This is a genomic window from Bradyrhizobium sp. UNPA324 (genome assembly GCF_006658635.1).
Lineage (GTDB): Bacteria > Pseudomonadota > Alphaproteobacteria > Rhizobiales > Xanthobacteraceae > Bradyrhizobium > Bradyrhizobium nanningense.
In genome coordinates this window covers 3939468-4170153 of the sequence record NZ_LFJD01000004.1, presented here as the reverse complement: position 1 = coordinate 4170153, position 230686 = coordinate 3939468, and the positions used below count along the sequence as shown (strand labels likewise).

The following is a 230686-nucleotide window of genomic DNA, read 5'->3' as shown; positions in this document are numbered from 1 at the left end:
GGGGAGGGAGCACACCTTTCACGTCGCGACGTTTATTCGCTTCGCGGGATCCGGCACTGCATGATGCAATGCAGCCCGGTCTTCAGGTAAGTGATCTCGGTCCTGCCATCGAAGGCCGACAGTGCCGATTTCAGCAGCTTGGTGCCGAAGCCGGGCTCGGACACCTGGTCCACGCTCGGCCCCTCGGTTTCGTCCCAGGTGATGGTCAGACGGTCGTCGCTGACGGTCCACGACACCTGCAACAGGCCGCGCGGTGAGGAGAACGCACCGTACTTGCCCGCGTTGGTGGCGAGCTCGTGAAACATCAAGGACAGCGTGACCGCGAGCTTCGGCGGCAGGAACAGTCGCTCGCCATTGAGGGTGAAGCGGACATGGCCGTAGGGACCAAGCTCCGAGATCAGGAGATCCCGTATATCGCAGCCGCCTTTATCGATCCGCGAGATCAAATCGTCGGTTGCGGCCAGCGATCGCAGTCGCGGATCGACCCGGGCCCAGACCTCTGGCTGGTCATGCAGCACCTGATGCAGCACGGCATGCACAGTCGACAGCTTGTTCTTCAGCCGGTGCTGCAGCTCGTCGACCAGCAGCTTGCGATAGTCCTCTTCCTCGATCAGGCGCCTGGAGATCCGGCGCTGCTCCACCAGCAGGGTGCGATAGTGCTCGACCCCCCAGATGGTCAGCGCGCTCACGGCCCAGTAAAGCGCCAGCAAGGCAAACCGCGCGTGATCGGCCAAGGCATCGCTGAAATTCACGACGACGCCGAGCACGCCCCCGACGAGCGCCGTGATCACGCCGATACGGAAGCCCCCGAACGCGGCGGCAAAGAACACGGCCGGGAAATACGGCGTGAAGTAGACATCGGGTCGCACATGCGCGAGACCCCAGCGCGCCAACGTCGCAACGATCAGGCAGACGACCGCAAACGCGAGGCTCAGACCGAGCGATGGCGGTGCCACGCCCTGCCAACCACTTCGGAATTCGTCGATCAACTTCCTCATGTGCAGCCCGGTTGCGATATGCGTCCGAAAATCGAGCGGTCACCGGGAATGTTACGCATGCCGGCAGCGCAAGCAAAGCTTGCGTTGTCGGGAGCCGGCAGGAATAGTGACCGTCGCGGCGCCGACTGACGCGGCGCCGTCATCGACCGGTGTCCGCCATTCGGCGTCAAGTGGTTCGAAAACAGGAACATTCCATGGGCAGGCTGGACGGCAAGGTTGCGGTGATTACGGGAGCGACGAGCGGGATCGGATTGCGCACTGCGGAAGTCTTCGTTGCCGAAGGTGCCAAAATTGTGATCGCGGGCCGGCGCGTACCGGAAGGCGAGGCGCTGGCGAAGCAGCTCGGGGCTAATTGTATCTTCCGCCAGACCGACGTGACGGTCGAAGCGCAGATGCAGGCCCTGATCGCGCTCGCCGTGGACAAGTTCGGCCGGATCGACTGCCTGTTCAACAATGCGGGCGGCCCGGCGCAGACCGGCGGCATCGAGGGCCTCGAGGTCGAGCGCTTCGATGCGGCGATGGCGACGCTGGTGCGCAGCGTCATGCTCGGCATGAAGCACGCCGCGCCCGTCATGAAGCAGCAGGGGAGCGGCAGCATCATCAACAATGGCAGCATCGCCGGTCGCCTCGCCGGCTTCTCGTCCTCGATGGTCTATAGCGCGGCCAAGGCGGCGGTGATTCACCTCACCAAATGCGTGGCGATGGAGCTCGGCGAGTCCAATGTGCGCGTCAATTCGATCTCGCCTGGCGCGATCGCGACCGGCATCTTCGGCAAGGCGCTCGGGCTGTCGACCGACGCCGCGGAGAAGACGCCCGCGGTGATGCGCGAGGTCTACAAGACCGCGCAGCCGATCCCGCGGGCCGGCCTTCCCGACGACATCGCCCAGGCCGCACTGTTCCTGGCCAGCGACGAATCCAGCTTCATCAACGGCCACGATCTCGTCGTCGACGGCGCCATGACCGGCGGCCGCAACTGGAGCCAGCAGCAGCAGGGCTATGTGACCTTGCGCAAGGCGTTCGATCAGGGGGCGTAGCAGCTCCGGGGCCGGTGCCGTAGGGTGGGTCAGCCGAAGGCGTAATCCACCTCTTTGGTGTCCGCGGCGACAGAAGTGGTGGGTTACGCTAGCGGACCGCGCTTCGCGCGGCCGCGAGCTAACCCACCCTACGAGCGCGGCGCTACACCGCCTTCACCCTCACTCGCAACCCGTCCCGCGGCTTCGGGATCGGCCACATCTGCCAGTCCGGCTTGTAGCCCTCCTCCAGCGACACCTCGATGTTCTGCAGGAAGTGCCGCGCGAAGCATTTCGCCTGCATGTAGGCGAAGTGCAGGCCGAGGCACATATGCGCGCCCCCGCCGAACGGGACGAAGGCGAAGCGGTGGCGGCCGCGCTGGGCCTCCTCGGTGAAGCGCATGGGATCGAAGCGGTCCGGCTCCGGCCAGATATCCTTCATGTGATGGGTATAGAGCGGATTGACGCCGACCGCGGTGCCGGCGGGAATCGTAAAACCCTTGAAGGTGAAATCGCGCATGGCGCGGCGCGGCATCGAGGGTACCGGCGGCTTGATCCGCAGCGCCTCCTTGAACGCCATCTCCGCCAGCGGCATCTTTTCGAGATCGTCGAAGCTGCTCGGCGCGCCCGGCGCAAGCCCGAGCGCGAGAACTTCCGCGCGCAGCCGGTCCTGCCAGTCCGGATTGGCGGCAAGCTCGCCGATGAAGGACGTCAGCGACGAGGTCAGCGTGTCGTGCGCCGCCATCATCAGGAAGCTCATATGGTCGATGATGTCCTGCTCGGACAACAGTGCGCCGTCCTCGTGGGTGGCGCGGCACAGCTGCGAGAACAGATCGTCGCCGCCGTGATTGCCGCGGCGCAGCGGGATCTGCTCGCGGAAATAAGCGACGATGCGCTTGCGCCCCCTGACGCCACGCGCCATCTGGGTGCCGGGCAGCGGGCGGCGGATCGGGGCGACGGCAGCCGCGACCATGTCGACGAAGGCGCGGTTGATCTCGTCGACCTCCGGCCCGATGTCGGCGCCGAGGAACGAGGCCGCGGCGAGATCGAGTGTGAGCTGCTTCATCGCCGGGTAAAGCTGCATTTCCCCCGGCTTGGACCTCCACTGCGCGACCCGCGCGGCGATGCCGCGGTCGAGATCGGCGAGATAGGATTTCATCGGCCCGGACTTGAATGCGACCGACAGCGTCTTGCGGTGCAGCCGGTGCTCGTCGAAATCGAGCAGCATCAATCCGCGCGGAAACAACAGGCCGAGCACTCTGTTCCAGCCGTGGGTCGAGGAGAACAGCTTCTGCTGGTCGAACAACACGAGCTCGTTGGCCTCCGGCCCGAGCAGCACGACATTGGTCTCGCCGAAAATATGAGTGCGGTAGATCGGGCCGTATTTGGCGCCGTTCGCCTCGATATGGCCTTTGGGATCGGCCAGCACCTGGAGGGTCTTGCCGATGATCGGCCAGCCTTCATCGCCGGGAATGTGCGTCAGGGCGTTGCGTTTGGGCGCGGTGTAGTCGGGCGCCGTTGCGACCACGTTCTGCATCGACATGACGGTTGCTCCGGTTGGCAGGCTCCGCCAGCGTAGCACAATCCGGGCACGGTGATGCGACGGTTGCTGGCGCAAATGACCACAGACGACATCGTCGTCCTCGTGCAGGCGGGGACCCATACCCACAGGAAGAGGTTATGGCGCGAAGCCGGCAACTCCGAGTCTTCGTAAAACTGCATCCTATAGTTATGGGTCCTCAGATGCGCAATTGCGCATCATAGTTCGCGCTGCACGCGCCCCGGGACGACGAGTGCAGTGCGACCTACCGCTTCGCCGCCTCCTTCTGCAGATCCGGGGCGTTGACGGCGGGAATGGCGACACGGCCGGGGCCGGTCACCTTGAGCGCCTCGGCGGCCTTCTCGTTCTCCATGATCTTGGCCATCACCGCCTGGCCCGCGCGCTCGAAGATCGCGCGGTTCTCGATCACGAATTTTTGCGATTTGCGCAGGCCATCGATATAGCCGTTGATCTCCGGCACGACGTAGCGGGCCACCATGTCCCAGCTCCGGCGCGTCGCTTCCGGATTGGCCCAGTCGTGCACGAAGCCGATGATGGCGCCGACCCCGCCGGAGACCTGCATCACGTTCTTGATGGTTTTGACGAGATCGTCGGGCGTGCCGATGGTGGAGGCTGCGCCCTCGACGAAAGCTGTCTTGTCCACGGCCTCGTCGGGCGAGGAGAAGGCGGTAAGGCCCGGCCGCTGCAGCGTGCCGACATTATATTCGTTGTGCCAGCGCATCAGCCCGGCGCCAGCCTCCTTGCGCGCCTGCTCCCGGGTCTCGGCGATGTGGAAGGTCAGGAGCACGCGCCAGTCGGCACGGTCGACCTTCGTGCCGTGCTTTTTCGCGGCGTCCTCGGCGAACTGCCATTGCTGCTGCAGCGACATCAGGCCCTGCGTCGTCATCGAGCCCAGCGAGATGATGCCGATGCCGTATTTGCCCGCGAGCGTCATGCCGGAGGGCGAGATCTGCGAGGCCACGACGAACGGCATCTCCTCTTGCAAGGGGAGGATCTGCAGCGCGGCGTCGTTCATGGTGAACCAGTCGCTCTTGGCGGTGACGCGCTCGCCGTTGAACAGCCGGCGGATGATGCCGATGGCTTCGTCCTGGCGGTCGCGCTGCGTCATCGGGTCGATGCCGAGCGTATGTGCGTCCGAGGCAAGCGCGCCGGGGCCGGAGCCGAAGATGGCGCGGCCGCCGGTCATGTGGTCGAGCTGCACCATGCGCTGGGCGACGTTGTAGGGATGATGATAGGGCAGAGACACCACGCCGGTGCCGAGCTTGATCCGCTTGGTGCGCTCGCCGGCCGCGGCCAGGAACATCTCCGGCGAGGCGATCATCTCCCAGCCGGATGAATGGTGCTCGCCGCACCAGAACTCGTCATAACCGAGCGCGTCGAGCTGCTCGACCAGGTCGAGGTCGCGCCGGAACTGGAGCATCGGATGCTCCCCGATCGGGTGATGCGGGGCAAGGAAGGCTCCGAACTTCAGGCGTGCCATGACGTTTTCTCCGGCTTTGATTTTCTGTTTGTTGGAGCTGCAAGGCTACGTGTCGGACGGGGCGAACGCAATTGCGCGGTGTCCCGTGTTACGGAATGCAGGCATGCGTGTTTTTCTCCCTCTCCCCGCTTGGGGCCGGGACGAGCTTGCTCGCCCGAGTAGGGTCGGGGTGAGGGGAGTCTCCGCGGGGACGGTGTCAGTTGGACTTCCGAAATGCCCCGCGCCGTCATTGCGAGCGCAGCGAAGCAATCCGGAGTCTTTCCGCGGAGGAATTCTGGATTGCTTCGCTACGCTCGCAATCATGTGTTGAGAGTGCGTTGTTCCAGCGACATCCAACTCGCGGAGATTCCCCTCACCTGGAATTCAAACTTCGTTTGAATTCCGGCCTCTCCCCGCAAACGAGGGGAGGCGAGGAGCGCACGAACCTTACCTCTGAGGTAATCGCGGTGCTGCATGTGGTTTGAGATCATCGGCCGCGAGCCTAAGGACCTGCACCGATGCATCAAATCGTCACAAAGCCAATCGATTCGACCCGGCGTTGGTGGATATTGGCGACCGTCGTGGCCGCGCAGTTCATGTTCGGCGTCGATGCCTTTATCGTGAACGTCGCCATTCCCACCATCGCGGTGGAGCTGAAGGCGACGCCGGCACAGATCGAATCCGTGATCGCGATCTATCTGATCGCCTACGCCACGCTGGTCGTCACCGGCGGCCGTCTCGGCGACATCCACGGCACCAGGAACGTGTTCCTGGCCGGTGTGCTTGGCTTCACCCTGACGTCGCTGTGGTGCGGCCTCGCGCTGTCAGGCGCGGAGCTGATCATCGCCCGGTTGGCGCAGGGCGCGACCGCGGCGCTGATGGTGCCTCAGGTGCTGGCAACGCTGCATCTGTTGTTCACGGACGGCCAGCGCAGCCGCGCCTTCGCCATCTACGGCATCGTGCTCGGGCTGGCCGGCGCGGCCGGCTTCCTGCTCGGCGGCCTCTTGATCACGGTCGATCTTGCCGGCACTGGCTGGCGTTCGGTGTTCTTCGTCAACGTTCCCGCCGGCCTCGTCATTGCTTTTGTCGCCTGGCGCATCATGCCGTCGGTGCCGCGGCAATCAGGAACAAGGCTCGACATCAAAGGCAGCGTGGTCCTGTTCGCGGGGCTGCTGTGCCTGATCGGCCCGCTGCTGTTCGGTCACGATGTCGGCTGGGCGCCCTGGCTGTGGGCCGTGATGGCGGTCGGTGGCGGCATTCTGGCCGCCTTCCTGAAGCTGGAGCATGCGGTCGCGCGCGCCGGCGGCATGCCGCTGATCGATCTCACGCTGCTGGCGGATGCCGCGTTCCTGCGCAGGCTGGTTGCCGCCCTCTTCTTCTTCCTCGCCAATCTCTCTTTCTACCTCGTCATGACGCTGTTCATGCAGCGCGGCCTGAAGATCCCGCCGCTCACGGCCGGTATGGCCTTCCTACCGCTCGCGCTGGCCTTCGTCGTGGCGTCGCGCCACAGCGGTGCGCGGGCGCGACATCGCGGCAGCAGGGTGTTGATCGAAGGCTGCGCGATCCAGATCGTTGGCCTCGCCGCGCTCGCGCTTGTCGCAGGGTTTGTCGATGCGCCGACGCCAATCCTGCTCGCGTTCACCATGATCATCTTCGGTTACGGCCAGGGATTGGTGATGGCGCCGCTCTCCGGCGCGGTGCTCTCGACGGTGAAGCCCGTCGCCGCAGGCTCGGCCTCCGGCGTCTACGGCACCATTGCGCAGATCGGAAATGCGGCCGGAGTGGCCGCAATCGGCGCGGTGTACTTCGCGGTCGAAGCCTTGCAATCAACGCGCGCAGGATTTCTGGTCTCGCTCGGACTGTTTGTGACATTAATCCTGATCTGCGTCACATTTCTGTCGTGGCTGCGCCGCGCATCTGCATGAAGTCGAGGCAGTGCGGTTAATACGCGTGATTCCCGCGAGATTTCCCGTGATTTCCGCTGAATTGACAGCGCACGGTCTTTTTATTTTGCAACGCAGCAACTATCTGGTTTGGCTGAACGTTGAACGTCGCCCACCAGGAAGTTGCCGTGTCGCTTGCCAAAAATGTTGATCTGTTGAGACGTCTGCCCAGGCTGGACGGTCTGCGCTTTGCCGGGCTTGGGCGCGGCGCGGATGTGTCAAGTCCGTTGCAGGAGGTTACCGGCTTCGGCGGCAATCCCGGTGGCTTACGCATGTTCGCATTCGTGCCCGCGCAGTTGCAGAAGCCGCGCGCGCTGGTCGTCGTGCTGCACGGCTGCGGGCAGACAGCAGCAGCCTATGATCTCGGCGCCGGCTGGTCGACGCTGGCTCAGCACTATGGCTTCGCGCTGTTGATGCCCGAGCAGCAGCGCATCAACAACGGCAACACCTGCTTCAACTGGTTCAACCCGGAAGACACGGCGCGAGGCAGCGGCGAGGCGTACTCGATCCGCGAGATGATCGCACATATGATCCGGGCACACCGCATCGATCCCGGGCGCGTCTTCATCACCGGCCTGTCCGCCGGTGGCGGCATGACCTCGGTCATGCTCGCGACCTATCCGGAAGTCTTCGCGGCCGGCGCGGTCATTGCGGGACTACCCTATGGCATCGCCACCAACCTGCGCGAGGCGCTCGACGGCATGTTTCATTCCCCGGCGCGTCCGGCGCGCGAGCTCGGCGATCTCGTGCGTAACGCCTCAGATCATCGCGGTGCCTGGCCGAAAATGTCGGTGTGGCACGGCAGTGCCGACCGCACCGTCAATCCCGGCAATGCCAACGAGATCGTCAAGCAGTGGCTCGATCTGCACGATTTGCCGGAAGCGCCGATGGCGGAGACCATCGTTGACGGCTATCCGCGCCAGGCCTGGTGGGGCAAGGACGGCGAGACGTTGGTGGAATCCTACGCCATCACCGACATGGCGCATGGCACGCCGCTTGGCCTTGCCGACAACGATCAGCGCTATGGCGTCGAAGGCTCCTTCCTGATCGAGGCCGGGATCTCCTCGTCCTACCACATCGCAAAGTTCTTCGGCCTCACCGACTGGATCGCAGACGCTGCAAAGGCGGAAGCCAAGCCGGCAGCGAAGCCTGTAGCAAAGCCGGTGCTCTCGCCCGCGCCGCATCTCGCCCGCTCGATCCGCGCGTCGGTCGCCGAACAGCCGGCCGAGCCGAAGCGCGAGCAGGCCCGTAGCTTCGATCTCGGCCAGATCATCACGCGGGCGCTGACCGCCGCGGGATTGATGAAGTAACCACCGCCGTCGTCCCTGCGAACGCAGGGACCCATACCGCGGAATCTATCGATCGGCGCCGGTAGAAGTACCGAACACCGAGTTCCCATACTCACCGCTCTGGGTCCCTGCGTTCGCAGGGACGACAGCTGAGTTTGCGGCTACGCCGTCTGGCCGATCCATTCGATCGGCGTTGCCGTCACCTCGCCGCCGGAGACTTGTCGTGTCATCGCCGAATAGGCCTTGAAGAAGTCGCGCGATTGCAGCGTCTTCTGCGCATCCTCGTCGGCGACGCTGGCGAGATGGAAGTAGTGGCCGTCGTCGCGATTCTTCAGGACGCGATAGCCGATCCGCCCTTTCAGCTCCGGATCGCTGTCGATCGCCTTGATGAAGCGGCCGATCTCCTGGTGCCAGGCCTCTGTGGCGCCGTCCTTGAATTCGTATTTGATCATGAAGTGCTTCATGTGACGCTCCCTGTTCGACATGTGCGTCATCATCTGCGCCTCATGGGCGTTGCCGCAAGTATGGACAAAATTGATAGTATGGACTTTTTCGTCGTTGCTCTTATCCTGCCGCAGGCTGATTGCGCGTGGAGCAGACGACATGGCAAAGGCGAATCCGGCGCGCAGCTGTCCGGTTGCGGCCTTTCAGAAGATGATCAGCGGCAAGTACAAGCTGCGCATCGTTTGGGACCTCAAGGACGGCCCGCGCCGCTATGGCGAGATCCGAAGCGGCCTTCTGCGCGGTGCCAACGGCAGCGCGGAGATCACGCCGCGCGTGCTCAGCCGCGAACTGAAGGCGCTCACGGCGAGCGGCCTGATCGACCGCAAGGACTTCGGCGAGGTGCCGCCGAAGGTCGAGTATCGCCTCACCCGCAAAGGCAAGAGCTTCGTGCCCGTCGTCGCGGCAATCCGTGAATGGGGCGAACGTCACCTCAGCGAGACGGCCGCGCTCGCGGACGCGGCAGAATAAATCTCACATCTCGCCGGTGATGAACGGATTGGTCATCCGCTCCTGCCCGATGCTCGAGCCTGCGCCGTGGCCGCAGATGAAGCCGACGTCGTCGCCGAGCGGCAGTAGTTTTGTCTTGATCGAGTTGATCAGCGTGGCGTGACTGCCGCCGGGCAAATCGGTGCGTCCGACCGAGCCCGCGAACAGGACGTCGCCGACATGGGCAAAGCGCAGCTCCTTGTTGAAGAACACCACGCTGCCCGGCGAGTGGCCGGGGCAGTGGAAAATGTCGAACGCGAGGTCGCCGATCGACACGGTGTCGCCCTCGTTGAGCCAGCGATCGGGCGCAAAGTTGCGCACCCCCGTCATGCCGAAGCGCGCGCCGCTTTCGACCACGTTGTCGAGCAGGAATTTGTCCGCTTCATGCGGCCCCTCGATCGGCACTTTCAGCGCATCGCGCAAATCTGCTGCGCCGCCGACATGGTCGATATGGCCGTGGGTCAGCCAAATCTTCTCGACGGTGACCCCGGTCTGCTTGATCGCGTCCAGGATCTTCGGCACGTCCCCGCCGGGATCGATCACCACGGCCTTCTTGGAGGGCTCGTCCCAGATGATGGTGCAGTTCTGCTCGAACAGCGTCACGGGGACGATGATCGCGCCGGCCTTGGCTTTGGTGTCATTTTGCTCGGTCATGGCGCCACAATGCCGATTTTTGCCAGGCCGCCAAGCAAAAGATTCGTCACGGCTCCCGGGAACAATAGTCACACGGCTGTCCCAATTGGCCTGCCAATCTGAACCGGGACGGTGTTGTCGCGTTCTCCCGCGCAAGATGCAGATTTTGGGTGGTCTCCCCGCATGGCTCAAAGCAACGAAAATTGGTGGCGCGACGGCATCTTCTATCAGATCTACCCGCGCTCGTTTCAGGATTCGAACGGTGACGGCGTCGGCGATCTCGCCGGCATCTTGCGGCGGCTGCCTTATGTGAAATCGCTCGGTGTCGATGCGATCTGGCTATCGCCGATCTTCCCGTCGCCGATGGCCGATTTCGGCTACGACATCTCCGACTATACCGGCATCGAGCCGCTGTTCGGCACGATGGAAGATTTCGATGCGCTGATCGCGGCCGCCCATGACAACGGCCTGAAGTTGATCCTCGATCTCGTGCCCAACCACACCTCCGACCAGCATCCCTGGTTCGTCGAAAGCCGCGCCTCGCGCGACAATCCCAAGCGCGACTGGTACATCTGGCGCGATCCCGCGCATGACGGAGGCGTGCCGAACAATTGGCTGTCCGAGTTCGGCGGCAGCGCGTGGCAGTTCGACGAGACCACGGGTCAATATTATTACCACGCCTTCCTCGCCCAGCAGCCGGACCTGAACTGGCGCAATCCGGATGTCCGCAACGCCATTTACGACGTGATGCGGTTCTGGCTGGAGAAGGGCGTCGACGGTTTTCGCGTCGACGTGATCTGGCACCTCGTCAAAGACGCCGAATTCCGCGACAATCCGCCCAATCCGCATTACGTCGAGGGCCGGCCGCCGAACGAAAGAATCTTGACGCAATATTCCACCGACCAGCCGGAGGTGCATGACGTCATCGCCGAAATGCGCCGCGTCACCGATGCGTATCGCGCGCGCGTTCTGATCGGCGAGATCTATCTGCCGCTGAACCGTCTCATGGCCTATTACGGCAACGACCTCACCGGCGCGCAGATGCCGTTCAACTTCGCGCTGCTCTCGACGTTCTGGAGCGCGCGCTCGATCGAGAAGATCATCGAGGATTACGAGAAGGCGCTGCCGCGCGGCGCCTGGCCGAACTGGGTGCTCGGCAATCACGATCGTCCGCGGGTTGCCAGCCGCGTCGGGACGGAGCAGGGCCGCGTCGCCGCCATGCTGCTGCTGACGCTGCGCGGCACGCCGACGCTCTATTACGGCGACGAAATCGGCATGCACCAGGTGGCCATTGCGCCCGAGGATGTCCGCGATCCCTTCGAGAAGAACGTGCCCGGCATCGGAGTAGGTCGCGACGGCTGCCGCACGCCGATGCAATGGGATGCGACCGAATTCGCAGGCTTCTCCGCCGTGCGGCCATGGCTGCCGCTGCCGGAGCATTATGTGCGCGACAATGTCGTCAATCTCGATGCCGATGCGCACTCGATCCTCAGTCTCTACAAACGCCTGATCGGCTTGCGCAAGAGCTGTCCGCCGCTGATCGCCGGCGAATATCATCCGATCGCCGCGCAAGGCGATCTCCTTATCTATCGCCGCGAGGCCGGGGGCCGGGCGGTGATCGTGGCGCTCAATCTCGGCGCGGACCCGGTCACCGTGACGACGAGCGCAGTGCCTTTCGGCAGCAGGATCTTGCTGTCGACATTCCTGGATCGCGAGGGCGAGCAGATCGAAGGCGTGCTGGATCTGCGTGGCAATGAGGGCGTGGTAGTCGCGCCACCGTAAGATGGCGTCCCGGATCTGCGCGCGCTCGAGGCGCGCGTGTCCGGGACGACAGCGGTGGGCGTCGATACATCTACCCCGGATGCTTCTTTCCCCGCGCCGTATCGCGGTCGATATCGCTCCGCTTCAACAGATAATCCAGCCCGCCGACGCGGTACCAGCGATAGCCGTAGGGCTCCAGCACGACGCGGTGCTGGCCGCGCTTGTCGGCGTGGCTGTGGTCCTCGGCGAGCAGATTGATCAGGTGCGCGCCGGCCTCGCCCGGTAGCCCGACCGAGAACGCGATCTCGCGCGGCTTTTCGTCGAGATTGTGCACGAACAGCACCGAATTATTGCGCCAGTCGTAGCGCATGATGAACACGGCGGGATCGCGCACCGGAAGGATGACGAAATCGCCCCAGCCGACCTCCGGCACTTCCTTCCGCATGCGGACAATGCGCTCGGTCCAGTTCAGCATGGAATTGGGGTCGCGCCGCTGTTTGGCGACGTTGACGTGCGGATAGCCGTACGGTCCCTTGTCGATCACCGGGCAGGCCGGCCTGTCGCTCTTGGTGAAGCCGCCGTGCGGCTCGGTCGACCATTGCATCGGCGTGCGCGCGCAATTGCGCTCGGGCAGCGACAGATCATCACCCATCGCGATCTCGTCGCCGTAGCGGATCACCGGCGTTCCCGGCAGCGTGCACATCAGGCTGTAGGCGAGCTCGAGCCGCCGGCGGTCCCCGCCCAGCATCGGCGCGAGCCGGCGGCGGATGCCGCGGTCGTAGAGCTGCATGTCCTTGTCGGGGCCAAAGCTTTTGAACACTGTGTCGCGCTGCGCCTTGGTCAGGCGTCCCAGATCGAGTTCGTCGTGATTGCGCAGGAACAGGCCCCATTGCGCCGTGGCGGGGCGCGGCTTGGTCGCCTTCAGCGCTTTCGCCAGCGGGCGCGAATCGGCCGAGGCCAGCGCATAGAACAGATGCTGGTTGACGTGGAAGTTGAACATCATGTGCATGCGGTCGGCGTCGCGGCCAAAGTACTCCATGTCCGTTTTCGGCAGCACGTTGGCCTCGGCGAGGATGATGGCGTCGCCCTGCCGCCATTGCAGGAATTCGCGGAACGCGCGCAGCATGTCGTATTGCTCGACCGGGTTCTTCACCTTGGCGCCCTTGGTCGCGATGATAAAGGGCACCGCGTCCATGCGGAAACCGCAGACGCCGAGCTGGATCCAGAAGCCCATGATCTTGAGGATCTCGGCCTGAACATGCGGGTTCGAGGTGTTGAGATCGGGCTGGAAATCGTAGAAGCGGTGGAAGTAATAGGCTCCCGCTTCCTTGTCGCGCGTCCAGGTCGATTTCTGCACGCCGGGAAACACCATGCCCTTGTTGGCGCCGGCCGGCTTTGTGTCGGACCACACATACCAGTCGCGATAGGGCGAGGCCTTGTCGCGCCGCGCCTCCTTGAACCAGTGATGCTGGTCGGAGGTGTGATTGACGACGAGGTCGATGATGATGCGGATGCCGCGCTGCTTGCAGCCATGGGCGAACTCGACGAAATCGCCGAGCGTGCCGTAGCGGGGATCGACGCTGTAATAATCGGCGATGTCGTAGCCATCGTCGCGGCCCGGCGAGGTCTGGAACGGCATCAACCAGATCGTGGTGATGCCGAGGCCGTGCAGATAGTCGAGCCGGCGGAGCAGGCCCTTGAAATCGCCGACGCCGTCGCCGTTGGCGTCCATATAGGAGCCGACGGACAGGCAGTAGATCACGCCGTTCTTGTACCAGAGATCGTCGATCATGCGCGCGCCGCCTCGGTGGTTCCGCCGAGGTACGGCGGCTGCGTGATAAGTGCGTGGGGAAGGGGAGGTTCCGCGCTCCCGCATCCACGGTGTCGTCCCGGACAAGCGCGCCCCGATCCGGGACCTATAGTCACAGGGAGCCGTTTTGCGCCGACTTGGAGTTGCCAGCTCGTGCCACAACTGCCTCCTGTGGCTATGGGTCCCGGATCTGCGCTGACGCTTGTCCGGGACGACAGTGGAGATTGAGGCCGCAGCTCGCCCCCATCGAACAGTGTCCGCCCCGAACGGAATCGGCTATCCTCCGGCCAATGGATAACACTGCCCGCATCAGCCTCGTTCCGCCGCCCGACCGCCGCCAATCCGAGACGGCGCTCGCGATCGCGCGCGGCACATCGCGCCTCTTAAGATCGCTCGGCTTTTCCTGCATCAGCGAATTGCCGCTACCCTCGGGCCGGCGCGCCGATCTGGTGGCGCTGAACGAACGCGGGGAGATCTGGATCGTCGAGATCAAATCGTCGGTGGAGGATCTGCGTGCCGACCAGAAATGGCACGAATACCGCGCTCATTGCGACCGGCTGTTCTTCGCCTTCACGCAGGACCTGCCGTGCGAGATCTTTCCTGAATACACCGGCCTGATCGTCGCCGACGCCTACGGCGCGCACCTGCATTGCGAGGCGCCCGAGCACAAGCTTGCTGCCGCCACGCGCAAGCAGATGACGGTGCGGTTTGCAATGGCGGCGGCGCTTCGGATCAACCGCTTGGTCGATCCCCAGGGGCATGCGGAGTTTTGGGAGTAGCGGCAGTCTCGTGTCCCGGACGCGCTGCAGCGTGAAACGCTGCTGCGCAGAGCCGGGACCCAGGAAGCGGCAGCGCGAACTTAGGTATGGGCCCCGGCTCTGCAGCGCATCGTCGAAGAGACGCTGCGCTGCGTCCGGGGCACGAGCGCGGCAGAAACTTACCGCGGCGCGCGCTTGGCCAGAATGCGCTGCAGCGTGCGCCGGTGCATGTTGAGCCGGCGCGCCGTCTCGGAGACGTTGCGGTTGCACATCTCGTAAATGCGCTGGATGTGCTCCCAGCGCACGCGGTCAGCCGACATCGGGTTGGTCGGCAGCTCGGATTTCTCCGCGCTGGTCGACAATAGCGCCGCGACGACGTCGTCGGCATCCGCGGGCTTGGAGAGATAATCGATCGCGCCCATCTTCACCGCGGTGACGGCGGTGGCGATGTTGCCATAACCGGTCAGCACGATCGCGCGCGCATCCGGCCGCTTCTTCTTCAGCGCCGAGACCACGTCGAGGCCATTGCCGTCGCCGAGCCGCAGATCCACCACGGCGAAGGCGGGCGCCGCCTTGCCGATCTGCGCAAGACCGTCCGAGACCGTGTCACATGACGTCACCGCGAAGCCGCGCGTTTCCATGGCGCGCGACAGCCGCTCCAGAAACGGCTTGTCGTCCTCCACGATGAGCAGCGAGCGGTCGGTCTGTTCGTTCAGTTCGGCGATGGCGTTCAAGGTTTTGTCCTCTCTCCAACGCGTTGACATATGGCCTCGCAATCGGGCGGTGCCAAGGCCGCCGATAGTCGATCGGCCCTGTTGTGCGACGCAAGGTCGCGGCCTCAAGCGCGATGAATCGTCATCGCGCTTGCGATTCTTGTTTTCGGCATGATCCTGCCGGAAAACCGCTGAAGACTTTTCCGGATCATGCCCTATCCTATTGTTTCTTCGAAGGTCTCGATAGCCTCAAATCGTTGTCGCGGCCAAGTGATCTGGACCACGGCCCCGTATTCCGGAAAGGTCCGATTGGTGAACGAGACCTTGGCGCCGGTGCGCTCCAGCAGCGTGCGCGCGATGAACACGCCCAATCCGAGGCCGCGTCGTTCACCGCCGCCCTCGTCCATGGTTCGCCGCCGCGACAGATAGGGCTCACCGATCCGCTTCAGGATGTCGGGCGGAATGCCGGGGCCGTCGTCGGAGATCACGAGCTCGATCGTGTCCTTGTTCCACCACGCATTCACCTCGACCGTGGTGCGGGCGAAATCGACCGCGTTCTCGACGATGTTACCGACGCCGTACAGGATCGCCGGGTTGCGCGAGCCGACCGGCTCGGCGACGATGGCCACTGCAATGCGCACCTTGATCTCGACGCCGAAATCGCGGTGCGGGGCCACCACCTCCTCGATCAGCTCCGACAGCTTCATGCGGTCGAACGGCGCACCGGTGGAGGAGAGCTGGGTGATCTTGCTCAGGATGTCGCGACAGCGCTGGGTTTGCTCGCGCAGCGTCTTCAGGTCGGCGGCAAAACTGGCGTCCTTCACCGTCTTTTCCAGCTCGCGCGAGATCAGGAAGATCGTGGCGAGCGGCGTGCCGAGCTCGTGCGCGGCGGCCGCGGCAAGGCCGTCGAGCTGGGTCAGATGCTGCTCACGCGTCAGCACCAGCTCGGTCGCCGCCAGGGCGTCCGCGAGCTTGCGCGCTTCTTCGGTCACCTGGAACGAGTAGAGGCTGGTGACGCCGATCGCGAGCACGATCGAGAGCCAAACGCCGACGAGATAGATCGGCGGCAGCACCAGCGGATCGTCGGAATCCCAGGGCAGCGGCAGGTGGAAGAAGAACAGCACCGAGGCGCAGGCGACCGCGAGCAGGCCGAGGCCGAAGGTGAAGCGCGCCGGCAGGGCCGTGGCCGAGATCAGCACCGGCGCGAGGAACAGGAACGAGAACGGGTTCTGCAAGCCGCCGGTGAAGTACAACAGACCGGCCAGTTCCACGATGTTCAGCGCGAGCAGGCCGGCCGCCTGCATCGGCTCCAGCCGCTGCATCGGGTTGGCCGCGGTCTGGAGCGCCAGATTCAGTGCCGCCGACAAGGCGATGATGCTGACGCAGGGGACGATCTCGACGTTGAATTCCAGCCCCTGCGCCACGATGAAGATCGCGGCGAGCTGGCCCAGCACCGCCAGCCAGCGCAGCCGCAAAATCGTGTCCAGGCGGATATGCCGCTGCGCGTGGCGGAAGTTGGAGGCGGCAATTTCGGTCATATCGGCCAATGTGGCGGTGCCTTCCAAGGTCACAAACGTTGGGCTCGCGGAACCACCGGATTACAAGCCTTGCGCTCCCTGCCGCAATAGCAGAAGAACGGTCAGCATGACCGAGAATGACAAGGCTTCAAGTCGGCCGACTGTCGCGGAGAGCAGCTCGCCCGCGGCGATCACGGTCGATCACCTCGTCAAGGTCTACAAGCAGACCCGCGCCGTCGACGATATCTCCTTTTCGCTGCCGCGCGGCAGCATCACCGGGCTTCTGGGCGGCAACGGTGCCGGCAAGACCACGACCATCGCGATGATCATGGGCCTGGTGCTGCCGACCTCCGGCCGCGTGCAGGTGCTGGGACATCGGATGCCCGAGGATAGCGCGGCGGTGCTGGGGCGGATGAATTTCGAGAGCCCCTATGTCGACATGCCGATGCGGCTCACGGTCCGACAGAACCTCACCGTGTTCGGCAAGCTCTATGCGGTGAAGAACCTCGCCGGTCGCATCAAAGAGCTCGCGGACGATCTCGATCTCGCCGACTTCCTCGATCGCGCCAACGGCAAGCTGTCCGCCGGGCAGAAGACCCGCGTCGCGCTTGCCAAAGCGCTGATCAACCAGCCCGAGCTCTTGCTCCTGGACGAGCCGACCGCCTCGCTCGACCCCGATACCGCGGACTGGGTACGGGCGCATCTGGAGCGCTATCGCAAGGAGAACAGCGCCACCATCCTTCTGGCTTCGCACAACATGCTCGAGGTCGAGCGACTCTGCGACCGCGTCATCATCATGAAGCGCGGCCGCATCGAGGACGACGACACGCCCGAGGCGATCATGGCGCGCTACAACCGCACCACGCTGGAGGAGGTGTTTCTCGACGTCGCGCGCGGCCGGGTGAACGGCGCGAAGGAGGCGGTGAGGTGAGAGGAGGCCGTCATTGTAGCCCGGGTGAGCGTAGCGATACCCGGGAACGCAGCGAGCAAAGACCCGGATGTCGCTTCGCTCATCCGGGCTATGCGGTGCTGCCATGACCGACATCTCCCTCCACCACGGCATCTCCGCTCACCGCATCGGCGCGATGATCCTGCGATACTGGTACCTGCTGCTGTCGTCCTGGCCGCGGCTGCTCGAGCTGTTGTACTGGCCGGCGCTGCAGGTCATCACCTGGGGCTTCATCCAGTATTACATCGCGCAGAACGCCAGCTTCTTCGCGCGCGCCGGCGGCACGCTGATCGGCGCCGTCATCCTCTGGGACATCCTGTTCCGCGGCCAGCTCGGCTTCTCCATCTCGTTTCTGGAAGAGATGTGGGCGCGCAACCTCGGCAACCTCATGATGAGCCCGCTGAAGCCGATCGAGTTTCTGCTGTCGCTGATGGTCATGAGCCTGATCCGGCTCGCGATCGGAATCATCCCGATGACGCTGCTGGCGCTGTTCCTGTTTCACTTCAACGTCTACGCGCTCGGCCTGCCGCTGATCGCGTTCTTCTGCAATCTGATCTTCACGAGCTGGTCGGTCGGCATCTTCGTCTCGGGCCTGGTGCTGCGAAACGGGCTCGGCGCCGAGAGCATCGTCTGGACCTTGATGTTCGTGATCATGCCGCTCGCCTGCATCTACTATCCCGTCAGCGTGCTGCCGATTTGGCTGCAATACGTCGCCTGGACGCTGCCGCCGACTTACGTATTCGAAGGAATGCGTGCGCTGCTGATCGAGAACACCTTCCGCACCGACCTGATGCTGGATGCACTGGCCATCAATTCAGTGCTTCTGGTTGCATCTTTTGGGGCATTCCTTGCCCTTTTGCGCAGCGCCAAAAAGCACGGCTCGCTGCTGTCGGCCGGCGAATAGCGTCACTTTCTCGTGGATTCAGGCTGGTTGAGCCGATTCCGCCACGTAGATGTACGGAACCATGCATTGACGCAATATTACGCATTCGGCAGTATGCTGCGATGCGAAGAGGAATATAGCGATGCCCATTGGTGAGTTTGGCGGCGCGCCGCCCCTGGCGGCTGAAGGCAGTCCGGTCCTGACGACGCCGATGTACTGGATGTACGAGATGGCGCACGCCTCCCTCAATCCGGCACGTGCGGTCACTGACGCCACCAAGCTGCTGTTTCAGAATCCGCTCAATCCGTGGGCGCGCACCGAAGTAGGCAAGTCGGTCGCCGCGGCGTGCGAATTGTTCGAGCGCACCACGCGCCGCTACGGCAAGCCGGAATGGGGTCTCAACGACACCGAGGTCAACGGCATCCGCGTCCCTGTCGAGATCCGCTCGGTCTGGGAAAAGCCGTTCTGCCGGCTGCTGTACTTCGATCGCAAGTTCGCGCGGCCCTTGCGCAGCCCGCAGCCGCGCGTGCTGATCGTGGCACCGATGTCCGGCCATTACGCGACGCTGCTGCGCGGCACGGTCGAAGCCTTCCTGCCCGCGCATGAGGTCTACATCACCGATTGGGCCGACGCCCGCATGGTGCCGCTCAGCGACGGCCGCTTCGATCTCGACGATTACATCGATTATGTCATCGAGATGCTGCATGTTCTCGGCGGCAACACCCACGTCATGGCGGTGTGCCAGCCCTCCGTGCCCGTCGTCGCCGCCGTCTCGATCATGGAAGCGCGGCGCGATCCGTTCGTGCCGACCTCGATGACACTGATGGGTGGCCCGATCGACACCCGCCGCAATCCGACCGCGGTGAACGACCTCGCCCAGGAGCGCGGCATCGACTGGTTCCGCAACCACGTCATCACCAAGGTGCCGTTCCCGCATCCGGGCATGATGCGTGACGTCTATCCGGGATTCCTGCAGCTCAACGGCTTCATCAGCATGAATCTCGACCGGCACATGGATGCGCACAAGCAGCTGTTCGCCCATCTGGTGAAGGGCGACGGCGACCTCGTCGACAAGCATCGCGAGTTCTACGACGAATACCTCGCCGTGATGGACCTCTCCGCCGAATATTACCTGCAGACGGTCGATACCGTGTTCGTGAAGCACTCGCTGCCGAAGGGCGAGATGACCCATCGCGGAACACGCGTCGATCCCTCCAAGGTCACGCGCGTTGCGCTGATGACGGTGGAAGGCGAGAATGACGACATCTCCGGTCTCGGTCAGACCGAAGCGACGCATTCATTGTGCAGCTCGATCCCTGATCATCGCCGCGTTCATTACGTCCAGAAGGGCGTCGGACATTACGGCGTGTTCAACGGCTCGCGCTTCAAGTCGGAAATCGTGCCGCGAATCCACGACTTCATGGTTTCGGCGGCGAATCCGAGTTCATTGCAGGCCCGCGCTGCCGAATAAGCTTCGTTTTCGGCTTTCCCGTCGAAAATCCAGGCTTGGACCGAGGCACCGGCGGGGTGAATTCCGGGTCGGATTCGCGGTATTTAGGTAGCTTTATAGGAGTGAGTCAGCACTCACCCCTTGGGGGTGCCGCATGCACTCAGCGAGGGAGAAAAAAGCTGGTTCCAACCCCAGTCTGTAGGGTCTCCCGGACGTCTGACCGCTGTATATTGGGCAAATGATTTGTTTTTGCGCCGAGCGCTTCCCAAGGCGGCGGTTATGGCAGAATCCGGGCGCCCTCCTGCCCCCCGGACTGACAGACATGGCCACTCGCGCACTCCTTTATCGGCGGCCCCACGAACCAAAGACCCTCGTCATCACCCACGGATCGCAATTCTTTGCCATCCGATTGCGCCGGCATCGCCGCGCGCGCCGCTACACGCTCAGAATTCATCCGAGCGATCGCGAAGCCATTCTCACCATCCCGCCGCGCGGCACGCTCGCCGAAGCGAAAGACTTTGCGCAGCGTCACGGCGCGTGGATCGCGGCACGTCTCGGGCGCTTGCCGAAGGCCGCGCCGTTCCAGCCTGGCACGGTGATACCGCTCCGCGGCACGCCGCATCGCATCGTTCATCGTGCCGGCACGCGCGGCACGGTATGGACCGAAATGCGCGATAGCGGCGAACGCATCCTCTGCGTTGCCGGCGGGCTCGAACATGTCGATCGCCGCGTCAGCGACTTCCTCAAGCGCGAGGCGCGCCGCGATCTGCAGCGTTCGGCGGAAGCCCACGCCGCCGAGCTCGGTGTCAGGGTCAAGCGCCTTTCGATCCGCGATCAGTCCAGCCGCTGGGGCTCCTGCACCTCTGCCGGGTCGCTGTCGTTCTCCTGGCGCCTGATCCTCGCGCCGCCCTTCGTGCTCGACTATCTCGCCGCCCACGAGGTCGCCCATCTCGTCGAGATGAACCACTCGGCGCGGTTCTGGCGCGTCTGCGGCAAGGTGTGCCCGTCGATGGAGCGCGCCAAAAAGTGGCTCGATACCTACGGCAATGATCTGCATCGCTACGGGGTCGAGGATTAGGCCCTCGCTGCTAACGTCTTGAAAGGTGTCATCGCCCGGCTTGCCGCCTTCGCTGAAGCTTCGGCGCGCCGAGCGCAGGTGTGGGCCTCGGCGAAGCCTTGGCGGAGCCGGGACCGGGCGATCCAGTACGCCGAGACGGCACTGATTGAATCGAGAAGCCCCGGCGTACTGGATTCCCCGCTTTCGCGGGGAATGACAGCGGAGAGGAGCGGCTGGTGGTTAGGGAGGACTTGCCGAAGTGTTGCAGCTGGTGCAAGCCCGCGCTCCCGGCGTTTGTGCCGCCCGCGCAAGCCGTTGATTTTGTTATCGCCGGCTACTGTGCATGGGGTTGTTTTCGCATTTCTTGTCTTGAGGCCATGCGGACCTCAAGCCGCGCCTATCGGTTTCCGCCAAACAACCGGTCCATCAGCCAGCCATCGAGCCCTGCCGCAGCCTCCGGCCGCGCATTGGCGCGCGTCGGCGGCGGGCGATAGCCGCCATTGTTGACCGCTGCCGGTCCGGGCGTGACTGCTGCCGGCGCTGTCACCTGCGAGGCTGCCTGCGCGAGGTTCGACAGGCCCCAGCCGCCTGGTGCGCTCGGCAGGGCTGCCACCGGCACACCCTCGTGCGCCGTCTTCATGAAGCGCGACCAGACTTCCACGGGCAGGCCGCCACCGGTGGCCTTCTTGGTCGGCGAGTTGTCGTCGTTGCCGAGCCAGACGCCGGTGACGAGGTTCGCCGTGTAGCCGATGAACCAGGCATCGCGATAATCCTGGCTGGTGCCGGTCTTGCCGGCCGCGGGCCAGCCCGGGATCTCCGCCTTCTTGGCGGTGCCTGATATCAGCGTCTCTCGCATCATCGCATTCATCATGCCGACATAGCGGGGATCGATGACCGGATTACGCTCTTCCGGCTGGCGCATGTAGAGCAGCTTGCCGCTCAGCGTCCTGATCCGCGTCACGACATGCGGCGCCACCGCGAAGCCGCCATTGGCGAAGGGCGCGTAAGCGCCGACCAGCTCGACCACCGAGACTTCCGACGTGCCGAGCGCGATCGAGGCATTCGGCTCGAGCTTCGAGGAGATGCCGAGCCGGTGCGCGGTGCGCACCACGTTCTTCGGTCCGACCTCGAGGCCGAGGCGGATGGCGACGGTGTTGAGCGACATCGCCAGCGCCTGCGTCAGCGTCACCGCGCCGAAATATTCATGGGTGTAGTTCTCGGGTCTCCAGCCCTTGACCTCGATCGGCGCGTCCTGGCGCATCGTGTCAGGCGTCAGGCCCTGTTCCAGCGCCGTCAGATAGACGAACGGCTTGAACGAGGAGCCCGGTTGGCGTTTTGCCGTGACCGCGCGGTTGTACTGGCTCTCGGAATAGTTCCGCCCACCCACCATGGCGCGCACGGCGCCATCAGGCGTCATCGCCACCAGCGCGCCCTGGCTGACGTTGAACTTCACGCTCTTGGCCGCGAGCTCGTCGATGATGGCGGCTTCCGCCACGCCCTGCAGCTTCGGATCGATCGTGGTCTCGACCTTGATGCTCTCGTCGATCTGGCCGACCAGGTCGTCCAGGACCTCGCCGATCCAGTCGGCGACGTAGTTGACCGTGCCGGCGCCGGCCGGCTTCACATTGTAGGAGGGATGGCCGATCGAGGCCTTCGCCTGCGCGTCGGTGATGAAGTTTGCATCCGCCATCGCCGTGAGCACGATTTGCGCACGCGCTTCCGCGCCTTCGGGATTGCGGTTCGGCGCGAGGCGCGAGGGCGATTTGACGAGGCCGGCGAGCATCGCCGCTTCGGCGACCGTGACGTTCTTGGCCGACTTGCCGAAATATTTCTGCGCGGCGGCTTCGACGCCGTAGGCGCCGGAGCCGAAATAGACGCGGTTGAGATAGAGCTCCAGAATCTCGTTCTTGGAATGCTTGCGCTCCAGCCAGATCGCGAGCTCCGCCTCCTGCAGCTTGCGCTGCATGGTGCGCTCCTGGGTCAGGAACAGGTTTTTCGCGAGCTGCTGCGTCAGCGTCGAGCCGCCCTGCGACACGCCGCGGTGGAGAACGTTGGTGACGAGGGCGCGCAAAATGCCGACGGGATCGATGCCGAAATGCGAATAGAAGCGGCGATCCTCGATGGCGATGAACGCCTTTGGCAGATAAGGCGGCAGGTCGTTCAGCGCGACATTGGCACCGGCCATCTCGCCGCGTTGCGCCAGCATGCTGCCGTCAACGCCGACGATCTGGATCGTCGGTGGCCGCTTGGGGATTTCCAGCGACTGGATCGGCGGCAGATGGGCGCCGACATAGATCACGACGCCGACCACGGCGATGACGCCCCACAAGCTCAGCACCGCGCCCCAGTAGACCAAGCGGCCCAGGCTGAACCCGCCGCGCGACTTCGACCGGCGTTTGGCACCGCTGCGGCCGGCCGGCGCCTTGCGCTCGCGCGGGGGCTCGTCGCCGGCATCGTCGCTCTTGCGCTTGCCGGATGATTTCGCAGATTTCTTCGGCTTGTCGTCGCCGCCGGGAATGCGATCCGCCGCGGTCAGGCGCAGATCGGCGAGCGCTGCGGGCAAGCCGAACAGCGGCTCCTTCCGCCCACCCTTTTTCTTTCCCCACGCCATACGCACAACGCCCGGTCAGCCCGCCCCGCCGCACGCTAGCGGTCGCTGTTTAAGGCCCGGTTACCCCGGCGTTAACGCGTGATTAGGAGGTGGGGCATTCGCACCCCGCAGTTCCGCATTCTCGGCGGCAAAGCTAGGATCGTCGGCATAAAGAAGAGGGAGCGCACATGGGCCATATCGATCCGACCAAGGAGATCTTCGCGCAGTTCCGGGAGAACAACCGTCCCGGTCCGATCCACATGCTCAACCTGGTGCGGTTGCGTAAAGAAGCGGCCTATCCGGACGGACGCAAGGCGAGCGGCGCGGAAGCCTATGCCGCCTATGGCCGTGAGAGCGGCCCGGTGTTCGAGCGCCTCGGCGGCCGCATTGTCTGGCAGGGCAAGTTCGAGCTGATGCTGATCGGCCCGCAGGAGGAACGCTGGGACCATTGCTTCATCGCGGAATATCCGAGCGTCGCGGCTTTCGTCGAGATGATCCGCGATCCTGTTTACCGCGAGGCAGTGAAGCATCGCCAGGCGGCGGTGGAGGATTCCCGGCTGATCCGGCACGCAGTGCTGCCGGTGGGCAAGAACTTTGGCGAGATACCGACGTAGGGCGCATTCACGCGCCACTCTCTCCCCGTCATCCTGAGGTGCGCGTGGCGCGATGCATTGCATCGCGCCGGGGAGCCTCGAAGGATGCGCGGCCCGGATGCTTCTGCGCGGTGACCAGTCGGGCCGTCGGCCGCCAAGGGGCGGCCGCCTCAGGGTGACGGTGATGAATCGGGCCAAGCTCTCAAGAAAATCGGCGGCCAGGAGGCCGCCGATCACATCGCGAACTTCAAGCAACCACTAACCCGCCGGACCCGCGTCCTCCAGGATCGGGCCGAACAGCTCCCAGCGCTCGCCGTTGAACTTCATCATCTGAAGCTGCTTGTTGACGCGGTAGTCGGTCGGCGAGGTGTTGGCCTTGATGCCGGGCAGGGACAGGTCGAGCTCCACGTCCTTCAGGCTGGTGGCGACCTTCATGACGTTCTCGCGGGTGAGGTTGTCGCCGCATTTCTGCAGCACGTAAGCCATCAACTGGGAGGTCGAGTAGCCGTAGCTGTTGAAGCTCGAGTCCTTGTCGCCGTCCGGATAATACTTGGCCATGAACTCGAAATATTTCTTCATGCCTGGATCGTCCTTCCAGGTCGGATCGAGCGGATCCTTGCCATAGTTGACGCTGATCACGCCCTTGGACGCTTCAAGTCCTGCGGGCTTCATCACGGCGCCGACCGACGTGGCGTTGATGTCGAGAATGTGCACGGGATGCCAGTCGAGCTCGGCGATCTTCTTGATCGCCTGCGCAGCCTGTTTCGGCGTCGTGGCACTGAAGAACAAATCCGCGCCTGCCGACTTGATCTTGAGGATCTGCGAATCGATGGTGGGATCGGAGACCTCGTATGAAGCTTCCGCGACGATCATGCTAGCGGCCTTGTCTCCAAGCCCGGCCTTGATGCCGTTCAGATAGTCCTTGCCGAGATCGTCGTTCTGGTAGAGGACGCCGACTTTGGCGTTCGGATGGTTCTTGATGATGTACTGGCCGTAGATGCGGCCCTCGACGAAGTAGTTGGGATTGAAGCCCATCGTCCAGGGGAAGTTCTTGGGGTCGGTGAATTTCGAGGCGCCGGTGGCCGCGAACAGTTGCGGCACTTTCTTGGCGTTGAGATATTTCTGTACGGCAGCGTTCGAGGGGGTGCCGAGAAGCTGGAAGGTGAGCAGCACCTCGTCGCTCTCGACCAGCTTGCGCACCTGCTCCACGGCCTTCGGCGGCGAATAGGCGTCGTCGTACTGGATCAGGTTGATCTTACGGCCATTGATGCCGCCCTGATCGTTGATCATCTTGAAATAGGCGGCCTGCGTCTTGCCGATCGTGGCATAAGCGGAGGCGGGGCCGCTGAACGGATTGGTCTGGCCGATCTTGATTTCGGTGTCCGACGCGCCGGGATCATATTTCTTCTGGGCATTGGCCGCTGAAATCGACAGCGCCAGAGTCAGCGCCGTGGCCATGGCCAGATGCAGTTTTCCATTCCTCATTCGCAATTCCCTCAATCTGTTATTGCCGATGATCTGCCGGACACATTGTGCGTCCGATGCCATCGCTGAGGGCGAGTGTGGAGGAACGTGTGTTGCGATGCAAGGTGGGCGTTCGTAGGGTGGGGTACGACCAGCGGTTTGCGTTTTGCGCAATCCGCTGCGCTAATCCACCCAACGCATTCGCTAGCCCGACGGTCCGGTGTCTTCGATGATCGGTCCGAACAGCTCCCAGCGTTCGCCGTTGAACTTCATCATCTGCATCTGCTTGTTGACGCGGAAGTCGTTCGGCCCGGTGTTGATCTTGATGCCGGGCAGCGCGAAGCTCGGCGTGAAGTCCCTGATGTTGGCGACCTGCTTCATGACGTTCTCACGCGTCAGGTCGTCGCCGCATTGCTTCAGAACCTGCACCAACAACTCCGCCACCGAATAGGCATAGGTGTTGACGGTGTTGAGCTTGTCGCCTTCCGGAAAATACTTGTCCATGAAAGCGAAGAAGGCCTTCACGCCGGGATCGTCCTTCCACTGGGGATCGCTGGGCTCCTTGCCATATTGGGTCGAGATGATGCCCTTGGAGATGTCGAGGCCGGCCGGCTTCAGCGTCGCCGAGATCGGGCTCGCATTGATGTCGAGGATGTGCACCGGCGTCCAGCCGAGGTCGGCAAGCTTCTTGATCGCCTGTGCCGCGAATTTCGGCGTCGAGGCATCGAAGAACACGTCGACACCCATCGACTTCAGCTTGACCACCTGGGAGTCGACGGTCGGGTCGGTGACCTCGTAGGAGACCTCGCCGACGACCATGCTGGCGGCCTTGTCGCCGAGGCCGCTCTTGAGGCCCGCGAGATAGTCGCGGCCCATGTCGTCATTCTGGTAGAGCACGCCGATCTTGGCGTTCGGATGCTGCTTGAGAATGTATTTGGCGTAGATGCGTCCCTCGGACACGTAGTTGGGATTGTAGGCGATGGTCCAGGGATAGTTCTGAGGATCGTTGAAGCGGGCCGCCCCGGTCGAAGCCAGCAACTGGGGCACCTTCTTGCCGTTGAGATATTTTTGCACGGCGGCATTGGCCGCGGTGCCGATCAGCTGGAACGTGAACAGCACCTCGTCGCCCTCGACGAGCTTGCGCACCTGCTCGACCGTCTTCGGCGGCGAGTAAGCGTCGTCATATTGGATCAGGTTGATCTTGCGGCCGTTGATGCCGCCCTGATCGTTGATCATCTTGAAATAGGCGGCCTGGGTCTTGCCGATATTGGCGTAGACGGAATAGGGCCCGGAGAACGGCACGGTCTGGCCGATCTTGATCTCGGTGTCACTCGCTCCGGTGTCGTATTTCTTCTGGGCGAGAGCTTGACTTACGAAGGCTTGGCTCGCGGAGAACGCGAAGGCGAGCGCCATCGTAGCAGTTAGGAAGCCTCTGCGATTGTTCATATTGGTTGTTCCTCCTGACGGAATTTTCGGCCGACGGTCTTTTCCGTTGATTGCAACGGTCGCCATCGCTGCCGAAGATTGTGGAGGAAGGCTCGGCGCCGCGCAAGGATCGCGGCGCTGCGCCGTAGCGTCTCAGGCCAGGAGCTAAGCCAGGAACAACGCAGCCAGCGCGACTGCCGCCGGCAGTGCCTGCACGATCAGGATGCGGCTGCTGACGGTCGCGGCGCCATAGGCGCCGGCCACGATCACGCAAAGCAGGAAGAACGCCTTGATCTGGAATGCGAAGGCCGGGTTGCCGTGGACGAGACCCCAGATCAGGCCCGCGGCGAGGAAACCGTTATAGAGGCCCTGATTGGCGGCCAGCACCTTCGTGATCTCGGCCTTCTCCGGTGTGTTGCGAAACACCTTCAGGCCCTGCGGCTTGTCCCAGAGAAACATCTCCAGGATCAGGAAGAAGACGTGCAGCGCGGCGACCAGCGCCACCAGGACATTGGCGATCAGAATCAAGGTGAGCTCCCCCAAAGCGTCAGCTTTCGGGTGGACGTTAGCACGGCCGGCATGGCAAGTGCGACGGACACGTTTCGATGCAATGGTGTCGCAATGGCCAGCCGGTCAACCAAACCCTCCGTCAGCTTCGGCCTCGATCGCCTGACGACGCCGATCGGCATCGCGCTGCTCGTCACCGATGCCGAAGGTGCCTTGCGCGCGCTCGACTGGGACGATTACGAGCACCGCATGCGCGAGCTCCTGCGCCTGCATTACGGCGCGGTCGATCTGAGCGACCAGCCTGCGCCCGCGGCCATGCGGACGGCACTGTCGGGCTATTTCGAGGGCGATCTCGGCCAGCTCTCGGGTATCGCCTGGCGGATCGCCGGCACGCCGTTCCAGCAGAAGGTCTGGACTGCGCTCGCGCAAATCCCCGCCGGCACCACGTTGAGCTATGGCGCGATGGCCGCGAAGATCGAGATGCCCAAAGCGATTCGCGCCGTCGGCCATGCCAATGGCTCCAACCCGATCAGCGTGGTGCTGCCATGCCACCGGCTCATTGGCGCGGATGGCTCGCTGGTGAAGTATGGCGGCGGGCTTGAGCGGAAGAGGTGGCTGCTAAGGCACGAGGGGGTGGAGATCTAGCCACCCTGTCATTCCGGGGCGCGCGTAGCGCGAACCCGGAATCCATCGGGCAACACCGACGGTGCCGATGAATGGATTCCGGGCTCGCCGCTGCGCGGCGCCCCGGAATGACGAATGGAGAGGGCCGCGCGCCCCGGAATGACGAGAAACCTCACGCCGCCGGCTGAACTGCCTTGTCGCCGGCCATCACATGGGTCAGTGCGCTCTTGATCGCGGCTTGGCGGGTCGGCGCGTTGATCTGTGCGCCCAGGAGATCAGTGACGTAGAACACGTCGCGCGCGCGCTCGCCGAAGGTCGCGACGTGGGCTGACGCAATGTTGAGGTTGAGTTTCGAGATTGCCGTGGTCAGCTCGTAGAGCAGGCCGGGCCGGTCGAGGCCCGAGACCTCGATCACGGTGTAGCGGTCGGACCATTGGTTGTTGATGGTCACTTCCGGCTCGATCACGAACGGCTTCGCCTTGCTGCGCACGGTGCGCCGCGCCACCACCTCCGGCAGGCGCAGCTTGCCTTCCAGCACGTCCTCGATCATCTCGCCGATGCGGGTGGCGCGCCGTCCCTCGTCCTCGTCGCGGTCGTATTCCCGGGAGATCGAGATGGTGTCGAGCGCGCGGCCGTCGGTCGTGGTGTAGATCTGGGCGTCGACGATGTTGGCGCCGGCCGAGGCGCAGGCGCCGGCGATGATCGAGAGCAGCCAGGGATGGTCGGCCGCGAAGATCGTCAGCTCGGTGACGCCGCGCACCTCGTCGAAGCCGACGTTGATCGCGAGCTTGTGGCCGGCCTGCTCGCTGGAGCGGACGAAACGGGCGTGACGGATCTTGCGCGGCAGCTCAACCTTGAGCCAATAGGCCGGATAGTGCCGGCCGATATAGGCATCGAGCTCGTCCTCCGGCCATTCGGCAAAGGCCATGCGGAATTCGGCATAGGCAACCGCGAGGCGCTTGCCGCGATCGACCTCGGAGAAGCCGCCTGTGAGCACCGGCTCGGTCTCGTAGTAGAGCGAGCGCAAGAGCTGCGCCTTCCAGCCGTTCCACACGCCGGGACCGACGCCGCGAATGTCGGCGGTGGTGAGGATGGTCAAGAGCTTCATCTGCTCGACCGACTGCACCACGGCGGCGAAATTCTCGATGGTCTTGCGGTCGGACAGGTCGCGCGACTGCGCGACCGTTGACATGGTCAGATGCTCCTCGATCAGCCAGGCGATGAGCTCGGTGTCGGCCGGACTGAAGCCGAGCCGCGGGCAGAGCCGGCGCGCCACCTTGGCGCCGGCGATCGAGTGATCCTCCGGCCGGCCCTTGGCGACGTCGTGCAGGAGCGTCGCGATATAGATCACCGCGCGGTGCTCGGGCCGGGACTTGCGCATGAGGTCGCTGGCGAGCGCGAACTCCTCGACGCCGCCGCGCTCGATGTCCTGCAGGAAGCCGATGCAGCGGATCAGGTGCTCGTCGACGGTGTAGTGATGATACATGTTGAACTGCATCATCGAGACGATCTTGCCGAAGGCCCGGATGAATTGGCCGAGCACGCCGGTTTCGTTCATCCGCCTCAGCACGATCTCCGCATTGTCGGAGGTCAGGATCTCCATGAACAGCCGGTTGGCCTCGGGATTTTCGCGAAGCTGCGCATTGATCAGGCCAAGCGACCGCGTCACGTCGCGCATCGCATCCGGATGGAAGGCGAGGTTGTTCTTCTGCGCCAGGCGGAAGATGCGGATCAGATTGACCGGATCGTGCTTGAAGACGTCGGGCGCGGCGACGTTGATGCGGTTGTTGTCGACGATGAAGTCGTCGCTTTCAGGGACGCGCCGCTTCACCGCGGTCGGCCGCAGGCGCGCCATCATCCGGCTCAGCACCGGCGCGGGCTTGGCCTGCTGGTCCTCGAGCTTGGCACAGAGGATGGCGGTGAGGTTGCCGACTTCCTTGGCGACCAGGAAGTAGTGCTTCATGAAGCGCTCGACGTCCTGCATGCCGGGATGCGAGGTGTAGCCGAGCCGCACCGCGATCTCGCGCTGAAGGTCGAAGGAAAGGCGCTCCTCGGCGCGGCCAGAGTAGAAATGCAGATTGCAGCGCACCGACCAGAGGAAATCGGCGCAGCGGCGGAAGGTGCGGTATTCCTGCGCGTCGAACACGCCGCGCTCGACCAGCTCGCTGGTGTCGCGGACGCGGTAGACGTATTTGGCGATCCAGAACAGCGTGTGCAGGTCGCGCAAAGCGCCCTTGCCGTCCTTGACGTTGGGTTCGACCAGATAGCGCGACTGGCCGCCGCGGCGATGCCGCTCCTCGCGCTCGGCGAGCTTTGCGGTGACGAATTCCGAGGCGGTGCCCTGCACCACCTCCTTGTCGAAGCGCGCGACCAGCTCGTCATAGAGCGGCTTGTCACCGGTCAGGAAGCGCGTCTCCAGGATCGCGGTGCGGATGGTCATGTCGCCGCGCGCCTGCCGGATCGACTCGTCGACCGAGCGTGTGGCGTGACCGACCTTCAGCCCCATGTCCCAGAGGCAATAGAGGATGGCTTCGGCGACCTGCTCGCCCCAGGCGGTCTGCTTGTAGGGCAGGATGAACAACAGATCGATGTCGGATTCGGGCGCCATCAGACCGCGGCCGTAGCCGCCGGTCGCGACAACCGCCATGCGCTCGGCGCCGGTCGGGATCGGCGAGCGGTAGAGATGCCGGGTCGCCGCCGAATACAGGATGCGGATGATCTCGTCCTGGACGTGACACAGCCGCTCGGCGCAGCGACGGCCGTGGCGGTCCTTCAAAAGGATTTCCTGTGCCGCCGCGCGCGCCGCGATCAGCTCGGCCTTAAGCAATTGAGCCATGGCCGTGCGGAACGCGTCTTCGCGTCCCTGATGCTTTTCGGCGAGCGCATCGACCGCGGCGGTGATCCGCGCAGTGTCGAAACGATCGTCCACCTCTGCCCTGTGCTCAGTCGTGACGCTGTCCATGTCTCATCGGATATAAGAGGTGGCAGGCGCTGTCACGAGACTTCGTGAGAGGTCGACGGATGAACCTGGTTACCCAGATGGGAGGGCCGCGGCGCCGCTCTTGATAAGCGTCCGTAACATAATGAATATACTGGAGTTTCCGGCTTGAGTTCCGGACGCTCATGGCAGCCTTCCATCAATCACGGGCTGACACGAAACGGATCGCCTTCTATACCGCTCGTCAGATGCGATATGCCGGGAGAGAACGAAAATGGACGCCGCCCAACTGCGCCAGATGCAGGCTCCGATCAAGGAGCGCTACAAGACCGATCCCAAGACCGCGCTGATCACACTGAAGGCCAAGGGCTCCACCGATAGCGAAGGCATCGCCTGCAAGGTCGAGACCAGCCGCGCCATCGCGATGGCCGGCCTGCATCCGGCGACCGGCGGTTCCGGTCTCGAGCTCTGCTCCGGCGACATGCTGCTCGAAGCCTTGGTCGCCTGCGCCGGTGTCACGCTGAAATCGGTTGCGACCGCTATCGAGGTGCCCTTGAAGACCGGCAATGTCTACGCCGAGGGCGATCTCGATTTCCGCGGCACGCTCGGCGTCGACAAGGAGACCCCTGTCGGCTTCGCCGAGATCCGTTTGCGCTTCGAGGTCGACACCGACGCGCCGCAGGACAAGCTCGATCTTCTGCTCAAGCTGACCGAGCGCTATTGCGTGGTCTACCAGACCATCAAGAACGGCCCGAAGGTGTCGGTGTCGATGCAGCGGATGTAAGGCGCGAGGCGCAGCACAACAATCGGTGTCGTCCCCGGGGCGCGCTGCTTGGCGCGAGCCCGGGAACCCATAACCCCAGGCCGTCGTGATTTCAGACGGCCGTTGCTCCAGCTCATAAACCACTCCGGCCTGTGGTTATGGATTCCGGGCTCGCGCTTTGCGCGCCCCGGAATGACAGACAGATGTCCCCCGACCTCCACTTCATCCTCTTCCTTCTCCTGCGCATGGCGATCGCGGCGGCGTTCGTCGTGACGGCGTCGATCATCACCGAACGCGCGGGACCGGTGATCGGCGCGCTGGTCGCGACCCTGCCGATCTCGGCAGGTCCCTCCTATGTCTTCCTCGCGCTCGACCACGATGCCGCCTTCATCGCGCAAGGCGCGCTGGCGAGCCTTCCGATCAATGCGGCGACGATCTTCATGTGTCTCACCTATGTCGTGCTGGCGCAGCGGCACGATTTTCTGGTGAGTTGTGGCAGCGCAGTCGCGGTCTGGATCGTGCTCGCCTCGGTCATCCGGCAGTTCGAGTGGACGCTCACCGCCGGGCTCGCCGCCAACCTGATCGCGTTCGGCATCTGCATTCCACTCCTGGCGGGCTATCGGCATGTGAAGATGCCGTTGGTCACGCGCCGCTGGTATGACGTGCCAATGCGCGCTTCGCTGGTCGCGACCCTCGTCGCCATCGTTGTTTCGACCTCGGGCTGGGTCGGTCCCCGCATCAGCGGCATCATCGCGCTGTATCCCGTGGTCTTCTCCAGCATCATGGTGATCCTGCATCCGCGCATCGGCGGCCCGCCGACCGCCGCCGTGCTCGCCAACTCCGCCTGGGGCCTGCTCGGTTTCGGCACGGCAATCGCAGTTCTGCACGTTGCGGTCGTGTCGTTCGGCTCGGCCGTCGGTCTGTGTCTCGCGCTCGGCACCTGCATCGCCTGGAATCTGACGCTGTGGGGGATCGGCCGGCGAGCGATGCACAAGGCGCGACAGCAGCCGTAAGACTACGGATCAGCGCGACGCCACGTCGCGAAGAGTCGTGTCCGGCATGCTCGATGGCAATGCCGCATCTTCGCAAGCCATTGAATGAGATGCGTCATTTCAAGTCGTGCCGCGGCCGGGACTGATCGGCACGTGGACAGAGGTCGTTTTGGTTCCCGCCGATTTCCGACACTTGTATTAGAACTTTGTTCGAGCTTTTCCCGTACGAACTATCTTGCATACCCGCTTCCGCTGTCGTCGGCGTGAAACTTTGTCCGATCTGTATCCGACTGTACGGACCCGCGGGATGATTGGAATGCAGCTGTGGCGCCGCAGGGGGGCATCCCGGCGGATGTGTCCTTCCAGGCATTATTTCGAGATGGAGATTCTTTGATGTTCGGTCGCAAGTCCCAGATTGATGCACAAGCACGGCTCGATGCGATCGGCCGCTCCCAGGCCATGATCGAATTCAATCTGGATGGCACGATTATCACGGCCAACAAGAACTTTCTCGACGCCCTCGGTTATCAGCTTGACGAGATCCAGGGCAAGCACCATTCCATGTTCGTGCCGGCCGACCAGCGCGACAGCGCCGACTACAAGGCGTTCTGGGCTGCGTTGAACCGTGGCGAGTGTCAGGCGCGCGAGTTCAAGCGGATCGCGAAGGGCGGCCGCGAAGTCTGGATCGAAGCATCCTACAATCCGGTGCTCGACGGCAACGGCAAGACGGTGATGGTCGCCAAGATTGCGACCGATATCACCGCGAAGAAGATGCGGAGCATGACGGATGCTTCGAAGATCGCCGCCATCAGCCGCGCCCAGGCCGTGATCGAGTTCAGGCTCGACGGCACCATCGTCACCGCCAACGAGAATTTCTGCAAGGCGCTCGGCTATTCGTTGTCCGAGATCGAGGGCAAGCACCATAGCCTGTTCGTGGCCGAGGCCGACCGCAACAGCGCGGCCTATCGCGAGTTCTGGGCTGCGCTCAACCGCGGCGACTACCAGGCCGGCGAGTTCAAGCGTATCGGCAAGGGCGGCCGCGAGGTCTGGATTCTCGCTTCCTACAACCCGTTGCTCGACGAGGCAGGCAAGCCGTACGGCGTCGTCAAGTTCGCGACCGACGTCACCGCGGAGAAGCTGAAGAATGCCGACCTCGCCGGTCAGATCGCGGCCATCGACAAAGCGCAGGCCGTGATCGAGTTCAACATGGACGGCACGATCATCACCGCGAATGCCAACTTCCTCGCCACGCTCGGTTATTCGCTGGCCGAGATCAAGGGCAAGCATCACAGCATGTTCGTCGAGCCCAACGAGCGCGACGGGGTTGCTTATCGTGAGTTCTGGGCGGCGCTCAACCGCGGCCAGTACCAGGCGGCCGAATACAAGCGCATCGGCAAGGGCGGCAAGGAGGTCTACATCCAGGCGTCCTACAATCCGATTCTCGATCTCAACGGCAAGCCGTTCAAGGTCGTCAAATATGCCACCGACACCACCAAGCAGGTGCTGGTCCGCATGGGCAACGAGCGCGTGCGCGGCATGATGGAATCGGTCGCGGCGGGCTCCGAGGAGCTGAACGCCTCGGTCCGGGAGATCTCCGAAGCGATGACGAAGTCCCGCGAGACCGCGATGAGCGCGGTGGAGCAGGTCTCCTCGGCCGATGCACAGGCACAGCGCCTTACCGAGGCGGCGCAGTCGATGAGCGGCATCGTCGAGATGATCAACAACATCACCGGCCAGATCAATCTGCTCGCGCTCAATGCCACGATCGAATCCGCCCGGGCCGGCGAAGCCGGTCGCGGCTTTGCCGTGGTCGCCTCCGAGGTGAAGAGCCTCGCCAATCAGGCCAAGCAGGCGACCGACAAGATCGGCCAGGAGATCGGCAGCCTCAACGGCATCTCCGGCGACGTCGTCAGCGCGCTCGGTTCGATCAAGCAGGCCATCAACAATGTCAGCGAATATGTGACCTCAACCGCTGCGGCCGTCGAGGAGCAGAGCACGGTGACGAACGAGATGTCGACCAGCATGCAGCGGGCGGCGGCGGAAGCGGCGGCGATCGCGGCGCGGGCGTAGGTCGGCGTTTCTCTTTCGGCGCAGACACCGTCGTAGCCCGCATGTCGCTTCGCTCATCCGGGCTACGGCACCGTCACTGCTTCGGCAGCTTGGCCTTCAATGCATACAGCGCATCGAGCGCCTCGCGCGGCGACATCTCGTCCGGATGCAGCGCCTTCACGGCCTCCATCAGCAGTTCGGCTTCGCTCGGCGGGGCGGCTTCCGCCGCGGCACGCGAGGGCACGGCGAACAGCGGCAGATCGTCCACCAGCGCGCGCGCGGTCTGGCCGCGGTCCTGCGCCTCCAGCTTGGAGAGCACCGATTTCGCGCGCGTGATCACCGCGGGCGGCAGGCCGGCGAGTTTGGCCACCTGGATGCCGTAGGAGCGGTCGGCCGAGCCCGGCAGCACCTCGTGCAGGAACACGACATTGCCCTGCCACTCCTTCACCCGCACGGTGGCATTGAACATCCGCGGCAGCTTGGCCGAGAGCGCGGTCAGCTCGTGATAATGCGTGGCGAACAGGGTGCGGCAACGGTTACTCTCATGCAGATGCTCGATCGCGGCCCAGGCGATCGAGAGTCCGTCGAAGGTCGCGGTGCCGCGGCCGATCTCATCCAGGATCACGAGCGAGCGCTCGCCGGCCTGGTTCAGGATTGCCGCGGTCTCGACCATCTCCACCATGAAGGTGGAACGGCCGCGCGCGAGATCGTCGGCGGCGCCGACGCGCGAGAACAGCCGGTCGACGATGCCGATCCGCGCCCGCGTGGCCGGCACGAAGCTGCCGATCTGGGCGAGCAGCGCAATCAGCGCGTTCTGACGCAGGAAAGTCGATTTGCCGGCCATGTTGGGACCGGTGAGCAGCCAGAGCTGGCCGGATTTTTGACCAGGAGCCGGCGAGAGATCGCAGGCATTGGCGATGAACGGTTCGCCATTGCGCTTCAGGGCCTGCTCGACCACGGGATGGCGGCCGGCTTCGATCGCAAAGCCGAGGGAGTCGTCCACCTCCGGTCGCACGTAATTATCGTCGACCGCGAGTTTCGCCAGCGATGTTGCGACGTCGAGCAAGGCAAAAGCGTGGGCGGCGGCGCGCAGGTCGTCGCTGATCGCCATGGCCTTCGCTGACAGCCGCTCGAAAATCTCGAGCTCCAGTCCAAGGGCGCGGTCGCCGGCATTGGCGATCTTGGCCTCGATCTCGCCCAGTTCCGAGGTGGTGAAGCGCACCTGCCCCACCAGCGTCTGGCGATGGATGAAGGTCGCGTTCAACGGGGCCGACATCAGCTTGTCGCCGTGCTGCGCGGTGACCTCGACGAAATAGCCGAGCACGTTGTTGTGGCGGATCTTGAGGCCCTTGACGGAGGTCGCGTCGGCGTAGCGGGCCTGCATCGAGGCCACCACGAGACGCGAGGCGTCGCGCAGATTTCGCGCTTCGTCGAGGGCAGGCTCATAGCCCTGTCGAACGAAGCCGCCGTCACGCTTGATCAGCGGTAACTGCTCGTCGAGTGCGCTGGCGAATTCCGCCGCCAGCTGGCGCGACGGCCTTTGCAGCGCTGCCATCACCGCTGCGATCTCCTGCGGCGGTTGATCCAGTTCGGAAAGCCGCGTCAGCACCTGGTCGGCGGCGATGATGCCGTCGCGGATGCCGGCGAGATCGCGCGGCCCGCCGCGACCGACCGAGAGACGGGCCAGCGCCCGCGACATGTCGGGCGCGCCGCGCAAAATGCTGCGGATGTCCTCGCGCGCGGCTGAATCGGCGACGAAGGTGCTGACCGCATCGAGCCGCCGCGCAATTGCGGGCGCATCCGTCAACGGTGCCGCCAACCGCTGCGCCAGCAGGCGCGATCCCGCCGACGTCACGGTGCAGTCGATCGCGTCGAGCAGCGAGCCGCGGCGTTCGCCCGCGAGCGTTCGCGTCAGCTCGAGATTGGCGCGGGTGGCCGGATCGATCGCCATGGTCGCGCCCGAAGCCTCGCGCGCGGGCGGCGACAGCGGCGGATGCTTGCCGACCTGGGTGCGGTCGACATAGGTGACGGCGGCGGCCGCCGCGGTGGCCTCGAGGCGCGTGAGCTGTGCCAGCCCGTCCATGGTCGCGACCGCAAAATAGTCGCACAGCCGCTTTTCGGCGGTGGCGCCATCGAACACGTCGCGGGTCAGCGGCGTCACGGCCGGCAGCTCGCGCAGGGTCTGTCCGAGCTCGCTGTCGTTGAAGAGTGCGTCGGTGACGATCGCCTCGTTCGGATTGATGCGCGCCAGCGTCGCGGCGAGCTCGCCGCTGGAGCATTCGGTGACCATGAATTCGGCGGTCGAGATGTCGATCCAGGCGAGGCCGAAACGGTCGCCGCCGCCGGAGGCGCGGGCACGCGCGATCGCCAGCAGGTAATTGTTGGCACGCGCATCGAGCAGCGTGTCCTCGGTCAGCGTGCCCGGCGTCACCAGCCGCACCACGCCGCGGCGGACCACGCTCTTGTTGCCGCGCGCTTTCGCAGCGGCGGGATCCTCGGTTTGCTCGCAGACCGCGACGCGGTGACCGGCCGAGATCAGGCGGTGCAAATAGTCCTCGGAGCGCTCGACGGGCACGCCGCACATCGGGATGTCGGCGCCCTGATGCTTGCCGCGCTTGGTCAAGACGATGCCGAGCGTCTTGGAGGCGATTTCGGCGTCCTCGAAGAACAATTCGTAGAAATCGCCCATCCGGTAGAACAGCAAGAGGCCCTGGTGCGCCGCCTTGATCTCCAGGTATTGTTCCATCATCGGCGTGACGCGCGCGGCGGCTTCCGCCGGCGCTGCGGGCGCTTCGTCGGGGGGCGGGACGGGTATCGGCTGTTGCACTGTCATGGGCGGCGCAACCTACAAAATTTCGACACCTGCTCCTATCGCTTTGGCCGGGAAGGGGAGGTTTTCCACGTTGTCCGCATTGCGGCATGCGTGGCCTGCGTGCAGACCCCTCGGAACACGCGTGCATCGGTCAATTGACCTGCCGCGGGCGCCCTCCTAAAACTCCGCCGACATTGAAGAATTTGGGCCGAACCGCGGCATTCAGGGAGAACAACGATGCGTGACGTCTTTATTTGCGATGCCGTGCGGACCCCGATCGGCCGCTTCGGCGGCTCGCTCGCCAAGGTGCGCGCCGACGATCTCGCCGCCGCTCCGATCAAGGCCCTGATGGCCAAGCACCCCAATCTCGACTGGGCGCAGGTAGACGAAGTCTTCCTCGGCTGCGCCAACCAGGCCGGCGAGGACAACCGCAACGTGGCGCGCATGGCGCTCCTGCTCGCAGGCCTGCCGGATTCGGTTCCCGGCCAGACCCTGAACCGCCTGTGCGCCTCCGGCCTCGATGCGGTCGGTGCTGCCGGCAGGGCCATCCGCTCCGGCGAGATCGAGCTGGCCATCGCCGGCGGCGTCGAGTCGATGACCCGGGCGCCGTTCGTGATGGGCAAGGCGCAGGAGGCCTTCTCGCGCTCGGCCGAGATCTTCGACACCACGATCGGCTGGCGCTTCATCAATCCATTGCTGAAGGCGCAGTATGGCGTCGACGCCATGCCGGAGACCGGCGAGAACGTCGCCGAGGAATTCCAGGTCTCGCGCGCCGACCAGGACGCCTTCGCCATCCGCTCGCAGCAGCGCGCCGGCAAGGCAATCGCCGCCGGCTATTTCGCCGAGGAAATCACCCCGATCACCATTCCCGGCGGCAAGGCCGGCCCTATCACCGTCGACAAGGACGAGCATCCGCGCCCCGAGACGACGCTGGAAGCCCTCGCCAAGCTGAAGCCGATCGTGCGCAATCCCGGCACCGTGACGGCCGGCAATGCCTCCGGCGTCAATGACGGCGCTGCCGCGATGATCCTGGCCTCGGAGCTGGCTGTGAAGAAGCATGGCCTGACGCCCCGCGCCCGCATCCTCGGTCTTGCCTCGGCCGGCGTGCCGCCGCGCATCATGGGCATCGGTCCGGTGCCCGCGACCCGCAAGCTGATGGAGCGCCTCGGCAAGAAGATCAGCGATTTCGACCTGATCGAGCTCAACGAGGCCTTCGCGTCCCAGGGCATCGCCTGCATGCGCCAGCTCGGCGTGCCTGATGATGCCGATTTCGTCAATCCGCATGGCGGCGCCATCGCGCTCGGTCATCCCCTCGGCATGAGCGGCGCGCGCCTCGCGCTCACCGCCGTCCACGGCATGGAAAAGCGCGGCGGCAAGCTCGCACTCGCCACCATGTGCGTCGGCGTCGGCCAGGGTGTGGCCGTTGCGATCGAGAAGCTGAACTGACCGGACGCTTAGCGTCCGGTCATCCCGGAGCCGCCCGATAGGGCGGAGTCCGGGATCTCGAGATTCCGGGTTCAGCCCTGTCGGGCTGCCCCGGAATGACAGGGAGAAATTAGCGGCATGATCATCGAGCGCGAGCAGGACGTCACGGCCGCGGCACTGGCGGTGATGGAGCAGACCTCCGATCCGCGCATGCGCCAGATCATGCTCTCCCTGGTCAAGCATCTGCATGCCTTCATTCGCGACGTCCGCCTGACCGAGAAGGAGTTTCGCGACGCCACCGCGATCGTGGCCGAGCTCGGCAAGCTCTCGACCGACACGCACAACGAAGCCGTGCTGATGGCAGGCTCACTCGGCGTTTCCTCATTGGTGTGCCTGCTCAACAATGGCGATCAGGGGAATACGGAAACCGATCAATCACTGCTCGGGCCGTTCTGGCGGCTGAACTCGCCGCGGGTCGAGAACGGCGGCTCGATCGTGCGCTCCGAGACCCCGGGCGCGCCGCTGTTCGTCAGCGGCCGCGTTGTGGGTCAGGATGGCCGTCCCGTTGCCGGCGCCGAGGTCGATGTCTGGCACGCCTCCCCGGTCGGCCTCTACGAGAACCAGGATCCTGAGCAGGCTGACATGAACCTGCGTGGCAAGTTCACGACCGACCAGGATGGGCGCTTTTCCTTCCGTTCGGTGATGATGGTCGGCTATCCGATCCCGACCAATGGCGTGGTCGGCCGCTTGCTGGCGGCGCAGAGCCGGCATCCCTATCGTCCCGCGCATCTGCACGCCCTGATCTTCAAGCCCGGATTCAAGACGCTGATCTCGCAGGTCTACGACCCCGCCGATCCGCATATCGACAGCGATGTGCAGTTCGGCGTGACACGGGCGCTGATCGGCAAGTTCCAGCGCCATGACTCGCCGCATCCGGCAGTGCCGGACGTCGTCGCGCCCTGGTATTCGCTCGATCACACCTATCGGCTCGAAGCCGGCGAGGCCACGCTGCCGCGGCCGCCGATCAAATAGGGCCTTCGGACCAAATCCGGCGCGCAGGCGGGCCGCTAAACCTGCTTCCCCAAATTAGTTATGTCCTATAATGATTGGCGGACGTTGACCGGCCGGACCACAATGGCCGGGGAGGAGTTCGCCAATGACATTCATCTATCCGACCGACAGCAACAAGGCGCATCCTTTGCCGCTGTCGCCCGACTACAAGAGCTCGATCAAGCGCGCGCCGAACAAGCCCTTGATCCCGATGCGTCATACGCTGTCGGAGCTCACCGGCCCGGTCTACGGCCACGAGACCATGCGCGAGGGCGACAACGATCTCACCCGCCAGCACAGCGGCGAGCCGCTCGGAGAGCGCATCATCGTCCACGGCCATGTGCGCGACGAGGATGGCCGGGGCGTGCCGAGCTCATTGGTCGAGATCTGGCAGGCCAATTCCTGCGGGCGTTACGTCCATGTCCGCGACCAGCATCCGGCGCCACTCGATCCGAATTTCACCGGCGCGGGCCGCACTGTGAGCGATGCCTCCGGCTATTACCGCTTTGTGACGATCAAGCCCGGCGCCTATCCGTGGGGCAATCACCACAATGCATGGCGGCCGGCGCACATTCATCTGTCGGTGTTCGGCCATTCCTTCGTCACGCGCCTCGTGACGCAGATGTACTTCCCGGCCGATCCGCTGTTCCCGTTCGACCCGATCTTCAACTCGGTGCCGGACGAGAAGGCGCGGGCGCGCATGGTCTCGTCATTCGACCTCGAGAATACCCAGCCCGAATGGGCGCTGTGCTACCGCTTTGACATCGTGCTGCGCGGCAAGAACGCCACCCCCATGGAGAACCATTAAGTGCAAGAGTCTGGGAAGCCCAATGGGATCACGCCATCGCAAACCGTCGGTCCGTTCTTCAAATACGGCCTGACGCCGACCGGCGAGTACGCCTGGAACGACGCGTTCACCAACTCGACGCTGACCCCCGACGTCACGGGTGATCGCGTCCGTATTGAAGGCCGCGTGTTCGATGGCGATGGCGTCGCCGTGCCGGATTGCATGCTGGAGATCTGGCAGGCGGACGCGCAAGGCCGCTTTGCCGACCCGCAGGACAAGCGTGCGCTGCCGAATGCGAGCTTCCGCGGCTTTGCCCGTTGCGGCACCGACAAGGACGGCAATTACGCATTCGAGACCATCAAACCCGGCGCGGTGCCGGATCCCGACGGCAAGCCGCAGGCGCCGCACATCCTCGTCGCGGTGTTCGGCCGCGGCATGCTGCGGCATCTCTACACCCGCATCTATTTCAGCGACGAGGCCGACAACTCAGCCGACCCCGTGCTGTCGCTGGTACCCGCTGATCGCCGCGCCACGTTGATCGCGGTGCGCGAGGCCGGCAAATCGGTCTATCGGCTCGACTTGCGGCTCCAGGGCGACAACGAGACGGTGTTCTTCGACATCTGAGGCCATGAGCGCCGGGCGGCCCGGTCCTCGGCGCGCAGTCTCATGCAGGCTCGCACGGTCTCTTCCTGCGTTGGTGCGTCAGCGTTGCTGACTCAAATACGGCTGGCTCGAGCCCAATTCCCGTGGTTATGCGGGGTTTCGCCCGATGCAATTTCAGCGCGAAGCAATTCCGTATTTACCGCATTGGTCTAGGGTGGATCCAGTTTCGACTCCACCCTGGATTGTTTCATGAAATTTCGTCTGTCTTTATCCTCTGCGATCATTGCATTCGGCATCGTTCTCGCCATCGGCTTTGCCGCGGTGGTTTCGACCAGTCTGTACGCCCTAAAAGAGCTCAAGGTCGGCGGTCCGCTCTACTCCGACATCAAGCTCGGCAACGACCTCATCGCGGACATCCTGCCGCCGCCGGAATATGTCATCGAGGCTTATCTCGAGGCGACCCTGGCCATGCGCGAGCCGGATCAGCTGGCGGCCCACGGCGAACGGCTGGTTCAGCTCCGCAAGGACTACGATGAGCGCAAGGCATTCTGGGTCTCCTCCAGCCTCTCGGCCGACCTGAAGACGGCGCTGGTGCCGAAATCCGACGCCGAGGTCCAGAAATTCTGGAAGGCGTCCGACCAGCTCCTGCCGGCCCTCAAGGCCAAGGACGCGGCTGCGTCCGAACGCGCCTATGCCGCGCTCAAGGACGCCTACACGGCGCATCGCGCCGTGATCGACAGCATCGTCGAGAACGCCAACAAGCAGAATGCCGCCATGGAAAAGCTGGCCGCGGACCGCGACGGCGCGATGCTTTGGATCCTCCTGGGCGTCTCTGCCGCCGTCCTCACCTTCATCGCCGCGGGATTGCTCGGCGTCGCGCTCGGCGTGGTGCGCCCGATCGTGCGCATGACGGAAACGATGCAGAAGCTTTCGACCGGCGATCTCGCCGCCGACATTCCGTTCGCGCACCGCCAGGACGAGGTCGGCTCGATGGCGGGGGCGCTCCAGGTGTTCAAGCAGGCGGCGGTCGAGAATTCCCGCCTGCGCGAGGAACAGTTGCGGCAGGAGCAGGAGGCGGCGCTGGCCAAGCGCTCGGCCCTGCACCAGATGGCCGAGACCGTCGAACGCGAGACCGGCCGGTCGGTCGACACGGCAAGCGCGGCGAGCCATGGCGTCGAGCGGGCTGCCACCAGCCTGTCCGAGATCGCAAGTTCGCTCTCCGCGCAGTCGCAGGCCGTTGCCGCAGCCTCCACCCAGGCCCTCGGCAGTTCGCAGACCGTCTCGGCCGCAGCTGAAGAGCTGAGCGCCTCGATCCGCGAGATCGCGAGCCAGGTCGCGCGGACCAGCACGGTCACGAAATCGGCGGTCGCCGGCCGCGAGCAGGCGCGCTCGACCATCCAGGCGCTGGCCGGATCGGTGAAGAAGATCGCCGAGGTCACCGACCTCATCGGCGGCATCGCCGGCCAGACCAACCTCTTGGCGCTCAACGCCACGATCGAGGCAGCGCGCGCCGGTGAGGCCGGTCGCGGCTTCGCCGTGGTCGCCGCCGAGGTGAAATCTCTGTCGGATCAGACCGCCAAATCCACCGAGGAGATCGCGCGGCTGATTGCCGAGATCCAGGCCTCGACGCAGGCTGCGGTCGATGCCGTCGAGACGATGGGAGGGCACATCGTCGAGATCGACGGCGTAGCGACCTCGGTTGCCGCCGCGATGGAAGAGCAAGACGCCGCGACGCGGGAGATCACGCGATCGATTTCAGAATCGGCGTCCGCGGCGAAAGAGGTCTCGGCCAAGATCGGCAATGTCAGCCGCGACGCCGCGTCCGTGAACGAGCGCGCCGCGGAGGTCAGGCAGGCGATCGCCGGCATGGCGGCTAATCTCGAACAGCTGCGGTCGGTCGTGGTGCGGACGGTGCGCGATTCGACCGCAGCAGCCTGAGCCTGGGGCGATGCCTGCCGCTGGTGCCGATGGTTGTGATCGTGCAGTATGGTCCGGGACAGGGGCATCGTGGCTATGACACCTCCACAACTGCCGGCGGTCGTTGAGCCCGCCCGACTGACAGCCGCGCTACGCCGAGGCGGCGTGCTGGACGCCGGCGCGGTCCGTGAGGTGAAGGTGCTGCATCAGCACCCAGCCTTGGTGTCGCAGGTCATCCGCCTTGGGCTGCGCTATGTCGGAGAATCCGCCGGGGCACCGCACTCCGTCATCCTCAAGATGCCGCAGCCGACCTACGCCAAGACATTGGTCAATTCCGGTCGGCACGAAGTGGCCTTCTATACCCAGCTCGCGCCGACAATGCCGCCGGGTGTGGCGCCGCGCTGCTTCGACGGGCATTTCGACGAGGAGAGCCTTGTCTGGCATCTCCTGCTCGAAGATCTCACCGATAGTCATGAGATCGCAACCCAATGGCCGCTGCCACCCTCGCGCGAACAGGCAATGGCGATCGTCACGACACTGGCGCGCTGGCATGCGGCCTGGTGGGACCATCCCGATCTCGGCGAGACCGTCGGTGACTGGATGAGCGCCGCTGATACGTCAAAGTTGATGGAGACCTTTGCTGGCCATTACGATCGTTTCGCCGATCTTCTTGGCGACCGCCTGAGCGAAGAACGACGTATCCTTTATCGTCGGTTCATCGAGCAGTCGGATCGTTTGCTCGAGCGCTATCATTACCATCGGCATCTCTCTATTGCCCACGGCGATGCTCATACCTGGAATTTCCTGCTGCCGCGCGCTGACACTGCCGGCACCGTGCGCATTTTCGATTTCGACCAGTGGCGTATCAACGTGCCGACCCACGACCTCGCCTACATGATGGCGACGCAATGGTATCCGGAGCGTCGGCAGACGCTCGAGCGCCAGCTGCTCAACCGCTATCATGAGACCCTGATCTCGCACGGCGTAGCCGGTTATACGCGCGGCGCACTCGACCAGGACTACCGCCGGTCGGTGCTCTGGCACATCACCAAGCCGGTCTGGCAATGGAGTATCAACCTCCCGCCACTGATGTGGTGGAACAATCTGGAGCGGGTGTTTGCGGCGGTGGATGATTTGGGGTGCGAGGAATTGTTGTAGAGGCGCGCCGCAAATTCGGTGTCGTCCCCGCGAACGCGGGGACCCATAACCACAAGCAGCAATTTGGCGCGAGACTGGTAACTCCGAGTCTTCGCCAAGTCTCTCCCTGTGGTTATGGGTCTCGGATCTGCGCTCCGCTTCGCTGCGCTTGTCCGGGACGACGGCGGAGATCGTAGCTCGATCGCGCCTACTCCATCACCGCATGTTCCGGCCCCGCGGCCTGCTTGCGCAGCGTGGCCTTGGTCGAGCCGATCAGCAAAGCGAGCGGGATGGTGCAGAGGATGAAGAGCATCACCAGCTGATAGTCATGCGCGAAGGCGATGATCTGCGCCTGCACGCTGACCATCCTGTCCGCCATGGCGCGTCCGGCGTCGGTGGACAGGTTGATCAGGCCTCTGACGTCGGGCATCTGCAGCGCGTGGTTGAACGGATTGACGTGCTCGGAAAGGATCGCATAGGTCCGCCGCGTTCCCTGCGTCAGCTCGGCGATGACGACGGAAATGCCGACCGAGCTCGCGACGTTGCGCATCAGGGTCAGCATCGCGGTGCCGTCGGTGCGCAGATCGTTCGACAGCGTCAGGAACGCCACGGTCGAGAGCGGCACGAAGACCAGGCCGAAGCCGAAGCCCTGGATGACGCTGACGGTGACGATTTCCGGCACCTGGGTCAGATCGGTCCAGCCGGTCATCTGGAACAGCGAGCCCGCGGTCAGCGTCAGGCCGGAGATGATCAGCGTGCGCGCCTCGAAATAGCGCATCATGCGGCCGACCAGCATCATGGCGAAGAAGGTGCCGAAGCCGCGGCTCGCCAGCAAGAGGCCGGCGGTGATGATGGGATAGCCGATCACGTTCTGCATGTAGGGCGAGGCCAGCGCCATGGTCGAGAACAGCACGAGCCCCATCACGATCATGAACACGCAGCCGGTGACGAAGTTGCGATCCCGAAACAGCGCGAAGCGGATGAACGGGGTCGAGGTCGTGAACGAGTGCGCGAGGAAGAAGTAGAACGCCACCGCCGAGACGATGAATTCCGCGACGATCTCGCCTGACTCGAACCAGCCCAATTGCTCGCCGCGGTCGAGCGCAAGCTGAAGCGCGCCGATCGCGATCGCCAGCGCGGCGAAGCCGAACCAGTCGAATTTGAGGCTGAGGTCCTTCCTGGTCTCGTCCATGAAGACGATCAGCCCGAGCACCGTGATGACGCCGAACGGCAGGTTGACGAAGAACACCCAGTGCCAGGAATAGGTCTCGGTCAGCCAGGCGCCGAGGGAGGGGCCCATGATCGGGCCCATCATCACGCCCATGCCCCAGATCGACATCGCCTTGGCACGCTCCTGGAGCGTGTAATAGTCGAGCATGACCGATTGCGACAGCGGCACCAGAGCGGCGCCGAACACGCCTTGCAGCAGGCGGAACAGCACCATCTGGTTGATGTCCTGCGCAAGGCCGCACAGCACCGAGGCCATGGTGAAGCCGGCCGAGCAGATGATGAAGATGCGCTTGCGGCCGAAGCGGTTGGCGATCCAGCCCACCGGCGCCGTCATGATCGCGGCGGCGACGATGTAGGAGGTCAGCACCCAGTTGATCTGATCCTGTGAGGCCGACAGCGTGCCCTGCATGTAGGGCAAGGCGACGTTGGCGATGGTGGTGTCCAGGGCCTGCATGATGGTCGCGGTCATGGCGCAGATCGTCACCATGTTCCGGCGCAGGCCGGGGACCATCAGATTGGCATTGGGGCCGGACATCGGATCAGCTTGTCCTGTTCGTCTTAGTCTTTGTCCTGACTCGCGGTCGCCGACAGGCCGAGCAGGCCGGCGAGCGAGCGCCGATGGCCGGTGTCGATGGTGGCATAGACGCTCATGCCGGCCTTCAGCTTCCGTACGTATTTGTCGGTCTCGTCGAAATAGATGCGGATCGGCACGCGCTGCACCACCTTGACGAAATTACCGGTGGCGTTCTGCGGCGGCAGGATCGCGAATTGCGCGCCGGTGCCGGGCGAGAGCGAGCCGATCCTGCCCTTGAAGACGTGGTTCGGGAACGCGTCGACCTCGAGCGTGACGGGCTGCCCCTCGGTGACGTGAGTGAGGTCGCTCTCCTTCGGATTGGCGTCGACCCAGGGATGGGCGACGTCGATGATGGAAAATACCGGCGTACCGGCCGTGACGAAACGGCCGAGCTGGATCTGCTCGACCTGCGTTGCCACGCCATCCATCGGCGCGCGCAGCACGGTGTGATCGAGGTTGCGCTGGGCATCGTCCAGCTTGGCTTTCGCCTGTGCGTAGGGCGGGAATTGCTCCAGCGGCAGTTCGGTGTCGCCGAGCAGCTGGGTCTTGGCGTTGGAGAGCTGCTGCTTGATGTATTGCGCCTGCGCGCCGGCGGTGACCAGTGCATTCGAGGCGTTGTCGAGATCGAGCTGCGAGCCGAAATTGTTCTTCACCAGCGCCTGCTTGCGCTCGACGTCCCGCTTCTTCAGATCGATGCCCTGCTGGGCCAGATCGAGCATGTCGCCATAGATCTTGATGTTGGCGACCAGGTTGTCATAGGTCGTGCGCGCCTGCGCGAGCTGCGCCTTGGCCTCCTCCACCGCCAAGCGGAACGGAACGGAGTCGATCTCGAACAGCTCGTCGCCGCGCTTGACCGACTGGCCTTCCTTCACGACCACCTTCAGAATCTTGCCGGAGATGTCGGGCGTCACCAGCACCTTCTGAGCGCCGACATAGGCGTCGTCGGTGCCGACATAGCGGCCGCCATGCAGGTAGAACGTGAGGCCGCTGATGGCGGCGATAACAGGCAGCACGACCAGGAGCAGGAAGCGGCGATAGCGGCGTAGGCCCGCCAGCAGGCGCCGGCGCGGATCTGTGCCGGCCTTCTTGGTCGGCTTGCCGCTGTCGGTCTTCTGCTCGGGCTGGAACTTGAGGACTTGGTCAGCCATAGCGCTGCTCCTTACGTGCTTGCTCCGCGCCGGATGTCTGGATCGCGGTGCGCACGTTTTCCTTGATGGTTTCGAGCTGGGTGAGGAGGCGATGGGCGTCCGCTGGCGTGATGCCGTCGAGAGCGTTGGCCGTCAGCTCGGACTTCAATCCGCTCATCCGGCCCAGCAAGTGGCGGCCGGCCTTCTTGAGATAGAGGCGCTTGACGCGGCGGTCCGAAGCATCGCTGCGGCGCTCGATCCAGTCATTGTCGCAGAGCTTGTCGATCAGACGTGTCAGCGTGATCGGCTGCATCTCGAGCAATTCGGCGAGTTCCGACTGCTTCATGCCCTCGCTGCGCTCGACCTTGGCCAACACCGCCCATTGCGCGCGGGTGATGCCGAAGCGGGATGCCTCCTTGTCCGCATAGACGCGCAAGAGGCGGTAGAGCTCGCCCAGTGTGAACAGGAAGTTCTGGTCGACAGAGCCGCGGCTCATGAGCTTGGTCTCCAGTAAGCTTGGCATATAATAAGCAAGCTTATGATTATTTCATGGCGAATTGAGAGGAGGCTGCCCCGCAGCGTGAGCATGGCTGGCAGCCGGTCGCATGGTCGCGCTTTGGGTTCCCCAGCCTGGATGCTAAGGTTATCGGTGCATGACCCTCGCCAAGCCGGCATTTCCCGCGCCCGATCACGACCACGGCCGCTGCACCGCGGATGCGCTGGCGCATGCCGAGGAGGTCTGCGAGCAGCGCGCGCAGAAATTCACGTTGATTCGACGGCAGGTGCTGGGAGCGCTGCTCTCCAGCCACCGCCCGCTCGGTGCCTATGAGGTGATCGACGAACTCGCCAAATCGATGTCGCGGCCGGCGCCGATCACGGTCTATCGCGCGCTCGATTTCCTGATGGCCAACGGTCTCGTGCATCGCATCGAAAGCCGCAACGCCTACCTCGCCTGTGCCGCCCACGACCACGACGCGACCTCGGCGGTGGCGTTTCTGATCTGCGAGCGCTGCGGCCTGGTCGGCGAGATCCCGTCGGCGTCATTCGCCGGGGATCTCAATGCCGCGGCACGCAGCTCGGGCTTCGCTCCCAAATTGTCCGTGGTGGAGATCACGGGCGTCTGCACCCATTGTCAGAAAGCTGCATAAAGCAACAACGGCGCAAAGCCGGTTTCTTGGGAAGACATGTCCTCACCGCAAGCCAATCCATTCGCCGCACGTCCCCTCAGTGCCGGCGCCATCGCCCTGATGCTCATGCTGTGCCTGACCTGGGGATTCAACCAGATCGCGGTGAAGCTGGTGCTGCCGGACATCCCGCCGATGCTGCAGGCCACGATCCGCTCGGCGGGCGCGCTGCCGGTGCTGTTCATCATCGGCACGCTTCGCGGCGTCAGATTCTTCGAGAACGACGACACGTGGAAGCCGGGCCTGATCGCCGGGCTAATGTTCGGCATCGAATTCGTGCTGATTTTCCAGGGTCTGCGCCTCACCTCGGCCTCGCGCGCGGTGGTGTTCCTCTACACCGCGCCGTTCTTCGTTGCGCTCGGCTCCTACCAGGTGCTCGGCGAGCGGCTTGGCGCCTCGCAATGGCTCGGCCTTGCCATCAGCTTTGCCGGCGTCGCCCTTGCGATCGGCGTGCCGCAGCCAAATGTCGATTCGCATGTCCTGCTCGGCGATCTCATGATCGTCGGCGGCGCCGCGCTGTGGGCGGCGACGACGCTGGTTGCCAAGGGCACGCGGTTGCGGTTTGCCGCGCCCGAGAAGGCGCTCGGCTATCAGGTCGCCACCTCGGTCCCGATCCTGGGGCTGGCGGCCTGGCTGTTCGGCGAGACCATCACGCACACGCCGGCGCCGCTGTCGCTCGGCCTGATGGCGTTCCAGGCGATCTGGGTCGTTGGAACCACGTTCACGCTTTGGTTCGCGCTAGTGAAGGCCTATTCGGCCAGCAAATTGTCCGCTTTTACCTTCATCACCCCTTTGTTTGGCGTGGTGGGTAGCTATTTCATCATGCACGACACCCTAAGCTTGGCGTTCGGGGCAGCCGCTCTCCTTGTAATTGCTGGGCTTTTTCTGGTTAACCGTCCGAGCCAAACGGCTGCGGCGCCAGCTGATGCATTGCTGAACGTCACCAAAACCTGATATTTGGACCTCATGAACAAGCCCGAAACCACCATCGATTCCGACATCGCGGGACCCGCACCGCGCCATCATACCACCCAGGTCAAGGTCGGCGACGTCGCCGTCGGCGGCGGTGCGCCGATCGTCGTGCAGTCGATGACCAACACCGATACCGCCGACATCGACGGTACCATTGCCCAGGTCGCAGCGCTCGCGCGCGCCGGCTCCGAAATGGTCCGCATCACCGTGGACCGCGAGGAAGCCGCGGCCGCCGTTCCGCACATTCGCGATGGTCTCGCCAAGCGCGGCATCAATACGCCGCTGATCGGCGACTTCCACTATATCGGCCACAAGCTGCTCGCGGCCTATCCGGCCTGCGCCGAAGCGCTCGCCAAGTACCGCATCAATCCCGGCAATGTCGGCTTCAAGGACAAGCGCGACACCCAGTTCGCCGACATCATCGAGATCGCGAACAAGAACAACAAGCCGGTGCGCATCGGCGCTAATTGGGGCTCGCTCGACCAGGAGCTCTTGACCAAGCTGATGGACGAGAACGCCGCCTCCGCCAATCCGCGCGACGTGCGCGCCGTGACGCGCGAGGCCATGGTGCAGTCCGCGCTGCTCTCGGCCGCGCGCGCCGAAGAGCTCGGCATGCCCAAGAACCGCATCATCCTCTCCGCAAAAGTCTCGGCGGTGCAGGATCTGATCGCGGTCTATCAGGATCTTGCCAGCCGTTCCGATTACGCCATCCACCTCGGCCTGACCGAAGCCGGCATGGGCTCGAAGGGCATCGTGGCGTCCTCGGCCGCGCTCGGCATCCTCTTGCAGCAGGGCATCGGCGACACTATCCGCATCTCGCTGACGCCGGAGCCCGGTGGCGACCGGACGCGTGAAGTGCAGGTCGGCCAGGAACTGCTGCAGACCATGGGCTTCCGCACCTTCGTGCCGCTGGTTGCCGCGTGCCCCGGCTGCGGCCGCACCACGTCGACCACGTTCCAGGAACTGGCGCGCTCGATCCAGGATTTCATCCGCGACGAGATGCCCAATTGGAAGACGAAATATCCCGGTGTCGAGGAGCTCAACGTCGCGGTAATGGGCTGCATCGTCAACGGCCCCGGCGAATCCAAGCACGCCAATATCGGCATCTCGCTGCCGGGCACCGGCGAAGCGCCGGCCGCACCTGTCTTCGTCGACGGCAAGAAGTTCCGCACGCTGCGCGGCCCGACCATCTCCGCCGACTTCAAGGCGCTGGTGATCGATTATATCGAGCAGCGCTACGGCCAGGGCGCCAAGGTGCCGGTGACGGCGGCGGAGTAGTTTCACTCCGTTCGCGCGCCACACTCCGCTGTCGTCCCTGCGAACGCAGGGACCCATAACCACAGGGAGTGGTTTGGCGAAGACTCGGAGTTACCAATCTCGCGTCAAACCTCTCCCTGTGGTTATGGATCCCGGATCTGCGCTTACGCTTGCCCGGGACGACAGGGGAGTTTGCGGTGCAGATTGCACATCCACACGCGTGCGCTACCATGTCCCCAATCAAAATGATCGGGAGACACGCCATGAGCTCACTCGCCGGCAAGCAGGGCCCGCGCTACCGTCACACGGCCGAGGACGGTGCGCCTTACGAGACCATCGCGGTCGAAAAGCTCACACCCATCATCGGCGCGGAAATCTCGGGCGTCGATCTCGGTAAGCTCGTCGAGGGCGAAGCGCGCTCCAACCGGCAGATGGACGAGATCCACCGCGCGCTCGCGGAAAATCTTGTCATCTTCTTCCGCGATCAGCACATCACGCCGCAGCAGCACCTCGCCTTCGGCCGCAAGTTCGGCGAGCTGCACTTTCACCCGGCGGCGCCGCATGAGGACGAAGATCCCGCCTTGATGAAGATCTACGCCGACAAGAACTCGCCGCGGGCCAACGGCGAGGGCTGGCACTCCGACGTGTCCTGCGATCTCGAGCCGCCGATGGGCTCGATCCTTTACATCAAGCAATGCCCGCCGCGCGGCGGCGACACGCTGTTCGCCAACATGTATGCGGCTTACGAAGCTTTGTCGGACCGTATGAAGGCCTATCTCGATGGGCTCACGGCGCTGCACGACGGCGAGCCGATCTATCGCGGCCTCTATGCGAATTATGGCGTCGCCGACAGGCCGAGTTATCCGCACGCCGAGCATCCCGTGGTGCGCACGCATCCGGTCACCGCTAAGAAAGCGCTTTACGTCAACCGCGGCTTCACCCGGCACATCAATGGCATCCCCCGCGACGAGAGCGACGCGATGCTCGCCTATCTCTACCAGCACGCCGAAAACCCGCTGTTCCAATGCCGCTTCCGCTGGACCGAGAATGCCATCGCGTTCTGGGACAATCGCTGCACCCAGCACCGCGCGATGTGGGATTACTGGCCGCATACGCGTTCGGGCACCCGCGTGACGGTGAAGGGGGAGCGGCCGGTTTAGAAGCCGGCGTCGTAGGGTGGGCAAAGCGTAGCGTGCCCACCACTTCGGTTGTGATTGCGGAACGATGGTGGGCACGGCGCAAGAGCGCCTTTGCCCATCCTACGGCAGAATCTGTGCAGCTCCCACGTTGACGTCCTCCTCCTCCCGCGCCAATCTTCCCAAAAACAAATCGGGAGGATTTTCCATGCTTCGCGCAGAGGACAATAAATTCCTGACCGAATCAGGCACCGGAACGGGCATGGGCGAATTGTTGCGCCGCTTCTGGATCCCTGTCCTGCTCTCCGAAGAACTCCCGGAACCCGATGGCGAGCCGAAGAAGATCGTCGTGCTTGGCGAAGAGCTGCTCGCCTTCCGCGACTCCCGCGGCGTGGTCGGCATCATCGACCAATACTGCCCGCATCGGGGCGCCAATCTCTGGCTCGGGCGCGTTGAGGAATGCGGCATCCGCTGTGTCTATCACGGCTGGAAGTTCGACACCGACGGACGCTGCGTCGACATGCCGACCTCTTATCCCGATCTCAACGCAAAAGACCTGATCCGCATCAAGTCCTATCCGGTGCGCGAATGGGGCGAGATGATCTGGGCCTATATGGGTCCGCTTGAGGCCATGCCCGAGCTGCCCGACCTCGAAATGGCGCTGCTGCCGCCCTCGCATCGCTATGTCAGCAAGAAATGGCAGGACTGCAACTGGGTGCAGGCGTTGGAAGGCTCCATCGACACCGCGCATTTCACCTTTGCCCATCTCTCCTTCGACAAGGAGGAGAACGAGATCCTGGACATCAAGAAGCATTTTGTGAATCCGATCGCGCGGATGTCGAGCGATCACATGCGCTGGATCGCGGAAGACCCGCGTCCGGTGATCAAGATCAGCCCGCACGAGGCGGGGTTGACCATCGCGGGCGGCCGGCTGACCGGCGGCGACAACATCTATTGGCGCATCGCGCAGTTCCTGATGCCGTTCCACGCTTATGCGCCGAGCGCGATGCCTGGCGAGAACATCTTCGGGCAGACCTTCGTGCCGGTTACCGACACCAATTGCTGGATCTATACCTATGCCTGGAATCCGGAGCGGCCGCTGACGCAAGGAGAGCGCGACGCCTATGACCGCGGCAACGGCGTGATCGCGGAGGTCGACGACAATTACGTGCCGCTGCGCCACAAGGGCAACGACTACATGATCGACCGCAAGCTCCAGAAGACCCGAAGCTACACTGGCATCAAGGGCGTCTCCGAGCAGGACGCCGCCGTACAGGACAGCCAGGGGCCGATCGCCGACCGCACCCGCGAGCATCTCGGGCCGACCGATCTCGGCATCATGCATTTCCGGAAGGTCGTGATGGATCTGGCGCGCGCGCTCCAGCAGGGCGAGCCGCCGCCGCAGGCGGCGCATCAGGATCGCTACGCGGTGCGCTCTGGTGCCTGCGTGACCAGCAAGTCCAAGGATCTGCCCGCCGTGATGTTGGAGCGTTTTGGCGACGTCGCGGGCTTCGTCGGTCGCCCCAGGATCGCGGCAGCGGAGTAGAACTTGTTGCTAGGGCGGCGCATCGTTGCAATTCTCCTCGGGTCGCTGGTTGCACTGTTGCTTCCGCCGATCGACGCCGGTCGTGCCGCCCCGGCTCCGAAGGTTGCGAAAGCGAGACCCAAGCCTTCGCCCCCACCAGCCAAATGCGAGGCGCCGAGATTCCGGATCGTGGTGGATGTCGGGCACACCCCGGACTCCTACGGCGCGCTCAGCGCGCGCAATGATCCGGAGTTCGGCTTCAATTTCGTTCTCGCAAAACTCATTACGGCGAAGCTCAAGTCCGAAGGCTTTGCGGCAACCCGCCTGCTCGTCACGGACGGCAAGGCGCGGCCGAGCCTGTTCAAGCGGGTCAGTGCCGCCAATGACGGCCGGGCCGATCTCTTCCTGTCGATCCATCATGATTCGGTGCCGGACAAATTGCTGGAGACCTGGGAGTTCGACGGCGCGAAGAGCTATTTCAGCGATCGCTTTTCGGGCCACTCGCTGTTCGTGTCGCAGCAGAACCCGCATTTCGCCGCCAGCCTGATGCTGGCCCGGATGATCGGCAGGCAATTGAAGGAGCAGGGCCTGCACTATGCCAGCCAATACACCCTGCCGCTGATGGGTCGTTACCGGCGCCAACTGCTCGACAAGGATGTCGGCGTCTACCGCTATGACGGGCTCGTCGTTCTCTCGCGGACAAGCAGTGCGGCTGTGCTGCTCGAAGCCGGCTCCATCATCAACCGCGACGAGGAAATGACAATGAACTCGCCGGAGAGGCAGGAGACGGTCGCCGGAGCCGTAGCGGCGGCAATAGGGGAGTTCTGCGCGAGGAGGTAGGCTGCTTCGCTGTCTCCACAGCCGTCATTGCGAGCGCAGCGAAGCAATCCAGAATCTTTCCGCAGCAGCAGTCTGGATTGCTTCGTCGCAAGGGCTCCTCGCAATGACGACGCCCTACAGCGGCACGCTCCGATACTCCCGGTTCGCCAGGCTCGCCTCCTCCAGATCGAGATCGCGCTCGATCCGGCGCCGTGTCTCGTCGGTGATCTGGCCGTCGCGCAGCAGGTTGTGAATGAACTTGCGTTCGGCGGCGATCAGGTCGCGGGTCAGCGCGGTACCTGCAGCGGAGACGTCGTGGTGAGTGGGATCGAGCGAGTCGGGAAGCTGGTTGACACGGATCTCGTGGCGGGCGCGCAGCAGCCGCATCACCTCGTCAGAGACTTCCTGTTCCGCGGTCATTGCATCGAGCGACTTCAGCGCGGCGTCGAGCGCCTGGCGGCGGGCGGCGATCTCGGCCTCGTGCTCGGCGATGTGCTCGTTGCGGCCGGCCTGAGCGACACCGAGCCAGCGCACCACCGGCGGCAGCGTAAGGCCGACGCCGATCAGCGTGACGAAGATAACGCCGAAGGCTACGAACAGGATCAGGTCGCGATACGGAAAGGCTTCGCCGTCCGGCAGCGTGAACGGCAGCGCCAGCGCGGCCGCGAGCGACACCGCGCCGCGCACGCCGGTGAAGGCGAGCGCGAACGGCCATTGCCAGGGCGGCGACGGATCGCGCTGGCGCAGCGACTTGCTCATCATTCGCGGCAGATAGGTCGCGGGATAGAGCCAGGCGAAACGCGCGATCACGACGATCACCAGCACCACGGCGGTCGCGATCAGGATGTCGTCGAGCGGGAACGCCTTCGATTTCTCGTAGAGCGCGCGCATCTGGAAGCCGGTGAGCAGGAACAGCACACCTTCGATCAGGTAGATCACGAGGTCCCAGAAGAAGATGCCTTGCAGGCGTGTCGCCGACGAGATCAGCAACGGGCCGTTCCAGCTCACATAGAGGCCGCAGGCGACGGTCGCGATCACCCCGGAGCCGCCGAGATGCTCGGGCAGCCAGTAGGACACGTAGGGCGTGATCAGCGACAGCGTCAGCTCGACCTGCGGATCCCCGGACCATTTGCGGAAGCGAAGGGAGAGCCAACCGACGCCGATGCCGAACGCGATCTCGCTGGCGACAATGAGGAGGAACTCGCCGGCCGCGAGCGGCAGCGAGAAATGCCCGACCATGATGGCGGCCAGCGCAAAGCGGTAGAGGATCAGCGCGGTGGCGTCATTGGCGAGCCCTTCGCCTTCGAGGATCACCAGGAGGCGGCGCGGCATGTTGAGCCGGCGCGCGATCGCGAGCGGCGCCACCACGTCGGGCGGCGCGACGATGGCCCCAAGCAGGAATCCGATGGTCCAGGGTAGGCCGATCAGGTAATGCGTGGCGGCCGCCACCATCGCTGCGGTGAAGATCACCGCGCCGACCGCAAGCAGCACGATCGGGCGCAAATTGTTCCTGAACTCGCGCCAGCTCATGGCGACGCTCGCCGAGTAGATCAGCGGCGGCAGCACCATCAGCAGCACCAGTTCCGGCGGCAATTCCACCGGGGGCATGCCCGGCACGAAGGCGAGGCCGACGCCGGCCAGCATCAGCAGGATGGCAGGGGCGATGTTGAAGCGGCGTGCGGCCAGCGCCACGCCTGCCAGTACGGCGAGCAGGATGAGAAAGGTCTGAAACTTCGCTTCCATGATGGTCTGTCTTGACCCGGAAGCGGCCGCAACGTCAATGCGGCCGGGTTCAGGCGAGGCGCTCAACCGCCATGCGGCCGATGCGCGCAAACGCCGCCTCGATCTGCGCCGGCTTCGGCGTGCCGCCCTGGGTATAGGCCGCGATCAGGATCGGCGTCTCGGGCTTGGGCCAGACGACCGCGATATCGCCCGAGGCGTCCTTGCCGTTGTTGCCGGTCTTGTCGCCGATGGTCCAGCTTGCGGGGAGGCCGCCGCGCAGCCGGTTCGCGCCGGTCTTGCAGTTCTCCATCCAATCCCTGAGAAGGGCACGCGAGGCCGGCGACAGGGCTTCGCCCACGACCAGGCGCCGCAAATTACTCGCCATCGCCATTGGCGTCGTGGTGTCCTGGGGATTGCCGGGCGGTGAGCGGTTGAGCTCGGGCTCATTATGATCGAGCCGCGAGGCGCTATCGCCAATCGACCGCCAGAATGCCGTGAGGGCAGCCGGCCCGCCGATCCGTGCCAGCAGCAGATTGGCGCAGGTATTGTCGCTGAGCTCGACGATCGCCTTGCACATCTCGGTGACGGACATCGTGCCCGCCGCGAGATTCTGCTTGGCGGCCGGCGCATATTCCAGCAAATCGTCCTTGCCGTACGGGATCATGGCGGTGGGCTGCTCCTCGCCGCGATCGATCCGTGCCAGCACGCAGGCCGCGAGCGAGGCCTTGAAGGTCGAGCACATCACGAAGCGCTCGTCGGCGCGCCAGGCAAGCTTCTTGCCGGTTGCAAGGTTCTCCGCATAGACCCCGATCCGCCCACCGCTCTCGCGTTCGTAAGATTCGAACTCGGGCGGCGCCTCCACGGCAAGCGCGGGAGACGCGACCATCCAGCAGAGCGAGGCGAGCAGGGAGCGGCGATCAAGAGGCATGAGGATTTTCAGGCAGGTTGAGGCGCAAAATGGAGCGGGCGCTTCATCCGCATCGTCATTGCGAGCGCAGCGAAGCAATCCAGAGTCTCTCCGTGAAGGGGTTCTGGATTGCTTCGTCGCAAAAGCTCCTCGCAATGGACGAGCCGAGAGACTTACGCTCGCAATGATGGAGCATGGATATCGAGCGCGGCAGATATTGGGCGAACTTCGAGCAGCCGCTCACTCCCTGAGGTCATATCGGTACGACTTCGACACGATCTGCCAGCCGTCGGCGAGCTTCATCGCCACCAGATAGTCGGTGAAATAGCGCGGCGGCAATTGGCACCGGACCTTGATGAAGGCGGTCTTGTCGTCCGAGCGGTCGATGGTGACGACAAAATCCTCACGCGGCTTGCCTTCGGCCTTGGCGGAGGGGCGCTTGCGCACGCGGTCGAGCCAGTCGGGCACGGTCAGCACCTGCAGTTCGCCCTTCTCGACCCAGCGCAAATCGGCGGACGGATGGAAGATGGCGCCGAGCTTTTCGGCATCGCCCTCGTAAAGACCATCGAAATAGGATTGCACGACGGCTTCGACGCTCGAACGGTTCTGGCTCATGAGTCATCCTTTTGCATGATGCTTGGGGCGAACTTAGCCTTACGCATCAAAATGCGCTATGGGTGTGTCAGCCATTTGCGCCAGGGCTTGCCATGACCGGATCAGAAAATTCGAACGCTCGTATCGTGATCGGCGAATGCTGCTGCCGCGCCGTCCGGTTTGAGGTGGCCGACGAATTTTCCTATGCGATGAACTGCCACTGTTCGAATTGCCGCCGGACCACCGGCTCGGCCTTCAAGCCGTTCGCCGGCATCCCGCAGGACAAGCTCCGCATCGTGAGGGGTGACGACCAGCGGCTCATATTTGGCGACGACACCACCCATGACGTCCATTGTGGGCGATGCGGGTCGCTGCTTTATTCCCGGGTGCGCGACGGACAATGGGTCCATGTCGCCATGGGAGTCCTGGTCGATGCCCCTTCGATCCGGCCGAGCGCCCATATTTTCACAGCCTCGAAGGCGCCCTGGCACGAAATTACAGACCATCTGCCGCAATATCGGGGGCATATCGGTGAAGGCTAAGGGAAGTCGGCCTGACGTCGGCTTGGCAGCGAACCGCGACCGCGTTGGTGCGACAAACAACGGGGCTTTCGGGTAGTCGTCGATGCAGTCTTCGTGACTCCATTGCAAGCATCGCCATCAGATCCTGCTAAAGCGGTCCCAAAGGGGGCTCGAACGCCCTGACGAGCCTGCCAAGCAGCTTCGCCTCGTCGTCCTGGATGCCTGCCGGGACAATCCGTTCGGCGGCCCCGGCAACGACGCCAATGCCGAGGTTTGTTGCTGAGGTTGGAAGTCTTCCTCTGTCCCTGCGCCCGTGCGCGATTGCGTACCAGGCAGGGACGACAGATTATGCCGAAATCGCGCTCGCGGCGATGTTCACCGTCAGGGCCAGCAAGGCCGTGTTGTAGATGAATGACACGATCCCATGCGCGGTAGCCGTGCGGCGGATCGTCTTGTCGGTGATGCCGACGTCGGAGACCTGCGCGGTCATGCCGATCACGAACGAGAAATAGACGAAGTCCCAATAGTCGGCGTGGTCTTCCTTGTCGCCGCTCGGGAATTGCAAGCCGCCCGGTTGGGCGCCGCGGTAATAATCATGCGCGTAATGCAGCGCGAAGGTCGTGTGCACGGCGGCCCACGACAGCACGATTGTGGTGATCGCGACGCTCAACTCCAGAACTCCGCGATGTTGCATGCCGAGTTCGGAGACGATCGCCGCGATGCTGGCGAAGGCGCCGGTCGCCGTCACCAGCAGGATCACGAAGCGGCCGTCGTCCTGCATCGCGGCGCCGCGGCGGATGTGCTGGTGGTCGTTGCACAGCATCATCGCATAGACCAGGACGAGATAGACCGCGATCAACGCATCCCAGCCGAACAGGAGCCGCGTCACCAGCCGGTACGAGCCCGGCAGCAGCAGGCTGACCAGGATGCCGGCCACGAGCGCGATGAAGGTCCGCGGCCGCGCATAGATCAGCCGCACCGGCCGCGACATCTTGCGGAAGCGGGCAAGGACGGGGTCTTCTTTGCCCTCGACCGCCATCGGTATGCGTCAGTTCTTCCGCTCGGCGACGAATCGCGCCGCCGCCTGCAGCACGGCGGCGCGGTCGCCGAAGATCGACACGGCGCTGTCGGCCCGGGCGAGCAGGTCACGCACGCGCTGCTTGGCGCCTTCGATGCCGAGCTGCGTGACGAACGTGGTCTTGCCAAGCGCGGCATCGGCGCCGGCCGGCTTGCCGAGCGCGGCGGCATCGCCTTCGACGTCGAGCAGATCGTCCGCGATCTGGAAGGCTTCGCCGAGCGCGCGGCCGTAATCGTCGAGCGCCTGATATTCCTTCTGCGAGGCCTGGCCGAGAATGGCACCGGCGATGCAGCCGTAGCGCAGCAGCGCGCCGGTCTTCATCTGCTGGATACGCGCGACGTCGATTGGCTCGTTGCCGCCAAAGCGGCCTTCGCCGGCGAGATCGAGGATCTGGCCGCCGACCATGCCGCCGATGCCGGCGCAGCGCGCCAGAGCGCGCGTCAAAAGCAGCCGCACATTGGCGTCGCGATGGATCTCGTCGCGGGTGACGATGTCGAAGGCGAGCGTCAACAGGCCGTCGCCGGCGAGGATCGCGGTCGCGTCGTCGGTGTGCTTGTGCAGGGTGGGGCGGCCGCGGCGCAGGTCCGAATTGTCCATCGCCGGGAGGTCGTCATGGATCAGCGAATAGCAATGGATGCATTCGAGCGCGGCACCCACGAGCAGGGCCGCTTCGCGCGGCACGCCGAATACGGCTGCGCTCTCGACCACGAGGAACGGCCGCAAACGCTTGCCGCCGTTCAGGCTCGAATAGCGCATTGCGTCCATCAGCCGCTTGGGCCGGGCGATCTCATCATGCAGGATGTCGTCCGACAGCAGGCGCCCGAGCAGGGCTTCGGTATCATCAGCGGTCTTGTCCAGACGTTTGGCGAAATCGGACGGGGACGTGCTGGTCATCAAGAAGGGCTCCAGAACTAAAATTCGGCGGGACAATCCTTTATGCGCCCGCCCCAGTCAATCGTCTGGAAGGCCTAAAAAGTGCTGGAAAAGGCCCGAATTATCACAGACTTAATGGCAGGATCCGCGGCTGCGTTTCATTTTGCGCCGGAAAGGCTGATTTGCGCATCGTCAAAATCCTTCTCCTGGTGCTCGCGGTTGCGCTGCTCGCGCCCTATGTGATCGCGCCATTCTACCGCACAGGCCATCCGGTCTCGACGCTGATGGCCTGGCGCTCGCTTCGCGGCGCGCCGATGCACAGGGAATGGATCGATCTGGCGGCGATGTCGCCCTATCTGCCGCGATCGGTGATCGCTGCCGAGGATGCCCATTTCTGCAAGCATCACGGTATCGACTGGGGCGCGCTGCGCGAGGCGATCGACGACGCAAAGGAAGACGGCACCGCCTTCCGGGGCGCCTCCACGATCACCCAGCAGGTCGCGAAAAACCTGTTCTTCTGGCAGGGCCGGGATTTCGTCCGCAAGGCGCTCGAATTCCCGCTGGCGCTCTGGATCGATCTCGTCCTGCCCAAGCCACGGATCCTGGAGATTTATCTCAACATCGCGGAGTTCGGTCCGGGAGGGCAGTTTGGCGTCGAGGCCGGCAGCGCCTATGCCTTCGGCAAGTCGGCCGAGGACCTCTCACCCCGAGAGGCGGCCCTTCTGGCCTCGATCCTGCCGAATCCGGCCAAACGCAGCGCTAAAACCCCCGGGCCGGGTGTCCGGCGGCTGGCGGCCACTTATATGGCGCGGGGCCAGGCGAACTCGCTTGCGACCTGCTGGCGCGAAAATCGCTGATTTTGAGCCCATTCCGGGCGTATTTTCCGGCCCAAGAGCCTAGCTTTACGGCCAGCCTTCCTCTATAAGCCCGGCCTTGATCGGCATTCAGCTCGCCTCCTATTGCGGGTGCTGAGCCGTCCCTCCGCGGACGATGCCCTGATGACACCAATCCCTAGAGGATATTGAAATGGCCGTTCCGAGAAGAAAAACCTCGCCGTCGCGCCGTGGCATGCGCCGCTCGGCAGACGCCATCAAGAAGCCGACCTATGTGGAAGACAAGGACTCCGGCGAGCTCCGTCGTCCGCACCATCTCGACCTCAAGACCGGCATGTACAAGGGCCGGCAGGTCCTGAAGAAGAAAGAGTCCTGAGGTCAGGACCTTGCTTTGGGCAGGATGATCTGGCTTGCCTGATTTCGGCCCATCCATGAGATAGACGGTGACGGCGGCGGAGCGAATGCTTCGCCGCTGCATTGTTCTGTCCGGATATCATGATCGAGAGGCATTTTGCCGATGGTCGGTTTCCCGCTGCTTCTGATTCCGCTCGCGGTCTACAACATCATCGCCTTCCTGATGCCCAGCGTGTCCTTCTCGGACGTGCTGTTCAAGGTGCCGATGATCACGGGCGAGGCCTGGCCGGTCACGCTCGCCGATCTCCTGCTCGCGCTCGGCGTGGTGTTGCTGTTGCTCGAAGTGGTCAAGGGCGCGCGGCCCGGATCGAAGTTCCTGATGGACCACCTGCTGTCGCTGATCGTCTTTGGCGCGGCGGCGGCCGAATTCGTGATGTGGCCCAAGTTCGGCAACTCGACCTATTTCCTGCTGGTGCTGCTCGCGATGGCGGATTTCCTCGGCGGCATTGCCCAACGCACGCGCCGCCGCGTCACCTACGTCGCGGAGACGACGGTGCCGGCGCCGCGCAAGGCCAAGCGCCAGGTCGACGCGCCGGATGTGGTGTCCGAGCGCAAGTTCGAGCCGGTGATTGCGCCGCAGCCGGCACCGGTCGAGCCTCCCGCAGCCTCGGCGCAATCCGTCGCCGAATCCGTGCTGATGGATCATCCTGCGCCCAAGCCCGTGCAGGGCGCGTCTTCGCCAGAAATTCCCTCGCCGCAGCTTCAGCCGGGTAACGGCACGCCGCCGTCCTCCGACACGCCGCCGCGCTGACCCAGCGTCAAGCCACCTGCCGCGTCCTTGCGCTGACGCTTTGCAGCGGGCGCTTGCTGCCATAGGCCATCTGCGCGTCTTCGGGAGAGGCGCGGCGAAGCCGGCTCGTTTGGGGCAGCTGCTCGGCATTGGCGATGAGCTGGGCGACGAAGCTCGGATCAGGGCGCGGCGGCGGCGCCTTGTGCACCCATCGTAACGTCGGCATCAGCGGTACCAGGGCCGTGCCGGCCTGCCGCTCTACCTCTTCGATTCCATCCGCCGTCGCCATCGCAACACCGTTCATCAGATTGAGCTGGCGCGTTTTGGGACATCGGCGCCGGTGCACGTGATGGTCTCGCAAGGCCTATGCCGGTCGAGCTTAATTGGTTCCTGGGTGTTCTGGGAACGTGGTTTCCAAATTGTTTATCAACTTTGCCTAGGGTCGGAGACGAATCTGGCTCTATCCTGTGCCGGCCCAGGACTCCCTGCTGTCCCGAAACGAGGCGATTTTGACCCCTGCATTGCCGCAAGCCTCCGACATTCTGGCCGCGCTCGGTCAGGCCGTGTTCGCCTGGGATATCGCCAGCGATGCCATTGTCTGGGGTGATCAGGTCGCCAGCGTTTTTCCCGGCATTCCCGCCGAGCGGTTGGCGACCGGCGCCGAATTCGCCAAGCTGATCGAGCCCGGGCCGGCGCTGCGGACCGCCGCGCTGGCGCAGACGTCCGCCGTGCACGGCGCCGACGGCACGCCCTACCGGGTCGAGTACGGCGTTCGCATGAGCGCCGCCGATCCCGTGATCTGGATCGAGGAGACCGGCCGCTGGTTCGCCGGCCCCGACGGTCGCCCGGTGCGCGCGATCGGCTCGATCCGTATCAACAACGAGCGCCATGCCCGCGACGAGGAGCTGACCAAGCTGGCCCGGCTCGATCCGCTGACCGGCGAGCTGAACCGCTCCCACCTGATTGCGGCGCTGGCCGAGGCGATCGAGGAGACCACCCGCTTCCGCTCGACCGCGGCGTTCATGCTGGTCGGCATCGATCACCTCGCCCGCGTCAACGACGCCTTCGGCTTCGACGTTGCCGATGCCGTCATCCTCGACATCGCCAAGCGCATCCGCTCGCGCCTGCGCGGCGGCGACGTGCTCGGCCGCTTCTCCGGCAACAAGTTCGGCCTGATCCTGAAGAACTGCACCGTCGACGACATGAACGTCGCCGCCGAGCGCTTCCTCGCCGCCATTCGCGACGAGGTCGTGCCGACCAAATCCGGTCCGGTCTCGGTCACCGCCTCGATCGGCGCGGTCAGCGTGCCGCGCTATGCCCGCAACACCGACGAAGCCGTCAACCGCGCCCATGAGACGCTGGATGCCGCCAAGCGCCGCCGCGTCGGCTCGTTCGCCGCGTGGCGTCCGGATGCCGCACGCGACGCGCAGCGCCGCGTCAACATCCGCGTCACCGACGAAATCGTCACCGCGCTGAACGAGCGCCGCATCAAGCTCGCCTATGAGCCGGTGGTGGCGGCCGCCTCGCGCGAGCGCGCGTTCCACGAATGCCTGGTACGGATGGACCAGGGCGACGGCCACGTGCTGCTCGCGCCCGACATCGTGCCGGTCGCCGAACGGCTCGGCCTGATCCGTCTGGTCGATCACCGCGTGCTCGAGCTCGTGGTCGCCGAGCTCGCCGCCGCGCCCGATGTCAGCCTCAGCCTCAACATCTCGCCCGATACGACCATGGATCCGGATTGGTGGGCGGGAATCGAATCGCTGATGCTGGCCCATCCCGGCGTTGCCGAGCGGTTGATCGTCGAGATCACCGAGACGGTCGCGATCCAGGACATCGACGATGTCCGTGGCTTCGTCACGCGGCTGAAGAATTTCGGCAGCCGCATCGCCATCGACGATTTCGGCGCCGGCTACACCTCGTTCCGAAACCTGCGCAAGCTCGGCGTGGATATCGTGAAGATCGACGGCGCGTTCGTGCAGAACATCACCCATTCCGCCGACGACCGCGCCTTCGTGCAGACCCTGATCGACCTCGCCCGACGCCTCGACATCAAGACGGTCGCCGAATGGGTGCAGGACGAGGAAGCCGCAATCATGCTGCGCGACTGGGGCTGCGACTACATCCAGGGCCGCCTGATCGGGCTTGCCTCGGCCGAGCGGCCGTGGGGTACGGCGGCGGAGAACGCGCTGCCTGCGGCGGGCTAGCGTTCATCGATTCAATCGCGCGGCGGTCGGTGCGGCAATCCCGGTCAAACCGGGACATGCGACAATTCGTCGTTTGGTCGTGTGCCAAGAGGCGGAATTTGAGGGAGCAGAAAGCCGCTACGCCACGCGCCGGATCGTGGTCAGTGTCTCGATGGTGCGGCTGACCTCCGATGCGAGGCACGGCTTGCCGAAATAATAGCCCTGCACGGCAGTGCAGCCGCATTCGCGCACGAAATCGAGCTGCTCCTCGGTCTCCACACCCTCCGCCGTTGTCTCGACGCCGAGCACGGAGCCGAGGCTTGCGATGGTGCGGACGATGGCCACGCTCTCCGGGCTTTCGCCGAGCGTGCCGACGAAGGATCGGTCGATCTTGATGCGGTCGAACGGAAACTTGCGCAAGTAACTCAGCGAGGAATAGCCAACGCCGAAATCGTCGAGACTGACGCGTATCCCCAGCGCGCGGAGCTGGTGCAGGATCTCGATCGTCGCCTCGCTGTCGTCGAGCAGGGCCGTCTCGGTGACCTCGAGCTCGAGCCGCCGCGGGGGCAGACCGGCTTCAGCCAGCGCGCTCGTGACCATTGCCACTAGGCCGCGCGAGCGAAACTGCACCGGCGACAGGTTCACTGCGACGGTGACATCGGGCCAGGACACGGCGGTCGCACAGGCGCTGCGCAGCACCCATTCGCCGATCGGCACGATCAGCCCGTTTTCCTCCGCGATCGGAATGAACTCGGCCGGCGAGATGAAGCCGCGCGAAGGATGCTTCCAGCGCAGCAGTGCCTCGAAGCCGGTGAGCTCCGACGAATCGAGCCGCATCTGCGGCTGGAACACCAGGTGGAATTCGCGTGCCTCCAGCGCGCCGCGCAGATCCTGCTCCAGCGCGTGCCGGCTGCGCGCCTCTTCTTCCATCTCGGGCTCGAACAGCTGGTAGGCGCCGCGCCCCTTGGCTTTGGCCTGGTACAGCGCGAGGTCGGCGCACTTCATCAGTTCGTCCGCATCGAGCCCGTGATCGGGCGCGATCGCGATTCCGACCGAGGCGCCGACATGGATCGACTGGTTCTCCAGCGGCGGCGGGCGGCCGATGACCTCGACCAGTCGCCTGGCGAGCTTCTCCGCCGATTGCGGCTGCGGACCGCGCTGCAGCACGGCGAATTCGTCGCCGCCGAGGCGTGCGACGGTGTCGTGCTCGCCGACATTCTCCTTCAACCGCGCTGCGACCCAACGCAAAAGGCGGTCGCCCGCGGCATGGCCGAGGCGGTCGTTGACGGTCTTGAAATTGTCGAGGTCGAAGCACAGCACCGCCATCGCGCCGCCGGCGATCGCGACCTGGTTCAGCCCCTCGCCCATCTTCTCGCGGAACAGCGCGCGATTGGGCAGGTCGGTCAGCGAATCGTGCCGCGCCATATGCGCCACCCGGGCCTGGGCCTTGTGACGCTCGGTGACGTCCTCATAGGTGACGACCCAGCCGCCTTGCTCCATGCGCTTGTGATTGAGCTTGATGATGCGGCCGTCGTTCAAATGCCGGTGCAGCGTGTGCTCGCTCTCACGCAGCCGTTCGACATAGTCGGCGTAGAGCTTGGCACCCGTCATGTTCGGATGGATGCCGAGCTCGCAGCTGTGCTCCATGATCTCGCGCATTGAGACGCCGGGCTTCACCATATCGGGCGAGAGGCCGTACATCTCGATATAGCGGCGGTTGCATACGATCACGCGCAGGCTCGCATCGAGCATGCACAGACCCTGGCTCATGTTGTTCAGCGCCGCGTCGAAGCGGCGGTACTGCTCGCTCAGCTCCCCGATCGCATGTTCCCGCTCGGTGATATCTTCATAGGTGGCGACGAAGCCGCCGTCTGCCAATGCGCAATAGCGTACCGAGAGCACGGTATCGTTGGACATGCTCCGCCGCATCGGCGAGCTATCGCGGTTAGCGATCCGCGCGCGGGCGGCTTCGAGGATTTGCCGAGGGCTATGCTCGGAAGCAAACGCCCCGTTCGCCATCGAACGCTCGATCAGCTCTGCGAGATGCGTGCCGGGCCTGGTCTCCTCCGGCGATAGTCGGTAGAGCTTTCGGTAGGTGGTGTTGCAGACCCGAAGCCGCATGTCGCTGTCGTAGAAGGCGAGCCCATGCGCCATGTTTTCCAGCGCCGCATCGAGCATGACGTTCTGCTGCCTCAGCGTCTCCTCGTACTGCAGCCGCTCCGTGACGTCCTCGTGCACGGTCACCCAGCCGCCGTCGGGCAGGAAGCGGGAGACCGTCTGCACCATGCGTCCGTCATAACGCATCACCAGCAGGGATTTCGCCCGCCTGGCGCGCACGTCCTCCAATCTGGAATTATGGAATTCGTCGGCCGGCATGCCCGGTAAATTGCCCCGCGACACCCAATGGTCGAGCACCGTACGATGCGAGACTCCCGGCTTCACGATCCCGGGATCGAGGTCGTAGAGGTTCAGGAAACGTTCGTTGCAGACGACGACGCGGCTGTCGGCGTCGTACATGATGAGGCCGTGCGACATGTTGGCGAGCGCGTGCTGGCTGCGCTCGGTCTGCACGCGCAATTCCGCTTCGAGCCGGGCGAGGCGCGTGACATCGTCGCAGATCGTCATCCAGCCGCCGCCGGGAAGCGGCTTCAGTTCGAGCGACATGACGAGGCCGCTCGCTAGCCGCTGCTCGGTCCGGAACGGTTTTCCCCCGGCGATCTGGGCCATCCGCGCCGAATAGAGCGCGTCAAGCTCGCCTTCCGGAAAGTTGCCGCGTCCGGCGCTGTGCGCGAGCACCTCGCGGTAGCTCGTGCCCACCCGCACGATGTCGGCCCACATGTCGAACAGAGACAGGTAACGCTGGTTGACCAGCACGATCCGGTTGTCGGCGTCGTAGACGCAGACGCCCTGTTCCATGTGGTCGAGCGCAAGCTGGCTCAGCGCGACCAGGGCCTCAGGGGCCTGCTCGCGGCGTGCACCAAGCTCGTTGTCGCAGGTCGACGTCATGGGGATCGGCGGGATCTCGGCGAGCAATAGACTTAACGCAACCTAATTCAGCCACTGAGCGTAGCGAAGAGGCCGGAAAATTCCCTTAAGTGCCGTAGTTTACGGAGAGTGACCGGCGATGGAGAGAGTGTCGGAAATGAAGAGGTGCAAGCGAGAGCCGGCCGCCATCGTGCGGCAAACTCCGCTGTCGTCCCTGCCTAGTGCGCAATTGCGCACTAGGCAGGGACGACAACTTAAGGCCCGTACAACACGAGTTCCGTATCCGTGAGATCGCCGAGCTGCGGCCGATGCGGGCCTTTGAAATATTTGCGGCCGCGACGCTCGGTATAAATACCGACGAGGCCGGGAATCGGGCCATCGGAATCGACCGCCACCGCGATCTTGCCAAGCCGAAGCACCAGCCGGCCGATACGGCCTGCGCAGGCGGCGTATTCGGCAGCGCTGCGGCAATAGATCAGCTTCATCGCAGGCGGCGCGATGAAGCCGCGGCGGATGCGCACGGGTTGCAGAATGAAGGGAAATGTTCCCTGCGGCGAGCGGCAGACCAGACTGAGGCAATTGTATCGCGCATGCCGCGTCAGCAGCTCGGTTTCGGCTTCGGAAAGCCCCTCGATCGTCTTGGCGTGAGGCGAGACGACCTCGATATCGCTCCAGCGCGGAACGCGCGCCAGTGCAGGTACCGAGAAGAATATGCCGCGGCAATAGGCACGAAAGCCCTGGGTCTCAATGATCGGCCAGGTCCACGGCGCCGGGCTGATGTTGAGATAAGTCACGTCCTTGTGCCGCTGGGCGATCTTGGTCAGCAGCGGAGCGTAGTTGCGGTAGGCCGGATCGACATACCAGCTCGACAGGTTGCACTGAATGGCGGTCTCTTCGCCATTCCTGCGTTCCGTATAGATCAGCAGCAGCACGCCGACCGGCGTGCCGTCATTGTCGAGCATGTAGCCGAAGCGCGGATAGCCCTCCGGCACGGGCCGGAAGGCCTGCCGGCGCAGGCCTTGGATCCAATAATCGCGCGAGCGGCCCACGAAGCCGCGCGTCAGCAAGTCCGCGATCGCGTCTGCGTCGGACTCGGTGATCTCGCGGCATCGGACCTTGGTGTGGATCACGCTCGTTTTACCCGTGGAAATGACAGGCCTCGTTTGGTCTATTGTTTCAGCATGATCTTTTCGGAAAACCGCTTCGCACTTTTCGCTGACGCGGTCCTCCGGATCCGGATCATGCTCTTAGCGCCAGCCTTCGCCATGGGCGCCGACCGTCGCCGACGGCTGCATGCCCATGATCTCCCGCACCCCGGCGGGCCAGGCCGAAAGGTCGGTGCCGTGGGTGTGGAACATGGCGACCGCGAGTCGGTCCATGCCGAAAGCGACGCAGCCCGTGTGCGCCGGCTCGCCATTGGCGTCCTGAATGCCCCAGGTGGTGCCGAAATGCTCGCGGTGATAATTGAAGCTCATGCAGGCCGTCGGCTGCTCTTCCGAGCGCAGCGGAATGAGGAGCTCGAACTTGAGCTGCTGCTGCTTCTGGCTCACCGCCTTCATCTGGCCGACGCGGCCGAAGAACGGGTCGCTGGCATAATCGACGCGGAAGGTGAGGCCGAGGTCGGTCGCGATCTTCTGCGCCCGCACCATCCAGCGCTCGCGAAAATCGGCGACATCGTCGGGGCTGCCGATACAGACATATTCGCGCATCCGGAACGATTGCAGCCGGTCGAGATGCTTTGACGGCTCACGGCGGAAGCAATCCGCGGCAACGTCGAAACGCAGACCGCCCTTCGGCAGGGGGCCGCGGCTCGCCGCGATCGGATAGACCGGATAGCAGGCGGCGGGCGACAGCACGAGGTCGGCGGGCGACAGCGAGGTGGTCCAGTCGCCGCCGGCATCGAAGCGGCTCACCGCGGCGTTGATCTCGCGCTCGGTCCCGTGCAGGCCGCAAACGCAGCCGAGCAGGTTCGGAAAGCTCTTGAGGTAGCCGGATTTCTCCAGCTGAGCCCGGCTCATCACCGGCGGGAAGCGCATCACCTCGGTGCCGGTCTCGCGATGGCCGGTGATCAGCGCGGCCAGCTTCTCGACGACGCCTTCATAGAGCGCAGTGCGGGCATAGACGCCGTCGGCACCCATCCGATGGAACAGCTTGTCGGCGAGATGATCAAGCGGATCGATCGTCTGCGGCGCGGTCGCGGGCGAATCGGGGAGGACGGCAATGTTCATGATTCGATATCCTGCTATCTCAAAATTGTTCTTGTTGGTTCAGTCGCCAAGCACTTAGTCGCGAAGGCTTGTCGGCACGCCGCTCATCAGCGTCGATGTCGCGGCATTGGCCAGAATGCGGTCGTTGTTGATCATGATCGGAGACGACAGCACGTCGCGGAGGTGCCGGCCCATGGTGAACTCGCCGTCGTTGCGGTAGCCGGAGAGGCCGGCCGTGCGCATCGCATGCATCACGGTCTCGACCGCGAGCTCGGAGGCCTGCACCTTCAGCAGCGTGATCGAGGATTGGAAGTCGAGCGAGCCGAGCGCGCGCTCGTCATGCTCGGCGCGCGCAAAGGCATCGACATTGGCCGACAACAGCGCGCGCAGTCTTGCCAGCGACATCTTGGCAGCGGTGAAATGGGCCGCGGCCGGCGGCATCTGGCCGCCTGAGCTGCGGGCCGCCTTGCGGATGAAGGCTTGCGCGCGGGTCACGGCAGCGGCGGCGATGCCGGCCCAGGCCGACGACCAGCACAGATGCGCGAACGGCGTCATGGTCTGGGCGTGGATCTTGTCATAGGATTCCGGGAAGACGCGGTCGGCGGGGCAATCGACCTTCAGCTCGAAGCCGGTCGAGCAGGTGCCGCGCATGCCGAGCGTTTCCCAGCCCAGTGTCCGCTTCAGCGCATAGTCGTCCTTGGCGAGTGCCAGCAGCACCTGGTCGGAGGCGGCGGCATCGGTGGCGCGACGGGCGATGGTGACGAGACCATCGGCCTCGGCGCCGTAGGAGATCACGGTGGCATCGCGCACCAGCGAGACGGTGTCGCCGGCGTGGTCGACGGCAGCGGCGCTGGCGCGGATGTTGCCGCCGTTTTGGCCTTCGGTGGTGGAGGAGGCGAGCAGCCACTGGTCGCGGGCAACCCGGCGCATCATGGTTTCCATCCACGGGATGCCGTGGCCGTGCCTGATGATGCAGGCGACCTTGGTCTGGTGCATCGCGTAGATCATCGCGGTCGAGGCGCAGGCGCGTCCGAGCGCGTAGCAGATGTCCGTGACGTCGTAGATGGAGGCGCCGAAGCCGCCGAACTCGACCGGGATCATGACGCCGAGCAGCTTCTGCTCGCGCGCGACCTCGAAAGCCTTGTGCGGGAAGCGGGCGTCGCGATCGACCTCGTCCGCGTCGGCCGCCGCCGCAGCGGCGGTCCGGGCGGCACGCTCGATCAGGGAGGGACCCTGCTCGAGGAAGCTCGTCTGCGTTTCGTCGACAGTGAGGACCACTTCACGCACGTTCATACTCGTCCGCCTCCGGTTTGCCGTTCGAGATCGCCGGCATCATTCGCGATGCCGCCGGCGATCCTCCGGTCATCTTTGCTTGTGAGACGAGGCTACGGATTTAATTCAAATTCGTCGATGAAATAGAGGGTAAACAAAGGCCAATTCCGAATGAACAGTTAAGGTCGGGTTGTTTGCACCACCCGATTTTCCAGCATCGCGTTAGGATTCTGGAAGAAGCCCGAATTCCAGACAATCTGAGTCATCGTTTACTAAGAAACGCGAAGTAATGGTGCTCTCCATTGCGGGATCGGCAGGCCATGCCCATCGTAGCCGGAAGCCGGTCCGATTTTTGACAGACAGACGGGAATTTGCCGATGCAGGCCTTTGATACCGAATTGCGCAATCGCATCATCAAGCTGGTGAAGGGCATCCTCGAACAGAATTCGCTCAGCGCCGACGTCACGCCGTCCGCCAAGCTGGTCGATGCCGGTCTGACCTCGATGGACATGGTCAATCTGATGCTCGGCGTGGAAGCCGAGTTCGACTTCACCATCCCGCAGTCGGAGATCACGCCGGAGAATTTCCAGTCCGTCGAGACGCTGGAGCGGATGGTGGCGACTCAGTTGCGGCTGGCGAACGCGGCTTGACTAGAGCCCCGATCTCTCCCCGGGTCGTCCCTGCGTTCGCAGGGACGACACCGTGTACGAGGTCCGCGCTTCGCCCCTCGCAGCACCAGCATCTTCCCACTACCCCCCGTTCCAAAACCGCCGCAAAACTGGCATAGCTTAGCCATCTCGCACGTGGCGGATGGGTGGAGCAGGCATGGCGCAGGCGGTATTGGGCATCATCGGCGGTTCAGGCATCTACGATCTGCCGGGCCTCGAGGGCGCGCGCGAAGAGGTGATCAGCAGCCCTTGGGGCGAGCCGTCGGCTCCCTTAAGGCGCGGCACCATCGCCGGCCTGCCGATCGTGTTCCTGCCGCGGCACGACAGGGGTCACCGGCTGTCGCCCTCCGACATCAACTATCGCGCCAATATCGACGTGCTGAAGCGCGCCGGTGTCACCGACCTGATCTCGCTATCCGCCTGCGGCTCGTTCAAAGAGGAGATGCCGCCCGGCACCTTTGTGCTCGTCGATCAGTTCGTCGACCGTACCCACAAGCGGGAGAGCTCGTTCTTCGGCAAGGGCTGCGTCGCGCATGTGTCGATGGCGCATCCGGTCTCGCCGCGGTTGCGCGTCCACCTCGCCACGGCCGCCGAAGCGGAGGGCATCGCGATTGCGCGCGGCGGAACCTATGTCTGCATGGAGGGGCCGCAATTCTCCACCTACGCCGAGAGCATGACCTACAAGACGCTGGGCTATTCGGTGATCGGCATGACCAACATGCCCGAGGCGAAGCTCGCACGCGAGGCGGAGATCTGTTACGCCACGGTTGCGATGGTGACGGATTTCGATTGCTGGCATCCCGACCACGATGCCGTCACGGTGCAGGACATCATCCGCGTCTTGACGTCGAACGCCGACAAGGCGAAGGCGCTGGTGGCGCGGCTGGCAAAGGATCTTCCGCGCGAGCACGAGCCGTGCCCGATCGGCTCGGACCGTGCGCTCGACACCGCGCTGATCACGGCGCCCGAGGCGCTCGATCCGGAGCTCCTTAGGAAGCTCGACGCGGTGGCGGGGCGCGTGCTGCGGGCGTGAGACGAAAGGCAGAATGCCATGAAGGTCGACGGCAGGCATTTCCGCAGCATCTGGCGCGAACGCGATGGCTGGTCGGTCGGCGCGATCGATCAGCGCCGGCTGCCGCATGAGTTCGTCGTCGCGAAGCTGACCTCATGCGAAGACGCAGCCGTCGCAATCCGCGACATGCTGGTGCGCGGCGCGCCGCTGATCGGCGCGACCGCGGCCTATGGCATGGCGCTCGCCATGCGCGAGGACGCCTCCGACGCCGGCCTGAAGCGTGCTTACGACACGCTCGTGGTGGCGCGGCCGACAGCGATCAATCTGAAATGGGCGCTGGACGAGATGCGCGCGACGCTTGCGCCGATCGACCCGCTCGAGCGGGCCGAGGCAGCCTACGCGCGCGCTGACGAGATCGTCGAGCAGGATGTCGAGATCAACCGTGGCATCGCCGACAACGGCCTGAAGCTGATCGAGGCGATCGCAGCGAAGAAGCCGGGCGAGACGGTCAACGTGCTGACCCATTGCAATGCCGGCTGGCTCGCTACGGTCGACTGGGGGACCGCGACGGCGCCGATCTATCTTGCGCATGAGCGCGGCATCAAGATCCATGTCTGGGTCGACGAGACGCGTCCGCGCAACCAGGGCGCCTCGCTCACCGCCTGGGAGCTCGGTCATCACGGCGTTCCGCACACGGTGATCCCGGACAACACCGGCGGCCACCTGATGCAGCACGGCATGGTCGATCTCGCCATCGTCGGCACCGACCGCGTCGCCGCCAATGGCGACGTCTGCAACAAGATCGGCACCTATCTCAAGGCGCTGGCCGCGCACGACAATAACGTGCCGTTCTACGTCGCGCTGCCCTCGCCGACGATCGATTTCGCCGTCCATGACGGCATTCGCGACATCCCGATCGAGCAGCGCAGCGGCGCTGAGGTTACCGATATGACCGGCCGCACCGCGGACGGCCGGCTGGAGACGGTGCGCATCGTGCCCGAGGGCTCGCCGGTCGCGAACTATGCTTTCGACGTGACGCCGGCGCGGCTTGTCACCGGCCTCATCACCGAGCGCGGCGTGCTCAAGCCCGATCGTGCCGCGCTGGCGGCTGCATTCCCGGAGCGCATCGCGTCCGCGGCGAAACAGCTCTCGTAGGGTGGACAAAGGCGCGGAAGCGCCGTGCCCACCACCTGCTTGTGGTGGGCACGCTTCGCTTCGACCACCCTACAGCCCGTCGACCTGCCAGGCGAGATCGTTCCCACCATCATTGCGAGGAGCCCTTGCGACGAAGCAATCCAGACTGTCGCCGTGGCGGGATTCTGGATTGCTTCGGTTCGCTTGCAATGACGAGGAACGACTACCCCAGCTTCAGGCCTGTCGCCTTTTCAAGCTCGGCGATCGCCTGCGCGCCACTGGTCACCTTGATCGTGGTCATGCCCATCTCGCGCGCGGGCTTCAGATTGACGCCGAGATCGTCGAGATAGACGCAGTTGTCCGGATCGACCTTCAGCGTCTCCACCATCATCTTGTAGATGCGCGGGTCAGGCTTGCGCAGGCCGATCTTGGCGGATTCGATCACGTGATCGAACAGCACCATGACCTCGGCGATATAAAGCGATCGCCCCGTCATGCTGCCAATGGCATTGGCCGGCAGATTGTTGGTAATGCAGCCGGTCTTGAATTGCGCCTTGATGCGCTTCAAGGCCTCGACCATCTCGGGGCGGAGGTCGCCCTGCAGCAGCGGCAGCACCTCGCGGCCGCGCACCTCAGCGCCGAGTGCCAGCGATTCCTCGGCAAACAGACGATCGAACGTCTCGATATCGACCTCGGCGCGCTCGAACCTGGCCCAGGCGTTTTCCAGATGGTTGGCGGCGTTGGTGCGCCGGATGATATCGACGGGCAGGCCGCGCGCCGTCTCGAACCGCGCGAACGCCTCGAACGGCGAGCTCGTCAGCACGCCGCCAAAATCAAAGATCACAGCCTCGATCGCCACTATCCTGCCCTCGTCAATTCCTTTCCAAGACGGCTAGCATGCGCTATCGGCAAGGGCCAGTCCGAAGCAATCTCCCGCGGTCACCGATGCCGAAGCATGTTCCCATGAAGAAGCTTGCAACTCTCGTCATAGCTGCGCTGCTGATAGTCGGGCCAGCTCATGCCATCGTCGGCGGCGGCACGCCGCAGGCCGATGGTGTCGCGCGCGCCGTCGTCACCATCGTCGGCTCGCGAGGCAATTTCTGCACGGGCAGCCTGATTGCACCGCGCGTGGTCCTGACGGTCGCGCACTGCGTGCAGCCCGGCGCGGACTACAAGATCGTCGATCGCGGAGCCGACGGCACGCCGCAATTGCTGAATGTCCGCGCGGTCGCGATCCATCCGAACTTCAACATGCAGGCGATGCAGTCGCACCGTGCCACCGCCGACGTGGCATTGCTGCAACTGGAAATTCCACTCAAGGGAAAATCCACGGTGACGATCGGCATGCCGACGATCCCAATCCAGGTCGGCAGCCGCTTCGTCATCGCCGGCATTGGCGTCACGGTCCGCGGTGACGGCAAGAGCGGCGGCACGACGCGTGTCGCCGCGCTCGTTGCCACCGGCCAGCCCGGCACGCTCCAGATCCGGCTGGTCGATCCCTTAACCAACGGGGTTCGCGAGGGAATCGGTGCTTGCACGGGCGATTCCGGCGGTCCTGTGCTCGAAGATAAGCCGAATGGTGCCGTTCTCGTCGGCCTCGTCAGCTGGTCCACGGGGCCGAACGGCGCCGCCGGTTGCGGCGGATTGACCGGCGTCACGCCGCTCACGCTGTACCGCGATTGGATCTTGCAGACCGCGCGGAGCTGGGGTGCGGCGCTGTGATTTGACCGCGACTTGATCTATGTCATTTTGAAGCGGAAGCGCGGCGGGTGATCATGTCGGCCGCGGAGGAAACGCGTCGCCCGTCAAGGGTGACCACAAAACAACCAAGGCATAGAAGCAACAATGAATGTCGCTGTTCGCGGTCACACCGCTACCAAGCAAGCTTCCGAACATTTCGACGTGCTGATCGTCGGCGCCGGCATCTCCGGCATCGGCAGCGCCTATCACGTCCAGAAGCAGTTGCCAGGCACGAGCTACGTCATCCTCGAGACGCAGGAAACGTTCGGCGGCACCTGGAGCACACATCGTTATCCCGGCATTCGCTCCGACAGCGACCTCCATACCTTCGGCTACAGTTTCAAGCCGTGGGTCGGCCCGCCGATTGCGACCGCCGAGGAGATCCTCTCCTATATGAAAGAGGTGATCGACGACAACGATATCGCAAGACACATCCGCTACAAGCACAGGATCAATTCCGCGAGCTGGTCGAGCGAGCAGAATCTCTGGACCATCGAGGCGGTGACGACCGACACCGGGGAGCCTAAGACGTTCACCGCAAACTTCCTCTGGATGTGTCAGGGCTATTACCGCCATTCGGAAGGCTACACGCCGGAATGGAAGGGCATGGACCGCTTCAAGGGGCGCATCGTCCATCCCCAGACCTGGCCTGATGATATCGATCTCACCAACAAGAAGGTCGTCGTGATCGGCTCGGGCGCGACGGCAGCGACGCTGGTGCCGAACATCGCGGACAAATGCGCGCATGTCACCATGTTGCAGCGCTCGCCGACCTATTTCCGGCTCGGCCGCAACGCCATCGAGATCGCGGAGGAGCTGCGCCGGCTTCAGGTCGACGAGGAGTGGATCCACGAGATCGTGCGGCGCAAGATCCTGTTCGAGCAGGATGCCTTCACGAAGCTCTGCGTGTCCAAGCCCGAGCAGGTGAAGAAGGACCTGATCGGCCAGATCAGCGCGGTGCTCGGTCCCGACTACGATGTCGAGACGCACTTCACGCCGACCTACCGGCCGTGGCGGCAGCGCATCGCCTTTGTGCCGGATGCCGACCTGTTCAAGGGCATTGCCAGCGGCAAGGCTTCTGTCGTCACCGACGAGATCGAATGCTTCGTCGAGAACGGCATCCAGCTGAAATCGGGCAAGCTGCTCGAGGCCGATGTCATCGTGACCGCAACCGGCTTCAATCTCGCCGCGCTTGGCGACATCGCCTTCGAGATCGACGGCAAGCCGCTCGCCTTCGGCGACACCGTCACCTATCGCGGCATGATGTTCACGGGCGTTCCGAACATGGTCTGGGTGTTCGGCTATTTCCGCGCCAGCTGGACGCTCCGCGTCGACCTCGTCGCCGATTTCGTCTGCCGGCTGCTTGGCCACATGAAGGCCAAGGGCGCCAAGAAGGTCGAGGTGAAACTGCGCCCCGAAGAACACAACATGCCGATCCTGCCCTGGATCGATCCGGAAAACTTCAATCCCGGCTACATGATGCGCAACATGGACCTGTTGCCCAAGCGCGGCGACAAGCCGGAATGGCAGCACAGCCAGGATTACTGGACCGAGAAGGACGAGATCCCGAAGACGGATCTGGATGACAAGGCGTTTGTCTACGGGTGAGGGTGGTCCTTGGCGAGGGATCGCGTGAGGGGCGGCGGCACTCACCACACACTCCGCTGTCGTCCCGGGGCGCGTAGCGAACCCGGGACCCATAATTACAGGGCGTGGTTATGGAGCGAGCGGGTCACTCCGAGCCTTCGCCAAACGTCTCCCTGTGGTTATGGGTCCCGGATCTGCGCTTCGCTTGTCCGGGACGACAGCGGTTGTTGGGTCAGCGGCGCGCCAACTCATCTCCAGCAGCTCACGAATTCCTTCGCGTTGCATTCGTGGCAATCGCCGCGGCTGCCGTCCGGTTCTCCACGCCGAGCTTGGCATAGATCTGCTCGAGATGCTTGTCGACCGTGCGCGGGCTGAGGCCCAGGATCTGCGCGATGTCCCGGTTGGTCTTGCCCTTGCTGAGCCAGGCGAGCACCTCGCCCTCGCGGGTGGTGAGGCCGAGCTCGCTGGTGAATTCGGGCGGGAGCGCGGTGCCGGACTCTCTGGAGAGCCGCAGCAGAAACTCGTTCGGCGCCGTTTCGCCCATATAATAGAGCCGGAGCTGCGGATTGTCTGGTAACGAGGTCGCCTGAGATTTCGAGCTACCCTTGGCCTTGGCCTGCTCCAGCCATTGCAGCAGCGTTGGCGACAGGACGAAGTCGTCGGCCTGTGCGCCTTGATGGTCGGACATCAGCTTCTGCGCCTGCGGCGTCGCCCAGAGCAAATTGCCCTGGCGGTTGACCGCGAACAGGAAGCGGCCAGAGACGTCGAGCGCGGCGCGCGCACTCTGTGTCAGCCGGGCATTGCCGAGATGGACGCGAATGCGCGCCAGCATCTCCTCGATCGCGATCGGCTTGGTCACGTAGTCGACGCCGCCGGCCTCGAGCCCGCGCACGATGTGCTCGGTTTCGGCAAGGCCGGTCATGAAGATCACAGGGACATTGGCAAGGTCCGCATCGCGCTTGAGCCGGCGGCAGGTCTCGAAGCCGTCGATGCCGGGCATCACGGCATCGAGCAGCACGATGTCGGGCGTGATCTGGTCGATGATGCGTATCGCGGCTGCGCCATCGAGCGCCACCATCACCGTCATGCCGGCGCCATCGAGCGCGTCGGTCAGCAGCCGCAGCGTCTCCGGAGAGTCATCGACAACGAGCGCGACGTCGCGCTTCTTCGGCTCAATGCTCATGCGCATGCAATGTCTTCAATGTGGCCATGTATTGCTCGAGATCGAAGCGATCGACCAGCGACCGCATCTGCGCGACGAAGTCGGCGTGCTCCGGATGCTCGCTGCCGATCTCGTCCAGCTTCAACTGAATGCCCTTGACGTAGCCGATCTGGCCGAGCCCGATCAGCGCCTCGATGTGCCGCGCCGGCGGCGTTGATCCACTTTCGGGACGCCAGAACGACACCGCGATCTCGTCCGAGCCGTATTGCCATTCGACTTTTAGCAGCTGGCGGATCGTCTCCAGGAGCCGGGGAATGTCGATCGGCTTCATCAGGTAGCCGTCGTGGAACGGCTGTGCCAGCGGCGTGCCGTGGGCTTCCAGCGCGCTCGCCGATACCATCAGGATGCGCGCCTGGCGGTGGCCGCTCGCGCGCAAGGCCTCCGCCACGGCCCAGCCGTCCATGGCCGGCATCGAGATGTCGAGCAGGAACAAATCGGGCCGGCAATGCTGCGCCAGCGCGAGGCAGCCGGGACCGTCGGGAGCGCTGAGCAGGATGAAACCGAGCGGCGTCAGCACCTCGCGCAGGAGGTCGCGATGAACCGGATCGTCGTCGGTGATGAGGATGGTTTTGCGCGCGCCGTGATAGCCGGAGACCGGGGCCTCAATCGGCGCGATGCGCTGCGGATTTGTGACCTCGGAGAGCAGGATCTTGACCTTGAAGGCCGAGCCGGTGCCGACCGTGCTCGTCACCTTGATATCGCCGCCCATCACCCCGGCCAGCAGGCGGCTGATGGTCAAGCCGAGTCCGGTGCCGGTCTGCGGCTGCGAGACGCCGAGCGCGCCGCGCTCAAAGGGCGCGAAGATGCGCTCGAGGTCGTCGCCCTGGATGCCTGGGCCGGTGTCGATCACTTCGAACTCGGCGACGGGGCTGCGATAGTGCACGACGAACTGCACGCTGCCGGTCTGGGTGAACTTGATCGCGTTGGAGAGCAGGTTGATCAGCACCTGGCGCAGCCGCTTCTCGTCGGCATAGACCACGAGCGGCAGGTGTGGAGGCCGCCGGAACACGAAGTCGATGCCCTTGGCGGCGGCCTGCAGGCGGAACATGCCGACGAGTTGGTCGAGGAATTCGCCGAGGCGCACCTCGTCGCGCGACAGATACAGTCGCCCTGCCTCGATCTTGGAGATGTCCAGAATGCCGTCGATCAGGCCGGAGAGGTGGTCGGCGCTGCGGCGGACGACGCGGACCTGGTCGCGCGGCTTGATGCTCAGCGTCGCATCCTGCTCCAGCAGCTGGGCATAGCCGCTGATCGCATTCAGCGGCGAACGCAGCTCGTGGCTCAGGCCCACCACGTACCGGCTTTTGGCGAGGTTGGCGGATTCGGCGACTTCCTTGGCGCGCTGAAGCTCGGCGTCGGTGCGCCTGTGGGCGTCGATCTCCTGGATCAGCAGCGTGGTCTGCCGGCGCGTCTCGGCTTCAGCCGCGCGGCGGCTCTGCTGCGCCAGCACGAACAGCCAGGCCACCACGCCGATGATGATGCTGAGCGAGAAGAACACTTTCCAGAGCACCTCGGAGACGAGCGTGGTCTCGCCATGCACGCTCGCCGATGTCTGCAGATAAATCAGTCCGAGCACCAGCGCGACGAGGCCCGCGGAGACCACGAACACGCCGACATAGTGGCCGAGCTGCGAGTTGATCCGCGCGTAGATCGGCTGCGGCATCAGCTTGCCCAGCGTCTCCGACACTTGCGCCTGGATCCGCGCGTGCGGCTTGCAGAGATCGTGGCAGCGGGCGTCCAGCGAACAGCACAGGGAGCAGATCGGCCCCGCGTAAGCGGGGCAGGAGGCCATGTCCTCCGGCTCGAACGCGTGTTCGCAGATACAGCACTGGATCGACTCGATGTTCTGCCAGCTTCGCTTCGGCTTGCGTGCGATGTAGTACTTGCCGCCTGTGGCCCAGGCAATCAACGGTGCGGTGATGAAGGCAGCCGCGAGCGCTATGAAGGCCGACAACGCCTTCGCGGTAGGCCCGAACAGACCGTAAAAGGCACTGATGGAGACGATGGTTGCGATCGTCATCGCGCCCACGCCGACCGGATTGACGTCGTAGAGATGCGCGCGCTTGAATTCGATCTGCTGTGGCCGCAATCCAAGCGGCTTGTTGACGACGAGATCGGCGACCAGCGCGCCGACCCAGGCGATCGCGACGTTCGAATACAGAGCCAGCGTCTGCTCCAGGGCCTTGTAGACGCCAATCTCCATCAACAGCAGCGCCACGATGACGTTGAAGACCAGCCACACCACGCGGCCGGGATGGCTGTGGGTCAGGCGCGAGAAAAAGTTCGACCAGGCGATCGAGCCGGCATAGGCGTTGGTGACGTTGATCTTGACCTGCGACAGGATCACGAACGTGCCGGTCAAGGCCAGCGCAAGATCGGGCTGCGACAGCACGTAGCGGAACGCTTCGAGATACATATGCGCCGGCTCGGCCGCCTCCTCGGGCGGCACGCCATGGCTGAGCGCGAAGAAGGCGAGGAATGAGCCCGCCAGGAGTTTCAGCGCACCAAGCACGATCCAGCCCGGCCCTGCGCTCATCAGCGCCAACCACCAGGAGGCCCTGGACGCGCGGCGGTCGCGCGGCAAGAATCGCAGGAAGTCGACCTGCTCGCCGATCTGCGCCACCAGCGAAAACACCACCGAGGCCGCAACCCCGAACAGCAGCAGATCGAACTGCCCGTTGAGATCGCCGTGCTCACCCGCGAACTTGCGCCATTCCGTGAAGGAGTGCGGGTTGTGCCAGGCGATCGCCGCGAACGGAATGATGTGGAGCACGATCCACAGCGGCTGCGTCCACAATTGGAAGCGGCTGATCAACGTGATGCCGTAAGCCACCAGCGGGATGATCACGACGGCGCTGATGAGATAGCCGACCGGCCGCGGAATTCCGAAGCACATCTCGAGCGCGGACGCCAGGATCACGGCTTCGATCGCAAAGAAGATGAAGGTGAAGGACGCGTAAATCAGCGAGGTGACAGTCGAGCCGATGTAGCCGAAGCCGGCGCCGCGCGTGAGCAGGTCGATGTCGATGCCGCATTTGGCGGCATAATAGGCGATCGGCACACCACAGCAGAAGATGATGAGAGAGACCACGAGGATGGCGGCGGTCGCGTTGGTGACGCCATAGTTCAGGGTGATGGTGCCGCCGATCGCCTCCATCGCCAGGAACGAGATCGCGCCCAGCGCAGTGTTGGCGACCCTGGCGGCGGACCAGCGGCGCGCGCTCTTGGCCGTGAAGCGCAGCGCGTAGTCTTCCAACGTCTGGTTGGCGACCCACTGGTTGTACTGGCGCCTGACGCGGTCTATTCGCTGCCGCCCTGCCACGCTCTACCCCACTCCCGATACGGACCCGGAGCCCCTCGCAAATTCCGTACCAAAAGCCTACGTCGGCATTTTGCGGTACAGTATACGCGATCTTGCGTATGCTTTTGCCGCCCAGATCCGAGCCATCCTCACGGCACCAATCGCGTGTTCTCGAACAAAAAAGTGGGGTGCTCATGTCGGACGAAGCAAACAAGGGCCTGTTATCGCCGCTTCGGCGCAAATTATTGATGGGAATGGCCGCCGTGCCGGCCATGACGATGCTGCCGCGGGCGTCTTTTGCCCAGGCTCCCGCGACCTCGGCGGTCAACACCACGGGCCTCGCGGTCACCGACACCGAGGTGACGGTCGGGATCCTGCACTCGGCGACCGGCACCATGGCGATCTCCGAGACCGGCTCGATCGAAGCTGAAAAGCTCGCCATCGAGCAGATCAACGCCGCCGGCGGCGTGCTCGGGCGCAAGATCAAGTTCATCCAGGAAGACGGCGCCAGCGATTGGCCGACCTTTGCGGAAAAGGCCAAGAAGCTCTTGGTCAACGACAAGGTCGCAGCGATCATGGGTTGCTGGACCTCGGCCTCGCGCAAGGCGGTGCTGCCGGTCGTCGAGCAGTATAACGGTATGCTTTACTACCCGACCTTCTATGAAGGCCTCGAGCAGTCCAAGAACGTCATCTACACCGGCCAGGAAGCGACCCAGCAGATCCTCGCCGGCCTGAACTGGATCGCCAAGGAGAAGGGCGCAAAATCGTTCTTCTTCATCGGTTCCGACTACATCTGGCCCCGCACCTCGAACAAGATCGCGCGCAAGCACGTCGAGAACGTGCTGAAGGGCAAGGTGGTCGGCGAGGAGTATTATCCGCTCGGCAACACCCAGTTCAACTCGGTCATCAACAAGATCAAGCTGACCAAGCCCGACGTCATCTTCACCGACGTCGTCGGCGGCTCCAACGTCGCCTTCTACAAGCAGCTCAAGGCCGCCGGCATCGACCTTTCCAAGCAAGCGCTGCTGACGATCTCGGTGACCGAAGACGAAATCGATGGCATCGGTGGCGAAAACATTGCGGGCGCCTATGCCTGCATGAAGTACTTCCAGTCGCTCGACAATCCGAACAACAAGGCCTTCGTGCCGGCGTTCAAGAAGATGTGGGGCGAGAAGACCGTCATCGGAGACGTCACCCAGGCTGCCTATCTCGGCCCGTGGTTGTGGAAATTGACGGTCGAGAAGGCCGGCTCCTTCGATGTCGACAAGATCGCGGCGGCCTCGCCGGGCGTCGAGTTCAAGGGGGCTCCGGAAGGTTACGTGCGCATCCACGAGAATCATCACCTCTGGTCGAAGACCCGGGTGGGGCGCGCCAAGCTCGATGGCCAGTTCGAGCTGATCTACGAGACCGCCGATCTCGTCGAGCCGGATCCGTTCCCCAAGGGCTATCAATAAGAGCCGCGGCGTCCGCCGCAGTTTCCCGAAAAGGCAAGCCGCTCCCTGGCGTGGATCGCAAGTCCAAGCCTCAAGACCCCGCGTCGCGACTCTGCATCGCGACGCGGGACCCTTATCCCTGACGGAGGACATCGATGTTCGGCGACTATTCGCTTGGTGATCTCGGCTCCATCTTCGTCATGCAGGGCTTTGCCGGGCTGATCCTGTTCTCGGTCTACGTCCTGATGGCGCTCGGGCTTGCCATCATCTTCGGCCAGATGGGCGTCATCAACATGGCCCATGGCGAGTTCATGATCCTCGGAGCCTACGTCACCTGGATGACCTCCAATCTCTTCCAGGCCTATTTGCCGAGCCTGTTCAGCGGTTACTTCTTTCTCGCGATGATCCTGGCCTTTGTCGCGTCAGGTGCGTTGGGCATGCTGGTGGAATGGGCGCTGATACGGCATCTGTACAAGCGTCCGCTCGATACGCTGCTCGCCACCTGGGGCCTCAGCCTGATGCTGCAGCAGGCCTATCGCTCCGTGTTCGGCGCACGCGAGGTCGGCGTCGAGCTGCCGCAATGGATGCTCGGTTCGCTGCACGTCACCGACAGCATCGAAGTGCCGATCAACGGCGTCTTCGTGATGTGCCTCACCGTACTGATCACCATCTCCGTCGCCTACGTTCTCTACATGTCGCGCTGGGGCCGCCAGGTGCGTGCCGTGGTGCAGAACCGCATCATGGCGGGCGCCGTCGGCATCAATACCGAGAAGGTCGACCGCTACACTTTCGGCCTCGGTTGCGGCATCGCCGGAATCGCCGGCAGCGCCTTCACCATGATCGGCTCGACCGGGCCGACGTCGGGACAGCTCTACATCGTCGATACGTTCCTGGTCGTCGTGTTCGGCGGCGCCGCCAGCCTGCTCGGCACCATCGCCTCCGCGTTCTCGATCTCGCAGGCGCAATCGACGCTCGAATTCTTCATGTCGGGCTCGATGGCCAAGGTGCTCACGCTGCTCGCTGTCGTCGGCATCCTGATGCTGCGGCCGCAGGGCCTCTTCGCCCTCAAGGTTCGCAAATAACGAGAAGCAGGCAAGTCATGATCATCACCTCACGCTTCTTCAATCGATCCGAGCTCATGGGTTTCATTGCTCTCGCGGCCGTGCTGTTCGTGATCCTGCCGCTGACGCTCGACGTCTTCCGCCTCAATCTGGTCGCGAAATACCTGACCTACGCCTTTGTCGCACTCGGCCTCGTGCTGTGCTGGGGCTATGGCGGCATCTTGAGCCTGGGGCAGGGCGTGTTCTTCGGCCTCGGCGGCTATTGCATGGCGATGTTCCTCAAGCTCGAGGCCTCGAGCGTCGAGAACACCAAGATCCAGTCGACGCCCGGCATCCCCGACTTCATGGACTGGAATCAGATCACGTCACTGCCGCTGTTCTGGCAGCCGTTCCACAGCCTCGCCTTCACCATCCTCGCCATCATCCTGGTCCCCGGCCTGTTCGCCCTGATCATCGGCACCGCAATGTTCAAGCGCCGCGTCGGCGGCACCTATTTCGCGATCATCACCCAGGCCGTGGCCGCCATCCTGACGATCCTGATCGTCGGCCAACAGGGCTATACCGGCGGGATCAACGGCATGACCGATTTGCGTACGCTCAAGGGTTGGGACATTCGGCCCGACCACGCCAAGATCGTCCTGTACTTCGTCGAGGTGGCGCTGCTGTTCGCCTGCATCGGCATCGCGCAGTTCATCCGCCTGACCAAGCTCGGCCGTATTCTCGTGGCGATGCGCGAACAGGAGGACCGCGTCCGCTTCTCCGGCTACAGCGTCGCCAATTTCAAGATCTTCGCCTTCTGCATGGCCGCGGTCTTCGCCGCCATCGGCGGTGCCATGTTCGCGCTCAATGTCGGTTTCATGTCGCCGTCCTTCGTCGGCATCGTGCCGTCGATCGAGATGGTGATCTACACCGCGGTCGGCGGGCGGATGTCGATCTTCGGCGCGATTTGGGGCGCCATCCTGGTGAATTTCGCCAAGACCAGCCTGTCGGAATCCTTCCCGCAACTCTGGCTGTTCGGTCTCGGCGCTCTGTTCATCGCGGTCGTGCTCGCCTTCCCGAATGGTCTGTCCGGGCTCTGGGCCGACTACGTGCAGCCGCGCATCGATCGGCTGTTCGCCTCGCGCAAGGCGAAGCCGGGCTGGAACGACAATTCGGTCGCCGACGGCGCGCCGGCAGAGTGAGGAGGACATCGTGCTCATCGGACACCAGCCCAAGGACTTCCTGCTCGCGGTCTCCGGCCTCACCGTCTCGTTCGACGGGTTCAAGGCGGTCAACGATCTCTCCTTCTACGTCGAGGAGAACGAGATTCGCGTCATCATCGGTCCCAACGGCGCCGGCAAGACCACCGTGCTCGACCTGATCTGCGGCAAGACCAAGGCGACCTCGGGCTCGATTCAGTTTCGTGGCAAGGAGCTCACGAAGATGAGGGAGAACGAGATCGTGCAGACCGGCGTCGGGCGCAAATTCCAGACGCCGTCGGTGTTCGAGGACCTCACCGTGTTCGAGAACCTCGAGATCTCGTTCCCGCGCGGCCGCACCGTATTCGGCTCGCTGACCTTTCAGCGCGACCAGCCGGTGACGGACCGGGTCGGAGAGGTCGCGGAGATGATCTTCCTCAAGGACAAGCTCAACACCTATGCCGACGAGCTCAGCCACGGCCAGAAGCAGTGGCTCGAGATCGGCATGCTGCTGATCCAGGACCCGGACCTCCTGATGCTCGACGAGCCCGTCGCCGGCATGAGCGTGTCCGAGCGCGCCAAGACCGCCGAATTGCTCAACCGCATCATCAAGAACCGCTCGGTGCTGGTGATCGAGCACGACATGAAGTTCGTCGAGGACATCGCGCACAAGGTCACCGTGCTGCACCAGGGCCAGATCCTCTCCGAGGGGACCATGGAGAAGGTGAAGAACGATCCCAAGGTCGTTGAAGTATACCTCGGCCACTAAGGAGCGCACTGATGCTGGCAATTTCCGATCTCCACGTCGCCTACGGCCAGAGCGAGGTGCTGCACGGGCTCAACGTCAAGGTCGCGCCGAACGAGATCGTGGCGATCATGGGCCGCAACGGCATGGGCAAGACCACGCTGATGAAGTCGCTGATGGGCATCCTGCCCGCCAAAAGCGGCTCGGTGACCATGGACGGCACCGAGCTCGGCAGCCTCAAGAGCTTTGAGCGCGTCGCCAAGGGCCTCGCCTACGTCCCGCAGGGCCGCATGATCTTCTCCACCATGACGGTGAAGGAGAACATCGAAACCGGCCTCGTCGTCTCCGGTGGCTCCGAGGTGCCGGGCGATATCTACGAATTGTTCCCGGTGCTGCTGGAAATGAAAGGCCGTCGCGGCGGCAACCTTTCCGGCGGCCAGCAGCAGCAGCTCGCCATCGCGCGTGCGCTCGCGACCAAGCCGAAGGTCTTGCTTCTGGATGAGCCGACCGAAGGCATCCAGCCCTCGATCATCAAGGAGATGGCGCGCACGTTGAAGCGCATCCGCGACGAGAAGGGGCTCTCGATCGTGGTGTCCGAGCAGGTCCTGAGCTTCGCGCTCGATATCGCCGACCGGGTGCTGGTGATCGAGAACGGCGAGATCGTGCGTGACGATCCGCGCGACGCCGTCGATGCCGCGCAGGTCTCGAAATATCTGTCCGTCTAACCAACCGTAGTAAAGGGGAGCATCTCGATGCCAGAGACACTGATCAAGGTCGATCTCACCAAGTCGGCCTATGAAAACGACATGGTGCACAACCGCTGGCACCCCGACATCCCGATCGTGGCCTGGGTCAATCCCGGCGACGATTTCATCATCGAGACCTATGATTGGACCGGCGGCTTCATCAAGAACAACGATTCCGCCGACGACGTGCGCGACATCGACCTGTCGATCGTGCACTTCCTGTCCGGTCCGATCGGCGTCAAGGGCGCCGAGCCCGGCGACCTCCTGGTGGTCGACCTGCTCGACGTCGGCCCGATGAAGGAGAGCCTCTGGGGCTTCAACGGCTTCTTCTCCAAGCAGAACGGCGGCGGCTTCCTCACCGACCATTTCCCGCTGGCGCAGAAGTCGATCTGGGACATCAAGGGCCTCTACACCTCGTCGCGCCACGTGCCCGGCGTGAACTTCGCGGGTCTTATCCATCCCGGCCTGATCGGCTGTCTGCCCGATCCCAAGATGCTGGAGACCTGGAACAAGCGCGAGGCCGAGCTGATCTCGACCAACCCGACCCGTGTGCCTGGGCTTGCCAACCCGCCGTTCGCGCCGACCGCCCATGGCGGCCGCGCCAAGGGCGACGTCAAGGCCAAGATCGGCGCCGAAGGCGCGCGCACCGTGCCGCCGCGCGAGCATGGCGGCAATTGCGACATCAAGGATCTCTCGCGCGGCTCGAAGATCTACTTCCCGGTCTATGTGCCCGGCGCCGGTCTTTCGATGGGCGACCTGCACTTCAGCCAGGGCGACGGCGAGATCACCTTCTGCGGCGCCATCGAGATGGCCGGCTGGCTGCACTTGAAGGTGGAAGTGATCAAGGACGGCATGTCGAAATACGGTATCAAGAACCCGATCTTCAAGCCGTCGCCGATCACGCCGAACTACAAGGACTATCTGATCTTCGAAGGCATCTCGGTGGACGAGGCCGGCAAGCAGCACTATCTCGACGTCCACATCGCCTATCGTCAGGCCTGCCTCAATGCCATCGAATATCTGAAGAAGTTCGGCTATTCCGGCGCCCAGGCCTATTCGATCCTCGGCACCGCGCCGTGCCAGGGCCACATCTCCGGCGTGGTCGACGTGCCCAACGCCTGCGCCACGCTGTGGCTGCCGACCGAGATCTTCGACTTCGACGTGATGCCGTCGGCGGCCGGACCCATCAAGCACATCACCGGCGACGTCCAGATGCCGATCTCGCCGGACAAATGACGCCTGCGCTCCCTCTCCCCGTTCGTACGGGGAGAGGGGCGGATGAGGGGCTGCCTCCGCGTGAGCGGGAACCGCGAGCTGTGTTGAACATGCATTTGGGATGATGCGATGCCGGTCTATGAATATCTCTGTGACGACTGCGGACCTTTCAAGGATCTGCGCCCGATGGCCGAATGCGACGATCCGCAAAGCTGTCCGCATTGCGAGACCATGGCGCCGCGGGTGATCCTGACCGCGCCGAACTTCTTCTGCATGCCGGCGGACAGGCGCAAGGCGCACGCCGTCAACGAGCGCAGTTCGCATGCGCCGCAGACGCTGGCGCAATACAAGGCTGCGCACGGCCCCGGCTGCGGCTGCTGCTCGTCGGGTAAGACGGTGAAGGACAAAAGCTCGTCGGACAAGAAGAAGCCGGCGCGGCTGGTGACGAAGTCCAGAACCGGGGCCAAGGGTTTTCCGACGGCGCGGCCCTGGATGATCAGCCACTAACCCACCCGAAGATCTCAAACGAACAAAAGACAGGAGCGCCCAACATGCTTCACGGTGATATCTCCAGCAGCAGCGATACCGTCGGTGTCGCGGTGGTCAATTACAAGATGCCCCGCCTGCACACCAAGGCCGAGGTGCTCGAGAACGCCCGCAAGATCGCCGACATGATCGTCGGCATGAAGGTCGGCCTGCCCGGCATGGACCTCGTGATCTTCCCGGAATATTCCACGCAAGGCATCATGTACGATTCCAAGGAGATGTACGAGACGGCCTCCGTGGTGCCGGGCGAGGAAACCGCGATCTTCGCCGAAGCCTGCCGCAAGGCCAAGGTCTGGGGCGTGTTCTCGCTGACCGGTGAGCGCCACGAGGAGCATCCTCACAAGGCGCCCTACAACACCCTGATCCTGATGAACGACAAGGGCGAGATCGTGCAGAAGTACCGCAAGATCATGCCGTGGGTGCCGATCGAGGGCTGGTATCCCGGCAATTGCACCTATGTGTCCGAAGGTCCGAAAGGCCTCAAGGTCAGCCTGATCATCTGCGACGACGGCAATTATCCGGAGATCTGGCGTGACTGCGCCATGAAGGGCGCCGAGCTGATCGTGCGCTGCCAGGGCTATATGTACCCGGCCAAGGAGCAGCAGGTCATGATCTCCAAGGCGATGGCATGGGCCAACAACGTCTATGTCGCGGTCGCCAACGCCGCCGGCTTCGACGGCGTCTATTCTTATTTCGGCCACTCCGCGATCATCGGCTTCGATGGCCGCACGCTCGGTGAGTGCGGCGAGGAGGATTACGGCATCCAATACGCGCAGCTGTCGAAACATCTGATCCGCGACGCGCGCCGCAACGGCCAGTCGCAGAACCATCTCTACAAGCTCGTCCACCGCGGTTACACCGGCATGATCAATTCCGGCGACAGCCCGCGCGGCGTTGCGGCCTGCCCGTATGATTTCTACAAAAACTGGATCAAGGATCCTGAAGGCACGCGCGACATGGTCGAGGCGATGACCCGCGCGACGCCGGGGACCGACGAGTGCCCGATCGACGGCATCCCGAATGGGGCGGCGGCGTCCAACTACTAGATTAGCGCTTCTGCTGCGGCTTGCGCGGTGGGCGTGGAGCGGCGGCAGGCGCGGGGGTCCCACTCATCTTGCTGGCGGCCTCGCTGACGTCGAGCAGCGAGCGGCGGATGTCTTCGAGATAGCCCGCCGACTTCTTCTTCATGGTGTCGGCAAGCTCGTGCAGTCCCTTGATCTTCTCGAACAGCTCGTCGGCCTTGCCGTCGACGAAGCCGGGCACCACGCCCTCGATCTTCGTGACCGCCTTGTCGAAGCCAGCGAAGGCGCTGTCGACCTTGACCATGACGGGATCGATCTCGGTGCCCTTGTTCCGAAGATCGTCGGTGTAGTTTTCGAACGTGCTCAGGCCGTCCTTGATCGCGGGGGCGTTGCTGACGATCGTGCGATCGACGCTGTGCAGGGTGTCGACGATGGATTCGGCGTCGCTGAGATCGGCGGTCAGCACGGGGACGCCGTCCGAGTCCAGCGGCACCGGTGGCGCGGAGGGAGCGCCTCCGATCAGCGAGATCGCGGCGACACCGGTGAGGCCCTGGAACTCGATGCCCGCCACGGTGTCCTTGCGGATCGGCGCCGTGTTGTCGAGCATCACCAGCGCCACGATCCTGCGCGGACTATCCAGCTTGATCGACAGGATCTGGCCTGCCGGGACACCGTCGAAATTGACCGGCCCGCCGCGGCGCAGACCGCTGGCGGAGCCGCCCTCGAACACCACGCGCAACTGGCTGCGGCTCTGGATGGTGCGCCATTTCTGCACGCCGAGCAGGCCGCCGAACGCCACGGCGATCACCGCCAGCGTCGCCGTTCCGATCACCAGATTGCTCGCACGTGCCATACGGGGAGGGTTTTACGGCCAAAGCAGGAAAGTTGGAAGGCCGGATGGTAAGTAGGGCGGGTTAGCGAAGCGTAACCCGTCGCCTTCTTCGCCTGTCGTACAAAGTGGCGGATTACGCTGCGCTAATCCGCCCTACGGACTACGGTACTTTAATGCCCAGCCGCGCGTTTTGCCGCGGCGTTGTTGAGGACGATCAGGGCATCGACGGCCACGCCGGTCCTGGTGTTGATCAGGAACGGGTTGATGTCGATCGAGGCGATCCGGTCGCCGGCATCCGCGATCAAATTGGACAGGCCGACCAGCGCCTTCACCGCGGAAGCTTCGTGCAGGGCCGGCTTGCCGCGATAGCCGCGCATCTTGATCCCGGCCTTGGTGCGGCCGATCAGGAGCCGCGCCTCGGCCTCGTCCAGCGGCGCGCCGGCGAGCGCGACGTCTTTCATCAGCTCGATGTCGATGCCGCCGGTGCCGAACAGCACGACAGGCCCCATCTCGGCATCGAGCGAGGCGCCGACCACGAGCTCGAGCTCGGCCTTGACCTGTTGCGCGATCAGGATGCCGTCGAGCTTCGGCTTGCCCTTCAGCTTCGCGACCCGTGCGGTAATCTCGGCGAACGCCTTCTTCACCTCGGCCGCGCTGTCCAGGTTCAACACCACGCCGCCGATGTCGGATTTGTGCAGGATCTCCGCGCTGACGACCTTCGCCACGACAGGAAAGCCGATCTGCTTGGCGATCTCTACGGCTTCCGTCGCGGTCTGCGCGATCGCCTCCTTCGAGATCGGAATGCCATACGCCTTCAGGAGCTTTTTCGAGGCGACCTCGTCGAGCGCGGCGCCGCTTGCCGATTTCAGCGCCTTCTCCAGCACGGCGCGCGCGGCAGGCTTCGAGCTCGAGACGATGTCGGGCACCTCCTTGCGCAGCTTGGCGTAGTCGAGCAGCGACTTGATCGCGGTCACCGCGCGGTCCATGCCCTGCATGACCGCGAGATGTGGCAGCGATTTGCGCAAGGTCTTGGTGAACTCCGTGAAGCCGATGGACATCGCGCTGATGTAGATCACGGGCTTGCCGCCCTGGCGCGCCATCTCGTCGACGATGCGCAAATTGCGCTCGCGCAGCTCATGCGGAGCCTTGGGCAGTTCGGCATCAACGATGACGATGTCGATATCGGGATCGTCGATCATCAGCTTGATCGACTTCATGTAGACGGAGGGATCGACCACCGCGGCAAAGCCGGCATCGAGCGGATTGCCGACAATCGAGCCCGGTCCGAGCATGTTCGCCAGCTCCGAGCCGACGTGCGGGCTGAGCGGCGCGAAGTTCAGGCCTTCCTTGTAGAAGGCGTCAAGCAGCATGCCGCGTTTGCCGCCCGACAGCGTGACGGCGGCGAGGCGGTTGCCTTTGGGCACGGCCGCGTGAACGAAGCATTCGGTGGTCTCGATCAGCTCGTCGAGCCCGCCGACCCGGATCACGCCCTCGCGTGTTGCAACGGCGTCGAACGTCTCGATCGAGCCCGCGAGCGCGCCGGTATGCGCCATCGCCGCGGCGCGGCCGCCCTCGGACGCACCGAGCTTGAGCGCGATCACAGGCTTGCTCGCGGCGCGCGCCGCCTTGCAGGCATCGCGGAATGCCTTGGTATTGCGCACGCCTTCGAGGTAGACGACGATCACCTTGATGCTCGGATCCTCGGCGAAATAGCGCATCAGGTCCGGCGTCTCGAGCCCGGCCTCGTTGCCTGATGTCACCATGTAGCCGACGCCGACGCCGCGGTCCTCCAGCGCCTGACGGATCGCCATGACGATGGCGCCGGACTGCCCGGCGATCGCCACCGCGCCCTGTTCCATGGTCACGACGCGGTCGTCGATGTTGGTGAAGAGCTTTTCGCCGGCACTCAGATTGCCGAGGCAGTTCGGGCCGGTGACCGCAAGTCCTGTCTCGCGCACGGCCGCCTGCAGTTCGGCGGCGAGCTTTTGGCTTTCCTCGTCCTGCAACTCGCTGAAGCCAGAGGTGACGATGGTGGCCGACCGCGCGCCGGCAGCCGCGGCGTCGCGGATCACCTGCACGGCAAAGCGCGCCGGCACCAGCACCAGAACGTGATCGGGCTTCTCCGGGAGGCTCGCAAGGTCCTTGTAGCAGGGGACGCCCCAGATGACCTCGCGCTTGGCGTTGACCGGATAGAGCCCGCCCTCGAAGCCGTATTTGACCAGATTGTTCCAGATGCGCTCGGCATAATTGCCGGGCTTGTCGGTCGCGCCTACCAGCACGATGTTATGCGGGTGCAGCATGGCGTGGATGCGCTTGACGATGTCGCTGGCATCGGGCGATGGAGACCATGGGCGGGACGCAGACGCAGCAGACACATGGGCTTCCATGGCGTGATCTCACCTGTTGTTCTTGTTTGGTGGCGCGTCACGCTGTTGTATGGCGAGTCCTTCGGAGTGGCAACCGTGCGCGTGGTATGCCGTGTGGTGGAATGAAGTGCGCATCGGTGCGTGTCAGCCCGGTGGGCAATCTATCCGTCGGTGCCAATCAACGTCGCATGCAGGATGTAGCGCTCGGGTCCGGGAGTGACGGCATCGAACGGCCAGCAGGTCGCGAGAACAAGCTCGAAATCTCGTGCCGTGGCGTCGATCCCCGATGCATCGAAACGAACCACGGCCGAGGAATCCGCCCGATAGCGAAAATGTCGGCCGTCACTTCGTGTGACATCGATGACGTCGCCGATGGCGACATTCCGCAGGAAGCGGAAATGAGTATCGCGATGCGCGGCATAGACGGCTGTCCCGCGTTCGCCCGCATCGGCCGTGTGCTGGATATGGCCGGGTCCGAAAGCAAGCGCCTGTCCGCTCGCGCCTTCCAGCACGATGGCGCTGGCGCCAATCCGTTTCACCTCGATGCGCGCGATCGGCCAGGTATCGGCCCATGACCATGGCTTGACTGGTTGGCTCGTCGCAAGGCTTCTGTCGAAGGCGCGCTCCAGCAGCACCTGCGCGAGCCACGCCTTGGCATGGATATAGGCGCCGTCACCGAACAGGATGAGGCCGATCAAGGCCAGAACCAGAGGAGATATGAGGCGGGGCATCGTGTTTCGCCTTCCGTCATTGCGAGCGAAGCGAGCAATCCAGACTGTTTCCGGAGCGGCAGCGTGGATTGCTTCGCAGCTTCGCTCCTCGCAATGACGTCGAGAAAAAAGACGCGCGCGGCCGTTGGGTACGGGACGGGCGACCGCGCGCGTTAATAGAGGAGTCGGGGGAGCTCCTCTCTCAAGCAGCGTCGGTGAGCAAGGGCCGACGCCGGTTGAACGCGAACAGGAACAGGGCAAGCACGATCAGGATCAGCCCCGCGATCATCTTCAGCTCGGCTGAGGTTGCCGTCTTGGGCAGACGGATCGCATCCTGCGCTGCGGGTGTCGGACGCCGTGCCGCCGGTGAGGTGCCCGCATCGGCATGGCGTTCACGCAACTGCGCCGGGATATGCGGCCGTTCGCCAAACACCTTCTCGAAATCCCAGCCCGCGGGCAGGTTGATCGGCAATTCGCTGAGCTTGAGCGGCGCACCTTCGGAGCGGCTCGGCGTCTTGTCGACGGCGACCAGGCTGGTCAGGCGCGTGACGATCTGATGGTCGAGCGCCAGCGCAAGGATCGCCTTGTCAGCCTCCCCGGGCGCGAGCTCGCGCATGGCGCGCGCAACTTCGGCGTCACCGATCTTGCGCCTGGCCCAGAGCTTCGACAGGCCCTTGCCTTCGGCCGCATGTTGCAGCGGCAGCGTCACCGACCAGGGACGATCGCCGACGCGTCCTTTGATCTCGAGCGAGCCTGCAAGCTTGTCGAGCTTTGCCGCCAGCACCAGCGGCTCATCGCGATAGACGTCGGGGATGATCGCGGGGGTGACGTCGGCCGAGGCCTCGGAGAACTTCGCGGTGAGGCCGGTCACGGCCGGGTTTTCGAGCTTGGCGAACAGGCCGCGCATGCGCTCCTCCACCTGTTCGACGGAGCCGATATGGGTGAAGGCCCCGCGGCCGAGCTCGGCGGCGCGTGTCATCAGATAGGTGTTGGGCGCCGACCCGATGCCGACCATGAAGACACGCGAGCGGCCGCGCATCGCCGTGATCGTCTCGAACAATTGCTGCTCGTTGCCGATTGCGCCGTCGGTCAGGAAAACGACCTGGCGAACCATGCCGGTGTCGCCGAGCTTGTCAGCCAGCGCTGCGCGCATCGCCGGCACCATCTCGGTGCCGCCGCGCGCCTGCAACGCGCTCACGAACGAGGTCGCCTCACCGACATGCGCAGCATCTGCAGGCACGGAAGCGGGAAACAGCACGTCCATGGTGTCGTCGAAGCGAATGACGTTGAAGCGATCGGTCGGCTGAAGCCGAGAGAGCGCGTAAGTGAGGCTCGCCTTGGCCTGGACGATCGACGTGCCGCCCATCGACCCCGAATTGTCGATCACGAACACGACCTCGCGTGGCAGCGGCTTTTGTGTCGCCTGCTCGGCGCTGGGCGGGGTGACGAAGGCGAGCAAATAATCGGCATCGCCGACATGTTCGCGGAACAGGCCGACCGACGGCGCCTTCTCGGCGGCGGGCTTCCAGGTCAGCTCGAAGTCGCGGTCGGCAGGGACAGCGCCGTCGGCGAGCGTGACGAGGCGTGTCGCGCTGTCCGGGCTCTCGATCTTGACCTTGTGATGGTGGCTCTTGACCTCGCCAAGCGCGAAGCCGGCCTTCAGGCGCACCGTGATGCTGGTCGGATTGACCGGTGCGTTCTTGGCGGGATCCAGCACGGGCGGCGAGATGCGGTCATGGTCTGCTACCGGGTCCGACGTCGTCGCGCCCCAGCCCGATCCGTCCTTGCGGAAGTCGACGCTCTGGACGATCGGCGCCGGATTGTAGCGCGGTCCGACCACCAGCGGCAGCCGGAGCGAATATTCGTTGCCGGATTGATGCACCGGCTCCTGATATTCGATCTGCACCAGCACGGTTTCGCCAGGGCCGATATTGGCGACCGAATTGGTGAAGATGTTCGGCCGTTCCTGCTCGGTGAGCGCGGCCCTCTGACCGGCGCGGCGCGCCTCTTCGTAGATCAATCGTGCCTGCCGCCGCTCCTTGATGTCTCCCACGATGATGCGGTCGCCGACCACCATTTTGAGCGTATCGACGGCGCCGCCGGTCGCGAGCGGGTAGACATAGGTTGCCTCGACCCAATCCTTGCTCGGGTTGCGAAAGACCTGAGTAACCCGGGCGCGCAAGGTCGGGCCTGAAACCGTGATGTCGACGTCGATGCCGAGGCGGATCGCTTCCGTGGTGCCGCCGTCGTCCTTCAGGAGCAGGCTTCCGGACCTGGCATCGCCGGGCTGGAGCAGGCTGGCCTGCTCGGTCGTTGCCGACCAACTCGTCCCGAAGCTGACGAGCAGGGCCACGAAGGCCATCAGCATCACCGCGATGCCCTGCGCGAGAAGAAACAATCCGAGCTTGATCAGTCCCTTCAACAAGGGGTGTTCGTCGTTGTCGGCGGTGTCGTAGGTGTTCATTTGGCCTGCTCCCGAAAGGGCGTTTGCTGGCTCCGAGCATTCGCCGGGAGCGGCCGATTTCGCGAGCATAATGATCGGCAATGTTCCGCCACGGCCGGCCGGGTGCGCCGTGGCCGGGGTGGCCATGTGCGGTTTTGTGCTGGTTTGTCCGGCCTGCTAGAATGATCGCGCTGGAGCAGGGCTAGCGATGCAGATGCAGGATAAATTCACCGACAAGCAGCTTTCCGACGAACAGAGCCGCGAGATCGCCGAGACAATTCGCGAGGAGCTCGCCAGACGCCGGATCTCCCGGCAGGCGCTGGCCGAGCTGGCCAAGCTCAGCCTGTCGACGCTGGAAAAGGTGCTCGGCGGGCGGCGGCCGTTCACGCTGGCGACCACGGTGCGGTTGGAGCAGGCGCTGGGCGTCTCCTTGCGCAAAAACCCCGTCGTGGTGGCGCCTCCCGCCGCCAATGATGTCGCTCCCGACAGCCTCGGCTCCTATGCGCATCGCGCCGTGACCTGGCTCGAGGACGTCTACATCACGCTGCGGCCGTCGTTCGGCGACAAGGACGCGATTTTCGCCTACCGCACCGAGATCGTCTGGGAGCCGAAGGTCTCTTCTCTGGTCTTCCGCGAGGGCGACCGGACCGATGCTGCCTACGAGCATACCGGCGAGGTCGCCGTTCCCCATCAGTCCGGCTTCATCTACCTCGTCATCATCAAGCACGGCCAGCACCGCGTGATCACGGTGTCGCGGCCGACGGTCGCCGGCGAGATGTACGGCATCATCTCGACGCTCCGCGCGGGCCCCGGTTCGCAGCTCACGCCGATCGCGGCGCCGATCGCCTACGTGCCGCTCAGGAACGTGCCGCAGCCGTCCCTGGGGCGGGTTGCGCCCGACGACGCCAACCATGCCTTGTATCGAAAGCATCTGCGCCGCACGGTCGACGAGTCTTTTGCGCTGTTTTTGACGCAATAGGCCGCGAAAAATGGTCCTGCACAACTTGTCGGCCCGCCTGCAACAAGAATGGCGGCCTCTCAGCCGCCATTCGGCATCTTGTCGCGCTGTGGTAGGGCGCGTCAGCCGCCGGTTTCGGCGCTGATGATATCGCCAAACAGCTCCCACTGGCCGGCCTTGAAACGGATCATCTTGAGCTGCTCGATCGGCGCGAAATCGTTGGCGCCGGTGTTGATCTTGATGCCGGGGATCAGCGTATCGGGCGCAAAGTCCTTCAGGCTGGCGGCTTGTTTCATCACGTTCTCCCGCGTCAGATTGTCCCCGCACTGCTTCAGCGTCTGGACCAGCGTCTGTGCGGCGGAATAGCCGTAGACGAGATTGGTGTCGGAGACGTTGGCGCCCGGCATGTATTTGTCGATGAAGGCGAGAAACTTCTTCATGCCCTCATCGTCCTTCCATTGCGGGTCGGACGCGTCCTTCAGATAGGTCGCCGACAACACGCCTTCCGATGCGTCGAGGCCCGCCGGCTTCATCACGGCGCCGATCGATATCGAGACGTCGGTCATGACATGCATCGGCTTCCATTCAAGCTCGGCGATCTTCTTGATCGCCTGCGCCGCGAATTTCGGCGTCGAGATGTTGACGAAGACGTTGGCGCCGGTGCCCTTCAGCTTGACGATGTGGGAATCGATCGACGGCTCGGTGGTCTCGTAGCTCTCTTCGGCAATGATCAGCGAAGATGCCTTGTCGCCGAAGATCTCCTTGATGCCGGCGACGTAGTCTTTTCCGAAATCGTCGTTGGCATAGAAGATCGCGACCTTGGCGTCCGGCTTGGCCTGCAGGATGTACTTGGCGAAGATCCGCGCCTCGACGCGGTAGCTCGGCTGGAAGCCCATGGTCCAGGGAAAATTCTTCGGGTCGTTCCACTTGCTGGCGCCGGTGGCGAGGAAGAGCTGCGGTACCTTCTTGGCGTTGTGATATTTCTGAACGGCGGTCTGGGTCGGGGTGCCCAGCGCGTTGAAGACCAGGAACACCTCGTCGCTCTCGATCAGCTTGCGGACCTGCTCCACGGTCTTGGGCGGCGAATAGCCGTCATCGTAGGAGATCCAGTTGATCTTGCGGCCGTTGATGCCGCCCTGGTCGTTGATCATCTTGAAATAGGCTTCTTCGGTCTTGCCGATGATGCCGTAGGCCGAAGCCGGGCCCGAATAGGCCTCGACATTGCCGATCTTGATCTCGGTGTCGCTGGCGCCGGTGTCGTATTTCTTCTGCGCGGAGGCACTTTGAACCGAGAGCAGGGTCAGGGCCGTTGCCGCGGCAAGCAGGGCGAGTTTCTTGTTCTTCATGGAAATTCCTTGGAGTTTCTTGTGGGGTGGGCAGGCACTTCAAAAAATAAAGCGCCCACAAGGGGCGCTCTGGTCAGGCATTGGCGACCTTCTTGTCGACCTCCGAGGCCACCGAGAACTCCTTGCGCAAGGTCGGCTTGTGGATCTTTCCGGTGGCGTTGCGCGGTAGCGCGTCGACGAAGCAGATCTGGCGCGGGCATTTGAAGCGCGCCAGATTGACCGCACAATGCGCCAAGACATCGGCCTCGGTCAGCTTCTGGCCGGGCTTGACCGCGACGATGGCAAGGCCCACTTCGCCCCATTGCGGATCCGGGATGCCGATCACGGCGGCTTCGGCGACGGCCTCGAGCTGATGCAGGACGTTCTCGACCTCGGCCGGATAGACGTTCTCGCCGCCGGAGATGTACATGTCCTTCCAGCGATCGACGATGTAGTAGAAGCCTTCCTCGTCGACGCGCGTCGCGTCGCCCGTGTGCAGCCAGCCGTCGGTGAAGGAGGTCTTGTTCGCCTCCGGCCTGTTCCAATAGCCCGGCGTGATGTTCGGCCCCTTGACCCAGAGCTCGCCAAGTTCGCCGACGTCGGCGTCACTGCCATCAGGGCGCACGATGCGCACTTCCGTATGCAGCACCGGTTTCCCGGCGGAGCCCGCTTTCCGTGCGGCATCCTCGCGATCGAGCACCAGCACCGCCGGCGAGGTCTCGGTCATGCCGTAACCCTGCTGCAGGGCGACGCCGCGCGCTTCCCACACCTTGAGCAGCGGCTCTGGCATCGGCGCGCCGCCGACACCGCAGACGATCAGCCGGCTGAGATCGGTCGTCGCGAAGGCGGGGTGTTGCGCCATGAACTGGTAGATCGCCGGCACCCCGAAGAACACGTTGATGCCCTGCGCGGGATCGTTGATCAGGCCGAGCGCCGTGCCGGGATCGAAGGCGCGCATGATCATCACGGTGCCGCCGGCATGCAGCACGGGATTGGTGTAGCAGTTGAGGCCGCCGGTGTGGAACAGCGGCAGCACGGTGAGCAGCACCGAGGATGGCCCGATGCAGGCGGGGCCGCCGAGGTTGACGCAATTCCAGAAGGTCATGCCATGGGTGATGGTCGCGCCCTTCGGATGTCCCGTCGTGCCCGACGTGTACATGATGGTCGAGACGTCATCGAGCGTGACTTCCTCGGCGCGGTCGAGCGGCTTTGCGGCGGCGATGCCGGCCTCATAGGACCCGCCGGGCCCGAGCAGCAGGCTGGTCGCGATGCCGCAGAGCTTGGCGACGGCGAGCGCGGTCTCGGCGAGATCGGTATCGTGGATGATCACCTTCGGCGCGCAGTCGCCGGTGATGAACTGAAGCTCGGGAACGGTGAGACGGGTATTCAGCGGCACGAAGATCGCACCCAGGCGCCCGCAGGCGAACTGTACCTCCAGCGTATCGGTCGTGTTCAGTGCCAGCACCGCGACTCGGTCACCGCGCGAGACGTTCAGCGTGTGACGCAGGAAGAAGGCGAGGCGCGAGACGCGGCCATTGAGCTGCGCATAGGTGAAGCGGCGCTCGCTCGCGAGGTCGATGACCGCGACCTTGTCAGGCGTGCGGCGGCCATGATGGACGATCCAGTCGTAGTAACGAACGGCCAAAAATACCTCCCTCGGCGCACCATGCCCGGCGTGGCCCTCGGGGCCCGCCGGAGTCTGTGCAGCAACGTTTTTTTGCGCCAGAGTTGGCCTGCGAGCGGCGAAAATCGTCTTGCGTTGAGTTGCTAGTTGCTGCCTTGCCCGGAGCGTCGGCTCCAGTCAGCCACTCCGCGCAAGTGAGCCGCCAAGGTTCCGGCCATGGTTGGCGCGACGAATCCGTCCACGAGGCAAGAGTGCGATGAAGAGCCCGTTCTATACCGCCGAGCACGACGCGTTTCGCGACGTGATGCGCCGCTTCGTCGAGAAGGAGATCGCGCCTTTCGCCCATGAGTGGGACGAGGCCGGCGAATTTCCGCGCGGGCTCTATCGCAAGGCGGCCGAGATCGGCCTGTTGGGACTCGGATTCCCCGAGGAACATGGCGGGATCGCTGCCGATCAGTTCATGAAGATCGTTGCCAGCCAGGAGCTGGCGCGCGCCGGCGCCGGCGGTGTCAGCGCCAGCCTGATGAGCCACACCATCGGCTCGCCGCCGATCGCGCGCGCCGCACGGGCCGAGGTGAAGGCGCGTGTGCTGCCGCAGGTGCTGTCCGGTGAGAAGATCTCCGCGCTCGCGATCACCGAGCCCGGCGGCGGCTCGGACGTTGCAGGCCTCCGCACCAGGGCCCAGCGCGACGGCGATCACTACGTCGTGACCGGCGAGAAGACCTTCATCACCTCAGGCATGCGCGCCGATTATCTGACCGTTGCCGTGCGTACCGGGGGCGAGGGCGCCGGCGGCGTCAGTCTGCTCCTGATTGAAGGCGATACGCCGGGCCTGTCGCGCACCAGGCTCAAGAAGATGGGTTGGTGGGCCTCCGACACCGCGACTTTGCATTTCGACGAATGCCGCGTGCCGGCCGAAAATCTGATCGGCGAGGAGGGGCAGGGCTTCAAGATCATCATGCAGAACTTCAACAGCGAGCGCATGGGGATGGCCGCAGGCTGCACCGCCTTCGCCCGGGTCTGCCTCGACGAGGCGATCGCCTATGCCAAGGAGCGCAAGACCTTCGGCAAGCCGCTCGCCCAGCACCAGGTCATCAGGCACAAGATCGTCGACATGGCGCAGAAGGTCGCAGCGTCCCAGGCGATGCTCGAGATGCTGGCCTGGCGGCTCGAGCAGGGCGAAAGCCCGGTCGCGGAAATCTGCATGATGAAGAACCAAGCGACCCAGACCATGGCGTTCTGCGCCTCCGAAGCCGTGCAGATTTTCGGCGGCGCCGGCTTCATGCGCGGCATCAAGGCCGAGCGCATCTACCGCGAGGTCAAGGTCAACGCCATCGGCGGCGGCACCGAGGAGATCATGAAGGATCTGGCGTCAAGGCAGATGGGGTTGTAGCCGCGTTCTCCGTCATGCCCGGGCTTGTCCCGGGCATCCACGTTCTGTTGCCGGGTGACGAAGGCGTGGATGGCCGGGACAAGCCCGGCCATGACGAGCAAATTCGAGATATCGAGAGTTGAGCTGACAAAATGCTATTCACCGCCGACCACGACGACATCCGCCGCAGCTTGCAGAAATTCATCGCCAATGAGATCAATCCTCATGTCGATGAATGGGAGAAGGCCGACATCTTCCCGGCGCACGAGCTGTTCAAGAAGATGGGCAGCCTCGGCTTCCTCGGCCTGAACAAGCCGGTTGAGTTCGGCGGCTCCGGCCTCGACTATTCCTACGCGCTGATGATGGCGGAGGAGTTAGGGGCCATCACCTGCGGCGGCGTGCCGATGGCGATCGGGGTGCAGACCGACATGGCGACGCCGGCGCTGGCGCGCTTCGGTTCGGACGAGGTGCGGCGCGAGTTTCTGGCGCCCTCGATCTCGGGCGATTTCGTCGCCTGCATCGGCGTCTCGGAGCCCGGCGCGGGCTCGGACGTCGCTTCGATCAAGACGCAGGCGCGCTCCGACGGTGACGATTACGTCATCAACGGCGGCAAGATGTGGATCACCAACGGCACGCAAGCGGACTGGATCTGCCTGCTTGCCAACACCGGCGACGGGCCCGTTCACCGCAACAAGTCGCTGATCTGCGTGCCCATGAAAGCCAAGGGCGTCACTGTGGCGCGCAAGCTCGACAAGATGGGGATGCGCTCCTCCGACACGGCTCAGATCTTCTTCGACAATGTCCGGGTGCCCAAGCGCAACCGGATCGGCGAGGAGGGCAAGGGCTTTACCTACCAGATGATCCAGTTCCAGGAGGAGCGGCTCTGGGGCGCGGCGGCCTGCCTGAAGGCGCATGAATACATCATCGACCAGACCATCGAATACACCCGCAATCGCAAGGCGTTTGGCCAGAGCATCCTCGACAACCAGGTCGTGCACTTCAAGCTCGCGGAGATGCAGACCGAGGTCGAGCTGCTGCGGGCGCTGATCTATCGCGCCGCCGAGCAACTGGTCGCGGGCGAGGACGTGACGCGGCTTGCGACCATGGCGAAGCTGAAGGCCGGCCGGCTCGGCCGCGAGCTCACCGATGCCTGCTTGCAATATTGGGGCGGGATGGGCTTTACCAACGAGACGCCGGTCAGCCGCGCCTATCGCGACAGCCGCCTGACCTCGATCGGCGGCGGCGCCGACGAGGTCATGCTGATGGTCCTGTGCAAGATGATGGGCACGCTGCCGGGTAGTAGAGGAAACGCCTGATGATCACGCTCTATCATTGCGACGCCGCGCGCTCGTTTCGTCCGCTCTGGATGCTGGAGGAGATGGGGCTGCCGTATGAGCTGAAGATGCTGCCGTTCCCGCCGCGGGTCTTCGCCAAGGACTATCTGGCGATCAATCCGCTCGGCACGATTCCCTTCATGGTCGACGGCGAGACGAAGATGACCGAGTCCTCCGGCATCTGCCACTATCTCGGCGTCAAATACGGCCCGACGCCGCTGATGGTCGGACCGGAAGATCCCGCCTATGGCGCTTTTCTGAACTGGATGTATTTCAGCGATGCCACGTTAACCTTTCCGCAGACGCTGGTGCTTCGATACAGCCAGCTCGAGCCGGAGGAGCGGCGCAATCCGCAGGTCGCCGGCGACTATGCGAAATGGTTTCTGGGACGCCTGCGCGCCGTCGAAGCAGCAACCGCAAATGCCGAAACCCTGTGCGCCGGGCGCTTCACCACCGCTGACATTGTCATCGGCTATGCACTGCGGCTGGCCGACAATATCGGGCTCGCCAGGGATTTTGGGCCAAATGTCGCAGCCTATTGGGCGCGGCTCCAGCAGCGCGACGGTTTCAAGCGTGCCGTTGCCGCGGAACAGAAGGCCGGCGTCGAGCAGAATGTTGCACCGCGCGTGAGGGCGTAAGGGAGGCTGTCATTCCGGGGCGATGCGGAGCCATCGAACCCGGAATCTCGAGGTTCCGGGTCTGATCCCACGGACCGCCCCGGAACGACGGCGCATGTTGCGATGACAGCGCTATCCCATCGTGACAGCGCCCAAATTTCCGCTAAGGTGACCCCCGTCCGCAGCGGCCAGAGAGCCGCGCGAGGAGGATCCCCATGGAAGATAAAGGTCGCGAATCCGACCATCTGATGCTGATCACGCCGGAGCGGGTATTCTATGCCGGCCTGCTCGGCCGCCCTCGCAAGCGGACCCCCGGCTGCTGCCATGTCTATGTCGCGGTGAAGGGCAGCCTGCATCTCACCATCGATGACACTCTTGCCAGTGGTGAGCTGTTCATCACGCTGCCGAACCAGCGCCATTCCATCGCCAGCGACTATCGCACCGTGATCAGCGTGACGTTGGAGCCGGAAAGCATGCCGGATGGCGTGATCGAGGCCTTGGCCGAGCGGCTGCGGGGGCCGGACAAAGCCGCCTATGCCCGCAAGATCCTGGCCGCCTACGCGTTGCTGCGCCAGCGCCGCTATGGCGACATCACCACCGCCGAGTTCGACGAGATGTGCTTCGGCGAGGCACTCCCGCGCCGCGTGCTCGATCCGCGCGTGACCCGCGCCGTCGCCCGCATCGAGCGTTTCTCCGGTGAGCCGGTGACGGCCGACACCTGCGCGGCGGAAGCAGGCCTCTCGGCCTCGCGCTTCCTGCATCTGTTCAAGGAAGAAACGGGCATTTCCTTCCGGTCCTTCCGCGCCTGGAAGCGTGCGCGCCATTTGCTGCACTTCGCCAATCAGGACCTCAACCTCGCCCATCTCGCGCAGGACATCGGCTACCCCGACTCGACCCATTTCAGCCACTCGATCCGCCGCTTCTACGGACTGAAGCCGCGTGCGATCTTCGTCGGCTCGCGCGACCTTGCGATCTACCGCAGCACCGAGACGGTGAGGCTGGCGGAGGCTTCGTAGATTCGTAGGGTGGGTTATTAGCTCGCGGCTGCGCGAAGCGCGGGCCGCTGGCGTAAACCACCACGTCTGTCTCCGCGGAAACTAAAGTGGTGGGTTACGCCTTCGGCTAACCCACCCTACAGCATCTCATTTCCCAGCTTCTCCGCGCAAGAAGCCGCATGCCACCCATCACATGATCGCAGGCGTTGAATTCTCAACGTGCGAGATATCTTTGCATGAGCGACAAGGCCGTCATCACCTGCGCGCTGAACGGCGTGCTCACCGATCCGAAGCAGCACAACGTGCCCGTGACGCCCGAGCAGATGGCGCGCGAGGCCAAGGCTGCATTCGATGCCGGCGCGTCCATCATGCATATCCACCTGCGCCAGCAGGCGCCGGGCAAGGGGCACCTGCCGTCCTGGGAAGTCGGCGTCAGCAAGGAGATCCAGCAGGCGATCCGCGAAGCCTGCCCGGGCGTGATCATCAACCACACCTCGGGCGTGTCGGGGCCGAACTATTCAGGCGCGCTCGACTGCATCCGGGAAACCAGGCCGGAGATCGCCGCGTGCAACGCCGGCTCGCTGAATTATCTGAAGGTCAAGGCCGACAATACCTGGGCCTGGCCACCGATGATGTTCGACAACGCGGTCGAGAAGGTGAAAGACTATCTCGACGTCATGAACGCGGCCGGCACCATCCCCGAGTTCGAATGCTTCGACGTCGGCATCGTTCGATGCGTCGGCATGTACCGCCAGGTCGGCATGTACAAGGGGCCGCTCGAATATAACTTCGTGATGGGCGTTGCCTCCGGCATGCCTGCTGATCCCGAGCTGTTGCCGATCCTGATCAAGCTGAAGCGTCCCGAGGCGCATTGGCAGGTCACCGCCATCGGCCGCGAGGAGATCTGGCCGCTGCACCAGCGCTGCGCCGAGCTCGGCGGCCACTTGCGCACCGGTCTGGAAGACACCTTCTATCTCGCCGACGGCAAGAAGGTGACATCGAACGGCCAGCTGATCGAGGCCGTCGCCGCCTGCGCAAGGCGTGCGGGCCGCGAGATCGCAAGCCCGGCCGAGGCGCGGAAAATCTTTGGGACGAATCGCTGAACGTAGCCTCAGCCGTCATTGCGAGCGAAGCGAGGCAATCCAGAGTGCCTCTGCGGAAACAGACTGGATTGCTTCGTCGCTTCGCTCCTCGCAATGACGGGTAGGATAGAGCCATGTCCATTCTCGAAAACACCATTTCCCCCAGCGGCGCTGCCTATCTCGCCAGCCGCGACGGCATGCTCGCTTTGATCGACCGCATGCGCGCGCTGGAAGAGCGCACGCGGGCGGCGTCGGCGGCGGCGAAAGACCGTTTCCACAAGCGCGGCCAATTGCTGCCGCGTGAGCGCGTCGCACTGGTGCTCGATCCCGGCGCGCCCTTCGTCGAGCTGTCGACGCTCGCCGGCTACATGTTCGACGTGCCGGATGCGAGCAAGAGCGTGCCCGGCGGCGGTGTCATCGCCGGCATCGGCTTCGTCTCGGGTATCCGCTGCATGGTCAGCGCCAGTGATTCCGGCATCGATGCGGGCGCGCTGCAACCTTACGGCCTCGACAAGACGCTGCGGGCGCAGGAGCTCGCGCTGGAGAACAAGCTGCCTTATGTCCAGCTCGTCGAAAGCGCCGGCGCCAATCTCTTGCGCTACCGCGTCGAGGACTTTGTTCGCGGCGGCAACATCTTTCGCAATCTGGCGCGGCTCTCGGCGGCAGGCCTGCCTGTCGTCACCGTCACGCACGGCTCCTCGACCGCCGGCGGCGCCTATCAGACTGGTCTCTCCGATTACATCGTGATGGTCCGCGGCCGCACCCGCGCCTTCCTTGCAGGTCCGCCGCTGCTGAAGGCCGCGACCGGCGAGATCGCGACCGAGGAAGAGCTCGGCGGCGCCGAGATGCATACGCAGGTGTCCGGACTCGGCGACTACCTCGCCGAGGACGATCGCGACGCGCTGCGTATCGCACGCGAGATCATGGCAGCGATGGAATGGGAGCGGCCGGGCAAGGCGGCTGCCCAGTTCAAGCCGCCGCGCTACGATCAGGACGAACTGCTCGGCATCATGCCGATGGACCACAAGCGTCCCGTCGACATGAAACAGGTGATCGCCCGAATCGTCGACGATTCCGATTTCACCGAGATGGCGCCGAATTACGGCCCGGCCACCGTCTGCGGCCATGCCCGCATCGAAGGACAGGCGATCGGCATCATCACCAACAACGGTCCGCTCGATCCCGCCGGCGCCAACAAGGCGACGCATTTCATCCAGGCCTGCTGCCAGACCCGCACGCCAATCCTCTATCTCAACAACACCACCGGCTACATGGTCGGCAAGGCCTATGAGGAAGCCGGCATGATCAAGCACGGCTCGAAGATGATCCAGGCCGTGACCTCGGCGACGGTGCCGCAGATCACTATCTATTGCGGTGCATCGTTCGGCGCCGGCAATTACGGCATGTGCGGCCGCGGCTTCCATCCGCGCTTCTGCTTCTCCTGGCCGAACGCCAAGACCGCCGTGATGGGCGGGGAGCAGGCGGCAGAAACCATGGCGATCGTGACCGAGGCCGCCGCGGCGCGCCGCGGCAAGCCCATCGAAAAGGACAAGCTGGAGACCATGAAGGCGCAGATCATCGGCGTGTTCGACGGCCAGATGGATGTGTTCTCGACCAGCGCCCGCGTGCTCGACGACGGCGTGATCGATCCGCGCGACACCCGCGCGGTGCTGTCGGAAGTGCTCGCGATCTGCCGCGAGGGCGATGCGCGCACGCCTCAGCGCATGCAGTTCTCGGTGGCCCGCCCATGAGGAACGGATCAGTGCAGCATCGGCCGTTCTTCAGGGTTCTGGTGGCCAATCGCGGCGAGATCGCACTGCGCGTGATGCGCAGCGCGCGGCAGCTCGGCCTTGGCGTCGTCGCGGTCTATTCGGATGCCGATCGCGACGCACTCCATGTGCGGCAAGCGGACCAAGCCGTGCATATCGGCGAAGCCTTGCCGGCGCAGTCCTATCTCAACATCCCCGCGATCATTGCAGCGGCCAAGGTAAGCGGCGCGGACGCCATCCATCCCGGCTACGGATTCCTCGCCGAGAACGAAGACTTCGCGAGAGGCTGCAAGGATGCCGGCCTCGTCTTCATCGGTCCGTCACCGCAGGCGATCGAGGCGATGGGCAACAAGGCCGGCGCCAAGGAGATCATGAAGAAAGCCGGCGTCCCCGTCGTGCCCGGCTATCAGGGCGCCGACCAGAGCGACGAGGTGATGCTGGCGGAGGCCAGGAAGATCGGCTTTCCCGTGATGATCAAGGCCGTCGCCGGCGGCGGCGGCCGCGGCATGCGGCTAGTTACCGAAGTGGCCTCGTTCCCTGACGCCCTGCGCAGTGCGCGGTCGGAAGCCAAGGCCGCCTTCGGCGATCCTACTGTGATCCTCGAGCGTGCGATCCAGAGCCCCCGCCACATCGAGATCCAGGTGTTCGGTGACAGCCATGGCAACGCCATTCATCTCGGCGAGCGCGATTGCTCGGTGCAGCGGCGGCACCAGAAGCTGATCGAGGAGGCGCCGTCGCCCGCGGTCACGCCGGAGCTGCGCGCCAGAATGGGCGAAGTTGCGGTCGCCGCCGTCAAGGCACTGCGTTATGAGGGCGCGGGCACGCTGGAATTCCTGCTCGATGCGAGCGGCGAGTTCTACTTCATGGAGATGAACACGCGTCTCCAGGTCGAGCACCCCGTCACCGAGGCGATCACCGGGCTCGATCTCGTCGAGCTGCAGTTGCGCGTCGCGCGCGGCGAGCAATTGCCGGTGAAGCAGCAGGACATCAAGTTCGCCGGCCATGCCATCGAGGTGCGGCTGTGCTCGGAGGATGCAGCGCACGATTTCATGCCGCAGTCGGGCCGCATGGCACGTTGGCAGGTGCCTGAAAGCATCCGCGTCGAGCATGCGTTGCAATCGGGTTCGGAGATCCCGCCGTTCTACGATTCCATGATCGCCAAGGTGATCGGCCATGGCACCACGCGCGAGGAGGCGAGGGGGCGGCTGATCGTCGGCCTCGAGCAGCTCACCGCGTTCGGCGTGACCACCAATCAGTCGTTTCTGATGTCCTGCCTGCGTCATCCCGGCTTTGCCAAGGGCGAGGCGACGACGGCCTTCATTGAAACACACCGCGACGAGCTGTTGGCGCCGCGCGCCGGAGCCGCATTCGATACGGCGCTGGCGGGCCTGCTGCTCTATGTCACCAATCCGCGTGCACCATCATGGCGAAGCGGCCGGAGCCTGTCGGCAACGTTCCCGCTGCCGGCAAAGATCGAGATCGCCGGCGAGACGCTGGAGCTCGAAGTCACGCGAGAGCGTGACGGCAGCTACACCGTTGTCAGCGACGACCGCCAGGACAGATTCCAGATCGAGCAGCTCGACGCCGATACGATCCGCTTCCGCCACGACGGTGTGATGGACAGCGCAAAATTCCTGCGAGATGGCGATCGGCTCTACCTCCAGCACCGCGGCATCCCGCTCGCGGTGACCGATCTCACCCTCGCCGCGCCCAAGGCCGCCGCCGCCAACGGCGGCGACGGCAAGGTCCGCGCCGCCATGAACGGCCGCGTCGTCGCCGTGCTGGTCAAGCCGGGCGACCGTGTCGACGCCGGTCAGCCGGTGCTGACGCTGGAAGCGATGAAGATGGAGCACGTCCACAAGGCCGGCATCGACGGCGTGGTCACCGCCATCGACGTCGCCGAGGGGGATCAGGTCACAACCGGCAGGATCGTGGCGGAGATCGCAGTATCGTAGGGTGGGCAAAGGCGCATAGCGCCGTGCCCACCATTCGTTTCGATTGGCATAGAGGTGGTGGGCACGCTTCGCTTTGCCCACCCTACGCAGTCGCGTTGCTTCGCCCCGTCCCCTCATTGAGCAGACACGCCACCTGATGCCCGTCGCCGGCATCCAGCAGCGCCGGCCGCTCGATCTGGCACCGCTCCATCGCAAACCGGCAGCGGGTGTGAAACGCGCAGCCGGGCGGCGGATTGACCGGGCTCGGCACGTCGCCGTCGACCAGCGGCGCGAGCTTCTTCGCGAGCGGGTTGGCGATCGGCACGGAGGCGAGCAGGGCCTGCGTGTAGGGATGGCGCGGGTTGCGGAACAGCTCGTCCTTGCCGGCGATCTCGACGATGCGGCCGAGATACATCACCGCGACGCGGTGGCTGATATGTGCGACCACGGCGAGGTCGTGCGCGATGAAGAGATAGGAAAAGCCGTGCTGCCGCTGCAGGTCGACCAACAGGTTGATCACCTGCGCCTGGATCGAGACGTCGAGCGCGGAGACCGGCTCGTCGCAGACGATCAGGCGCGGCCCCAGCGCGAGCGCGCGTGCGATGCAGATACGCTGGCGCTGGCCGCCGGAGAACTGATGCGGGAAGTTGCGCATCTGGTCGGGCCGCAAGCCCACCTGCTCGAACAATTGTGCGACCCGTGCTTCCAGCTCCTTGCCGCTTGCGAGCCCGTGCACGGCGAGCGGCTCGCCGACGATGTCGCCGGCGGTCATGCGCGGATTGAGCGAGGCGAATGGGTCCTGGAACACGATCTGCATCGAGCGGCGGTGCGGGCGCAGCGCCGACTTGGACAGATGCGTGATGTCCTCACCGTCGAGGCGGATCTGGCCCGAGGTCGGTTCGACCAGCCGCAGCACGCTGCGCGCCACCGTCGACTTGCCGCAGCCGGACTCGCCGACGAGCCCTAGCGTCTCGCCGGCCTGAAGGGAGAACGAGACGCCGTCGACCGAGTGCACGGTGCCGACCTGCCGCCGCAGCACGCCGGCACGCACCGGATAATATTTCTTGAGATCGGTGACTTCGAGCAGTGCTCCGGTCATGCCACCTCCGCAACCTCTTCCGCGCGCCAGCAGGCGGCGAGATGGCCGCCGCCGCAATCCTCCAGCGGCGGATATTCGGCCTCGCAACGCTTGATGGCGAGCTTGCAGCGCGGCGCGAAGGCGCAACCCCTGGGCAACCGCACCAGCGATGGCACCGTGCCGGGAATCTCGTTCAGCCGCGCCGGCGCGGCGATTCCGGGCGCGGGGACCGCTGGAATCGAAGCCATCAGTCCGCGCGTGTAAGGATGCTTTGGCGAGGCGAACAGCGCTTCGACACTGGCTTCCTCGACCTTCCGCCCCGCATACATCACGATCACCCGCTGCGCAGTCTGCGCGACGACACCGAGATCATGCGTGATCAGCACCAGCCCGGTGCCGAGCTCTTTCTGCAGGTCGAGGATCAGCGCCAGGATCTGCGCCTGAATGGTGACATCGAGCGCGGTGGTCGGCTCGTCCGCGATCAAGAGCGCCGGCCGGCAGGCCAGTGCCATCGCGATCATCGCGCGCTGCCGCATGCCGCCGGACAGCTGATGCGGATACTCGCGCGTACGTCGCGCGGGCTCGGGGATCCGCACCAGACGCAGCATCTCGACGGCGATATTCTGGGCCTCTTTGGCCGAGACGTCTCGATGCAGCCGCACGGCCTCGACGATCTGGTCGCCGATCCGCATCACCGGATTGAGCGAGGTCATCGGCTCCTGGAAGATCATGGAGATGCGATTGCCTCTGACGGCACGCATCTCGGTTTCGTCCAGCGCCAGCAGATCGGTGCCTTCGAGCGAGGCGGAGCCGCCGACGATGCGGCCCGGCGGGTCGGGCACGAGGCGCATCAGCGACAGCGCGGTGACACTCTTGCCGCAGCCGGATTCGCCGACGATCGCCAGCGTCTCGCCGCGCTTCACGGTGAAGGAGAGGTCGTCGACGGCCTTGAAGAGCCCCGAATTGGTGAAGAACACCGTCTTCAGGTTTCTCACATCGAGCACGAGGTCGGATTTGTCAGCCATCAGCCGCGTTGCCTCGGGTCCAGGATGTCGCGCAGGGCATCGCCGAACAGATTGGCGCCGAACACGGCGAGGCTGATGGCGATGCCCGGGAAGATCACGAGCCAGGGCGCCGTGCGGACATATTCGGCGGCGGATTCCGAGAGCATGCGGCCCCAGGACGGATAAGGCTCGGGAATGCCGAGGCCGAGGAAGGAGAGGGAAGCCTCGGTGAGGATGGTCGAGCCGAGCTGGGCGGTTGCGAGCACGATCAGCGGCGCCAGCGTGTTCGGCAGCACATGGCGCAGCGCGATGCGCACCTCGCTCATGCCGATCGACTTGGCAGCCTCGACGAAGGGCTGCTCGCGCAGCGCCAGCGTGTTGGCGCGGGTGACGCGCGACACGGTCGGGATCAGCGGAATCGCGATCGCGATGATGACGTTCGGCAAGGACGGACCGAGTGCCGCCGTCATGATCAGCGCGAGGACCAGCAGCGGCAGTGCCTGAAGTACGTCGGAAACGCGCTGGAAGACGAGATCGACCCAGCCGGACAGATAGCCTGACGTCAGTCCGACGATGACGCCGATGGTGCCGCCGAGCGCGGTCGAGCCGATGCCGACGGCGAGCGAGATCCGCGCGCCGTGAATGATGCGGCTGAACACGTCGCGGCCGAACGAGTCCGTCCCCATCCAGTGCGCCCAGCTCGGGCGAGCGAGAGCGCGCGCGGAATCGACGGTCAGGGGGTCGTAGCGCGCGATGAAGTCGGCAAAGATCGCGGTGAACACGAACATAGTCATGATGATGAGCCCGGCCGCGCCCAGCACGTGCCGCTGCGCCAGAAACAGCACGCGGCGCCACCCACCGGTCGCATGCGCGCCGGCCCGCCGAAGTTCGAGATCGTAGTCGATCGCGGCCAAACAGCTCTCCTAATCCGTGTACCTGATCCGCGGGTCGAACACCGCGTAGAGCATGTCGACAGTGAAATTCGCGACCACCACGACCACGGCGATGAACATCACGAGGTTCTGCACGATCGGATAGTCGCGCCAGCGGATCGCCTCGACCAGGAAGCGGGCGACGCCGGGGATGTTGAACACCGTCTCGGTGACGATCAGGCCGCCGATCAGGAACGCCGCCTCGATGCCGATCACGGTGATCACAGGCAGAATCGCGTTCTTCAGCGCGTGGTGATAGTTCACGGCGGCGTCGGAGGCCCCCTTGGCGCGCGCAGTGCGGATGTAATCCTGCCGCAGCACCTCCAGCATCGAGGATCGCGTGATGCGCATGGTCAGCGCCGCGCTGCGGAAGCCGACGGCGGCGGCTGGAACGGCATAGGTTGCGAACGCCTCGAGCCAGGTCTGCGGATTCGGATTGAAGATCGGCATCTGGCCGAACATCGCCACCGACGCGGTCAGGATCAAAAGGCCGAGCCAGAACGAGGGCAACGACAGGCCGCTGAGGCTGACGACGCGCAGGGCGTAGTCCAGCCGTGTGCCCTGCTTCACGGCACTGATGACGCCGAGCGGAATGCCGATCGACGCGGAGAACAGCAGCGCGAGGCCGGCGAGCCGCGCCGTGATCGGGATCCGCGGCAATATCTCCTGCAGCGCCGGCTTCTCGGAGACGTAGGAATAGCCGAGATCACCGCGCAGAAAACCGCTGATCCAGTGCCAATATTGTACGATCAGCGGCTGGTCGATGCCGAGCTCCTTCTCCAGGTTGGCCTTGTCGGCGGGATCGACATAGCCGGCGGCAGCGAACAGGATGTCGACGATATTGCCGGGCACGATGCGCAGCAGAACGAAGATGACGACCGAGATCCCGAACAGGGTCACGAGCATCAGCAACAGGCGTCGCACCAGATAGGCAAACATCCTTCGCCCTCCGCGAGCCGCTAGTCTTCAGCCAGGCGCGTTACTTGTCGAGCCACAGATCCTCGTAGCGAAAGCCGTTATAGGAGCTGTTCGACATGATCGTGACGCCCTTGACATAAGGCTGCCAGCAAGTGCCGGCCCGCGCATGGAAGATGATCGGGCGGGCAACGTCCTCCTGCAGCTTCTTGTCGATATCCCACACCAGCGGCTTGCGCTTGTTGATGTCGATCTCCTGCGATTGCACGTCGAACAGCTTCTCGATCTCCTTGTTGCAATAATTGGTGTAGTTCCGTTCCGAGCCGCAGGAATAGTTCTCGTAGAACGACTGGTCGGGATCGTCGACGGAATTGCCGGTCAGATTGAGGCCGAGCATGTAGTCCTTGCGCGCGACTTTCGGGAACCAGTTCGCGGTTTCCACGACGTCGAGCTCGCCGTCGATATAGATGCTCTTGAGCTGGTCGATCAGGATCACGGCGGGGTCGCGATATTCCGCGAGATTGCGGGTCGAGACCTTCACCGCGAGATGCTTGTCGGGACCGTAGCCCGCCTTCTGCATCAGCTTCTTCGCCTCCTCCCGGTTCGCGTTCACGTTCGGACCGTAGCCCGGAATGGTCTCGAGCTTGTCCTTGGGCATGCCCCAGATGCCTTGAGGCGGGGGCAGCATGGTGCCGCCGATATCGGCCTGACCTTCGAACAGGATGTCGACGAAGGCTTTGCGGTCGAACGCAAGTGCCACGGCCCGGCGAATATCGATGTTGTCGAACGGCGGGGAGGACGAATTGACGATGATGTTGGTCGAAACGTTGGTCGGCTCCACGACGCAGGTCGCGTTCGGCGCCTGCGACTTGATGTCCTTCAGGAGCGGGATCGTGATGTGCGTCGGGAAGGTCATGTCGAACTTGCCGGCGACGAAGGCGAGGATCGCGGTCGAGCGGTTCGTGATGATCGTGTACTCGATGCCGTCGAGATGGGGCAGGCCCTTCTTCCAATAGTCCGGATTTCGCGTCAGCTTGATCGATTCATTGGCCTTGAACTCGACGAACTTGAACGGTCCGGTCCCGATCGGATGGGTGCGCATGTCCGCCGGAGAGACGTGACAGGGATAGATCGGCGTATAGCCGGACGCGAGCATTGCCAGCAGCGAGGGTTGCGGCCGCTTCAGGTCGAACGAGACCTCGAAATCGCCGCTCGTCGTGATCTCGTTGACTTCGTTGTACCAGGCCTTGCGTGGATTCTGCCGCAGCTTCTGCTGCGATTTGCCCATCAAGAGATCGAAGGTGCATTTGACGTCGGCCGACGTGAACGGCTTGCCGTCGTGCCATTTGACGCCCTGACGCAGCTTGAACGTCAGTTTCTTGTTGTCGCTGCTCCAGGACCAGCTTTCGGCGAGCTCGGGCCTCAGGGTATCAGGACTGTTCTGCGCGATGTGCTGATCATAGATGACGAGATTGTTGAAGACCCCCATGAACGGCACGTTGACCGAATAGGTCGCGCCTTCGAGGATCGAGGCGTTGGCTGGACTGTCGCGGTGATATATCCGCAAGGTTCCGCCCTGCTTGGGCTCGCCGGCAAGCGTGGTGGTTGAGGCCGTCAGCACAGATAGCGCCGCCATTACGGCGAGCGCCCACACGCTCCGCATGCTCATCCTCCCTGGACCTCGGCCTTTTGCAGCCTGTTTGTCGCGACGATAGCACGCAAGCCGAAGGAGGCAACCCCGATAGCGCCGCATGCCGCCTCGACAATTCGGATGACAGGAGGCCGCAGGGGTTCATATCTCACAATGTGAGAGTGCAGGTGCGAAGAGAGAGACGGAACTGAAGTGTCTCGCTGCTTCTCAAGCATCCATCGTCGTCCCGGACAAGCGAAGCGCAGATCCGGGACCCATAACCCCAGGAAGGAGTTTTGCGATGACTCGGAGTTGCCTGCTCGCGCGACAACCACCCCCTGTGGCTATGGATCCCGGGTTCGCGACGTCGTCGCGGCCCGGGACGACACCTTCTGTTTGGCTACGTCTCGCGCTTGAGTGAACAGCCACCTCACACGATTCTCGACGCCTTGTTGCCCCAATACCGGTCCCGCAGCAGGCGCTTGTACAGCTTCCCGGTCGGCAGCCGCGGCAATTCCTTGTCGAAATCGACCGAGCGCGGCACCTTCTGCCGCGACAGCGATTTTGCGCAGAACGCGATCAGCTCTTCGGCGAGCGCCTCGCCGGGCACGACGCCGGGCATCGGCTGCACCACCGCCTTCACCTCTTCGCCGAGATCGGCATTGGGCACGCCGAACACGGCGGCATCGGCGACCTTCGGATGGGTGATCAGGAGGTTTTCGCATTCCTGCGGATAGATGTTCACCCCACCGGAGATGATCATGAAGGTCGCACGGTCGGTCAGGTACAGGAAGCGGTCTTTGTCGACATAGCCGACATCCCCGACCGTGCTCATGCTGCCGTCGGCCGAGCGCGCCTCCTTGGTCTTCTCCGGATCGTTGAAATATTCGAACGGCGATGCCGTCTTGAACCAGACCTGGCCCGGCGTGCCGGTCGGGCATTCCCGCATGTTCTCGTCGAGAATGTGGAGGTCGCCGAGCAGCACCTTGCCGACGGTGCCGCGATGCGCCAGCCATTCCTCGCTGTTGCAGGCGGTGAAGCCGAGGCCCTCGGTCGCGCCGTAATATTCGTGAATGATGGGTCCCCACCATTTGATCATGTCGTCCTTGACCAAAGCGGGGCAGGGCGCGGCGGCGTGGATCGCGATCTCTAGCGAGGACAGGTCGTAACGCTTGCGGACCTCCTCCGGCAGCTTCAGCATGCGCGAGAACATCGTCGGCACCAGCTGGGTGTGCGTGATGCCCCAGCGCTGGATCAGCTCGAGGTAACGCTCGGGATCGAAGCTCTCCATGATGACTACGGTGCCGCCCATGCGGATCGTGAGGTTCACGGCGGCTTGCGGGGCGGAATGATAGAGCGGGGCCGGCGAGAGGTAGACCATGCCCTCGCGGTAGTGCCAGAGTTTGGTCAGGAAATCGAACAGCGGCAGATTGTGCTTCGGCGGCTCTTCCGGCAGCGGCCGCAGAATGCCTTTCGGCCGCCCGGTCGTGCCGGACGAATAGAGCATGGCCGTGCCGAGCCATTCGTCCGCGATCGGTGTCGTCGGCATGTCCGCGGTCACGTCTGCAAGCCCGACGATGCGCTCGCTCTCGCCCGGGCCATCGGCGACGATGCAGAGCTTGATCTCGGGGCAGGCCTGGATCGCCTCGCGCGCGATGTCGAGCTTCGCCACCGAAGTGATCAGGATCTTCGACTGGCTGTTGACGAGGAGATAAGCGAGCTCGCCCGGTGTCAGGAAGGAGTTGATGCAGGTATAGTACAGCCCGGAGCGTTCGCCCGCGCCGCAGGCCTCCAGGTAGCGCGAATTGTTCTCCATGAAGATCGAGTAATGGTCGAGCCGCCTCAAGCCGCGCTTGCGGAACAGATGCGCCAGGCGGTTGCTGCGCGCCTCCAGCTCGCGATAGGTGACGGCCTCGCCTGTGGCAGCCATGATGAAGGCGGGCTGCAGCGGACGCAGGCGGGCGTGGTGACCAGTGTACATCTATCCTCCGGGATCATGCGGCGAGAAGCAGGATTTCCCGCACGTCGGCAGGACCCTCGATCTTGCGCGGGTTGCGCGGCACCCAGGGCGTGCGCATGGCCTGTTCGGCGATCGCCTCGAAATGCTCCGGCGAGACGCCGACCTCGCTAAGGCTGCGCGGCATGCCGAGCGCGCGGATGAAGGCATCGAGCACGTCGGCGGCGTTGCGGCCGGGAAAGCCCATGGCGGCGGCGACGATCATCTGCCGCTCGGCATTGTCGCGCGCATTCCAGCGCATCACCGCCGGCAGCATGATGCAGGAGGTGTAGCCGTGCGGCACATCGAAGGCCGCGCCCAGCACATAGCCGATGCCGTGGCTCGCGCCCATCGGCACGCCGGCGGCGAGCGCGCCCATCGACAGCCAAGTGCCGATCTGAGCATCCATCCGCGCGTCGAGATCGCCAGGGTCCGCCTTCACCCGCGGCAGCGCGTCGGCGAGCATGGCGAGGCCCTTCACCGATTGCGCATCGGCATAGGGATGCGTCTCACGCGAGCAGATAGCCTCGACGCAATGGTCGATGGCGCGGATGCCGGTCGACAGGAACAGCCATTCCGGCGTGTGCACGGTGATGGCAGGATCGAGGATGGTCGCGCGCGGCACGACAAGCGGATGCCGCAACATCTGCTTTACATTTGTGCGGCGGTCGGTGACGCCGGCGATCGCGCTGAACTCGCCGCCGGCGATCGTGGTCGGCACGCTGATCTGCCGCACCGTGGGCGCGGTCATCTCGGGCGCGACGCCCTTGTGGACGCGGATGCGCTCGATGCCGTCGATATCGGTGATGCCGTTGGCGAGGCAAAGCTGTACCGCCTTGGCGCCGTCGGTGATCGAGCCGCCGCCGACGGTGACGATCAGGTCGGCATTCGCTCCGCGCGCCGCATTTGTGGCCGCGATCACGGCCTCGCGCGGCGTATGCGCAGGCATGGCGTCGAACAGGCCGGCGCAGCGGGAGCCCAGCGCCTGCTTGATCTTCTCGATTTCGTCGGTCTGCCGGTTGAGCGTGCCGGAGACCATCAGGAAGGCGCGGCGCGTTCCGAGCCGGTCCATCTGCGCGACAATGGCGCCGGCCGCAGCATGGCCGAACACGACCTCCTCGATCGCGCCGAAAACGACACGTCCCTGGTGCACGCCTGTCCTCCCGGACAATTCGTCTTGTTCTTGTGCGGGCAATCTAGCCGAGCCGCCGGCCGCCGTCATGTGTGAAGGCGCTGGGGGCTCTTCTCCCTCTCCCCGCGTGCGGGGAGAGGGTCGGGTTAGGGGGCTATCCGCGAGGGAGCTGACAGTCGGACTCGCGGAGGCTCCCCCTCACCCGGATCGCATCTTGCGATGCGCTCCGGCCTCTCCCCGCACGCGGGGAGAGGCGAAGGAGGCACCCTCCCAATTCATGACCTCCGCGAATAACGCCATTCGCGATCCGTCCGCTCAACACCTCGCGCGAGGCCGGCTATCCGGCTGTCAACCCGCCATCCGGCCAGGGCGTCCGTCCGAGCATTGCGCGCACCGCGGCCTTGAAGAGTTCATCTTTGCCACCCATCTTGGGACGCCCGCAGGTAGGGGCGTACCCTGCCTTTTCTGCGGCTTTTGTGCGAGGACCTGGGATGAGCCGACCGGATGGAAGCGAGCCGTTTGTCCAAAAGCACGATTGCGTTCCGGTTCGACTAGGCGCAATCGCCGCGTTTGTCGGCGCGACATTCGCGCTCAGCGGTTGCGGGCAGCCAGCCTCGCAAGGAGCTGCTCCCCCGCCAGCGCCCGTGACCGTCGCCCAGCCGGTCAAGCGCACCGTCACCGATTGGGACGAGTACACCGGGCGCTTCGAGGCGGTCGAGGAGGTTCAGGTGCGGCCGCGCGTCGGCGGCTTCGTCAACTCCGTGGAATTCCAGGACGGCGCCATCGTCCATCAGGGCGACCTGCTTTACGTGATCGACCCGCGTCCATTCGAGGCGGTGGCGACGCAGGCGGAGGGCCAGCTGTCGGATGCCCGGGCCAAGGTGGAGCTCGCCAAGCGCGAGCTCGATCGCGGTTTGAGCCTGGTGCAAACCAGCGCCGTCTCCGAGCAGGTCGTCGATCAGCGGCGTCAGGCCTTGCAGGCGGCCCACGCCGCCGAGATGCAGGCCGATGGCGCGCTGAAGGCCGCCCGGCTCAATATCGAATTCACGCATGTGACGGCGCCGCTGACGGGCCGCGTCAGCCGCCATCTGGTCAGTCCCGGCAATCTCGTGCAGGGCAGCGACAGCGGCACGTCGACATTGCTGACCTCCATCGTCACGCTGGATCCGATCTACGTCTATTTCGACATGGATGAGGCGACTTTCATCAAATACAGCAAGCTGTGGTTCGAAGGGCGGCGCCCGAGTTCGCGCGAGACGGCGAACCCGGTGCAGGTGACGCTCGCCGGCGAGACCAAGCCGTCGCATGAAGGCACCATCAACTTTCTCGATAACCGCCTCGATGTCTCGACAGGCACGCTGCGCAGCCGCGCGGTGATCAAGAACACCGATCTGTCGATCCTGCCCGGCCAGTTCGGGCGTGTCAGGCTGATCGGCAGCGCGCCGTATGAGGCGCTGCTGATTCCGGATGCCGCCGTCGCGACCGACCAGTCCCGCAAGATCGTGTTCGTGGTGAAACCCGACGACACCGTAGAGGCGCGTCCCGTGGTGCTCGGGCCGCTGGATGACGGCCTGCGCGTGATCCGCGACGGATTGAAGGCGGAGGACCGCGTCATCGTCAACGGCATCCAGCGCGCCCGCGTCGGCGCCAAGGTCGCCCCGCAGACGGCGCAGGCGCCGGCCGGTGGCAAGTCATGAATCTCGGCCGCCTCTCCATCAATCAGCCCATCCTCGCGATGGTGCTGTCGATCGTGCTCCTGATCGTCGGCGCGCTCGCCTACACCACGCTGCCGGTCTCCGAATATCCGCAAGTGGTGCCGCCGACCGTCGTCGTCACCACGCAATATCCCGGCGCCTCCGCGCAGACCGTGTCCGACACGGTCGCAGCTCCCATCGAGCAGGAGATCAACGGCGTCGAGGACATGCTGTATCTCTACAGCCAGGCGACGTCGAACGGTCAGCTCACCATCACCGTCACTTTCAAGCTCGGCACCGATCTCGACAAGGCCCAGGTGCTGGTGCAGAACCGCGTCGCCATCGCGCAGCCGCGGCTGCCCGAGGAGGTGCAGCGCAACGGCGTCACCACGCGCAAGAACTCGCCCGACATCCTGATGGTCGTGTTCATGCTATCGCCGGACGACACGTTCGACCAGCTCTACATCTCGAACTACGCACTGCTCCAGGTCCGCGACCAGCTGCTGCGGCTCGACGGCGTCGGCGACATCCAGATCTTTGGCGCACGCGACTATTCGATGCGGTTGTGGCTCGACCCCGACCGGATCGCCAATCTCGGCCTGACCTCGGCCGAAGTGTTGGCCGCGATCCGCGCGCAGAACGTGCAGATTGCGGGCGGCCAGATCGCCGAGCCGCCGATCGCCGACCGCGCCTTCCAACCGAACCTGACCTTTACGGGGCGCCTGAAGGACCAGAAGCAGTTCGAGGACATCCTGATCAAGGCCGGCTCAGACGGCCGCGTCGTGCGGTTGCGCGACGTTGCCCGCATCGAGCTCGGTGCGCTGGCGTACTCCACCAACAGCTTCCTGTTGCGCAAATCCGCGGTCGCCATGCTGGTGACGCAGCGGCCGGGATCGAACGCGCTCGCGACGGCGAAGAACATTAACGACACCATGACGAGGCTCAAGCAGAGCTTCCCGAGAGGCCTCGACTACAACATCGGCTACAACCCGACCGAGTTCATCGCGCAGTCCGTCCACGAGCTGATCAAGACGATCTACGAGGCCATGCTGCTCGTGGTCGTCGTGGTGCTGGTGTTCCTGCAGGGATGGCGGCCCGCGATCATTCCGATCATCGCGATTCCGGTGTCGCTGGTCGGCACCTTCGCGGTGATGGCGGCGCTGGGCTTCTCCATCAACAATCTCACTCTGTTCGGCCTCGTGCTCGCCGTCGGCATCGTGGTCGACGACGCGATTGTGGTCGTGGAGAACGTGGAGCGTCATCTCGAGCACGGCCTGAGCCGGCGCGATGCCGCGCTGAAAACCATGGAGGAGGTCGGCGGCGCGCTGGTCTCGATCGCGCTGGTGCTGTGCGCGGTGTTCGTGCCGACCGCCTTCCTGGGTGGAATATCCGGGCAGTTCTTCCAGCAATTCGCCGTCACCATTGCGGTTGCGACCGCGATCTCCTGCTTCTGCTCGCTGACGCTGTCGCCGGCGCTGGCCTCGCAGATCCTCACCCCGCATGAAGCGAAGCGGCCGCCCGCCGTCTGGAATGTCATCGCGCGGGCGTGGGGCGCCTTCACCGGGGTCTTCAACCGCGTGTTCGACCGGCTGGCGCACGGTTATGCGGGTCTTGCCAATTTCGTGATCCGGCACTCGGTGGTGATGATCCTGATCTACGTCGTGCTGATCGGCAGCGCTGGCTGGCTGATCGGGACAACGCCGCAAGGCTTCATTCCGGCGCAGGATCGCGGCTACGTCATCGTCTCCGTGCAATTGCCGGGTGCGGCCTCGCTGGCGCGCACCACCGAGGTTGTGCGCGAGATCGAGCGGATCGCGTTGGATACGCCGGGCATCGTCCGCGTCGCCGCCTTTGCCGGCTTCTCCGGCGCCACCCGTACGCAAGCCGGTAACGCGGCGGCACTGTTCCCGGTGTTCGACGAGCCCGAGGCGCGGCTGAAGAAGGGGCTGTCCGCTAACGCGATCACCGCGGAGCTGCGCAAGCGTCTCCTGGCGATCCAGGGTGCCTTCATTATCGTCATCCCGCCGCCGGCCGTGCCCGGAATTGGCACCGGCGGCGGCTTTACCATTCGCGTCCAGGATCGCCAGGGGCGCGGACCCGAAATGCTCGCCGCTGCGACCGACGAGCTGGTCGCTGCCGCGCGCAAGGCGCCGACCCTCACCTCGGTGTTCTCGCCGTTCACGGCCAACACGCCGCAGCTCTTCGTCGATATCGACCGCACCAAGGCGCAGAAGCTTGGCGTTCCCATCTCCAACATCAACGAGACGATCCAGAGCTATTTCGGATCGACCTATGTCAACGACTTCAACCTGTTCGGCCGCACCTATCACGTCACCGCGCAGGCCGACTTCCCGTTCCGAAAGGAGCCCAGCGATCTCGCCCGCCTGCGCACGCGCAACGCCTCCGGCGACATGGTGATGCTCGGCAGCGTGGTCGAGTTCAAGGACGTCTCGGGGCCTGACCGCGTCGCGCGCTACAATCTCTATGCCGCGTCCGAGCTCCAGGGCGAGCCGGCGCCGGGCACCAGCTCGACCACCGCGCTCAACACCATCAAGAAGCTGGCGGACGACACCCTGCCGAGCGGCTTCACCTTCGAATGGACGGATCTATCCTATCAGCAGGTCACCGGCGGCAATGCCGGCCTCTACGTATTCCCGATCTGCGTGCTGTTCGTCTATCTCGTGCTCGCTGCGCAATATGGCAGCTGGACGCTGCCGTTTGCGGTGATCCTGATCGTGCCGATGTGCCTGCTTGCCGCCACCATCGGCGTGCGCATCATGGGGCAGGACGTCAACATCCTCACCCAGATCGGCTTCGTCGTGCTGGTGGGACTGGCGGCCAAGAACGCGATCCTGATCGTCGAATTCGCGCGCGACATCGAGAACGAGGGCAGGCCGCGGCTGGAGGCCGTCATCGAGGCCTGCCGCCTGCGCCTGCGGCCGATCCTGATGACCTCCTTCGCCTTCATCCTCGGCGTGCTGCCGCTGGTGATCTCGACCGGCTCAGGCTCGGAGATGCGGCAGGCGGTCGGCGTCGCCGTGTTCTTCGGCATGATCGGCGTCACCCTGTTCGGCCTGTTGTTCACGCCGATCTTCTATGTAGTGGTGCGGAACCTTGCGGAAGGACGCAGGGACAAGAAGCCGGAGGTCGTGGCTTCCTAAGTGCAAGTGATGGCCACCGGCACCTCCCCACCCCTGCCGTCGTCCCGGATCTGCGCGCGCTTGTCCGGGACGACAGCGGAGAATGCAGCGCACACCTCCATACTAACGACCAACGTGAAATGGATGGGCAGGCGCGGGGTTCTTCACTACTATCCGCGCGATTTCAAAACAGAAAACTGCTGGGAGCTAACAGATGAAATCAGCACTTTTGGCCGCCGTCGCAACCTCTGCCCTTATGCTGGCGGCGCCGGCCTCCGCGCAAGGCGTCAAGATCGGCATCCTCAACGACCAGTCCGGCGTCTATGCCGATTACGGCGGCAAATGGTCGGTCGAGGCGGCCAAGATGGCGATCGAGGATTTTGGCGGCGAGGTGCTGGGCCAGAAGATCGAGCTCGTCACCGCGGATCACCAGAACAAGCCTGACCTCGCGACCTCGATCGCGCGGCGCTGGTACGACGTCGAGAACGTCGACATGATCACGGAGCTGACGACGTCCTCGGTCGCGCTCGCGATCCACGAGCTGTCCAAGGAAAAGAAGAAGATCGACATCGTCGTCGGCGCCGCGACCTCGCGGCTGACAGGCGATGCCTGCCAGCCCTACGGCTTCCACTGGGCCTACGACACCCGCGCGCTTGGCGTCGGCACCGGCGGCGCGTTGACGAAAGCCGGCGGCGACACCTGGTTCTTCCTCACCGCGGACTACGCCTTCGGCTACGCGCTGGAGAAGGACACCAGCGAGATCGTCACCGCCAATGGCGGCAAGGTCGTCGGCTCGGTGCGCGTGCCGCTCAACTCCTCGGACTTCTCCTCCTTCCTGCTGCAGGCGCAGAGCTCCAAGGCCAAGATCGTCGGCCTCGCCAATGCCGGCCTCGACACCACAAACTCGATCAAGCAGGCGTCCGAATTCGGCATCGTCTCCGGCGGCCAGAAGCTCGCCGGCCTGTTGATGACGCTTGCCGAAGTGAACGGCCTCGGCCTGCAGGCCGCGCAGGGCCTGGTGCTGACGGAAGGCTATTACTGGGATCTCAACGACCGCACGCGCAATCTCGGGGAGCGCTTCCTCAAGCGCACCGGGCGCATGCCGAGCATGATCCACGCCGGCACATACTCGGCGACGCTAAGCTATCTCAAGGCCGTGAAGGCCGCCGGCACCAAGGATACCGAAGCGGTCGCCAAGAAGCTGAAGGAGCTGCCGGTCGACGACGACTTCGCGCAAGGCGGCAAGGTGCTCGAGAACGGCCGTATGGTCCACGACATGTATCTGTTCGAGGTCAAGAAGCCCGCGGAGTCGAAGAAGCCGTGGGACTATTACAAGCTGCTCGCCACCGTCCCCGGCGACAAGGCGTTCTTCACCGCCAAGGACAGCGGCTGTCCGCTGACGAAGTAAGGGGACGGCGGTTCAACAAACTCAGTGTCGTCCCGGACAAGCGCGCCCAAGCGCGCGCCGATCCGGGACCCATAGCCACAGGCGGACATGGTTACGGGGACTCGGAGTTACTGCTCGCGCTACAACTTCTTTCTGTGGTTATGGGTCCCGGATCTGCGCTTGCGCTTGTCCGGGACGACAGCGAGTGTGTGGTTGCCGCTCGTGCTTCACTTCACCAGCCGCAACATCACCGCCCCCAGCGCCCCCGCCCACAGCGCAATGGCGGCGATGCCCTGGATCGCAAAACCGGGGCCGCGCTTGGCTGCCGCCTTCGAATAGCCCACGAAGTAGACGACGCGCCCGACGATCCAGACTGCGCCGAGTCCGGCCGCAATGGCGTCGCTGATATAGACCGCGAACAGCCAGAGCGCCGGCAGGACAATCGGCATCCATTCCAGCGTGTTCATCTGGACGCGGAAGGCGCGTTCGAAATCCGGATGGCCCGACATCGCGGGCGCCTTGACGCCGGTCTTCGTGCGTGCGCGCGAGACGTTGAGGCTGGTGAAGAAATAAAATGCGATCGCCAGCAGCGTGACGAGGGCGGTGAGGTGATACATTGCGGGTCCCTTCAAACAGACCGCGCTTAATACCCGGTCAGCTCGAGATAGCCAACGCCGTCATGCGTGCCGGCAAAGCTGATCGGTCCTTCCCAATAAGCAAAGCCGGTCCCCATCCAGGCCCTGGGATTGAGCGGCCTGCAGAGGATCGAGAACGATCGCGACGGGATCGCGATCTGCCATTCCACCGGCAGCCTGCGTCCCGCGACCTCCGCCGTCGCCTTCGGAAGCATCTGGATGTCGGCACCTGCGATCATCTGCGTCTCGCCGGCGGCGCTGATCCAATTGCCGAACGGATAGTCCTTGCCGTCCTTCTGCCGCAGCCGGTACAGCATCAGCTTGTCGCCCGACGACAGATGCAGCGACAACCAGTCCCAGCCGGTCTGGTCGGCGTCGAGCGGCTGGCTGCTCCATTCGCGGTCCATCCAGGCCTGGCCCGAGACATCGACCGGCTTGTCGTCGATGGTGAGCGTGCCGCGCGCGCGGTAGAACGGCTGGCTGTAATAATAGGACGCCTGGCCGCGCTCCGATTTGCGGCTGTAGCCGCGATCGCCCTGCAATACGACCGGACGATCGGTCTCCAGCGTCAGCGCGTAGCCGAAATCGGTGCTGGACGCCTTCAGCGTCAGCGGCGCCAAAGCGCGATCGTCGGTACGCTCAACGGCCTTCATCTCCCAATCGTCGATCCAGGCCGCGAACGGCTTGGCCGTGACTCCGGCCTGCCCGATGCCACCGCGTGAAAACACTTCGCTGAAGCGGTGGGTGTCGGCGCGCGTCACCGCGGCATGGGCCATCCACACCTGCTGATTGGCCCAGCCTTCGCCTTGCGGACCCGGCTGCGCCGCCTGCCTGAACAGCGTCCATTGCAGGCCGCAAGCCGCGCCGCTGCCGTCGACGAGGTTGGCCGTGAGGTACCACCACTCGATACGAAACTCCGGATGCGGCCCGTGATCGACCGGAAAGGCGAACGGTTTTCCCGGCGCGACCTTCGCAAAGCCGTCCGCCGTCGCGCCGAGCCCGGCATAGCCCTGCGCGCCGGCGCGGCGTGCGAGCGCCAGCGCAGCGATCCCGCCGGTGAAGGCACGGCGCGACATGCGATCAGCGCTCATTGGCGAACACCTTGACGAGGCTGGCCGGCTGCATCCGCGCCAGCCGCACGACCGGCAGGAGGGCCGCCAGTAACGAGGCCAGTAGCGCCACCGTAACCAGCCCGATCAATTGTGCCGGAAACACATGGAACGGCAACCGCCAGCCGAACGCCTTCACGTTCACGATCGCGATCAGGCACCACGCCACCAGGAGCCCGAGCGGCACCGCGAGCAGCACCGTGAACAGCGCCACCGACAGCGTCTTGGTCAATTCGATCGCGGCAAGACGCGGCCGCGTGATGCCGATCGCCCATAGCGGCGCGAGCTGCGGCAGGCGGGAATTCGCCAGCGTGAGCAGGCTCGTGAACAGCGCGATCCCGGCGACGCCGAGCGTGAAGGCGTTCAGCGCGGAGGTCACCGCAAAGGTGCGGTTGAAGATACGGATCGATTCCGCTTTCACCGTGGCCTGATCGGCGACGCTGCGGTCGTCGAGCGCGAACTGCTTCTGCAGGGCCGCGATCAGGCCGGGAATGTTCTCGTTGGCGACGATCAGGCCGATCCGTGTCTGCGGCGTCTGCGGAAACTGCCGGATCAGCGCAGCGACGTTCACGGTCAGCTGCCCCTTGGGATTGCCGTAATCGGCATAGATGCCGACGATGTCGAACTCCCAGCTTCCGCTAGGTGCCGGCACTTCGACGACGTCGCCGATGCGCACATTCAGGCGGCGGCTGAGCTGCTCGCTGATGAAGGCGGCGTTGCCGGGCACCAGCCGGGACCAGGCGCGCGGCGCGGCCTCAAGTAGCGGCCAGCGCTCACGATAGAGCGCGTGATCGGGCAGGCCGAGCAGCTCGACCGGTTGGCCCTGAACCTGCACCTCGGCGCGGCCGCCCGGCAGGATCGCCTGCACGTCGCTGCGCTGCTTCAGCCAGTTCCGAATCGCGACGCCTTGGGCATTGTCGGAGGCGCTGATGTAGACGTCGGCGGCGAGCCGGCCGTTGAGCCAGCCGATGAAGGTGCGGCTGAACGTCTCCACCATGGTGGAGACGCCGACATTGACGGCGAGCGCCAGCAGCAGGGCCATCAGCGCCAGCGACAATCCGGAGAGTTGTTGCCGGCTGTCCGCCCAGAACCACAGTGCAAGCGGTCTTCGCGCGCTACGCTGGCCTGCGAGCAGGAGAAGTTCGAGGAAGGCCGGCAGGATCAGCGCCGCGCCGAGCATCAGGGCCGCCAGCACGCCAAAGCCCGCAATCAGCGATTCGCCATAGCGAAGCAGGAACAGCGCGACCGCGAACACGACGCAGGCCGCACAGCTCTGCAGGGCCAGCCAGCGGCGCTGCCGCTGCTGCCAGGCGCGCGGCTGCGCGGTCGCCAGCACCGGCATCCTGACCGCCTTGATCAGGCTGGTCGTCGCCGCGACGAGCGCGCCCGCAACGCTGATGCCGATGCCGGCGAGCCACCATTCAGGCCGCAGGGAGAGTTGCCCCGGAATCTGCGCGCCATAGAGCCCGCGCAGCGACGCCGCGACGTCGGGCAACAGCACCGCCGCGATGAAATAGCCGCACACCAGCCCGATCAGACCGGCGACCAGCGCCAGCGCCACCAGCTCGACCACCAGCACGGTGTTGACGAGCCGCGCAGAGGCGCCGCAGGCGCGCAGCGTCCGCAGCATCGGCAGCCGCTGCTCGAAGGCGAGGCCGACGGCCGAATTGACGATGAAGAGACCGACGAAGAACGACAACAGGCCGAACGCCGTGAGGTTGAGATGGAAGCTGTCGGTCAGGCGCTCCAGCTCGGTCTCCGCAGTCGGCTCGATCAGTTGCAATTGGTCGCCGACAATGCTTGCGAGCGGAGCAGGCTTGCTCTTCGGCCGGCCGATCAGCAGCCGCGACACCTGATCCGGCTTGTTTAGGAGGCGCTGCGCCACGCCGATATCGACCACCAGCACGTTGGGCACCAGCTGCGGCAGCACGTGCAGCGGCGGCAGCTTTGCGCCGTTGCTGATCGGCGGCGCCGCGCCTTCCGTTTCCTGCAAGTCGCTCAGCGTTTCCCGCGCCACCAATGTCTGGCCCGGCGGTGCAATAAAGCTGCTCAAATCCGCAGCACCGAGGCGCGGTGCGTTGCCGACGTCGACCGGCAGCGTGACCGGCTCGATCCCGAGCAGCCGCACCGAGCGGCCGTTGATCTGGACCCGGCCCTCCAGCGCCGGCGACACCGGCCAGCCGGCGCGGCGGAGTTTTATGAACAAGTTTTGGGGAAAGGTCGCTGCATGGGGCGCGACCAGCATCGCCGTGCGGCTGCCGCCGAACGTTGCCGCGACGCGGTCATAGGCGGTGCGGGCCTGCTGGTTGATGGCCTGCACGCCGCTCCACAGCGCGGTCGCCGCGATCAGCCCGACCAGAAGCGTCGCGAACTGCATCTTGTGACGCCGCCAATGGCTGAGCAGCACCGCGAGGATCCAGAGCGCGCGCCTCATGCGATCCGTCCCGCATGCAAGGTGAGGTGACGGTCGAGCGCGCCGGCCAGATGCAGGCTGTGCGTCACCATCAGGAAGCCGCATCCGGTGCGCGCGACGAGATCGCGCGTCAGCGCCAGCACGTCCTCTGCGGTGTCTTCATCCAGATTGCCGGTCGGCTCGTCCGCCAGCAGCAGTGAGGGTTTTGTTGCCAGCGCCCGGCCGATCGCGACGCGTTGCTGCTGGCCGCCGGACAATTGCTCGGGATAGCGCTTCAGAAGTGATCCGAGCCCGAGACGTTCGACCAGCTCTTTGGTCCAGGTCGCATCGTGACGATCGGCGATCCGCGCCTGGAAGACCAGATTGTCCGCGACCGACAGGCTCGGGATCAGGTTGAACTGCTGAAAAACCAGGCCGATCCGGTCGCGTCGCAAGGCCGCGCGCCCTGCATCGGAGAGCTTGGTGACCTCGGTGTCCTCCAGCCGGATCGTGCCGCCATCGGCGGCGTCTAACCCCGCGATCAGGTGCAGCAACGTGCTCTTGCCGCTGCCGGACTCGCCGGTCAGCGCGACGCGCTCGCCGGCCCTCAGGTCGAGATCGACGCCCCGCAGCACATGGACCGGTTCGCCGGCCGAGGAGAAGGTCTTGGAAAGATTTCGAATGCTCAGCACGATGAATGGCGCCGGACGGAATTAACGGACTTGTTGCGTAGCACACCTGCTGCGGAAATGCCGGGTTGCGTTGGTCTCGAAGCCGTTGTTAGCTCCCAAGACGGCCAAATCAAAAAAGTGCCAAAAAAGACATGCGGGGAGAATGATGAGCGCTCAGGGAACGCCCAATGCGGCGGGCAGGACGGCAGGAGAATCCAGGGATTCGGCAAAGCCAACGCCGAAGGGCGCCTGGACCGTCACTTTTCTCCTCTTTCTCTTCATGGTCGTGAATTTTGCGGACAAGATCGTTGTCGGCCTCGCCGGTGTGCCGATCATGACCGATCTGAAGCTCTCGCCGGAGCAGTTCGGCCTGCTCGGCTCCTCGTTCTTCTTCCTGTTCTCGATCGCCGCCATCGTGGTTGGCTTCATCGTCAACAAGGTGCCGACGCGCTGGGTGCTGCTGGCGCTTGCGGTGGTCTGGGCGCTGGCGCAGTTTCCGATGGTCGGCGCCGTCTCCTTCACCACGCTCCTGATCTGCCGGGTCGTGCTGGGCGCGGGCGAAGGCCCGGCTTTCTCGGTCGCCGCGCACGCGATCTACAAATGGTTCCCCGACGAGAAGCGCACGCTGCCGACCGCGATCCTGTCGCAGGGCTCGGCTTTCGGCGTGATCCTCGCCGTGCCGGCGCTGAACTGGGTCATCGTCAATCATTCCTGGCACTATGCCTTCGGCGCGCTCGGTGTCGTCGGTCTGATCTGGGTGTGTGCCTGGCTCGCGCTCGGCAAGGAAGGACCGCTGGAGGACACGCAGGTTCTGGCCGCGACCGAGCAGAAGATCCCTTACTTGCAGCTTCTCACCTCGCGCACCTTCATCGGCTGCGTCGCGGCGACCTTCGGTGCCTATTGGGCGCTGTCGCTCGGCCTGACCTGGTTCACGCCGTTCATCGTCAAGGGGCTCGGCTTCTCGCAGAGCCAGGCCGGCTTCATTTCGATCCTGCCCTGGGTGTTCGGCGCCACCACCGTCATTCTCACCGGGTGGATCTCGCAGGTGATGATGGCGCGCGGCTACAACACCCGCGCGGCGCGCGGCGTTCTCGGTTCGGTGCCGCTGGTGATCGGCGGGCTGATTCTGTCGACGATGCCGCATGTTCAGGGTGCGGGCCTGCAGATCGCGCTGCTCGTGGTCGGCTCGGGCCTGTGCGGGGCGATCTATGTCGTCTGCCCGCCGATGCTCGGCGAGTTCACGCCGACCTCGCAGCGCGGCGCCATCCTCGCGATCTACGGTGCGCTCTACACGCTGGCCGGCATCGTCGCGCCGGCCGTGATGGGGGCGACGATCCAGCGTGCCGGCAGCACCATCGACGGCTACATGACCGGCTTCACCATCAACGCCGTGATCATGGTCGGCTCCGGCCTGCTCGGCCTGCTGCTGCTCTGGCCGAACACGGAAAAGGCCAGGCTGACGCGCGGTGCGGCGACGCAAGGCACAGCGCTGAAGGGCGCGGTGTCGCCGACGTAAGGGGGCTATTTACCCAACCAACACTGTCGTCCCGGACAACAAGCGCAGCGAAGCGGAGCGCAGATCCGGGACCCATTAACCACAGGAAGTGGTTTGGCGAAGACTCGGAGTTACCAGTTAACTCCACAACCACTCCCTGTGGTTATGGGTCCCCGCGTTCGCGGGGACGACACTGAGATCGAGGCGCGGCCTTCGATCTCAACGCGCTTGCGCTAGTTCACCCCCTGCGCGCCCCGGATCAGCTTCCCCGGCCGCCGTCCCGTCGCCTCGCCCTGCCGCCGCGTCACCACGCCTGACACGATCGTCGCCTCGTAGCCGTCGACATCCTGCAACAGCCGTCGCCCGCCCACGGGCAGATCGTAATGCACCTTCGGCGGATGCAGGTGCAGGCGGTCATAGTCGATCACATTGACGTCGGCCTTGTAGCCGGGCGCAATCAGCCCGCGGTCGGTGAGGCCGACCGAGAGCGCGGTCTTGCGTGATTGCGCCGCGACCACGAACGGGATCGACAGCTTCTCGCCGCGCGTGCGGTCGCGCGTCCAATGCGTCAAGAGATAGGTCGGGAAGCTGGCGTCGCAGATGATGCCGCAATGGGCGCCGCCGTCGGACAGCCCCGGCACCGATTGCGGGTCGATCAGCATCTCGCGCGTCGCATCGAGATTGCCGTCGGAATAATTGAGGAAGGGCACGTAGAGCATGCCGCGGCCCTGGTCCGACAGCATCGCATCATAGGCCAGCTCCTCCGGCTGGCGCCCCTGCCTGCGCGCCTGCGGCCCCAGCGCATTCTCCGGCGGTTGCTCGTAATCGGGGGGATCACCGAGCAGAAACATCTTGTCGTAGTTGGGCCGGAAGAATAGCGGATCGTCGGTCGCGGTCGCCGTCTCGCTCAGGATCGCCTTGCGCACCTCTGGTTGGTGCAGCCGCGCCAGCCGCTCGGTCAGCGGCAGATGCGCGATTGTCCTGTAGCTCGGATGGGTCTGGAACGGATTGCGCGACAGCTCGAGCCCGAGCAGCAGCCCGACCGGGCGCGCCGCAATCTGCGCGGTGATGGAGAGGCCGCGCCTGGCGGCCGCGTTGATCTCGTCCAGCGTCTGGCGCCAGCGGTTTGGCGCCTTGTCGTTCTGCGTGATCGAGAACGAGATCGGGCATTTGGTGGCGTCCGCCACCCGCAGCATCATCGGCAGGTCTTCGTGGATGGTCGAGAGGTCGAGCACGAATTGCAGCACGCTGCGACCCTGCCGATGCATCGCGCCGGCAATCGCGGTGAGCTCGTCCTCGCCGGCCTTCAGCGTCGGCGTGAAGTCGCCGGTCGAGGTGCGGTGGTTGAGCGTGCGCGAGGTTGAGAAGCCGAGCGCGCCAGCGCGCACCGCTTCGCCCGCGAGCCTTGCCATCGCGGCATTGTCCTGTGCGGTCGAGGGATCGCGCCGCGCGCCGCGCTCGCCCATGACATAGACCCGCAGCGCCGCATGCGGCAGCTGCGCGCCGACATCGATGTCGAAATCGCGTTTCGACAGCCAGTCCATGTAATCCGGAAAGCTCTCCCAGGCCCAGGGAATGCCGGCGCTCAGCACCGGCTCGGGAATGTCCTCGACCCCCTCCATCAATTGGATCAGCCGGGTCTGATCCTCAGGCTTGCACGGCGCGAATCCGACGCCGCAATTGCCCATGATCGCGGTGGTGACGCCGTTCTGCGACGACGGCGTGATGTCCTGGCTCCAGGTGACCTGGCCGTCGTAATGGGTGTGCACGTCGACGAAGCCCGGCGTCACCAATTTTCCGCGCGCGTCGATTTCCTCGCGGCCCTTCGACTCAACCTTGCTGACTTCGCTGATCTTCCCGTCGGTGATGGCGACATCAGCCTCGAACAGCTCGCCGCCATTTCCATCCGCAACGGTGCCGCCGCGGATGACGAGATCAGGGATGCTCATTGGTGTTTCTTCCCGGTTTGTTGTTGCTTGTTGTGCGAGTCTCTCTCAGCGGTCGTCCCGGACAAGCGAAGCGCAGATCCGAGACCCATAGCCCCAGGGAGATGTTTTGCGAAGACTCGGAGTGACCAGTCTCGCGCCGCAACATCTCCCTGTGGTTATGGGTCCCCGCGTTCGCGGGGACGACGACCGAATGTGTAGCTCAAGCCGTGCCTTGCCGCTTCCGTTCCGTGAACGGCGACAGCACCACCGTCGCCATCATGAAGATCACCGACGCGCCGAACACCCAGTGCGGCGCGCTTTGGTCCATGATCCAGCCGAACAGCAGGGGTGAGACGATGCCGCCGAGATTGAAGCCGGTGGAGACGATGCCGAAGGCGCGGCCTGCCGCGCCGGGAGGAGCTGCATTGCGCACCAGCATGTCGCGGGAGGGGGCGATCACGCCGGAGAGGAAGCCCGCCACCGTCATCGCGGCGGTCAGGATCCAGCCGGGCAGCGTCACCAGTGCGATCAGCAGCACGATGGCCGCGTTCACGGCAAAGCAGGCCGCGGCGACGTAGCCGTGGCGTTCGGTGTGATCGGCGAGGAAGCCGCCGGCGAGCACGCCTGCGGCGCTCGCGCCGAGAAACGCGGTCAGCATGACGTTGGCTGCCGAATAGGAGGTCCCATAGCCGCTCATCAGCGCGACGACGCCGAAATTGTTGATACCGGCGACCGACAGGCTGAGCAGCATGAACAGCGCCGTCAGCGTGATCAGCGCCGGGGTGATGACGGCCTGCTTCGGCGCGTTTTCCGTGCCCGGCTTCGTCTTGCTGGCGCCGGCGTCGGGAATGTTCATGACGAGCAGCAGCAGCGCCACCAGAATGCCGATCGCGCCAGATGCGATCAGCGCGCCGACGCCACCGGACAGGGCGACGAGTGCGGCAACGATCGCCGGCGCCACCGCTCCGCCGAGAAAACCGGCAAAGGTGTGGATCGAGAAGGCGCGCCCCATCCGCGCCTCGTCCATGTGCTCGGCCAGGATCGCGTAGTCCGCGGGATGATAGACGCTGTTGGCGAGGCCTAGCAGCACGGCGCAGGCAATCAGCGAGACGTAGCTGAGGTGCAGGCCGAGCAGGATCAGCGCTAAGCCGCCCAGCGTGAGGCCGATCATCAGGATTTTGCGCGCGCCAAAATGATCGACGAGGTAGCCGGTCGGCGCCTGCGTCAGTCCGGACACCACCGCGAACACGGTGAGCGCGAAGCCAAGCTCGATATAGCCAACGCCGAGCTGCGCTTTGAGAAACGGGAACAGCATCGGCAGGACCAGCAAATGGAAATGGCTGACCCAATGCGCAATCGAGATTCCCGTCAGCGTGCGCAGCGCGCTGTCCGCCTTGCCTTGTTGCGGTGCGGCGAGAACGTCGACCATTGCAGTTCCGTTTCACTCCCCAGAAGCGCGGAAACTATCGGAGAGCAGTTATTTGTCCATAAACGCAGGCGCATGGCAGGTAGTGCCGGCGGTCTGTCGTCCCTGCGAACGCAGGGACCCATACCGCGTGATCTCTCGATTGCGACCGGTCGCAGTACCGAACGCCGCTCCTCCGCCAAACTCCTCCCTGGGGTTATGGATCCCTGCGTTCGCAGGATGACAGCGGAGTTTGGGGCCACACCCTCACAACGGCTCGTCGTCCGGACCGTAGCGGTCGCGTTTCGGCGTTGCGATGTCGCCGTCCTCGTAGTCGTCGTCATCACGAGGAGACGGGGGAATCTTCGCCTTGTCATCCGCCGGCTTTTTGTCGGCGATTTTGGGAGGCGCGCTCGGTTTGCCGATCTTGGTCATGGCTGATCCCGGATGGTGATGCTGCACCCGATCCTAACCCGAAAATATGTGCGGTCCCTGACTTGGCGCAATCATCGCACCCGAGGATGGTCTTCTGCCGTCAGCGCACGAGCGGCCCGCCAGCCTTCTTCCAGGCATCCACGCCGCCGGCGATATGCGCCGTGTTGGCGAGGCCGGCCTCCTTGGCCGCGGCCACCGCCATCGCCGAGCGCTCGCCAAAGGCGCAGAAGAACACGATGCGGCGGCCGGTGGCCGCTGCGACCTCGCGCAGCATGCCGCCGGGCTTGAGGCTCTCCTCGACTGACGGATAGGGCGTATGTAGCGCGCCTTCGAGCATGCCGTGCTTGGCACGTTCGTTGGCCTCGCGCAGATCGACCAGCAGGATGTCGGGCCGGCCGAGACTGCGGATCGCCTCGATGGCGCTGAGTGCGCGGCCTTCTTTCTCGAGTTCCTCCTGATGCAGGCCGACATGCATGTTCGCGGGCACGGCCACGTCCATCATCTTGGGATTCGGCAGCTTCAGATTGGCCATCAGCTCGATATATTCGTCGACCGAGCGCACCTGGAGCCTGGGATTGTAGCGCTTCTCCTCACCGATGGTGGAGACGGTGTCGCCCTTGTAGTCGTGCGCCGGGAACACCATCGTCTCGTCCGGCAGCTTCAGCAGCCGGTTGAAAATCGAATCGTACTGCGCGCGTGAGGAGCCGTTCTGGAAATCGGTGCGGCCGGTGCCACGGATCAGCAGCGTGTCGCCAGTGAAGACGCGATCGCCCATCAGATAGGAATAGGAATCGTCGGTGTGGCCGGGCGTGTACATCACGTCGAGCGACAGGCCCTCGATCGTCACCTTGTCGCCGTCGGCGACCCGCATTGCCACGACGTCGGCCTTGGTCTGGTCCCCCATCACGGTCATGCAATGGGTGCGGTCGCGCAGCTCGCCGAGGCCGGTGACGTGGTCGGCATGCAGATGGGTATCGACCGCCTTGACCAGCTTGAGGTCGAGCTCGCGCAGCAATTGGCAGTAGCGGTCGACCTTCTCAAGCACGGGATCGAGGATCAACGCTTCGCCGCCGGGACGGCTGGCGAGGAGATAGCTGTAGGTGCCCGAAACGCTGTCGAAGAGCTGACGGAAAATCATGGCATGAGATCCGGCGGTGGAACTGATTTCGAGGATTTTACTACGCCAGCGCCAGGATAGAGAAGCAATTTGCTGCGTGGAGGAGATAATTTAGAAGATTGTTATTTGCGCGGGACGAGTGGACGCGGTGGCCGATCCACAAATCCGCCGTCGTCCCTGCGCACGCGGGGACCCACAACCCCAGGGAGGAGTTTGGCGAAGACCAGTCGTTCGGTACTGCTACCGCCGCGATGGATAGATCACGCGGTATGGGTCCCTGCGTGCGCAGGGACGACAGCGGAATGCGACGCGAGAGCGCAGCGCCTTCTACGGCCGCACCAGTGTGTACCCATTCTCCGCCAGGAACAGGATCTGCCCGGCGCCCACCTGCACGGGTGTCGCCGCGGGAATGAACTCCGGCCGCTTGCCGGTCTCGCGCTCGATCGTATCCACTGTGTTCAGACAGATGTCGAAACGCACGCCTTGCGCGATCAGGCTTTCGACCTGCTTGCGGCGCTCGCTGCCTGACAGCAAGAGGTCGATGCCGGGACCGAACGTCACCACCTCGATCGCGATCTTGTCGGGGGCGTAGGCCTTCAGGAGGTTGTTGGCGACGCTGAGCACCAGTGCCTGCTTGTTCGCATCGCCGTCGGAGAGCTGCAGCACGATCTTGTGCTCGGCGAACGGCTTGTCCTGGAGCAGCACCTGTTGCGCCGAGGCTGGCGGGGCGGCGGCGAAGATGAGCAGCGCCAGCATCAGCGCGGATAGGATCTGCGCCCGCCTCATCCCTGTCCCGCAATGCCTGGATTGTCGTCGACCCCCCTCAGCGTGACACCGGAGCCGAGCCGCTCCTGAAACATCCGGCCCGAGCGCAGATATTTGCCGACGACATCCCACACCGGCGCGCCTTGCTGGCCGGTGACCGAAGCCCAGCCTGCGACCTTGTAGCGGTGACTGGCGCTGAGCGCCTTGCCGCTATCGAGCTTCAACTCCGAGATGCGGTTGCCGATCGCGGCGGTCGGCGCGCAGGTGTAGCTGAGCCCGCCGGCGCGCACCATGTCGCCGCCCTGCTGGTAATAGGGATCGGTGTTGAAGAGGTTGTCGCAGATGTCTTCCAGCACGTCCTTGATCTGGGCGCCCGTCATCTCCTGCACATAGGTCTCGGGATAGGTGATCGCAGTTTCCGCGAGCACATCTTCCATGGTCAGCGCCTGGCCGGACAGCGCGGTGACGCCCCAGCGGAATCCCGGCGACAGCGCGATCTCGGTATCGAGCTCGGTGCGGAGCGCGGTGCAGATCAGCTCGTCGACCGGTCCGGAGAAATTGCCGCGGCGATAGAGCAGGCGGTCGGGCGTTGCGATCTTCGCCGACCAGTCGGTCACATGCGGCGCGCGCAGCCGGCCGATCAGCTCGGCCATGGCGGGATCGGGCTTCAGCAGTTCGGAATAAACCGGCAGCAGATGATAATGAACGTCGCTGACCTTGCCCTTGTCGATCGCGAGATCGAGCACGGCGAGGAATTTTCCGTTCGAGCCGGCATTGGTGACGAGCGTGGTGCCGCCGGCGTTCTTCACCGCAATCGGCTGCGGCACGGCATCATGGGTATGACCGCCGAGGATGACATCGATGCCGGTGACGCGGCTTGCGAGCTTGAGGTCGACATCCATGCCGTTGTGCGACAGCAGGATGATCGCATCGACCTTGTCGGTGCCGCGCAAGGCATCGACATGCTTCTGCAATTCCTCTTCGCGGATGCCGAAGCTCCAGTCCGGCGTGAACCGCTTGGGATGCGCGATCGGCACGTAAGGGAAGGCCTGACCGACGATCGCGACCCGATGGCCGCCGATCTCCTTGATGACAGATGGCTTGAACACGCGCCCACTGGTCTTGTCGAAGGCGGGGGCGTCGTTGAATGCGGCTTCCTCGGTCAGGAAGACGTTCTGCGCCAGGAACTCGCCCTTGAAGCGCTCGAGATTGTCGCGCAGCACCTGCTCGCCATAGGTGAACTCCCAATGTCCCGTCATCGCCTCGATGCCGAGCAGATTGGCGACCTCGACCATGTCGCGGCCCTGCATGACGTTGGCAAGCCCGGTGCCCTGCCAGAGATCGCCGCCATCGACGAGCAGCGAACGCTTCTCGCCAACCTCGCCGCGCAAGCGGTCGACCAGCGTCTTCAGATAGGCAAAGCCGCCGAGCTTGCCGAAGCGGGCTGCGGACTTCTCAAATTCGACGCAGCTGAAGGCATAGGCATCGGCGCTGTCGGAGCGGATGCCGAAACGCTCGAGGAAAGCGCGGCCGACCAGATGCGGCGGCCGTCCAGCCATGTCGCCGATGCCGATATTGACGCTGGGCTCGCGGAAATAAACCGGGTTGAGCTGCGCATGCGTGTCGGTGATGTGCAGGATGCGCGCATTGCCGAACCGCTCGAGGTCGTAAATGCTCGCGGTTTCGGTGCCACGCGCAAGTCGCGGCAGGCCGAGCGATGCGGCGGCAAGGCCTGCAGACTTCAGGAAATCGCGGCGGCGGATCGCCATCCAAAAATTCTCCGCGCCCTCAGGTGATCGCTGGACCGTTCCACTCGGAAACAGTCTAGCGGATTTCCATCGCCTTCCAGGCGTCTTTTTCAGACGTCGCCTGGAAGATCGACGCCTTTGCCAGCGCCTCGGCCTCCTTGGCAGCGGCGGTGGCGCGGTCGAAATCGCCGCCATCCGCGGCTTTCTTGGCGGCGGTCAGCGTCGAGACGGTCACGGTCCACTGGTTGCGCAAGCCGGCAGCCTGCTTCGATGCGGCTTCGGCGGCCGTGTAGGCTGCCTTGTAGTCCGCTTCATTTGCCGCGCGCGCCGTGGCCACGAGGCCGAGCGCGAGCAGCATGGCCAAGGCAAGTGTCCGCTTCATGGCCGTGCTCCCGGGCCCGATATCGGCAGGCCGTTGGCGACGTAGGACAGGAAGTATTCGACGTCGCGGTATTCGTCCGACTGCGGCTCCAGCGGAACCGCACGGGTCTGGCTGTTGCAGGTGGCGAAGCGGCGGCTGATCGTGCCCATGCCGCTCCATTCCGAACGGTAGATCGGCATCGCGTTCAGGATGCCGAGCGCCGGCGCCAGGGTCTCGGCGCGGATGCGCTCGCCCGGGCTCTGCACATGGCAGCTTGCGCAGGAGAAGTTCAACTGGCCGCGGCGGGTGTAGAAATAGCGCTTGCCGTTTTCGAAGGCTTCGAGCGCACGCGGATCATCGGGGATCTTGATGTCCATCGGCTTGCCGCGCGAGGTGTAGGCCATGTACGCGGTCAGCGAGGCCATCTCGTCCTTGACGTAGGAGTAGGGCGCTTCCCCGTTGGCCTCGCGGCAGCGGTTGAGCGCGAGCTCCAGCGTGACGACCTTGCCTTCCTTCGTGTCGAAATAGGGATAGTTCTGGCGGATGCCGATGCCGCCGTCCGGGAAGCAGTCGGCATAGGTCTTGCCGTTCTTGAATGGCGTTGCAAACATCTCCTTGCCGGCATCGAGCGCGAACTCATAAGGCGGGAATTCTTCCTTCTCCTGCCATTGCCGCTTCAAATCCGCGTTCATGGAATACGGACCGTTGACGAAGTCCTCGTGCTTCACATTCGGAAATTTCTTAAAGAAGAAGTTCTGGAACGCCTTGGCGTCGGCGACGGGATCGATCTTGTCGGCTGCGACGACGCGCGGAGAGGTGAGGGCGAACGCCACGAGCGCGGCGCTGAGCGAGCCAAGCAGCAGGGCAGACCGGGTCTTCATCACGCGATCTTCGCGGTGGTCGTATCCGACGCACCCTGGTTGTCGGTCCAGGAGATCTTGAGCTCGTCGCCCTTCTTGGCGCCCTTGAAGCTGAATTTCACATAGGGGTCCTTGGAAACCGCGGTGCCCCAATCGGCGACGAAGACGTCCTTGCCGTTACATTCGAATTTCAGCTGCTGGATGTAATGCGCGGGGATCAGCTCGCCCTTGGGGTCCTTCACCAGGCCGGTATCCATGGGGTGCTGGATCAGAGCCTGCACCTCGGTGATGTCGCCATTGGATGTTGCGCGCACGCGAATGCTTGATGCCATCGGACCGATCCTCCTAGCCGCCGCAGCCGCCGACGGTGACCTTCACTTCCTTGCTGGCGCTGTAGAGCTTGCCGTCAGCCTCGACGATGGCGACCAATTTGGTGGTCTTGGCCATCTTCAGTCGGTTGGCGACAGCCGGAATCGCGCCTTCGGCGAGCTTGTAGGACGCTGCGAGCGCGTACGGGTTCTCGGCCACGAAGAACGAGATCGAGCTCACCTTGTCCAGCGTCGTCGTCACCGACACCGGCACGACGCCGCCGTTCTCGGCGATCTCGGGCGCATCCAGCCTGACCTTGTCGGAGGGCTCGGCGGTCTTGCCGTAGAGTGCCTTGATGGCATCGGCCTCGTTCTTCTGCCTGAAGGCCTCTTCCGGATATTTGTCGTTGGCCGCGGCACGCGCGGGGCTCGCCGTGAACGGCAGATTGCCGAGGCCGAGCAGTGCGACGGAGGCCGCGCCCTGAAGGATCAGGCGCCTTGTCGCAAGCGGGCCGGTGGTCGTGGTCATCTCTGGTCTCCTGGGCAGCCGGCCGTTACAGGGTCTGCAGGAAATCAACGATCGCGCTGATCTCCTGTTCGGTCAAAATCCGGTTCCGGCCGAACGGCGGCATCATGGTTTGCGGATTACGCTTGGTCTCGTCGAAGATGATCGCGGTGAGCTCGTTGCGATCGGGATACTTGGCCTTGAGGCCCTTCAGTTCCGGGCCGATCGTTCCCGGCAGGTCGCCGCCTTTGATGACGTGGCAGGTCAGGCAATTGCCCTTGCCGCGGTCGAAAGCGAGCTTTTGGCCGTCGGCCACACTGGATTGCGCCTGTGCCCCAGGCGCGCCGGCGAAGAGGGCCAGCGCCACCAGGATGGCAGGCTTGCAAGGAAAGGCGGTCAAGGCATCGTCCCAAGCGTTATGTCGATGATCTCGTTTGTGGAAATATATAGGCGTTCCAAAGCACAAAGGGCATCGCCTGACAATCAAGACTATGCACGCGGCAAAATGGAGTTAATATCCTCCGCATTGCAACCGGCGAGATAGTTCGTTCATCCAACAGGGCGGCACTAGCAAATTATTCTAGGGCGTTTGGCCCTCGGGCCTTCCTTTCTGTTTCACATATTTTGGGGATCTCGCTTGGCTGAATATGTCGTCGAGTTTGGCAGGGATGGTGGACGGGTCGAGCCGGATGGGCGGCTCGATGCGCCGGCGTTCCATCGCAATCACGTGCCGATCTGGGCGGCGCTGGAAAAGCACCTCGCTGGGCTGACCGGCAACGTGGTCGAGCTCGGCAGCGGAACCGGCCAGCATGTGGTCCATTTCGCCGGCCACACGCCCGGCCTGATCTGGTGGCCGAGCGACCTCAATCAGCGCCATCTCAGGAGCATCGAGGCCTGGCGCGTGTATGCGGGCCTGCCAAACATCCGCAGCCCCCTGCGGATCGATCTCACCGATCCCGACTGGTGTCCGGAGATGAAAAACGGGCAGGCGCCGACGAGCCTTGCCGCCGTGTTCTGCGCCAATGTCATCCACATCGCGCCCTGGGCGGTGGCCGAGGGCCTGTTCGCCGGTGCCGGCCGTTATCTGCGCTCCGACGGCAAGCTGTTCCTCTACGGCCCCTTCAAGCGCGACGGCAAGCACACCGCGCTCAGCAATGCGGTGTTCGACACCTCCTTGCGTGAAGGCAATCCGGAATGGGGCGTGCGCGACATCGGCGACGTCGAGGCGCTCGCGAAGGCCGCGGGCCTTCGCCTCGTCGATTCCATCGACATGCCCGCGAACAATCTCACGCTGGTGTTTGCGCGGTAGCCACGCGGGAGGTGCGCTCCCTCCCCCGCCTGCGGGGGAGGGTCGGGGAGAGGGTATCTCCGCGGGCGAGAACCCCCAAGAGGAGAAAGCCCTTACCCGCGTCGCTTCGCGCCGCGACCTCTCCCTCAAGCGGGAGAGGTGCATCGGCCGCTGGGTCCGCGTTGGTCAAGTCAACACGCTGTCACGCCTCGCCGTCCTTCCACCCGATCTTCTCCTTCAAAAACCGGAAGCCGAGCACCTCGAACCCCGCACGTTCCTTGTTGTCCTTGCCGTAGCCGTGACCGCCGGCTGCCGGCTCGTAGAACCAGGCCTCATAGCCCATCGCCTGGAGCTTCGCCGCCATCTTGCGCGCGTGGCCGGGATGGACGCGGTCGTCGCGCCGCGTGGTGGCGATCAGGATCGGCGGATAGGGCTGGCCGGCTTTCACGTTGTGATAGGCCGAGTAGGTCTTCAGCCACTCCCATTCTTCGGGCTTGTCGGGATCGCCATATTCCGCGATCCAGCTCGCGCCCGCGAGCAGCTTGGTGTAGCGGCGCATGTCGATCAGCGGGATGGTGCAGAACAGTGCGCCGAAGCGCTCGGGGTAGCGCACCAGCATGTTGGTGATCAGGATGCCGCCGTTCGATCCGCCCTGCGCCGCGATCCGTTTTGCACTCGTCACGCCGCGTCGCACGAGATCGGCGGCGACCGCGGCGAAATCATCATGCGACAGCTTCTTGCCGGCGAGCCGGCCGGCATCATGCCAGCGCGTGCCGAACTCGCCGCCGCCGCGCAAATTCGCCTGCACCGTCGTGCCGCCGCGCTCCAGCCACAGCTTGCCGAGCGAGGAATTGTAATACGGCTTCACGGCAAGCGCGAAGCCGCCATAGGCGCTCATATAGACCGGCGCATCGCCGGTCTCCTTTGCGGGGCCGGTCTGGACATAGGGAATGCGCTCGCCGTCGACCGAGACCGCCTCGTGCTGGGTGACCACAAGGCCGTCGGCGGTGAACGTCTTCGGCGCCTGCTTCAGCACGACCGGGCCGGCGACGCCGCGTTCGAGCAACAGCAGCGAGGGCGGCGTGAGCGGATCCTGCACGTTGGCGAGCAAATCGCCGTTGCTCTCGGATGGATGACGATCGAGCGGCCAGACGTCGACGACGCCGATCTCAGGCAGGCCTGGAAGCGTGTCGCGGCTCCAGCCGGTGGCGGATGGCGTGCGGATCTCGAAGCGCGGGCGCAGCTCGTCGAGGATCGACAGCACGAGCTTGCCCGCCGCCCAGAACAGGCCCTGCAGCGCGCGCCGCGGCGCCGGCTCGAACAGCACCGCGAAATCGCGGCTGCCGGCAAGGAATGCCGAGAGCGAGATGCCGAGCACGGTGTCGGTGGCATAGGTCCGCCCCCCGGCCGTCCAGTCCTTGCGCAGCTTCATCGCGAACCAGTCGCCATGCGCCTGCAGCCAGATGCCGGTCGGCAGATCGAGCTTGATTGTGGTGCCGGCGGCATCGCGCAGCCAGATCGCATGATTGAAGAAGTCGATCTGGTCGACGATCCAGACCCGCGGCTCAGGTCCGGTGTCGTCGACCATGCCATAGATCACCATGTGATCGGCGGTGGTTTCGATGATCACCTCCGCCTGCTCGACAGGTTGGCCGCGCCGCCACAGCCGGACCGTCCGCGCATAGCCCGAGCTCGTCGCCATGCCCTCGCCGTGCGCGCTCGACAGCAGCAGCGTGTCGGCATCGAGCCAGTCGACGCCGCCCTTGGCTTCCGGCAGCGTAAAGCCGTTCGTGACAAAGCTCTTCGTATCCATGTCGAATTCGCGCAACGTCACGGCGTCGCTGCCGCCGCGCGACAGGCTCAGAATCGCGCGTGGGCTTCCCGGCATCGTGGCGATCCCGCTCAGCAGCCAGTCCTCGCCTTCGCGCGCTGCGAGCTTGTCGATATCCAGCATGGTCTCCCACGCAGGACTGGGTTTGCGAAACTCCGCAAGCGTCGTCCGCCGCCACAGGCCGCGCGGGTTGGCGGCATCCTTCCAGAGATTGTGCAGGTCGGTGCCGCGCCGGGTGACATAGGGAATGTTGTCCGGGCGGTCGTAGATCGCAGCCAAGACGTCGCGGCCGTGCTCGTAGGCCTTGCCGCCGAACGCCTGGAGCGTCAGCTCGTTCTGCCGCTCGACGAAATCGAGCGCCTGCTTGCCTTCGATCTCCTCCAGCCACAGGAAAGGATCGTCGTCGGGAGCGCTGAGCGTGGGCCGGTCATCGACGGTCATGAACGAAACTCCCAAAGATCGCGGCGGATAGGATTTGATCGAGCGCAAGCCGTCAAGGGCGCGGCCCGCTATCATCCGACCGATTGCGTCAGAGGCATGGCCTGCGCCCGTTTGCGCCGGTTGCCCGCCCTCCCGCACCCCTCCATAGTGCCCGGGAATCAACAAAGCCCTCGTGAGCCCCTTGAAAGTCCCTTGGGGGCGGAAAAGCCGATGCTTGACGTGACTGCAGCCCATGAGATCGCCGACGACGCCCGTGCGCGCGCCAATGTGGTGCGCCTGGCCGCAGCCCAAGCGCTGACCGGCGCCAACTCGGCGGTGATCTTCGCCACCGGCGCGATCGTCGGCGCCACGCTCGCGCCCGACATGTCGTTCGCGACCGTGCCGATCTCGATGTATGTGGTCGGACTTGCTGCCGGCACGCTGCCGACCGGCGCGATCTCGCGCCGTTTCGGCCGCCGCGTCGCCTTCGTCATCGGCACGGGCCTCGGCACGCTGACCGGCCTCCTCGGCTCGTTCGCGATCCTGCACGGCTCGTTCGCGCTGTTCTGCATCGCGACCTTCCTCGGCGGCCTCTACGGCTCCGTCGCGCAGTCCTATCGCTTCGCCGCCGCCGACGGCGCCAGCGCGGCCTACCGGCCCAAGGCGGTGTCCTGGGTGATGGCGGGCGGCGTGTTCGCCGGCGTGCTCGGTCCGCAGCTCGTGCAATGGACCATGGACGTCTGGCAGCCCTATCTGTTCGCCTTCAGCTTCCTGGTGCAGGCCGCCGTGGCGCTGATCGCCATGGGGATCGTGGCCGGCGTCGATATGCCGAAGCCCGCGCCGGCGGATCTGCATGGCGGCCGGCCGCTCTTCACGATCGTGACGCAGCCGCGCTTCGTCGCCGCGGCGCTGTGCGGCGTGATCTCCTATCCCATGATGAACCTGGTGATGACCTCGGCGCCGCTCGCCATGAAGATGTGCGGCCTGTCCGTATCCGATTCCAATTTCGGCATTCAATGGCACATCGTCGCCATGTACGGGCCGAGCTTCTTCACGGGCACTCTGATCGCCCGCCTCGGCGCTCCGAAGGTCGTGGCTGCCGGCCTGCTGCTGGAAGCCGGCGCCGCCGGCATCGGACTCTCCGGCCTCACCGCGATGCATTTCTGGGCCACGTTGGCCGTGCTCGGCGTGGGCTGGAATTTCTCTTTCATCGGCGCCTCCGCGCTGGTGCTGGAGACGCACCGCCCGCAGGAGCGCAACAAGGTGCAGGCCTTCAACGATTTCCTGGTGTTCGGCATGATGGCGATCGGCTCGTTCTCCTCGGGCCAGCTGCTCGCCAATTACGGCTGGTCGGCGGTGAACCTGGTGGTGTTCCCACCGGTGATCCTCGGTCTCGTCGCGCTCTCGCTGGTCTCCTGGGCCCGCCGCCGCAGGGCGCGGCTGGATGCCGCGATGGGCGAGTTCCCGGACGCGGTGTGACTGGCAGGAGGCTGTCAGCAACGTCAATACTTCGATCCAGGTCGAAGTGATTTTCGGTGCTCGGGTTGTTACATGATGCTCGTCATCAACAGGCGAACGTGAAGCACAGCGCTCGCGGGGGCAACGAAGGACCAGCGCAAATGCTCGACAACCCCCGCACCATCTCTCCAATCGACGAATCCTCTCTCCGTTACGAAGGTTGGCGCATCGTCGCGGTCTGCTTCCTGCTCGCGACCTTTGGCTGGGGGCTCGGCTTCTATGGTCAGAGCGTCTATGTCGCCGAGCTCCAGCGCGCGCGGGGCTGGCCGACCACGCTGATCTCCGCCGGCACGACATTCTTCTATCTGTTCGGTGCGCTGCTCGTCGTCTTCGTCGGCGAAGCCGTGCGGACATACGGTCCGCGCCTCAGCCTGATCGCCGGCACGCTGGCGATGGCGGCAGCTAGCGTCGCGATCGGCGCGGTGCGCGAGCCCTGGCAACTCTATCTCGCAAATGCCGTGCTCGCCTTCGGCTGGGCCGGCACCAGTCTTGCCATGATCACCAACACGATCAGCCTGTGGTTCGACCACAAGCGTGGCATGGCGATCAGCCTCGCGCTCAACGGCGCCAGCTTCGGCGGCATCGTCGGCGTGCCGCTGCTGGTCACGCTGATCGGCCATGTCGGCTTTGCCAGTGCGATGTATGCCGCCGCCGGGGCCATGCTGGTGCTGTTGCTGCCGGTGATCCTTTTTCTCGTCGGCCGGCCGCCCGATCACCACGGCTGGCACGCGGCGGCGAAGGCCAAGGTGCAATCATCGACGCAGATCCGCGCCTGGGCGCTGCGTGATGTCGGCTTCCTGACGGTGACCATTGCCTTTGCGCTGGTGCTGTTCGCGCAGGTCGGCTTCATCGTGCACCTGATCTCGTTCCTCGATCCCGTGATCGGCCGCGAGCGCGCCGCGGTCGCCGTCGCGGTGCTGACTGCGATGGCGGTGGTCGGCCGCGTGCTGTTCTCGCTGGTGATCGACCGTCTCAACCAGCGCCTCGCCTCGGCGCTGTCGTTCCTCAGCCAGGCCGCGGCGCTTCTGGTCGTCATCAACCTGCACAATGATTACGTGCTGATCGCGGCCTGCGCATTGTTCGGCTTCTCGGTCGGCAACCTCATCACGCTGCCGTCGCTGATCGTGCAGCAGGAGTTCGACAGCGCCGCGTTCGGTGTGCTGATCAGTCTGAATACCGCGATCAACCAGGTCACCTATGCGTTCGGCCCCGGCGTCGTCGGGGCCTTGCGCGACTGGTCCGGCGGCTATTCGCTGCCGTTCTATCTCTGCATTGCGCTGGAGGTTGTGGCCGCGGCGTTGATCATGGTGCGGGGCAAACCAAAAGCGAAGCTCTCGTAGGGTGAGCAAAGGCGCGAAGCGCCGTGCCCACGATTTCTCAATGGCTCACAAAAGTCCGTGGGCACGCTCCGCTTTGCCCACCCTACGGCACCTGTGCGAAGCCGCGACGGCGTCTCAACAAACTCCGTCATTGCGAGGAGCCCTTGCGACGAAGCAATCCAGGCTGTTTCCGCCGAGACAATCTGGATTGCTTCCGCCTACGCCAAAGGCTTCGGCGGACAAGTCGCTGCGCTCGCAATGACCGGGAGAGATCGGGAGTTCACCCCTCCCGCTCCCTCAATAGCGCCTCCACATCCAGCCGCTTCGTAAACATCGCCAGCTTCCCATCCGGCCCGAACGGCCATTGCTCCCGCGGCTTGTCCCAATACAGCTCCACGCCGTTCTCGTCCGGGTCGCGCAAATACAGCGCCTCGCTGACGCCGTGATCGCTGGCGCCGTCCAGCGCAATGCCGGCCGAGAGCACCCGATGCAGCGCATCCGCCAGCGCCGGCCGCGTCGGATAGAGGATCGCGGTGTGATAGAGGCCGGTCGTGCCTGATGGCGGCGGCGAGCCGCCCTTGCTCTCCCAGGTGTTGAGCCCGATGTGGTGATGATAGCCGCCGGCCGAGATGAAGGCCGCACCCGAGCCCATCTTCTGCATCAGCTCGAAGCCGAGCACGCCGCAATAGAAGCCGAGCGCCCGATCGAGGTCGGCGACCTTGAGGTGGACGTGGCCGATCCGTGTGCCGGCATGAACGGGGCTCTGCGACATGTGAATGCTCCATTGACAACGTCCACATAAGGCGAGCCTCGGGACAGTGCCATTGGCCTATCCCGAAACCCAGCGTTTCCGGATTCAAAACAGAGCGGAACGAGTGTTGGTTGAAACCGATGTTTCTCCAGGCTCGGTGAACCTCTCCCGCTTACGGGGGAGGTCGGCGCGAAGCGCCGGGAGGGGTTCTCTCCTCTTGGGGATTGTCCCATTGAGGAAACACCCTCTCCCCAACCCTCTCCCGCAAGCGGGAGAGGGGACGCACCTGCGTCGGGGCACAATCTCTAGCGCTTCAAGCCAGCTCCTTGACCTCGCCCTCGGGCAGCTCGAACTCGAAGGTGTTCAGCGTCATCGACACCATCGTGTAATAGCCGCACAGGCCGATCACTTCGACCACGCCGCGCTCGCCGAGCAGCTTGACCGCTTCATCGTAAAGGCCCTTCTCGACGCCGTGTCCCTCGTGCAGCGATTTCGCGAGGTCGTAGATCATCTTCGCCTTGGGATCGTCGAACGCGGGCGTGCGGCGATCGCGGATGGCGTCGATAATTTTTGGATCCATGCCGCCGGCGAGCGCGAGGCGCTTATGGGCGTACCATTCGTAATGCGCGGTCCAGTGCCGCGCCGTCACCAGGATCGCGATCTCCGAGAGACTGGCCGGGAAGATCGTGTCGAAGCGCAACACCTCGCCGAGCCGCGTGGCGTGGCGGGCCATGTCGGGACTGCTGAGCCAGGCCATCATCGGTGCCGGCGGCTTGCCGCGCTTGCCGGCAACCGACTCGTCATAGGTCTGCCGCTGGCTCTCGCTCATTTCGCCAGGCGAAAGAAGTCTTAGGCGCATCGTCGTTTCCTCTTTGTTTTCAAGCACCGTCTCGGCCTACGACTATAGCGGAATGCGGCGCGCGGAAGTGGTTGAATTCCGCGGAAGCTTGGCCCAGAGTCGCGCCCAACAAGCCGATCTTGATTGATGGAAACGACCAATGTCTGAATCCAAGAGCAGTGACACTGAATCCGCCGAGCTCGAAACGTTCCGCGCCGAGACGCGCGCCTGGCTGGAAGCCAACTGCCCGCCGGAGATGCGCAAGCCCGCGACGTCGGACGCCGACGTATTCTGGGGCGGACGCAACGCCAAGTTCTCCTCCGAGCCGCAGCGCATCTGGTTCGAGCGCATGCGCGACAAGGGCTGGACCGTGCCGGATTGGCCGAAGGAATATGGTGGCGGCGGCTTGAGCGCTGCCGAGCATAAGGTGCTCCGCGCTGAGATGGGAAGACTCGGCGCGCGTCCGCCACTGTCGAGCTTCGGCATCTGGATGCTCGGGCCGGCGCTCTTGAAATACGGCAACGACGCCCAGAAGAAGGAGCATCTGCCGAAAATCGCGGCGGGCGAAATCCGCTGGTGCCAGGGTTATTCCGAGCCGAATGCCGGCTCCGATCTCGCTTCGCTCCAGACCCGCGCCGAAAGCGACGGCGACGACTTCATCATCACCGGCCAGAAGATCTGGACCTCTTACGCCAATTACGCCGACTGGATCTTCTGCCTGGTCCGCACCGATCCCACGGCCAAGAAGCACGACGGCATCAGCTTCATCCTGTTCGACATGGCCTCGAAGGGCGTCTCGACCAAGCCGATCCTCCTGATCTCCGGCTACTCGCCGTTCTGCGAGACCTTCTTCGACGGCGTCCGCGTGCCGAAATCGCATGTCGTCGGGCAGATCAACCGCGGCTGGGACGTCGCGAAATATCTGCTGCAGCACGAACGCGCGATGATCTCAGGGATGGGTGAGCGCGGCGTCGGCCGTCCGCTCGGCCAGATCGCGGCAGACTCCGTCGGCACCGATGCGCAGGGCAAGCTCGACGATGCCATGCTGCGCGGCAAGATCGCCACGTTCGACGTCGATGAGGCCGCGCTCGCCGCCTGCGCCGAGCGTGCCGTCGATCTCGCCAAGGCAGGGCAGGCGCATCCGGCGTTCTCCTCGGCGATGAAATATTACGGCACCGAGCTCAACAAGCGCCGCTACGAGATCCTGATGTCGGCCGGCGGCGTCGACGCGCTGGAATGGGAAAGCGAGCGCTCCAGGCAGGGCGCCCGTCCGCGCGCCTGGCTGCGCACCAAGGCCAACTCGATCGAGGGCGGCACGACAGAGGTGATGCTCGGCATCGTCGCCAAGCGTATCCTCGATTTGCCGGGGGCTTAAGTTCAGTCCTCATCCTGAGGAGCGGCCATCATGCCGCGTCTCGAAGGATGGCCACGGCCTCACGGTTCGAGACGGCGCGACGCGCCTCCTCACCATGAGGGTCGCCACCGAATTCACTCGACAGTCCTTTCTGGAGCCCATCATGGCCCTCGTCCTCACCGAAGAACAATCGATGCTCCGCGATTCAGCGCGCGGGCTGATCAGCGACAAGGCGCCGGTGTCGCACCTGCGGCACTTGCGCGACAGCAAGGATCCCACCGGCTTCTCCAAGGAGCTTTGGCATTCCTTCGCCGAGATGGGCTTTGCCGGCCTGCTGGTGCCGGAAGAATTCGGCGGCAGCGGTCTCGGATTCATGGAAGCCGGAATCGTGATGGAGGAGATCGGCCGCACCTTGATGCCGTCGCCCTTCCTCGCGACCTCAGTGGTTGCGGCGTCCGCGCTGAGCCGCGGCGGCAATGCCGCGCAGAAATCGGAATACCTGCCGAAGATTTCCAACGGCTCGCTGCTCGCGACGCTGGCGATCGACGAAGGCGCAAAACATCGCCCGCTCCAGACCAGCTTGCAGGCCGTGCGCGCCGGCAACGGGTTCAAGCTCTCCGGCGCCAAGGCGCTGGTGGTTGACGGCCACGTCGCCGATCTCCTGATCGTCGCGGCCCGGACCGCGGGCTCAGCCGGCGAGCGCGAGGGCCTCACGCTGTTTCTGGTGAACCCGGCGGCCAAGGGCGTTGCGATCGAGCGCACCATCATGGTCGACGCGCACAATGCGGCGCGGATCGAGTTCGCCAATGTGGAAGTCAATGCCGACAGCGTGCTCGGCGAGGTCGATCAGGGCGCCGCTCTGCTCGACGGCGTGCTCGACATCGGCCGCGGCGCGGTCGCCGCCGAGATGGTCGGCCTCAGCGACGAGGTCTTTGGCCGCACCGTCGAGTACCTCAAGAACAGAAAGCAGTTCGGCAAGCTGATCGGCGAATTCCAGGCGCTGCAGCACCGCGCCGCCGAGCTCTATGTCGACATCGAGATCACCCGCGCCGCCACCATGAAGGCGCTCCAGGTGCTGGATGCCGATGTCGCCAAGGCCGCCGCAGCAGTCGCCGTCGCAAAAGCCCGCGCCGGCACCACCGCCACGCGCGCGGTGCAGGAGGGCGTGCAGATGCATGGCGGCATGGGCATGACCGACCAGTTCGACATCGGCTTCTTCATGAAGCGCGCAAGGGTCTGCGAGGAATTGTTCGGCGACGCCAATTACCACACCGAGCAGCTGGCGCGCGCGCGGGGGTATTGAGGCGACGGCCTCAAGGGGCAGCAGGATGGTGCCTCAACCCGGGTGTCGTCCCGGATGAACGCCGGGATCCATAACCCCAGGGAGTAGTTTGACGAAGGCTCGGAGTTTAGAGTGTCTCTCCGCGGTACTGTCACCTGCGCTTATCGATAGATCACGCGGTATGGGTCCCGGCGTTCGCCGGGACGACACCAGGGAGAGTCGCCCTTTCCTACCGCATCGGCGGCGCGTACTGCACGCCGCCGGCATTCCACAGCTGGTTCATGCCGCGCGGGATCTTCAGCTTGGACTTCTCGCCGATATTGCGCTCGTACATCTCGCCGTAATTGCCGACGTTGCGGATGATGCGGACGACCCAGTCCTTGGTGAGGCCGAGCTGCTCGCCGTAATTGCCCTCGGTGCCGACGAGGCGCATCACTTCCGGCTTCTTCGACTTCAGGGCCTCGTCGATGTTCTCCGAGCTGACGCCGAGCTCTTCGGCGTTGATCATGGCGTAGAGCGTCCACTTCACGATCATCATCCAGTCGTCGTCGCGCTGGCGCACGACGGGGGCGAGCGGCTCCTTGGAGATCATGTCCGGCAGGATCATGTGATCGCCGGGCTTGGTCAGGTTCAGCCTGAGCGCGTAGAGCTGCGAGACGTCGGCCGAGAGCGTGTCGCACTTGCCGGTGTCGTAGGCCTTCACGACATCGTCGAGCTTGTCGAACTTCACCTCGTCATACTTCATGTTGTTGGTACGGAAGTAATCGGCGACGTTGAGCGCGGTGGTGGTCCCGGTCTGCACGCAGACCTTGCTGCCGGTCAGGTCCAGCGAGGTCTCCTTGTTGCGTGACCGCGGCAGCATGAAGCCGGCACCGTCGTAATAGGCGACCGCGGGGAAGTAGAGATCGTAGTCGAGCTCGCGTGCCATGCTCCAGGTCGAGTTGCGCGAGAGGATGTCGACCTTCCGGCTCTGCAATTCCTTGAAGCGCTCGCTGGCGTCGAGCGGAACGAACTTCGCCTTGCCCGGATCGTTGAAGATCGCCGCGGCGACCGCGCGGCAGAAATCGACGTCGAAGCCGGTCCAGTTGCCCTTGTCGTCGGGGATCGAGAAGCCCGGCAGGCCCTTGTTGACGCCGCACAGCACCTCGCCGCGGCGCACGGTGCGCTTCAGCGTGCGGGTGTCGTAGAACTCGTAGATGATGGCGAGAACGGCGACCAGCACGGCGACCGCGAGCCCGATCAGCAGGCCGCCTCGAAAAGTGCGCATCATGTTACTCTCTCGAAAAATCGGGAAAAGGAATTGGGAGGGGAGCGCAGAGCATGATCCGGAAGATCATGCCATGAGCGTGATTCTCAGAGCTCGGGCTTCTGCCGGATGACCACCTTGGTGCCGACAGGGACGCGGTCGTAGAGATCGGCGACGTCGTTGTTGACGAGGCGGAAGCAGCCCGAGGACACCTTGGTGCCGATCGTGTCGGGGCGGTTGGTGCCGTGGATGCGGTAGACGGTGGTGCCGAGATACATGGCGCGGGCCCCTAACGGATTGCCGGGGCCGCCGGCCATGAAGCGCGGCAGGTAGGGCTGGCGCTGGATCATCTCCGGCGGCGGCGTCCAGTCAGGCCACTCCTTCTTGTTGGTGATGGTCACCAACCCCTGCCATTGAAAGCCGTCGCGGCCGACGCCGATGCCATAGCGGATCGCGCGCCCGCCAGGCTGCACCAGATAGAGGTGCCGTTCGGCGGTCGAGACGATGATGGTGCCCGGCGCTTCGGTGGTGCGGAAGTAAACGACCTGCTTCTGCCATTCCGGCTCGAGCTGGTAGGCGTCGTCGGCGACGAGGCCCGGCTCGTCGCCGCGGTCAGGCTGCTGGGCGGAGGCGGGGAGCGCAGACATGACGAGGCTCAAGGCTGCGACGGAGGCCGCCACAAACAGCCCGGTCCGGCGACGAAAATCGGTCATGTGATGCTCTCCCCGCTGCCACAGCGCAAATCATTCAAAGCCATCAAACCTGAGGGGCAAGTTCATGGCAAGTTGATGGCGCGTCGCCCTAGTATGTCATGAGAATGCTTTGGGTTTTTGACGCGCCCCAGGCAATGCCACGAACAGGGGATGGCGCGAAAAGCTTAGGTCGTGGTCAAGGCGGTGCTGCGCTCCCTCCCCCGCTTGCGGGGAAGGGCGGGGGAGAGGGTGTCTCCTCTAGGGAGAGACTCCCCCAGAGGAGAGAGCCCCCACCCGGCGCTACGCGCCGACCTCCCCCGCAAGCGGGAGAGGTTGCACCGAGCTCGCAGCTAGATCACCTGAGCCAACAGGCATCGATGTCAGATCTTGTTGCTCTCCGGCGCGATCCCGAGTCGCCTCACGATCTCCGTCGCCACAGCCCGCGCCTCGACGCGCGAGCCGATGCGGGGGCTGCGGAATCGTCGTCCCGAATGCAGCCGGATCACCACGATGCAGTGCTCGTCCTCGGACCGGCCGCGGCGCTCGACCGTGATCGTCTTCACATCGTGCCCCTTGATATGATCCGCGCGCGGCGTACCGTCGCCCCACAGGCGTTCAACGCGAATGTCGGCTTGCCTGATGATCCAGAACGCGCCGGTGACGAGATTGGCGTATCGGTAGACCGCGAAGGCGGCGAGCGCGCCGAGCGGCAGCAGCAGGATGTCGACATGGCTCGGCGATAGCCCCCGCCAGAGCTTGTATGCGTAGGGCACGGCGGACAACGCGACGGCGATCAACGCAACGATCCTGATGTCCCTTGCGGGAAACGGCTCGAGCGGCTCACCGAGACGCATCTCGGGATTGCTGGCATCGAGCGGATTGACCGGCGTCTCGACATTGGGGACGCCGAACTGTTCGGCGATCCGCGCCACGGTGTCATGAACGTGCGTGACATCGGAAATCGGAGGCGACGTCAGCCGCTCACCCGAGGCCAGCGTGAACGCCAGCTGGAAGCGGGCCTTTGCCCTCTTGCTGCCGGGAACCTGCAAGCCGGCGATGTCGTCTTTCGCGACGATCCGCGTGCGCAGTTTCCCGAACGGCCGCTGGTGCCCGATCAGGATCTCGTCGGGTGTGATGATCCACACCACCGCCGGCGCCATCATGATGCCGACGACGAATCCCGCGCCGACGAGCAGCGCGACCACGGAGATGATGATCTCCATGGTGTCGTGCGTGAGCAGGCCCGGCGTGAAGCAGAGCGCGACGGCCGCCGCAAAAGCGGACATCACCAGCCGCTGCGCGATCGAAGAGCCTTCACGGAGGCGAATGTCGGTGCTGGGGGGCGTGTCGTCCATCGCGGGCGGATGATTGCGTCGCCTTGGAAACTCCACGGACGGGTCCGTGGAGTCAAGCAACAAGGCCGACAATCAAAACCCGCCGCGACGTCCGCGCCGCATCAGCTGCTGGCGTTCAGCAGCTTGGCCACGGTGCGGTCGATCTCGTCATAGCTGCCTTCGCCGGCGTGCTGGAACACGATCTTGCCGCTCTGGTCGATGATGTATTGCGCCGGCCAATATTGGTTGCGGTAGGCGCTCCAGGTCCTGGAATCATTATCCTGCGCCACCGGATAGGTGATGCCGTGGCGCTTAAGCGCGGCCTGCACGTTCGAAGCCGAGCGCTCGAACGGGAATTCCGGTGTGTGCACGCCGACCACGACGAGGCCCTTGTCCCGGTACTTGGCGTAGAGCTCGGTGACGTGCGGCAGCGTGTTGACGCAGTTGACGCAGCCATAGGTCCAGAAGTCGACCAGCACGACCTTGCCGCGGAGCTCAGTGAGGCTGAGCGGCTTGGAGTTGAACCAGGTGTTGATGCCGGCGAAGTCGGGCGCGGATTGCTGGCTTGCCGCGGCGACCTGGATCGGTGCTGCATCGGCGGTGACGACAGGCGTTGCACGTGCGGCCTCGTCGCAGAGGCCGGGGATGACGGCGCCGGTGACGGCCATGCCGATCAGAGCGGCGGAAACGGCGAGCAGTTTGAGAGTCATGGGTGCGTCCTTTCGGTGAAGACTGAGGGATCACAGGCCGATCTGGCCGGTCGGGTAGAAGCCGGTGAGCCACGCCACGATGAGCGTGTCGTATTGGAAATAGGCGGCGAGCGCGAAGGCGATCACGACGATGCCGAAGCCCTGCTGCAGGCGCGGTGAGATTCGCGCCAGGCTGCGCACGCGCGTGGTCGCGGCCTGTCCGCCATAGGCTATTCCCAGCATCGGGATCGCCGCGCCAATGGCGTAGGCGACCAGCAGCGTGCCGGCCCAGCCGAGATTTTTCGATGTCGCAACCAGCGTCAGGATCGAGCCGAGCACGGGGCCGGCGCAAGGCGTCCAGACCAGGCCCAGCGTGGTGCCGAGCACGAGTCCGCCGAGCGCGCCGTCGCGTTGCGTGGCGCTGGAATTGCCGAGATCGAGCCAGCCATTGAGCCGGATCGACAGCCATTCGAATGGCGCCGGCCACAGCATCAGCAGGCCGAAGCCGAGCAGCAGGATCGAGGCGGCCTCACGCAGCAAATTCGGATCGAAATCGAACAGCCGTGTGATTGCGCCGAGCAGCAGCGCGACTGCTGAGAAGGACACGACGAAGCCGAGCGCTATCATCGCCGGACGCAGGTGCCCCGCGCGCCCGATCGAGGCGCCGAGCAGGATCGGCAGCATCGGCAGCGTACATGGCGCGGCGATGGTGAGGATGCCGGCAAGGAGAGCGAAGAGAAGTTCGAGCATGGCGCACTCGCGATGGAGGTCACGAGGGCAGTTCGGGTGCGGTGGGGCGCCCGTTACGCGGCGTCACGCCTTCGTGACGGGGACAGCTGCGAGCGGAACGGGAGGTGCGCTCCCTCGCCTGCGGGGGAGGGGTGGGGAGAGGGTATCTCCGCAACGGGACGCTCCCCCAGAGGAAAGAACCCTCACCCGCCCGCAAGCGAGAGAGGCGGGAGCCCGCGACGACGGGCGGAGCCCGCCAAACACAAAACGACCCGGAGGGGGGCATCCCGTCCGGGTCGCTGGAGGTTCTTGGGAGGTTTAAGCAAAACCGTATGTAAGCTTTATAGGGGGGAAGTTTTTCCGCCTGATGTTGTGCTTTGTTTCAATTGTTTCGTGGGCGGTAACACTTCCGTGTCCCCGGGGCAGGGCCCGAGATCGGGCCCTATCCCTTTGAAATCCTTGAAATCAGGCGGCGAAACGTTCGACGCCGCAGCCTTTAAGCAATTCGGCCAATTGCTTGCGGGCGTAGAACATCCGCGTCTTCACGGTGCTCTGGGGGATGCCGATGATCTGTCCGACCTCCTCCACCGACTTCTCGTGATAATAGATGAGGTTGATGATCTCGCGATGCGCGGGCGACAGCTTCTGCACGCAGGCGCGCAGGATGGCGCTGGTGTCACTGCGGTCGAGCGAGGTCTCGGGCGTGTCGTTACCGTCAGGAATCTGCCGCACGTCCTCCTGGTCGATGTCCTCGAAGCGGCGCTGGCGCATCGCGGTCAGGGCCTTGAAACGGGCGATCGAGAGCAGCCAGGTCGAAACCTGGGAACGGCCCTGGAACTGGCCGGCGGTCCGCCACACGTCGAGAAACACCTGGCTCACGAGGTCTTCCGCCGCGGTGGCGTCACGCACGATGCGCAGGATGAAGCGGTACACCCGCACATTGTGGCGGCAATAAAGGATGTGCATGGCCGTGCGGTTGCCGTCGGCAATGCTCTCGAGGAGCATGTCGTCCGAAGTCGCCTGAGCGGCGATGATGCTCTGGCTGGCCTGGGCGTTGATGGCGATGACGTTCAGCATGGACTTGGCTCCCCGTAGCGCCGCAACCGAGCGGCGTTTCCTTGGACCAAAGTGTTAATGAGCCAACGTTTCGGGACGTCTGCACGAAAAGCGGAAAATGGTTTCGTGCGCCGCCAAATTGTTTCGTCGAAACGGCCGCGACGAAACATTCGGGGCAAAAAAGCGTGGAATTTCAATATACGGAAAATACGGGACTGGGGGTTGGGAGGCGACCGCGGGCGCCCCGGAACGAATCCCGGCGATTTGCGTTCCGGCGTGCCGCGCTGTCGTCCCGGGGCGCAAAGCGGGTAGCCGGGACGGCGATGTCGCAGGGTGGGCAAAGGCGCGAAGCGCCGTGCCCACGATCTTTTCGCTATTATGGAGAGAACGGTAGGCACGCTTCCGCTTTGCCCACCCTACGGCACCTATCTGCGCCGCGCGCCCTTACGCTTTCTCGCCCTGCGGCGAGAACAGATAGCCGCCGCCGCGGATGGTGCGGATCACGGCCGGCTTGGCGGGATCGGGCTCGATCTTGCGGCGGATGCGCATGATGCGCAGGTCGACGGCGCGGTCGAAAGCTTCGGCGTCGCGCGCATTGGCCAACTCCAACAGGCGTTCGCGCGACAGCACGCGCTTCGGATTGGCCGCGAACACTTTCAACAGCCCGAACTCGGACGCCGTCAGCGGATGCTCGTTGCCCTCGTCGTCGCGCAAGGCCTGGGCTTCGAGATCGAGCCACTTTGTCCCGAACCGTACCAATTGCTCCTTGTCGGATTTCGCCGCCGCCTCCGGCGCCGCCGCCTTGGCCGGCACGCTTCGACGCAGCACCGAGCGGATCCGCGCCATCAGCTCGCGCAGCTCGCAGGGTTTGGCCACGTAATCGTCGGCGCCGAGCTCGAGCCCGACGACGCGGTCGATCGGGCTCGCGGTCGCGGTCAGCATGATGACCGGCACGTTGATGCGGCTCTTGAGGTCGCGGATGATCGAGAGGCCGTCCTCCTCGGGCATGTTGAGGTCGAGCACGACGAGATCGGGCATGCTGCTCTGGATCGCGGTGCGGAGCGATTTGCCGCCGTCGCACAGCGTCACGGTGAAGCCGTGCATCTTGAGATAATCGCCGACCATCTCCCGGGCCGGGGCTTCATCGTCGACGATCATGATGTGCTGGCTTTGGGTCATGGCGGCTTGATCACGGCATTTCGGTCGCGGGGAGGGTGATGGTGAAGGTCGAGCCCTTGCCGGGCCCGTCGCTATCGGCAGTCACCTCGCCGCCATGCATGTCGACGATGCGCTTGACGATGGAGAGCCCAAGCCCGGTCGAGCTCTCGCCGGCGGTCGGCTTGGCCGACAGCCGCTGAAAGCGGCCGAACAGGCGGCCGAGATCCTCCGGCGACAGGCCGGCGCCCTCGTCGCTGACGCAGACGATGGTGTCGCTGCCCTCGTGGCTGACGGTGACGTCGATCCTGCCGCCTATCGGCGAATATTTGATGGCGTTGCTGATGAGATTGTCGATCGCCTCGCGGATGCGATCGGTGTCGCACATGGTGACGATGTTGGCCGGGGCGGTGACGCTGATCGCCTGCTGCTTGTTGACGGCCAACGGCTGGTTGGCTTCGGCGACCTCCTTGACCAGGGCGGCGACGTCGACCGGCTCGCGGCGGATGGTGATGTCGAAGGCATCGGCCATCGCGTCCGAGATCAGATGGTCGACCATCGTGGTCAGGCGCTTGGTGGCGTCGCGGATGTGGTCGACCTGGGCGGCCACGCCGCTTTGCGATGCGCCGGTCGAGATCAGCTCCTTCAGCATCTCGGTGCGGCCGAGGATGACGCCGAGCGGATTCTTCAGATCGTGCGCGACGGTGCCCAAAATCTCGTTCTTGAAGCCGTTGGCGCGCTGCAGCCGCAGCCATTGCGCGGAGAGGCGGCGGTTGGCCTGCATCAGGGCGCGGGTGCGCTGGGCGACTCGGTCCTCCAGCTGCGTGTTGGCGTCCTGGAGCTGCTGGTAGAGGATGACGTTGTCGAAGGCGATCGAGAGCCTGGAGGAGAAGATCTCGACCAGCGAGCGGTCGGTCTCGGACAGATCGCGCTCGGCCTGCAGCAGCACCACCACCTCGCGGCCGGATCCGGTGCGCAAATAGATCACGCTGCGGTGGTCGGCGAATTCGTTCTTGCGGCGCTGGAACGCGGCCTCGACCATCTCGCGCAGATCGGGGTCAAGCGCCTTCGACGTCGTGGTGCCGATGAAGCGGCTGTAGCAGCCGCTGCCGGCGAGCACCGAGAGTTCGGGATCGATGCCGCCATTGTCGCGCAGAACCAGGATACCGGCGCAGTCGACGTTGAGCAGCGAGGCGAGCTGGGTCAGCACGCCCTCGGCGAGCCGCTGCATCGACTTGAAGTCGTACAGCGTCGATGCCGCGTCGATGATGATCTCGAGCCCGCGCCGCGTCTGCACCATGCGCTCGAGTTGCTGATAGGAGCGCAAAGCCGCGGTCAGCGAGGTGAACAGCTTGTCGGCGGTGAGCTCGGTCTTGGCCTTGTAGTCGTTGATGTCGTACTGCACGATCACGCGCCGCTCGGGCGCCTGGCCTGGCTGGCCGGTGCGCAGGATGATGCGCACGGTCTCGTTCCGGATCTCGTTGCGGATGAACTCGACCAGCTCGAGGCCGGCGACGTCGGTCTCCATGATGACGTCGAGCAGCACGGCGGCGATGTCGCTATGCTCGGCCATCAGCTTGCGGCCTTCCGCCGCCGAATAGGCCGACAGGATCTCGATGCCCTGGCCGTTCAGGCTGTAATCCGAGAGAGCAAAGCGCGTGCCGTCATGCACCGCCGGATCGTCGTCGATGACGGCGATCTTCCATTTCCGGGCGTTGCTATCCTCCGACGCGGTACCGGTGTCGTCGATCAGGTGGAGGACATCGTCCTGTTCGGCCATTGAGAAGTCCCGTCACTTTCTGTGCTTTGCGCGCCGCCCTTGGCGACCCGGGGCATGATAATGCGAAAAGTAGTGCCTTGTCCCAGCTTGGATTCCAGCATCATACGGCCGCCGAGCTGCTGGGTGACGAGGTTATAGACGATGTGCAGGCCGAGGCCCGTGCCGCCTTCATTGCGCCGGGTGGTAAAGAAAGGGTCAAAAGCCTGGCGCTGCACGTCGGGGGTCATGCCGGCCCCGTCATCGGTGAAGATGATCTCGATGTCCTCGGTCCCGCGTGGCCGGGCCGAGATCGTGATGGTGCCGGCGCGCCCGTCGGCGAAGGCGTGGTTGGCGGCGTTGAGGAACAGGTTGGTCAGGATCTGGCCATAGGAGCCCGGATAGCCGTCGAGCAGCAGCCCCTCGGGCACATCGACCTGGAGCGTGATCGGCGAGCGCTTCAGCACCGGACGCAGGCTGGCGATGATCTGGTCGGTGGCCTCGCTGAGCGAGAATTGCCGCCGCTCGGCATGCGAGCGGTCGACCGCGACCTGCTTGAACGACTGGATCAGCTCGCCGGCGCGCTGGAGATTGGCGACCAGCTGCTGCGAGGCGTCGCGCGAGGATTGCACGAATTCTTCCAGCTGCGAGCGGCGCAAGCCCCCGTCGCCCTTGAGCTGGGCCTCGAAGATCTCGCTGCGTCGGGCAAAGCTGGAGGCAACGGTCAGGCTGATGCCGATCGGGTTGTTGACCTCGTGCGCAACGCCGGCAACGAGGCCGCCGAGCGCCGCCAGCCGTTCGGCATCGATCAAATTCTGCTGTGCGGTATTGAGCTCGAACAGCGCGCTCTCGGCCTTTTCCTTGGAGGCGCGCAGCTCGTCCTCGGTCTGACGCTTGGCGATCGCGTTCTCGCGGAACACCTCCACCGCGCGCGCCATGGCGCCGACCTCGTCGCGGGCCTTGGTGCCCTGCACTTCGCGGTCGAGGTCGCCGAGCGTGATGGCGCGCATCGCCGCCATGATCTGCTGCAGCGGCAGCCGGATCGACAGCGCGATCATGACGCCGGCGGTGAGGATGATGCCGAGGAAGATCACCGCGATCGACAGCACCCGCCGCGAAATATCCGCCAGCGTGCGGTCAAACGTCTCCTGCGCCTTCTGCTCGCGCTGGCGCATCTTGGTGGAGAGGTCGTCGATGGCGCCGATCGCCTCGGCCTGGCTGGCGTCGATGGTGTTGCGCAAGAGCTCGGTGCGGCTCGCAAGCTGCTCGGAGAGCTTTGCAAAGCCCTCGCGCAGCGCGGCGGTGCGGGCCCCGAGCCGCTGCAGCGCCATGCGCTGGAGATCGTTATCGGCGAGATCGATCATCACGGGGATGGTCCTCTCAATCGTTTCGGTATTGCGGCGCGCGTCGTCGGCCGCGCCCGTCGACAGTGACAGGTAATAGGAATTGGCCGCCACCAGCATCGCGGTGAAGGCCTCGCGGGATTTACCGAGCGAGGGCCAGATCAGCGCGTCGCGGTGGCCGGTGGCGCCTTCGATGATGGAGTAGAGGCCCGCCATGTCCCGGGCCGGGCCCTGCACCTGCTCTTCATAGGTCTTGGCGATGGTGGCCTGCACGCTGCGCAGCTCGCCGAATCCGTTGAGGAAGCGGTCGGTTGTGCGCTCCAGCTCCTCGACCGAGCCCGACAGCATCGGGTCCTTGGCGGCGCGGTTGGACAGCGTGCCGAGCACCGCCTCGCGCAGCAGCAGGATCTCGGCGAACAGGTCCGGGCTCGGCTGGTTGATGTAGCGGTGGATCAGATTGTGCAGGCGCCCGGTTTCGCTTTCGAGCAGCGCCAGGATCCGGTCGGATTCGCGCACCTGACGGACGTCGTCCCAGGCCGAGCCCAGCACCTGCGCGCCATTCCAGATCATCGCCACCAGCACCACCACCACGGCGGAATTCAGCGCGGCGATCGACAGGATTCGCCAGCGGATCGGCACCGCCCGCAACGCGCCGACGATGCGCGCGCGCAGCCGTCCGATCGGGCCGGGCGGCCGCTCCGCGTGATCCTGATGTCCAAGCGCAGCCAACGCGGCTCACTCCACCTTGCGAATGCGTTCGATCAGCGCGGCCGCGGCGGGATCGCGCGCGGCCTTGGCGTAGATCGGGGCCATCGCGCCCTCGAACGGCTCGCGGTCGATGTCCCTGATGATGGTGACGCCGGCGTCCTGCGCCTTGCGCTGCGACTGCTCCTCGAGGTCGCGCCATTTCTCGCGCATGAACCGGCTGGAGCGCTGCGCGGCCTCCCGGAAGATCTTCTGGTCGTCCGGCGACAGGCTCTGCCAGGCCTTCAGCGAGATCACCAGCACCTCGGGGCTCATCGTGTGCTCGGTGAGGGTGTAATGGCCGGCAAGCTTGTAATGGTCCGTCGTCACGAAGGAGGGCCAGTTGTTTTCGGCGCCGTCGATCAAATGATTGGCGAGCCCGGTGAGCACCTGTCCATAGGGCAGCTCGACCGGCTCGGCACCGAGCGCGCGGATCATCTGGCTCATCAACTCCGACTGCTGTACCCGGATCCGCAATCCCTTGAGATCCGTAAGACTCCTCACCGGCCGGACACCGTTGTAGATCGACCGCGCGCCGGAATCGTAAAAGGCGAGCCCGACGAAGCCGTAAGGCTCGAAGCTATCAAGGATCTCACTGCCAATTGGCCCGTCCAGCACCTTCTGCATGTGCTCGATGGACCGGAACAGGAACGGCATGGCGAGCACGTTCATCGCCGGAACGAAGTTGCCGATCAGCGCCACATTGGTCCGGTTGAGGTCGATCGCACCGGCCCGGGTCTGCTCGATGGTCTCCTTTTCCTCGCCGAGCTGACGGGAGTGAAACACTTTGATCTCGTGGCGGCCGCCGCTGCGCTCGGCGATCAGGGCGCCCATGTAGCGCAGCGCCTGGACGGTCGGGTAATCCTCGGTCTGGGTGTCGGCGGCGCGAAATTCGCGCGCAGCGGCACCCGTCGCGCGCATGCTCATCGAGACTGCGGCGAGCAGAAGCGCGACGAAGATCACCCCGGTCCGCGAGAGTTCGGCACGGTTCAACACTGGCACACTCAACCCCTCAGTGGTGGAGTCTATGGCGGGGGCAAAAGGTTCAATGCAATCTAGCAGATGGTCAGGGGAAGGCCATCCCGCCGCGGGGCTGGGACCGATTGTGCGGCGCGGCCGGCGCGCATTCCCGGTTGAAACCGGATATGCCGCGCCGTAAGCAGGGCGGCCGCCTTTTTGTCGTGCGGCTCGGGAAGAGCCACCGTGACTTCAGCATTGCGCTTTTTGCAAGTCGTTGCCGCCATTGCGGCTCTCTCGTGGGCTGTCCCAGCGGGCGCTACCACCGACATCGCGCTGTGGCACGCCATGTCCGGCGAGCTGGGGCGGCAGCTCGAAAAGCTCGCCTCCGACTTCAACGCCTCGCAGTCCGATTACCGCATCGTGCCGGCCTACAAGGGCAACTACACCGAGACGGTGACGGCCGCGATCTTCGCCTTCCGCTCGCGCAGCCAGCCCGCGATCGTCCAGGTCAACGAGGTCGCCACCGCCACCATGACCGCGGCCAAGGGCGCGATCTATCCGGTGTTCAGCCTGATGCGGGACCAGGGCGAGCCGTTCTCGCTCACCGACTATCTGCCCGCGGTCTCCGGCTATTACACCGACGCGGCGGGCAATCTGCTGTCGTTCCCGTTCAATTCCTCGACGCCGATCCTTTACTACAACAAGACCATGTTCCGCGACGCCGGCCTCGATCCGGAGATGCCGCCGAAGACCTGGCCGGCATTGGGCATCGCCGCAAAGCGCCTGCGCGACCATGGCGCGGTGTGCGGCTTCACCACGTCCTGGCCGTCCTGGATCCATGTCGAGAATTTCTCCGCCTTCCACAATCTGCCGGTGGCGAGCCGGGCCAACGGCTTTGCCGGGCTGGATGCGGAATTGACCATCAACAATTCCGTTCTCGTGCGTCACGTCGCCCAGCTCGCCGAATGGCAGAAGACCAAGGTGTTCGACTATGGCGGCCGCGGACAAGCGGCCGAGCCGCGCTTCCAGAACGGCGAATGCGGCATCTTCATCGGCTCCTCGGCGACGCGCGCCGACATCAGGGCGAACTCGAAATTCGAGATCGGCTACGGCATCATGCCGTATTGGCCCGACGTGAAGGACGCGCCGCAGAATTCGATCATCGGCGGCGCTACGCTGTGGGTGCTGCGCGACCGGCCGCGCGCGGAATACAAGGGCGTGGCGCGGTTCTTCGCCTATCTGTCGCAGCCCGGCGTGCAGGCCGCCTGGCACCAGAACACCGGGTACCTGCCGATCACCCGCGCCGCCTTCGAGCTGACGCGGTCGCAAGGCTTTTACGAGCGCAATCCGGGCTCGGCGATCTCGTTCGAGGAGATCACGCTGCATCCGCCTTCCGAGAATTCGAAGGGCATCCGGCTCGGCTCCTTCGTCCTGATCCGCGGCGCGATCGAGGACGAGCTGGAGCAGGCCTTTGCCGGGCACAAGAGCGCGCAAGCAGCGCTCGATTCCGCCGTCGAGCGCGGCAACAAGCTGCTCCGCCAGTTCGAGCGCGCCAGTCCGGACAGGTAGCATGTTGCGAATGAGCGGAGCTATGGCCGCGAGCACGATGCGCTCCCTCCCCCGCTTGCGGGGGAGGGTTGGGGAGAGGGTGTCTCCACAACGGGATAATCCCCCAGAGGAGAAAACCCTCACCCGCGCCTTCGGCGCGACCTCTCCCGCAAGGCAAGCGGGAGAGGTGCAACGTCTCTCTGGCTTGTACCGAGACAACCAAAGCTAACCCCGTTTTCGATACGCAAGCGCTAATGACAATCGCGCCGTCGCGACAGCTGCCAGACCTCACCGACGCCCAGAGCTTCCGCGCCTTCCGCTCCGATGCGCCGCGTTGGCTCCCAATCGCGCTCGACATCGCGCGCGGCCATGGTCTCGATACCAGCGCGCCGCATCAGTTTGCGACCGGCACCAATCTGGTGATCGGCCTCGGCGACAAGCTTATCCTGAAGATATTCCCGCCGCTGCTCCGCGCCCAATTCGTCTCCGAGCGCGGTTCGCTGACGCAGCTCGCCGGCCGTCTCGATCTACCCATCCCGGAGATCGTTGCCGAAGGCGTGCGAGACGGCTGGCCTTATCTGATCATCACGCGCCTTGCCGGCACGCTCGGCTCGGAGGTCTGGCCTTCTCTGCCGGAACACCAGAAGGAGCGCGTGCTGCGCCATATCGGCGAGACCATCGCGGCCGTCCAGCGCGTCCCGCCCGGGCCGCTCGCTGGAATCGAGCCGCGCTGGGATGATTTCATGCGGCAGCAGATCCAGGGCTGCAAGGCACGGCACACCCGTCTCGGCCTTGCGCCAAAGTTTCTCGCCGGCCTCGATGATCTCCTACGCGATGCGGAAAAGCTCATCCCGATGGATGCGCCGCCGGTGATTCTGATCGGCGAATATATTCCCGAGAACTTCCTGCTTGCCTGCGACGATGGCGAGTGGTCGCTCGCCGGCCTGTTCGACTTCGGCGACGTGCTGGCGGGATGGCGCGATTACGACCTGCTCGGCCCCAGTGCGTTCATGGCGGCGGGCCGACCGGGCCGGGTGAAGAGCCTGCTCGAAGGCTTTGGCTATTCAAAACCTGATTTCGCGCTCAAGCGCCGGCTGATGGCCCTGATGCTGCTGCACCGTGCCAGCGACCTCAACAGCCACATCTGCATCGAGGGCTGGCAGGAGCAGGCGGATGATTTGGTTGAGCTTCAAGAGCTGATCTGGCCGGGGTGAGCGATCCACGCCTCCCCGTCATTGCGAGGAGCCCTTGCGACGAAGCAATCCAGACTGTCGCCGCGGCAAAAGTCTGGATTGCTTCGCTACGCTCGCAATGACGAGTTTGCTGCACGAGCCCCGATCCTCTCGAGAGCCGCGACCCGCCTGAAGGAGGTGCCGGCAAATAGGGCTACCAAATTTGACTGCTTATTTTTTGATCAATATCATCTCTTTGTATGCAACGATGAGGCTCGCTCGACCTCGTACGGCGATCGCGATGACCCGTATATCCTTCATTTTCAATGGCTTGGGCGGCGCTTGAGCCACTCTTAAGCCTTGGCACGAACCTTGCGAATCCAGTTCCAACCAAAACTTTTGCGTTGGAGCATTTCATGAAGCGCCGCGATTTCCTCAAGTCCGTGTCCGGATTGGCCGCCGGAGCGGCGCTTCCGGCCGTGCCGTCCGCGATCTCCACCGCCTATGCCGATGCCCGCTCGGAGACGCTCTTGATCGTCTCCGAAGGCGGCCCCAACAATCTCGACATCCACGGCGTCGGCACCAACGTGCCCGGCTATGAGGTGTCCTGGAATTGCTACGACCGCCTGATCAGCCACGAGATGAAGAGCGGTCCCGGCGGCGTCCCCTATTACGACCGCGACAAGTTCAAGGGCGAGCTCGCCGAGGACTTCAAGATCGACGACATGTCGGTCACCTTCAAGCTGCGCAAGAACGCCAAATTCCACGACGGCACGCCCGTCACCGCCAAGGACGTGAAATGGTCGCTCGATCGTGCCGTCAGCGTCGGCGGCTTTCCGACCTTCCAGATGAGCGCGGGCTCGCTGACCAAGCCGGAGCAGTTCGTCGTCATCGACGATTACACCGTGCGCGTCGACTTCCTGAAGAAGGACAAGCTGACGATTCCCGATCTCGCCGTGATCGTGCCCTGCATCGTCAACTCCGAGCTCGTGAAGAAGAACGCCAGCGAGAAGGATCCCTGGGGTCTGGAATTCACCAAGCAGCAGACCGCGGGCTCCGGCGCCTACAAGGTGACGAAGTGGACCGCCGGCACCGAAGTCGTCATGGAGCGCAACGACGACTGGGTCTGCGGTCCGCTGCCGAAGATCAAGCGCGTGATCTGGCGCATGGTGCCGCAGGCCGGCAACCGCCGCGCGCTCTTGGAGCGCGGCGACGCCGACATCTCCTACGAGCTGCCGAACAAGGACTTTCAGGAGATGAAGGCGAACGGCAAGCTCAACGTGGTGTCGCTGCCGTTCTCCAACGGCATCCAGTATATCGGCATGAACGTCACCAAGCCGCCCTTCGACAATCCGAAGGTGCGCCAGGCCGTCGCCTACGCGCTGCCCTATCAGAAGATCATGGACGCCGTGATGTTCGGCCTCGCCAACCCGATGTTCGGCGCGGCGAAGGACAAGCCGACCGAGGTCGCCTGGCCGCAGCCGCACAAATTCAACACCGACATGGAGAAGGCGAAGGCGCTGCTGACTGAAGCCGGCTATGCAGGCGGTTTCGAGACCACGATCTCGTTCGACCTCAACTTCGCCGGCGTCAACGAGCCGCTCTGCGTGCTGGTGCAGGAGAGCCTCGCCCAGATCGGCATCAAGACCACCATCAACAAGGTGCCCGGCGCCAACTGGCGCACCGAATTGAACAAGAAGGAGATGCCGCTCTTCACCAACGTGTTCTCGGGCTGGCTCGATTACCCCGAATACTTCTTCTACTGGTGCTATCACGGCAACAATTCCGTCTTCAACACCATGAGCTACAAGTCGGCGGAGATGGACAAGCTCATCGACGGCGCGCGCACCGCAGCGGCAAGCGGCGACAAGGCGGCCTACGATGCCGACGTGAAGGGCTTCGTTGATCTCGCCTTCACCGACATCCCGCGCATCCCGCTGTACCAGCCCTACGTCAACGTCGCGATGCAGAAGAACATCAGCGGCTACCAATATTGGTTCCACCGGCGGCTGGACTATCGCGCGATGGCGAAGGGGTGAGGTCAGGCGATTGGCGATTAGCGAGTAGGGCGAGGCAATCGGATATGGCGTTCGGAGGCTTATCGGCTGGCTCGGTTCGCCTCTTCCGCTTGCGGGGGAGGCCGACGCGCTCAAAGAGCGCGGCGGGTGGGGGTTCTCTCCACACGGAGAACCCCAATGCGGAAGCACCCCCACCCCAACCCTCCCCCGCAAGCGGGAGAGGGGGCGCAGTTGTGCCTGTTGCGTCATCTTCTCTCTCCACGGGAAGTCGCCCATGCTCACCATGATCGGCAAGCGGTTGATGTTCGCGATTCCCTCGCTGATCGGGGTCGTCATCGTCACCTTCCTGCTGACGCGCGCGCTGCCGGGTGATCCCGCCGCCTACTTCGCCGGTCCCGCCGCGACCAAGGAAGCCGTCGAGCAGATCCGCAAGAAGCTCGGCCTCGACAAGCCGCTGATCGAGCAATTCTTCCGCTACACCAATGATCTCGCCCATGGCGATTTCGGCAACTCGCTCACCACGGGCCGGCCGGTCGCCGCCGAAATCCGCAACCGCCTGCCGGCGTCCGCCGAGCTGACGCTGCTGGGCCTGATCGTCTCGGTCGTCATCGCCATTCCGCTCGGCGTGTTCGCTGCGACACGGCCGGGGTCATGGATCGACCATCTCTGCCGTGTCACGACGACGGCCGGCGTCTCGCTGCCGGTGTTCTTCACCGGCCTCGTGCTGGTCTATGTGTTCTACTTCCGGCTCGGCTGGTCGCCGGCGCCGCTCGGTCGTCTCGACGTGTTCTACAGCGCGCCGCCGACCGTGACCGGCTTCTATCTGATCGACACCCTGATCGCGCGCGACCTCGAGGCGTTCCGCTCGGCGCTGAGCCAGCTCATCTTGCCGGCGACGACGCTGGCGATCTTCTCGCTGGCGCCGATCGCGCGCATGACGCGCGCCTCGATGCTGGCGGTGCTGGCATCGGAATTCGTCCGCACCGCGCGCGCCAGCGGCCTGTCGCCGGCGACCGTGATCGTCACCTACGCCTTCCGCAACGCGATGTTGCCCGTCATCACCACGCTCAGCATGGTGTTCTCGTTCCTCTTGGGCGCCAACGTGCTGGTGGAAAAGGTGTTCGCCTGGCCCGGCATCGGCTCCTATGCGGTGGAAGCGCTGATCTCGTCGGATTTCGCGCCGGTGCAGGGCTTCGTGTTGACCATGGCCGTCATGTACGTGCTGCTCAATCTCGTGATCGACATCTTGTACGGCGTGATCGATCCGCGTGTGAGACTTGAAGGCTAGGGGGACTGCATGAGCTCCGTTGCGCCTGCTGTTGAACCTGTCGGCCCGGCCCGCACCTCGGGACTATCGGCGATCCTCGAACAGACCCGCTATGTCCTCAGCGAGAACAAGGTCACCGGCTTTGCCTTCGCATTGCTGGTCCTGATCCTCGCCGCCGCGATCTTCGGCCCCTATGTCGTGCCCTATGATCCGCTTGCCTCCGACACCGCCGCGGCGTTGAAGCCGCCGTCGGCGGCACACTGGTTCGGCACCGACCAGCTCGGCCGCGACATCTTCAGCCGGGTCGTCGTGGCGACTCGGCTCGACACCTTCATCGCGGTCGCCTCCGTCGCGCTGGTGTTCCTGATGGGCGGCCTCGCCGGCATCGCGGCCGGCTATTTCGGCGGCTGGACCGACCGCATCGTCGGCCGCATCGCCGACACCATCATGGCCTTCCCGCTGTTCGTGCTCGCCATGGGCATCGTCGCCGCGCTCGGCAACAGTGTGCAGAACATCATCCTGGCGACCGCCATCGTGAACTTCCCGCTCTATGCCCGCGTCGCGCGCGCTGAGGCCAATGTCCGCCGCAATGCCGGCTTCGTGCAGGCCGCGCGGCTCTCCGGCAACGGCGAATTCCGCATCCTGCTGGTGCACATCCTGCCGAACATCATGCCGATCATGATCGTGCAGATGTCGCTGACCATGGGCTACGCCATCCTCAATGCCGCGGGCCTGTCCTTCATCGGCCTCGGCGTCCGTCCGCCTACGGCCGAATGGGGCATCATGGTCGCCGAAGGCGCCGGCTTCATGGTCTCAGGCGAATGGTGGATCGCGCTCTTCCCGGGCCTCGCGCTGATGATCGCCGTGTTCTGCTTCAATCTCCTCGGCGACGGCCTGCGCGACATCGTCGACCCTCAGCGGAGGACGTGATGGCAAATTTTCGGCCGAGATTCCCCAATGAATCCAACGCCATTCTACTGTGCATGGGGTTGTTTTCGCGCTTTTTCGGCAGGCCCGCATGACCGCCCAGCCGCTGCTCGACGTCCAGGACCTCACCGTCGAATTCACCACCCGCCGCGGCATCGTCAAGGCCGTGCAGCACGTCAACATCTCCGTCGCCAAGGGCGAGACGCTGGCCATCGTCGGCGAGTCCGGCTCCGGCAAGTCGGTGACGTCCTATGCGGTGATGCGCATCCTCGATCGTGCGGGCCGCATCGCCGAAGGCTCGGTGATGTTCTCCGGCATCGACGTCAAGGCGGCGAGCGAAGACCAGTTGCGCGATCTGCGCGGCCGCGAAGTCTCGATGATTTTCCAGAACCCGCGTGCGGCACTGAATCCGATCCGGAAAGTCGGTGATCAGATCGAGGACGTGCTGCGCACCCATGTGCAGCAGGCCCAGGTTAGAGATCACGGCGAGAAGGCGATCGAGGCGCTGGAGCAGGTCAAGATCGCCCGACCGCGCGAGCGCTACCACGCCTATCCGTTCGAGCTTTCGGGAGGCATGTGCCAGCGCGTCGTCATCGCGCTCGCGCTCGCCTGCAATCCGCAGCTTCTGATCGCGGACGAGCCGACCACCGGCCTCGACGTCACCACCCAGAAGGCGGTGATGGACCTGATCGTCGAGCTGACCAGGCGCCGCGCGATGTCGACCATTCTGATCACGCACGACCTCGGCTTGGCTGCTGCCTATTGCGACCGCGTCGTGGTGATGGAGAAGGGCCGCGTGGTCGAGACAGCCAAGGCTGCCGACATTTTTGCCAACCCGCAGCATCCCTACACCAAGAAGCTGATGCGCGCGACGCCGCGGCTTGGTGTGTCGTTGCGAGACTTGCTGCCGGAGGAAGAATCTGCGGCGGCCTCCTTCGCCTCTCCCCGCGTGCGGGGAGAGGCCGACACGCGCAGCACCGCGAGTGGTGAGAGCCAGCCCCTCCTGCTCGTCGACAAGCTCGTGAAAGAATATCCCCGCCAGGGCGCCACCGCGGTGCTCGGAAAGCTGTTCGGCCGCAAGCCGCCCGTCGAGCCTGAAATGTTCCGCGCCGTCGACGGTATCAGCTTCGCCATCGGCCATGGCGAGAGCGTCGGGCTGGTCGGCGAATCCGGCTGCGGCAAATCGACGACGTCGATGATGGTGATGCGGCTTTTGGACCAGAGCTCCGGCCTGATCCGGTTCGACGGCGAGGATATCGGCGGCATCGCTCCCGCTTCTTTCGCCCGCCTGCCGCAGCGCAGCCGCATCCAGATGGTGTTCCAGGATCCGACCGACAGCCTCAATCCGCGCTTCACCGCCGCGCGCGCCATTGCGGACCCGCTTCTGCAGCTCGGCGATATCAGGGGACGCGACGCGCTCCGCGCGCGCTGCGAGGAGCTCGCCACCATGGTCGGCCTGCCGCACAATCTGCTCGACCGCTTCCCGCATCAATTGTCCGGCGGGCAGAAGGCCCGCGTCGGCATCGCCCGCGCCATCGCGCTGCATCCAAAGCTCGTCATCCTCGACGAGCCGACGGCGGCGCTCGACGTCTCGGTTCAGGCGGTCGTGTTGAACCTGCTTCAGGACCTCAAGGCGCGGCTAGGTATGAGCTATCTGTTCGTCTCGCATGATTTGAATGTGGTGCGCTTGTTGTGCGATCGTGTCATTGTGATGCGGACGGGTCGAATCGTCGAGGAAGGCTCTTCCGAGCAGGTCTTGCGCGATCCGCGGGACGACTACACCAAGGAGCTGCTGACGGCGATCCCGCATCCGCCGTTGCCGGTGCATTGAGAGATTGTTTGGGACGCGTGATGGCCGAACCGCTGGACGATTATATCGACGCCGTATCGAAAGCGCTGGCGCTGCCGGTGGAAGAGGCCTGGAGGCCTGCGGTGCGCGCCAACCTCGAAGTCTCGCTGCGGCTTGGCCGCATGGTCGACGAATTCGCGCTGCCGGACGAGACCGAGCCGGCGCCGATTTTCACCGCTTGATGTTGCCATGACCAGCAAGCCAGAGATGACGGCCGCAGGAATAGCGAGCGCGGTCGCGGCCCGCAAAATGTCCGCGCTAGATGCCACGGAAGCAGCGCTGGCGCGCATCAAGCAGCACGATGGCATCCTCAATTCCTTCACCGACGTCACTGCCGATCGCGCCCGCGCCAAGGCGCGCGCCATCGATGCCGACATTGCCGCCGGCAAGCCGATCGGCCCGCTCGCCGGTGTCCCCTTCGCGGTGAAAAACCTGTTCGACGTCGCCGGGCTGCCAACGCGCGCAGGTTCGAAGATCAACCGCGACCTCGCACCGGCCAAACGTGACGCCACGCTGATCGAGCGGATGGAGGCGGCCGGCGCCGTGCTGGTCGGCGCGCTCAACATGGGCGAATACGCCTACGACTTCACCGGCGAGAACGTCCATGACGGTCCCTCGCGCAATCCGCACGACACCACGCGGATGACCGGCGGCTCTTCCGGCGGCTCGGGCAGCGCCGTCGGCGGCGCGCTGGTGCCGATCGCGCTCGGCTCGGACACCAATGGCTCGATCCGCGTGCCGTCCTCGTTCTGCGGCATCTTTGGCCTGAAGCCGACCTATGGCCGGCTGTCGCGGGCGCGCTCGTTCCCGTTCGTCGCGAGCCTCGACCATCTCGGCCCGTTCGCACGCTCGGCCACCGATCTCGCGCTCGCCTATGACGCGATGCAGGGCCCGGACGCGGAGGACAGCGCCTGCACCACGCGCGGGCTGGAGCCGACGCTGCCGCTGCTCGCCAATCCGGTGTCGGACCTGCGCATTGCGGTTGCCGGGGGATACTTCCAGAAGAACGTGTTTCCGGAAGCCGTCGAAGCGGTCAGCCGCGTCGCCAAGGCGCTTGGTGCCACTGACGTGATCGATATCCCCGAAGCCGCGCGCGCCCGCGCGGCGGCCTATGTTATCACCACCACCGAAGGCGCCTCGTTGCATCTCGATCGCCTGCGCAAGCGCCCGAACGATTTCGATCCGGCGGTGCGCGACCGCTTGATCGCAGGCGCCATGGTGCCGGCGCCGCTGGCCGACCGCGCCCAGAAATTCCGCCGCTGGTATCGCGCTCAGCTCGCGGAGATATTCAAGTCAGTCGACGTGCTGCTCGCGCCGGCAACGCCTTGCACCGCACCGAAGCTCGGCCAGGTGAATTTCAATCTCGACGGCGTCGAGCTGCCGGTGCGCGCCAATATCGGTATCCACACCCAGCCGATCTCGTTCATCGGCCTGCCGGTGGTGGCAGTCCCGGTGCCGCTCGAGCCGCTGCCGATCGGCGTGCAGATCATCGCTGCGCCCTGGCGCGAGGACATTGCGCTCCGCGTTGCGTATGCGTTGGAAAAGATGGGCGTCGTCGCTGCGCCGTCGCCGAGAGGAATTTGAGATGGAGATCGATCTCCCCGAGGTGATCGCGGACGTCAAAGCCGCGTTCGATCGTTATGAGCAGGCCCTCGTCAGCAACGACGTTGCCGTGCTCGGTGAGCTCTTTCGCAAGGATCCCCGTACGCTGCGCTATGGCATCGGCGAGAACCTCTACGGCTATGAGGCGATAAGCGGATTCCGCGCCGCGCGCTCGCCGGTCGGCCTCAACCGCCGCACCGCCAAGACGGTCATCACCAGCTATGGCCGCGATACGGCCGTCGCCTCCACTCTTTTCTATCGCGACACGGCGCCGGGCAAAGTCGGCCGGCAGATGCAGACCTGGATCCGCTTTCCCGAGGGTTGGCGCGTCGTCGCTGCCCATGTCAGCGTCATCGACGAGCCGAAAGAGACCGCATGACGCTTGACGATCTTCCGCAGGGAGCATTGCCGACCGAACCGGTGGTGCCGCGCGTCGACCGGGCGCAGCGGAGCGTGCATAAGGTCACGCGCGCCGAGGAACTGCGCCTGCAGCTCGCCGACGAGATCGTGCGCGGCGCCCTGGCCCCCGGCGCACCGCTGGACGAGACCGACGTCGCGCGCCGCTTCAACGTCTCGCGGACGCCGGTGCGCGAGGCGCTGCGTCAGCTCGTGGCAAGCGGCCTCGTCGAAGCGCGTGCCCATCGCGGCGCGGTGGTGGCGCAGCCCTCGATCGAGCGTCTCAAGAGCATGTTCGAGGCGATGGCGGAGCTGGAGGCGCTGTGCGCCGGCCTTGCTGCCGAGCGCATGTCCGCGGCCGAGCGCCACGGCCTGGAAGCCATCCACGAGGAGCTGCGGGTGCTGAGCTACACCGGCAATCCCGATCGCTTTCACGAGGTCAACGAACGCTTCCACAACGCGATCTACGCGGGCTCGCAGAACGGCTACATCGCCGAGATCACGCTCGCGACCCGCGTCCGCGTGCAGCCGTTCCGTCGCGCCCAGTTCCGCAATCTCGGACGCCTCGCCAAATCGCAAGCCGAGCACGACCGCGTCGTCGTCGCCATCATGCGCGGCGACAAGCAGGGCGCGGCCGCCGCGATGCGCGCGCATATCGAGCTGGTGCGCGGAGAGTACGAGATCTACGCGGTGTCGGTGTAGGGCGGGTTGTTGCTACACACTCGCTGTCGTCCCCGCGATCGGCGCTTCGCTTTGGACAACGCGATGCGTTGTCCAAAGCTGCGCTTGTCCGGGACGACAGCGGAGCGGAATCACTCCTTCGCCGCTTCCGCCATGAACTTCCGCCAACCGCCGTAGCTGGTGATGTCCCGGGCATCGCCGAGCACTTCGGGCTCGACCAAAAACCCCTTCACCGAGCGGCCGTCCGCAAGCCGCACCGTGCCGATCACCATCGGCGATGGAATCGCGTTGACGAACTTGCCGAAGGCGGATGGCGACAGCGACCAGATCTCCAGCTCGATCGACGCGCCCTTGCCGGCTGCGACACGCAGCAGGCCGGGCTTCGTCGGCGTGGTCTTGAGCGCGTAGAGCTTGTAATCGGGCGCAGTCCTGGTCGCCTCGATCAGCTTAGCGTCCAGCGCTTTCAATTCGCCGTTCAGCACCATGCCGGACAGATGCGCACCGACGACCGCGATCGGAATGTCGTCGCCACCGCTTGCCGGCAGCGGCGGGAGCAGAGCTTGAGCCGCGCCCTTCGCGCCGAGACCGAGCTTCGTATCCGCTTGGAAGACGCGGCCAATGCTCGCGAGCAGCGCGTCATGTCCCGCGGGGGCGAGCAGCGTGATGCCGAACGGAATGCCGTCGGCGCGCATCGAGGCCGGCACGGCGAGGCCGCAGAGGTCGAGCAGGTTGACGAAATTGGTGTAGGTCCCGAGCCGGCTGTTGAGCTCGATCGGGTTGGCGAGCACCTGCGCGGTCGTATAGGCGGTCGGCGCCGTCGGCAGCACCAGCGCGTCGATATCGGCAAAGGTGCGCTCGGCGATCTTGCGAAGGCCCTGCAGGCGGTACAGTGCCGCAAAGGTCTCGGCCGCCGTGAGCCGCGCGCCCGCCGCCGTGATCTCGCGCGTCACCGGATGGATCGCGTCAGGCGCGGAGGCGAGCAGATCCTTGATCACGAGGTAGCGCTCGGCGACCCACGGGCCCTCATAGAGCAGTCGCGCCGTCTCGTAGAACGGCTCGAGGTCGAACTCGACCAGCGTCGCGCCAAGCGCGGTCCAGCGCTTCAGCGCATCGGCGTAGGCGGTTTCCGATTTCTTGTCGCCGAAGAAGATCAGTTGTCCGTTGCGCGGCACGCCGAGGCGGAGATTTGCGGGGAATTGTGTGAGCGGGCCCGGCGGCCGGTCGCGTGAGAACGGATCGGCCGGGTCCGGGCCTGCCATCACGGAGAGGGCAAGCGCAGCATCATCCACTGTCAGCGCGAATACCGAGATGCAGTCGAGCGTGCGGCAGGCCGGCACGAGGCCCGCATTCGAGATCATGCCGAGGCTCGGTTTCAGCCCGACGATGTTGTTGAGCATCGCCGGCACGCGGCCCGACCCGGCGGTGTCGGTGCCGAGCGACAGCGGAACGAGGCCGGCGCCGACGGCGACTGCGGAGCCCGAGCTCGATCCGCCGGGGATGAGATCGTCACGGACCGAATTCTTGGGAATGCCGTAGGGCGAGCGTACGCCGACGAGGCCGGTCGCGAACTGGTCGAGATTGGTCTTGCCGATGACGATGGCGCCGGCGGCACGCAGGCGAGCCACCGCGGTCGAGTCGCGCGTCGGCGTAGTGGAGAAGGCCGGGCAGGCCGCGGTGGTCGCAAAGCCCAGCGCGTCGATATTGTCCTTCACCGCGACCGGCACGCCGTAGAGAGGCAGGTCGGCGGCATCCGCGCGCGCGGCAAGCTTCGCGGCCTCCGCGACCGCATCCGTCTCGTCGCGCAGGCTGATGAAGATGGCGGGATCGTCGTGGTCGCGGATGCGCTGATAGGTCCGCGCGACCGTCTCCGCCGGCGTCAGCGTGCCCGCGCGATGCGCGGCCACGATCGCGGCGATCGTTTCTGGCTGCTCAGCCCCCATGGCGACAAAACTCCGGCAATCTGTCCCTACCCGCGAGGGAAGCAAGCGATGTGCCATTGTGTACAATATCAGGGCGGTACGATCGCTCTGGAAGACTATCGTGTAATCAGTGGCTTAGGAGGTATTTCGACAAGCTCGTCGGCGGCGACACCGTCGCCCTGCGACAAGGTATCCGCCCAAATCGTAGGCAGCCGAGATCAGGTGAAGCCGGCGAGGATCCGGAGCAGTTGCGCCCGGTTTTCCTTGCCGATCTTCTCTTCGACGTGCCGCTCGTGCTCGGCCGCGAGCCGCTTGAATTTTGCCAGCGCCGTCTCGCCCTGCGTGGTCAGGTGGAGCGCATGAGAGCGCCGGTCCACCTTCGACTTGACCCGCTTGACGTAGTTACGCTGCTCGAGGCTGTCGAGCAGATGCACCAGCCGGGCGCGCTCGATGCCGAGGCGCTTTGCCACCGCCATCTGCGACAGGCCCGGATTGGCGCCGATCAGCGTCAGCACCGAATATTGCGTCGGCCGGATGTCGACCGCGCCAAGCGTCTTGATGAAGTCCTGGAAGATCCAGATCTGGAAGCGCCGCACCGCATAGCCGGCGTGCCCGACCAGCGCATCGAGGCCGATCTCGTCGGCGACATCGTGAGGCGCCGCGCCGTTGCCGGCGCGCTTGCGTGGGGCAGTCTGGGTTGCGCTGGCTGTCACATCGTGTCTCCCGCCCGGCAACCTTAGCGCCTCGCAGGTCCCGGCGAAAGATTGTTGTTGACGACAACAATTGTCATGCCCAACATTATGGCCAAAGCAGCCCGGACGAGGCTGCGGCCGGTCCCGGATCCGGCCGGAGGGAGGACACACATGACAGTCGCCCCACGCGGTGACGTTGCGGGCCTGTTCGCAAGCCCGCGGACCGTCGCAGAGCATCGCCCCGACGGCAGCATCGTGCTGCGCTCGCTCGATCCGTTGCGGGATGGCGCGCGCTGCGTCGGCGACTGGCTGGAGCATTTTGCGCGGCAGACGCCGGATGCGATCTTCCTCGCCGAGCGCGGCAATGTCGATGCGCCCTGGACCAATGTCACCTATGCGCAGGCGCTGCGCCAGGTGCGTGCGGCGGCGTCCTGGATTCTGGCGCAGGGCCTCAGCGCGGAGCGCCCGCTCGCGATCCTCTCCGACAACAGCATCGATCACGCGTTGCTCGCGCTTGCCGCCCAGCATGTCGGCGTGCCCTCCGCCGCGATCTCGCCGGCCTATTCGCTGATGTCGAGGGATTTCGAGAAGCTCAAGAGCATGATCACGCTGCTCGAGCCGGGCGCGATTTACGTCTCTGGGACCAAACCCTTCGCGGCCGCGCTGGCCGCCATCGCGCCGCTGCACAATGCGCAGATCATCAGCGGCAATGCCGACGATGCCGACGCGCTCGCCTTCCGCACCGTCGCGGCAACGCCCGAGACACGCGACGTCGCAACGGCGTTTGCGGCGGTGACGCCGGACACGATCGCAAAATTCCTGTTCACGTCAGGCTCGACCGGCACGCCGAAAGCCGTCATCAACACCCAGCGCATGCTGACCTCGAGCCAACAGGCCAAGGCGCAGACCTGGACCTTTCTCGAACAGACGCGTGGTGATCTCGTCATTCTCGACTGGCTGCCCTGGAGCCACACCTTTGGTGCCAACCACAATTTCAATCTCGTGCTCCGCAACGGCGGCTCGCTCTATATCGACGGCGGCAAGCCCGCGCCCGGCCTGTTCGCGACGTCGCTGGCCAATTTGAAAAGCGTGATGCCGACGGTCTATTTCAACGTGCCGCGCGGCTTCGACATGCTGATCGCGGCGCTGCGCGGCGACGAGGAGCTGCGCCGCCGCTTCTTCAGCGAGGTGAAATTTGCCTTCTATGCCGGCGCCGCGCTGCCGCAAAATCTCTGGGATGCTATCGAGGAACTCTCGATCAAGACGGTCGGCCGCGCGCTGCCTATGGTTTCGGCCTGGGGCTCGACGGAAACTTCGCCGCTTGCGACCGACTGCCATTTCCTCGCCGAGCGCTCCGGCAATATCGGCGTGCCGATTCCCGGCACCGAATTGAAGCTCGTCACCTCAGGCGACAAGCTGGAGGTGCGCGTGCGCGGCCCCAACGTCACGCCGGGTTATTGGAAGGCGCCGGAGCTGACCCGGCAGGCGTTCGACGATGAGGGCTTTTACCTGATCGGCGATGCCGTCAAGCTTGCTGATCGTGCGCGGCCGGAGCGCGGCCTGTTCTTCGATGGCCGTGTCGCCGAGGATTTCAAGCTCAACTCCGGCACCTGGGTCAATGTCGGCACGCTGCGCGTTGCCGGCATCGCCGCGCTTTCGCCGCTGGCGCAGGACATCGTGGTCGCAGGCCACGGTGGTGACGAGGTGCGGTTTCTGGTGTTCCCGAACATCGCGGCCTGCCGCGCCCATGCCAGTTTACCCGACACGGCTGAGGTGAACGAGGTGCTCGCCCATGACATGGTCAGGAGTGCCATCGCGCAGGGCCTCGGAAAGCTGAAACAGCAGGGCCCCAACTCCTCCGGCCACGCCACCCGCGCGCTGCTGCTCGCCGAGCCGCCGTCGGTCGACGGCGGCGAGATCACCGACAAGGGCTACATCAACCAGCGCGCCGTGCTGACGCGGCGTGCCGATGCCGTGACGCGGCTGAACGACGATGCGTCGGGCGCGTGGATCGGTTGCGCCGGCTGATATGCTGTAGCTCCGCATAATCCTTTCATGCCCCGGACGCAGCGCAGCACTCCCGGCGATGCGAAGCATCGTCCGGTGTGCTGCGCTGCAGAGCCGGGGCCCATCTATCTCAGTGCACCGCGGCGACATGGGTCCCGGCTCTGCGCAGCAGCGTTTCAAGCTGCAGCGCGTCCGGGACACGAGATCCGGGCCGACGAACCAAGTCAGCTCCTGCCGCAATATATTTCTGATTATTTTGTTGCCTAAGCAACTAATTTATGCGAACCGTTCCAGGGAGCGATGACGGCAGGAAAACTGCCGCGTCTGATCCTGGAGGAAACGATGCTCGGCCCGCATGGTGCCGTCGGCAAACGCCGGCGCATGCCTGGATACGACGGAAGGTGGCGCTTGAAGCGCGACCCGTCAGGGCTCGATGCCAGTGACCGCGCCGAGATTCTCGTGCAGCCGGCGGAGCAGATCGATCAGCATCTCGCGCTCGTCCTTGTTCAGGCACGACAGCAGCCGTCGTTCGCGCTCGAGCGCCGCCACGATCACCTTGTCATGCGTGGCGCGGCCCTTTGCCGTCAGCGCGATCGAATGGGTGCGGCCGTCGTTCGGGTCGGTGCGGATCGAGATCAGGCCGCGCTTCTCGAGGCCGGCCAGCGTCCGGCTCACGGGCCCCTTGTCGAAGCCGATGACGTGGCAGATGCGCGAGGCCGGAATGCCCGGCTCGATCGCCAGCAGCGACATGATCCGCCATTCCGTGACGTTGACGCCGAATTCCCGCTGATAGAACGCGGTCGCGCTGTTGGAGAGCTTGTTGGCGATGAAGGTGACGAACGCCGGGACGTAACGGTCGAGATCGAGCGTCGGTCCCGCCTCAACGGGCGCAGGCTTTTGGCGGGATCTGGTCGAAGGCGCAGGCATGTCGGGGTTCTGACTCGCGGTGGGCCTAAAGACCTAATGGCATGCGCCGCTCTTTCACAAGATCAAAATGAGGGAGGTCTCCCATGACCGCATCCGGCACCCCGGCATCGACGGGCCCTGCTTCCATCCCGCATCTCGACGTCGATCCTTTCGACATGACGTTTTTTGCCGATCCTTATCCCGCACATCAGCTGCTGCGGGAGGCCGGACCGGTGGTCTATCTCGACAAGTGGAACGTTTATGGCGTGGCGCGCTATGCCGAGGTTCATGCGGTGTTGAACGATCCCGCCACCTTCTGCTCCAGCCGCGGTGTCGGCCTGTCCGACTTCAAGAAGGAGACGCCGTGGCGGCCGCCGAGCCTGATCCTCGAAGCCGACCCGCCCGCGCACACCCGCACCCGCGCCGTGCTGTCGAAAGTGCTGTCGCCGACCGCGATGAAGCAGGTGCGCGACCGCTTTGCCGCCGCGGCGGAGCAGCGGGTGGACGCGCTGATCGAAATGCGCAGCTTCGACGCGATCGCCGATCTTGCGGAAGCCTATCCGCTCTCGATCTTTCCGGATGCGCTGGGCCTGAAGCCGGAGGGGCGCGAGCATCTGATTCCCTACGCCAGCGTCGTGTTCAACGCATTCGGCCCGCCGAATGAGCTGCGCCAGGAGGCGATCGCGCGCTCGGCGCCGCACCGGGCCTATGTTGCCGAGCAGTGCCAGCGCGACAATCTGGCGCCCGGCGGCTTCGGTGCCTGCATTCATGCCCGCGTCGACGACGGCGAGATCACGGCCACCGAGGCGCCGCTGCTGGTGCGCTCGCTGCTGTCGGCCGGCCTCGACACCACCGTCAACGGCATCGGTGCCGCCGTCTATTGCCTGGCGCGCTTCCCCGACCAGTGGCAGCGCCTGCGCGACGACCTGACGTTGGCGCGCAACGCCTTCGAGGAGGCGGTGCGGTTCGAGAGCCCGGTGCAGACCTTCTTCCGCACCACGACGCGCGACGTCGAGCTCTCAGGCGCCAGGATCGGCGAGGGCGAGAAAGTGCTGATGTTCCTGGCCGCCGCCAATCGCGATCCCAGGCGCTGGGACAAGCCCGACAGCTACGACGTCACCCGCCGGACCTCCGGCCATGTCGGCTTCGGCTCGGGCATCCACATGTGCGTCGGCCAGCTCGTCGCCCGCCTCGAGGGCGAGGTGATTCTGACCGCGCTGGCGCGCCGTGTCGCGAAAATCGAGATCACGGGCGAGCCGAAACGCCGCTTCAACAACACGCTGCGCGGGCTCGACAGCCTGCCTGTGACGATCACCCCGGCCTGACGAGGAGCTTCATGCCCGCCATCACCTTCATCCATCCGGACGGCAAGTCCGATTGCATCGAGACCGCGAGCGGCGAGAGCGCCATGCAGGCGGCGACCCGTCACGGCCTCGACGGCATTCTGGCTGAATGCGGCGGCAACGCCATGTGCGCGACCTGTCACGTCTATGTCGATGAAAGCTGGCTCGCGCGCCTGCCTGCTATGGCCGATGACGAGGACGCGCTGCTCGACGGCACCGCGAGCGAACGGCGGCCGGCGAGCCGGTTGTCCTGCCAGATCAAGGTCACGCCCGAGCTCGACGGGCTCATCGTGAGACTGCCGGAACGGCAGGTCTGATTTTTCAACCGCTCCCGGCAACGACCGGCGCGGCAACGCATCAACAGGGGAGGGAACCATGAAGCATTTGAAGTGCGCGCTTGTGCTGGCCGCAAGCCTGATATCCGGCGCGTCAAGCGCCGAGATCTCGGACAATGTCGTGCGAATCGGCGTGCTCAACGACATCTCCGGCATCTTCCAGGACACCAACGGCATGGGCTCGGTGGAAGCCGCGCGCATGGCGGCGGAGGATTTCAACGGCGGGGGCAAGAACATCAAGGTCGAGATCGTCTATGCCGACCACCAGAACAAGGCCGACGTGGGTTCGGCGATCGCGCGAAAGTGGCTCGACGTCGAAGGCGTCGATGCCATCGTCGACGTGCCGAACTCGGCGGTGGGTCTTTCCATCAATACGCTGTTGCGCGACAGCCGCATGACCTTCCTGGCGTCCTCGACCGCAAGCTCCGATCTCACCGGCAAGGCCTGCTCCCCCAACACCATCCAATGGGTCAACGACACCTGGGCCACGGGAAACACCACCGCGGCGGCCATGGTCTCGCGCGGCGGCAAGGACTGGTACTTCCTCACGGTCGATTTCGCGCTCGGCAAGGGCATCGAATCGGAGGCGCAGAAATACATCGAGGCTCATGGCGGCAAGGTGATTGGCTCGTCCAAACATCCGCTCGGCACCTCCGATTTCGCCTCCTTCCTGCTGCAGGCGCAAAGTTCGAAGGCGCAGGTGATCGGCCTTGCCAATGCCGGCGGCGACACCATCAACGCCGTGAAGCAGGCCGCCGAGTTCGGCATCCAGCAGAACGGACAGAGGCTCGTCGCCTTCCTGCTCTTCATCAACGACGTCCACGGCATGGGCATCAAGGTCGCGCAGGGCCTGCAGCTGATGGAAGCCTTCTACTGGGACATGAACGATGACACGCGCGCGTTCGCCAAGCGCTTCGCTGCGCGGCCCGGCATGAACGGCAAGATGCCGAGCGGCAACCAGGCCGGCGTCTATGCCTCGACGCTGGCCTATCTCAATGCCATCGCCGCCACCGGCAGCGACAATGCCAAGGACGTCGTGCCCGAGATGAAGAAGTTCAAGGGCAAGGACAGGCTGTTCGGCGACACCACGATCCGGCAGGACGGCCGCGTCGTACATCCGATGTACCTGTTCGAGGTGAAGAAGCCGGAGGAGTCGAAATATCCGTACGACTATTACGAGCTGGTCTCGACCATTCCCGCGGACCAGGCCTTCCGCCCGCTGGCGGAGGGCGGGTGTGAGCTGGTGAAGTAAGTCTCGTGCCCCGGACGCGGTGCAGCGCGAAGCGATGCGCCGCAGAGCCGGGGCCCATAGCTGCTGGGTCCCGGCTTTGCGCCGCGTCATTTCATGCCGCGCCGCGTCCGGGACACAAGAGGAGCGTCCCTACACCACCTTGCTTGACCCCTGCGTGATCAGCCGCGCTGCGCGCTGATCGCGCGCGTAGATCCAGAGCCAGCTCAGCGCGACGCTGAGGCGGTGGCGGAGGCCGATCAGGAAGTAGATGTGGGCGATGCCCCAGATCCACCACGCGATTGTGCCGCGCAGCTTGACCTTGCCGAAGTCGATCACCGCCAGGCGCTTGCCGATCTGGGCGAGGCTGCCGGCGTGCTTGTAGCGGAACGGGCCGGTCGCAGCGCCGCCTAGCCGCGCTCTGATGGTCTCGGCGACGTGACGGCCTTGCTGCTTCGCCGCCGGCGCGATGCCGGGCACCGGCTTGCCGTCCCAGGCATTGATGCTGACAGTGTCGCCGATTGCAAAGATCTCGGGATGGCCGGGAATGGTGAGGTCGGCCTCGACCTGCACGCGGCCGGCGCGATCGGCTGGTGCGCCCAGCCATTCGGCGGCGGGCGAGGCGCGCACGCCGGCGGCCCAGATCCGTGTCTTGGCCTCGAGCAGCTTGCCGCCGAACACGACGCCCTCGCGATTGATCTCGGTAACGGCCTGCCCGAGCACGACTTCGACGCCGATCTTCTCCAGCGACGCCCGCGCGTAGGCCGAGAGATCGTCGGCGAAGCCCGCGAGCACGCGCGGCCCCGCTTCGATCAGCACGACGCGCGCTTTCGTCGTGTCGATGTTGCGGAAATCGCCGGGCAGCGTGTGGTGCGCCATTTCGGCGATGGTGCCGGCGAGCTCGACGCCGGTCGGCCCGGCGCCGACGATGACGAAGGTCAGCCGCGCCGCGCGCCTCGCTGGATCGGTCTCGCGCTCGGCGCGCTCGAACGCCACCAGGATGTGGCGGCGCAGCGTGGTCGCATCCTCCAGCGTCTTCAGGCCCGGCGCCCATTGCTCCCACTCGTCGTGGCCGAAATAGGCGTGCCGCGCGCCGGTCGCCAGCACCAGCGTGTCGTAGGGCACCTCGCTGCCGTCGTCGATCAGCACGCAGCGCCTTTCGGCATCGACGCCGCTCACGGTCGCGAACAGCGTCGTCACTTCACGGCGGTCGCGCATGAGATGGCGGATCGGCCAGGCGATCTCGCTCGTCGCGAGCGATGCGGTCGCGACCTGGTAGAGCAGCGGCTGAAACAGATGATGATTGCGGCGGTCGATCAGGGTGATCTCGACCGGGGCGCCCGCGAGCCGGTAGGTCGCCTCCAGCCCGCCGAAGCCGGCGCCGACGATGACGACGCGATGGAGATGTGCGGCCATGATACGCCCTCGAATCTTGCTGCTGCTTCTTCCTCATTTAAGTGCGGATCGGGTGTCGCGGTCCAATAGCCGTCATCAATCGCGGCATAGGCTGGACGTATCGATCCGGCGCGAAAAGCACCGCAGTCTTGGTCGAACTAAGTAGAATTATATTTCTTGCCATCCGCGATGGGGGCGAAATATGGTGCAGGGGCAGGTGCTGAGCCATTGGCGGCTCGACAGATTTTGCGTTCAATAGAGAAGGCCCGGGGCGGCGATCACCCCGCTCGCGGGCTCAATCATAAGGAGGGGAGTGATTATGAGGACGGCATTCTGGCTGGCGGGCGCAGCGGCGCTGGTGCTGGCGAGCCCGGCTTTCGCCGGCGACACCATCAAGATCGGCTTCGTTTCGACCTTCAGCGGACCGACCGCTGTGATCGGCAACGACATGCGCAATTCCTTCGAGCTCGCGCTGGATCACATGGGCCGCAAGATGGACGGCAAGCCGGTCGAGGTCATCTACGAGGACGACGGCCAGAAGCCCGATGTCGGCAAGCAGAAGACCGAGAAGCTGGTGCAGTCGGACAAGGTCGATTTCATCGTCGGCTATATCTGGTCGAACGTGCTCCTGGCTTCGCTGAAGACGGCCGTCGATTCGCAGACGTTCCTGATCTCGGCCAATGCCGGCCCGTCGCAGCTCGCCGGCGAGCTCTGCTCGCCTTACGTGTTCTCGACCTCCTGGCAGAACGACCAGACGCCCGCCGCCATGGGCCTCTACATGAACCAGAAGGGCGTCAAGAGCGTGTTCCTGATCGGCCCCAACTACGCGGCCGGCAAGGACATGCTCGCGGGCGTGAAGAGCACGTTCAAGGGTGAGGTCAAGGGCGAGGAGTACACGGTCTGGCCGAGCCAGCTCGATTTCTCCGCCGAGCTCTCCAAGGCGCGCGCGTCGGGCGCCGAGTCGATCTTCGTGTTCTATCCGGGCGCTGCCGGCGTGCAATTCCTCAACCAATATGCGCAGGCCGGCCTGAAGAGCACGATGCCGCTCTACACCGCCTTCACCGTCGACGAGCTGTCGCTGCCGCTGCAGAAGGAGAACGCGCTCGGGGTGCCCGGCGCACAGGAATGGGTCAACGACCTGCCCAACGAGCAGAACAAGCGCTTCGTCGCCGACTACCGCAAGAAGTACACCGGGCTGCGCCCGACCTATTACGGCGCGCAAGCCTATGACGCCGCCCAGCTCATCAACAGCGCGGTGGTCGCGGTGAAGGGTGACACCAGCAAGAAGGACGCGATGAAGGCCGAGATGGAGAAGGCCAACTTCAAGTCGCTGCGCGGCGCGTTCAAATACGGCAACAACCACATCCCGGTGCAGAGCTTCTATCTCCAGGACGTCGTCAAGGACGCCGAAGGCCAGCTCGCGTTGAAGACGGTGGCGACCATCGTGGAGAACGACCAGGATCGTTTCCACGACAAGTGCAAGATGAAGTGAGGCTTTGCCGTTCCCTCTCCTCGCAAGCGGGGAGAGGGGCTCTCCTAGCTATCTCCTCCGTCATTGCGAGCGCCGCGAGGGCTCCTCGCAATGACGGCGCGTAGAGCGTCTCCTACACCCGCGGCATGCTGGGGGGGCGCACCTCGCGGGCTTGCGCGGCGAGCCTGATGCCGGCGTTGGCTGCGCCAAAGCCTTGATAGGTCCTGCGCTCGACGATCTCGAAGAAGAAGCGCTCGTCGAAGATGTGGGTGTAGACCTGGAAGAACTCGCCGTCGCCCTCGCGGTCGTAGAGGATGTGGTTGGCGCGCAGCTGCGCCATCAGCTCGGGCGCGAGGTCGTATTTGGCTTCGATGTCATCGTAGTAATTGGCGGGGATGTCGAGAAAATCCGCGCCGCGCCTGCGCATGTCTGCGACCGTCGCAAAGATGTCCCGGCACGCGAACGCGACATGCTGCACGCCTGAGCCGAAAAACTCCGAGATGAAGCGCGCCGGCAGCGTGCGGTTGGCGGAGGAGCCGTTGAGCACGAAGCGCAGGCTCTGGTCGGCGTTGACGATGGCCTGGCTCTGCACGAGGCCTCTGGGATCGGCGATCTCCATTTGCGGCAGCCGCTTGAGGTCGAGGATGCCGGTGTAGAACAATAGCCAGGACAGCATCTCGTCATAAGGCATCGACTGCGCGATGTGATCGACCGCGAGCAGCGCGTCTGCGTGCGCCTTGCTCGGGACAGGCTCGAAATCGGTGTCCCAGTTCTTGCCGGCCTGATCCAGGAAATAGAGCAGGCTACCGCCGACGCCGTGGATCGCCGGGATCTCCAGCTCGCCCGGTCCGACCGGCTGGTAGAAGGTGCGCGCCTTCAGCATCTCGGCGCGCTGCATGGCAAGACCGGCATTGTCGACATCGAGCGCGATGGCGCAGACGCCGGGGCCGTGGGTGACGTAGTGAGAATGGGCAAAGCCGTCGGTCTCGCTGTTGATGACGAGCTCGACCTTGCCTTGCGACCAGCGTTCCACCGCCTTGCTGCGATGCGCGCCGGTCTTGCGGAAGCCGAGTTGGGAAAACAGGCGGGCGAGGTCGCCGGCTTTGCTCTCGTTGACGGCAAACTCGACGAAGCCGATGCCGCGGCTCTTTGCCTTCGGCGCCAGCGGCTCGGCGGCGAATCTCGGCCAATCCGGCGCGAGCTGGTCCTCCAGCAGGATCAGCGAGCGCAGGCCGTCGAGCGCGGTCTGCGCGGCCGAGCCGGCACGGAACTGGTCGTTGAAGATCTCCAGCGACAGCGGCCCGGCATAGCCGGTCGCCGCGACCGCCGTCATGAACTCGCCGACCGGCAGATCGCCCTGGCCGGGGAAGGAGCGGAAGTGCCGGCTCCAGGAGAGAATGTCGAGCTCGAGCTTCGGCGCGTCCGCAAGCTGCACCAGAAAGATCTTGTCGCCGGGGATCGAGGCCATCGCGCGGGTTGGAAAGCCCGGCGCCAGCGCGTGAAAGCTGTCCAGGATGACGCCGATCGCCGGGTGATCGGCGCGGCGCACGATCTCCCAGGCATCGCGGTAGTCGTTGACATGGCGGCCCCAGGCCAGTGCCTCGTAGCCGACGCGCAAAGACCGCTTGGCGGCGCGTTCGCCCAGCTCGCGAAAATCGTCGGCGGCGCGGTCGATGCCGCCGAGCGAGGCGGGCGAGACGTTGGAGCAGATCAGCAGGAGATCAGTGCCGAGCTCTTGCATCAAATCGAACTTCCGCTCGGCGCGGGCGAAATTGCGCGACCGCTGCGGTTCCGGCATCCCTTCGAAGTCGCGGAACGGCTGGAACGCGCAGATCGTCAGGTTGAGATCGCCGCAGAGCTTTGCGATGTCGCGCGGGCCTGCGCCGAACGACAGCAAATCATTCTCGAAGATCTCGACCGCGTCGAAGCCGGCAGCGGCGATGGCGCGGAGCTTTTCGTCGAGGGTGCCGGAGAGGGAGACCGTGGCGATCGAGCGCTTGTTCATGCGGCCTGCTCCATGATTCGCCCCGGTGAGATTGTCTGGCCCGTGCGCGCGGCCTCGCTGACGGCTTCGACGACGGCGAGCGTCCCCATCGCGTCCTCGGCCGTGATTAACGGCTGCTCCTGGCCCGCGATGACCGCGCAGAAATGCCGGAGCTGCTCGACCAGCGGATCGAATGCAGGCGGTGCAATCGTTTCGCGCGACAGCGGCGTGTACCAGCCGGGCTGCTGTGCGTAGGACCACAGCTCCATATTCGGCACCGACAGCGATCCCCCGGTGCCGGAGAAGATGTAGCAGGGCTGATCCTGTCTCGGATAAGCAGAGTTCTCGCCGGAAGAGAGCTCCCAGCTCCACGGCGCCGGTGTCGCATCCGAAACGGTCACGGTGCCGAGCGCGCCACCCGCAAAGCGCAGCAGCAGCGCCGCGGTGTCTTCGACCGCGAAGCCGCGCACCTTGTTCGACGTCAGCGCCTGCACCTCGGCGATCTCGCCGCAGATGAAGCGGAGATTGTCGATGTCATGGATCAGGTTGATCAGCAGCGGCCCGCCGCCCTGCTCGCGGCGCCATGTCACCTCGAAGTAGTCATCGGGCTTCTTCAGCAGCCACAGCCCGACCACGGCAGTGAGCCGGCCGAGCCTGCCGTTCGCCACCGTCTCGCGCGCAGCCTTGATGATCGGATTGTGCCGGCGGTGATGGCCGATCAGCATCGGCACGCCGGTTCGCCTGATCGCCGCGCAAAGGCGCTGCGCAGTCGCCACCGTCTCCGTCACCGGTTTCTCGATCAGCGCCGGCACGCCCGCCGTCGCGCAATCGAGTGCCATCGGCAGATGCAGCGTGTTGGGCGAGGCGATGATCAGGCCATCGGGTTTTTCCTGCGCCAGCAGCGCGCGATGATCCGCATAGCAGGGCGTGCTTTGGGCCTGCGCGTAGTCCCTGGCGGCAGGCGAGGGATCGGCGATGCCGGCGAGCTCGCACTCCTTTGAGGCTGCGATCAGCTCGATATGGCGGCGGCCGATCAGGCCGGCGCCCGCAACAGCGATGCGCATTCGCGCACTCATGCCGCACTCTCCTCCATGGCGCCGCCGAGAAAGAGCTGGCCGATGCGTGGATCGTTCAAAATGCGCTTGGCGTCGTCGACCATGCGGGTCTGGCCAAGCTCGAGCACGATTCCGATGTCGGAGATCTCCAGCGCCGAGCGTGCGTTCTGCTCGATCATCAGGATGGTGACGCCGCGGTCGCGCAAGCTCTTCAGGATGTCGAAGGTCTGCTGCACCATCAGCGGCGACAGGCCGATCGAGGGCTCGTCGATCAGCACCAGCTTGGGTTCGAGCAGCAGCGAGCGAGCGATCTCGAGCTGCTTCTGCTCGCCGCCCGAGAGCGTCGAGGCCTGCTGTGTCGACTTCCGCCGCAGCGCCGGGAACAGGTCGAGCGCCGCCTCGATCCGCTTCGGCAAGTCGAGGCCCTTCTCGGCCGCGACGCCGCCGAGCTCGATATTGTGGCGCACGGACAGCTCGGGGAAGATGTTGCGGCCCTGCGGCACGTAGCAGATGCCGGCGTTGAGCAGCGCCCGCTGACTCAAATTCGTGACGTCGCGGCCGGCAAAGCTGATCTTGCCCTCGCGCAGCCTGAGCAGGCCGAAGATCGCCTTGAACACGGTCGACTTGCCGGCGCCGTTCGGGCCGATGATCGTCGTGATCGTGGCCTGAGGCACGGCAAAGGTGGTGCCGTTCAAGATCGTCATCTTGCCGTAGCCGCCGACGAGATTGTGAACCGAGAGGATCGGGTCGCTCATGGCTCGCTCTCCCTAATGTCCGAGATAGGCTTCGATCACGGCGGGGTTCTTGCGCACTTCGTCCGGCCGTCCCATCGCCAGTACCTTGCCTTCCGCCATCACCATCACGCGCGAGCACAGCGACATCACGAATTCCATGTTGTGCTCGATCACGACGAAGGTGGCGTTCTTCTCGCGGTTGATCGCGACCAGGCGGTCCTTGAGGTCCGCCAGCATTGACGGGTTGACGCCGCCGGCGGGCTCGTCGAGCAGCACGAGGCGCGGGCCGCCCATGAAGGCCATGGCGGCATCGAGCAGCTTCTGCTGGCCGTAGGACAATCCGCCGGCGGGCTCATCGGCGAGATGATCGAGCTTGAAGAAGCCGATCATCTGGTTGGCGGCCTCGGTCAGTCCGGCATCGGAGCGGCCGACCAGGCGCGAGGCCATATTGCCTTGGTGCTCCTGGCCCGCGAGGATCAGGTTCTCGCGCACCGAGAGTTTTGGAAACACCTGCAACAGCTGGAAGGTGCGGCTGACGCCGAGCTTGTTGAGCTCGGCGGGGCGGAGGCCCGTGACAAGCTTGCCGTCGAGCTTGACCTCGCCGCCCGACGGCGTGAGCTGGCCGAGGATGCAGTTGAACAGGGTCGACTTGCCGCAGCCGTTCGGACCGATCAGGCCGAGGATCTCGCCCTCGCGCACGTCGAAGGAGACGCCGTCGACGGCGCTGATGCCGCCAAAATTCTTCTTGATCTCGGAGACTTCCAGGACCGCGCTCATTGCACCGTCTCCAGGCGCGACTTTGCGACGGCGCGCAAGGCGGACGCCGCCTTGGTGCGGCGCTCGGCGAGATAGCGATCGAGGATTCCGAGGATGCCGGTCGGCGACCAGATCAGCAGCAGCATCACCGCAATGGCATAGAGCATCAGATAATACCCTTCCGTGAATCGCAGCCATTCCGGCAGCAGCACCGCGATCATTGCGCCCAGGAACGGGCCGAAATAGAAGCCCGCGCCGCCGACGATCACCATCATCAGCAGGTCGAGCGAGAGCGACAGGTTGAAGGGAACAGGGTCGATATATTGGGTCAACGGCGCATAGAGCGCGCCGGCGATGCCGCCGAGCGCCGAGCCGATCGCGAACGCCATCAGCGTGTAGCGCCGCGTGTCGATGCCGAGCGATTGCGCGCGCAGCGGATTTTCGCGAAGCGCCATGAAGGCGCGGCCCCAGGGCGACCGGATCAGCCACCACACGGCAAGCGATACGATCGCGAGCGAGCCGAGGCAGACATAGTAGAAGGGGAGCGGCTTGTTGGTCGCGATGCCGAAAATATGCGGCCGCGGGATGTTGGAGATGCCGTAGATGCCACCGGTGAGCCAGCTCTCGTTGCGGAACACCAGGAAGGCGAGGGTGGAGAAGGCCAGCGTGACGAAGGCGAGGTAATGGTGCTGCACGCGTAGCGCAGGATAGCCGAGCACCCAGCCGACCGCGAAGCTCAAGGCGATCGCGACCAGGATCGCCGCCGGCAGTGGCCAGCCATGGGTGGTCATGATCGCCGCCGCATAAGCGCCGATGCCGACGAACGCGCCCTGCGCCAGCGAGACCTGGCCGGCATAGCCGAGTGTGAGGTTGAGGCCCATCGCGGCGATGCTCATCACCGCCCACTGGCTGAGGATGAACAGGCCGTAGCGGTTGAAGTTCATGGGAACAATGATCAACGCGGCGATGACGGCAAGGCCGAGCGCGATCTTCAAGGGTTTGCCAAAGCTGCTCATACCGTCCGCTCCTCGGCGCGGCCGAGCAAGCCCTGCGGCCGGAACAGGATGACGACAATCAGGAAGATCATCGGCACGGCGGCGCGGTATTGCGTCGAGACATAGGCGGCGGCGAGATTGTCGAGCACGCCGATCAAGAGGCCACCGGCGATCGCGCCGCGCACCTGGTTGAAGCCGCCGACGATGGCGGCGATGAAGGCGGCCTGGCCCAGCACCTCGCCGGACGAGAATTTTGCAAGGTAGATCGGCGTGATCAAGAGCGAAGCCAGCGCGACCAGGAAGGCGTTGATCAGGAACGTCAGCAGGATCATCCGCTCGACGGGCACGCCGATGATGCGCGCCACCGTCGGGTTTTGGGCAGCCGCCTGCATCTGGTGGCCGAGCGAGGTGCGGTTGAGGAGCGTAGTCAGGCCGAACACCGCAAGAATGGCGACGATGAGCACGCCGATGCTTTGCAGCGAGACGGCGTGGCCGAGGATGAAGATGTCACCGGTCGGCACGATCGACGGGAAGGGCGAGGCCTCGGCGCTGAAGAACTGCTTCACGGCTTCCTTGAGGCCGATCGCGAGCGCCATGGTCGCGATCGCCAGCGGCAGCACGCCATGGCGCATCATCGGATCGACCAGCAGCATCTTGAAAGCGAGCCCGAGCAGGATCATCGAGAGCAGGATGCCGAGGATGATCGCGAGCCAGAACGGCGCGCCGGCATGCATCGCCGCCAGCATCAGGAACGCCGGCAGCATCACGAACTCGCCTTGCGCGAAATTGATGGTCTGCGAAGTCTGCCACAGCAGCGTGAAGCCGACCGCGACCAGCGCATAGATCGCGCCGGTGGCAAGCCCCGCGACCAGAAGATCGAATAGGTTGGACATGGGTTCTCTTTGATCGTTAGAGCCCGAGTGAATGCGACGCGGATTCAGCTCTATCACCCCCTCTCCCCGCTCTTCGCGGGGAGAGGGTGGGGCGAGGGGTTCTTTCCGCGAACACAGTGACTGTTGAATTCGCGGAGGCGGCCCCTCACCCTCTCCCTCTCCCCGCAAGAACGGGGAGAGGGAGAGGAAGGCGAAGAAAACCTCACTTCACCTTCGGCAGAACCTGTTTCACGACCTGCTTGCCTTCCACGACCTCGACCAGAAAGCTCTGGCGGTCGATGTCGCCGGTGTCGCTGAAGGTGACGTCCATCAGGATGCCCGGCTCGTCCGCGGCCTTGATGGTGAGACCGTGCAGCGTGTCGGCAAACTTCTTCGGGTCGACCTTGCCCATCTTCTCGGTGGTGGCTTTCACCATGTAGACGGCGAGATAACCCTTCAGACCGTTATGATCAGGGACGTAATTGTACTTCTTGGAAAACTTCTCGCGGAATTGCTTGATCAGGTCGACCGGCGCATCGGTGGTGAGGCCGACATGGCCGCGCGCGCCGTTGGCAGCATCGCCGGCGAGCTCGATCACCTTCTGGCCGATCAGCGTGGTCTCGCCCATCAGCGGCGCGGTGACGCCCTGGCGCTTCAGCTCCTTCAGGATGCGCGCGCTCTCTTCCTCGTTGAGGTAGACGAACACGGCATCGGGATTGGCCGCCTTGATCTTGCCGACGTCGGCGGCGAAATCGGCCTGGCCCGCTTCGGTGGAGAGGTCGGCGACCACCTTGGAGCCGAGACGGTCGAGCTCCTTGATGACGACGTCGCGCCCGCCGCGGCCGAAGTCGTTGTTGACCCAGACCACCGCGACCGTCTTCGCCTTCATCTCGTCGTGGATGTACTTCGCGACCTTCGGCATCGAGGATTGCTGGCCGAACGAGGTGCGGAACAGGAATTTGTTGCCGGCCTGCGTCAGCTCGGCGGCTTCGCCGCCCATGATCTGCGCGATGCCGGCTTCGGCCGCGAGTGGGGCTGTGACCTTTACCGAGCCGGAATAGCCGGGCCCGAGCAGCACATAGGGCTCGGCATCGAGCGCCTTCTGCACCTGAGCACGCGCCACGCCCGGATTGGACTGAGAGTCCGCGTGGGTCACCTCCAGCTTGCGGCCGAGCACGCCGCCCTTGGCGTTGATCTCCTCGATCGCGAGATCGATGCCGTTCTTCCAATTGGTGCCGACGGTGGCGCCGCCGCCGGAGAGCTCGGCGACGTCGGCGAGCTTGATCGCCTGGGCGTGGGCACTGGTTGCAGTCGCGAAGGCAAGCAGAGCGCCTGCCAGCAGGGTCGATTTCATGATGTCTCCTCCCATTTTTCGTCGAAATTGTCCGCGGCCTTGTGCCCGGCCGCTTCGGTTACGCTGCGTGATAGGCTGAGCTTCGTGCCGCCATCACCTCGTCAAATGCCTCTCCCATGACCTCGGTCGATGGGGCAAGGCCCGTGAACAGTTCGAAAGCGTCGGCCGCCTGATAGATCGCGAGCTCCCGCCCGGTCATGATCTTCGCGCCTTTGGCTTCGGCGGCCGCCAGCAGCGGCGTGATCAGCGGCGAGTAGACGGCATCCGCCACCCACAGCTTTTCATGCAGCAGCGCGGCCGCCACCGGCATGCCCCGGCTCGGCAGCATGCCGACCGGGGTGCCGTTGACGAGACCGGTTGCGCCGTGGAGCGCGTCCTCGACGCTTGCAGCGATCCTTGCGCCGCCTCGCGGCGCCAGCAGGGAGACGAGCGTCGCGGCGCGCGCCGGCTCGCTGTCGAAGATGCGGATGTCGGAAACGTTCAAGCTCGCCAGCGCAAAGGCGATCGCCTTGCCGACGCCGCCGGCGCCGATCACCGCAACGGCGTTGCCCGCCGGCGCCAGCAGCGGCGCGACCGCGCGCGCAAAGCCCGTGGTGTCGGTGTTGTGGCCGGTCAGGCGGCCCTCCTTGACCACGACGGTGTTGACCGCGCCCATCGCGGCGGCGCCGGACGCCAGCGCGTCGAGCAGCGGGACCACCGCTTCCTTGTAGGGGTAGGTGACGTTAACGCCGGCAAAGCCGAGCCGCCGCACGCCTTCCAGCATCATGCTGAGCCCGGTCGCATCGGCGCCGGCAACTTCGATCAGCTGATAATGGCCGCGCAGGCCGAGCGCCTCGGCGGCACGTTCATGCATGGCAGGGGACGCGGAATGCGCGATCGGCGCACCGATCAGGCCGGTGAGGAGCTTCTTGCTGGCGGCGTATCCGCGCGTGGACATGGTTCGCTATCGCCTCAAAGGGAGCGTTCGGTCCCGGTCATTAGCGGGGAAACCCGCGCAATTCCAAGGGGGCTTGCAACAGGGCTTCCAGGTCCGACGATAGCCTTTCTCCCGCCTAACACAATTACCCTTTTATCCGGCAAACCTAACATCATGTTATTTCTTCCGCCCCCGCACCGGCGCGGCTCTGCCGTTGCCGCGGGACGGCTCGACCGCGCGCATCTCGGCGCGCAGCGACGCGATGAAATACTCGGCATGGAGCGACAGCGGCGCGCCGCGCTTGACCGCGATGTAGGTGTCGAACCGCGTCGGCTCGGCGATCTTCAGGAGCTCGATCCCGGGATAGCCGCCATGGGCCACGGTGAATTGGTCGATGATGGCGATGCCGAGCCCCGCCTTCACCAGCGCGCAGACCGTGGTGCCGAAGCGCGCGCGGATGGTGATGTTGTAGTCGAGCCGGTTACGCGCGAAGATCTCGGCCATGATCCGGCCGTAGGGATCGTTGGGATCGATGCCGATCAGCGGATAGCGGGTCATCTCGGCGGCCGAGACCTGCTTGCGGCCGGCCAGCTCGTGGCCCGGCGGCACGATGCAGTACAGCTCGCCCGAGGCGAGCGGCATGAAGTCGAGCGCGGAATGCTCCAGCCGGTAGCTCATCGCGACGCACTCGCCGCGGCCGAGCATCAGGTAGTCGATGGCCTCCTCGAGCTTGAGGATGTTGATGTCGATGCCGAGATCGGGATAGCGGCGCCGGACGCGCTCGATCGCGCGGGGCACCATCACCTGCGAGATGCTCGGCACCGAGCCGATCCGCAGTTCGGACAACCCGCCACGGCCGATCTTTGAGATGATCTCGGAGAGATCATCGACCTTCTTGTAGACGCCGTTGATCTGCTCGAAGATGTTTTCGGCTTCGGGCGTCGGGAAGTAGCGCCCGTTCTGGCGCTGGAAGAAGCGGATGCCGAGCGAGCGCTCGGTGTATTTGACGAGACGGCTGATCCCCGGCGCCGAGACGTTGAGCAGCTTCGCCGCGCCGCCAATGGTGCCCGTCACCATCACGGCACGGATCACTTCAACCTGACGCAGCGTCATCATGCTCTTGGCACCCGAAAGACGATCGTGGCGCCGATCATCTCACGAGAGCCGTGGTGTCATCCAGCGGCAAGTGCGTCGATGTGGAGAGCGGGCCGCGCTCGTGTCTCGGACGCGCTGCAACGCCCTTGGCGTTGCGGCGCAGAGCCGGGACCCAGAACGCCAGAGAGGAAGTTGCGGATGGCCGGGCCCCGGCTCTGCAGCGCCTCGTCGAAGAGACGCTGCGCTGCGTCCGGGGCACGCGAGCGCCTGGGTTCGTCAACGTTGCCACAAGGGGAGAAGGAAGATGAACTTCGCCGTCAGATTGTTTCGACAAAAATCAGCGCGTGGCAATGGAAGAGCGGTGTCGGCGCGCGGTCTGTCGCATTGTCGTTGACCGCAACTGCGCTCTAGCTCGCCGGTCCCTCGGGCGAGATGTTGTCGGCCAGCTCCGCACGCTCGCTTTGCAGCACCTCGCGCGCGAACTCGATGATCTTCTGCTTGTTTGCCGTTTCGCGGACGGCGAAAAACACGCGATTCAATTCCAGGCCGAGCACGCTGTTGAGGGCGATGTCCTCGTCTTCCATCGTGGTTTTCCCGCTTCGGACGCGTTCAGGTGTATCGTGACACCAATTCTGCCACAAGTAGTTTAAATCTTCGAAGCAGACGGGAACACCGGCAAACTACGGGAAGCAGCGAATTGAGGCAGTCCCCAAATACGTGCTATATGCGAGAGCGAAGGTCAGGAAACGCACTGATGTCCGCCGTTGATGGCGTTGATTATGGCCGCGAGGCGCTCGACTTCATCGAAGGGCTCGGAGCCTATACCAAGGTTCCGGACGCCATGGACGCGCTTGCAACCGCGTTCGGCCGGTATGGCTTCGAACATATCATCGTGACGGGCTTGCCGAATCCCGAGCAGCGCTTTTCCCAGATGGTGCTCGCCAAGAAATGGCCGGCGGAGTGGTTCAGCCTCTATACCCAAAAGAGCTACGACCGCGTCGATCCCGTGATCCGCAAATGCCGGCAGACGGTGAACCCATTCGAGTGGTCTGAAGCGCCGTACGATCCGGAACTGGAGCCGGGTGCGGTGGAGGTGATGCGGCGCGCTGCCGATTTCCGCATGTCGCGCGGTTTCGTCGTGCCGATCCACGGCTTGACCGGCTACGAGGCCGGCGTCTCGCTCGGCGGCGTCCACCTCGATCTCAATGCACGCAGCAAGCCGGCGCTGCACCTGATCGGGATGTACGGCTTCGATCACATCCGCCGTCTGCTCGATCCGGCGCCGCATCCGTCGATGCGCCTCACCCCCCGCGAGCGCGAGGTGCTGGCCTGGGCTTCGCAAGGCAAGTCCGCCTGGGAGATCGGCGAGATCCTGCACATCACGCAACGCACCGCAGAAGAGCATCTTGCAACTGCCGCGCGCAAGCTCGGTGCCGTCAACCGGACGCATGCGGTCGCGATCGCGATCCGCCACAGAATCATCAATCTCTGAAATATTCGCCTACTGGGAAATTTCCCAATAGTCGGCTCGGCCGTTTTCGCTGAGGCTTCCCTGTATTGCGAGCCATGGGGGAGTTCATGATTCACGTGATTTCTGCCGTCAATCGGCACCTCTACGAGGACGTCCTCGAACAGCATTTCCGGGTCCGCCACGAGATCTTTGTCGAGGAGCGGAAATGGGAGGCGTTGCGCAAGCCTGATGGACGCGAGATCGATACCTACGACAATGACGACGCGATCTACCTGCTGGCACTGGAAAACCGCCGGGTGCTCGGCGGCTCCCGCCTGTATCCGACCACCAAGCCGACGATGATGAGCGAAGTGTTCCCGCACCTCGCGGCGGTGCGCGGTTGTCCGTCGGATCCGCTGGTCTGGGAATGGTCGCGCTTCTTCGTCTCGCGCGAGCGCCGCGACGGCGCATTCAATCTGCAATTGATGGCGGCCGCGCAGGAGTTCTGCCTCGAGCAAGGCATCGAGCGACTTTGTCTCGTCATGGAGACCTGGTGGTTGCCGCGGTTCCACGACATCGGTTTCGTCGTCACGCCGCTGGGACTGCCCGCCCTGGTGGAAAATTCCTGGACCATGGCGGCAACGATCGAGGTCCGTCAGGAGTCGCTCGATGTCGTGCGTGACCGTATCGGGATGACGAGCGTGGTCCAGCAGGACGGTCCGCTGATCGACTGTATCGCGCGTGCCAACCTTTGCGGCACGGCCGCCGCGCAACGAAAGAGTGCCTGAGATGTCGAACATGATGCGGGACAGCCAGATCATGGCGCAGACCAGGGACGAAACTCTCGGCTACATGTCCGACATGGCGCTCGAGCTGGCGCAGATGGCGGAGGACACCGGATTGGCGACGCTCGCCTATCTGTTCCGGATGGCGGCGCTGGAGGCCTCGACGGCCAACAGCGTGCTCGCCGAACCGGATGACCTTCCCCAGCAGATGACGTCGCACTAGACGCATCCGCCTTTACATTTCGACGAAGTCCGCATCCTCTCCTCGGACAACAAGCCGAGGGGAGGATGATTGCATGTGGACCCAAGAGATTGGCCGCTAAAGGCTCCACGGCGTCATGGCCGGGCATAGCCGTCCGAAGGACGGTGTCGCTTTCGCTCGCCTATGTCCCGGCCATCCACGTCCAGCCACATGGCACGAAGAACGTGGATGCCCGGGCCTTCGCCTCGCAGAAGCGGCTTCGGCCGCGCAGGCGGGACAAGCCCGGGCATGACGTCCTGCGGCAGGTTGCCCCAGCCTGCACGGCAGCTTTCTTGCAAGCGCTTTGGCAAGGCGTTTTGGTTCTGGCCGGGCGGACTTTGCGGCGCGCCGGGATGCAACAAAGTGCATGTTTGGTGTCGAATCGCTCTTGCCTCGGAACGATACTGCCATTACCCATTTTTCGGCCTTGAAGAGGCAGGGGGAGCTCTTTCACTGATGGCGACATCGTTCGAACATCGGCGCGACGCTGCGTGCGCCTGAAAGAGTCTTGATGCTGCTCGTCGTCGAACAGTTCTTGAACGGATTGCAGTTCGGCCTGCTGCTGTTCCTGCTCGCCGCCGGTCTGACGCTGGTGTTCGGGATCATGGATCTCGTCAACCTCGCGCACGGCTCGCTCTACATGATGGGCGCCTATTTCGCCGCGACCTTCGCGGCGTGGACCGGCAGCTTCCTGCTCGGTGCGCTGATGGCGCTCGGCGCGACGCTGGTGCTCGGCATCGTGCTCGAGATGAGTGCGCTGCGGCATCTCTATGGCCGCGACCATCTCGACCACGTGCTCGCGACCTTCGGCCTGATCCTGTTCTTCAACGAAGCCGTGCGGCTGATCTGGGGCCCCGCCGGCCTCGCGCTGCCGCTGCCGGCCTGGCTCACCGTGCCGGTGCCGATCCTGCCCGGCATTCACTATCCCGCCTATCGCCTCGCCATCATCATCGTGGCGCTGCTGGTGGCGCTCCTGCTCTATCTCGGCGTGATGCGAACCCGCATCGGCATGCTGATCCGGGCAGGGGCCTCCAACCGCGAGATGATCGGCGCGCTCGGCATCAACATCAAGCTGCTCTACACGCTGGTGTTCGGCTTAGGTGCGGCGCTCGCAGGGTTGGCCGGGCTGATGCAGGCGCCGATCCTCACCGTGCAGATCGGCATGGGCGAGAACATCCTGATCCTCGCTTTCGTCATCATCGTGATCGGCGGCATCGGCTCGATCCGCGGCGCGTTCCTCGCCGCGATCTTCGTCGGCATGATCGACACGCTCGGCCGCGCCTTCCTGCCCAATCTGCTCCGGCAGGTCTTGAGCGGCGCCGCCGCCTCCACCGCCGCGCCCGCGCTGTCCTCCATGCTGATCTACCTGTTGATGGCGATCGTGCTGGTGGTGCGGCCGGAGGGGCTGTTTCCGGCCAACCGTCGATGAAGAATTTGACTGTGAGCAAGGCCGTCACGGCCCTGATGCTGGCGGCCCTCGTGCTGCTGCCGCTCTATTCGCAAGCGTCCGGCAACGTCTTCATCCTGACGCTGTTCACCCGCATCATCATCCTGGCGCTGGCGGCGGCGAGCCTCAACCTCATCATGGGCTTTGGCGGCATGATGAGCTTCGGCCATGCCGCCTATCTCGGCATCGGCGGCTATGCCGTCGGCATGCTGGCGCAGGAAGGCGTCGGCTCCGGCTTCATCCAGTTTCCGGTCGCGTTCGCGGCCTCCGCGATCTACGCGCTGGTGATCGGCGCGCTCTCACTTCGCACCCGCGGCGTCTATTTCATCATGATCACGCTCGCCTTCGCCCAGATGGCCTACTACGTCGCCTCGGGCCTTGCGCGTTACGGCGGCGACGACGGCCTCACCGTCTACAAGCGCAGCGACTTCTCCGGGCTGATCAACCTGTCGAACCGCACGCAGTTCTATTATCTCTGCCTTGCCTGCCTGCTCGGCGTGATCGTCCTGATCTGGCGCATCGTCAATTCGCGCTTCGGCCTCGTCGTGCAGGGGCTGCGCTCCAACGAGCAGCGCATGCAGGCGATCGGCTTTCCCGCCAAGCGCTACCAGCTGGTCTGCTTCGTCATCTCAGGCACCATGTGCGGCCTTGTCGGCGCGCTGCTCGCCAACAACACCGACTTCGTCAGCCCGGCGGTGATGTACTGGACCCGCTCCGGCGACCTCATGGTGATGGTGATCTTAGGGGGCATGGGCACGCTGTTCGGCCCGATCATGGGCGCGGTGGTGTATCTTCTACTGGAAGAATTCCTGTCGCAGATCACCGAATATTGGGCGCTGATCATGGGCCCGCTGCTGCTGCTGATCGTGCTGTTCGGGCGCGGCGGCATCATGGGCATGCTCGGGAGGGTCGGCCGTGGCTGAACCTCTGCTCCGCGTCGAAAAGCTGGTGCGTCGCTTCGGCGGCATCATCGCCACCGACAATGTCTCGCTCGACGTCGCGGCCGGCGAGCTGCACGCCATCATCGGCCCGAACGGTGCCGGCAAGACCACGCTGATCAGCCAGCTCACCGGGCATCTCGCGCCGCATTCCGGCAGCGTCTCGCTGGCGGGGCGCGACATCACATACTTACCGGCCTATCGCCGCTGTGCGCTCGGTCTCGCGCGTTCGTTCCAGATCACCTCGCTGCTGCTCGATTTCACCGCTGCGGACAACGTCGCGCTGGCAGCGCAGGCGCATGCCGGCACCTCGTTCCGCTTCTTCGCCAATGCGCGCAAAGAGCGATCCTTGCGCGATGCCGCGCATGCCGCGCTCGACCGCGTCGGTCTCGCCCATCGCGCCGATGTGCTGGTGTCGAAGCTGAGCCATGGCGAGCGGCGCCAGATCGAGCTTGCGGTCGCGCTCGCCAGCAAGCCGAAACTGCTGCTGCTCGACGAGCCCATGGCCGGCCTCGGCGTCACCGAATCCCAGGGCATGGTGAAGCTGCTCCAGGAGCTGCGGAAAGAGGTCTCGATCGTGCTGGTCGAGCACGACATGCCGGCGGTGTTCGCGCTCGCCGACCGCATCTCGGTGCTGGTCTATGGCCGCGTCATCGCCTCCGGCGATCCCGCCGCAATCCGGGCCAACGAGGACGTCAAGCGCGCCTATCTCGGCGACCAGCATGTGGTGACGCATCATGGCTGACACGCTGCTCGACGTCGACGGCATCGAGACCTGCTACGGCCTCTCCCAGGTGCTGTTCGGCCTGTCGCTGTCGATCAAGCCGGGCGAGATGGTCTCGCTGATGGGCCGCAACGGCATGGGCAAGACCACCACGATCCGCTCGATCATGGGCCTGACGGCGGCCCGCGCAGGCGCGATCCGTTTTGCCGGCGCCGAGGTCAGGCAGCTGCCGTCCTACAGAATTGCAAAACTCGGCGTCGGTCTCGTTCCCGAGGGACGCCAGATCTTTCCGAACCTGACCGTGCGCGAAAACCTGGTCGCGGCCGCCGCCGATCGCTTCGGCAGCCCCAATCCCTGGACGCTGGCGGCGATCTACGTGCTGTTCCCGCGCCTCGCCGAACGCGCGGCCAATATGGGCAACCAGCTCTCCGGCGGCGAGCAGCAGATGCTCGCGATCGGTCGTGCGCTGATGACCAATCCGAAGCTGCTGATTCTGGACGAAGCGACCGAGGGCCTCGCGCCGCTGATCCGCGAAGAAATCTGGCACTGTCTGTCGCTGCTCAAGAGCCGGGGGCAGTCGATCCTGGTCGTCGACAAGAACGTCGACCATCTCGCCCGCATCTGCGATCGCCATTACATCATCGAGCGCGGCAAGACGGTGTGGAGCGGCAGCTCCGACGAGCTGATGGCCGAGCCGGATCTGCAGCACAAGTATCTGGGGATTTGAGGCCGCGTGAGGGGCAAAGAGCCCGCGCCGCACACTCGTCATTGCGAGGAGCGACGAAGCAATCCAGGCTGCCTCTGCGGAAACATCTCTGGATTGCTTCGCTGCGCTCGCAATGACGGTGGAGAGAGCGGTGTCCCTCTCCAACGACTCCCTGGGGCGATACAGCTCAAAACACCTCGAAATACTCGCGGTGCTCCCAGTCGGTCACTTCGGACAGGAAGCGGTCGATCTCGGCGTTCTTGATGTGGGTGTAATAGTCGACGAATTCCGCCCCGAGCTTCTCGCGGAAGAACGGATCGTCCTTCAGCGCGGCGACGGCATCGCGCAAGCTCTTCGGCAGCAGCGGCGCCTTGGTCTCGTAGGGCGTGTCGGCGGAGGGGCCGGGATCGAGCTTGCGGTCGACACCGTCGAGGCCGGAGAGAATCTGAGAGGCCATGTAGAGATAGGGATTGGCGGCGGGCTCGCCGATGCGGTTCTCCAGGCGCGTTGCGGCATCACCCGCGCCGCCGAGCACGCGGATCATCACGCCGCGATTGTCGCGGCCCCAGATCGCGCGGTCCGGCGCCAGCGAATAGGAGCGGTAGCGCTTGTAGCCGTTGATGGTCGGCGTGGTGAACAATGTCGAGGCGCGGGCGTGGTCGAGCAGGCCGGCGAGGTAGGCCTTGCCGAACGCGCTGAGCGGTTCGCCGCCGTCCTTCGCCATGAACTGGTTCTCGCCGCTCGCGCGCGAGACGATCGACTGATGCAGATGCCAGCCGCTCGCGAACACGTTCGGCAGCTTCGGCCGGCACATGAAGGTGGCGTGATAACCGTGGCGGCGCGCGATCTGCTTCACCGCGGAGCGGAATAGCACCATGTTGTCGGCGGGCTCGAGGCCCTTCCGCGGCGCGAAGGTGAATTCGCACTGGCTCGGCCCGAACTCGACCTCGACCGAGCGCAGCGGCAACCCGAGCGCGACGATGTCGCGGCGCAGAATCTCCAGCACCGGCTCCATCTGGTCGAAGCGCTGCTCGGTGAGGTATTGATAGCCGTGGCTGAGCAGGCTCACCGACGGCGGCGTGCCGGGCTGGCCGGCATCCTCGGGCCGCATATGCGCGTCGTCGAGCCCAAAGATGTGGAATTCGACCTCGAGGCCGGCGACGAAATCGTGGCCGCGGCCGGCGAGCTCGTCGAGCACCTTGCGGTAGAGCGAGCGCGTCGCGAACGGCACCGGGCGGCCGTCGGCAAAATAGAGGTCGCACAGCACCCAGCCCGTCGCCGGCGCCCATGGCAAGACGCGAAACGTGGTGGGGTCGGCGACCATCAGCACGTCGGCCGCGCCCTCCATCTCCTTCATGCCGAAACCGCCGCCCGCGGTGAACACGGGAAATACCGTGCGGTGCGAGGTGTCCTTGGCGAGCATGGTGGTGGTGATGGAGCAGCCGCTCTCCAGCGAGGCGATCGCTTCAGTGGCGATGATGGTCTTGCCGCGCAGGATGCCGTGCTGGTCGGGGAAAGCGAGGCGGATGACCTCGAGATTCTTCTCCTCGACAATGCGGCGCATGCGCGCTGCGGCGTCCGTTTGCTCATCCGACCACAGCGCATGACGCGCGACGAAAGTCACTTTGGTACTCCTTCAGTCGTGAGGCGCGAAGCATGCGCCACATTCTCCGTCATTGCGAGGAGCTCTTGCGACGAAGCAATCCAGGGTCTCTCCGGAGAGGCAGTCTGGATTGGCTCGCTGCGCTCGCAATGACGGGGATAGGCCGTCACTCTTATTCCGCCGCCGTCAGCTTATGCACGTTATCGGCGATCTCCTTCGGCACCGGCGCGGTCCACGGCGCGCCGCGGCGGCGCTTGACGTCGACCTCCATCCAGTAGGTCTCCCAGCCCCGCGTCGGCCCGATGCCGTCCATGGTCGCCGGTCCCTGGATGCTGCGTGCGTTGGCTTCGTCCAGAAACAGCATCGGCTTCTCGCCGCCGCAGACCTTCTCGATCTCCTGCCGCAGCAGGCGGCGGTACTGCACGATCGCCTTGTCGCTCGAACCGAGATGCTCCTTGGTGCGGTCCTGGATCGCGCCCATCGATTCCACCGCCCACTGGTCGTGGACGTTGATGTCGGTGCCCATGCCGGTATAGGTCGCGGTCTGCTGCTCGTGTGGATCGAAGCCGTAATCGTTAGCTCTGTTCTTGCGCGACTTGTAATCGGGCAGCTCATAGAGCTCGAGCCGCTGGTCGCGCATCTTCTGCTTGTCGACCGGGTTCGAATAGCTGGTGAAGATCGCGTACCAGTAGCAGTTCTCGTCATCGACCGGCACGTGCCACTGCGTGATCGTCATCTCCGTGCTCATGGGGATGACGAAGCCGTGCGGGAAGAGCTGGTTGGTGACGCGCACGTGGGTGCGCTCCTCGTCGATCTCGCGCAGCGCGATCAGTCTGAGGCCGTATTCGGTGTGCTCGACATTGATGATCGGACGGTCGTACTCGCGCAGGATCTTCGTCATCGGCAGATCGGACCCGGCGGAGGCGCCACGGAATTGCTTGCCGTAGGCGGTGGAGGTGTCCTCGTCCTCGAAGAAGCGATGCAGGTAGGAGGCGTGCGCGGGATCGATGCCCACCTCCAGCGCCTGGAGCCAGTTGCAGGCCATGTGGCCCTTGAATGCAAAGGTGTGCGTGCCGGGCGCGACGAAGCAGTCGATCTCCGGGAAGGCGGGCGGGGTGCCCTCGCCGAGATAGGCCCAAAGGATGCCGCTCTTCTCGACCACGGGATAGGAGCGTTGGCGGATGTTTTGGCAGAGTTTTGAGTCTTTCGGCTCGGCCGGCGTCTCGATGCATTGGCCGGTCGCGTCGAACAGCCAGCCGTGGAAGGCGCAGCGCAGGCCGCCATGCTCCAGCCGCCCGAAGGCGAGGTCGGCGCCGCGATGGGCGCAGTGGCGATCCATCAGGCCGTAGCGTCCCGTCTCGTCGCGGAACAGCACCAGGTTCTCGCCGAGCAGTTTGACCGGACGGATCGGGCGAGCGCCCTCCAGCTCGTCCACCAGCGCCGCCGGCTGCCAGTAGCTCCGCATCAGTCTGCCGCACGGATCCTTCGGCCCGGTGCGGATGATCAGGTCGTTCTGCTCCTGGCTCATCATGGCGCATGCATCCTTGTGGAGTGGCGTCTGTTCGCCTATTGAACGAATGGGCGAATTATGACATGCCTTGGACCGGCAGCAAGCACTATTTTGCAGGATTGTCCCACCCATGCCCAAGCTGAAGCGGAGCGAGAGCGAGGAGCGCGCGACGGATTTCGTCGAGGCGCTCGATCGCGGCCTGCGCCTGCTGCAATGTTTCGGCACGAATGCAGGCCCGATGACGCTGAGCGATCTTGCCCGCGCCGCCGATCTGCCGCGCGCCACGACGCGGCGCATGCTGTTCACGCTTCAGCGCGGCGGCTTTGTCAGCGGCGACGGCAAGCTGTTCTCGCTGACGCCGCACGTGCTGACGCTGGCAGCGTCCTATTTGCGGTCCAATCAGCTCGTCGCGGTGCTGCAGCCCGTGCTCGATCGCATCGCGGCCGCCGCGCAGGAAATCTCATCGCTCGCCGTGCTCGACGGCGATGACGTCGTGTTCATTGCCCGGGGGAGTCCGGCGCGGGTGTTCTCGGGCGGGTTGGAGATTGGCTACCGCCTGCCTTCCTTCTGCACCTCGGTCGGCCGCGCCATGCTCGGCCAGCTCGACGATGCGGCCCTTGCCGCGCGTCTGAAGGCGATGACGCGGGAGGCGCTGACGCCGCAGACGGTGACGGACCCGAAGGCGCTGCTCGCCCGCATCACCGCCGACCGCGCGCAAGGCTATTCCCTGGTCGACCGCGAGGCCGAACCGCATTTCCGCTCGATCTCGGTCCCAATCCGCCGTTACGACGGCGTGATCGTCGCCGCCATCAACATGGGCGCCCATGTCGATCGCGTGCCGGCGCAGGAGCTGATCGATCGCTTCCTGCCGTTGCTGCAGGCGGGGGCGGCGTCGTTGCGGTCGCAACTCCTGTAGAGTAGAGCCATTCCCGCTGTCTCGAAACTGGTGCTATAATGCAAGCATGAGAGAACAGGGAGGACGCCATGAATCATACCATGGTTCCCAGTGATCGCGTGGAGCGCGTCGCCGTTTACGGCCGCGACGGTACGAAGCTCGGCACGATCGAACGGCTGATGCTCGACAAGATGAGCGGAATGGTTGCCTATGCGGTGATCAAGACCGGCGGACTGCTCGATACCCATCATCACTACCCTCTGCAGTGGAGCGCGTTGAAATACGACCCGCGGCGCGAGGCGTTCCAGATCGAGTTGACTTTGGACGAACTCAGCAGCGGCCCGTGCGAGTTCGATGGCGATGCGTTCGACTGGGGTGACCGTTCGCGGTCCTACCCGCATCCGCATTATTGGTCGGTCTAGCAAGTCGGCCTGGCTGCGCGTCTAACGGTGCGGACACGGCGTCGGGAGGCGCGCTCATCGTGCGCTACCGGGCCTCGGCCTCGCGCTCCATGTCGCGGCCCGAAAGGTCCTCGCCCTGCATGTTGGCATAGTCACGCGCCATCTCGCGCATCAGGAACTTGGCCGGGACGTCGTGATAGGTGCCGCGGTCGTTGACGTATTGCATGTAGGCGCGGCCCTCGGCGTCGAAGGGATGCAGCAGCGCGTCGGTGTGACCGTCGAAATCGAGCGGCGCCACGCCGACCTTGGCGCACAGCGTGTCGTTGAAGGTCGGCGTCGCCTTGCGCCAGGCGCCATCGACATGCACCTCCGTAAAGCCGTGCCAGGTGAAGATGTCGGTGCCCATGCTCGCGCGCAGCTTCTCGGTGGTGAGATGGTTCTTCACGTCGGCAAAGCCGACCCGTGCGGGAATGCCGTGGACGCGGCAGGCGGCGGCGTAGAGCGCGGCCTTGCCGACGCAATAGCCCTGGCCCGCGGCAAGCACGCTCGAGGCGCGAAACGTCTCGGCGACGCGCATGCTGACATAGGGGTTATAGCGGATGCCGTCGCGCACCGCCTTGTAGAGCACGCTCGCCTTCTCGCGCGCACTCGCATCCGCGCGCACCGCGTCGTTCGCAAAGTGCTGCACGGTGGGATGATCGCTGTCGATGTACTCGCCGGGATCGGTGTAGAGGCGGCGGATGGTGTCGGGGAGGATGTCGGTCATGTCCAGAGCTTAGCAGGCGATCGCCGCGGAACTCAAATCACGCGATACGGGTGCATGGTGCGCCTTCGAATTGCGCTGAGGCGCTGCCTCCGTCTCACTGCCGGTTGCGCATCCAGTCGGCAAGCCCCGATAGCGCCTTGTCGAGCTCCTGCCGCGCAGTGCTATCTGTGATCGTCTCCTCCATCGCGCCGCGCATGCAGAGCATCCACGCATCGCGCTCGGCATCGCCGATGGCAAAGCCGAAATGGCGCTGGCGCAGCCGCGGATGGCCCTTCTCGGGGGTGTAGAGGCGCGGGCCGCCGGTCCATTCGGTGAGATAACGCTTCAGCACGTCCCTGATCAGGCCGAGGTCGTCCGCGTGCATGGCGCGGATGACCTTCGCCTCCGGCAGCGTGTCCATGCGCTCGTAGAAGCGATCGACGAGGGCGTCGATCGTGGCGCTGCCGCCGATCCGCTCGAACATGGAGGTGACGTCGGTAGAGGTCATTGTCGGTCCCAAGGCTTGCTGATGGACGTTGATACCGTGTGGCGGGAGGTTGGGCAAAATCCCCGCTGTCGTCCCGGACAGCGCAGCTCTGGACAACGCAACGCGTTGTCGAGAGCGGAGCGCCGGTCCGGGACCCAAAGCCACAGGGAGATGTCTGGCGAAGACTCGTGGTTGCCAGCTCGCGCAACGACTTCTCCCTGGGAGTATGGGTCCCGGATCTGCGCGCGCTTGGGGCGCGCTTGTCCGGGACGACAGCGGAGAGTGTAGCTCTAGCGAGATCCAATCGCCCTACAGCGCCACACTGCGCAGCCCGAAGCTGCGGGCCTCGTTCTGCAGCACCGGCCTTACCGCATCGATCAGCCGCGCGGCGGCCGCATCAACGGAGAGGCCCGCAGTGTCCACCACCGCGGTCGCGCGCGAATACAGCGGCTCGCGGCTGAGCAGGATGTTGCGCAGCTCCGCCATTGCAGAGCGATCGTCCGCCATCGGACGCAGGTCGCCCTGGCGACGGACCCGGGCCATATGTTCCTCGGGCTCGGCCTTCAGCCAGATCGTGTAGAACGAAGTGAGGATCTGATCGAAGGTCAAAGGCTCCGAGACGATGCCGCCGCCGGTCGCCAGCACCATCAGCTCGTTGCGCGCCAGCAGCTGCTGCAGCGCCGCCTGCTCCATGCGGCGAAAGCCCTCCTGGCCGTAGAGCGCGATGATCTCGGCGACCGAGAGCCCGTTCTGCTGCTCGACCTCCTTGTTGAGCTCGACGAAGCTCCAGCCGATCTTCTTCGCCAGCATTCGTCCGAGCGTCGACTTGCCGGCGCCGCGCAGGCCGATCAGCGCGATGCCGCAGAACGGCGCGCGCCGCGGCGCGGTGGCGCTGCCCCCGGCGAGCAGATCCTTGGCCTGCGCGATCTGCGCCGGCGTCGCCTTGCGCAGGAGATCGCGAAACATCTGCCAGTCCGGCGTCGGCTCGGCCGAGGGAAGCAGGTCCTCGAGATGCGCGCCCATCGCGTCGGAGACGCGGCGCAGCAGCACGATCGAGACGTTGCCCTTGCCGCTTTCGAGCTGCGCGATGTAGCGCTCCGAGATTCCTGATACCTTGGCGAGCACCTTGCGCGACATGCCGCGCAACGCGCGCATGGTGCGCACGCGCTGGCCGAGCTGTTCGAGGAAGTGGGATTCGGCGTCGGGACTGTCGGTCATGAGCCTTCTTTAAGGGATGTCTTCTTGAAGGTTGTCCTGCGGCGCATTTTAATGAAACATAGTGCCTGCTGCCATTGACAGCAAGCCGCCGCGGTGTCTTTCTATGAATTATAATTCTAAATTCGGGGGAGAAGTCCGTGAGCGAGGGATCCTACAACGCGGTGACCTGGCTGCTCGACCGTAACGTCAGGGAGGGCCGGGGTAGCAAGCTGGCCTTCGACGACACCGTCTCGCGGCTCACTTATGGCGAACTCCAGCAACAGACCCGGCGCGCCGCGAACATGCTGCGCCGGCTCGGCGTCCGCCGCGAGGAGCGTGTCGCGATGATCATGCTGGATACGGTCGACTTTCCGATCGTGTTCCTGGGCGCGATCCGCGCCGGCATCGTGCCGGTGCCACTGAACACGCTGCTGACCGCGGATCAATACGCCTACATCCTCGCCGACTGCCGTGCGCGCGTGCTGTTCGTCTCCGAAGCGCTCTATCCCGTCATCAAGGACGTCGTCGGCCGCATGCCCGACCTCGAGCATGTCGTGGTCTCCGGCGCCAAGCAGAACGGCCACAAGCAACTTGCCGAGGAGCTCGCCGGCGAGAGTGATCAGTTCACCACCGCCGCGACGCATCCCGACGAGCCGGCGTTCTGGCTCTACTCGTCGGGGTCAACGGGCATGCCGAAGGGCGTGCGCCACATCCATTCCAATTTGCAGGCGACCGCCGACACCTATGCCAAACAGGTGCTCGGCATCCGCGAGAGCGATGTGTGTCTCTCCGCCGCAAAGCTGTTCTTCGCCTATGGGCTCGGCAATGCGCTGACCTTCCCGATGTCGGTCGGCGCCAGTGTGATCCTCAACAGCGAGCGTCCCACGCCGGCGCGCATGTTCGACCTGATGAACCGCTACAACCCCTCGATCTTCTACGGCGTGCCGACCTTGTTCGCGGCGATGCTCAACGACGAGACGATGAAGGCCGAGCGTGGCGGCAAGAGCTTGCGCATCTGCACCTCCGCCGGCGAGGCGCTGCCGGAATCCGTCGGCCACAGCTGGAAGGCACGCTTCGGCGTCGACATTCTCGACGGCGTCGGCTCGACCGAGCTGCTCCATATTTTTCTCTCGAACGCGCCCGGCGACATCAAATACGGCTCGTCCGGCAGGCCGGTGCCGGGCTATGCGGTCCGGCTCGTCAACGAAGCCGGGCAGGACGTCGCCGACGGCGAGGTCGGCGAATTGCTGGTCGATGCGCCCTCCGCCGGCGAAGGCTATTGGAATCAGCGCCACAAGAGCCGTCGCACCTTCGAGGGACCGTGGACCCGCACCGGCGACAAATATGTCCGCGACAGCGAGGGCCGTTACACGTTCTGCGGCCGCGCCGACGACATGTTCAAGGTCTCCGGCATCTGGGTCTCGCCGTTCGAGGTCGAGAGCGCGCTGATCACGCATCCCGCTGTGCTGGAAGCGGCCGTCGTGCCGGAAGCCGATCCGGAAGGCCTGTTGAAGCCAAAAGCCTTCGTCGTGCTGCGCCCCGGCGCGACAACGGCGGGGTTGCAAGAGATGCTCAAGGAGCACGTCAAGCAGAAGATCGGCCCGTGGAAATATCCGCGCTGGATCGACGTGGTGGACTCGCTGCCGAAAACGGCGACGGGCAAGATCCAGCGGTTCAAGCTGCGGGAAGGGACGCATTAGTCGACCAGGCACGACGGTTCGTCATGGCCGGGCTTGACCCGGCCATCCACGTGCCACCGCGAATGAGGAAAGACGTGGATGCCCGGGTCAAGCCTGGGCATGACGACGGAGAGAAAGAGCGACGCTCCATGACCAACCTCACTCCCACCGGCTTCCTCAGCATCGGCACCGCCAGCCTCGAATACAAATGGCTCGCGCCGCAATCCGCCGACGCGCCCACCATCGTCATGCTGCACGAAGGCCTCGGCTCGGTCGGCCTGTGGGGCGATTTCCCCGAGAAGCTGCAGCAGGCCACCGGCGCCGGCATCTTCCTTTACGCGCGCGCCGGCTACGGCCAATCGAGCTCCGTCGCGCTGCCGCGCCCACTCGATTACATGCAGCGCGAGGCGCTCGACGTGCTGCCGAAAGTGCTCGACGCGATTTCCTTCAAGCGCGGCCTTCTGCTCGGCCATTCCGACGGCGCCTCGATCGCGGCGATCTATGCCGGCTCACACCAGGATCACCGTCTGCAGGGCATCGCATTGATCGCACCGCATTTCATCGTCGAGGACGTCTCGGTGAAATCGATCGCGGCGATCAAGACGACGTTCGAGACCACCGACCTCAAGGCAAAGCTGTCGCGCTGGCATAAGGACGTCGACAACGCCTTCTATGGTTGGAACGGCGCCTGGCTCGATCCAAAATTCCGCGATTGGGACATCTCCGAATACCTCGCTTATATCCGCGTCCCAGTCCTTGTCGTCCAGGGCAAGGACGACCAGTACGGCACCTTGCGTCAGGTCGAGATCGCGCAGGAAGAGTGCTACTGCCCGGTCGACGTGAAGATCATCTCTGGCGCGGGCCATTCGCCGCAGCGTGAGTCGCCGGTGGCGACGCTCGAGGCGATCGCGCAGTTCGCGACAGCGGCGCTACGCGATGATCAGGGGCTGCAAGGCCGCGCGGCGTGATGGCGGCGGCGGTCTGACAGATACCGAACCCGCAGAACGCAACGGGCTCGGAGCGTCCGCGCCGTTCGTCTCCCTCTAGATGAAACAAAATGCATGTGAGCCCGTTTAAGGGGTAGACGCGTCCAAAAAGATGCACTATTGTGCATCTAACGCTACGGCGATCATGCATAATCAAGCTCAGGGATGACCCATGGCCGGGGAAGATCGGCGCCTCGCAGGCGGCGCGACATTCATCGATTTTCAGACCGAACCGTCCCGCTACAAGCACTGGAAGCTCGCGGTCGAGGGCGACGTCGCGACGCTGACCATGGATGTCGACGAGAGTGGCGGCCTGTTCGAGGGCTATCTGCTCAAGCTCAATTCCTACGATCTCGGCGTCGACATCGAGCTTGCGGACGCGCTTCAGCGCCTGCGCTTCGAGCATCCCGAGGTCAAGGTCGTGGTGATGCGATCGGCCAAGAACCGCGTGTTCTGCGCCGGCGCCAACATCCGCATGCTCGCGGGCTCCACGCACGCCCACAAGGTCAATTTCTGCAAGTTCACCAACGAGACCCGCAACGGCATGGAAGATTCTTCCGAGAATTCCGGCCAGCGCTTCATCACGGTGGTGAACGGCTCGGCCGCCGGCGGCGGCTACGAGCTGGCGCTTGCGACCGACCACATCATCCTCGCCGACGACGGCTCCTCTGCCGTTGCGCTGCCCGAGGTGCCGCTGCTCGCGGTGCTGCCGGGCACCGGCGGCCTCACGCGCGTCGTCGACAAGCGCAAGGTGCGCCGCGACCACGCTGATTTCTTCTGCACCATCGAGGAAGGTGTGAAGGGCAAGCGCGCCGTGCAATGGCGTCTGGTCGACGAGATCGCGCCGAACTCCAAGTTAGAGGCCAAGATCGCCGAGCGTGCCAAGGAGTTCGCGGCGGCCTCGAAGCGCAACGGCAGCGGCAAGGGCATCGCGCTGACGCCGCTCAAGCGCCTGATCGACGAAAACAGCATCCGCTACGGCTTCGTCACGGTCGACATCGATCGCACGGCCCGCATCGCCACGATCTCGATCAAGGCGCCGGAGACTGCGCCGCCCGCCGACATCGACGGCATGATGGCGCAAGGCGCCTCGTTCTGGCCGCTGCAAGTGGCGCGCGAGCTCGACGATGCCATCCTGCATTTGCGCATCAACGAGCTCGAGATTGCCATGCTGGTGTTCAAGAGCCATGGCGACCGCGCCCACGTGCTCGCGGCAGACGCCTTCCTCGAAGCCAACAAGGCGCATTGGCTGGTCAACGAGATCCGCCATTACTGGAAGCGCGTCTTGAAGCGCATCGACGTCACCTCGCGCACGCTGGTGACGCTGGTCGAGCCCGGCTCCTGCTTTGCCGGAACGCTCGCCGAGCTCGTCTTCGCCGCCGACCGCTCCTACATGCTGATCGGCACGCGCCAGGGCGACAACCGTCCGCCGCCGTCGATCGAGCTCTCCGCGATGAATTTCGGCCCCTATCCGATGAGCCATGGCCTGACGCGGCTGCAATCGCGCTTCCAGGCCGATCCCTCCGATGTGGAGCGCGCGGAAGCAACGCTCGGCACCAGCCTCGACGCCGAACAGGCCGAGGAGCTCGGCCTCGTCACCTTCGCGCTCGACGACATCGACTGGGACGACGAGGTTCGCGTCTTTCTCGAGGAGCGCGCCAGCTTCTCGCCCGACAGCCTCACCGGCATGGAGGCAAGCCTGCGCTTCGTCGGCCCCGAGACGATGGAATCGAAGATCTTCGCGCGCCTCACCGCGTGGCAGAACTGGATCTTCCAGCGCCCCAACGCGGTCGGCGAGGAAGGCGCGCTGCGCCGCTACGGTAGCGGCCAGAAGCCGAAATTCGATATGACGCGAGTGTAGCTATCGTGTCCCGGGCGCGCTGCGGCACAAAGTGACGCTGCGCAGAACCGGGACCAGACGGACCAGACATAGGTCCCGGCTCAGCAGTGCAGCACTTCGCGCCGCACTGCGTCCGGGACACGAGACCGGAGCAAGGAGCACGGCCATGAACATGAACATCATGAACGTCGACTACTCGACCAAGATTCCGAACAACGTCAATCTCGCCGAAGACCGCCAGGTGCTCAAGGCACTGGAGGGCTGGCATCCCGGCTACATGGATTGGTGGAGCGACATGGGGCCGGAAGGTTTCCAGGAATCGCTGGTCTATTTGCGCACCGCCTATTCGGTCGATCCGCGCGGCTGGGCCAAGTTCGATTATGTGCGCATGCCCGAATATCGCTGGGGCATTCTCCTGGCGCCGCAGGAAGAGAACCGTGTCGTGCCCTTCGGCGAGCATTATGGCGAGCCGGCCTGGCAGGAAGTCCCGGGCGAGCACCGCGCCATGCTGCGCCGCCTGATCGTGATCCAGGGCGACACCGAGCCGGCCTCGGTCGAGCAGCAGCGCCATCTCGGCAAGACCGCGCCCTCGCTCTACGACATGCGCAATTTGTTCCAGGTCAACGTCGAAGAAGGCCGTCACCTCTGGGCGATGGTCTATCTGCTGCAGAAATATTTCGGTCGCGACGGCCGCGAGGAAGCGGACGATCTGCTGCGCCGCCGCTCCGGCGATGCCGACGCGCCGCGCATGCTGGGCGCCTTCAACGAGGCGACGCCGGACTGGCTGTCCTTCTTCATGTTCACCTACTTCACCGACCGCGACGGCAAGATGCAGCTGCATTCGCTCGCGCAGTCCGGCTTCGATCCGCTGTCGCGCACCTGCCGCTTCATGCTGACGGAGGAAGCGCATCACATGTTCGTCGGCGAGACCGGCATTACCCGCGTCGTGCAGCGCACCTGCGACGCCATGCGCGAAGCCGGCATTACCGATCCCACCGACATCGCAAAGGTCCGCGCGCTCGGGGTGATCGATCTTCCGACCATCCAGAAGAAGCTGAACCTGCACTACACGCTGTCGCTCGACCTGTTCGGCTCGGAAGTCTCGACCAACGCGGCCAACGCCTTCAACGCCGGCATCAAGGGCCGCTATCACGAGACCCAGATCGAGGACGATCACCAGCTCAAGAACGCCACCTATCCGGTGCTGAAGTTCATCAACGGCGAGATCAAGCTGGTGGACGAGCCGGCGCTGACCGCGCTCAACATGCGCCTGCGCGACGATTACAGCCAGGACTGCGTCAAGGGCATGCTGCGCTGGAACAAGGTGATCTCGACCGCGGGCTACGACTTCAAGCTGGCCTTGCCCAACGTCGCCTTCCACCGCCACATCGGCGAGTTCAAGGACGTGCACGCCACGCCCGACGGCATTTTGATCGACGACGCCACCTGGGCCAGGCGCAAGGACGAGTGGCTGCCCTCGGCCAGCGACGGCGACTTCATCACCTCGCTGATGCAGCCCGTTACCGAGACCGGCAAGTACGCCTCGTGGATCTCGCCGCCGAAGGTCGGCATCGACAACAAGCCCGGCGATTTCGAGTACGTGAAGATCGAGTCGTAAGAGCTGAAAGCGAGGCGCAGCGCGCGCCACACACTCACCTGTCGTCGCCCGGCTTGACCGGGCGATCCAGTATTCCAGAGACTGTTGTGATAGAGCCGGGAGGCCGCGGCGTACTGGATGCCCCGGTCAAGCCGGGGCATGACAGCGGAGTTTGAAGCGGGAAACTACCCCGCGATCTCCAACCCGGCATTCGCGTACACCACGCCGCCGTCGACCGCGATGGTATTGCCGACCACGTAGTCGCCCGCACGCGAGGCGAGATAGATCGCGACCCCCGCCATGTCCTCGTCGGTGCCGATCCGGCGCGACGGAATGCGCTTTGCGACCTCGTCTGAGTGGTCGCGCGCGGCCCGGTTCATGTCGGACTTGAAGGCGCCGGGCGCGATCGCGGTGACGTTGATGTTGTCCTTGATCAGCTTGGTCGCCAGGCGCCGCGTCAGGTGGATCACCGCGGCCTTGCTGGCGGCGTAGGAATAGGTCTCGCCCGGATTGACGAAGATGCCGTCGACCGAGGCGATGTTGATCACCTTCGCCGGACGGTCCGCGCGCGCCGCCGCGCGCAGCGGTTTCGCCAGAGCCTTGGTCAGGAAGAACAGTGACTTGACGTTGAGGTCCATCACCTTGTCCCAGCCGCTTTCGGGGAATTCGTCGAACTCCGCGCCCCAGGCCGCGCCGGCATTGTTGACGAGGATGTCGAGCTTCGGCTCCAGCTTGATGATCTCGGAGGCCAACCTGTCGCAGCCTTCGATGGTGGAGATGTCGATCGGCAGCGCGATGCATTCGCCGTCATATCGCGCGGTGAGCTCCTTGGCGGTCGCCTCGCAAGGTCCGGCCTTGCGCGCGGTGATGTAGACCTTTGCGGCGCCGGCGCTGAGAAATCCCGCCGCGATCATCTTGCCGATGCCGCGCGAGCCGCCGGTCACCAGCGCGACACGGCCTTTGAGCGAGAACAGATCGTTGAACATGATGCCTCCCTTGGTTGGCGCTGTTTTGGGCGGGCCGGGGAGGGGAGTCAAGGAAGGGGCCTGGGTGAGATCGGAGTGAGACACGACAGCGGCTCAACCAACTCGGTGTCGTCCCGGACAAGCGTAAGCGCAGATCCGGGACCCATAGCCACAGGGAGGGGGTTTGGCGAAGATTGGTCGTTCGGGATTGGCAGCGCATACCGATCGAGAGATCACGCGGCATGGGTCCCGGATCTGCGCACGCTGAGGGCGCGCTTGTCCGGGACGACAGCGGAGGTTGGAGGGGCTACGCCGCCGCGATCCGGCGGAAGCCGTTCCACATCGCGGTTGCGGCGCCCGAGGTCAATACCGGCAGGATTCGCGCGTCCTGGTAGTTGCCGTTGAGCGAGACCCGCGGCAGCCCCGTCATCTGGCCGGCATTTTCGGCAAACAGCATGCCGGGCCGCGTCGTCACCGCGGTCTTGAAGCCGGCCGTTGCAGCAAGGCCGAATTCGCGCATCCCGGCGGCGTCGCGGTCGCCATAGGGATAGGCGAGATGCAGCACGGGGCACTGCAGCGCCTGCTCGATCCGCGCGCGGCTCACGGCCAGCTCCTGCGCGGCGATGTCTTCGGCCAGCTTGGCGAGGTTGCAATGGCTGACGCTATGGGCGCCGATCATGACCAGCGGGTCGGCGGCAAAGGCCTTCAGCTCGGTCCAGGACAGGCAGAGGCTACGGCACAGCGCGGCCATGTCGACGTCGTACGTCGTGCAGAGCGCCTCGATCTCTCGCGCCAGATCATGCTCCCCCGGTAGCGCACGTAGCCAGTCGTGCAGGCGGTCGAACGCGGCCTGCTTGGCCGCAGGCGTCGTTGCATCGAGCCGCAGCGCGGAATGGCCGATCTTGACGTCGATCTGCTCGGCCTTGGCGATCACGGCTTCCAGCGCCGTCCACCATAGCCGTCCCGTCCCTTCCGCAAAATCGCTCGCGACATAGACCGTCAGCGGGGCGTCGAACTCGCGCAGCACCGGCAGCGCGTGGTCCAGATTGTCGCGATAGCCGTCGTCGAAGGTGAAAGCGGCGAAGCGGCGGTCGAAGCGGCCCTGCACCAGCCGCTCATGCAGCTCGTCCATGGTGACGATGTCGATGTCGCGCGAGCGCAAATGGCACAGCGTCGCGCGCAGGAATTCGGGGGTGACCTCGAGATGCCGGTTCGGCTGGAACGCGGCGTCGCGGGCCGGCCGGACGTGGTGCAGCATGAAAATGGCACCGACGCCCGACAAAAGCGGGCGCAGCAGGTGGTGCGCCCCGCTGAAATAGAGTGCTCCCAGCCCGGCGCGGATGACGTTGTTACGCAGTTGTTTCATGACCCGCTGGCGGACTCTGGCATTCCGTCTTCAACTTACGGAAGAACCCTTGAAGAAAAAGTTATTCCGATTGTCCGACCCCGTGCCTTCGGAAGGGCACCATTTCCGGTTTGACAGCCTGCCAAGGGTTTGTTTTGTCTCCGGTTCCAGAGTTCGGGTCGTCGAATGCAGAAGCTTTTCAGGTGGGCCAGCAAATGGTGGCCGGGGCTGATTCCCCTGGCCGTCATGTGGGGATTTGCGGCCTGGAATAACACCTTACCGGTCGAGGCCGACCTGTCGGCCCGCAGCTCGGCGGCGCTGAAAGGGACCGTCCTGGACAAGACCCGGATCGCGGTCGACGGCCGCGACGTCAGCCTGGTCGCGGACGCCTTCTCCGAGGAGGGGCGCCGCGACGCCGTGACGGCGGTCGAGACCGTCCCCGGCGTGCGCCTGGTCGACGACCGCACCCGCCTCGTTCCCGAGGCCCAGCCGTTCGTCTGGAACGCCGAGCGCGACGTGGTGCGGGTGACGCTGTCGGGCTCCGCGCCGCTGCCGTCGATCAAGGGCCGGCTGACCGAGGCGGCCCGCAAGGAGGTCGGCGGCGCCGAGGTGGCCGACCAGATGGGGCTGGCGCGCGGCGCGCCGCCGCGGTTCGAGGCCGCCGCCATGCTGCTGCTCGATCAGATCGGCAGGCTGAAGGACGGCAAGATCACGATCACGGATACCAAGGTCAATCTGTCTGGCATGGCGCGCGAGCTCGGCGGCCGGGAGGCGATCGCAGCTGCGCTGAAGAACCTGCCGGAGGGCTTTTCGATCGCCGCCAACGACGTCAAGGCGCCGCCCTATATCTTCCAGGCCTACAAGGATCCGGTCGCGGCGACGGTGACGCTGACCGGCTACGTGCCCGACAACAATGTGCACACGGCGATCGCCACCAGCGCCGCGCGAAAATTCTTCACCGAGAAGGTCGTCGACAATCTCAAGGCCAGCATCGGCGCCCCCGGCTCCTTCAACACGGCCGTGGTCGCAGCGCTCGGCGCGCTGTCGCGACTGTCGACCGGCACGCTCGTCGTGTCCGATCGCGAGGTGAAGCTGTCGGGCGATGCGCTCTACGAAGGGGCCGCCAACGACATCCGTGCAGGCCTCGGCAAGGACTTCCCGAAGAACTGGCAGTACAAGCCGGAGATCACCGTGAAGCCTGCGGCAGGGCCGGTCGACGGCACGGTGTGCCAGCAATTGTTCACGGACCTCCTGGGCAAGGGCAAGATCCGCTTCACGCCCAAGCGTGCCGACATCGATCCGGATTCCGCCGCCATCCTCGATCATCTGATCGAGACGGCGCTACGTTGCCCGACCGTGAATATCGAGGTTGCCGGGCACACCGATGCCGACGGCGAGGACGGCTTCAACCGGGCTCTCTCGGAGAAGCGCGCGCAGGCGGTGATCGACTATCTGGTCAAGGCCGGCCTGCCCGCCAATCGCTTCACCGCGGTCGGCCATGGCAGCACGCAGCCCGTCGCCGGCAACGATACCGACGACGGCAAGGCGCAGAACCGCCGCATCGAATTTCTGGTGAGGTGACGATGCCCTATCTCGTCTCGTTCCATCTGGGTTGGCTGATCGGCTCGGTGCTGCTGGGCTTCTGCATGGGCTGGATCTCGGTGGTCCAGCGCGGCAACGGCACCTCGAAGGTGACCGCGCGCTGGCTCGCCGCGCTTGCTGCCGCCCTGGTCGCTGCCTCGTTTGCCCATGTGGTCCCCGGCCGCTTCGGCTACTGGCTCGACCTCGGCCTGATCATGTTCGCCTGCTACCTCGTCGGCTGCACCATCGGCGCCTGGCTGCGTGATCGGGTGGTCTCGCGCAGCCAGCCTGCGGCCTGAGCCTCCGGCCCGCGAGGATCGCACCGGCGCCTGTCGGCGCCGCGATCCGGCCGCTCCCTGGCCTGCCTTTCGCTGCCGCGACCTTCCGGCGCATCGGAAAACCGGTGAACGGTGCCTGGTCGCCGCCCTCTTTCAACAGGCGAACCTGCCACATAGATTGACGTCAGCCTAAGGCGTGACGGAACATTGTGCGGCCGAAATCATCAAAACTTCATGGCGTCTGCGCAGGATTGCCAAGGAGATTCGCGTCAAGCCTTGCCGCCGAAGGCGCCAAACCGTGCATCAGGAGCCCGCAACCCTGCCTAAAATATTGAAGGCACGTGTTTTTGTTCGAATTGGCGAATTCCACTCCGCCCGAAAACGCGCTAGTGGAGGGGCAGGGGGCATGCGCGATGCCGGAGCCGGCGGCGAGGGTTCGTTGAGCGCCTGTGCGTCGTCCGCCCGTCCGCCGGCCACTCTGGCCGCTGAAGCGTTATTCGAGGTCTAGATGCTGGAAGCCATACGCAGAGCGATGACGTTTCTGCGCCAGAAGCAAATCCTGCATAAGCTTGGAGTTGTGATCAGCGTCGCGGTCATCGGCATCGCTTGCTATGTGCTGTACCACATGCTGCGCGGCATCGACTTCAACGAGGTCCTCGAAGCGATCAAGAGCACCGAGCCGAGGCAGATCGCGATGGCGGCGCTGTTCGTCGCCGCGGGCTATTTCACCCTGACCTTCTACGACCTGTTTGCCGTGCGCGCGATCGGCCACGCCGAGGTGCCCTATCGCATCAACGCGCTCGCCGCCTTCACCAGCTATTCGATCGGCCACAATGTCGGCGCATCCGTCTTCACCGGCGGCGCGGTGCGCTACCGCATCTATTCGGCCTATGGGCTGAACGCGATCGACGTCGCCAAGATCTGCTTCCTCGCCGGCCTGACCTTCTGGCTCGGCAATGCCGCCGTGCTCGGCCTCGGCATCTCCTATCATCCCGAGGCCGCCGCCGCGATCGATCAGCTTCCGCCATGGCTGAACCGGGCGCTGGCGCTGATGATCGTCACGGGCCTGGTCGGCTACGTGGTCTGGGTCTGGACCCAGCCGCGCGTGGTCGGCCGCGGGCCCTGGACCGTGGTGTTGCCGGGCGGCCCGCTGACGCTGCTCCAGATCGCGATCGGCATCATCGATCTCGGCTTCTGCGCGCTCGCGATGTACGTGCTGGTCCCGGACGAGCCCAATCTCGGCTTCGTGGTGGTCGCGGTGATCTTCGTCTCGGCGACGCTGCTCGGGTTCGCCAGCCATTCGCCCGGCGGGCTCGGTGTGTTCGACGCCGCGATGCTGGTCGGCCTCTGGCAGATGGACCGCGAGGAGCTTCTCGGCGGCATGCTGCTGTTCCGCGTCCTCTATTATCTGTCCCCCTTCGTCATCTCTGTAATCTTGCTGACGTTTCGCGAAGTTATTATCGGCGCACGATCGAAGCGCCTGCAGCAGGCGGCGCTCAAGCTCGACCCCGGCCCGGCGCGCGAAGCCGCCTATGTGAGAGAGCGTAGCGACGGCGCCAAATCTTAGGACAAGCCCTCCAGGAGAAGTCCGCCCGATGGCGATCGACGCCCCATCTTCTCCCTCCGCCCAGCCCTGGTCCGACCGGCTGCGGCACTCGACGATCATCCTGATCGCCGCGGCGCTGGCGCTGTCCGTCATCGTCTCGCTCGGCGAATTGTCGGCGCTGCACGCCGCGATCGTGTTCCTCTGCATCGCCGCCGCTGCGCTGATCCCGTGGCGCCTGCATGATACCGCAGCGTCCCGTGACGACGTCAGGCGCATCAACCCGGTCGAGAGCGCGGCGGTGGCCGCGGTCGTCGCCGGCATGCCGGATCCGGCAGTGCTGCTCGACCGCGCCGGCCGCGTCATCCATCTCAACGCCGCCGCCGCCCAGCTCGCGCCGGCGCTGCGCAGGAACGAACTCGCCCAGTTCGCGCTGCGCTCGCCGGAGATCATCACGGCGCTGCGCGAGGCGATCGCGACCACCGAGCCGCGGCGCGCGACCTATCTCGACCATGTCCCGGTCGATCGCTGGATGGAGCTCATGATCACGCCGGTGCCGGTGCCGACCAGCTTCGGCGGCGCCGACAAATGCATGCTGATGACCTTCCACGACCAGACGCCGCTGCGCCGGGTCGAGGAGATGCGGGCCGACTTCGTCGCCAACGCCAGCCACGAGCTGCGCACGCCGCTCGCCGCGCTGTCGGGCTTCATCGACACGCTGCAGGGGCAGGCCAAGGACGATCCCAAGGCCCGCGAGCGCTTCCTCGGCATCATGCACAACCAGGCCACCCGCATGGCGCGCCTGATCGACGACCTCTTGTCCCTGTCGCGGGTCGAGCTGTCGGCCCATGTCCGGCCCGACACCCTGGTCGATCTGCTGCCGATCATCCGCCAGGTTGCGGACGGGCTCGAGCCGCTGGCGCGCGAGCGCCAGGTCGAGGTCGAGATCCATTTGCCTGATAGCCCGGTGATGATCGCGGGCGACCGCGAGGAGCTGCTCCGCCTGTTCGAGAATTTGATCGAGAACGCGCTCAAATACGGCGCCTCCGGCGGACGCGTCATCGTGTCGCTGACCTCGGGCGCGGCCGCTGACGGAACTCAGGAAATCCGGATCATGGTCCGCGATTTCGGCCCCGGCATCGCGCCCGAGCACCTGCCGCGGCTGACCGAGCGGTTCTACCGCGTGGACGTCGGCGACAGCCGCTCGCAAGGTGGAACTGGACTCGGATTATCGCTGGTGAAACATATTCTTAACCGCCATCGCGGCAGGCTTTTGATCGAAAGCGTGCCAAAACAGGGGGCGACTTTCACCGCCTGTTTTCCCCAGATCAGGACTTCGGCTCCAGCCTGAAATTCAAGCGATTTCAAGTGCTTGCTGGTGTCATCCGACTGTCACGAAACCTTCGTAAAAGCACAGCTGACCGCTCCTAAAGGGGCGGCGCGGGGAGCGCGATCGGGCGCGGATGGCGCTTCGCTCCCCCCAATGGAGACCAGCATGAATTTCCTCAAGACGATGGTCGCTGCCGGCTTGGTCGCCGCATCGACGACGGCGGCCTTTGCGGCCGACATCACCGGCGCCGGCGCGACGTTCCCGTTCCCGATCTATTCAAAGTGGGCTGACGCTTACAAGAAAGAGACCGGCAATGGTCTGAATTACCAGTCGATCGGCTCGGGCGGCGGCATCAAGCAGATCCAGGCCAAGACCGTGACCTTCGGCGCGACCGATATGCCGCTCAAGGCCGAGCAGCTCGAGAAGGACGGACTTGCGCAATGGCCGATGGTGATGGGCGCCATCGTTGCCGTGGTCAACCTCGAGGGCGTCAAGCCGGGCGAGATGGTGTTCGACGGCGAGACGCTGGCCAACGTCTATCTCGGCAAGATCACCAAGTGGGACGATCCGGCCATCAAGAAGCTCAATCCGAACGTGAAGCTGCCGTCGGAGGCGATCACCGTGGTCCGCCGTTCGGACGGTTCGGGCACCACCTTCAACTTCACCAACTATCTCTCCAAGGCCAGCGCGGACTGGAAGAGCAAGGTCGGTGAGGGCACCGCGGTCGAGTGGCCGGTCGGCGTCGGCGCCAAGGGCAACGAAGGCGTGTCGGGTAACATCGGCCAGACCAAGAACTCGATCGGCTACGTCGAGTACGCCTATGCCAAGCAGAACAAGCTGACCTATACCGCTCTCGTCAACAAGGCCGGCAAGACCGTGCAGCCGACCGTCGAAGCGTTCCAGGCGGCCGCCTCCAACGCCGACTGGGCCAAGGCGCCCGGCTACTACGTCATCCTCACCGACCAGCCCGGCGACAAGTCCTGGCCGATCACCGCGGCGACCTTCATCCTGATGCACAAGTCCGCCACCGACAAGGCGGCCTCGCAGGAAGCCATCAAGTTCTTCCGCTGGGCCTTCAAGAACGGCGGCAAGGCGGCCGAGGAGCTCGACTACATCCCGATGCCGGACAGCGTCGTCCAGCAGATCGAGAAGACCTGGGCTGCCGAGATCAAGAGCTAAGGCACGCCTCTCCCGGACGCGCGGCGCCGCTGCGCTGGGCCGGGACCTGAAGAAACCAGGCCCCGGATCGGCGCTGCGTCATCCGGGGCACGGCACTAAAAACAAGCGTATAAAACGGGTACAGGGGATCGGCGTGGCAGAAATGGCCGTTCAGAGCGATGTAATCGACGACGCCGGACCGTATGACCGCGCCAAGGCCTTGAGCGCGTTCAAGCTCGGCGACGTCACCTTCTACTGGATCACGCGGCTGTCCGCGATCTCGGTGCTGCTGATCCTCGGCGGCATCATCATCTCGCTGATCGTCGGCGCGTTCCCGGCGATGCAGGAATACGGCCTCTCCTTCCTGTGGACGCAGCGCTGGGCGCCGTCCGCCGATCCGCCCGTGCTCGGCGCGCTCGGGCCGATGTACGGCACGCTCGTCACCTCCTTCATCGCGATGCTGATCGCCATTCCCGTCGGCCTCGGCATTGCCATCTTCCTCACCGAGCTCTGCCCGCAATGGCTGCGCCGCCCGATCGGCATGGCGATCGAGCTGCTCGCCGGCATTCCCTCGATCATCTACGGCATGTGGGGCTTCTTCGTGCTGGGCCCGTTCCTGGCCAACACCTTCCAGCCCTTTATGATCAGGATCTTCGACGGCGTCCCCGTGCTGGGCGCGATCTTCGCAGGTCCTCCGTCCTATCTCAGCCTGTTCAACGCCGCGCTGATCCTCGCCATCATGGTGCTGCCCTTCATCACCTCGATCTCGGTCGACGTGTTCAAGACGGTGCCGCCGGTCTTGAAGGAAGCCGCCTACGGCGTCGGCTGCACCACCTGGGAAGTCGTCCGCAGCGTAGTGATCCCCTACACCCGCGTCGGCATCATCGGCGGCGTCATGCTGGCGCTGGGCCGCGCGCTCGGCGAGACCATGGCGGTGACCTTCATCATCGGCAACTCGTTCCGGATCTCCTCGTCGATCTTCGCCCCGGGCACCACGATCTCCGCGGCGATCGCATCCGAATTCGCCGAGAGCGACGGCCTGCACCAGTCCGGCCTGATCCTGCTCGGCTTGCTGCTGTTCGTGCTGACGTTCTTCGTGCTCGCCGCTGCGCGGCTGATGCTGATGCGTCTGGAAAAGAAGGCGGGAAACTAGCGCCATGAACCCGATCTACGCACGCCGCCGCCGCAAGGACATCGTGGTCCGCGGGCTCTGCATTGCCGCCGCCGCCTTCGGCGTCACCTGGCTCGCGCTGATCCTGATCACGCTGCTCTACAACGGCGTTGCGGGGCTCAATCTCGAGCTCTTTACCGCGGACACGCCGCCGCCGGGCTCGACGGAGGGCGGCCTGCGCAACGCCATCGTCGGCTCGATCATCATGACCGTGCTCGGCGTCGGCATCGGCGCGCCGCTCGGCCTGTTCGCCGGCACCTATCTCGCCGAGTACGGCCCCAACGACAAGCTGACCTCGGTGATTCGCTTCATCAACGACATCCTGCTCTCGGCGCCCTCGATCATCATCGGCCTGTTCATCTACGGCGCGGTGGTGGTGCCGATGCGCGGCTTCTCGGCGATCGCGGGCGCGCTGGCGCTCGCCGTCATCGTCATCCCGGTGGTGCTGCGCACCACCGAGGACATGCTGCTGCTGGTGCCGAACGCGCTGCGCGAGGCGGCAAGCGCGCTCGGCCTGCCGCGCTCGCTGGTGATCAAGCGCATCGCCTACCGCGCCGCGCGCTCCGGCCTCATCACCGGCGTGCTGCTCGCCACTGCCCGCGTCGCCGGCGAGACCGCGCCGCTGCTGTTCACCGCGCTGTCGAACCAGTTCTTCAGCCTCGGCCTGAACAAGACGATGGCCAACCTGCCTGTCACCATCAACAACTTCGTCCAGAGCCCCTACGCCTATTGGAAGCAGCTCGCCTGGAGCGGCGCGCTGCTGATCACGCTCACCGTGCTCGCCCTGAACATTGGCGCCCGCATCCTCGGCGCCGAGAGGACTGCAAAATGACCGATCTGTCCGTATCCGTGAGTTCCAGCGCTCATCTCGCGTCGCATCCGCTGCCGGAAGCGCCCGCCAAGGTGACGGTGCGCAACCTCAACTTCTATTACGGCGAGCACCACGCGCTGAAGAACATCAACCTGACGCTCGGCACCAACCGCGTCACGGCGTTCATCGGCCCGTCCGGCTGCGGCAAGTCGACCCTGCTGCGCATCTTCAACCGGATGTACGACCTCTATCCGGGCCAGCGCGTCACCGGCCAGCTCATGCTCGACCAGACCAACATCCTCGACCCCAAGCTCGACCTCAACCTGCTGCGCGCCCGGGTCGGCATGGTGTTCCAGAAGCCGACGCCGTTCCCGATGACGATCTACGAGAACATCGCTTTCGGGATCCGGCTCTACGAGAAGATCTCGAAGTCCGAGATGGACGACCGCGTCGAGAAGGCGTTGCGCGGCGGCGCGCTGTGGAACGAGGTCAAGGACAAGCTCAACGCCTCCGGTCTGTCGCTCTCCGGCGGCCAGCAGCAGCGCCTGTGCATCGCCCGCACCGTCGCGGTGCGGCCCGAGGTGATCCTGTTCGACGAGCCCTGCTCGGCGCTCGATCCGATCTCGACCGCCAAGGTCGAGGAGCTGATTCAGGAGCTGGCCGAGAACTACACGATCGCGATCGTCACCCACAACATGCAGCAGGCGGCGCGCGTCTCCGACAAGACCGCCTTCATGTATCTCGGCGAGCTGATCGAGTTCGACGACACCAGCAAGATCTTCACGTCGCCGACCGATCGGCGTACGCAGGACTACATCACCGGCCGGTTCGGCTGAGGAGACGCAATATGGGTACTGAACATACCGCGAAGGCTTTCGACACCGACCTTCAGGAGCTCACCCGCCTGGTCGCCGAGATGGGCGGGATCGCCGAGCGCATGATCGTCGATTCCGTCGATGCGCTGATCCGCCGCGACGTTCCGCTCGGCCAGCGCGTCGTCACCACCGATGCCGATCTCGACGCGCTGCAGAAGCGCATCGAGGAGCGCGCGGTGCTCACCATCGCTCGCCGCCAGCCGATGGCGGTGGACTTACGCGAGATCGTCGGCGCCATGCGGGTTGCGACCGACCTCGAGCGCATCGGCGATCTCGCCAAGAACATGGGCAAGCGCGTCGCCGCACTGGAAACCGACTTCCATCCGCTCAAGCTGTTCCGCGGCCTGGAGCACATGACCGACCTGGTGCAGCAGCAGGTCAAGTCGGTGCTGGATGCCTATGCCGCGCACGATCTGCCGGCGGCGATGGCGGTGTGGAAGGGCGACGAGGAAGTGGACGCGATCTGCACCTCGCTGTTCCGCGAGCTCCTCACCTACATGATGGAGGATCCGCGCAACATCTCGTTCTGCATTCATCTGATGTTCTGCGCCAAGAACATCGAGCGGATCGGCGACCACGCCACCAACATCGCCGAGACCGTGTTCTACATGATCGAGGGCCAGGCGATCACCGACAAGCGGCCGAAGGGCGACATGACGACGTTCGCCACGACGATCCCGAATACCTGAAGACTTAAGGAGCGACGACACCATGGGCGCACGCATTATGGTGGTTGAGGACGAAGAAGCTCTCACCGAGCTGCTGCGTTACAACCTCGAAGGCGACGGCTATGACGTCGAGACGGTGATGCGCGGCGACGACGCCGACACCCGCCTCAAGGAGCACATTCCCGATCTGATCGTGCTCGACTGGATGCTGCCGGGCCTGTCCGGCATCGAGCTGTGCCGGCGCCTGCGCACCCGTCCCGAGACCAAGCAGCTGCCGATCATCATGCTCACCGCACGCGGCGAGGAGAGCGAGCGGGTGCGGGGACTTGCGACCGGCGCCGACGACTACATCGTCAAGCCGTTCTCGGTACCAGAGCTGCTCGCGCGGGTGAAGGGCCTCTTGCGGCGCGCCAGCCCTGAGCGGCTCGCGACGGTGCTGGCCTATGGCGACATCGAGCTCGACCGCGACAAGCGCCGCGTGGCGCGCTCGGGCCGCCCGATCGATCTCGGCCCGACCGAATATCGCCTGCTGGAGTTCTTCCTGGAGCATCCCGGCCGCGTGTTCTCGCGCGAGCAGCTGCTCGACAGCGTCTGGGGCCGCGACATCTACATCGACGAGCGCACCGTCGACGTCCATATCGGCCGCCTGCGCAAGCTGCTCAATCTCGGCCGCGAGCAGGATCCGATCCGCACCGTCCGCGGCGCCGGCTACGCGCTCGACGATCGCTTCGCGAAGGCCGAGCAGACGTAAGGTTTGCGAGCCGTGGTTGGCAGCTGCGGCCACAACATCGGTGTCGTCCCGGACAAGCGTCTGCGCAGATCCGGGACCTCAGCGCGAGCGCTTGCGCTCGTCGCGATTAACCACAGGCAGCAATTGTTTTGCGAAAAGGTAACTCCGAGTCCCCGTAACCACATCTTGCGGTGGCTATGGGTCCCGGATCTGCGCGCGCTTGTGGCGCGCTTGTCCGGGACGACATCGGGTGTGTCGAGGCGCCGTCGTGTGACGGCTACCGTTCTTGCAATCAGCTAGATCCGCGAACTCACCGCGTGCCCGGCTTCGGTGCTGCGCGCCGACGGTCCGCTGCCGGCTGATACGCCACGCGCGAGTGCTGGGCGCAGTAGGGCAGGCCGGACAATGCCTTGCCGCCGCAGAAGAAGAAATCCGGGCTCGAGGGATCGCCGACCGGCCAGTGGCAGGTCGCCTCGTTCAATTCGAGCAGCGACAGCCGCTGGCTCATCGGCACCACGTTGTCGTAGGTGAGCGGCTCGGCCTCGACCTCGACCTCGAAGGCCTGCGCCAGCGCGGTGTTACCGCGCGCAATGGGGCGGGTCACCCGCATCATGTGCTGCGCCGGGCGTGCCTTGCGCGGCCGGGGCGCGGCCGACGAAGGGCTCTTGGCGCGGCCGGACAGACCGAGCCTGTGCACTTTGCCGATCACGGCATTGCGGGTCACATTGCCGAGCTCTGCTGCGATCTGGCTGGCCGAAAGTCCGGCCTCCCAGAGCTTCTTCAGCTGCTCGACGCGATCGTCGGACCAGGTCAAAACCGTCATTGCACCCTTTCCCTCGCTGCGCGACTGCCATCCTGGCGGTCGGTGCGGCGAATGCCTAAGCCTCGAAAAACCCGTGCCGCCGGAATCCCTTAACGCTCGCCGGGCGCGCAACTGACGCCCGAACGTTTACGCCGGTACATGAGGACTCTTGGGATCAGAACCGCTGCACGAGATGTCGTATCTGACAAGCCAAACGCTACAATATGGCGTGACTCACGCGCAAGAGTCCGCCGACTCGCTTCCACATGTTCCGTGGTGAAAAACCCGCAAAATCGCCACCGCAAGACTACGGAATCAGCGTTTCCTGAGGCTTTCCGGGCGGCATTGACACCCGTTTCACCAGGCATAAGATAGTGCCGCGTGCCGCCCTTAAAAGGCGGCACGTTTCGTTTTCCGGGCCGGTCAATGGTGCGTTGCGCAATGCACGCGTCACACCGTCCGCAACATTCAAGTGAACGTCATGACTAACAGCGCAGCCCCGCATTTGCTCCCCGTTTTCGCCAGGGCCAACCTCGGTTTCGAACGCGGCGAAGGCTGCTGGCTGATCGCGACCAATGGCGATCGCTATCTCGATTTCACCTCGGGCGTCGCTGTGAATGCGCTCGGCCATTGCCACCCGCATCTGATCAAGGCCTTGCAGGAGCAGGCGACGAAGCTGTGGCACATGTCGAACCTGTTCCAGAGCCCGGACGGCGAGAAGCTCGCCGCGCGCCTGTGCAACGAGAGCTTTGCGGACTTCGTGTTCTTCTGCAATTCCGGCGCCGAAGCGCTGGAGGGTGTGATCAAGCTGGTGCGCCATCATCACTTCTCCAAGGGCCATCCGGAACGTTATCGCATCATCACCTTCGAAGGCGCCTTCCACGGCCGCACGCTGGCGACGTTGGCTGCAACGGGGTCTGCAAAATATCTCGAAGGTTTTGGTCCGCCGATGGATGGCTTCGACCAGGTGCCGCATGGCGACCTCGAAGCCGTCAAGAAGGCGATCGGCCCGGAGACCGCCGGCATCCTGATCGAGCCGATCCAGGGCGAGGGTGGCGTGCGTTCGGCACCGCCCGCCTTCCTCAAGGCGCTGCGCCAGCTCTGCGACGAGAAGGGCCTGCTGCTCGCCTTCGACGAGGTGCAGACCGGCATGGGCCGCGCCGGCGATCTGTTCGCCTACAGGCGCACCGGCGTCACGCCCGACGTGATGTCGCTGGCCAAGGCGCTCGGCGGCGGCTTCCCGATCGGCGCGGTGCTGGCGACCGCGGATGCTGCGGCCGGCATGGGGCCCGGTTCGCACGGCTCGACCTTCGGCGGCAACCCGCTGGCGATCTCCGCGGCGAACGCCGTGCTCGACGTCATGCTCAAGCCCGGCTTCTTCGACCACGTGCAGAAGATGTCGCTGCTGCTGAAGCAGAAGCTCGCCTCCGTGATCGACCGCCATCCCGACATCGTCAGCGAGGTGCGCGGCGAGGGCCTTCTGATCGGCATCAAGGCCGTGGTGCCCTCGGGCGATCTCGTGGCCGCCTTGCGTAACGAAAAGCTGCTCACCGTCGGGGCCGGCGACAACGTCGTGCGTTTCCTGCCGCCTTTGATCGTCACCGAAGCCGAGATCGAGGACAGCGTCGGGCGGCTGGAGCGGGCCTGCACCGCATTGTCGGTCAGCCAGACCAAGCGGGCGGCAAGCTGATGAGCAAGTCCCCCAACAAGTCGCCGAAGCACTTCCTCGACATCAACGAGCTGCCGCTGTCGGAGCTCAAGCGCATGCTTGCCGCATCCTCCGCCATGAAGGCGAAGCAGAAAGCGCATCAGCCGGTCAAGCCGCTCGAAGGCAAGACGCTGGCGATGATCTTCGAACGCCCGTCCACCCGGACGCGCGTGTCGTTCGATGTCGCCATGCGCCAGCTCGGCGGCGAGCCCATCATGCTCACCGGCGCCGAGATGCAGCTCGGCCGCGGCGAGACCATCGCCGACACCGCGCGCGTGCTGTCGCGCTATGTCGACGCCATCATGATCCGCATCCTCAATCACGAGGCGCTGCTGGAGCTCGCGGCCAACGCCACCGTGCCCGTCATCAACGGCCTGACGCGGCGCTCGCATCCCTGCCAGGTGATGGCCGACCTCATGACCTTTGAGGAGCATCGCGGCCCGATCGAGGGCAAGACGGTGGCCTGGACCGGCGACGACAACAACGTGCTGGCGTCCTGGGCCCATGCCGCCGAGCGCTTCAAGTTTCAGCTCAACGTCGCGACCCCTCCGGAGCTCGCGCCGAAAAAGGCGATGCGCGACTTTATCAAGGCGACCGGGGCGCCGATCGTGCTCGGCACCGATCCGGAAGCCGCCGTGCGCGGCGCCGATTGCGTCGTCACCGACACCTGGGTGTCGATGGGCGACAAGGAAGGCGAGCATCGCCACAACGTGCTCAAGCCCTATCAGGTCAACGGCAAGCTGATGTCGCTCGCCAAGCCCGATGCGCTGTTCATGCACTGCCTGCCAGCCCATCGCGGCGAGGAGGTCACCGACGAGGTGATCGACGGCCCGCAATCGGTCGTGTTCGACGAGGCCGAAAACCGCCTGCACGCGCAGAAGGGCATTCTGGCCTGGTGCTTCGACGCGGTGAAGTAGCCGCGCTGGAAGCCCGGCTGCCGCCTCGCATACAATTGTCGTCCCGGACAAGCGCGCCACAAGCGCGCGCCGATCCGGGACCCATACCGCGGAATCTCTCTTGTGGCAGGCGGCCGGAGGCAGGCAGTCTTCGCCAAATCGCAGCTTGTGGTTATGGGTCCCGGATCTGCGCTCCGCTCAAGACAACGCTACGCGTTATCGGGAGCTACGCTTGTCCGGGACGACATCGCGTTTGTGGTGGCTGCGTACAACTTCACCTGCATCCGGAACACGCCGCTCCCGCGCCCCCTTCCATTTCCACCCTCCGACCCCAGATAGAGCGCCATGGTTTCCCAATCCCCTGACATGAAAACCGGGTCCGAAGGTCCGGTTCGCGCGCCATCAGCAGTTCCGATCGATGACGCCGTGCTGCCCTACGAGGTCGACGCGCTCGACGTGCGTGGCCGGCTGGTGCGGCTTGGTCCGGCGCTCGACGACATCCTGACCAAGCACGATTACCCGGCACCGGTCGGCAAGCTGCTCGGCGAGGCCATCGTGCTGACGACGCTGCTCGGCAGCGCGCTGAAATTCGAGGGCCGCTTCATCCTGCAGGCCCAGACCGACGGTCCGGTGTCGTTCCTGGTGGTGGACTATCAGGCGCCGGATCGCCTGCGCGCCTATGCGCGCTTCGATGCCGCGCGCCTCGGCGACGCCCAAGAATCCCGCATGCACTCCGGCGCGCTGCTCGGCCGCGGTCATCTTGCCATGACCATCGACCAGGGCCCCGACATGAGCCGCTACCAGGGTCTGGTCGCGCTCGACGGCGGCAGCCTGGAAGACGCCGCCCACGAATATTTCCTGCGCTCCGAGCAGATCCCGACGCGCGTGCGCCTTGCGGTCGGCGAGGAGTGGCGCTCCAGCGACGGCGGCAAGCACCGCTGGCGCGCCGGCGGCATGCTGATGCAGTTTCTGCCGAAGGCGCCGGAGCGCGCGCGGCAGGCGGACTTGCATCCCGGTGATGCCCCTGATGGCGTCGAGGTGCATGCCGTCACTGAGGACGACGCCTGGGTCGAGGCGCGTTCGCTGATCGAGACCGTCGAGGACGTCGAGCTGATCGATCCCGAGCTCTCCGGCGAGCGGCTGCTGTTTCGCCTGTTCCACGAGCGCGGCGTGCGCGTGTTCAATCCGCTGGTTTTCAAGGCGCAGTGCTCCTGCTCGCGCGATGCAGTCGCCGCGATGCTGAAGAGCTTCTCGCCCGACGACCGCGCCGCCATGGTCAAGGACGACAAGGTCGTCGTGACCTGCGAGTTCTGCAGCTCGGTGTACCAGTTCACCCCGCACGAGGCGGGCGTGGAAGACGCGTAGCGAGCTCTCGGTAGGGTGGGCAAAGGCGCTCTTGCGCCGTGCCCACGAGCTCTCGACAACGGCGAAAGACGTGGGCACGCTTCGCTTTGCCCACCCTACGGCACCTTGCTGTGTCGCCCGCTGTCAACCTCTCCCCGCGAAAATATTCCACTTTACCGAAATTCGGTTTTAGCGTATGTGTCGACCATCCCGGC

General features: G+C 64.7%; 196 protein-coding genes. 103 read left to right on the top strand and 93 right to left on the bottom strand.

The annotated features are described in order from the left end of the window. Positions 1–32: 32 nt before the first annotated feature. Positions 33–998 (bottom strand): sensor histidine kinase, encoded by a 966-nt coding sequence (locus tag UNPA324_RS20030; RefSeq protein WP_141935582.1) that lies wholly within the window; start codon positions 996–998, stop codon positions 33–35. Between the two features lie 194 nt (positions 999–1192). Here UNPA324_RS20030 and UNPA324_RS20025 point away from each other — a divergent pair, with 194 nt between their 5' ends. Then, positions 1193–2032 carry an SDR family NAD(P)-dependent oxidoreductase gene (locus UNPA324_RS20025; RefSeq protein WP_141935580.1) on the top strand — a complete coding sequence of 280 codons (840 nt, stop codon included), beginning with the start codon at positions 1193–1195 and terminating at the stop codon, positions 2030–2032. A 142-nt stretch (positions 2033–2174) separates the two neighbouring features. Here UNPA324_RS20025 and UNPA324_RS20020 read toward each other — a convergent pair whose 3' ends face one another. Both UNPA324_RS20020 and UNPA324_RS20015 read right to left on the bottom strand, forming a co-directional pair. Then, positions 2175–3551 (bottom strand): cytochrome P450, encoded by a 1377-nt coding sequence (locus UNPA324_RS20020; RefSeq protein WP_128922770.1) that lies wholly within the window; start codon positions 3549–3551, stop codon positions 2175–2177. 262 nt (positions 3552–3813) lie between these two features. After that, positions 3814–5049, bottom strand: a complete 1236-nt coding sequence (locus UNPA324_RS20015; RefSeq protein ID WP_141935578.1) for an LLM class flavin-dependent oxidoreductase — start codon at positions 5047–5049, stop codon at positions 3814–3816. A gap of 497 nt (positions 5050–5546) precedes the next feature. Here UNPA324_RS20015 and UNPA324_RS20010 point away from each other — a divergent pair, with 497 nt between their 5' ends. Next, positions 5547–6953: an MFS transporter gene (locus tag UNPA324_RS20010; RefSeq protein WP_141935576.1), complete on the top strand. Its 1407-nt coding sequence runs from the start codon at positions 5547–5549 to the stop codon at positions 6951–6953. A 146-nt stretch (positions 6954–7099) separates the two neighbouring features. Next, positions 7100–8281, top strand: coding sequence for an extracellular catalytic domain type 1 short-chain-length polyhydroxyalkanoate depolymerase (locus UNPA324_RS20005; protein WP_128922773.1), 1182 nt, complete (start codon positions 7100–7102; stop codon positions 8279–8281). A gap of 140 nt (positions 8282–8421) precedes the next feature. Here UNPA324_RS20005 and UNPA324_RS20000 read toward each other — a convergent pair whose 3' ends face one another. Further along, on the bottom strand, positions 8422–8724 hold the full coding sequence (locus tag UNPA324_RS20000; RefSeq protein WP_245471765.1) for a hypothetical protein: 303 nt from the start codon (positions 8722–8724) through the stop codon (positions 8422–8424). 139 nt (positions 8725–8863) lie between these two features. Between UNPA324_RS20000 and UNPA324_RS19995 the strand changes: the two genes are divergently transcribed. Further along, a complete protein-coding gene (locus UNPA324_RS19995; protein ID WP_128922775.1) occupies positions 8864–9232 on the top strand; it encodes a winged helix-turn-helix transcriptional regulator in 369 nt (122 codons plus the stop codon). Between the two features lie 3 nt (positions 9233–9235). On the opposite strand, the gene UNPA324_RS19990 is transcribed toward UNPA324_RS19995, so the two are convergent. After that, positions 9236–9904 carry an MBL fold metallo-hydrolase gene (locus UNPA324_RS19990; protein WP_141935573.1) on the bottom strand — a complete coding sequence of 223 codons (669 nt, stop codon included), beginning with the start codon at positions 9902–9904 and terminating at the stop codon, positions 9236–9238. Between the two features lie 162 nt (positions 9905–10066). Between UNPA324_RS19990 and UNPA324_RS19985 the strand changes: the two genes are divergently transcribed. Further along, positions 10067–11665, top strand: a complete 1599-nt coding sequence (locus tag UNPA324_RS19985; protein ID WP_141935571.1) for an alpha-amylase family glycosyl hydrolase — start codon at positions 10067–10069, stop codon at positions 11663–11665. 70 nt (positions 11666–11735) lie between these two features. Here the strand turns inward: UNPA324_RS19985 and UNPA324_RS19980 are convergent, their stop codons facing one another. Further along, positions 11736–13436, bottom strand: a complete 1701-nt coding sequence (locus tag UNPA324_RS19980; RefSeq protein ID WP_141935570.1) for an alpha-amylase family protein — start codon at positions 13434–13436, stop codon at positions 11736–11738. A 308-nt stretch (positions 13437–13744) separates the two neighbouring features. Between UNPA324_RS19980 and UNPA324_RS19975 the strand changes: the two genes are divergently transcribed. Next, positions 13745–14233, top strand: a complete 489-nt coding sequence (locus tag UNPA324_RS19975) for an MmcB family DNA repair protein (protein ID WP_141938926.1) — start codon at positions 13745–13747, stop codon at positions 14231–14233. A 158-nt stretch (positions 14234–14391) separates the two neighbouring features. Here the strand turns inward: UNPA324_RS19975 and UNPA324_RS19970 are convergent, their stop codons facing one another. Together UNPA324_RS19970 and UNPA324_RS19965 are read right to left on the bottom strand one after the other, a co-directional pair. Beyond that, the gene (locus tag UNPA324_RS19970) at positions 14392–14946 is read right to left on the bottom strand and encodes an ActR/PrrA/RegA family redox response regulator transcription factor (protein ID WP_008141807.1); all 555 of its coding nucleotides are present in this window, start codon (positions 14944–14946) and stop codon (positions 14392–14394) included. 194 nt (positions 14947–15140) lie between these two features. Further along, complete coding sequence (locus tag UNPA324_RS19965) at positions 15141–16463, bottom strand: ActS/PrrB/RegB family redox-sensitive histidine kinase (RefSeq protein ID WP_141938924.1); 1323 nt, start codon at positions 16461–16463, stop codon at positions 15141–15143. Positions 16464–16569: 106 nt separating this feature from the next. Between UNPA324_RS19965 and UNPA324_RS19960 the strand changes: the two genes are divergently transcribed. The 4 genes from UNPA324_RS19960 (at position 16570) to UNPA324_RS19945 (ending at position 20802) form a co-directional block, all read left to right on the top strand. Beyond that, positions 16570–17373, top strand: coding sequence for an ABC transporter ATP-binding protein (locus tag UNPA324_RS19960; protein ID WP_128922780.1), 804 nt, complete (start codon positions 16570–16572; stop codon positions 17371–17373). A gap of 103 nt (positions 17374–17476) precedes the next feature. Then, positions 17477–18295, top strand: coding sequence for an ABC transporter permease (locus UNPA324_RS19955; protein WP_128922781.1), 819 nt, complete (start codon positions 17477–17479; stop codon positions 18293–18295). Positions 18296–18416: 121 nt separating this feature from the next. Continuing rightward, positions 18417–19745, top strand: coding sequence for a polyhydroxyalkanoate depolymerase (locus tag UNPA324_RS19950; RefSeq protein WP_141935567.1), 1329 nt, complete (start codon positions 18417–18419; stop codon positions 19743–19745). A gap of 217 nt (positions 19746–19962) precedes the next feature. Continuing rightward, positions 19963–20802 carry a M48 family metallopeptidase gene (locus tag UNPA324_RS19945; protein WP_141935565.1) on the top strand — a complete coding sequence of 280 codons (840 nt, stop codon included), beginning with the start codon at positions 19963–19965 and terminating at the stop codon, positions 20800–20802. A 376-nt stretch (positions 20803–21178) separates the two neighbouring features. Here the strand turns inward: UNPA324_RS19945 and UNPA324_RS19940 are convergent, their stop codons facing one another. Then, entirely contained in the window at positions 21179–23392 is a 2214-nt protein-coding gene (locus UNPA324_RS19940) for a transglycosylase domain-containing protein (RefSeq protein WP_141935564.1), read from the bottom strand. A 167-nt stretch (positions 23393–23559) separates the two neighbouring features. On the opposite strand from UNPA324_RS19940, the gene UNPA324_RS19935 reads away from it, so the two are divergent. Beyond that, positions 23560–23985 carry a DUF1330 domain-containing protein gene (locus UNPA324_RS19935; protein WP_141935562.1) on the top strand — a complete coding sequence of 142 codons (426 nt, stop codon included), beginning with the start codon at positions 23560–23562 and terminating at the stop codon, positions 23983–23985. A gap of 237 nt (positions 23986–24222) precedes the next feature. Here UNPA324_RS19935 and UNPA324_RS19930 read toward each other — a convergent pair whose 3' ends face one another. The 3 genes from UNPA324_RS19930 to UNPA324_RS19920 form a co-directional block, all read right to left on the bottom strand. Beyond that, the gene (locus tag UNPA324_RS19930; protein ID WP_164936666.1) at positions 24223–25449 is read right to left on the bottom strand and encodes an ABC transporter substrate-binding protein; all 1227 of its coding nucleotides are present in this window, start codon (positions 25447–25449) and stop codon (positions 24223–24225) included. Positions 25450–25632: 183 nt separating this feature from the next. Next, on the bottom strand, positions 25633–26874 hold the full coding sequence (locus UNPA324_RS19925; RefSeq protein ID WP_141935561.1) for an ABC transporter substrate-binding protein: 1242 nt from the start codon (positions 26872–26874) through the stop codon (positions 25633–25635). A gap of 144 nt (positions 26875–27018) precedes the next feature. Beyond that, positions 27019–27375: a DUF1304 domain-containing protein gene (locus tag UNPA324_RS19920; RefSeq protein WP_181769670.1), complete on the bottom strand. Its 357-nt coding sequence runs from the start codon at positions 27373–27375 to the stop codon at positions 27019–27021. A gap of 99 nt (positions 27376–27474) precedes the next feature. On the opposite strand from UNPA324_RS19920, the gene UNPA324_RS19915 reads away from it, so the two are divergent. Next, the gene (locus UNPA324_RS19915; RefSeq protein WP_128922788.1) at positions 27475–28005 is read left to right on the top strand and encodes a methylated-DNA--[protein]-cysteine S-methyltransferase; all 531 of its coding nucleotides are present in this window, start codon (positions 27475–27477) and stop codon (positions 28003–28005) included. A 151-nt stretch (positions 28006–28156) separates the two neighbouring features. On the opposite strand, the gene UNPA324_RS19910 is transcribed toward UNPA324_RS19915, so the two are convergent. Then, complete coding sequence (locus UNPA324_RS19910; RefSeq protein ID WP_141935559.1) at positions 28157–30946, bottom strand: [protein-PII] uridylyltransferase; 2790 nt, start codon at positions 30944–30946, stop codon at positions 28157–28159. A gap of 250 nt (positions 30947–31196) precedes the next feature. On the opposite strand from UNPA324_RS19910, the gene UNPA324_RS19905 reads away from it, so the two are divergent. The 3 genes from UNPA324_RS19905 (at position 31197) to UNPA324_RS19895 (ending at position 34747) form a co-directional block, all read left to right on the top strand. Continuing rightward, entirely contained in the window at positions 31197–31706 is a 510-nt protein-coding gene (locus UNPA324_RS19905; RefSeq protein WP_141935557.1) for an OsmC family protein, read from the top strand. Between the two features lie 182 nt (positions 31707–31888). Next, positions 31889–32698 (top strand): hypothetical protein, encoded by an 810-nt coding sequence (locus UNPA324_RS19900; protein ID WP_141935555.1) that lies wholly within the window; start codon positions 31889–31891, stop codon positions 32696–32698. A 372-nt stretch (positions 32699–33070) separates the two neighbouring features. Continuing rightward, on the top strand, positions 33071–34747 hold the full coding sequence (locus UNPA324_RS19895; protein WP_128922791.1) for a methyl-accepting chemotaxis protein: 1677 nt from the start codon (positions 33071–33073) through the stop codon (positions 34745–34747). A gap of 73 nt (positions 34748–34820) precedes the next feature. Here UNPA324_RS19895 and mutS read toward each other — a convergent pair whose 3' ends face one another. Continuing rightward, positions 34821–37559 carry a DNA mismatch repair protein MutS gene (mutS, locus tag UNPA324_RS19890; protein ID WP_141935553.1) on the bottom strand — a complete coding sequence of 913 codons (2739 nt, stop codon included), beginning with the start codon at positions 37557–37559 and terminating at the stop codon, positions 34821–34823. A 216-nt stretch (positions 37560–37775) separates the two neighbouring features. Between mutS and pcaF the strand changes: the two genes are divergently transcribed. From pcaF to UNPA324_RS19860, 6 genes are all read left to right on the top strand, one after another. Then, the gene (pcaF, locus tag UNPA324_RS19885) at positions 37776–38984 is read left to right on the top strand and encodes a 3-oxoadipyl-CoA thiolase (protein ID WP_141935551.1); all 1209 of its coding nucleotides are present in this window, start codon (positions 37776–37778) and stop codon (positions 38982–38984) included. Between the two features lie 117 nt (positions 38985–39101). Beyond that, positions 39102–39995, top strand: a complete 894-nt coding sequence (locus tag UNPA324_RS19880; RefSeq protein ID WP_128922794.1) for a dioxygenase family protein — start codon at positions 39102–39104, stop codon at positions 39993–39995. Between the two features lie 124 nt (positions 39996–40119). Beyond that, the gene (gene pcaH / locus UNPA324_RS19875; protein WP_141935549.1) at positions 40120–40821 is read left to right on the top strand and encodes a protocatechuate 3,4-dioxygenase subunit beta; all 702 of its coding nucleotides are present in this window, start codon (positions 40120–40122) and stop codon (positions 40819–40821) included. After that, positions 40822–41424 (top strand): protocatechuate 3,4-dioxygenase subunit alpha, encoded by a 603-nt coding sequence (gene pcaG, locus UNPA324_RS19870; RefSeq protein WP_128922796.1) that lies wholly within the window; start codon positions 40822–40824, stop codon positions 41422–41424. Positions 41425–41652: 228 nt separating this feature from the next. Beyond that, entirely contained in the window at positions 41653–43341 is a 1689-nt protein-coding gene (locus UNPA324_RS19865; protein WP_128922797.1) for a methyl-accepting chemotaxis protein, read from the top strand. A gap of 48 nt (positions 43342–43389) precedes the next feature. Beyond that, positions 43390–44478: a phosphotransferase gene (locus UNPA324_RS19860; RefSeq protein WP_141935548.1), complete on the top strand. Its 1089-nt coding sequence runs from the start codon at positions 43390–43392 to the stop codon at positions 44476–44478. A 187-nt stretch (positions 44479–44665) separates the two neighbouring features. On the opposite strand, the gene UNPA324_RS19855 is transcribed toward UNPA324_RS19860, so the two are convergent. From UNPA324_RS19855 to UNPA324_RS19845, 3 genes are read right to left on the bottom strand one after another with little or no spacing between them, the layout of a single operon-like run. Then, positions 44666–46222, bottom strand: a complete 1557-nt coding sequence (locus UNPA324_RS19855; RefSeq protein ID WP_141935546.1) for an MDR family MFS transporter — start codon at positions 46220–46222, stop codon at positions 44666–44668. A gap of 23 nt (positions 46223–46245) precedes the next feature. Then, positions 46246–47409, bottom strand: a complete 1164-nt coding sequence (locus UNPA324_RS19850; protein WP_141935542.1) for an HlyD family secretion protein — start codon at positions 47407–47409, stop codon at positions 46246–46248. Then, complete coding sequence (locus tag UNPA324_RS19845; protein WP_128922801.1) at positions 47402–47884, bottom strand: MarR family winged helix-turn-helix transcriptional regulator; 483 nt, start codon at positions 47882–47884, stop codon at positions 47402–47404. The genes UNPA324_RS19850 and UNPA324_RS19845 overlap by 8 nt, the downstream gene beginning before the upstream one ends. Before the next feature lie 157 nt (positions 47885–48041). On the opposite strand from UNPA324_RS19845, the gene UNPA324_RS19840 reads away from it, so the two are divergent. From UNPA324_RS19840 to UNPA324_RS19815, 6 genes are all read left to right on the top strand, one after another. After that, positions 48042–48536: a Fur family transcriptional regulator gene (locus UNPA324_RS19840; protein ID WP_128922802.1), complete on the top strand. Its 495-nt coding sequence runs from the start codon at positions 48042–48044 to the stop codon at positions 48534–48536. Between the two features lie 36 nt (positions 48537–48572). Further along, positions 48573–49526, top strand: coding sequence for a DMT family transporter (locus UNPA324_RS19835; protein ID WP_128922803.1), 954 nt, complete (start codon positions 48573–48575; stop codon positions 49524–49526). Positions 49527–49538: 12 nt separating this feature from the next. Beyond that, positions 49539–50822 (top strand): flavodoxin-dependent (E)-4-hydroxy-3-methylbut-2-enyl-diphosphate synthase, encoded by a 1284-nt coding sequence (gene ispG, locus UNPA324_RS19830; RefSeq protein ID WP_128922804.1) that lies wholly within the window; start codon positions 49539–49541, stop codon positions 50820–50822. Between the two features lie 242 nt (positions 50823–51064). Continuing rightward, entirely contained in the window at positions 51065–51961 is an 897-nt protein-coding gene (locus tag UNPA324_RS19825; RefSeq protein WP_164936669.1) for a TauD/TfdA dioxygenase family protein, read from the top strand. 184 nt (positions 51962–52145) lie between these two features. Continuing rightward, positions 52146–53483: a Rieske 2Fe-2S domain-containing protein gene (locus tag UNPA324_RS19820; protein WP_128922806.1), complete on the top strand. Its 1338-nt coding sequence runs from the start codon at positions 52146–52148 to the stop codon at positions 53481–53483. Positions 53484–53486: 3 nt separating this feature from the next. Next, the gene (locus UNPA324_RS19815) at positions 53487–54302 is read left to right on the top strand and encodes an N-acetylmuramoyl-L-alanine amidase (RefSeq protein WP_181769451.1); all 816 of its coding nucleotides are present in this window, start codon (positions 53487–53489) and stop codon (positions 54300–54302) included. 114 nt (positions 54303–54416) lie between these two features. On the opposite strand, the gene UNPA324_RS19810 is transcribed toward UNPA324_RS19815, so the two are convergent. The 3 genes from UNPA324_RS19810 to UNPA324_RS19800 all read right to left on the bottom strand — a co-directional run bounded on the left by UNPA324_RS19810 (position 54417) and on the right by UNPA324_RS19800 (position 57525). Continuing rightward, a complete protein-coding gene (locus UNPA324_RS19810) occupies positions 54417–56024 on the bottom strand; it encodes a Na+/H+ antiporter (RefSeq protein ID WP_164936671.1) in 1608 nt (535 codons plus the stop codon). A gap of 49 nt (positions 56025–56073) precedes the next feature. Then, positions 56074–56931: a class A beta-lactamase gene (gene bla / locus UNPA324_RS19805; RefSeq protein ID WP_141935540.1), complete on the bottom strand. Its 858-nt coding sequence runs from the start codon at positions 56929–56931 to the stop codon at positions 56074–56076. 219 nt (positions 56932–57150) lie between these two features. Further along, positions 57151–57525: a nuclear transport factor 2 family protein gene (locus tag UNPA324_RS19800; RefSeq protein ID WP_128922808.1), complete on the bottom strand. Its 375-nt coding sequence runs from the start codon at positions 57523–57525 to the stop codon at positions 57151–57153. A 92-nt stretch (positions 57526–57617) separates the two neighbouring features. Here UNPA324_RS19800 and UNPA324_RS19795 point away from each other — a divergent pair, with 92 nt between their 5' ends. After that, positions 57618–58046: a GFA family protein gene (locus tag UNPA324_RS19795; RefSeq protein WP_141935539.1), complete on the top strand. Its 429-nt coding sequence runs from the start codon at positions 57618–57620 to the stop codon at positions 58044–58046. A 325-nt stretch (positions 58047–58371) separates the two neighbouring features. Here UNPA324_RS19795 and UNPA324_RS19790 read toward each other — a convergent pair whose 3' ends face one another. Then, the gene (locus tag UNPA324_RS19790) at positions 58372–59064 is read right to left on the bottom strand and encodes a DUF1345 domain-containing protein (RefSeq protein ID WP_128922810.1); all 693 of its coding nucleotides are present in this window, start codon (positions 59062–59064) and stop codon (positions 58372–58374) included. Positions 59065–59073: 9 nt separating this feature from the next. Further along, the gene (locus tag UNPA324_RS19785) at positions 59074–59997 is read right to left on the bottom strand and encodes a polyprenyl synthetase family protein (protein WP_128922811.1); all 924 of its coding nucleotides are present in this window, start codon (positions 59995–59997) and stop codon (positions 59074–59076) included. 161 nt (positions 59998–60158) lie between these two features. Here UNPA324_RS19785 and mtgA point away from each other — a divergent pair, with 161 nt between their 5' ends. The 3 genes from mtgA to UNPA324_RS19770 all read left to right on the top strand — a co-directional run bounded on the left by mtgA (position 60159) and on the right by UNPA324_RS19770 (position 61974). Further along, positions 60159–60833 carry a monofunctional biosynthetic peptidoglycan transglycosylase gene (gene mtgA, locus UNPA324_RS19780; RefSeq protein ID WP_141935537.1) on the top strand — a complete coding sequence of 225 codons (675 nt, stop codon included), beginning with the start codon at positions 60159–60161 and terminating at the stop codon, positions 60831–60833. 169 nt (positions 60834–61002) lie between these two features. Further along, positions 61003–61185 carry a 50S ribosomal protein L32 gene (gene rpmF, locus UNPA324_RS19775; RefSeq protein ID WP_007598106.1) on the top strand — a complete coding sequence of 61 codons (183 nt, stop codon included), beginning with the start codon at positions 61003–61005 and terminating at the stop codon, positions 61183–61185. 141 nt (positions 61186–61326) lie between these two features. Beyond that, positions 61327–61974 carry a hypothetical protein gene (locus tag UNPA324_RS19770; protein ID WP_128922813.1) on the top strand — a complete coding sequence of 216 codons (648 nt, stop codon included), beginning with the start codon at positions 61327–61329 and terminating at the stop codon, positions 61972–61974. Positions 61975–61981: 7 nt separating this feature from the next. Here UNPA324_RS19770 and UNPA324_RS19765 read toward each other — a convergent pair whose 3' ends face one another. Beyond that, positions 61982–62242, bottom strand: coding sequence for a hypothetical protein (locus UNPA324_RS19765; RefSeq protein WP_128923015.1), 261 nt, complete (start codon positions 62240–62242; stop codon positions 61982–61984). Positions 62243–62462: 220 nt separating this feature from the next. Here UNPA324_RS19765 and UNPA324_RS19760 point away from each other — a divergent pair, with 220 nt between their 5' ends. Beyond that, positions 62463–64157, top strand: a complete 1695-nt coding sequence (locus UNPA324_RS19760; protein WP_164936672.1) for a bifunctional diguanylate cyclase/phosphodiesterase — start codon at positions 62463–62465, stop codon at positions 64155–64157. Positions 64158–64274: 117 nt separating this feature from the next. Here UNPA324_RS19760 and UNPA324_RS19755 read toward each other — a convergent pair whose 3' ends face one another. From UNPA324_RS19755 to UNPA324_RS19740, 4 genes are all read right to left on the bottom strand, one after another. Beyond that, a complete protein-coding gene (locus tag UNPA324_RS19755) occupies positions 64275–67142 on the bottom strand; it encodes a PAS-domain containing protein (protein WP_141935533.1) in 2868 nt (955 codons plus the stop codon). A 233-nt stretch (positions 67143–67375) separates the two neighbouring features. After that, positions 67376–68251, bottom strand: coding sequence for a GNAT family N-acetyltransferase (locus UNPA324_RS19750; RefSeq protein WP_141935530.1), 876 nt, complete (start codon positions 68249–68251; stop codon positions 67376–67378). 117 nt (positions 68252–68368) lie between these two features. Continuing rightward, complete coding sequence (locus UNPA324_RS19745) at positions 68369–69349, bottom strand: amino acid--[acyl-carrier-protein] ligase (protein ID WP_141935528.1); 981 nt, start codon at positions 69347–69349, stop codon at positions 68369–68371. Positions 69350–69403: 54 nt separating this feature from the next. Beyond that, positions 69404–70621 (bottom strand): acyl-CoA dehydrogenase family protein, encoded by a 1218-nt coding sequence (locus tag UNPA324_RS19740; RefSeq protein ID WP_141935526.1) that lies wholly within the window; start codon positions 70619–70621, stop codon positions 69404–69406. Between the two features lie 356 nt (positions 70622–70977). On the opposite strand from UNPA324_RS19740, the gene UNPA324_RS19735 reads away from it, so the two are divergent. The 3 genes from UNPA324_RS19735 to mtnA all read left to right on the top strand — a co-directional run bounded on the left by UNPA324_RS19735 (position 70978) and on the right by mtnA (position 73435). After that, positions 70978–71250 carry a phosphopantetheine-binding protein gene (locus UNPA324_RS19735; protein ID WP_128922819.1) on the top strand — a complete coding sequence of 91 codons (273 nt, stop codon included), beginning with the start codon at positions 70978–70980 and terminating at the stop codon, positions 71248–71250. A 175-nt stretch (positions 71251–71425) separates the two neighbouring features. After that, positions 71426–72301: an S-methyl-5'-thioadenosine phosphorylase gene (locus UNPA324_RS19730; RefSeq protein WP_141935524.1), complete on the top strand. Its 876-nt coding sequence runs from the start codon at positions 71426–71428 to the stop codon at positions 72299–72301. Positions 72302–72319: 18 nt separating this feature from the next. After that, positions 72320–73435, top strand: a complete 1116-nt coding sequence (gene mtnA / locus UNPA324_RS19725) for an S-methyl-5-thioribose-1-phosphate isomerase (protein WP_141935523.1) — start codon at positions 72320–72322, stop codon at positions 73433–73435. A gap of 202 nt (positions 73436–73637) precedes the next feature. On the opposite strand, the gene UNPA324_RS19720 is transcribed toward mtnA, so the two are convergent. Then, positions 73638–74273 (bottom strand): HAD-IA family hydrolase, encoded by a 636-nt coding sequence (locus tag UNPA324_RS19720; RefSeq protein ID WP_164936673.1) that lies wholly within the window; start codon positions 74271–74273, stop codon positions 73638–73640. Between the two features lie 104 nt (positions 74274–74377). Here UNPA324_RS19720 and UNPA324_RS19715 point away from each other — a divergent pair, with 104 nt between their 5' ends. After that, positions 74378–75136 (top strand): S1 family peptidase, encoded by a 759-nt coding sequence (locus tag UNPA324_RS19715; protein WP_181769450.1) that lies wholly within the window; start codon positions 74378–74380, stop codon positions 75134–75136. 123 nt (positions 75137–75259) lie between these two features. Then, entirely contained in the window at positions 75260–76762 is a 1503-nt protein-coding gene (locus tag UNPA324_RS19710) for a flavin-containing monooxygenase (protein ID WP_141935519.1), read from the top strand. Between the two features lie 241 nt (positions 76763–77003). On the opposite strand, the gene UNPA324_RS19705 is transcribed toward UNPA324_RS19710, so the two are convergent. Beyond that, entirely contained in the window at positions 77004–77930 is a 927-nt protein-coding gene (locus UNPA324_RS19705; RefSeq protein ID WP_164936675.1) for a response regulator, read from the bottom strand. After that, a complete protein-coding gene (locus UNPA324_RS19700) occupies positions 77914–81285 on the bottom strand; it encodes a hybrid sensor histidine kinase/response regulator (protein ID WP_141935517.1) in 3372 nt (1123 codons plus the stop codon). Before UNPA324_RS19700 ends, UNPA324_RS19705 begins: the two co-directional genes overlap by 17 nt. A gap of 173 nt (positions 81286–81458) precedes the next feature. On the opposite strand from UNPA324_RS19700, the gene urtA reads away from it, so the two are divergent. The 8 genes from urtA to UNPA324_RS19660 all read left to right on the top strand — a co-directional run bounded on the left by urtA (position 81459) and on the right by UNPA324_RS19660 (position 89234). Continuing rightward, positions 81459–82718: an urea ABC transporter substrate-binding protein gene (gene urtA, locus UNPA324_RS19695; protein ID WP_128922825.1), complete on the top strand. Its 1260-nt coding sequence runs from the start codon at positions 81459–81461 to the stop codon at positions 82716–82718. Between the two features lie 134 nt (positions 82719–82852). Further along, positions 82853–83779 (top strand): urea ABC transporter permease subunit UrtB, encoded by a 927-nt coding sequence (gene urtB / locus UNPA324_RS19690; RefSeq protein WP_141935515.1) that lies wholly within the window; start codon positions 82853–82855, stop codon positions 83777–83779. Positions 83780–83796: 17 nt separating this feature from the next. Further along, the gene (gene urtC, locus UNPA324_RS19685) at positions 83797–84939 is read left to right on the top strand and encodes an urea ABC transporter permease subunit UrtC (RefSeq protein WP_181769449.1); all 1143 of its coding nucleotides are present in this window, start codon (positions 83797–83799) and stop codon (positions 84937–84939) included. 10 nt (positions 84940–84949) lie between these two features. Then, a complete protein-coding gene (gene urtD / locus UNPA324_RS19680) occupies positions 84950–85705 on the top strand; it encodes an urea ABC transporter ATP-binding protein UrtD (RefSeq protein WP_141935514.1) in 756 nt (251 codons plus the stop codon). Positions 85706–85716: 11 nt separating this feature from the next. Then, positions 85717–86406, top strand: coding sequence for an urea ABC transporter ATP-binding subunit UrtE (urtE, locus tag UNPA324_RS19675; protein WP_128922828.1), 690 nt, complete (start codon positions 85717–85719; stop codon positions 86404–86406). A gap of 27 nt (positions 86407–86433) precedes the next feature. After that, positions 86434–87663, top strand: a complete 1230-nt coding sequence (fmdA, locus tag UNPA324_RS19670) for a formamidase (RefSeq protein WP_128922829.1) — start codon at positions 86434–86436, stop codon at positions 87661–87663. Between the two features lie 108 nt (positions 87664–87771). Beyond that, entirely contained in the window at positions 87772–88149 is a 378-nt protein-coding gene (locus UNPA324_RS19665) for an FmdB family zinc ribbon protein (protein ID WP_128922830.1), read from the top strand. A 44-nt stretch (positions 88150–88193) separates the two neighbouring features. After that, positions 88194–89234, top strand: a complete 1041-nt coding sequence (locus UNPA324_RS19660; RefSeq protein ID WP_141935512.1) for an aliphatic amidase — start codon at positions 88194–88196, stop codon at positions 89232–89234. Between the two features lies 1 nt (position 89235). Here the strand turns inward: UNPA324_RS19660 and UNPA324_RS19655 are convergent, their stop codons facing one another. The 4 genes from UNPA324_RS19655 to UNPA324_RS19640 all read right to left on the bottom strand — a co-directional run bounded on the left by UNPA324_RS19655 (position 89236) and on the right by UNPA324_RS19640 (position 95582). Continuing rightward, positions 89236–90063 (bottom strand): MlaD family protein, encoded by an 828-nt coding sequence (locus UNPA324_RS19655; RefSeq protein ID WP_141935510.1) that lies wholly within the window; start codon positions 90061–90063, stop codon positions 89236–89238. 149 nt (positions 90064–90212) lie between these two features. Beyond that, entirely contained in the window at positions 90213–92429 is a 2217-nt protein-coding gene (locus UNPA324_RS19650) for an acetate--CoA ligase family protein (protein WP_141935507.1), read from the bottom strand. A gap of 140 nt (positions 92430–92569) precedes the next feature. Continuing rightward, positions 92570–93139 (bottom strand): class GN sortase, encoded by a 570-nt coding sequence (locus UNPA324_RS19645; RefSeq protein ID WP_128922834.1) that lies wholly within the window; start codon positions 93137–93139, stop codon positions 92570–92572. A gap of 181 nt (positions 93140–93320) precedes the next feature. Further along, positions 93321–95582, bottom strand: coding sequence for a marine proteobacterial sortase target protein (locus UNPA324_RS19640; protein ID WP_128922835.1), 2262 nt, complete (start codon positions 95580–95582; stop codon positions 93321–93323). A gap of 187 nt (positions 95583–95769) precedes the next feature. On the opposite strand from UNPA324_RS19640, the gene UNPA324_RS19635 reads away from it, so the two are divergent. After that, positions 95770–96540: a helix-turn-helix domain-containing protein gene (locus tag UNPA324_RS19635; RefSeq protein ID WP_128922836.1), complete on the top strand. Its 771-nt coding sequence runs from the start codon at positions 95770–95772 to the stop codon at positions 96538–96540. A gap of 101 nt (positions 96541–96641) precedes the next feature. On the opposite strand, the gene UNPA324_RS19630 is transcribed toward UNPA324_RS19635, so the two are convergent. Both UNPA324_RS19630 and UNPA324_RS19625 read right to left on the bottom strand, forming a co-directional pair. Beyond that, positions 96642–97865, bottom strand: coding sequence for an ABC transporter substrate-binding protein (locus UNPA324_RS19630; protein ID WP_128922837.1), 1224 nt, complete (start codon positions 97863–97865; stop codon positions 96642–96644). A 73-nt stretch (positions 97866–97938) separates the two neighbouring features. Beyond that, on the bottom strand, positions 97939–99489 hold the full coding sequence (locus UNPA324_RS19625) for an acyl-CoA synthetase (protein WP_141935506.1): 1551 nt from the start codon (positions 99487–99489) through the stop codon (positions 97939–97941). A gap of 235 nt (positions 99490–99724) precedes the next feature. Between UNPA324_RS19625 and UNPA324_RS19620 the strand changes: the two genes are divergently transcribed. The 7 genes from UNPA324_RS19620 (at position 99725) to UNPA324_RS19590 (ending at position 108592) form a co-directional block, all read left to right on the top strand. Beyond that, positions 99725–100861, top strand: a complete 1137-nt coding sequence (locus UNPA324_RS19620; protein ID WP_141935504.1) for an acyl-CoA dehydrogenase family protein — start codon at positions 99725–99727, stop codon at positions 100859–100861. Positions 100862–100992: 131 nt separating this feature from the next. Further along, the gene (locus UNPA324_RS19615) at positions 100993–102156 is read left to right on the top strand and encodes an acyl-CoA dehydrogenase family protein (protein ID WP_141935502.1); all 1164 of its coding nucleotides are present in this window, start codon (positions 100993–100995) and stop codon (positions 102154–102156) included. Beyond that, entirely contained in the window at positions 102156–102812 is a 657-nt protein-coding gene (locus UNPA324_RS19610; protein WP_141935501.1) for a glutathione S-transferase family protein, read from the top strand. The genes UNPA324_RS19615 and UNPA324_RS19610 overlap by 1 nt, the downstream gene beginning before the upstream one ends. A 194-nt stretch (positions 102813–103006) precedes the next feature. Continuing rightward, positions 103007–103807: a helix-turn-helix domain-containing protein gene (locus tag UNPA324_RS19605; protein ID WP_141935498.1), complete on the top strand. Its 801-nt coding sequence runs from the start codon at positions 103007–103009 to the stop codon at positions 103805–103807. Positions 103808–104022: 215 nt separating this feature from the next. Further along, the gene (locus UNPA324_RS19600) at positions 104023–104889 is read left to right on the top strand and encodes a beta-keto acid cleavage family enzyme (protein ID WP_141935497.1); all 867 of its coding nucleotides are present in this window, start codon (positions 104023–104025) and stop codon (positions 104887–104889) included. 113 nt (positions 104890–105002) lie between these two features. Beyond that, positions 105003–106619 (top strand): acyl-CoA carboxylase subunit beta, encoded by a 1617-nt coding sequence (locus UNPA324_RS19595; protein WP_141935495.1) that lies wholly within the window; start codon positions 105003–105005, stop codon positions 106617–106619. Further along, complete coding sequence (locus tag UNPA324_RS19590; RefSeq protein ID WP_141935493.1) at positions 106616–108592, top strand: acetyl/propionyl/methylcrotonyl-CoA carboxylase subunit alpha; 1977 nt, start codon at positions 106616–106618, stop codon at positions 108590–108592. Before UNPA324_RS19595 ends, UNPA324_RS19590 begins: the two co-directional genes overlap by 4 nt. An 82-nt stretch (positions 108593–108674) precedes the next feature. Here UNPA324_RS19590 and UNPA324_RS19585 read toward each other — a convergent pair whose 3' ends face one another. From UNPA324_RS19585 to UNPA324_RS19555, 7 genes are all read right to left on the bottom strand, one after another. Then, the gene (locus UNPA324_RS19585) at positions 108675–109670 is read right to left on the bottom strand and encodes an ABC transporter ATP-binding protein (protein ID WP_128922846.1); all 996 of its coding nucleotides are present in this window, start codon (positions 109668–109670) and stop codon (positions 108675–108677) included. Beyond that, positions 109667–110674, bottom strand: coding sequence for an ABC transporter ATP-binding protein (locus UNPA324_RS19580; protein WP_141935491.1), 1008 nt, complete (start codon positions 110672–110674; stop codon positions 109667–109669). The genes UNPA324_RS19585 and UNPA324_RS19580 overlap by 4 nt, the downstream gene beginning before the upstream one ends. Beyond that, a complete protein-coding gene (locus UNPA324_RS19575; RefSeq protein WP_128922848.1) occupies positions 110674–111567 on the bottom strand; it encodes an ABC transporter permease in 894 nt (297 codons plus the stop codon). Before UNPA324_RS19575 ends, UNPA324_RS19580 begins: the two co-directional genes overlap by 1 nt. A gap of 9 nt (positions 111568–111576) precedes the next feature. After that, positions 111577–112524: an ABC transporter permease gene (locus tag UNPA324_RS19570; protein ID WP_141935489.1), complete on the bottom strand. Its 948-nt coding sequence runs from the start codon at positions 112522–112524 to the stop codon at positions 111577–111579. Between the two features lie 40 nt (positions 112525–112564). Next, the gene (locus UNPA324_RS19565) at positions 112565–114163 is read right to left on the bottom strand and encodes an ABC transporter substrate-binding protein (RefSeq protein ID WP_141935487.1); all 1599 of its coding nucleotides are present in this window, start codon (positions 114161–114163) and stop codon (positions 112565–112567) included. 397 nt (positions 114164–114560) lie between these two features. Beyond that, entirely contained in the window at positions 114561–116111 is a 1551-nt protein-coding gene (locus tag UNPA324_RS19560; RefSeq protein ID WP_141935485.1) for an AMP-binding protein, read from the bottom strand. Positions 116112–116124: 13 nt separating this feature from the next. Then, positions 116125–117279, bottom strand: a complete 1155-nt coding sequence (locus UNPA324_RS19555; protein WP_181769448.1) for an iron-containing alcohol dehydrogenase — start codon at positions 117277–117279, stop codon at positions 116125–116127. 470 nt (positions 117280–117749) lie between these two features. On the opposite strand from UNPA324_RS19555, the gene UNPA324_RS19550 reads away from it, so the two are divergent. The 3 genes from UNPA324_RS19550 (at position 117750) to UNPA324_RS19540 (ending at position 123500) form a co-directional block, all read left to right on the top strand. Then, positions 117750–118955: an efflux RND transporter periplasmic adaptor subunit gene (locus tag UNPA324_RS19550; RefSeq protein WP_181769447.1), complete on the top strand. Its 1206-nt coding sequence runs from the start codon at positions 117750–117752 to the stop codon at positions 118953–118955. Then, positions 118952–122113, top strand: coding sequence for an efflux RND transporter permease subunit (locus UNPA324_RS19545; RefSeq protein ID WP_141935479.1), 3162 nt, complete (start codon positions 118952–118954; stop codon positions 122111–122113). Before UNPA324_RS19550 ends, UNPA324_RS19545 begins: the two co-directional genes overlap by 4 nt. Before the next feature lie 193 nt (positions 122114–122306). Then, a complete protein-coding gene (locus tag UNPA324_RS19540) occupies positions 122307–123500 on the top strand; it encodes an ABC transporter substrate-binding protein (RefSeq protein ID WP_128922855.1) in 1194 nt (397 codons plus the stop codon). Positions 123501–123706: 206 nt separating this feature from the next. Here the strand turns inward: UNPA324_RS19540 and UNPA324_RS19535 are convergent, their stop codons facing one another. The 4 genes from UNPA324_RS19535 to UNPA324_RS19520 are packed head-to-tail and all read right to left on the bottom strand — an operon-like array spanning position 123707 to position 128307. After that, positions 123707–124096, bottom strand: coding sequence for an MAPEG family protein (locus UNPA324_RS19535; RefSeq protein ID WP_128922856.1), 390 nt, complete (start codon positions 124094–124096; stop codon positions 123707–123709). Between the two features lie 26 nt (positions 124097–124122). Then, positions 124123–125205, bottom strand: coding sequence for a lipocalin-like domain-containing protein (locus UNPA324_RS19530; RefSeq protein WP_141935477.1), 1083 nt, complete (start codon positions 125203–125205; stop codon positions 124123–124125). Continuing rightward, the gene (locus UNPA324_RS19525) at positions 125195–127657 is read right to left on the bottom strand and encodes an ABC transporter permease (RefSeq protein WP_141935475.1); all 2463 of its coding nucleotides are present in this window, start codon (positions 127655–127657) and stop codon (positions 125195–125197) included. Before UNPA324_RS19525 ends, UNPA324_RS19530 begins: the two co-directional genes overlap by 11 nt. Then, on the bottom strand, positions 127654–128307 hold the full coding sequence (locus UNPA324_RS19520; protein WP_128922859.1) for an ABC transporter ATP-binding protein: 654 nt from the start codon (positions 128305–128307) through the stop codon (positions 127654–127656). Before UNPA324_RS19520 ends, UNPA324_RS19525 begins: the two co-directional genes overlap by 4 nt. Before the next feature lie 145 nt (positions 128308–128452). Here UNPA324_RS19520 and UNPA324_RS19515 point away from each other — a divergent pair, with 145 nt between their 5' ends. Further along, a complete protein-coding gene (locus UNPA324_RS19515; RefSeq protein ID WP_128923019.1) occupies positions 128453–129802 on the top strand; it encodes an MFS transporter in 1350 nt (449 codons plus the stop codon). Between the two features lie 212 nt (positions 129803–130014). Here the strand turns inward: UNPA324_RS19515 and UNPA324_RS19510 are convergent, their stop codons facing one another. From UNPA324_RS19510 to soxX, 11 genes are all read right to left on the bottom strand, one after another. After that, positions 130015–131730, bottom strand: a complete 1716-nt coding sequence (locus tag UNPA324_RS19510) for an N-acyl-D-amino-acid deacylase family protein (RefSeq protein ID WP_141935473.1) — start codon at positions 131728–131730, stop codon at positions 130015–130017. 199 nt (positions 131731–131929) lie between these two features. Continuing rightward, the gene (locus UNPA324_RS19505) at positions 131930–133138 is read right to left on the bottom strand and encodes an MFS transporter (RefSeq protein ID WP_141935472.1); all 1209 of its coding nucleotides are present in this window, start codon (positions 133136–133138) and stop codon (positions 131930–131932) included. Between the two features lie 243 nt (positions 133139–133381). Continuing rightward, positions 133382–133549: a hypothetical protein gene (locus tag UNPA324_RS19500; protein ID WP_164936679.1), complete on the bottom strand. Its 168-nt coding sequence runs from the start codon at positions 133547–133549 to the stop codon at positions 133382–133384. A 100-nt stretch (positions 133550–133649) separates the two neighbouring features. Continuing rightward, positions 133650–134687: an MBL fold metallo-hydrolase gene (locus UNPA324_RS19495; protein ID WP_141935470.1), complete on the bottom strand. Its 1038-nt coding sequence runs from the start codon at positions 134685–134687 to the stop codon at positions 133650–133652. A gap of 306 nt (positions 134688–134993) precedes the next feature. Beyond that, positions 134994–135452: a DsrE family protein gene (locus UNPA324_RS19490; protein WP_128922864.1), complete on the bottom strand. Its 459-nt coding sequence runs from the start codon at positions 135450–135452 to the stop codon at positions 134994–134996. Continuing rightward, the gene (soxB, locus tag UNPA324_RS19485) at positions 135449–137200 is read right to left on the bottom strand and encodes a thiosulfohydrolase SoxB (protein WP_141935468.1); all 1752 of its coding nucleotides are present in this window, start codon (positions 137198–137200) and stop codon (positions 135449–135451) included. Before soxB ends, UNPA324_RS19490 begins: the two co-directional genes overlap by 4 nt. A 55-nt stretch (positions 137201–137255) precedes the next feature. Continuing rightward, complete coding sequence (locus UNPA324_RS19480; RefSeq protein ID WP_128922866.1) at positions 137256–137561, bottom strand: hypothetical protein; 306 nt, start codon at positions 137559–137561, stop codon at positions 137256–137258. After that, positions 137558–138421 (bottom strand): sulfur oxidation c-type cytochrome SoxA, encoded by an 864-nt coding sequence (gene soxA / locus UNPA324_RS19475; RefSeq protein ID WP_164936680.1) that lies wholly within the window; start codon positions 138419–138421, stop codon positions 137558–137560. The genes UNPA324_RS19480 and soxA overlap by 4 nt, the downstream gene beginning before the upstream one ends. Next, entirely contained in the window at positions 138421–138732 is a 312-nt protein-coding gene (soxZ, locus tag UNPA324_RS19470; protein ID WP_128922868.1) for a thiosulfate oxidation carrier complex protein SoxZ, read from the bottom strand. The genes soxA and soxZ overlap by 1 nt, the downstream gene beginning before the upstream one ends. Positions 138733–138745: 13 nt before the next feature. Further along, entirely contained in the window at positions 138746–139237 is a 492-nt protein-coding gene (gene soxY, locus UNPA324_RS19465) for a thiosulfate oxidation carrier protein SoxY (RefSeq protein ID WP_128922869.1), read from the bottom strand. Between the two features lie 25 nt (positions 139238–139262). Further along, positions 139263–139613 carry a sulfur oxidation c-type cytochrome SoxX gene (gene soxX, locus UNPA324_RS19460; RefSeq protein ID WP_128922870.1) on the bottom strand — a complete coding sequence of 117 codons (351 nt, stop codon included), beginning with the start codon at positions 139611–139613 and terminating at the stop codon, positions 139263–139265. Between the two features lie 237 nt (positions 139614–139850). Between soxX and UNPA324_RS19455 the strand changes: the two genes are divergently transcribed. Then, a complete protein-coding gene (locus tag UNPA324_RS19455; protein WP_128922871.1) occupies positions 139851–140522 on the top strand; it encodes a DUF938 domain-containing protein in 672 nt (223 codons plus the stop codon). Between the two features lie 181 nt (positions 140523–140703). Here UNPA324_RS19455 and UNPA324_RS19450 read toward each other — a convergent pair whose 3' ends face one another. Continuing rightward, positions 140704–142773 carry a prolyl oligopeptidase family serine peptidase gene (locus UNPA324_RS19450; protein WP_181769446.1) on the bottom strand — a complete coding sequence of 690 codons (2070 nt, stop codon included), beginning with the start codon at positions 142771–142773 and terminating at the stop codon, positions 140704–140706. A 210-nt stretch (positions 142774–142983) separates the two neighbouring features. Between UNPA324_RS19450 and UNPA324_RS19445 the strand changes: the two genes are divergently transcribed. Together UNPA324_RS19445 and UNPA324_RS19440 are read left to right on the top strand one after the other, a co-directional pair. Next, positions 142984–144231: an MFS transporter gene (locus UNPA324_RS19445; protein WP_128922873.1), complete on the top strand. Its 1248-nt coding sequence runs from the start codon at positions 142984–142986 to the stop codon at positions 144229–144231. Between the two features lie 140 nt (positions 144232–144371). Next, positions 144372–145610 (top strand): MFS transporter, encoded by a 1239-nt coding sequence (locus tag UNPA324_RS19440; RefSeq protein ID WP_128922874.1) that lies wholly within the window; start codon positions 144372–144374, stop codon positions 145608–145610. 259 nt (positions 145611–145869) lie between these two features. Here the strand turns inward: UNPA324_RS19440 and UNPA324_RS19435 are convergent, their stop codons facing one another. Together UNPA324_RS19435 and UNPA324_RS19425 are read right to left on the bottom strand one after the other, a co-directional pair. Next, positions 145870–146361 carry a VOC family protein gene (locus UNPA324_RS19435; protein ID WP_128922875.1) on the bottom strand — a complete coding sequence of 164 codons (492 nt, stop codon included), beginning with the start codon at positions 146359–146361 and terminating at the stop codon, positions 145870–145872. 292 nt (positions 146362–146653) lie between these two features. Further along, the gene (locus UNPA324_RS19425; RefSeq protein WP_128922876.1) at positions 146654–147199 is read right to left on the bottom strand and encodes a carboxymuconolactone decarboxylase family protein; all 546 of its coding nucleotides are present in this window, start codon (positions 147197–147199) and stop codon (positions 146654–146656) included. Between the two features lie 139 nt (positions 147200–147338). Here UNPA324_RS19425 and UNPA324_RS19420 point away from each other — a divergent pair, with 139 nt between their 5' ends. Together UNPA324_RS19420 and UNPA324_RS19415 are read left to right on the top strand one after the other, a co-directional pair. Beyond that, positions 147339–148553: an acyl-CoA dehydrogenase family protein gene (locus tag UNPA324_RS19420; RefSeq protein ID WP_128922877.1), complete on the top strand. Its 1215-nt coding sequence runs from the start codon at positions 147339–147341 to the stop codon at positions 148551–148553. A 142-nt stretch (positions 148554–148695) separates the two neighbouring features. Beyond that, positions 148696–149835, top strand: a complete 1140-nt coding sequence (locus UNPA324_RS19415) for an acyl-CoA dehydrogenase family protein (protein ID WP_141935465.1) — start codon at positions 148696–148698, stop codon at positions 149833–149835. Between the two features lie 208 nt (positions 149836–150043). Here UNPA324_RS19415 and UNPA324_RS19410 read toward each other — a convergent pair whose 3' ends face one another. From UNPA324_RS19410 to UNPA324_RS19360, 10 genes are all read right to left on the bottom strand, one after another. After that, a complete protein-coding gene (locus UNPA324_RS19410; protein ID WP_128923020.1) occupies positions 150044–151081 on the bottom strand; it encodes an amino acid ABC transporter substrate-binding protein in 1038 nt (345 codons plus the stop codon). Between the two features lie 86 nt (positions 151082–151167). Continuing rightward, positions 151168–151773: a L,D-transpeptidase gene (locus tag UNPA324_RS19405; protein ID WP_141935463.1), complete on the bottom strand. Its 606-nt coding sequence runs from the start codon at positions 151771–151773 to the stop codon at positions 151168–151170. Positions 151774–152132: 359 nt separating this feature from the next. After that, positions 152133–153107: a hypothetical protein gene (locus tag UNPA324_RS19395; protein WP_181769445.1), complete on the bottom strand. Its 975-nt coding sequence runs from the start codon at positions 153105–153107 to the stop codon at positions 152133–152135. A 101-nt stretch (positions 153108–153208) separates the two neighbouring features. Beyond that, on the bottom strand, positions 153209–153796 hold the full coding sequence (locus tag UNPA324_RS19390) for a thioredoxin family protein (RefSeq protein WP_141935459.1): 588 nt from the start codon (positions 153794–153796) through the stop codon (positions 153209–153211). A 30-nt stretch (positions 153797–153826) separates the two neighbouring features. Beyond that, entirely contained in the window at positions 153827–154525 is a 699-nt protein-coding gene (locus tag UNPA324_RS19385) for a cytochrome c biogenesis CcdA family protein (protein WP_128922882.1), read from the bottom strand. A 444-nt stretch (positions 154526–154969) separates the two neighbouring features. Next, positions 154970–155581 (bottom strand): sigma-70 family RNA polymerase sigma factor, encoded by a 612-nt coding sequence (locus tag UNPA324_RS19380; RefSeq protein ID WP_128922884.1) that lies wholly within the window; start codon positions 155579–155581, stop codon positions 154970–154972. Positions 155582–156004: 423 nt separating this feature from the next. Continuing rightward, entirely contained in the window at positions 156005–156739 is a 735-nt protein-coding gene (locus UNPA324_RS19375; protein WP_128922885.1) for a response regulator, read from the bottom strand. Between the two features lie 10 nt (positions 156740–156749). Beyond that, positions 156750–158495: an ATP-binding response regulator gene (locus tag UNPA324_RS19370; protein WP_128922886.1), complete on the bottom strand. Its 1746-nt coding sequence runs from the start codon at positions 158493–158495 to the stop codon at positions 156750–156752. Next, entirely contained in the window at positions 158465–160543 is a 2079-nt protein-coding gene (locus tag UNPA324_RS19365; RefSeq protein WP_246667189.1) for a sensor histidine kinase, read from the bottom strand. Before UNPA324_RS19365 ends, UNPA324_RS19370 begins: the two co-directional genes overlap by 31 nt. Positions 160544–160549: 6 nt before the next feature. Next, positions 160550–161560, bottom strand: coding sequence for a TRAP transporter substrate-binding protein (locus tag UNPA324_RS19360; protein WP_141935457.1), 1011 nt, complete (start codon positions 161558–161560; stop codon positions 160550–160552). A gap of 201 nt (positions 161561–161761) precedes the next feature. Here UNPA324_RS19360 and ugpB point away from each other — a divergent pair, with 201 nt between their 5' ends. The 10 genes from ugpB to UNPA324_RS19310 all read left to right on the top strand — a co-directional run bounded on the left by ugpB (position 161762) and on the right by UNPA324_RS19310 (position 172999). Beyond that, the gene (gene ugpB, locus UNPA324_RS19355; protein ID WP_181769444.1) at positions 161762–163087 is read left to right on the top strand and encodes a sn-glycerol-3-phosphate ABC transporter substrate-binding protein UgpB; all 1326 of its coding nucleotides are present in this window, start codon (positions 161762–161764) and stop codon (positions 163085–163087) included. A 233-nt stretch (positions 163088–163320) separates the two neighbouring features. Continuing rightward, the gene (locus UNPA324_RS19350; RefSeq protein ID WP_141935454.1) at positions 163321–164280 is read left to right on the top strand and encodes an aminoglycoside phosphotransferase family protein; all 960 of its coding nucleotides are present in this window, start codon (positions 163321–163323) and stop codon (positions 164278–164280) included. 374 nt (positions 164281–164654) lie between these two features. Beyond that, a complete protein-coding gene (locus UNPA324_RS19345; RefSeq protein ID WP_141935452.1) occupies positions 164655–166277 on the top strand; it encodes an ABC transporter substrate-binding protein in 1623 nt (540 codons plus the stop codon). Positions 166278–166530: 253 nt separating this feature from the next. Continuing rightward, positions 166531–167544, top strand: coding sequence for an ABC transporter permease (locus UNPA324_RS19340; protein ID WP_141935450.1), 1014 nt, complete (start codon positions 166531–166533; stop codon positions 167542–167544). 9 nt (positions 167545–167553) lie between these two features. Beyond that, positions 167554–168453, top strand: a complete 900-nt coding sequence (locus tag UNPA324_RS19335; protein ID WP_141935448.1) for an ABC transporter permease — start codon at positions 167554–167556, stop codon at positions 168451–168453. An 88-nt stretch (positions 168454–168541) separates the two neighbouring features. Continuing rightward, the gene (locus tag UNPA324_RS19330) at positions 168542–170281 is read left to right on the top strand and encodes a dipeptide ABC transporter ATP-binding protein (RefSeq protein ID WP_141935446.1); all 1740 of its coding nucleotides are present in this window, start codon (positions 168542–168544) and stop codon (positions 170279–170281) included. Between the two features lie 20 nt (positions 170282–170301). Next, positions 170302–170481 (top strand): DUF4089 domain-containing protein, encoded by a 180-nt coding sequence (locus UNPA324_RS19325; protein ID WP_164718544.1) that lies wholly within the window; start codon positions 170302–170304, stop codon positions 170479–170481. 7 nt (positions 170482–170488) lie between these two features. Then, the gene (locus UNPA324_RS19320; protein ID WP_164936683.1) at positions 170489–171883 is read left to right on the top strand and encodes an AtzE family amidohydrolase; all 1395 of its coding nucleotides are present in this window, start codon (positions 170489–170491) and stop codon (positions 171881–171883) included. 1 nt (position 171884) lies between these two features. Then, on the top strand, positions 171885–172280 hold the full coding sequence (gene hpxZ, locus UNPA324_RS19315; protein WP_141935444.1) for an oxalurate catabolism protein HpxZ: 396 nt from the start codon (positions 171885–171887) through the stop codon (positions 172278–172280). Continuing rightward, positions 172277–172999 carry a GntR family transcriptional regulator gene (locus UNPA324_RS19310; protein ID WP_128922895.1) on the top strand — a complete coding sequence of 241 codons (723 nt, stop codon included), beginning with the start codon at positions 172277–172279 and terminating at the stop codon, positions 172997–172999. Before hpxZ ends, UNPA324_RS19310 begins: the two co-directional genes overlap by 4 nt. A gap of 110 nt (positions 173000–173109) precedes the next feature. Here the strand turns inward: UNPA324_RS19310 and atzF are convergent, their stop codons facing one another. Both atzF and UNPA324_RS19300 read right to left on the bottom strand, forming a co-directional pair. Further along, on the bottom strand, positions 173110–174918 hold the full coding sequence (gene atzF, locus UNPA324_RS19305; RefSeq protein ID WP_141935442.1) for an allophanate hydrolase: 1809 nt from the start codon (positions 174916–174918) through the stop codon (positions 173110–173112). A gap of 197 nt (positions 174919–175115) precedes the next feature. Beyond that, complete coding sequence (locus UNPA324_RS19300; protein ID WP_164936684.1) at positions 175116–175610, bottom strand: MarR family winged helix-turn-helix transcriptional regulator; 495 nt, start codon at positions 175608–175610, stop codon at positions 175116–175118. 150 nt (positions 175611–175760) lie between these two features. Here UNPA324_RS19300 and UNPA324_RS19295 point away from each other — a divergent pair, with 150 nt between their 5' ends. Beyond that, positions 175761–177617 (top strand): feruloyl-CoA synthase, encoded by a 1857-nt coding sequence (locus UNPA324_RS19295; protein WP_181769443.1) that lies wholly within the window; start codon positions 175761–175763, stop codon positions 177615–177617. 402 nt (positions 177618–178019) lie between these two features. On the opposite strand, the gene UNPA324_RS19290 is transcribed toward UNPA324_RS19295, so the two are convergent. Further along, on the bottom strand, positions 178020–178523 hold the full coding sequence (locus tag UNPA324_RS19290) for a MarR family winged helix-turn-helix transcriptional regulator (protein WP_141935440.1): 504 nt from the start codon (positions 178521–178523) through the stop codon (positions 178020–178022). 83 nt (positions 178524–178606) lie between these two features. Between UNPA324_RS19290 and UNPA324_RS19285 the strand changes: the two genes are divergently transcribed. From UNPA324_RS19285 to UNPA324_RS19275, 3 genes are read left to right on the top strand one after another with little or no spacing between them, the layout of a single operon-like run. Beyond that, entirely contained in the window at positions 178607–179827 is a 1221-nt protein-coding gene (locus UNPA324_RS19285) for a cytochrome P450 (protein ID WP_141935438.1), read from the top strand. A gap of 11 nt (positions 179828–179838) precedes the next feature. Beyond that, the gene (locus UNPA324_RS19280) at positions 179839–180162 is read left to right on the top strand and encodes a 2Fe-2S iron-sulfur cluster-binding protein (RefSeq protein ID WP_141935437.1); all 324 of its coding nucleotides are present in this window, start codon (positions 179839–179841) and stop codon (positions 180160–180162) included. A 58-nt stretch (positions 180163–180220) separates the two neighbouring features. Beyond that, on the top strand, positions 180221–181432 hold the full coding sequence (locus UNPA324_RS19275) for an ABC transporter substrate-binding protein (RefSeq protein WP_141935435.1): 1212 nt from the start codon (positions 180221–180223) through the stop codon (positions 181430–181432). A 129-nt stretch (positions 181433–181561) separates the two neighbouring features. On the opposite strand, the gene UNPA324_RS19270 is transcribed toward UNPA324_RS19275, so the two are convergent. Beyond that, positions 181562–182824 carry an NAD(P)/FAD-dependent oxidoreductase gene (locus UNPA324_RS19270; RefSeq protein WP_141935432.1) on the bottom strand — a complete coding sequence of 421 codons (1263 nt, stop codon included), beginning with the start codon at positions 182822–182824 and terminating at the stop codon, positions 181562–181564. A 298-nt stretch (positions 182825–183122) separates the two neighbouring features. Between UNPA324_RS19270 and UNPA324_RS19265 the strand changes: the two genes are divergently transcribed. Continuing rightward, on the top strand, positions 183123–184295 hold the full coding sequence (locus tag UNPA324_RS19265) for an ABC transporter substrate-binding protein (RefSeq protein ID WP_128922903.1): 1173 nt from the start codon (positions 183123–183125) through the stop codon (positions 184293–184295). Positions 184296–184407: 112 nt separating this feature from the next. On the opposite strand, the gene UNPA324_RS19260 is transcribed toward UNPA324_RS19265, so the two are convergent. From UNPA324_RS19260 to UNPA324_RS19215, 10 genes are all read right to left on the bottom strand, one after another. Then, positions 184408–186279, bottom strand: a complete 1872-nt coding sequence (locus tag UNPA324_RS19260; RefSeq protein ID WP_141935430.1) for a bifunctional sugar phosphate isomerase/epimerase/4-hydroxyphenylpyruvate dioxygenase family protein — start codon at positions 186277–186279, stop codon at positions 184408–184410. Beyond that, on the bottom strand, positions 186276–187334 hold the full coding sequence (locus UNPA324_RS19255) for a Gfo/Idh/MocA family protein (protein WP_141935428.1): 1059 nt from the start codon (positions 187332–187334) through the stop codon (positions 186276–186278). The genes UNPA324_RS19260 and UNPA324_RS19255 overlap by 4 nt, the downstream gene beginning before the upstream one ends. Further along, positions 187331–188068, bottom strand: a complete 738-nt coding sequence (locus UNPA324_RS19250) for an ABC transporter ATP-binding protein (RefSeq protein WP_141935426.1) — start codon at positions 188066–188068, stop codon at positions 187331–187333. The genes UNPA324_RS19255 and UNPA324_RS19250 overlap by 4 nt, the downstream gene beginning before the upstream one ends. Before the next feature lie 12 nt (positions 188069–188080). Next, positions 188081–188824, bottom strand: a complete 744-nt coding sequence (locus UNPA324_RS19245; protein WP_141935424.1) for an ABC transporter ATP-binding protein — start codon at positions 188822–188824, stop codon at positions 188081–188083. Then, on the bottom strand, positions 188821–189819 hold the full coding sequence (locus UNPA324_RS19240) for a branched-chain amino acid ABC transporter permease (protein ID WP_128922908.1): 999 nt from the start codon (positions 189817–189819) through the stop codon (positions 188821–188823). Before UNPA324_RS19240 ends, UNPA324_RS19245 begins: the two co-directional genes overlap by 4 nt. Then, entirely contained in the window at positions 189816–190691 is an 876-nt protein-coding gene (locus tag UNPA324_RS19235; RefSeq protein WP_141935422.1) for a branched-chain amino acid ABC transporter permease, read from the bottom strand. Before UNPA324_RS19235 ends, UNPA324_RS19240 begins: the two co-directional genes overlap by 4 nt. A 202-nt stretch (positions 190692–190893) precedes the next feature. Continuing rightward, on the bottom strand, positions 190894–192024 hold the full coding sequence (locus UNPA324_RS19230) for an ABC transporter substrate-binding protein (RefSeq protein ID WP_128922910.1): 1131 nt from the start codon (positions 192022–192024) through the stop codon (positions 190894–190896). Between the two features lie 58 nt (positions 192025–192082). Then, positions 192083–192961 carry a shikimate dehydrogenase gene (locus tag UNPA324_RS19225; RefSeq protein WP_141935420.1) on the bottom strand — a complete coding sequence of 293 codons (879 nt, stop codon included), beginning with the start codon at positions 192959–192961 and terminating at the stop codon, positions 192083–192085. A gap of 156 nt (positions 192962–193117) precedes the next feature. Beyond that, complete coding sequence (locus tag UNPA324_RS19220; RefSeq protein WP_128922912.1) at positions 193118–194056, bottom strand: LysR family transcriptional regulator; 939 nt, start codon at positions 194054–194056, stop codon at positions 193118–193120. 386 nt (positions 194057–194442) lie between these two features. Further along, entirely contained in the window at positions 194443–194619 is a 177-nt protein-coding gene (locus UNPA324_RS19215; protein WP_128922913.1) for a hypothetical protein, read from the bottom strand. A gap of 170 nt (positions 194620–194789) precedes the next feature. On the opposite strand from UNPA324_RS19215, the gene UNPA324_RS19210 reads away from it, so the two are divergent. The 7 genes from UNPA324_RS19210 to UNPA324_RS19175 all read left to right on the top strand — a co-directional run bounded on the left by UNPA324_RS19210 (position 194790) and on the right by UNPA324_RS19175 (position 200347). Continuing rightward, positions 194790–195527, top strand: a complete 738-nt coding sequence (locus UNPA324_RS19210) for a helix-turn-helix transcriptional regulator (protein ID WP_128922914.1) — start codon at positions 194790–194792, stop codon at positions 195525–195527. A gap of 86 nt (positions 195528–195613) precedes the next feature. Then, a complete protein-coding gene (locus tag UNPA324_RS19205) occupies positions 195614–196273 on the top strand; it encodes an acyl-homoserine-lactone synthase (RefSeq protein ID WP_181769442.1) in 660 nt (219 codons plus the stop codon). A 1-nt stretch (position 196274) separates the two neighbouring features. Then, positions 196275–196493, top strand: coding sequence for a hypothetical protein (locus UNPA324_RS19200; RefSeq protein ID WP_128922916.1), 219 nt, complete (start codon positions 196275–196277; stop codon positions 196491–196493). A gap of 529 nt (positions 196494–197022) precedes the next feature. Beyond that, positions 197023–197940, top strand: coding sequence for a branched-chain amino acid ABC transporter permease (locus UNPA324_RS19190; RefSeq protein WP_018316878.1), 918 nt, complete (start codon positions 197023–197025; stop codon positions 197938–197940). Beyond that, entirely contained in the window at positions 197937–198881 is a 945-nt protein-coding gene (locus tag UNPA324_RS19185) for a branched-chain amino acid ABC transporter permease (protein ID WP_141935414.1), read from the top strand. The genes UNPA324_RS19190 and UNPA324_RS19185 overlap by 4 nt, the downstream gene beginning before the upstream one ends. Then, positions 198874–199641, top strand: coding sequence for an ABC transporter ATP-binding protein (locus UNPA324_RS19180; RefSeq protein WP_141935412.1), 768 nt, complete (start codon positions 198874–198876; stop codon positions 199639–199641). Before UNPA324_RS19185 ends, UNPA324_RS19180 begins: the two co-directional genes overlap by 8 nt. Next, positions 199634–200347, top strand: a complete 714-nt coding sequence (locus UNPA324_RS19175) for an ABC transporter ATP-binding protein (RefSeq protein ID WP_141935410.1) — start codon at positions 199634–199636, stop codon at positions 200345–200347. The genes UNPA324_RS19180 and UNPA324_RS19175 overlap by 8 nt, the downstream gene beginning before the upstream one ends. Positions 200348–200513: 166 nt before the next feature. Here the strand turns inward: UNPA324_RS19175 and UNPA324_RS19170 are convergent, their stop codons facing one another. Together UNPA324_RS19170 and UNPA324_RS19165 are read right to left on the bottom strand one after the other, a co-directional pair. Next, positions 200514–201950, bottom strand: a complete 1437-nt coding sequence (locus UNPA324_RS19170) for a glutamine synthetase family protein (RefSeq protein WP_141935408.1) — start codon at positions 201948–201950, stop codon at positions 200514–200516. Between the two features lie 151 nt (positions 201951–202101). Next, the gene (locus UNPA324_RS19165; RefSeq protein ID WP_141935406.1) at positions 202102–203460 is read right to left on the bottom strand and encodes an aromatic ring-hydroxylating dioxygenase subunit alpha; all 1359 of its coding nucleotides are present in this window, start codon (positions 203458–203460) and stop codon (positions 202102–202104) included. 109 nt (positions 203461–203569) lie between these two features. Between UNPA324_RS19165 and UNPA324_RS19160 the strand changes: the two genes are divergently transcribed. Further along, on the top strand, positions 203570–204355 hold the full coding sequence (locus UNPA324_RS19160) for an IclR family transcriptional regulator domain-containing protein (RefSeq protein WP_128922923.1): 786 nt from the start codon (positions 203570–203572) through the stop codon (positions 204353–204355). A gap of 68 nt (positions 204356–204423) precedes the next feature. Next, the gene (locus UNPA324_RS19155; RefSeq protein ID WP_128922924.1) at positions 204424–204756 is read left to right on the top strand and encodes a PRC-barrel domain-containing protein; all 333 of its coding nucleotides are present in this window, start codon (positions 204424–204426) and stop codon (positions 204754–204756) included. Between the two features lie 64 nt (positions 204757–204820). Here UNPA324_RS19155 and UNPA324_RS19150 read toward each other — a convergent pair whose 3' ends face one another. The 3 genes from UNPA324_RS19150 to UNPA324_RS19140 all read right to left on the bottom strand — a co-directional run bounded on the left by UNPA324_RS19150 (position 204821) and on the right by UNPA324_RS19140 (position 207185). Next, entirely contained in the window at positions 204821–205501 is a 681-nt protein-coding gene (locus tag UNPA324_RS19150; RefSeq protein ID WP_128922925.1) for a transglutaminase-like domain-containing protein, read from the bottom strand. A 94-nt stretch (positions 205502–205595) separates the two neighbouring features. Next, positions 205596–205988 carry a group II truncated hemoglobin gene (locus tag UNPA324_RS19145; protein WP_141935404.1) on the bottom strand — a complete coding sequence of 131 codons (393 nt, stop codon included), beginning with the start codon at positions 205986–205988 and terminating at the stop codon, positions 205596–205598. A gap of 288 nt (positions 205989–206276) precedes the next feature. Further along, positions 206277–207185, bottom strand: a complete 909-nt coding sequence (locus tag UNPA324_RS19140; protein WP_141935402.1) for a helix-turn-helix transcriptional regulator — start codon at positions 207183–207185, stop codon at positions 206277–206279. A 137-nt stretch (positions 207186–207322) separates the two neighbouring features. Between UNPA324_RS19140 and UNPA324_RS19135 the strand changes: the two genes are divergently transcribed. The 4 genes from UNPA324_RS19135 (at position 207323) to boxB (ending at position 213287) form a co-directional block, all read left to right on the top strand. Then, positions 207323–208864 (top strand): benzoate-CoA ligase family protein, encoded by a 1542-nt coding sequence (locus tag UNPA324_RS19135; protein ID WP_141935400.1) that lies wholly within the window; start codon positions 207323–207325, stop codon positions 208862–208864. 128 nt (positions 208865–208992) lie between these two features. After that, complete coding sequence (locus UNPA324_RS19130) at positions 208993–209811, top strand: alpha/beta fold hydrolase (RefSeq protein ID WP_128922929.1); 819 nt, start codon at positions 208993–208995, stop codon at positions 209809–209811. Positions 209812–210001: 190 nt separating this feature from the next. Then, positions 210002–211690: a 2,3-epoxybenzoyl-CoA dihydrolase gene (boxC, locus tag UNPA324_RS19125; RefSeq protein WP_141935397.1), complete on the top strand. Its 1689-nt coding sequence runs from the start codon at positions 210002–210004 to the stop codon at positions 211688–211690. Between the two features lie 145 nt (positions 211691–211835). Beyond that, positions 211836–213287 (top strand): benzoyl-CoA 2,3-epoxidase subunit BoxB, encoded by a 1452-nt coding sequence (gene boxB / locus UNPA324_RS19120; protein ID WP_141935395.1) that lies wholly within the window; start codon positions 211836–211838, stop codon positions 213285–213287. 164 nt (positions 213288–213451) lie between these two features. On the opposite strand, the gene UNPA324_RS19115 is transcribed toward boxB, so the two are convergent. Further along, positions 213452–214252, bottom strand: coding sequence for an SDR family oxidoreductase (locus UNPA324_RS19115; protein WP_128922932.1), 801 nt, complete (start codon positions 214250–214252; stop codon positions 213452–213454). A gap of 286 nt (positions 214253–214538) precedes the next feature. Then, on the bottom strand, positions 214539–215597 hold the full coding sequence (locus UNPA324_RS19110; protein WP_128922933.1) for a polysaccharide deacetylase family protein: 1059 nt from the start codon (positions 215595–215597) through the stop codon (positions 214539–214541). 165 nt (positions 215598–215762) lie between these two features. Here UNPA324_RS19110 and UNPA324_RS19105 point away from each other — a divergent pair, with 165 nt between their 5' ends. The 10 genes from UNPA324_RS19105 (at position 215763) to phoB (ending at position 225742) form a co-directional block, all read left to right on the top strand. Beyond that, positions 215763–217157 (top strand): OmpA family protein, encoded by a 1395-nt coding sequence (locus UNPA324_RS19105; protein WP_128922934.1) that lies wholly within the window; start codon positions 215763–215765, stop codon positions 217155–217157. Positions 217158–217159: 2 nt separating this feature from the next. Next, positions 217160–217456: a hypothetical protein gene (locus UNPA324_RS19100; RefSeq protein WP_164936687.1), complete on the top strand. Its 297-nt coding sequence runs from the start codon at positions 217160–217162 to the stop codon at positions 217454–217456. A 487-nt stretch (positions 217457–217943) separates the two neighbouring features. Then, on the top strand, positions 217944–219002 hold the full coding sequence (locus tag UNPA324_RS19095) for a putative bifunctional lysylphosphatidylglycerol flippase/synthetase (protein WP_128922936.1): 1059 nt from the start codon (positions 217944–217946) through the stop codon (positions 219000–219002). A gap of 28 nt (positions 219003–219030) precedes the next feature. Then, positions 219031–220329 carry an ATP-binding protein gene (locus UNPA324_RS19090; protein WP_128922937.1) on the top strand — a complete coding sequence of 433 codons (1299 nt, stop codon included), beginning with the start codon at positions 219031–219033 and terminating at the stop codon, positions 220327–220329. Between the two features lie 144 nt (positions 220330–220473). Continuing rightward, a complete protein-coding gene (gene pstS / locus UNPA324_RS19085; RefSeq protein WP_128922938.1) occupies positions 220474–221487 on the top strand; it encodes a phosphate ABC transporter substrate-binding protein PstS in 1014 nt (337 codons plus the stop codon). A gap of 142 nt (positions 221488–221629) precedes the next feature. Further along, the gene (pstC, locus tag UNPA324_RS19080) at positions 221630–222619 is read left to right on the top strand and encodes a phosphate ABC transporter permease subunit PstC (RefSeq protein ID WP_164936704.1); all 990 of its coding nucleotides are present in this window, start codon (positions 221630–221632) and stop codon (positions 222617–222619) included. Between the two features lie 4 nt (positions 222620–222623). Continuing rightward, entirely contained in the window at positions 222624–223469 is an 846-nt protein-coding gene (pstA, locus tag UNPA324_RS19075; RefSeq protein ID WP_141935393.1) for a phosphate ABC transporter permease PstA, read from the top strand. Next, complete coding sequence (pstB, locus tag UNPA324_RS19070; RefSeq protein WP_141935391.1) at positions 223466–224284, top strand: phosphate ABC transporter ATP-binding protein PstB; 819 nt, start codon at positions 223466–223468, stop codon at positions 224282–224284. The genes pstA and pstB overlap by 4 nt, the downstream gene beginning before the upstream one ends. An 11-nt stretch (positions 224285–224295) precedes the next feature. Continuing rightward, positions 224296–225012: a phosphate signaling complex protein PhoU gene (phoU, locus tag UNPA324_RS19065; protein ID WP_128922942.1), complete on the top strand. Its 717-nt coding sequence runs from the start codon at positions 224296–224298 to the stop codon at positions 225010–225012. A 22-nt stretch (positions 225013–225034) separates the two neighbouring features. Beyond that, positions 225035–225742 (top strand): phosphate regulon transcriptional regulator PhoB, encoded by a 708-nt coding sequence (phoB, locus tag UNPA324_RS19060; RefSeq protein WP_008143479.1) that lies wholly within the window; start codon positions 225035–225037, stop codon positions 225740–225742. 289 nt (positions 225743–226031) lie between these two features. Here the strand turns inward: phoB and UNPA324_RS19055 are convergent, their stop codons facing one another. Continuing rightward, entirely contained in the window at positions 226032–226544 is a 513-nt protein-coding gene (locus tag UNPA324_RS19055; protein ID WP_128922943.1) for a GcrA family cell cycle regulator, read from the bottom strand. A 460-nt stretch (positions 226545–227004) separates the two neighbouring features. On the opposite strand from UNPA324_RS19055, the gene UNPA324_RS19050 reads away from it, so the two are divergent. The 3 genes from UNPA324_RS19050 to UNPA324_RS19040 all read left to right on the top strand — a co-directional run bounded on the left by UNPA324_RS19050 (position 227005) and on the right by UNPA324_RS19040 (position 230492). Continuing rightward, complete coding sequence (locus UNPA324_RS19050) at positions 227005–228213, top strand: aspartate aminotransferase family protein (protein ID WP_164936688.1); 1209 nt, start codon at positions 227005–227007, stop codon at positions 228211–228213. Then, the gene (gene argF, locus UNPA324_RS19045; protein WP_128922945.1) at positions 228213–229148 is read left to right on the top strand and encodes an ornithine carbamoyltransferase; all 936 of its coding nucleotides are present in this window, start codon (positions 228213–228215) and stop codon (positions 229146–229148) included. Before UNPA324_RS19050 ends, argF begins: the two co-directional genes overlap by 1 nt. A 324-nt stretch (positions 229149–229472) precedes the next feature. After that, entirely contained in the window at positions 229473–230492 is a 1020-nt protein-coding gene (locus UNPA324_RS19040; RefSeq protein ID WP_128922946.1) for an Hsp33 family molecular chaperone, read from the top strand. The last annotated feature ends 194 nt before the right edge of the window (positions 230493–230686 follow it).

What these genes read in the sequence shown, in the direction of transcription:
- UNPA324_RS20030 (WP_141935582.1), bottom strand. Translation starts at nt 998, where the DNA reads ATGAGGAAGTTGATCGACGAATTCCGAAGTGGTTGGCAGGGCGTGGCA.
- UNPA324_RS20025 (WP_141935580.1), top strand. Translation starts at nt 1,193, where the DNA reads ATGGGCAGGCTGGACGGCAAGGTTGCGGTGATTACGGGAGCGACGAGC.
- UNPA324_RS20020 (WP_128922770.1), bottom strand. Translation starts at nt 3,551, where the DNA reads ATGTCGATGCAGAACGTGGTCGCAACGGCGCCCGACTACACCGCGCCC.
- UNPA324_RS20015 (WP_141935578.1), bottom strand. Translation starts at nt 5,049, where the DNA reads ATGGCACGCCTGAAGTTCGGAGCCTTCCTTGCCCCGCATCACCCGATC.
- UNPA324_RS20010 (WP_141935576.1), top strand. Translation starts at nt 5,547, where the DNA reads ATGCATCAAATCGTCACAAAGCCAATCGATTCGACCCGGCGTTGGTGG.
- UNPA324_RS20000 (WP_245471765.1), bottom strand. Translation starts at nt 8,724, where the DNA reads ATGAAGCACTTCATGATCAAATACGAATTCAAGGACGGCGCCACAGAG.
- UNPA324_RS19995 (WP_128922775.1), top strand. Translation starts at nt 8,864, where the DNA reads ATGGCAAAGGCGAATCCGGCGCGCAGCTGTCCGGTTGCGGCCTTTCAG.
- UNPA324_RS19990 (WP_141935573.1), bottom strand. Translation starts at nt 9,904, where the DNA reads ATGACCGAGCAAAATGACACCAAAGCCAAGGCCGGCGCGATCATCGTC.
- UNPA324_RS19985 (WP_141935571.1), top strand. Translation starts at nt 10,067, where the DNA reads ATGGCTCAAAGCAACGAAAATTGGTGGCGCGACGGCATCTTCTATCAG.
- UNPA324_RS19980 (WP_141935570.1), bottom strand. Translation starts at nt 13,436, where the DNA reads ATGATCGACGATCTCTGGTACAAGAACGGCGTGATCTACTGCCTGTCC.
- UNPA324_RS19975 (WP_141938926.1), top strand. Translation starts at nt 13,745, where the DNA reads ATGGATAACACTGCCCGCATCAGCCTCGTTCCGCCGCCCGACCGCCGC.
- UNPA324_RS19965 (WP_141938924.1), bottom strand. Translation starts at nt 16,463, where the DNA reads ATGACCGAAATTGCCGCCTCCAACTTCCGCCACGCGCAGCGGCATATC.
- UNPA324_RS19960 (WP_128922780.1), top strand. Translation starts at nt 16,570, where the DNA reads ATGACCGAGAATGACAAGGCTTCAAGTCGGCCGACTGTCGCGGAGAGC.
- UNPA324_RS19955 (WP_128922781.1), top strand. Translation starts at nt 17,477, where the DNA reads ATGACCGACATCTCCCTCCACCACGGCATCTCCGCTCACCGCATCGGC.
- UNPA324_RS19950 (WP_141935567.1), top strand. Translation starts at nt 18,417, where the DNA reads ATGCCCATTGGTGAGTTTGGCGGCGCGCCGCCCCTGGCGGCTGAAGGC.
- UNPA324_RS19945 (WP_141935565.1), top strand. Translation starts at nt 19,963, where the DNA reads ATGATTTGTTTTTGCGCCGAGCGCTTCCCAAGGCGGCGGTTATGGCAG.
- UNPA324_RS19940 (WP_141935564.1), bottom strand. Translation starts at nt 23,392, where the DNA reads ATGGCGTGGGGAAAGAAAAAGGGTGGGCGGAAGGAGCCGCTGTTCGGC.
- UNPA324_RS19935 (WP_141935562.1), top strand. Translation starts at nt 23,560, where the DNA reads ATGGGCCATATCGATCCGACCAAGGAGATCTTCGCGCAGTTCCGGGAG.
- UNPA324_RS19930 (WP_164936666.1), bottom strand. Translation starts at nt 25,449, where the DNA reads ATGAGGAATGGAAAACTGCATCTGGCCATGGCCACGGCGCTGACTCTG.
- UNPA324_RS19925 (WP_141935561.1), bottom strand. Translation starts at nt 26,874, where the DNA reads ATGAACAATCGCAGAGGCTTCCTAACTGCTACGATGGCGCTCGCCTTC.
- UNPA324_RS19915 (WP_128922788.1), top strand. Translation starts at nt 27,475, where the DNA reads ATGGCCAGCCGGTCAACCAAACCCTCCGTCAGCTTCGGCCTCGATCGC.
- UNPA324_RS19910 (WP_141935559.1), bottom strand. Translation starts at nt 30,946, where the DNA reads ATGGACAGCGTCACGACTGAGCACAGGGCAGAGGTGGACGATCGTTTC.
- UNPA324_RS19905 (WP_141935557.1), top strand. Translation starts at nt 31,197, where the DNA reads ATGGACGCCGCCCAACTGCGCCAGATGCAGGCTCCGATCAAGGAGCGC.
- UNPA324_RS19900 (WP_141935555.1), top strand. Translation starts at nt 31,889, where the DNA reads ATGTCCCCCGACCTCCACTTCATCCTCTTCCTTCTCCTGCGCATGGCG.
- UNPA324_RS19895 (WP_128922791.1), top strand. Translation starts at nt 33,071, where the DNA reads ATGTTCGGTCGCAAGTCCCAGATTGATGCACAAGCACGGCTCGATGCG.
- mutS (WP_141935553.1), bottom strand. Translation starts at nt 37,559, where the DNA reads ATGACAGTGCAACAGCCGATACCCGTCCCGCCCCCCGACGAAGCGCCC.
- pcaF (WP_141935551.1), top strand. Translation starts at nt 37,776, where the DNA reads ATGCGTGACGTCTTTATTTGCGATGCCGTGCGGACCCCGATCGGCCGC.
- UNPA324_RS19880 (WP_128922794.1), top strand. Translation starts at nt 39,102, where the DNA reads ATGATCATCGAGCGCGAGCAGGACGTCACGGCCGCGGCACTGGCGGTG.
- pcaH (WP_141935549.1), top strand. Translation starts at nt 40,120, where the DNA reads ATGACATTCATCTATCCGACCGACAGCAACAAGGCGCATCCTTTGCCG.
- UNPA324_RS19865 (WP_128922797.1), top strand. Translation starts at nt 41,653, where the DNA reads ATGAAATTTCGTCTGTCTTTATCCTCTGCGATCATTGCATTCGGCATC.
- UNPA324_RS19860 (WP_141935548.1), top strand. Translation starts at nt 43,390, where the DNA reads ATGGTCCGGGACAGGGGCATCGTGGCTATGACACCTCCACAACTGCCG.
- UNPA324_RS19855 (WP_141935546.1), bottom strand. Translation starts at nt 46,222, where the DNA reads ATGTCCGGCCCCAATGCCAATCTGATGGTCCCCGGCCTGCGCCGGAAC.
- UNPA324_RS19850 (WP_141935542.1), bottom strand. Translation starts at nt 47,409, where the DNA reads ATGGCTGACCAAGTCCTCAAGTTCCAGCCCGAGCAGAAGACCGACAGC.
- UNPA324_RS19845 (WP_128922801.1), bottom strand. Translation starts at nt 47,884, where the DNA reads ATGAGCCGCGGCTCTGTCGACCAGAACTTCCTGTTCACACTGGGCGAG.
- UNPA324_RS19840 (WP_128922802.1), top strand. Translation starts at nt 48,042, where the DNA reads ATGACCCTCGCCAAGCCGGCATTTCCCGCGCCCGATCACGACCACGGC.
- UNPA324_RS19835 (WP_128922803.1), top strand. Translation starts at nt 48,573, where the DNA reads ATGTCCTCACCGCAAGCCAATCCATTCGCCGCACGTCCCCTCAGTGCC.
- ispG (WP_128922804.1), top strand. Translation starts at nt 49,539, where the DNA reads ATGAACAAGCCCGAAACCACCATCGATTCCGACATCGCGGGACCCGCA.
- UNPA324_RS19825 (WP_164936669.1), top strand. Translation starts at nt 51,065, where the DNA reads ATGAGCTCACTCGCCGGCAAGCAGGGCCCGCGCTACCGTCACACGGCC.
- UNPA324_RS19820 (WP_128922806.1), top strand. Translation starts at nt 52,146, where the DNA reads ATGCTTCGCGCAGAGGACAATAAATTCCTGACCGAATCAGGCACCGGA.
- UNPA324_RS19810 (WP_164936671.1), bottom strand. Translation starts at nt 56,024, where the DNA reads ATGGAAGCGAAGTTTCAGACCTTTCTCATCCTGCTCGCCGTACTGGCA.
- bla (WP_141935540.1), bottom strand. Translation starts at nt 56,931, where the DNA reads ATGCCTCTTGATCGCCGCTCCCTGCTCGCCTCGCTCTGCTGGATGGTC.
- UNPA324_RS19800 (WP_128922808.1), bottom strand. Translation starts at nt 57,525, where the DNA reads ATGAGCCAGAACCGTTCGAGCGTCGAAGCCGTCGTGCAATCCTATTTC.
- UNPA324_RS19795 (WP_141935539.1), top strand. Translation starts at nt 57,618, where the DNA reads ATGACCGGATCAGAAAATTCGAACGCTCGTATCGTGATCGGCGAATGC.
- UNPA324_RS19790 (WP_128922810.1), bottom strand. Translation starts at nt 59,064, where the DNA reads ATGGCGGTCGAGGGCAAAGAAGACCCCGTCCTTGCCCGCTTCCGCAAG.
- UNPA324_RS19785 (WP_128922811.1), bottom strand. Translation starts at nt 59,997, where the DNA reads ATGACCAGCACGTCCCCGTCCGATTTCGCCAAACGTCTGGACAAGACC.
- rpmF (WP_007598106.1), top strand. Translation starts at nt 61,003, where the DNA reads ATGGCCGTTCCGAGAAGAAAAACCTCGCCGTCGCGCCGTGGCATGCGC.
- UNPA324_RS19770 (WP_128922813.1), top strand. Translation starts at nt 61,327, where the DNA reads ATGGTCGGTTTCCCGCTGCTTCTGATTCCGCTCGCGGTCTACAACATC.
- UNPA324_RS19765 (WP_128923015.1), bottom strand. Translation starts at nt 62,242, where the DNA reads ATGGCGACGGCGGATGGAATCGAAGAGGTAGAGCGGCAGGCCGGCACG.
- UNPA324_RS19755 (WP_141935533.1), bottom strand. Translation starts at nt 67,142, where the DNA reads ATGACGTCGACCTGCGACAACGAGCTTGGTGCACGCCGCGAGCAGGCC.
- UNPA324_RS19745 (WP_141935528.1), bottom strand. Translation starts at nt 69,349, where the DNA reads ATGAACATTGCCGTCCTCCCCGATTCGCCCGCGACCGCGCCGCAGACG.
- UNPA324_RS19740 (WP_141935526.1), bottom strand. Translation starts at nt 70,621, where the DNA reads ATGAACGTGCGTGAAGTGGTCCTCACTGTCGACGAAACGCAGACGAGC.
- UNPA324_RS19735 (WP_128922819.1), top strand. Translation starts at nt 70,978, where the DNA reads ATGCAGGCCTTTGATACCGAATTGCGCAATCGCATCATCAAGCTGGTG.
- UNPA324_RS19730 (WP_141935524.1), top strand. Translation starts at nt 71,426, where the DNA reads ATGGCGCAGGCGGTATTGGGCATCATCGGCGGTTCAGGCATCTACGAT.
- mtnA (WP_141935523.1), top strand. Translation starts at nt 72,320, where the DNA reads ATGAAGGTCGACGGCAGGCATTTCCGCAGCATCTGGCGCGAACGCGAT.
- UNPA324_RS19715 (WP_181769450.1), top strand. Translation starts at nt 74,378, where the DNA reads ATGAAGAAGCTTGCAACTCTCGTCATAGCTGCGCTGCTGATAGTCGGG.
- UNPA324_RS19710 (WP_141935519.1), top strand. Translation starts at nt 75,260, where the DNA reads ATGAATGTCGCTGTTCGCGGTCACACCGCTACCAAGCAAGCTTCCGAA.
- UNPA324_RS19705 (WP_164936675.1), bottom strand. Translation starts at nt 77,930, where the DNA reads ATGCGCATGAGCATTGAGCCGAAGAAGCGCGACGTCGCGCTCGTTGTC.
- urtA (WP_128922825.1), top strand. Translation starts at nt 81,459, where the DNA reads ATGTCGGACGAAGCAAACAAGGGCCTGTTATCGCCGCTTCGGCGCAAA.
- urtB (WP_141935515.1), top strand. Translation starts at nt 82,853, where the DNA reads ATGTTCGGCGACTATTCGCTTGGTGATCTCGGCTCCATCTTCGTCATG.
- urtC (WP_181769449.1), top strand. Translation starts at nt 83,797, where the DNA reads ATGATCATCACCTCACGCTTCTTCAATCGATCCGAGCTCATGGGTTTC.
- urtE (WP_128922828.1), top strand. Translation starts at nt 85,717, where the DNA reads ATGCTGGCAATTTCCGATCTCCACGTCGCCTACGGCCAGAGCGAGGTG.
- fmdA (WP_128922829.1), top strand. Translation starts at nt 86,434, where the DNA reads ATGCCAGAGACACTGATCAAGGTCGATCTCACCAAGTCGGCCTATGAA.
- UNPA324_RS19665 (WP_128922830.1), top strand. Translation starts at nt 87,772, where the DNA reads ATGCCGGTCTATGAATATCTCTGTGACGACTGCGGACCTTTCAAGGAT.
- UNPA324_RS19660 (WP_141935512.1), top strand. Translation starts at nt 88,194, where the DNA reads ATGCTTCACGGTGATATCTCCAGCAGCAGCGATACCGTCGGTGTCGCG.
- UNPA324_RS19655 (WP_141935510.1), bottom strand. Translation starts at nt 90,063, where the DNA reads ATGGCACGTGCGAGCAATCTGGTGATCGGAACGGCGACGCTGGCGGTG.
- UNPA324_RS19650 (WP_141935507.1), bottom strand. Translation starts at nt 92,429, where the DNA reads ATGGAAGCCCATGTGTCTGCTGCGTCTGCGTCCCGCCCATGGTCTCCA.
- UNPA324_RS19645 (WP_128922834.1), bottom strand. Translation starts at nt 93,139, where the DNA reads ATGCCCCGCCTCATATCTCCTCTGGTTCTGGCCTTGATCGGCCTCATC.
- UNPA324_RS19640 (WP_128922835.1), bottom strand. Translation starts at nt 95,582, where the DNA reads ATGAACACCTACGACACCGCCGACAACGACGAACACCCCTTGTTGAAG.
- UNPA324_RS19635 (WP_128922836.1), top strand. Translation starts at nt 95,770, where the DNA reads ATGCAGATGCAGGATAAATTCACCGACAAGCAGCTTTCCGACGAACAG.
- UNPA324_RS19630 (WP_128922837.1), bottom strand. Translation starts at nt 97,865, where the DNA reads ATGAAGAACAAGAAACTCGCCCTGCTTGCCGCGGCAACGGCCCTGACC.
- UNPA324_RS19620 (WP_141935504.1), top strand. Translation starts at nt 99,725, where the DNA reads ATGAAGAGCCCGTTCTATACCGCCGAGCACGACGCGTTTCGCGACGTG.
- UNPA324_RS19615 (WP_141935502.1), top strand. Translation starts at nt 100,993, where the DNA reads ATGCTATTCACCGCCGACCACGACGACATCCGCCGCAGCTTGCAGAAA.
- UNPA324_RS19610 (WP_141935501.1), top strand. Translation starts at nt 102,156, where the DNA reads ATGATCACGCTCTATCATTGCGACGCCGCGCGCTCGTTTCGTCCGCTC.
- UNPA324_RS19605 (WP_141935498.1), top strand. Translation starts at nt 103,007, where the DNA reads ATGGAAGATAAAGGTCGCGAATCCGACCATCTGATGCTGATCACGCCG.
- UNPA324_RS19600 (WP_141935497.1), top strand. Translation starts at nt 104,023, where the DNA reads ATGAGCGACAAGGCCGTCATCACCTGCGCGCTGAACGGCGTGCTCACC.
- UNPA324_RS19595 (WP_141935495.1), top strand. Translation starts at nt 105,003, where the DNA reads ATGTCCATTCTCGAAAACACCATTTCCCCCAGCGGCGCTGCCTATCTC.
- UNPA324_RS19590 (WP_141935493.1), top strand. Translation starts at nt 106,616, where the DNA reads ATGAGGAACGGATCAGTGCAGCATCGGCCGTTCTTCAGGGTTCTGGTG.
- UNPA324_RS19585 (WP_128922846.1), bottom strand. Translation starts at nt 109,670, where the DNA reads ATGACCGGAGCACTGCTCGAAGTCACCGATCTCAAGAAATATTATCCG.
- UNPA324_RS19580 (WP_141935491.1), bottom strand. Translation starts at nt 110,674, where the DNA reads ATGGCTGACAAATCCGACCTCGTGCTCGATGTGAGAAACCTGAAGACG.
- UNPA324_RS19570 (WP_141935489.1), bottom strand. Translation starts at nt 112,524, where the DNA reads ATGTTTGCCTATCTGGTGCGACGCCTGTTGCTGATGCTCGTGACCCTG.
- UNPA324_RS19565 (WP_141935487.1), bottom strand. Translation starts at nt 114,163, where the DNA reads ATGCGGAGCGTGTGGGCGCTCGCCGTAATGGCGGCGCTATCTGTGCTG.
- UNPA324_RS19560 (WP_141935485.1), bottom strand. Translation starts at nt 116,111, where the DNA reads ATGTACACTGGTCACCACGCCCGCCTGCGTCCGCTGCAGCCCGCCTTC.
- UNPA324_RS19550 (WP_181769447.1), top strand. Translation starts at nt 117,750, where the DNA reads ATGAGCCGACCGGATGGAAGCGAGCCGTTTGTCCAAAAGCACGATTGC.
- UNPA324_RS19545 (WP_141935479.1), top strand. Translation starts at nt 118,952, where the DNA reads ATGAATCTCGGCCGCCTCTCCATCAATCAGCCCATCCTCGCGATGGTG.
- UNPA324_RS19540 (WP_128922855.1), top strand. Translation starts at nt 122,307, where the DNA reads ATGAAATCAGCACTTTTGGCCGCCGTCGCAACCTCTGCCCTTATGCTG.
- UNPA324_RS19535 (WP_128922856.1), bottom strand. Translation starts at nt 124,096, where the DNA reads ATGTATCACCTCACCGCCCTCGTCACGCTGCTGGCGATCGCATTTTAT.
- UNPA324_RS19530 (WP_141935477.1), bottom strand. Translation starts at nt 125,205, where the DNA reads ATGAGCGCTGATCGCATGTCGCGCCGTGCCTTCACCGGCGGGATCGCT.
- UNPA324_RS19525 (WP_141935475.1), bottom strand. Translation starts at nt 127,657, where the DNA reads ATGAGGCGCGCGCTCTGGATCCTCGCGGTGCTGCTCAGCCATTGGCGG.
- UNPA324_RS19515 (WP_128923019.1), top strand. Translation starts at nt 128,453, where the DNA reads ATGAGCGCTCAGGGAACGCCCAATGCGGCGGGCAGGACGGCAGGAGAA.
- UNPA324_RS19510 (WP_141935473.1), bottom strand. Translation starts at nt 131,730, where the DNA reads ATGAGCATCCCTGATCTCGTCATCCGCGGCGGCACCGTTGCGGATGGA.
- UNPA324_RS19505 (WP_141935472.1), bottom strand. Translation starts at nt 133,138, where the DNA reads ATGGTCGACGTTCTCGCCGCACCGCAACAAGGCAAGGCGGACAGCGCG.
- UNPA324_RS19500 (WP_164936679.1), bottom strand. Translation starts at nt 133,549, where the DNA reads ATGACCAAGATCGGCAAACCGAGCGCGCCTCCCAAAATCGCCGACAAA.
- UNPA324_RS19495 (WP_141935470.1), bottom strand. Translation starts at nt 134,687, where the DNA reads ATGATTTTCCGTCAGCTCTTCGACAGCGTTTCGGGCACCTACAGCTAT.
- UNPA324_RS19490 (WP_128922864.1), bottom strand. Translation starts at nt 135,452, where the DNA reads ATGAGGCGGGCGCAGATCCTATCCGCGCTGATGCTGGCGCTGCTCATC.
- soxB (WP_141935468.1), bottom strand. Translation starts at nt 137,200, where the DNA reads ATGGCGATCCGCCGCCGCGATTTCCTGAAGTCTGCAGGCCTTGCCGCC.
- UNPA324_RS19480 (WP_128922866.1), bottom strand. Translation starts at nt 137,561, where the DNA reads ATGAAGCGGACACTTGCCTTGGCCATGCTGCTCGCGCTCGGCCTCGTG.
- soxA (WP_164936680.1), bottom strand. Translation starts at nt 138,421, where the DNA reads ATGAAGACCCGGTCTGCCCTGCTGCTTGGCTCGCTCAGCGCCGCGCTC.
- soxZ (WP_128922868.1), bottom strand. Translation starts at nt 138,732, where the DNA reads ATGGCATCAAGCATTCGCGTGCGCGCAACATCCAATGGCGACATCACC.
- soxY (WP_128922869.1), bottom strand. Translation starts at nt 139,237, where the DNA reads ATGACCACGACCACCGGCCCGCTTGCGACAAGGCGCCTGATCCTTCAG.
- UNPA324_RS19450 (WP_181769446.1), bottom strand. Translation starts at nt 142,773, where the DNA reads ATGACCGTCGATGACCGGCCCACGCTCAGCGCTCCCGACGACGATCCT.
- UNPA324_RS19445 (WP_128922873.1), top strand. Translation starts at nt 142,984, where the DNA reads ATGCTTGACGTGACTGCAGCCCATGAGATCGCCGACGACGCCCGTGCG.
- UNPA324_RS19440 (WP_128922874.1), top strand. Translation starts at nt 144,372, where the DNA reads ATGCTCGACAACCCCCGCACCATCTCTCCAATCGACGAATCCTCTCTC.
- UNPA324_RS19435 (WP_128922875.1), bottom strand. Translation starts at nt 146,361, where the DNA reads ATGTCGCAGAGCCCCGTTCATGCCGGCACACGGATCGGCCACGTCCAC.
- UNPA324_RS19425 (WP_128922876.1), bottom strand. Translation starts at nt 147,199, where the DNA reads ATGCGCCTAAGACTTCTTTCGCCTGGCGAAATGAGCGAGAGCCAGCGG.
- UNPA324_RS19420 (WP_128922877.1), top strand. Translation starts at nt 147,339, where the DNA reads ATGTCTGAATCCAAGAGCAGTGACACTGAATCCGCCGAGCTCGAAACG.
- UNPA324_RS19415 (WP_141935465.1), top strand. Translation starts at nt 148,696, where the DNA reads ATGGCCCTCGTCCTCACCGAAGAACAATCGATGCTCCGCGATTCAGCG.
- UNPA324_RS19410 (WP_128923020.1), bottom strand. Translation starts at nt 151,081, where the DNA reads ATGCGCACTTTTCGAGGCGGCCTGCTGATCGGGCTCGCGGTCGCCGTG.
- UNPA324_RS19405 (WP_141935463.1), bottom strand. Translation starts at nt 151,773, where the DNA reads ATGACCGATTTTCGTCGCCGGACCGGGCTGTTTGTGGCGGCCTCCGTC.
- UNPA324_RS19395 (WP_181769445.1), bottom strand. Translation starts at nt 153,107, where the DNA reads ATGGACGACACGCCCCCCAGCACCGACATTCGCCTCCGTGAAGGCTCT.
- UNPA324_RS19390 (WP_141935459.1), bottom strand. Translation starts at nt 153,796, where the DNA reads ATGACTCTCAAACTGCTCGCCGTTTCCGCCGCTCTGATCGGCATGGCC.
- UNPA324_RS19385 (WP_128922882.1), bottom strand. Translation starts at nt 154,525, where the DNA reads ATGCTCGAACTTCTCTTCGCTCTCCTTGCCGGCATCCTCACCATCGCC.
- UNPA324_RS19380 (WP_128922884.1), bottom strand. Translation starts at nt 155,581, where the DNA reads ATGCTGAACGTCATCGCCATCAACGCCCAGGCCAGCCAGAGCATCATC.
- UNPA324_RS19375 (WP_128922885.1), bottom strand. Translation starts at nt 156,739, where the DNA reads ATGACCCAAAGCCAGCACATCATGATCGTCGACGATGAAGCCCCGGCC.
- UNPA324_RS19370 (WP_128922886.1), bottom strand. Translation starts at nt 158,495, where the DNA reads ATGGCCGAACAGGACGATGTCCTCCACCTGATCGACGACACCGGTACC.
- UNPA324_RS19350 (WP_141935454.1), top strand. Translation starts at nt 163,321, where the DNA reads ATGACAATCGCGCCGTCGCGACAGCTGCCAGACCTCACCGACGCCCAG.
- UNPA324_RS19345 (WP_141935452.1), top strand. Translation starts at nt 164,655, where the DNA reads ATGAAGCGCCGCGATTTCCTCAAGTCCGTGTCCGGATTGGCCGCCGGA.
- UNPA324_RS19340 (WP_141935450.1), top strand. Translation starts at nt 166,531, where the DNA reads ATGCTCACCATGATCGGCAAGCGGTTGATGTTCGCGATTCCCTCGCTG.
- UNPA324_RS19335 (WP_141935448.1), top strand. Translation starts at nt 167,554, where the DNA reads ATGAGCTCCGTTGCGCCTGCTGTTGAACCTGTCGGCCCGGCCCGCACC.
- UNPA324_RS19330 (WP_141935446.1), top strand. Translation starts at nt 168,542, where the DNA reads ATGACCGCCCAGCCGCTGCTCGACGTCCAGGACCTCACCGTCGAATTC.
- UNPA324_RS19325 (WP_164718544.1), top strand. Translation starts at nt 170,302, where the DNA reads ATGGCCGAACCGCTGGACGATTATATCGACGCCGTATCGAAAGCGCTG.
- UNPA324_RS19320 (WP_164936683.1), top strand. Translation starts at nt 170,489, where the DNA reads ATGACCAGCAAGCCAGAGATGACGGCCGCAGGAATAGCGAGCGCGGTC.
- hpxZ (WP_141935444.1), top strand. Translation starts at nt 171,885, where the DNA reads ATGGAGATCGATCTCCCCGAGGTGATCGCGGACGTCAAAGCCGCGTTC.
- UNPA324_RS19310 (WP_128922895.1), top strand. Translation starts at nt 172,277, where the DNA reads ATGACGCTTGACGATCTTCCGCAGGGAGCATTGCCGACCGAACCGGTG.
- atzF (WP_141935442.1), bottom strand. Translation starts at nt 174,918, where the DNA reads ATGGGGGCTGAGCAGCCAGAAACGATCGCCGCGATCGTGGCCGCGCAT.
- UNPA324_RS19295 (WP_181769443.1), top strand. Translation starts at nt 175,761, where the DNA reads ATGACAGTCGCCCCACGCGGTGACGTTGCGGGCCTGTTCGCAAGCCCG.
- UNPA324_RS19290 (WP_141935440.1), bottom strand. Translation starts at nt 178,523, where the DNA reads ATGCCTGCGCCTTCGACCAGATCCCGCCAAAAGCCTGCGCCCGTTGAG.
- UNPA324_RS19285 (WP_141935438.1), top strand. Translation starts at nt 178,607, where the DNA reads ATGACCGCATCCGGCACCCCGGCATCGACGGGCCCTGCTTCCATCCCG.
- UNPA324_RS19280 (WP_141935437.1), top strand. Translation starts at nt 179,839, where the DNA reads ATGCCCGCCATCACCTTCATCCATCCGGACGGCAAGTCCGATTGCATC.
- UNPA324_RS19275 (WP_141935435.1), top strand. Translation starts at nt 180,221, where the DNA reads ATGAAGCATTTGAAGTGCGCGCTTGTGCTGGCCGCAAGCCTGATATCC.
- UNPA324_RS19270 (WP_141935432.1), bottom strand. Translation starts at nt 182,824, where the DNA reads ATGGCCGCACATCTCCATCGCGTCGTCATCGTCGGCGCCGGCTTCGGC.
- UNPA324_RS19265 (WP_128922903.1), top strand. Translation starts at nt 183,123, where the DNA reads ATGAGGACGGCATTCTGGCTGGCGGGCGCAGCGGCGCTGGTGCTGGCG.
- UNPA324_RS19260 (WP_141935430.1), bottom strand. Translation starts at nt 186,279, where the DNA reads ATGAACAAGCGCTCGATCGCCACGGTCTCCCTCTCCGGCACCCTCGAC.
- UNPA324_RS19255 (WP_141935428.1), bottom strand. Translation starts at nt 187,334, where the DNA reads ATGAGTGCGCGAATGCGCATCGCTGTTGCGGGCGCCGGCCTGATCGGC.
- UNPA324_RS19250 (WP_141935426.1), bottom strand. Translation starts at nt 188,068, where the DNA reads ATGAGCGACCCGATCCTCTCGGTTCACAATCTCGTCGGCGGCTACGGC.
- UNPA324_RS19245 (WP_141935424.1), bottom strand. Translation starts at nt 188,824, where the DNA reads ATGAGCGCGGTCCTGGAAGTCTCCGAGATCAAGAAGAATTTTGGCGGC.
- UNPA324_RS19240 (WP_128922908.1), bottom strand. Translation starts at nt 189,819, where the DNA reads ATGAGCAGCTTTGGCAAACCCTTGAAGATCGCGCTCGGCCTTGCCGTC.
- UNPA324_RS19235 (WP_141935422.1), bottom strand. Translation starts at nt 190,691, where the DNA reads ATGTCCAACCTATTCGATCTTCTGGTCGCGGGGCTTGCCACCGGCGCG.
- UNPA324_RS19230 (WP_128922910.1), bottom strand. Translation starts at nt 192,024, where the DNA reads ATGAAATCGACCCTGCTGGCAGGCGCTCTGCTTGCCTTCGCGACTGCA.
- UNPA324_RS19225 (WP_141935420.1), bottom strand. Translation starts at nt 192,961, where the DNA reads ATGTCCACGCGCGGATACGCCGCCAGCAAGAAGCTCCTCACCGGCCTG.
- UNPA324_RS19220 (WP_128922912.1), bottom strand. Translation starts at nt 194,056, where the DNA reads ATGATGACGCTGCGTCAGGTTGAAGTGATCCGTGCCGTGATGGTGACG.
- UNPA324_RS19215 (WP_128922913.1), bottom strand. Translation starts at nt 194,619, where the DNA reads ATGGAAGACGAGGACATCGCCCTCAACAGCGTGCTCGGCCTGGAATTG.
- UNPA324_RS19210 (WP_128922914.1), top strand. Translation starts at nt 194,790, where the DNA reads ATGTCCGCCGTTGATGGCGTTGATTATGGCCGCGAGGCGCTCGACTTC.
- UNPA324_RS19205 (WP_181769442.1), top strand. Translation starts at nt 195,614, where the DNA reads ATGATTCACGTGATTTCTGCCGTCAATCGGCACCTCTACGAGGACGTC.
- UNPA324_RS19200 (WP_128922916.1), top strand. Translation starts at nt 196,275, where the DNA reads ATGTCGAACATGATGCGGGACAGCCAGATCATGGCGCAGACCAGGGAC.
- UNPA324_RS19190 (WP_018316878.1), top strand. Translation starts at nt 197,023, where the DNA reads ATGCTGCTCGTCGTCGAACAGTTCTTGAACGGATTGCAGTTCGGCCTG.
- UNPA324_RS19185 (WP_141935414.1), top strand. Translation starts at nt 197,937, where the DNA reads ATGAAGAATTTGACTGTGAGCAAGGCCGTCACGGCCCTGATGCTGGCG.
- UNPA324_RS19175 (WP_141935410.1), top strand. Translation starts at nt 199,634, where the DNA reads ATGGCTGACACGCTGCTCGACGTCGACGGCATCGAGACCTGCTACGGC.
- UNPA324_RS19165 (WP_141935406.1), bottom strand. Translation starts at nt 203,460, where the DNA reads ATGATGAGCCAGGAGCAGAACGACCTGATCATCCGCACCGGGCCGAAG.
- UNPA324_RS19160 (WP_128922923.1), top strand. Translation starts at nt 203,570, where the DNA reads ATGCCCAAGCTGAAGCGGAGCGAGAGCGAGGAGCGCGCGACGGATTTC.
- UNPA324_RS19155 (WP_128922924.1), top strand. Translation starts at nt 204,424, where the DNA reads ATGAATCATACCATGGTTCCCAGTGATCGCGTGGAGCGCGTCGCCGTT.
- UNPA324_RS19150 (WP_128922925.1), bottom strand. Translation starts at nt 205,501, where the DNA reads ATGACCGACATCCTCCCCGACACCATCCGCCGCCTCTACACCGATCCC.
- UNPA324_RS19145 (WP_141935404.1), bottom strand. Translation starts at nt 205,988, where the DNA reads ATGACCTCTACCGACGTCACCTCCATGTTCGAGCGGATCGGCGGCAGC.
- UNPA324_RS19140 (WP_141935402.1), bottom strand. Translation starts at nt 207,185, where the DNA reads ATGACCGACAGTCCCGACGCCGAATCCCACTTCCTCGAACAGCTCGGC.
- UNPA324_RS19130 (WP_128922929.1), top strand. Translation starts at nt 208,993, where the DNA reads ATGACCAACCTCACTCCCACCGGCTTCCTCAGCATCGGCACCGCCAGC.
- boxC (WP_141935397.1), top strand. Translation starts at nt 210,002, where the DNA reads ATGGCCGGGGAAGATCGGCGCCTCGCAGGCGGCGCGACATTCATCGAT.
- boxB (WP_141935395.1), top strand. Translation starts at nt 211,836, where the DNA reads ATGAACATGAACATCATGAACGTCGACTACTCGACCAAGATTCCGAAC.
- UNPA324_RS19115 (WP_128922932.1), bottom strand. Translation starts at nt 214,252, where the DNA reads ATGTTCAACGATCTGTTCTCGCTCAAAGGCCGTGTCGCGCTGGTGACC.
- UNPA324_RS19110 (WP_128922933.1), bottom strand. Translation starts at nt 215,597, where the DNA reads ATGAAACAACTGCGTAACAACGTCATCCGCGCCGGGCTGGGAGCACTC.
- UNPA324_RS19105 (WP_128922934.1), top strand. Translation starts at nt 215,763, where the DNA reads ATGCAGAAGCTTTTCAGGTGGGCCAGCAAATGGTGGCCGGGGCTGATT.
- UNPA324_RS19100 (WP_164936687.1), top strand. Translation starts at nt 217,160, where the DNA reads ATGCCCTATCTCGTCTCGTTCCATCTGGGTTGGCTGATCGGCTCGGTG.
- UNPA324_RS19095 (WP_128922936.1), top strand. Translation starts at nt 217,944, where the DNA reads ATGCTGGAAGCCATACGCAGAGCGATGACGTTTCTGCGCCAGAAGCAA.
- UNPA324_RS19090 (WP_128922937.1), top strand. Translation starts at nt 219,031, where the DNA reads ATGGCGATCGACGCCCCATCTTCTCCCTCCGCCCAGCCCTGGTCCGAC.
- pstS (WP_128922938.1), top strand. Translation starts at nt 220,474, where the DNA reads ATGAATTTCCTCAAGACGATGGTCGCTGCCGGCTTGGTCGCCGCATCG.
- pstC (WP_164936704.1), top strand. Translation starts at nt 221,630, where the DNA reads ATGGCCGTTCAGAGCGATGTAATCGACGACGCCGGACCGTATGACCGC.
- pstA (WP_141935393.1), top strand. Translation starts at nt 222,624, where the DNA reads ATGAACCCGATCTACGCACGCCGCCGCCGCAAGGACATCGTGGTCCGC.
- pstB (WP_141935391.1), top strand. Translation starts at nt 223,466, where the DNA reads ATGACCGATCTGTCCGTATCCGTGAGTTCCAGCGCTCATCTCGCGTCG.
- phoU (WP_128922942.1), top strand. Translation starts at nt 224,296, where the DNA reads ATGGGTACTGAACATACCGCGAAGGCTTTCGACACCGACCTTCAGGAG.
- phoB (WP_008143479.1), top strand. Translation starts at nt 225,035, where the DNA reads ATGGGCGCACGCATTATGGTGGTTGAGGACGAAGAAGCTCTCACCGAG.
- UNPA324_RS19055 (WP_128922943.1), bottom strand. Translation starts at nt 226,544, where the DNA reads ATGACGGTTTTGACCTGGTCCGACGATCGCGTCGAGCAGCTGAAGAAG.
- UNPA324_RS19050 (WP_164936688.1), top strand. Translation starts at nt 227,005, where the DNA reads ATGACTAACAGCGCAGCCCCGCATTTGCTCCCCGTTTTCGCCAGGGCC.
- argF (WP_128922945.1), top strand. Translation starts at nt 228,213, where the DNA reads ATGAGCAAGTCCCCCAACAAGTCGCCGAAGCACTTCCTCGACATCAAC.
- UNPA324_RS19040 (WP_128922946.1), top strand. Translation starts at nt 229,473, where the DNA reads ATGGTTTCCCAATCCCCTGACATGAAAACCGGGTCCGAAGGTCCGGTT.